Here is a 227,876-nt window from a genome sequence, read left to right as displayed (position 1 = left end):
CCAGGGCGCGAATCTTGAAGCTTCAGGAACAGATGACGATCTGTCTTCCAGATGGCCGCCGAGGTCGAGAAGCGTCGCCCAGCAACCGCCGATTGACCTCAATCGGACTCCGGCGCCGGAACATAAAGTTACGCGGCGAGTTCTCAGCTCACGGACGTGTGAACCCGCTCCGGGAAAAAGAGGAAATTCAATGAAAATGATGATTTTGGCCGCGGCGCTCTTCGGAGCGTCGGCGTTGACCGCGTTTGCGCAGACGACGCCCGCACCGTCGAGCGACGGAAACACGCCCGCCGTGGCGACGCCAGACACGAAGAACCCGACCGCGCCCGTCGCCGGCGCGAACAGCTTCACCGACGCGCAGGCCACGGATCGCATCGAAAAGGCCGGCTATACCGACGTGACGGGCTTGAAGCTCGACGACAAGGGCGTCTGGCAGGCATCCGCGACCAAGGACGGCAAGCCCGTCAAGGTCAGCCTCGACTATCAGGGCAACATCGTCGCCATGTGATCGCCCACAACGATCGTAACCAATCAGGAGATTTCTTGTGAAAACTGTTACCGGACTATTCGACGACTATACGGACGCCAGCTCCGCCGTCAGCGCTCTCGAAGCTGCGGGCGTACCATCCAAGGACATCAGCATCGTCTCCAACAGCGCGGGCGACCGCCATTCCACCAGCCAGTCAGGTGCGGCAACCGGAGCTGAATCCGGCGCCGGCCTTGGCGCGGTCGTCGGCGGTACTGGCGGTCTTCTCACCGGACTTGGCATCATGGCAATCCCCGGCGTCGGCCCCGTCGTCGCTGCGGGCTGGCTTGCGGCGACCGCGGTAGGCGCTGTTGCAGGGGCAGTCGCCGGCGGCGCCGCCGGCGGGCTGATCGGGGCCCTAACGGGATCGGGCGTGTCCGAGGAGGACGCCAATCTCTATGCCGAGGGCGTCCGCCGCGGCGGGTCACTCGTGACCGCCAAGGTGGACGGCGCTCTCGTCCCCGAAGCCGAGGCGCTCCTGAAGCGTTCGAACTGGGTCGATCCCGTCGAACGACGGGTGGCCTACAACGAGCAGGGCTGGACGAAATTCGACGACACGCTCGATCCCTACGCGCCAGATCAGGTCGAACAGGAGCGTGACCGCTACCGCCGCGTCCCGACGGTTTGAACGATCAAGAACGGCCGCCCTTTCTCGGGCGGCCGGCAGAAGCCGCCGCGACCGTGGCAGAACTTCACCGAACCCAAGGAGCCAATCATGGCCAAGGAACTCAAGACGCTAGACGTGCTTTTTCACGACACCCTGAAGGACGTCTACTTCGCAGAACACAAAATCGTCGCCACGCTGCCGAAAATGAATGAGGCAGCCACGAGCAAGCAACTGAAGGACGCCTTCACCAAGCATCTCGCGGAGACGAAGGTTCATGTCCAACGCCTGGAAGAGGTCTTCAAGCTCCTCGGCAAGAAGCCGGAGCAGAAGACCTGCGACGCGATGATGGGCATCGTCAAGGAAGGCGCAGAGATCATGGACGAATATCAGGGCATGCCAGCCCTCGACGCCGGTCTTCTGGCGGCCGCCCAGGCGGTCGAGCACTACGAGATGTCGCGCTACGGCACGCTCAGGACCTGGGCGCTGGAACTGGGTATGAAGGACGCCGCCAAACTCCTGCAGACCACGCTCGACGAAGAGCAGGCGGCGGACATCGCGCTGACCTCGATCGCGACGAAGGTCGTCAACCAGAACGCCGAAAAGGCGGCCTGATCTGCCAAAAGACCCAGCCTGCTCGGCAGGCTGGGTCTTTTGTAATCCCCCAAGCATCGCGGGCGCGCCCAAACGCGAACAATTGCAGCGACGGGCCATCCGACCCAGGCTGTCAGAATAGAAAACATTCGTCCGCCAACAAGGAACGAAACCGTTCTGAGACTGTTAGTGGGCACGCAGACAATCAGGTTTGCCGAAGTATCGGAGACACACCATGGGAAGCACGTCTGACAAGATTTCCGGCACCGCAAACGAGGTGGCCGGCAAGGCACGTCAGGGCCTCGGCAAGGCCGTCGACAACAAGGAAATGCAGGTCAAGGGTGCGGTTCAGGAGGCCAAAGGCAAGGCTGAAGTCGCGAAAGGCAAGGCCAAGGACGTCATCAAGAACGTGGTCGACCGCGCCTAAGATTCCACCGAACTCGTTCGAGCGCCTGCCGCCTTGTGGCGACAGGCGCTTTCGTCACTTATGCCAGCACCCATCCGTGGAAAGACTTCGCGGAGTGCTTCGCCCATTATCTTCATGAGCGTGGCGGTCAACTCGATCCAGCGCAGCATGGGCCAGCCGGACACCATACTGTCGCCTTCGGGAGTGGAGAAACTAAACTTTATCAACGAACTGCTGATCGGCGAGACAGCGATGACCACTGCGGCATGACCGTCTCGTTCTGACGGCGAACAGCCCTCGTCGGCTACGGGATACACGGTTCGGTCAAATGGGCGCCCACGGCATTGCCTTTCATATCGAAAGACCCAATTCGTAAACAGCCGCTTCGCTTGGCCGGACTCGGGGTAACCTATGACAGATATGGATACGATCCCCGCTCCCGCTACCGAAACACCTCCGCCGGCGAACGACGTCGTGGCGAAACAGCTCCCCCGATGGGCGCTTATCGGCCTCTTCCTGTACGCTTCGGTGTTCACCCTGAGCTACGCCAAGGACTTCCTGGTGCCGATCGTGCTGGCATATCTTCTCGCCATGGTGTTCGGTCCGATCCGGCGCTTCTTTGATCGTCGAGGCGTTCCATCGGCATTGACGTCGCTGGTCATAGTGCTTGTCCTTCTGGTAGGATTTCTGTCGCTCCTTGGGGCGCTGGCCGTCCCGGTCAGCGGCTGGATGGAACGGGCGCCGCAGATCCAACACGACATACAAAGCAAGCTCAGCAGCATTTCCCAGACCTTTTCCGGAGTCTTCGATGCCACCAGGCGGCTGAGCGAACTCACCAAGAGCCATTCGGCGGGCGTACAGCAGGTCGAAGTGAACGACACCAGTTATCTCGCAAACGCCGCCCTTTTCGCGCCGGCGGCAATGGCGCAGTTCGTCTTCACGCTTATCCTGCTTCTGTTCCTTCTGGCATCCGGCGACATGTTCTACGAGAAGCTCGTCAACGTGCTCCCGACGTTCGGAGACAAGAAGCGTGCGATGCGGATCGCCCATGACATCGAGCGGAAGCTCTCCCGCTACCTGCTGACCATCACGCTGATAAACGCCGGCTTCGGTGTCGCCGTTGCGGTCCTGCTCTGGGCGGTAGGAATGCCGAGCCCCATCGTCTTCGGCGTTCTCGCCTTCCTGCTGAATTACGTTCCCTATTTGGGCGCCCTTGCGGGCATCGTCGTCTCGATGAGCGTCGCTCTGGTTTCCTTTGACGGTCCCGGCTGGTCGCTTGTCGTGGGCGCTATTTATCTCGGCCTGGCCACCGTCGAGGGCCAGCTCATTACGCCGTACTTCGTCGGCCGGAGCCTGCGCCTGAACACGGTGGTCGTCTTTATCGCGGTATCGTTCTGGGCATGGCTCTGGTCGGCGGTCGGCATGCTGGTGGCCGTCCCTCTTCTCGTCGCCATAAATACGTTCTGCGAACACATCGACGGTCTCAGCGGTCTTGGAAAGTTCCTCTCCGAGCGCTACTCGGAACAGGAAATCGAAGAAGGAGCGGGTCCGTAGGCTTCCGTCATCTCGGAACGAGACGACATAGTGGATGACGCTGCAGAGCAATTGCGCGTCGTTTGCGTCCGGTGGAATAGCCCACCTAGAAAACATGACGGCGGACGCCAAACTAGGTCCGACAGTCAGTCGTCATATCAAGAACACGGAGTTCTGGCTTCAGAAGATCGAGCGAAACCGGGCGCGGGATGCACGCGCGATGAAACACCTTCGCTCGTTTGGCTGGACGGTTCTCAAGTTGTGGGAACACGAGACTGCGGAGAGAATCGCCGAAACGATCTTCTCCGCAGTCGAGACAGCGAGGGCTGCGTCACCAGGAGTTCGCCGCCCGCTGGAGCACATTGAGCGGCCGTCGGGCGAGCTCGAAGTGTCGATGGCGACGAAGCGCTGATTGAGGCCGAGGTTCGAGAATAGCTTTTCCTGATCCCAGAGCGGGTGCACGACGACACCCCATCGGGATTGCTTGCCGTCCAGCGTGAACATTGGGATATCTGGCCGGGCGTCGATATGGGAGACCTTGTTTCCAGATATGAACGTCGTCGTTTGCTCCGCCAGCCGTTGGGCGTTCGCCCGCCAATCTTCGATCTCGAACGCCTCGTATTTGCCGTCGAACCCGCATTCATAGGCGGGATCGAGGAAGGCGCGGAGATATGACAGGCCAAGCCTCCAGTCGAGCAGACCGTGGAAGTTCCTGTTGTTGTAGCGCTGCAGGCATTTGTAGCAGGCCGTCTCGCATCGTTCGCGGTGCTCGGATCGTCTTTCGGCTTCTTCACCCATACGTCCCCTGCGCTCAATGCTCTCAGTGCCTTCAGTGCGCTCATTGCATCCATGCGGCCATTTCCATCTGCCGGTGATCTTGCAGCATGCGCGGCGTCTCGGCCAGAAATAGCGGATCGTTTGGATGCGATGCTGTTGTTATTCCAGCGGTTCCTTCGCGTATTCGCCGTTCAATCTCGCGAAGAGCTCGGCTATGTCCTTCTCACTGACGCTGTCGCCGACGTACCAGCTCAAGGTGTCGTAGAAGCCGAGGAAGGAGGCCTTTGTCTTCGCCAGAAGCGCCATGGCTTCAGCAGTGGATATCGAAAGCGTATCGGCAAAGAAGCCGGTGAGAGCCGCCTCCGCCTCCGGATGGGCGAATACCAGCCCCGTTGGAGAATTGGGCGAAAGCACCGGTCGAACAGGGGCTTCAGGCCGACACGGCAGTGTAGCCGCCAGGCGGATGTCGCGTGAGGATGCCGCAGCTTCGATGACGAAAGCCTCCGCATCCAGCACCCAAGCGGAACGCGCGACGTCGAAATGCTGGAAGTCGCGCTCCACCAACCGAAGCGTGACCGTCTTCGCAGCCCCCGGCTCCAGATGAACTTTGGCGAAGGCCTTGAGTTCGCGGATCGGGCGCTTCAGAGCGGGCTTCAGCGGACGAACGTATAGCTGAACGATTTCTTTGCCCGCAACGCGACCTGTGTTGCGGATGGTAACACTGACGCCACAGTCCACGCCAGATGCGATTTCGTGGCTGTCGATCACGAGATCCTCATAGGCAAAGGTCGTGTAGCTGAGACCGTGCCCGAACGGAAACGTCACCGCGATATTCTTGATGTCGTAGAAGCGGTAGCCGACGAAGTGGCCCTCGCTGTAGACATGGTGTCCATTTTCGCCCGGATAGGTGTGCCAGCCGGGGATGTCCTGCATGCGGCGGGGCATCGTGGCGGAGAGCTTGCCGCAGGGGTTTTGTGCGCCGAAGAGAATACGGGCGATTGCCTCACCGCCGCCCTGCCCGGCATAAAAGCTGGCCAGTATGGCGTCGACATTCTCCAGCCATGGCATTTCGACGGTATCTGGCATGGAGAGCACGACGATAATTTTACGACCAGACCCAGCCAGCGCATGAATGAGGGCATCGTGGCTGGCAACCAAATTAAGCGTATCGCGGTCGTTGCCCTCGCCGTGCCGGCTCTTTTCATTCTCGGCAAACACGACAATCGCATCGGCTTTCGAGGCGGCCTGGACAATCGTTTTGATCGACTGGTTTACATCCGCGCTATCGTCTGACGAGAACGGCAGATGCTGTAGCGTGAGGTTCGAGCTTGCTCGCTCGGCGATTTGAACAAAGGGGGCATCCACACGATAGGGGTTCGTCGTGGCGGAACCTGAACCCTGGATAATGGGCATGATTGCGCCATCACCGACGACAAGGAGCCTGCCCGGGCTGCTTGGATCAAGCGGCAGCGTTCGGCCTTCGTTGCGCAGCAGGACGATCGATTCAGCCGCAATTTGTTGTGACAGGGCGTGGTGCTGGTCGAGATCAACGATCGGGTCGCGCCGCTCGTTCATCTTGCATTTGCGCACGAATGCCAAAATCTTTGCGCAGGCAGCATCGACCACATCGGGCGGTATAGTTCCGGCCTCGAGCGCCGCCCGCAGACGCGCCTTGCGTGGCTTGCTTTCCGGCATGTCCAGATCGGTCCCGGCAACGAGCGCGGCTCCGCGGTCCTTGATCGCATGCCAGTCGGAGACGACAAGCCCGTCATAGCCCCATTCTTCACGGAGAACGGTGGTCAGGAGCCAGTGATTTTCAGACGCTTGGACGCCATTCAGCGGATTATACGCACTCATGACGGTCCACGGAGGGCTCTTTTCGATCGCCCGTTCGAAGCCTGCCAGATAGATTTCGCGCAGAGCCCGCTCCTCAACATCCGAACTGGTCGTTGTCCGTTCGATCTCGGAATTGTTGCAGGCGAAATGCTTCAGCGAGGCCCCGATGCCGTTATCCTGCAGGCCCGAGATGACGGCCGCAGCAATGTCCCCACTGATGACGGGGTCCTCGGAATAATACTCGTAGGCACGGCCGGCCAACGGCGTGCGGCGGATATTGATGCCCGGTCCAAGCAGGAGATGGACGCCGAAGTTCTGGCATTCCGCCGCCAGCGCCGCCCCCATCCGATAGGCCAGATCGACGTCCCACGAACAACCAAGCAGATTGCCGTTTGGGAAGCACGTCGCGGGACGGGTCGTGCCGAACATACCGCCTGGCGCATCGGCCTGCTGGTCGACGAGTTCCAGGAATGCCTGCAGGCTGTCTTCGTCACTGTCACCGGCGTCGATTTGGGTCGTCGAGTAACGAACGCCATAGGCGCCGTCGGTCATGACAACAGATGGAATGCCGAGCCGTTCGATGGATCCTGTCTTCCACAGACCACGTCCGCTCAGCAGATCGACCTTTTCGGCAACCGTCATCTGGCCGACAAGCGAGTGGATTTCGTCGTCGCTGGGCTGAAACATTGATACTCTCTCAATTCTAGGCCGCAGAGATGGTCCTGTCAGCAGATCTTCTGCAGGAGTTCCATCAGCATCATCCGCTCGGCAAGCGTCAGGGTGCTCAGCGTTTCCTGCGAAATCTGAAGGGCGATTGATAGATTGCGCGCTACCGTCGCCTCCCCTTCTGCAGTCAGCGTCAAAACAAGACGCCGCGCATCGGCTGCATCCGGCGCGGTGTGAACCAGCCCGCGCTTGACGAGCCGGTCGACGACGCCCTTGATGGTCGCCATATCCATCGCCGTCTCACGGCCAAGATTGCCCTGGGAACAGGGCTGCAGATCTTTGAGCTTGACCAGCGCTGCCCATTGGGTCGTGGTCAGCTTCTCAGCCATCAGGCCTGTGAAGATGGCGACATGGCGTTGGTTGGCCTGGCGCAGATAAAATCCGATCTGTTCGCCAAGCGCATATTCGGCCTGCGGAGCGTTCGCATCGGCCGCGGATGAAGGTGCTGCCTTTGGCGAATCGGCTTTATCTTTGAACGGAACGTCCATGGGATCTCTCAAATCTATCTGTTCGTCTTCCAGGCAGGCAACCGCGCTCCTAAATTCATTCTCGCCATAAGTTCAGGATGGCTGCCGTCGACAGAATTTCAATCTGCTCGGAAAGCCTTGGCGCCAAATTCTCGACGACGACTCTGTGGGCCTTCATGTCACCGCTTGCCAGCGCGTCTTCTGCCAAAACGACACGGTAGCCGGCATCGACTGCATCGAGAACGCTGGCGTAGACGCAAACATCGGTTTCGACGCCCGAAAAGATCATGGTATCGATGCCTGCTGCCTGCAATCGCTCGGAAAAACCGGGCGACCCGAAGACCGAATAGGTTTCCTTGTCGACGAGCGATCCCTGTTGGGCGATCGCCGCAAGCGGTGCGACCAGATCAAGCATCGCGACGTCAAGTTCATCCAGCGTCACAGCCGACCATCGGCGATAATAGTTCTTCCATCGGCCCTTGGCGCTTTCGGGATCTCGCGGAACCATGAAGCGGGCGAACACGGTACCGGATGGCCTTGCATCGCACAGCGCCATCACGTTCGGAAGAATCTCGGCAATCGCCGGCGTGTACCACGCCGTCTCCTCGGCAAACAGGCGTTGCATATCGATGACGACATGCAACGTTTTTTTCGAAAACGGCACGGTCGCCATGGTCACTCAGCCACCGGGACCGTGTGTTCCGGAGACCAGCTCAAGGTGATGGTGTCACCATCGCTCAGGACCTTGCCGTCGCGGTTCTGTGCAAACAGCTTGAGCGGCAGTCCGTCCTTGGTTTCCAGGAGATAAGAAAGCACCGGGCCAGCATAAATGACGGTGGTGATGCGCGCCGTCAGGCTGTTGGCGTCCGTCGGGCCCGATATGATCGACATCTTTTCCGGGCGCACGGCGAGCGTGACCTTCGAGCGGTCGCTGGGTAATGTCCCGGTGGTTTTCACCACGGTGCCATCGTTCAGGCGCACCGCACCGTTATCAATCGTACCGGTCAGGAAGTTGGAATCGCCGAGAAATTCCGCGGCAAAGCGTGTCAGGGGCCGCTCGTAGACAGTTTCCGGCTCGCCGATCTGGACAATCCGCCCCTTGTCGAGAATGGCGACCTTGTCGGAGAGCGTCAGCGCCTCTTCCTGGTCGTGGGTGACAAAGATCGTCGTAAGACCGCTCTCGCGCTGGATACGCAGCAGTTCGACCTGCATCTCCTGACGGAGACGCCGATCGAGCGCCGACAGCGGTTCGTCCAGAAGCAACACGCTCGGCTTGATGACGATGGCGCGCGCCAGCGCGACGCGCTGCTGCTGGCCACCGGACAGCTGCTTGGGCGTGCGGTCGCCGAAGCCGGGAAGCCGCACCATCTCCAGAGCGCGATCGACTTCCTTGCGAGCGGCCGCGCCCTTGATGCCGCGACGTTCCAGACCAAACGCAACATTCTGGGCGATCGTCATGTGCGGAAACAAAGCGTAGGACTGGAACATCATGCCGATGTTACGACCCCAGACCGGGATATCGGTCACATCGTTGTTGCCGATCGTCACCACGCCCTGATCCGGCTTGATGAAGCCCGCGACTATGCGCAGAAGCGTAGTCTTTCCGGAACCGGACGGTCCAAGAAGGCTGGTGAAGGAGCCTTCCGGAAACTCGGTGGTGATATCTGACAGGACGGGCGTGGTGCCATAGGTCTTGGCGACGGAATTGACTTTAACGTTTGTCACGGGTGTCTCCGGGCTTGGCGAAGCGCGCAAAAATCAGGATGATCGTCATCGAACCGAGCAGAAGCACGGTCGAGATCGCATTGATTTCAGGGGTGAAGCCCTTGCGGATCGAGGAGTAGATCTGCACCGGCAGCGTGGTGTAGCCGGGCGTTGCGAGAAAGTAGGAAATGACGAACTGGTCGAGCGATACGGCGAAGGCGAACAGTGCCGCGCCGAGGATACTCGGATAAAGCAGCGGCAGTGTCACCGAGAAGAAAGCGTGGACCGGCGTGGAGCCAAGGCTCATCGCGGCTTCTTCGAGATCGGCACGAATGGTCCGAAAACCGGTACCGACCACCAGAACCACATAAGGGATGGCGAGGGCCACGTGGCCGATCAGCAGGGCATGCATGCCGCGCCCGATGCCGCTCCAGTAGAAGAAGATCAGCATGGCCGTGCCAGTGATCAGCCATGGGATGGCAATCGGTGGCAGAAGCATAAGCTGCAGCAGGCTCTTGCCGCGGAATGTCCGCCGCGACAGCGCCACCGATGCCATGGTCCCGAGCGCTGTCGCCAGCACCGCGGTGATGGTGGCAATAACGATGCTGTTGAGGCCGGCCGTCAGCAAAACAGTGTTGCTCCACAGCGCCTGGTACCATTGCAGCGAAAAGCTGAATGGCAGCTCATAAAGCGGCGAAGCGTTGAAGCCCATCGCCATCATCACGAGAATGGGCGTATAGAGGAAGATCAGGATCGCGATGAGATAGATACGTCCAAGCGGTTTCATGATCCCCTCCTCAAGCTGTCGTGCCACGGCGCAGAACGCCGGAGAAGGTTGCGAAAATGGCGAGCACGACGGCCAGCAGCGTAAAGGACAATGATGCGCCGAGCGGCCAGTTGAAGGCTTGCGTGAACTGGTCTTCGATCACCGTCCCCATGGTGACGCCGACACGGCCACCCAGGATGCGCGGTTCCATGAACGAACCGATGACCGGGATGAAGATCAGGACGGAGCCGGAGATCAGGCCAGGAGCCGCGAGCGGCACCAAAATCTTGAACAGAATGGTCCACCAGCGTGCGCCGAGACTGGATGCAGCCTCTATGATCGCGTCGTCGATAGCCACCAGGGCGATGTAACAGGTCAGGATCATGTACGGCAGATAGCCGTGAACAAGACCGACCACGATTGCATAGCGTGTGTAGAGAAAGCCGATCGATCCGGCCTCGGGCGCAATCATGTGCAGCAGATTGTCGAGGAAGCCGTTTTCCCGGAGCACCATCGTCCAAGAGAACACGCGCACCAGACCGTTGGTCCAGAAGGGCAGAAGGATCAGGATCAGCAGCATTTCGCGCGTCTTGCCAAAGGTCGATCGAACCAGCGCAACGGCGGCGAGAAAGCCGAGTATGGCGCAAAACAGCGTTGTCCAGAAGCCGATCAGCAATGACGTGATGCCGATGCCGACCAGATAGGGCTGATCGATGAAGGCGCGGTACTGCTTCAGCGTAAAGACGATCGGGGCCTTGCCCATCGGTGTCGCCGACATGAAGCTGAACACGAACATAGTCAGCAGCGGCAGGAAGACAGCAAGCGTCAACCAAGCATAAGTTGGCAGCAGCAAGGCTGTCGTCGAAACCCATGACGGGAGCGCGCGCCGACTGCGCGGACCCGAAGGTCCACGCACTGACGCCAATGTCAGTTGGTCATTCTGCATAGAAGGCTTTCACTTCCTGCCATACGTTGTTGAAGGCTTCGCGGCGATCGTCCGGCAGTGCCGACATGATGCCCATTGTCTTCAGGTATTCAGGCTTGTGCACCTGGCGGCTCAGATCGTCGGTCGGAAGCGCGGACAGAGCGGCCGAGTTCGACGACGCCGGAGCACCGACCTTGGTGGCCCATTCCACATAGAATGCCGGATCGATCATCCAGTTGGCGAACGCAAGCGCGCCTTCCGCGTTCGGAGCCGATGCCGGGATACCGAGACCATCGACCCAACCGATGCCGCCTTCCTTGGGAACAACGAACTGAACCGGAAGCTTCGAGTTGCGCTTGGAGCGCACCGAACCGCCCGACCAGAAGAGCGACAGGTCGAATTCCTTGGCGGCAAACGACTTGTTCCATTGATCTTCCGTGGACCAGAGAAGCTTAACGTTCGGCTTGATCGACTTGAGTGCAGCGGTAACAGCGGCCAGATCCTTTGGATCGTTGATGTCCTGTCCGCTCATTAGGGCGCCGACGGCGACGTTGATGATCGCATCGTCGTCCATGGCAACGCGGCCCTTATAGGCAGGGTCGGCGAGAACGGCGTAGCTATCGGGAACCGGCATGCCTTCACGGATGGCGAGCGAGGTCATGCCCCAGACCCACGGAACTGCGAAGCCCTTGCCGTCCTTGCTGAAGTTCGGGTTGGAGCGCAGGTTCTCATCGACCGTCGCTACGTTCGGAACCTTGCTGAAATCGATCGGCTGCAGCAGATCTTCGGCAACGGCCTGGGCGCAACGTGCGGCGTTGAGAACGACGAGATCGTAGGCGCCTGGATTGGTGCGCAGTTTGGTCAGCATCTCCGATTCCGAGCTATAGTAGTCGTGAACGACTGCAATGCCGGTCTTTTCGGTGAAAGCCTTGACGGACCATGCTTCGTCCGTGCCGTAGCCTTGCCAGTTCAATACCGTGATGGTGCCAGCCGAAAAGGCCTTGCGCGGCAGGCTGGAGAAACTGACGCCAGCGACAAGCGCTGCGGACATCAACTTTATCGTATTGCGTCTGGTGAGTTCAGTCATTGTGGCACCCCTCTTGAACATACACAGTTATAGACGATCGTGACCGCGGTCAGCGACCTCAACGGATCGGCTAAGCCGAAAACAGGCGACGTGCCAAGGGCACATCTAATTGTTTGTATGCAAACTATAATCAGAGGAAATCGAATATTCGAACACGCATTTTCCGGGCAAGTGAAAACCTGCGCCGTACAACTGCGGAACATGGTTTCATAGGCGGACAATAGCGCATAACGCCGATAGAAGGCCAACTTCAATCATTCGATTGTCGCCGACCTCAGTTCAAACCCTCTGATTTTAGTATCAGTCTTTTTCGTTTTTTATTTGTATACAAACTATTAATTAGGAATTGACTTGTGTCAAGCGCTACCTTGCGTGGGGAGCGGCTCGCGTGGGGAAAAATAGACGTCGAGTTGGCGGTCACGGGCGCTTTCGGCAATCATGAGGCGTATACCTTGCTGTGATGCAACAAAGCCGACATTCTCCCCATCCAGACGGACGGCAACGACACTCCGAATGTCCAGGTCAGGCAGCTCGATATAGCCATCTTCGGCGGTTGGCGCGACGGTGCAGGCAATCCGCCCTTCTGCGATGGTGATGCGCGAGAGCGTGGTCCGCAGGTCGGTCCTGAGCGCGGTGCGGCGGTTCAGCGTCAAGGCAAGAATGCCTGCTTCGACGGCCAGATGCAGCGTTCCTGACGGCGACACCATCGGCCCGAGAACGATATCCTGCCCAGTGTTGCGCACGGTCCAGCCCGTCCAGGGATCGAACTCGACGATCTCGCCGGCGGCCATCAGAGGCAGCATCGCTGCCCAGATGTAGAACGGGTCGGTATCGCCCTGGTCCATCGCCTCGCCGGTCACCGCATTGTAGTTTTCAGAGGCGATGCGATCCTCGCGCCAGGACTTCATGAAGAGGTCGTAGCTCTGGCCGGCAAGTTTGCTCGCTTCCGCAACGAAGCCATAGCGGCGCAGGCCGAGCCAGACCATGTAGTTAACATTCGGCCAAATGCGTCCGCGCCAGTAGACATTGTCGGCGAACGCAGGATCGTCGCGCGTTGCATTCGGAAGAACGTAGTCGCCGCCGAACGTGCTTTCATCGCTCAGATGCTCGAGCAGGCGGGCGGCCTGTACCGGCGTGGCCGCGCCGCATAGCAGCGGGTAGAAGCTGGTCGGCGATAGCGACCGCACGAAGCCACCGCGGCGCTGGCGATTGGCGAATATGCCACGGCTTTCGTCCCACAGTGTTTCCGAGATCAGCATGCGGCTGCGCTCGGCAAGGGCGGCGAATTCGCGTGCATCTTCGGGCTTGCCGAGCACCGCGGCCATTTTCGACAGCATCTCGGCGTCGAGAGCCGCTGCACAGTTGAGGCCGAGGTCGAACGTCGACAGGGTGCGGGTGACGGGATCGTAGACCGCCTCGTCATGGGTCGCGGAATTGTCCATGCCGGTTTCGTTGCGCGCGGCAAAGGCAGTCCCCTTGTACAGGCCCTCGCCAACATCCGACGTACCGCAGGAGAGCAGCCCTAAACCATCCGGATCGCGGTTTTCCTGCCACCAGCGGCGATTGCGAACCAGCGCATCATAGCTTGCCTGGATCATCGAGCGTTCGCCGGTGCGCTGGTACAACTGCCAGACCACCAAAGCGCCGAACGGAAGCTGCGTACGATCGACCCATGCGTCGTTGGAGGTCACGATGCAGGCGATATTTCCCTGCGGCGTCGCACCCGCCACCGCAGTGGCCATATTCTCGCGCGCCAAGTCCGCGTCGAAGACGCCGGCCAATAGAGCCGCGAAAATCTGGTCATTGTACCAGACCGCGAACTTCCCGAGGTTCCAGATCCGCGTCACTGCCGTATAGGGACGCGCATTGGTTTCGTCCCAGATCGTGTTCCAGGCGACTACATCGCGGATGGCGTCGAGCGCGCCTTCGAACACGCCTGCCTGGACATCGGCGATTTCGGCGGGCGCACCGGCAGCGAGGCAAGCCTGCGCCTTCGAAATGGCAAGCTCCGCGCTATCGGCAACGCCTGCGGCATAGGCGCCCTTGCGCATCATTTCGAGATTGAAGCGCAAGGCGATGACAGGTGCCTCGTTCTTGCGAGTGGCGGTGTAGAAGTAGCCGTTCTCCTCGAAATCCGCGCACAATGCGTCGATCGTCTCGTGGCCGGTGACATGGACCGGCGCTTCGGAGGTCGCGACCGCCACGAACCGGGTGCCGATCTTCAAGAGAGTGACGTTTCGCCCTGCATCATGGACGGCTAGCTCACTGCCATCGGACGAGATCGCCAGCGTCACCCAGAAGCGCAGCCCCCATTCGGCCGAAACCTTGCCGTCCCAGCTGCCGCGAACGGCGAAGGGATCGGTCTTCGTGGTCGAAAAGGCCACGGTCGTGCCGCTGTGATCGGTCTCCAGCTCGATCAGCGAGCCGTCGATCGTGTGGCGCCCCAGCCGGACCGAGTCGCGGCGCGGTTCGATGGCAGAGGTCGACTTGCTGCGGGTCGAGTACAGAATCGGCGTGATCCGCACGCCGAGGGGCAGGAAAACCATTTCGGCCGGCCGGTTGGACCAGCTGTTCCAGGCGCGCATCAGGGGAATCGTCGAATGTTGTGGCATGGCTATGTGGTTTCCGGTCAGTTTGTCTGCGGGATGAGTTTCGGTGCTGCGGTCAATCCGCTCTTGTCGAGGCTGTCGCCGAGATAGGGTGTGTTGCTGTAATAGCGATTTGCGGCCGTGTTGGCGACGCGCAGTTCCAGCGAATGAACACCGGAGACCAACCGACCCAAGGCAAAACGATAGGGCCGCCAGCCGCGGCGATCGATCTGCCTGCCGTCCAGCCGCGCGGCGACCACGGTATTGACCTCAGGCAATTCTAGGACCCAATCGGCCTCATCGCCTATTTCCAGCGTCAGCCGATAGATGCCGGTACCTGAGAAATCGGCAAAGCCCTGCATCTCCCAACCTGATACCACCGAAATCGGCACGAACTCTAAACCGGTGCCCGGCGCAAAGCTCCAACCGTCGACAAGCGATATCGCGTGTCCAGCATCAAGAAGCGGCTGATCCGAGAGTTGACCTTGGATCGTTGCCTTCTGCAGCACTTGCCGCAGCCGAATGCAGCGTACTTCCTGTGGTGCGAGCGCGACCGCCAGACGACCGAAAGCGGATGCCTCATTCACCTCGCCTGTCGTCGCGGCCCAAACCTCACACTCGAAGCCGTCTCCGAAGGAGATCTCGCTGACGAGCTCCGTTGAGCCATCGTTGAACAGCACGACCCGCCACCAGCCGTCAGGCTCGTATCCGACCCATTGCCATGGCTTGTCCACAGAGCGGCAGACCAAGTCGGGACCGGACGACGGAAGCGACTGCAACAGAGCGATCACATCGCTGTCGCCGGGCATCCCTTCGACATACACTGAAACCTCGACGGCATCCCGTATTGCGCTATCGCAGACGGTGGACAAGTGATCGCCCGACGACCAGATGACACCGCCCGCAGCCTTGAAAGCATCAAGGGTTTGCAACGTCGCCTTAGTCTCCAGCACGGTGACAGATGGCAGGACGACCGCATCGAAAACCAAGCCCGATGCCAGGAGACGGCCACTCTCTATTGTTGCAGTCGCAAGATCAGCCTCGCTCACCAACATGAAGTCGCGTCCCTGCGTCAGAAGCTTTTCGCACCATGCGCCGATGTGGGTGGCATGTGTGTGGCGCGGGCCTTCTGCGAACGCAGTCTGAAGCGGATAGAGGATTGCAACGGGGGTACGGGGTTTGGCCGGCTCGATGAAGGCGGAGATGCGTGCGGTCTCCTGCGCGAACAGATCGTGATAACTCCACCACGGCTCGAAATTGATGCCCGGCCCGAAATCAAAACGCGGATTGGCAAAGGGCGTCGGATCGTCGTCGTGACCATCGCTCTGGTAAACGCCGTGCCAGAGAAACTGCCGGGTGCCGAGGCAATAGAGCCGGATCGCTTGCGCGCGCATTGTCTCCAGCGTCAGTTCCCATTGGCCGGCGGCGCGCACGGGCGTTCGCTCGGCGCTGGCATATGTCTCCACGACACAGCGGCTGCGGCCATTCGAGCGGGCAACGGAATCGCCCAGCTTCGGCGCAAGCTGGGCAATGAAATTGTTGGAATCGACCGCCGTCTCATGCCTGAAAGCGTCGATGCCGAAGAAATCCACGGCGAGCGCAACCCTGGGGTCTATGCTGGTGAAACCGCCGTTCAAAGACCACGCGCTGATATGCGGTAGGATCTCGTGTCCGGTCAGCGCGATGCCCTTGCCCTCGGCCCATCGACGCAGCGTGCCCGAGAAGGCATCGTTCATCAGGGCTGAATAGGCGGCATAGAATTGCGCGCGCAGCCGCAAGGTTTCAGGCCCGACATCGCGCAGCAGCGCCAGCAGCGTCTTGGCGAACGGCTGGCCCGTGCTGTGCAAAACGGCATCCGGCAGCGTCGAAGCAAACAGCAGACTGTTGCCGAGATTGCCCGAAATCTGATCCCACTTGTAAAACCCGGCCGCCGGCTGGTCATAGAACACGAAGCCGACGGGATCAGGCACGAGATCACCAAGCGCTTCGACGAGCGGATCAAGCCCGACGTCGATGAACCGCTCCGCGGCTTCCGGCAGGAGGTAGTTGATCAGCCGGGAGGTTGTGGAGCGCGCGCTGATGAAGACCGTCAACGTCTGGCCGTCTTTAATCTCGCCGTCGAATGCGTAGGTGCAGGAAACACCGTCGCTTCTAACGACCGATGTCTGTGTGATCACATCGACAATCTCGTCCAGACCGCCAACCTCACCGGAGGAATGCAGCAGGGCGGACGCGACCACCCATTCGCACCACTCGACCCGACCGCCTTCATATTGCCACTCGAAAATGTCCGACCCCATCTTCTGCGTGAAAGGCGGTTGGATGCCGCTGATCTGTCCTTCAGCCTGCTCGGACGACGCCCAGAACAGGTGGCGTTCGCGCACGGCGTCACAGCCCGCAACCGTGCGCCCGCCGGCGTGACCGCTGATCCAGTTGTAGTCGTCATAAATGCCGAGCTTCAGGCCAAGCTTACCGGCGATTTCGGCCGCAACGCGATAGGCATTGAGGTAATCAGGCGACAGATAATCATCCCGCGACATCGCAAGACGCGCCTGGATGAGGACGGTGCCGATCCCCTTCAATTTGAAATCGTCGAGCTGTGCGTGGCAGACCTCCTCGGTCGGAATCGAATGCCAGAACCAGTAGGCCGAGGGCCGAAAGGCGGCTGTCGGGTTTTCGAACACGCTGCGATGGTCGATATCCTGTCCGGTTCGGATCTGGGCCAACTCGTCTGCTCCCTCAGTGGCTTGATGCCGTGACGCGCTGCATGGCGTTTGTCGTCTCCGTCCAGGCCGGCTTGTCAGGAGCAAAGCGCGCCCTGAGATAGGCGGCGAGATCCTTGATCTGGCTTTCGTTCAACGTCTCGCGAAACGCCGGCATCGCCATCACCTCTGGGCCTTCGCGGCCGGTGGTTTGCGCAAGGATCGCCGGCGCCTCGACGCCGTTCAGGATCGCCTCGATGAGATTGTCGGGTGTGTCTGCATGCAGGTTGCTGTTGAGGGCAAGCGACGACAGGATAGTGTTTCCGGTATGGCAGGTGGCGCAGGCGCCGTTGAAAAGCCGCTCGCCCTTCGGTGAAATATGCGCAGCAGAGGCCTTGGCGGCTTCGCTCGCCGCAACGGCCGCTTCACTCTGTGCCTTGGTGTCGGCAGGCGCTTCGTTCAGGCTTGCGAGATAGGTTGCCATGGCGCGGATATCGGTATCCGGCAGCGGCTGCATCACTTCGACGACATGCGCCATCGGGCCCGCCGCGCTGCCATGATCGCGCGAGTGACCGGTGCGCAGATAGTCGTAGAAAGCATCGGCGGTCCAGCCGACCGGACCCTTGGCGAAGGCATTCAAGGCCGGCGCTTCCCAGCCATCGGCAAAGCCGCCGGAAAGCCTGGCGCTGCCGCTCTTTTCCGCGCCGAGCACGTTTCGATCGGTGTGGCAGGCCGAACAGTGGCCGAGCGTTTCCACTAGGTAAGCGCCTCTGTTCCACTGTGCATCACGGGCCTGGACGTATTTGAACGGCTCCGCTTTCAGGAAAAGCGCGTTCCAGCCCGCCATCATCGCGCGGATGCTGTAGGGGAATTTCAGTTTCGTCTCCGGCGCCTTTTCGGCAACCGGGGCCTGCGTCATCATGTAGGCATAGAGCGCCTGAAGATCAGCATCATCGGCACCCGCAAATGATGTGTAGGGGTGGGCGGGATAGAGGTGATGGCCGTCACGGCTCACGCCCTCGCGCATGGCCCGCTCGAAGGCCGGATAGGACCACGCGCCAATACCGTTTTCGGTGTCCGGCGTGATATTGGTGGCATAGACCGCCCCAAAAGGCGTGTCGAAGCGTCGGCCGCCAGCAAAGGGCATGCCGTCGGGGCCGACATGGCACACATTGCAGGCACCGGCAGCTGCCGCCAGCCGTCCGCGCTCGATGGTGGCGGCGCTATAGACATTGGTATCCGGCCGCTGAATGGTGCCGATTGCCTGTCGCCATGGCGAGGACATGGTGACGATGCCGGACAGTGCCGCGACAGCACCGACGGCGGACAGACCGATATTCCACCACTTACGCTTATTCGCGGGCGGGGCGGAAGGGGTTTCATCCTTCTTGCCGTTCAGCGCAGCGAGCACCAGCTCCGGCGTCAATGGCAATTCACGGAAGCGAATGCCGGTGGCGTCATAGACCGCGTTGGCAATGGCCGAGGCACTGGGAACGGAGGCGGACTCTCCGACACCGAGCGGCGGTTCGTCCTGCCGCGGCAGCATCAGCACGTCGATGGCGGGGACCTCGGGGAAGGTGATTAGCGGATAGCCGCCCCATTCCTTCGACTGCACGGCGGTCGACGAGAATTCGACCTTCTCCTTCAGCACCCGGCTGGTGGATTGAATGATATTGCCATGGATCTGGTGGCGCACGCCATCGGGATTGATCATCATCCCGGAATCCTGCGCGCAGGTGACCTTGGTCACCGCGATCTCGCCGGTCTTCTTGTTGACGGCGACATCGGCGACCCAAGCGGCCCATGCGGCGGCCTTGCCCGGGAACGGCCCGTGGACGTAAACGGCATAGGCAAACCCGCGCCCATAGAGCAGGTCGCCCTCGCCGCCGAGGGTGCCCCATGCCGTATGCGGCACCCACTTCGCCCGTTCGGCCAGCGCATGCACCAGATCGACGGCGCGCGGATCGTGGAGGTAGCGAAGCCGGTACTCGACCGGATCGACGCCGGCGGCGGCGGCCAGTTCGTCGACGTAGCATTCGTGGGCAAAAGTGTTCGGCATCGCCGAGACGCCGCGGAACCAGGAAGCGCGCGCGATCGGCGGCATGTCATGCACGGTCACGCGAAGATTGCCGTAAGCATAGGGCGGGATCGCGGTGCGGTCGCCCATCTGCACGACGTCGGAAACCGGAGGCACCTTGCCGGTTAGGATCAGGGACAGCGTCGGCGCCAGATTGGAGGGGTAGCGCGTTTCGAAATCATAGGCGGACGGACCGCCTTCCAGATCGAGACCGCCGCGCACGTCCATGATCTGGGCAGCACCTTTCGGCTCCCACGCATGTTCCTGGTCACGCGTTAACTGCACCCGGACCGGCGCCTTGACGGCGCGCGACAGGAGAGCGGCATCGGCCGTCACGTCATCGGCGCAATTGCGACCATAGCAGCCGGCGGCCTCCAGCCGCTCCACCTGGATGAGATCTTCCGGCATGTCGAGAAGGAGTGCCAGATCGCGGCGCATGGGGAATGGGTTCTGCGTGCCCGACCAGACCGTGAGACCTCTCTCGCTATAGTCCGCCACCGCGCAGGACGGACCGATGGAGCCGTGCATCTGGTAGGGCCATACATAAGTGCGGTTCATCGGCTGGGCGCTGCCGGCCAGCGCCATATCGACATTGCCAAGGTCGGCAAGCTTGCGCGGCGTCGCGGGGTTGGCTCGAATCGCCTTTTCAGGTGCGTTCAGATCCGGCCACTCGGGCGGCGCGCGCCAGACGACCTTCAGGCTCTTTGCCGCCTCGATGGCGATCTCCTCGCGGGTCGCGACGATACCAACAAAATCGCCGATGGCGACCACGCCGACCAGCCCCTGAATATGCGCGACCGATCCTTCATCGATCGAAATCAGGCTATTGCCGACATGCTCGCCGTGATCGAAACCGGCATAGGGAGGGCGCACGACCCGACCGTGCAGCATGCCGGGCACGCGTACATCATGCACGTAGGTCCAGCGCCCGGTGGCCTTTTCAGGAATATCGACACGCGGACGCGACGAGCCGACGAGCCGATAGTCCGCCGCCGGCTTTAGCGCGGCTGTCTTGTCGATCGACAGCCTCACATGGTCGCCGGCGATGATGTCGCCGAAGCTGAGCTGCCAGTTCTCGCCGCCATCCGTACGAATGATGCCATTGTCCACGATCAGCCGCTCAAGCGCCACGCCAGCCTTGTTTGCCGCCTTGGCGAGCAGATAATGGCGGGCGGTGGCGGCGGCCTGGCGCAGGGGAATGGCAGTGATCTGAATCGTTTCGCTGGCGATCGTCGCACCCTGATTGGGGGCAGCCGAGGTGGCGCCGAGCACCATATCCACCTGCTCGAACGGCACGCTGAGCTCCTCGGCTACGATCTGCGCCAGCGAGGTACGGATGCCGGTCCCGAGATCGACGTGACCGTTGAATGCGGTCACACGGCTATCCGCACCGACCGCGAAGTAAAGCTCTGCGGCATCGCCCAGCGACGCATCATTGACGATGAGCAGCATGTCTGCAGCGGACATATAGCCGGATTTTGGCATTTCGCGGTGATCGGTCATGGAGAAACCTCCTTCACGGCGTCCAGCGTCACGGGATCCGGCAGGGGTCGGCGCGCACGTTCGGCTTTGGCATAGCCGACGGCCCGCCTGGCTGCAGCGAGTATTTCCATATGCGTCCCACAGCGGCACAGATGATGGCGCAGGGCTTCGCGAATGTCTTCCTCGTTCGGATCAACATTGCGATTGAGCAGGGAAGCGGTGGCAATGATCATCCCATTCAGGCAATATCCGCACTGAGCGGCGGCCTCGTCGATAAAGGCTGCCTGGACCGGATGCAGATGCTCGGGTGTCCCGAGGCCTTCAAGCGTGGTTACGCGGCGCGCGCCAACCGCACCGAGCGGCACCGTGCAGGACCGGACGGCACGACCGTCCACGAGAACGGCGCACGCCCCGCATTCCCCGAGCCCACAACCGTATTTCGGGCCGTTGAGAGAGAGATCGTTTCTTAGGATGTACAGGAGTGGTGTTTCCGGGCTTGCTTCGACGCTCGCTACGGCATCGTTCACATTCAAACTGAAGCAAACTGGCAGTGTCAAAGCAGGCCCTCCGCACCGGAGAACGAAACACAGACCACGCCTTTTTCCATCGGCCGAACCGCTACGCAGCAGACATCGCGCGGACGCCCACAAATCATAACGATGCGACAGTCACCGACTCTTCGCATCTATTGCCCCTTTTATTTTATTAAAAAGCGTATACGCTTTATAGTGACAGATGACAAGTCGGATTTAACGATTGCGATTTCGCTAGCATATTCAATTGACGTAGGAATTTCTGCGCAATTTTGATGAAAATCAAAGCCTCGCTATTGCTATTTAGAGCGTATGCGCTAGACTTTTGCCAAGCCACCAATCGTGGGAACAATGCGTCGAAAGACAGCTAAGAAGGGTCGCTATGTGTAACGGAAAAGAAAAGATCGCGATTATCGGCGCCGGCCTCGGTGGCGCCGTCGCGGGTGCGCTACTCCAGCACGCGGGTTTTGACGTCAACGTCTATGAACAGGCGCCGAGCTTCTCGCGCCTGGGTGCCGGCATCCATATGGGGCCGAACGTCCTGAAGATTTTCGAGCGCATCGGCGTCGACAAGAAGGTCATCGGCATCAGCAGCACGCCGAGCCATTGGTTCAGCCGCGACGGCATTACCGGCGAATACACCGCGCGGGTTCCGCTCGAAGGTTACGGCCAGACCTATTGCACCGTTCACCGCGGAGACCTGCAGGCCATTCAGTGCGATGCGTTGCAGCCGGGCACCTTGCATTTCGGCAAGAAGCTGGCCCGCCTCGACGACAACGGCACCGATGTGCTGATCGAATTCGAAGACGGAACCTCGGTGCGCGCCGACATCGTGATCGGCGCCGACGGCATCAATTCGCGCGTTCGCGAAACGCTGCTCGGTGAAGAGAAGCCGAATTACAGCGGCTGGGTCGGCCATCGCGCCCTGATTTCGTCCGACAAGCTGAAGAAATACGACCTGACGTTCGAAGATTGCGTAAAGTGGTGGGGCCCGGACCGCCACATGATGGTCTACTACACGACAGCCCGCCGCGACGAATATTACTATGTCACCGGCGTTCCGCATCCGGCCTGGGAATTCGATTCGGCTTTCGTCGACAGCAGCCGCGACGAGATGGCGGCGGCGTTCGAGGGCTATCATCCGATCATCCAGGCGCTGATCGAAAGCACCGACGAAGTCACGAAGTGGCCGCTGTTCAACCGCAACCCGCTACCGCTCTGGAGCAAAGGCCGCCTCGTGCTGCTGGGCGATGCCTGCCATCCGATGAAGCCGCATATGGCGCAGGGTGCCGCGATGGCGATCGAAGACGCCGCCATGCTGACCCGCTGCCTGCAAGAAACCGGCATCAACGATTTCCCCACCGCTTTCGGACTGTACGAGACCAACCGCCGTGATCGCGCAACGCGTGTCCAGAGCGTGTCGAATGCCAACACATTCCTGCTCAAGCAGGAGGATCCGGCTTGGGTCTACGGCTACGACATCTACGCCGAACCACTGAAGAGCGAGACCGCGGCATGAGCGGTGGTCCCTTGTACGGGGCGAATGTCTTCGCCAACGGCATCCGCCAGCATTATCTGCGCTACGGCGGCAAAGGTCCTGCCGTCATTCTGATCCCGGGCATCACCAGCCCGGCGATCACCTGGGGTTTCGTCGCCGAGCGGTTGGCCGAGCGTCACGACGTCTATGTGCTCGACGTGCGCGGCCGCGGCCTGTCGTCGACGGGTCCCGACCTGGATTACGGCCTCGATGCGATGGCCGCCGACGTCGTCGGTTTCGCGTCGGCGCTCGGGCTTGCCGCTCCTGCCCTGCTCGGTCACTCGATGGGCGCGCGCATCGCCATCCGCGCGGCCGTTGCGGCGCCGACGGCGTTTTCGAGGCTTGCGCTGATCGATCCGCCGGTCTCCGGCCCCGGACGTCGCGCCTATCCCAGCAAGCTGCCCTGGTATGTCGACAGCATCCGCCTGGCGTTGAAAGGTATCGATGCCGAAGGCATGAAGGCGTTTTGCCCGACATGGACCGACGAGCAGTTGAAGCTGCGCGCCGAATGGCTGCACACCTGCTATGAGCCCGCCATCGTCACCGCCTTCGAGGACTTTCACAAGGACGACATCTTCCCGGATCTGCCGAAGCTGACGCAGCCTGCAATGCTGATGGTGGCCGGCCGTGGCGGCGTTGTCGAGACCGTGGACGAGGAAGAGGCCCGCTTGCTCTATCCCGCTATGGAAATCACCCGCGTGCCCAATGCAGGGCACATGATCCCTTGGGACGATTTCGACGGCTTCTTTGTCGCGCTTGGAGATTTTCTCTCCCGTTGATTGAAGCGGCGGTGGATCGACGATCCACCGCCGCTTGCTTGGCACCCGCTATGTAAAGCAGAGGATTTCATCCGTGCAGAAATATTACCGTATCGGCCAGATCGTTCCGAGCTCCAACACGACGATGGAGACTGAAATTCCCGCCATGTTGACGGCGCGCCAGTCCATCCGCCAGGAGCGCTTCACCTTCCACTCCAGCCGCATGCGCATGAAGAAGGTGGTGAAGGAGGAACTGGCAGCGATGGACGCAGAGTCCGACCGTTGCGCGGTCGAACTCTCTGACGCCCGCGTCGATGTTCTGGGGTATGCCTGCCTCGTCGCCATCATGGCGATGGGCCTCGGCTATCATCGCCAATCGGAGAAGCGCCTGACGGGTCGCACCCAGGAAAACGGCACCGACATTCCCGTCGTGACCAGCGCCGGCGCCCTGATCGAGGGCCTGAAGGTGATGAAGGCGAAGAAGATCGCCGTCGTCGCGCCCTATATGAAGCCGTTGACGGAACTCGTCGTCGATTACATCCGCGAGGAAGGCTTCGAGGTGATGGACTGGCGTGCGCTCGAGATCCCAGACAATCTCGACGTTGCCCGCCACGATCCGGAAAACCTCCCCGCGATCGTGCAGACGCTCGATCTGACCGACGTTGACGTGATTGTCCTCTCCGCCTGCGTGCAGATGCCATCGCTGCCCGTCATCGCCAAGGTCGAAGCTATGACTGGCAAGCCGGTTCTGACCGCCGCGGTTGCAACCACATACTGCATGTTGAAGAAGCTCGGCCTGGAGGCAGTCGTGCCCGGCGCCGGCGCACTTCTGTCCGGCGCTTACTGAAGAGGGCCATTATGCAGAGCGCAGAAAGCAATTATCAGGGCGTCTGGGGCAACCGCATCGGCTTCGGTCAACGCCCTGCCCTGCTCGTCATTGACTTCCTCAAGGGATACACCACCGAGGGCGCGCCTCTGTTTGCGCCGGGCGTGGTTGAAGCGGTCGCGCAGACACCGGCGCTGATCCAGGCCGCCCGCGAGGCCGGCATTCCGGTCATCCATACCCGCATCCTCTATCTCGCGGAAAACTGCGCCGATGGCGGCATGTGGGTGAAGAAATCGCCTGTCATGAAGGGGATGGTCGAAGGCAACGTACTTGCCGAGTTCTGCGACGGCGTCGAGCCTGCCAATGGCGAGCTCGTCATCGTCAAGCAATATGCCAGCGCCTTCTTCGGCACCAGCCTCGCCTCGCACCTGCATGCGCAGGGCATCGACACTGTGATCATGGCCGGCTGCTCGACCAGCGGCTGCATCCGCGCCACCGCCGTCGATGCGGTCCAGCACGGATTTCGTGGCATCGTCGTGCGCGAATGCGTCGGCGACCGGCACCCGGATCCGCACAATGCCAACCTCTTCGATATCGACAGCAAATATGGCGATGTCGTTTCGAGGGAGGAGGCGATCGCCAAAATCGCCAAAGTCAAGTCCGACTGTCCGTAACTGGACGAAACACCCAAGCCTTCAAGCAAGATAAGGGAACGAGCATGGATCAATTCAGCTTCACGGAAATTTGCCTGCATCAGTTGAAGATGTCGGGCGTCCACGAGGGCGAAAAACTCATCGTCCTTACCCAGGGCAACGAGCGCCTCGATTACGCCGACGCCTTCATGGCGGCGGGCATGCGTCTTGGCGCCAAGATGTATCACATGCGTTTGCCGCCGGTGCCGCCGGCAGGTGCATGGGCGGTCGGCCAGACAGGCCTCGCAGCCATGCCGGAAGCGGTAGAGGCCCTGAAGGCCGCCGACATGCTGATCGATTGCATCTTCCTGCTCTTCAGCCCGGAACAGATGGCGATCCAGGCGGCCGGCACGCGCATCCTGACCGCCGTCGAACCGCCGGAGATTCTCGCGCGCATGCTGCCGACAAAGGAACTGCGCGAGCGCGTCGAATTTGCCGGAGACCTGCTGTCCAAGGCCAAGGTGATGCGGATCACCTCTCCGCATGGCACAGATGTCACCTACAAGCTCAACACCTATCCCGCCATTACCGAATATGCGTGCACGGACGAGCCGGGCCGCTGGGATCATTGGCCGTCCGGCTTTGTCTTCACCGGTGGTGACGACGATGGCGTCGACGGTACAATCGTCGTTGCTCCGGGCGATATCCTGCTGCCGCAGAACATCTACGTGCGCGACCCGATCATCTATACGATCGAAAACGGTTGGATCACCGACATTCGCGGCGGTCTCGATGCCGAGCTGGTCAAATCCTACATGGCAGGTTTCAACGACTCGCGTGGCATGGGCATGAGCCATGTCGGCTGGGGCCTTAATCAGAACGCCAAGTGGCATCGAATGGTGCCCGGCGAATTCCCGGGCGGCATGGGCATGGAGGCACGCTCCTTCTACGGCAACGTGATGTTCTCCACTGGCCCCAACAACGAGCTCGGCGGCCCGAACGACACCGCCTGCCATCTGGATATCCCGATGCGCGGTTGCTCGCTGTTCCTCGACGATGAACCGATGGTTCTCGACGGCGACATCGCCGTTAAGGAAATGAAGCACAACTTCAAATAACAACGACCGCCCCGCTTTGCGTAGAAACATGCGAAGCGGGGGACGCTCGACACGCCTTGACCGGCGCAACTTGCTGTGGTGTTTCCTGCAGTCCGCGCTGTATTGACGCTGAGCACACCGCCACCGATGGACCCGCCGACGATGACTGCCAACGACACAGAAATCTTGCCTGAACCGCAGGCGCCTGAGAATGGCTACAATGTCACGGAGCAGGTCGGACATCTACTGCGCAAGGCTTATCAGCGCCATCTCTCGATCTTCCAGACCAATGCCAACGATCCCGACCTGACATCGGTCCAGTTCGTAACGCTATGTGCCCTGCATGATCTCGGGCCGAGTTCGCAAGTAGAGCTGGTGAAGGCGACGTCAGTCGATCAAGCGACCATTCGTGGCATTGTTGAGCGGCTGAAGGCGCGTGGACTGATCGATCTGTCCAAGGATACAGCCGACGGCCGCAAGGTTGTGATTTCTTTGGTGCCAAAGGGTGAGGCTCTGCTCGAGGAAATGTATCCCCGAGCACATCTCATCAGCGAAAAGACGGTGTCGCGCCTCAATCCGGCAGAGCGCATCGCGTTGTTGTATCTCCTGCGCAAAATCGCTGACGATGAGGATGGAGACCAGTAGGTATTCCTTGGATACACGAGCGTTGTCCTGACACTGCGCGATTTCGCCGAGAGTACCAGCCTCATTAGCTAAAAAGGATTGTCTATGATTACCGTTCTGGGTTCCATCAACATGGACCTCGTTGCCAGTGTAGGTCGCCTTCCCCGTCCGGGCGAAACGGTGCCCGGCAAATCGTTTACAACAACGGCGGGTGGCAAGGGTGCAAACCAAGCACTTGCGGCGCGGCGCGCAGAATCCGCAACCCGCCTGGTGGGCGCCGTCGGTGACGACGCATTTGCCTCCAACGCATTGTCCATGCTCAGAGCTGCATCCGTTGATCTGACAGGTGTAAAGGTTGAACCAACGATAACCGGAACTGCGATGATCCTGGTGGACGAAAGTGGTCAGAACATGATCGCCGTCACTTCAGGTGCGAACGCCTCCGTCGACACGGAAATGGCATCGTCCGCGGTGGGTGCCATGGCTTGCGACGATATTCTCATGCTGCAGATGGAGATTTCCGAAGAGACCATTCTCACCGCGCTGCAGGAGGGCAGGCAGAAAGGACTGACTACAATCTTAAACGTTGCCCCCTTTACAGCGCAAAGTGCTCGGTTGGCTGCATTGGCCGATATCGTTGTAGCAAATGAAACGGAGTTCGAACTGCTATACGGAGTGACTGTCGAAAACCATCACAAACGGATCGAGGCGCTAAAGGAACTCCATAGTCAAGCTGGGCGAACCTTCGTTGTCACCCTGGGTGCCGATTGCGTGATCGCCATTCGACATGGCCAGATTTATTCCGCGATGGGTTTGACGATCGAACCGGTTGACACAGTCGGTGCAGGCGACACCTTCTGCGGATACCTCGCCGCCGGACTCGATCAGGGTAACGATTTTTCGGTTGCGTTGCGACGAGCCGCCGTTGCCGGCTCGCTGGCATGTCTGGAACAGGGCGCGCAGGTCGCTATTCCGTTGGCATCTGTAGTTGAGGAAAGAATCTAGAACATGGGCGTAAACGGTCAGCGCCGCGGCCGATATTGGTGACTGTCGCTACATGTGTCTTCATGCAGTTACTAACGCTTCGGCATCACTCGAAAACGAGTTTGCGGTTCGATTTGCGGCTGGCGGCGTACATCCAGAGAAGTTCGATCCTTTCACTCGTTTGAAGCCCGAGGAACCATCGGCACGCATTTCATGCGCTAAGACCCACTGGCAGGTGGCTCTGATTCAGTTTTTATGGGTGGAAAACGACCTCTCAAGCGAAGCGGCGTCAGCTAAGGCGTCAATCGTGGCGTCTCGCCACCTAAGCCTCATGAGGATCGGGGATTTGGTGCCGTTCATACATTGCGGCCAAATAACCGGAAAAGTGCGCAGTCCAAGTCGTTCGTCGAACCAATAGAAGAGGCGTTCGAGTAAAACTCGTTTCTCCCGAATATGATAGGAATTTTCGGTTGCACCAGAGCTGTCAACGCGTCGCTTGTGCAGCTACATAATGTGGGCGAGCGCAATCGCGTCGGCGACATCCTCGCAGCGCTCATCCAACATCGACGTTGCCACCCGAATGTTATTGCTATGACCAACGCAGAATTTGCTTCCTGAGTTGACTGCAATGTTTCGGGCAGCGAGCGTGACCATTGCAAAGGGTTCAGAGACAACTGGCACCCACAAAGATAGCCCTTCCCCATCTTCGATGGTGAGGCCGCGCACTCGCAAGGCGCTAGCGAGCATATCGCGTCGTTTTTTATAGATAGCCCGGGCAGATGCGATATTTTCCCAAGTTCCCGGTTGGCGCAACAACCATGCGCCGGCGGCTTGAAGAATGCGGCTGGTCCAGGCTGCACTAAAACTACGATAAGATTGGATCTGTTCAACGACTGCCGATGTGCTCGACAATACGGCTAAGCGAAGGTCGGGACCGAGCGTTTTAGAGAACGAGATGATGTGGATAACCCGGTCGGGAAACTGGGTGCCAAGCGAATGACGCTCAACCCCGGAAATATCGGAGATGCCATCATCCTCAATTATCAGGGTGTCGCTGTCACGTAGTACTTCGGCCAGTTCGCCTAGGCGTTCCGCCGTCACTGTCCGGCCGGTCACCGAATGCAGCCGCGGCTGGAAGAGGAAAACGACCGGTTTGTAGCGCATCGCATCCTGTAGCGATGAGGGCAGCGGCCCGTACTCGTCACATTTCACAGGTAGGATACGTGCACCCTGATGCTCAAGGATATCGAGGAGGCGCATCGCCGTCGGTTCTTCGATAGCGACAGGCGCACCGGGCGTCACCAGTGCATGAATAGCGGTATACACAGCGTTATAACCGCCGTTGGTTGCCAGCAATGCCTCCGGGTCATAGGGCCATGTCTTGCGAAGTTCGGCCTCCAGTTCCGGCAGAATACGGCTGCGCTCGTAGCTGTTGAGGTTCTCCGCGGAAGCCCCATACACCATCGCCTTCTCTAAAGGCGGCAGCAGCCTTCGGTCAGGAACGGCCATCGTCAGGTCGAGCACATCGGCACCGTAGTGGCCGGAACTTGCCAGGCGCTCTGGCTTTGCGATGAAGCGGTCGCCGCTCACCCAGGTGCCGTTTCGTCCCCTGCCTGTAATGATCTTTTGCCGTCTGAGTTCGCTCCAGGCTTCCGAAATCGTCGCCGGGCTGACACCGAGCGAAAAAGCGAGATCACGGATTGGAGGCAACTTGGCGCCGACCGGAAGCGCCCCTGCCCTGATCAAGGCACTGGTTTCTAATGCGATTCCGCGAATTGTTCGATCGCTTAATTTTTCGGCAAACCAGATCGAATCGTAGGCGTCGCTCATTTTCTCACCAAATTAAATGTTCAATAACGTAATAACATTTGATCATTACGAAGTGAACATTTTAATCTCCCTTCGTAAGCATTTCCTGACATGAGTATCTAGAATGACACTGAGCCTTCGAATTGCACTGCGTGACTGGGATTATATGACCCCGCTGATTCTCGGCGATGTCGCTTCCGACAAGCTCGACATACAGGTGGACCGGATCGGAACGCTTGTCTCCCATCTCGGCAAAAGCCCCGACCATGAGGCTGCCGAGATTTCATTCAGCCGCTACACCCAGCTTCGTCATGACGGCGATGACAGTGTCGTTGGCATTCCCAACTTCATCATGCGCGGCTTCCGCCATCGCTGCATCATGACTACGCGGGACAGCGACATCACGACTCTTGGCCAGCTGGCCGGCAAACGCATCGGCGTCACCGGATGGCGCGACAGCGGCAACACGTGGACGCGTGCGGCCATCCGCCGCGAAGGCGTCGAGGTCAAGGACGCGATGTGGTATGCAGGCCGCCTGACGGAGGCACACCCAATCACCGATCGCCTCGACGGCTTCGGCCAGCCCGGCTTAATCGAAGCCTGCCCCGGCGAACGCCCGATGGTAGACCTTTTGCGCGAAGGCGGACTGGATGCGATCTTTACGCCCTTCATGCCTGATGGCTATTTCGAGCCGGGCTCGCCGTTCCGTCAGGTCCTCACCGATTTCCGTGCAGAAGAGCGCCAGTATTTCGATGATGTGGGATATGTTCCGGGCATGCATCTGATCGGCATCAAGGCCGAGATCGTTGCCGAGAACCCGTGGGTGATTGCCGAAGTGAGCCGGCTCGTCGACGAATCGCAGCGCATGTGGACCGCCAAGCGCCGCAAGTACGCCGAAACCACGCCGTGGATGTTCGACGAGGTACTGAAAACGTCGCGCGAGCTGCCCAAAGGCTGGGATGCCAGCGGATTTACCGCCAACCGCAAGATGATCGACGATTTCGCCAGTGAGCTGCATGCCCAGGGCATCATGAAGCGCCACCTGACGCCGGAAGAGCTTTTCCCATTCGATACGGATGGCAGCCGGATCTGAGCGGCAGTCGCAACCTTAATCTCTCAAGAAACGTAGCTTAGTAAAACAAGGGGAATGAACATGTCGCATAAGAAACTGATCGCTCTCGCCCTCGCCGGCGTAGCACTTGCTAGCGTCGCCAAGGCGCAGGACGCATCCATCAAGCTGGACGTCAACAAGGAGCTGCACGATCGCCTGCCGGACGACATCAAGACGGCCGGCAAGATGACCTCCGTCAACAACGGTTCGTTCCCTCCCTACGAAATCGTCACCGGCACCGTCATGACCGGCGCCAGCGCCGACCTGACCGACGCGCTTGCACAGGTTCTCGGCGTCAAGATCGAGCATGCGACTGTCGGCGGTCTGCCGGCACTGCTGGCCGGCGTCAACTCGGGCCGCTACCAGTTCGCGTTTGGTCCGGTCGGCGACTACAAGGATCGCGAAGCAGCCAATGATTTCGTCGATTGGGTCAAGGAATACGTCGTATTCGCAGCCCTCAAGGGCAATCCCAAGGGCATCACCTCGCTCGACACGTCCTGCGGCCAGCGCATTTCGGTCATGGCCGGCGGTTCTGCCGAGCGCGTGATCAAGGTGCAGTCGGACAAGTGCAAGGCCGATGGCAAGGAGCCGGTCGAAGTGCAGTCCTACACCGACCAGCCGGCATCGATCCTGGCCGTCCGCTCCAAGCGCGCCGACGCCTTCTTCTCCTCGCAGGCGCCGCTGACCTATTTCGTTTCTCAGGCGAACGGCCAGCTGGAACTGACAGGCGTCGGCCAGAAGAACGGCTTTGAAGACATCTTCCAGGGTGCCGTCGTGCCGAAGGGTTCGCCGCTCGGTCCGATCATGATCGATGCCATCAAGGTTCTGATCGACAACGGCGCCTATGCCACGATCATGAAGAAGTGGGGCCTCGAGAACAACATGATCGCGCAGCCCGGCCTCAACCTCGGCGGACAGCTTCCAAAATGAGCACCAACACCACCAACAATGCAGCGCCTTCGGGCGCTGCGGACTTCCGTGATGTGGCGACGGCCCACGCGCCTTTCCGGACCGGCCGCCTTGCCCTTTGGATCGTGATCGCGCTTGTCGTCGTCGATTTCGCCTGGATCATCGCCAGCAACGAAAATTTCGGCTGGCAGGTCGTCGCCCAGTATTTCTTCGATCCAACCGTCATCAAGGGCCTGTATGTCAGTCTCGGCCTGACCGTCGTCGCCATGATCCTCGGTGTCGCGCTCGGCCTGGTGATCGCCATTGCCCGCATGTCGGACGACAAGCTGGCGAGTTCGTTCGCCTCGCTGTTCATCTGGTTCTTCCGCGGCACGCCCCTGCTCGTCCAGCTGATTTTCTGGTACAATATGTCGACGCTGTTTCCGGCGATTTCGCTTTCCATTCCCTTCGGCCCGACGCTGATCAGCTGGGACACCAACACGGTGATTACCCCGATGACGGCGGCGATTGTCGGTCTGGCGCTCAACGAAGCGGCCTATATGGCGGAAATCATCCGCGGCGGTCTTCTCTCGGTCGATCGCGGTCAGGCTGAAACCGCGCAGGCCTTCGGCATGACCAAGGGCCGCGCCCTTTGGCGGATCATCATTCCGCAGGCGATGCGTTCGATCGTGCCGCCGACCGGCAACCAGTTGATCAGTATGATCAAGGCGACCTCGCTGGTCAGCGTCATCGCCATGGCCGACCTGCTCTATTCGGTACAGTCCATCTATAACCGCACCTTCGAGATTATCCCGATGCTGATGGTCGCGGTCATCTGGTACTTGCTCATCACCTCGGTGCTGAACATCGGCCAGAGCTATATCGAAGCCTATTACGGCCGCAGCGACCGCCGTAATGGCGCCACGCCCAAGCCGGCCGCCGTCATAGAGGAGGCAAGCCATTGACCATCGTCGATACCGCCAAGCCCCTCGTCCAGGCTCGTAATGTCCACAAGTCCTTCGACCAGCTCGAAGTGTTGAAGGGCATCGACCTCGACATCATGCCGGGGGAAGTCGTGGCCGTTCTGGGGCCGTCCGGCTCGGGCAAATCCACCTTTCTACGCTGTATCAATCACCTCGAAGATATCCAGAAGGGATACATCGAGGTTGATGGCGAACAGATCGGTTACCGGGTGAAGAACGACCATCTGGAAAAGCTGTCGCTCACCGGCATTGCCAAGCAGCGCCGCAAGATCGGCATGGTGTTCCAGCAGTTCAACCTTTACCCGCACATGACCGTGCTGCAGAACATCATCGAGGCGCCAGTCGGCGTCCATCGTGAAAGCCGAAAGGATGCGATCGAGAACGCCAAGCGCCTTTTGGAACGCGTCGGTCTGTCGGAGAAGGCCAATGCCTATCCGCGGCAGCTCTCCGGCGGCCAGCAGCAGCGCGTGGCGATTGCCCGCGCACTGGCGATCAAGCCGAAGCTGATGCTGTTCGACGAGCCGACCTCGGCACTCGATCCGGAACTGGTCGGCGAAGTGCTGGCGACCATGCGGGATCTGGCAAAACAGGGTCTCACCATGATCGTCGTCACCCACGAGATCAGTTTTGCCCGTGAAGCGGCCGACCGGGTGGTGTTCATGGACGGCGGCGTGGTCGTCGAACAGGGCAAGCCCGAGGATGTGATCGGCAATCCGCAGCATCCGCGCACGCAGGCTTTTCTGTCGCGCTTTCTTTAAAAGTCTCCCCACCTAGCCCCGGCCCCAAAGGCCGGGGCCTTGTGTTTGAATTTTGCTAAGTCTGGAACTCTGATGCCCTCGCAAGACAATCTCTACGCCCGCGTATCCGATTTCGATGCCATGGAAGCCGAGCTGAAGGCGACCCGCCATCACCTGCACGCCAACCCGGAACTTTCCTTCGAGGAAACCGAGACTGCCCGTTACGTCGCCGACAAGCTGGAAGCCTGGGGATACGCTGTCACCCGCAATGTCGGCGGCCATGGCGTCGTGGCGACGCTGAAGAACGGTACCGGCACCAAAAGCATCGGTATCCGTGCCGACATGGATGCATTGCCGATCGAGGAAGAGACTGGTGTCGCCTATGCCAGCACCGTGCCCGGCAAGATGCATGCCTGCGGCCACGACGGCCACACCACGGTTCTTCTCGGTGCAGCCGGATATCTGGCGCGGACAAAACGCTTCAACGGCACAGTGACGTTGATCTTCCAGCCCGCCGAAGAGGCCGGGCAGAACAGCGGCGCGCAACGGATGATCGCCGACGGCCTATTCGAGCGTTTCCCGATCGACGCCATCTTCGGCCTACACAACCACCCCGGCATGCCGGCCGGCGCACTGCTCACCCGATCCGGTCCGATCATGGCGGCCGGCGATACGGTGAAGATCACCATTGTCGGCAAGGGCGGCCATGCGTCGCGACCGCATCTCAGCGTTGATCCGGTTTTGGTCGCCTGCAACCTCGTCGTGACGCTGCAGTCGATCGTCTCGCGCAACGTCGATCCGACCCAGACGGCCGTCGTCACCGTCAGCACGATCCATGCCGGTGAAGCGTCGAACGTCATTCCGAACACAGCAAAGATCTCGTTGAGCGTCCGCTCGTTCGACCCGGCGATCCGCACCTTCCTCGAGGAGCGCATCCGCACGCTGGCGGCAAGCGTTGCCGAGGGCCATGGCGCAAGAGCCGAGATCGACTATGAGCATGGCTATCCGGTCGTTGTGAATTCGGAAAAGGAAACGGCATTCGCTCGCGAAGTGGCCGAGGAACTGATTGGCGCTGAAAATGTCTTCACATGCCCTCTCCTGCCCGGCAGCGAAGACTTCGCCTATTTCCTTGAGCGTAGGCCCGGTAGTTTCCTCCGTCTCGGCAACGGCAAGGACTCGCAGATCCTGCATTCGTCGAAATACGATTTCAACGACGACAGCCTGACGACCGGTGCCGCCATGTGGGGGCGTCTGGCCGAGCGTTATCTCGACGCTTAGAGCTTGTCCGAGAGTACAGTTGAGTTGTCAGGCCAGAGGTCGACAACCATTGAAGCGATGATCTCGTTAATCGACGAACACCGGGGGTTGTTCAGAGTCGTGCCGATTTCCCCGTCAAACTTCCACGTGATGTCGCGAAGCGCCTGGACGTGGACCGCCTGTCGGTCCGCGCCGCAACGATGTAACCCCGAAGATCGAGAGAGGAAACGGGCACGAGCCGGGCTGTGACTACCGTTGTTGCAGTCTCGCAACTCTTCTGAGGGAGAGACCCGCGATAGCGGATGAAATCGACCTGGTGCTAGAGCACCTTGCGCCGGCAAATCCAGCTAGGCCAAGCCTAAGTATCGGTGATCGAATTCGGCACGCGCTTCGGATTTCCGGCTAGCTTCAAAATTTTCAAGTCGACCGCTGCCCCAGGTCGGCTCGAGGCCGGGATGCGCCATCAGCGGGCGTCGCTGGCATCTCTTCGCATCAAAGGAGCCACGGCGCTCGGGCGCTTGGGCGAACGTCAACGCAACCGGTTTTCAGGTTTTGTTGGTGAGCCACACCGTCGGCGCGCCCAGCACGCCCCCCGTGCGCATCGCCGCCCTTAGCTCTTCCAGCTTGCCGAAGGCCTGAGCTGCTTCAATCGTGGCGAACTCATGGGTGACGGTAACGTCGTTGGGATTGTCGGCGGCCTGATAAACCGCCTCCGCCATAACCCCGTTTTCTTTCTGTACGGGCCGAAACGCATCATATACCTTGCGCCAGGTCGCGTAATCCGAAACCTCATGCCTTACGAACAAGGTCGTCATCTCATCCTCCCGCGTTTGCATTTACAAGTTGGGACGCCCGGCTCGGTAACCGTATCACCGAAAGCACGTTCGCGCTTGGGGAATTATCTGCCATGCGAACGGGGTGGCTGTTCACGCTTCGGGGCTATACGCAAAACCCAGCATAGAATGGCGACATTCTCAGCTAAGCCACGCTATCCTTTAGCATATCCTAAAACAGAGACTTTCGATGAATGGGAGTGAAAATGGTCGAACCATTGCTGCCCTAGAGCCGCCGCGGGGCGTGTAGGAAAGATGTCTGCCCGGTGAGCCGCTAGTTGAGCACTGCGCCCTGTCTTCCTCGGTTCGAGAACTGCTGGACGAGCATAATGCCCTGCTCTAGGAGGACCTCTGCTGCCTTGATATCCCCTGGCGCAAGGTCGCCGGACAAGCCTCGGATTGTATTGGCAACGAACAGTGAGTTGGCGACGAAGCGCACATCGCCTTCATCCCCTGCTGCGTCGGCGGTTGCCTCGAGAGCATCGGCAACGGTTTCGATCAGGCTTGATCTCTCGAAAACGGTCATATCAGTAAGAGTTTTCGAAATGTCGTTCATGACTGTCTCCTCGCGCGTGCCGACCATAGGTCGCAGCGCCGGTATGCAATAGACACGCGTGGCGTACCTGGCAGATGGAGACGATTGTTGGGCGACACAAGTTATGGCAGCCGCGCGCTTATTGCATGGATGAATCGAGAGGAACTGAAGTCTTACGATGCTCAAGTTAATTAATTAGTGAGGACGAGCTGCCCGACAAGGGTCACGCGCACTGAGCCGTTGCTCGTCGCCGATAACGGGACGGAGCGGGAAGACTAGTCAAGCGTGGCTAGTGACAGAGTCTATGGACAACAGCTTGAAGGATGCGCACGGTTCCGCAATCGTTGGCGACGAAATCGAGTCGGCCGACGGAGGGGACCCCGCACTACGTTCGAGGATTACCGCACTTCGATGTTTACGGCTTTAGGGCCTTTCCCCCTGTTGTCTGGCTCCGTATCGAACGACACCTTCTGCCCGTCACGAAGCGATTGGATGCCGGAAGCCTGAAGAGCCGAGATGTGTACGAACACATCATTGCCGCCTCCATCGGGACTTATAAAACCAAACCCTTTGTCGGCATTGAAGAATTTCACTGTACCCGTTGGCATAGATTACCTCATGAACTACGAGACGGCTCCAACATGTAGCCGACGCTTGTCGTTCGCAAGCGAAAATACGCCTGCCGGATAAAACGCTCGTCGCAATTGCGGGAATAGCTGGAGGACTGGGACCTGCGGGCGCCGGACATCCATCACCGGCACGTCTCGCACCTCTATGGCCTCTATCCGAGCTGGCAGATCGACATGGACAGGACTCCCCAGCTCGCCACGGCAGCCCGACGCTCCTTGGAAATCCGCGGCGACGACGCTACGGGATGGGGCATCGGTTGGCGCATCAATCTTTGGGCGCGGCTTCGTGACGGCGAGCACGCGCTCGATGTGGTCAAGCTCCTTCTTAGTCCTGTGCGCACCTACACCAATCTGTTCGACGCCCATCCGCCATTCCAGATCAACGGAAACTTCGGTGGCGCGCCGGTATCCTAGAGATGCTCATGCAGTCTCGTCCGCAAGAACTCCACCTTCTTCCGGCCCTTCCGAGGGAATGGCCCATCGGATCATTGCTCGGCCTCCGTGTTCGCGGCGTGCATGACGCTCGATCTCCACTGGAAAGACGGACGGCCGACGAAGCTGAAACTCTCGGCGCCCCGCAATGTCGAAACGGTTGTCCGATTCGCCGATGCCAGACGGAAAATCCAGGTCTCAGCCGGCGCGGCCGTCGAGATAGAATACGGCGGAGCTGTTCCGGTAGACCGAGACCAGGACGGACCAGGGCAAGCTGAAAAGCATCGCGTGTTCCCACTAATCTGGTCGGAATCGGCCGTCGCCCGGTCGAAGCCGCGACCTGGATTTTTCGGATGCACGGAATGCGATAGGCGACCGAAACACCGAATTTGCTGACCCCGGACGGAGTACGGCCGGCTTGAAAGAGATCGAACTGACGGCCCGTGATTGGATGGGGTTAAACCCTCTATCCAAAAACTGGCGTCAGGATGCTGTAATATCGTCCTAAAAGGCATTTGTGATAGCAGCGGAGTCCACTTTATCACGGCGAAGGTCATTCCATCGCCGTCATAAAAGCCGGTACTTGTTGTTCGAAGAATTTCGAAAACGAGGCAATGCGCGGCGGCAGCGCCTGGTATGGGGGGTAATATAGGGTCAGCCACAAGTCCGGCGGCGACCAGTTCCGCAGGACAGGGACCAGCCTTCCCGTGCGCAGATGCTCGGCCACGTGAAATCTCGGGAGCATGGCAATCCCGGCCCCTTCGGCAGCCATATCGGCCAGAACACCTCCATTGTTGGCACTGAACGCGCGGCCCGCCGATATCGTCGCACTGCCGCTGCCGTCCGATAAGGACCAAGTCTCCCGTTTGCTTTCACCACTGTAGGCAAGGCAATCGTCGGGTGTCAGCTCATTGGGATGTTCCATTCCTTCAAATCGGCTTCCGGGGGCAGCTACGAGAATGCGCCGGACGAGACTTATCTTCCGCCAGATAGTGAACTTGTCCGATGGTGCTGCGGAGATGCGGATCGCCAGATCGTAGTCGTCGTCGATGATGTTCACGAGCCCGTCCGCCAAGGAGATTTCGAAGCCAATCTTCGGATAGCGCTCCCTGAAGCCCGACAAGACAGGCGGCAGGATTTGCTGACCGAACCAGGTCGGCGCACTGATCCGAAGCCGACCGTGATCGGCCTTGTGGGTGTTCATCACATCTTTGCGGGCATTTTCGAGCGCCTGCACCGCCGGCTGTATCTGGGCGGCAAAAATCGCGCCGTCGGTCGTGAGCGAGACCTGCCGCGTCGTCCGGACAAAGAGCTGTACGCCGAGATCTTCTTCCAGAGCGGCGATTGCACGTGTGACGGCTGCGGGTGTCATGTCCAGTTCGCGCGCGACCTGGGCAAAGTTTCGCTTTTCGGCAGCCAGCAGAAACGTTCGGAGGGCCTTGTAGTCGTTCATTCGATTATTTCACCTACCGCAATTCATTCACAAGTTTTATTGCAATTCCGAGCACTGTTCAACTGGAGTAGTTTCTAATCGCACCAGACAAACGAAGTCAGCCACCGAAGGGCAAACATCATGATCAAGGATATCAACGGACTGCATCACATCACGTCGATGGCATCTGATGCCCGTCAGAACAACACGTTTTTCACGGACACCCTTGGGCTACGCCGCGTAAAGAAGACCGTGAACTTCGACGATCCGAACGTCTACCACCTCTACTACGGCGACGAGGCTGGTACCCCCGGCACTGTCATGACCTACTTCCCATTCCCCGACGTGATGCGCGGCAGGCCAGGCGTTGGCGAAGTGAGCGAAACGCAGTTCGCAGTCCCGAAAGGCTCCCTCTCCTTCTGGCAGGATCAGCTGATAGCAAAGGGTGCCGGCAATCTTCAGCCCGACACGATCTTCGGTGCCAATCGCCTGAGCTTCAGCGGCCCGGACGGTGAAAATCTTGCCCTGATCGAGACGGACGACGACGCTCGCACGGCGTGGAACGGAGCCGGTATAGCCGACAGCGTCGCCATCCGTGGCTTCTCCGGCGCGCGTTTCCGCCTGCACGACACAGCCGCCACCGCTGAACTGCTCGGGTTCATGGGCTACCAGCACGCCGAGACCGAAGGTAATATCACCCGCTTTACAATCCCAGGCGGCAACGGAGCCGACTCGATCGAGCTCGAGGCGCTTCGCCAGACTCCTTTTGCACGACAGGGAGCAGGCTCGGTCCACCATATCGCCTTCGCTGTTGAGAACCGCGCCAAGCAGCTCGAAGTCCGAAAGGCACTGATGGACACCGGCTACCAGGTCACTCCTGTGATTGACCGCGACTACTTCTGGGCGATCTACTTCCGTACCCCCGGCGGCGTGCTGTTCGAGATCGCCACCAACGAACCCGGTTTCAATCGCGACGAAGACACCGCGCACCTCGGCGAGGCTCTGAAATTGCCGGCCCGCTACGAGCCTTACCGTGCCCAAATCGAGGCCGGGCTTACGCCACTTGCAGCCTAATGCTCCAACCAGGTCGCTTTCCGACAATCCAGCGTCCCAACGTTCAAGACGCGGAGCGATCCCTGCCCCATTGCCTATCTTCAACCCAACCAAAGGAAAACACGAGATGTCTAACAAGCTTCAGGTCCTGACACCCCAGAACAGCCAGATCATCTTCATCGACCAGCAGCCACAGATGGCCTTCGGTGTCCAGTCGATCGACCGCCAGACCCTGAAAAACAACGTTGTGGGCCTTGCCAAAGCAGCAAAAATTTTTAACATCCCGACCACGATCACGACCGTCGAGACGGACTCTTTCTCTGGCAACACCTTCCCTGAACTGCTCGCCGTCGTCTCCGACAACGACATTCTCGAGCGCACCTCGATGAACTCCTGGGATGATCAGAACGTCCGCGATGCACTTGCCAAGAACGCCGCCAACGGCCGCAAGAAGATCGTCGTCGCTGGCCTGTGGACCGAGGTCTGCAACACCACCTTCGCACTGTCCTGCATGAACGACACCGACTACGAAATCTACATGGTCGCAGATGCTTCCGGCGGCACGTCGGTCGATGCACACAAATACGCCATGGACCGCATGGTTCAGGCAGGTGTCGTTCCGGTCACCTGGCAGCAGGTCCTGCTGGAATGGCAGCGCGACTGGGCACGCAAGGAAACCTACGACGCAGTTACCTCTCTGGTGAAGGAGCATTCCGGTGCTTACGGCATGGGCATCGATTACGCCGTCACCCACGTGCACGGCGGCTCCGAGCGGGTCAGCCACGGCAAGCGGATTGGCCCCAACCCCGCAAACTAAGCCCCCATCACTCCGGCAGGTTGCCACCTGCCGGAGTAAATTGCTTCCCTCATGCGAAGGTCTCATCCATGAAAGTCTATGTTCTGTCACTCGGTGCCGGCCTGCTGGTGGGCGTGATCTACAGCCTGCTGAATGTGCGTTCGCCTGCCCCGCCCGTCGTCGCTCTCATCGGTTTACTTGGGATCCTTGTCGGCGAGCAGCTCGTGCCGCTGGCAAAAGGCATGTGGGCTCGCGAGCCTGCTGCCCTTTCCTGGCTCCATCAGGTAAAACCGCACATGTTCGGACACCTTCCGAAAGGCGGAGTGAACATGATGGAGGTGACCTCCTCCAGCGAAGATCCGACCTCAGGGAAAAGCTGATGACCACGCGCCGCACCTTCCTGGGCGCAGCTTCGAGCCTCGCCATTTCAAATCTGTTTTCACCGGCCAATGCCGCCGATCCCATCAAGACCGGAGCCGCTTCCATGCACGCAGACGTCGTTCTTCACAACGGATTGATCACCACGCTTGATCGCGCAAATCCGAACGCCACTGCGATCGCCGTCAAGGACGGTCTATTCATGGACGTGGGTACCGACAGGGAAGTCATGGCGCTCGCCGGACCGGACACGAAAATTGTCGACCTCAAGGGCAAGCGCGTGCTGCCGGGCCTGATCGACAACCATACCCACGTCGTGCGCGGTGGTCTCAACTTCAACATGGAACTCCGCTGGGACGGCGTCCGCTCGCTTGCCGATGCAATGGACATGCTGAAGCGGCAGGTCGCCATCACGCCCGCCCCACAGTGGGTGCGTGTCGTCGGTGGGTTCACCGAACACCAGTTCGCCGAGAAGCGCCTGCCGACCATTGACGAGATCAACACGATCGCGCCCGATACGCCGGTCTTCCTGTTGCATCTGTATGACCGCGCATTGCTGAACGGCGCCGCGCTTCGCGCTGTCGGCTACACGAAGGACACGCCGAACCCACCGGGCGGCGAGATCACCCGCGATGCTAACGGCAATCCGACGGGGCTGCTGCTCGCCAAGCCGAATGCGGGCATTCTTTATTCGACGCTCTCCAAGGGGCCGAAGCTTCCTTTCGAATACCAGGTCAATTCCACCCGCCACTTTATGCGGGAACTCAACCGGCTGGGCATTACCGGGGTTATCGACGCCGGCGGCGGCTTCCAGAACTATCCGGACGACTACGCGGTCATTCAAAAGTTGTCTGACGAAGACCAGCTCACGGTGCGCCTCGCCTATAATCTGTTCACGCAGAAGCCAAAGGAAGAGAAGCAGGATTTCCTCAACTGGACACAGTCGGTCAAATACAAGCAGGGCAACGACTACTTCCGCCACAACGGTGCGGGGGAGATGCTGGTCTTCTCCGCTGCGGACTTCGAAGATTTTCGCCAGCCCCGCCCGGACATGCCGCCGGAAATGGAAGGCGAACTGGAAGAGGTTGTTCGGGTGCTGGCCGAAAACCGCTGGCCCTGGCGTCTTCACGCCACCTATGACGAAACGATCAGCCGTTCGCTCGACGTTTTCGAGAAGGTCAACAAGGATATCCCGCTCGAAGGCCTGAACTGGTTCTTCGACCATGCCGAGACGATTTCCGATCGCTCGATCGACCGCATCGCAGCACTCGGCGGCGGCATCGCCACGCAGCATCGCATGGCCTATCAGGGCGAATATTTCGTCGAGCGATATGGTCAGGGCGTCGCAGAAGCAACGCCGCCGATCAGACGCATGCTCGACAAGGGTGTCAATGTCTCGGCCGGCACGGATGCGACGCGCGTCGCCTCCTATAATCCCTGGGTCTCGCTTTCATGGATGGTGACCGGCAAGACCGTCGGCGGCATGCAGCTATATCCCCGCGCCAATTGCCTCGACCGGGAAACGGCACTGCGCATGTGGACCGAAAAGGTTACCTGGTTCTCCAACGAGGAAGGCAAGAAGGGCCGGATCGAGAAGGGCCAGTTCGCCGATCTCGTCGTGCCGGATAAGGACTTTTTCTCTTGCTCGGAAGACGAGATTTCATTCCTGACGTCGGACCTCACCATGGTTGGCGGCAAGATCGTCTACGGTGCCGGCGACTTCAAGGCGCTCGACGAAACCGATGTGCCCCGTGCCATGCCCGACTGGTCGCCGGTGCGCAACTTCGGCGGCTATGCCGCCTGGGGCGAGCCGGAAGGCGCCGGCAAGCGCTCGCTTCGCCGCACGGCGATATCGGCATGCGGCTGCGCCAGCGATTGCGGCGTGCATGGCCACGACCACGCCCGCGCCTGGACCTCGAAACTGCCGATCGCTGACCTTAAGGGCTTCTTCGGTGCGCTTGGTTGCTCATGCTGGGCGGTGTGAAGCCACGCCGCTTCGTGCCTAGCGAATGGAATGTGCAGCGGACAAGCGCTGCCGTTTCAATCACGTCAATGGTCTTTTATTGCGATAATCGCAATTAACTCGAAAGTATTGATGCAATTGTTGGCGGCAATCTTTCCGGCCAATATCGCTCCATCAGCCGCAATCAAGGCCGATCGGTTCGACCGGCCAACGTTACAGGAGCAGACATGATTGACCATTCTCCATCCACAAATCGCAACAGCGGTGTTCTTGCGGGAACCATTGCCGCGCCTGCGACGCGGGTCGTCGCGCTTCTCGCGCTCTGTGCGGCCTATATCCAGGGACCGCTCACCAAGATCTTGGATTTTAACGGCGCACTGGCCGAGATGGAGCATTTCGGCCTGCATCCGGCCGGGTTCTTCGCGGTGGCAGTCATCACCTTCGAGCTTGCCGCCTCGGCCATGGTCGTGTCGGGCTTCCTGCGTTGGATCGGGGCGCTGGCTTTGGCAATCTTCACGTTGCTCGCAACCTTCATCGCTCTCCGGTTCTGGGAAATGCCTGATGGCATGGACCGTATGATGGCCACCAATGCCTTCTTCGAACATCTCGGCCTCGCCGGCGCCTTCATCATCGTCGCAGCAATGGATCTGACAAAGGAAGCACGCAAATGAGCGCCGCAAAATTCTCCGGGGGTAGCTTCGCTCCCCTTGCACAGCCGGTCTTTGCAGTCCTTTGGGCAGCCACCGTCCTCGGAAATACTGGAAGCTTCATGCGCGACGTCGCCAGTTCCTGGCTGATGACTGATCTGTCCGCCTCGCCGGCGGCGGTCGCGTTGGTTCAGGCTGCCGGAACCCTGCCGATCTTCCTCCTGGCCATACCGGCGGGCGTCCTCACCGACATTCTCGATCGTCGCAAGTTCCTGATCGCGGTTCAGGTGCTGCTCGCCTCCGTCAGTATCACACTGATGGTTCTGGCTCACACCGGAATGCTCTCTGTCAGCGCCCTCATCGGCCTGACCTTCCTCGGCGGCATCGGTGCGGCGCTGATGGGACCGACATGGCAGGCGATCGTGCCTGAATTGGTTCAGCGCCAGGACGTCAAAAGCGCGGTCGCGCTCAACTCTCTGGGCATCAACATTGCCCGGTCGATCGGCCCGGCGGCCGGCGGCCTGCTGCTTGCCGCGTTCGGTGCGGCAGTTACCTACGGCGCCGATGTCGCGAGCTATATCGTGGTCATTGCCGCCTTGATGTGGTGGCCAAGGGCGAAGAACGCCAATGACGCGCTTGCCGAAGGTTTCCTCGGCGCCTTCCGCGCCGGTCTTCGCTACACCCGTGCCAGCCGCCCGCTGCATGTCGTGCTGCTGCGTGCCGCCATCTTCTTCGCTTTTGCAAGTGCGGTATGGGCACTGCTGCCGCTTGTCGCCCGGCAAATGCTCGGCGGCGACGCAAGCTTCTACGGCATCTTGCTCGGCGCAGTCGGTGCCGGAGCGATCGGCGGCGCCCTGGTGATGCCGAAGCTTCGCGAGCGCTTCGACGCCGACAGTCTGCTTTTAGGGTCCGCCATCGTGACTGCATTGGTCATGGGCGCACTGTCGTTTGCTCCGCCGCAATCCCTCGCGGTCGTCATTCTTCTTTTCCTTGGCGGCGCGTGGATCACGGCGCTGACGACCCTCAACGGCACGGCGCAGTCCATCCTTCCAAACTGGGTCCGTGGGCGCGGTCTGGCGGTCTATCTGACCGTATTCAACGGCGCCATGACTGCCGGCAGCATCGGCTGGGGTGCGGTCGGCGAGGCCGTGGGCGTGCCAGTGACGCTTCTGATCGGCGCTGTCGGATTGCTGGTTGCCGGGTTCATCATGCACCGCCTGAAACTGCCGTCCGGAGATACGGACCTAGTGCCGTCCAACCACTGGCCGGAGCCGCTGGTTGCCGAACAGGTTGCCCATGATCGCGGGCCGGTCCTTATCCTCATCGAATACAATGTCGAAAAACATCATCGCACCGTCTTCCTACATGCGCTGGATGAGATGTCCCACGAAAGGCGGCGTGACGGAGCCTACGGGTGGGGCGTCACGGAAGACTCTGCCGATCCGCAGAAGATCGTAGAATGGTTCATGGTGGAGTCCTGGGCGGAACATCTTCGCCAGCACAAGCGGGTGTCGAACGCCGACGCCGATCTTCAAGGCCAGATCCTTGCCTATCACTCAGGACCGGACAAGCCCGTCGTCCGGCATTTCCTGACAATCAACCGGCCCGGCGCCGCATAAAGTAACCGCGAGAGGGCGGCCGCCGCCGCCGTCATCATTGTTGCAAAAATCGCAATTAAATCAAAACTATTGATGCAATTGTCGCGCATTGCCTTTTGGCGGCAATATGTCTCCATCAGACGCAAAGAGCGTCGCCTGAGGGCAAAACGACAGGATCGCAGGACGCTGAAATGACCAACAATTTTCATTCCATCACGCGCCGCGGCGCATTGCTTTCCGGCGCCGCCGCCGCCACGGCGATCGCACTTCCCACATCGTTTGGCTTTGCGGCCAACGCTGCCTCCACCACCACCCCAATCGAAGGAGATAATAGGATGGGCTACATCACCACCAAGGACGGCGTGGAAATCTTTTACAAGGATTGGGGTTCGAAGGATGCCCAGCCGATCGTCTTTCACCACGGCTGGCCGCTCTCATCGGATGACTGGGACGCACAGATGTTGTTCTTTCTCTCCAAGGGCTATCGCGTCGTCGCCCATGACCGCCGTGGTCACGGCCGCTCCGCGCAGGTCTCTGATGGTCACGACATGGACCACTACGCAGCCGATGCCTTTGCCGTCGTCGAAGCGCTGGACCTGAAGAAAGCCGTCCATATCGGCCACTCGACGGGCGGTGGCGAGGTTGCACGTTATGTAGCCAAGCACGGCGAACCGACCGGCCGCGTCGCCAAGGCTGTCCTGGTTTCCGCAGTACCGCCTTTGATGCTGAGGACTGCTGCCAATCCGGAAGGCCTGCCGATCGAAGTCTTCGACGGTTTCCGTTCCGCGCTGGCCGCCAACCGCGCGCAGTTCTTCCGCGACGTCCCCGCTGGCCCGTTCTACGGCTTCAACCGCGAAGGCGCGACCGTGAACGAAGGCGTGATTCAAAATTGGTGGCGGCAGGGCATGATGGGCGGCGCAAAGGCGCACTACGACGGCATCAAGGCCTTTTCGGAAACCGACCAGACCGATGACCTGCAGGCGATCACAGTGCCAACGCTGGTTCTGCATGGCGAGGACGACCAGATCGTGCCGATCGCAGATGCGGCGCACAAGGCCATCAAGCTTCTGAAGAACGGCACGCTGAAGACCTATCCCGGCTTCTCACACGGAATGCTGACCGTCAATGCCGATATCCTGAACGCCGACCTCCTCGCCTTCGTCAAAGGCTAAACCTGTCAATCCGGATGCGGCGTGTTGCCAGCCGCATCCGGACAACGTTGAAGCTACCATCCAATGGATTCCTGGACGTCGGGACCAAGGAGCAGCCGAAGCTGAGATCGACGGCAAATCGCCCTGTGAGAGATGGCATCGCCGCCGTACTGCTCGACCGTGAAGCGTGTTAGTGTCGGTTGCGTGAGCGCCACTCGAACGGAGTGACTCCTACGGCCCTCCTAAAGTCTTCCACGAACGTCTTCTCGTCCAAGAAACCGCACGTTTCGGCCACTCGGGCGATGGCTTCACCGGTCCTGCTCAGTTGTGACTTGGCCCTGCTGATGCGACATGCCGAAATCCATTCGAGGACAGATTGCCCAGTCGTCTCCACAAAGCCGGAACAGAGTTCATCCACCGAAAAACCGGTCGCTTCGGCAATATTATCGATCGAGTTGTCGCCCGATAAGTTCGCAGCTATGTACATCTTGATGCGCTTTTCCTGCGTGGGAGATAGCCGGCCGGTCGTCGAAAGACGCTGGGCAGGCGACCGTCCGTAACGATGCGCGAGATGAGCGTTGAATGCCAGCGCGACATGCGGAAGCAGCGTATCCCTCACCTCGTCCGGCATGTCGAACATCGGCATCAGAGCTGACCCAAGATTGCAGATGACCTGATCGTCAATCCCGCGACAGGTCGCCAGGTCATCGACATAGGGTTCTGCTGCTTCCTCCGCGAGCTCGGCAAGATGCGCGCGCGGGATATGGAAGACGAGCGCTTCGAAATGACCGCGAACCGAAATTGCGGCACCATCCTTCAGACTGATCAGGCAGATCGAGCCCTTGGGATACCTCTTCAAAGGTGCCGGAGGTCGGTCCGGCCAGATGTCGGAATGGTCGACATCGACGAGATAGAGCATGACCAGAAAGGCGTCGTCCGGAGGAAGCAAGACCGGATGGTCTCCATCTTCATAAAAATGGCCAAGATGGACGACAGAGAGCGTCGCCTCGCGAAGAGGTCTGATCACCAGTGCCCTTGCTGCCTGGATACCAAAACATACCGCAATTCTCTCGCTGGCCGTCAACGCTTCACTCACATTTGTCTCGATCGTCTTCGCCGGGGACTGTTTAGTCGTACTGCAGAGATCCCGCGTTTTCTGGGTTTCTATACGTCTTTCGAACCTCTATCTTGTAGAAAAGCATCCTCGTCGAGGAGATTCGGCCGACTACCAGAAGACAGCGCTGAGCGCGAGCTACCGCGGTGGCCATATCCGGCATCCAGCGTCTTTGAGATGAAAGCAGTGCGTCTTGGTCCTTGTTTCCACCAGTCAAAATCGATCTTCCGCTGGACACGCGACGGACGGGTTCGGGTGCCCTTTGAAGCAGTTGTCGATCAACCAGACCCTGATAAGCTCGGACATCGCGATCTTCCGCAAGGGGACGAGCGACATGCAGCTCGATCAGGTCGAGACATCGGCAAGCGATCGAGGTTTTGTCGTCGGCGTATCTTCGCTCGGTGGCCACACGCGGCGCATCTTCCACGAACATCATGCGACGATCCACGACTTCGCTGAGAACTCGATCTATATCCGCGATCTGTCGGAAAGCTACAAAGCAGATTTCAGCAGTCCTTTCGATTTCGTGCTGTTCGAAATTTCGCCTGCGTCTCTGACCAGGATCACCGATGAGGCGGAGCTGTCCGGCGTGACGTCGTTGTCAGCCGAAACCGCATCAAGGGATATTGTGCTTGCCAATCTTGCTCGCGCGCTGATCCCCGCACTCGAAAAACCGGAGGAAGCAAGCGCGCTGTTCGTCGATCAGATGGCGACAGCAATCGGCACCTACGTGGTCCAACGCTACGGCGGCCGGCCGGCTGTGACCGCCACCCGAACACGAATCCTTTCACGCTCGCATGAGGATCTGGCGAAAAGCATCCTTCTCGAAAACCTCGAAGGTGACATCTCGATCCTGGAAGTTGCACAGGCTTGCGATCTGTCTCGGGGTTATTTCATTCGCGCTTTTCGGGAAACAACCGGGATGACACCATATCAGTGGCTTCTCAGCGAACGGATAAATCGCGCCCGAGAATTGCTTCGAGCCTCGAACGCGCCGCTTGCCGAGGTCGCTATCGCCTGCGGCTTTGCGGATCAAAGCCATTTCACCCGCGTTTTCTCAAACATCGTTGGCGTGACACCCGGCAATTGGCGCCGAAACTCCTAATGCGATATTTCTGCTCAAATGCGATGTAGCTACGGCTGTCGGTTGAACGCGCCTGACAGAATTTGCCTAGTCCTCATTAAGGCAAATCGAGTACTTCGCCCGCCACTCACGCTTCCGATCGTCATTGTTTCGCTTCTGATATGTCCTACGCCATGAAGGGATCCGAATGACCTTGCCCAACTGAAAGTTTGTTAGATATCTGCGGCAAGATTTCTGCAGCCGCCCGTCTTTCGAGGAATAGATACCAAGCGTCGGTCACGACACGGGCGCCATCCCGCTCATGATCAATCCCATGAAAAGAAGCGTGGGCAGGCCCTGCACCAGCGTTACTATTCCAAGCCAACGCGGGCGCTTGCCGAACCACCAGTATATCCCGTTGCAGATGCTCGAGACGAGATTTCCGATCCCGAGGACGAGTAACCCCAGAACAGATCCAAGATTGGGAAAGAAGCCGCCGCCTGAAGGGCTCGTGATCAGGAAAGCGCCGAGCAAAATACTGCCGCTCAGCGCGAGGACTGAAAGGACAGCACAAGCAGCAAGTGCGAGACTTCTCATGCGCTCGACGATCCACAGAATGAAGGGTTAATAGGGAGTCGATCATATGGCCCGGCAAGGCACCAGTTATCGTGGGAGTGCGCATTCTCTCTCCGGCATCCGGGACTACGCCAGGCCCACCAGAGACCTATTCGATCTTCAGCTCCACAATCAATTGGGCTAGAAAATCGCCTCTTACTGCGGACGCGTCGGCTTTAGCAAAGGCCATTTCGCCCTCCTGCCATATATCGTATTCCATGTCGATCCGCATCCCGTCGCGGTCGAGTACAGCCCAGGAGAAATCCAGGCCGCCGCCTTTCCGGACTGACCAGCCTGCCGACGCCAACGTCTCGATGGCCACCCGCCAGCTTTCTTCCGATATCCGAATTTGATCAAACATTGCCATTTCCTTCCATCCAGTAGCGAGATGGGTTTCTGAGGAGAGCGCTTAAGTCAGCGCGATGGCGGCACCTTGGGGGGTCTCGTTCCGTGAAGAAGCAAGAGCGGGAATTGGAGAGCGGAAACCCAATGCCGAGTCCCCAGAGCCTATCTGATCCCAGTGGCTTGCGACCACACAATCATCCATTGCCCGTCGCGCTGCTCGTATGTGTCGGTGTGCCAATCGCTGAGTGGAACTCTATGCCCGCCGAAGACGACGTCGAGCTGGGCGCGATATCGGACACGGCAACGCCCTGGTACGGGCGCACGGCAACGTCGGCGGGTTCCCAAACATGGGGTAATCGCGGCGCGATCGTCCCAGGCCACTTTTCTCAGATGATGGCTGGCGGGGGTGGTTGCCCCCGATAAGATGGAAAAACGGGCTCACGATTGGAACCGGGCCCAAACATCAAGTGGAGGCAACCATGGACCAATATATAGGGCTCGACGTTTCGTTGAAAGATACTGCGATCTCGATCAGACAGGACGGGCAGCGGATATGGCGGGGGAAGTGCCCTTCTGACCCAAAACTTCTGGCGCAGATGATCCGCAAGCACGCCCCGCACGCCAGGCGCGTCGTATTCGAGACGGGGCCGTTGTCGACGTGGTTCTATCACGCCCTGACGGCCGAGGGGATGCCGGCGATCTGCATTGAAGCGCGGCACGCACAAAAGGTATTGAACGAGACGCTCAACAAGACCGATGCCAATGATGCGGATGGCTTGGCGCAACTTGCCGAAGCCGGCTTCTACAAGGTGGTCCGGGTAAAGGCGTTCGATAGCATGCTGACGCGCACGCTGGTGGGCGCCCGCAATCAGCTCCTGAGCATTTCGATCCAGATCAGCAACCAGATCCGCGGGTTGATGAAGACGTTCGGTCTTATCGTACCCAAAGGAAGAGGACGGGTGTTTGATGGCAATGTGAGGGAACTCGTAGATGGGAATGACAGCTTGGCAAGGATTATATTGCCGCTGCTTGAGGCGTGGCGCGACATCCGCAAGCGCACGGCCGATCTTGATCGCCAATTGCTTGCGGCTGCACGGGAGAGCCAGGCGACAAAGCTGTTGATGACGATTCCGGGTATAGGCGCCATCACAGCCGTCTCCTATGTCGCGGCGATTGAAGATCCAGAAAACTTCAGAACGTCGCGCTCGGTTGGCGCCTGGTGCGGGCTGACAACGCGGCGCTACCAGTCAGGCGAGGTCGATTATGATGGCCATATCTCGCGAAGAGGCGACAACCATTTGCGCGGACTGCTTTATGAAGCGGCGACGGTGATCCTCACGAGGACCAGTGCCAGGAACGAGAGCAGTCTCAAAAGATGGGGGCTCAAGCTGCGTGAGCGGTTGGGCTTCAAGCGCGCTGCGGTGGCGGTTGCCCGAAAGCTTGCCGTCATCATGCACAGCATGCTCAAAACAGGAGAGATGTTCAACGCATTGGCTGGCGCCACCGCATAAGCGAAGTGTCAGCCTTCCTCCCTCAGCGCGTCAAACCCGATTTGAGGCACTGAGCGTCCCTGCTGCGGACGTGGGTCGGATCATTCCGCTTAACCTGGCTGCAGCTCATCGAGACTGCGCCTCAAACATTAGGAAGGTCCTACCTGCGAAGACCCATTGTGCGGCGTCACTATGTCGACCGCGGAGACAACCCTGCTCCCAGCACTGGACAGCTCAAAAAATATCACCGCTGAGGACCGACTCAACCAATGGATTTACGTCGCTCTGCATCTACCGCAGAACGGCGACGATGCCGAACGCTCAAACACCTTGACGAAGGGAGTGCGATTATACAACCAGGTATTTAATGCCCAAAGGCTACTGCGCCCAGACCTCTGCCAGCCCTCGGCCACGCTTGGAGTAGAAGAGACGGACATGGTTCGGTTGCTGGATAACGAGCTCGGGCGTGTCTTCGAACGAACCTATCCGAGAGCGCTTTGCGCGGCGCAAATCCTATCGACCAGAGCATCGAGTTCCCCCCTCGGCGGACGGCTTTTGGCCAGGCGCTGCTTGACGTGCATGATCGGCTCAGCCAGGATTTCATCCAAGCTTTCTGCGCAGGTGAAGTCACCCGCCACGTGCTTGACCTTCGAATTGTCGAAAATCGCAGTCCAGGCCTTGTCGCCGATCAGCGGACCTACCCAATCCGGATTGTACTTGATCAGTGTGTCCGTCGGCACGTGGACGATCTTGGCCTCTACGCCCAGCAATCTGGCGATCGTCCTTTGAATATCGTCCCAGATGTGCGCGCGATCGGAGGTGATGTGGAAAATCTCGTGAAGCGCCGCCTGTTTGCCGAAAAGCCCGACGAAAGGCACTGCGAAATCGACCGAGCGGGTCAGTGTCCAGGGCGTGTGGCCATCGCCCGCTACGATAGTGGGCTCGCCATCCAGCATGCGTCTCGCCATGACGTCGCTGTCGCCCATCATGATCGGCAGGCCCGTGCGAACGGTGTGGCTAGGGCGGACGATCGTCCAGGCCAGATCCTTGGACTTCTTGAGCAATTCCTCGCAGGCAATCTTGGCCTGGCTGTAGGGCCAGTAGGGATTGATCGCCGGTGTCTTCTCAGTAATGACATAGTGACGCGCCGGCTTCTCATAGACCGACGCCGAAGAGATGAAAATGTACTGACCGCAATTGCCCGCAAACACCTGGATGTCGCGCGCGACCTGATCGGACGTGAAGGCGATGAACTGGCATACGACGTCATAATCGGCCTTGGCGAGATCCGCGTAGGCCGTCGATCCAAGTTCGCCGACGATCGAGGTGACCCCCGCAGGCAGCGGGTCGCTTCTCAAGCCGCGGTTGTAGATGCTGACATGATGACCCTGGGTAACGGCGCGCGCGACGCATGGATACGAGATTTGGCCGGTGCCGCCAATGAAAAGGACTTTCAAAGCCATGTGGAGGACCTCAGTGTCTGACGGGCGGGATCTATGATCACTCTTCATAGCGCGAAAGAACTTGAGCGTCTCCCGCAAATCTCGCGCCCCCATGATCCCACCGCGAGCGTGGAGTTTCCGCTTTAGGCCGCCCAAAAGCAGCCCTGCATCTTGTTGGCCCCAGCGATGGCAGAGATGGCCGAGCGAAGGCTATAGCTCCACGCAAAGTCGAATATGATGAAATCATAGGGGTGAGGCTGCAGATCGCCCCATGGCCAGTTGAAGAGCCTCATGCCCGCTGCTCCGGAACAAACCGACCTGCGAGAGGATTAGGTCTCTAGAAAGGAATTCGCCATGACGACCATTCCAACCGAGCCGGCTCCAAGTCCTAAGCCTGGTCCCATTCCCGATCTGCCGCCCGATGTTCCGCAGCCGCCGATCGAAGAGCCCGATCCGGACTTGCCAGAAGAAGTTCCAAACCCAACCCCGGGCCCAAAAGAGTTTCCGCCAACGATGAGATGAGTTCACGGGCTCCTTCATGCCGCGCTCCTCTTCGCTTCGAATGCGCCGGTACGCAGTTCCATGAACCGCTGCTGCATCCACTTGATTTCGGGGATCGGGATGACGGCGCATGACACGTCCCTCGCCAACGCCCAGAGAAAAGCGGCTCCCGCTAAGTCGCACGCGGGATTCATCACCACAGCCAACGGCCTCAGCTTCCGCATGAGATCGACACTCTCATGCGTGGTCGAGGTCTTGAAAATGGCAGCACCTGCTTGCCCGAGCGCGGGTTCCCGTTTTCTCGCAGTGTCGGGATCGTCTTGCACGACGACGACGTATCCTTCGAGAACGGAGGAGGCAACCATGGGGCCTTCTGTAGTCGACCTGTTCCGAATCCACTGCGCGCATGGCCATCGAGTCTCGCACAGCGGTACTTTGTGCCTAGCACCTCGCCGGTTAGTGCTTAAATATTGAGCAAATGCAATCAAGTGTAGACAGTTCGGGATCTCGCCGCGAACGAAAATAATAAAAATCAATAGTTTATAAGTTGGCACGCCACTTGCTTCGAAATTGCTGAGTTGGTGGCTAGGGTTCCGGCGCTTCAAAACGCGTGCTGGTCCGAGAGCTGCCGCCGGTGGGGAGACATCCCACTGGATGCACGGCGGGACAAAAGCCCGGGAGACCTCGTAAGCCAAGGGATTGGCGGCGCGATGGTCTTTGCCGATCCCTTTTTGAAAAAAAGCAAAAGGGGAATTTCAAATGCAGACTTTTTCGAAGCTTCTTTCCGTCACCGCCCTGTCGGCTTCCTTGATGCTGGGCTTGGGCACCTCCGCCGATGCCGCGCAGAAGACCGAGTTCAAGGTTGCCTGGTCGATTTATGTCGGATGGATGCCTTGGGGCTATGCGGCCGATCACGGCATCGTCAAGAAATGGGCCGATAAATACGGCATCAAGATCGACGTCACGCAGTTCAACGACTACGTCGAATCGATGAACCAGTATACGGCCGGCGCCTTCGACGCTGTGACGCTCACGAATATGGACGGTCTGTCGATCCCGGCCGCCGGCGGCGTCGATACGACAGCCGTCATTGTCGGCGACTTCTCGAACGGCAATGATGCCGTCATTCTCAAGGACAAGAGCGCGCTTGCCGACATCAAGGGCCAGAACGTCAATCTCGTGGAATTTTCCGTCTCGCACTACCTGCTTGCCCGCGCGCTCGAGACCAGCAAGATGACCGAGCGCGACGTGAAGGTGGTCAACACCTCCGATGCCGACATGGTCGCCGCCTACAAGACAGCTGACGTGACCGCGGTCGTCACCTGGAATCCGCTGGTCTCGACCATCCTCGAGGATCCGTCGGCCAAGAAGGTCTTCGATAGTTCGCAGGTGCCGGGCGAGATCATCGACCTGATGGCCGCCAATACGGGCGTTCTGAAGGACAATCCGAATTTCGGCAAAGCGCTCGCCGGCATCTGGTATGAGACCGCAGCACTCCTGACTGCCGACAGCGCCGACGGCAAGGCCGCGCGCGAGGCGATGGGTTCGGCATCGGGTACCGATCTCAAGGGTTTCGAATCCCAGCTTGCAGCCACCAAACTGTTTGCCAAGCCGGCCGATGCCGTCGCTTTTACTTCGTCTGGCAGCCTGCCGAAGACGATGGATCTCGTCCGCAACTTCCTGTTCGAAAAGGGTCTGCTCGGCAACGGCGCGCCGTCCGCGGACGTGATCGGCATCGAAATGCCGGACGGCAAGATTCTCGGCGACAGTGGCAACGTCAAGCTGCGCTTCACCGAGACCTATATGAAGGCAGCCGCCGACGGTTCGCTCTGAGCGACGTTTAAGCAGCGGCGTGGCCTTGCCCGCGCCGCCATCCTTTATCAGCGGAGCTTCCCTATGCGTTGGATCAACACCAGGCCAAGCCGAGGTGCGCAGCTGGCCTTGACGCTGCTGCCCTTCGTGTTGCTGATCGTTGCCTACACTTTTGGCTCGGCGGCGCGGCTGGCGGAAAATGCCAATGACAAACTGCTGCCCGGTCTTACCGGTTTTGCCGATGCGATCGATCGCCTGGCCTTTGTCGCCGATCCGCGCACCGGCGAATACCTGCTCTGGTCCGATACGGGGGCGAGCCTGGTCCGCCTGTTTGCCGGCCTCGGCATCTCGACCGTCACTGCGCTCGTCATTGGCATGCTGATCGGCATGCTGCCTTATCTCCGAGCGCTGCTCTCGCCTTTCGTCGCCGTTATCTCCATGGTGCCGCCGCTGGCGCTGCTGCCGATCCTCTTCATCGCCATGGGGCTTGGGGAAGCCTCCAAGATCGCGCTCATCGTCATCGGCGTTGCGCCGACGATGATCCGCGACCTTGCGCTGAAGGCGCTGGAGCTGCCGCGCGAACAGATCGTTAAGGCTGAAACGCTCGGCGGCTCTTCCTGGCAGATCGGCCTTCGCGTCGTCCTGCCGCAGATCCTGCCACGACTGATCACCTGCCTCAGACTTCAGCTCGGTCCCGCCTGGCTGTTCCTGATTGCAGCCGAGGCGATCTCGTCGGATTCCGGCCTCGGCTACCGCATCTTCCTCGTGCGCCGCTATCTCTCGATGGACATCATCTTTCCCTATGTCGTCTGGATCACGCTGCTCGCCGTGGCCATGAATTATGTCCTCGATCGCATCCGGATCGCTGTCTTCCCCTGGTCGGAGTTGGAGAAGCAGGCATGAGCGAGCTGGTGATCGAAAAGGTCTGGAAGGAGTATGGCGACCAGATCGTGCTTGAAGACGTGTCGCTGACTGTCGCCTCGCGCGCCTTCGTCGCCCTTGTCGGCCCGTCCGGCTGCGGCAAGACGACGTTCCTGCGCATGCTGCTCGGCCAGGAACGACCCACACGCGGCGCCATCCTGCTTGACGGCGAACCGCTGCCGCCAGAGCCCGGGCCGGATCGCGGCGTCGTTTTCCAGCGCTACTCCGTGTTCCCGCATCTGACCGTGCTCGGCAACGTGCTGCTCGGTCGCGAATTCTCCGCCGCGCGCTACAAGGCGAAGCTTTTCGGCGCTACCCGCCGCAGCGCCATCGACGAAGCCCGGCGGCTGATCGGCGAAGTCGGTCTTTCCGGCGCCGAGGACAAATATCCGGCGCAGCTTTCCGGCGGAATGCAGCAGCGCCTGGCGCTGGCGCAGGCCCTCATCATGAAGCCGAAGGTGCTGTTGCTCGATGAGCCCTTCGGCGCGCTTGATCCGGGTATTCGTGCCGAAGTCCACACATTGATGAAGCGGCTCTGGCACGAAACGCAGATGACCGTCGTCATGGTGACGCACGACATGCGCGAGGCCTTCACGCTGGCGACGCGCGTCATCGCCTTCGAGCGCCGCCGTGACCGCCCCGAGGAGAAGGAGCGCTACGGCGCGACCATCACCAAGGACATTTCCATCTGGCCGCCACGCCTTGCCGGCACGCCATCGATCTTCAGCCCCGACCGGGACGGCCCGGTCGCTTCCCTGGGGCATTGCCGGGACGACCTGGCTTCGTCAGGAGAAATCCAACCGTGACACATGTCAGACGTTCGCCGGAAGAAATAGCCGCCAACCGCGCGCGCTACGAGGAACATCAAAGGAAGGGGCTCGAATTCGCGCCCAAGGCCCTACCGGGAGCAAGCCCATTGCCGGCGCCCGAAATCGCGCCCAACAAGATCGTCCACCGCGAAGTGATCCCGGGAGGCTGGAACTGGTCGACCAATATCAAGAAGAACGAAGTGTTGCGCGTCAGCCTCGATCACGGCTTCTCGACGATCTCCCTCGTCGCCTGGAGTGCTGCCGACACCAGTGAGCGGCTGAACCTGCCCGATACGGTGAAGGTGCAGTGGACGACGGCTCTCGGCAAAGGCCGGGTGATCTTCTCCGACATGGGCCGGGTGATGTTTTCGGTGACGGAAGACTCCTCCGGCGCCCATGATGGACTGATGGGCGGCTCCACCTCTGCATCGAACGCAGCAAAATACGGAGAGGAAAAGCGTAATACCCGTAACAACCTGATCCTGCTTGCGACCAAAGCCGGGCTCGACAAGCGCGACATTCCGCCGGCGCTTGCCCTCTTTGCCCCGGTCCGCGTCGACCAGGACGGCGCGTTCCGGTGGAAGCCTGAACTTTTGCGCGGGGGCGACTATGTCGAACTGCGCGCCGAAATGGATATGATCGTCGGCTTTTCCAACTGCCCGCATCCGCTTGATCCGGACCCGGTTTACCGGCCGAATCCGGTGACCGTCACCCGCATCGCAGCGATAGAACCTCCTGCCGACGACCTTTGCCGGACCGCGACCGCCGAAGCCGTACGCGGTTTTGAAAACAACACGCTGGCGGCGATGTGAGGGGAAGCAAGACCATGACCGATTTCATCAAGACAGCGCCGGGCCGCACGCTCGAAAACGCCGCGCAGGATCACTTCATTGCCGCCGAAGCGCCGTTCTCGACGGTGATCCGCAAGGGCCAAACGTTGCGTATCGAGGATCGCTACGGCCAGCAGGCGATCGACACGCTGTTCTACAATGCGCAGGACTTCTCCGAGCGCTATTCCAACCAGGACACGATGCGCGAACAGGGCGCGGCCTATATCTCGACCGGCACGAAGGTCATCTCCAATGAAGGCCGGGTGATGCTGACCATGACCGCCGACAGTTGCGGTCGTCACGATACCTCAGCCGGCGCCTGCTCCTGCGAGAGCAATACGGTGCGCTTCGGCCACGGCACCAAATATCTCCATGCCTGCCGGGACAATTTCGTTCTCGAAGTCTCCAGGCACGGCATGAGCAAGCGCGATGTCGTGCCCAATATCAACTTCTTCATGAACGTACCCATCGAGCCGAGCGGCGCGATGACGATCGTCGACGGAATTTCCGCACCGGGCGACTATGTGGAGCTGAAAGCGGAGATGGATGTGCTGCTCGTCATCTCCAATTGCCCGCAGATCAACAATCCCTGCAACGGTTTCGATCCGACACCGATCCGGGTGCTGGTCTGGGACAGCGAGGCCTGACATGTTCAAGAAGGTTCTGATCGCAAACCGGGGCGAAATCGCTGTCCGGATCATCAAGACATTGCAGCGCATGGGTATCGCATCCGTCGCCGTCTATTCGGATGCGGACCGCTTTTCCAAGGCAGTGCTGATGGCGGAGGAGGCGATAAGGCTCGGCCCGGCGCCGGCGTCTGAAAGCTATCTCGACGTCGACGCCGTCATCGCCGCCTGCAAGGCGACCGGCGCCGAGGCCGTGCATCCGGGCTACGGCTTTCTCTCGGAAAACATCGGCTTTGCCGAGCGGCTGACAAAAGAGGGCATCGCCTTCATCGGCCCGACACCCGGCAACATAGCGGCCTTTGGGCTGAAGCACACCGCCCGCGAACTGGCGCGCGAAAGCGGCGTGCCGTTGCTGCCCGGCAGCGGACTGTTGGAGACGAGCGACGCCGCGCTCACGGCTGCGGCAGATATCGGCTATCCGGTGATGCTCAAATCGACCGCCGGCGGCGGTGGCATCGGCATGCAGCTTTGCGACGACCCGGAAAGCCTGAAGGCAGCCTTCGACAGCGTGCAACGTACCGCGCGCGCAAGCTTCGGCGATGCCCGCGTCTATCTTGAACGCTTTGTCGCCAAGGCCCGCCACGTCGAAGTGCAGATTTTCGGCGACGGCAATGGCCGGGTGATCGCACTTGGCGAACGCGACTGCTCTTTGCAGCGCCGGAACCAGAAGGTGATCGAGGAGACGCCAGCGCCGGGGTTGTCCAACACCGTTCGAGCCCGCCTGCATGCCGCGGCCGTCGCGCTCGGCGTCTCCGCCCACTACCGGTCCGCGGGAACGGTCGAATTCATCTATGATCCGGCCCGCGAGGAATTCTACTTCCTTGAGGTCAACACGCGCCTGCAGGTCGAGCATCCGGTGACCGAAGCGGTTTTCGGCATCGATCTCGTCGAATGGATGGTCCGCCAGGCTGCTGGCGAAGACGTGCTCACCGGCAACGAAACTCTCGCTCCCAAGGGTGCTGCCATCGAGGCGCGCGTCTATGCCGAAATGCCGCATGCCGAATTCAGGCCGAGCGCGGGATTGCTGACCGAGGTCGTCTTTCCGGAAAACGTTCGTGTCGATAGTTGGATCGACACTGGCACGGAGGTAAGTTCCTATTATGATCCCATGCTCGCCAAGCTGATCGTCAAGGCTGAGGATCGGCCCGCCGCAATCGAGGCGCTTGGCAAGGCGCTCGAAAAAAGCGCCATTTCCGGGATCGAGACCAATCTCGATTATCTGAAAGCGATCGCGGCTTCCGAACTGCTGGCGAGCGGCAATGTGGCGACGACAGCCCTCAAGGATTTCGCCTTCGTGCCCGATATCGTTGAGGTGATCGCGCCGGGTGCTCAATCGAGCCTGCAGGAGCTGCCGGGACGGCTGGGTCTCTGGCATGTCGGAGTGCCGCCAAGCGGACCGATGGACGATCGATCCTTCCGCCATGCCAATCGGCTGGTCGGAAACGCCGACGAGACGGCGGCGCTCGAGCTTACCGTCTCCGGCCCGATGCTCAAATTCTTCTCGGATGTCTCGGTCGCACTGGCCGGCGCGCAAATGCCGATGACCCTCGACGGTACGCCGGTCCCGCACGGGACGGGGATCCTCGTCAAGGCGGGCCAGACGCTTGCGATCGGGGCGATCGCCGGGGCCGGCCAGCGCTCTTATCTCGCCGTCGCGGGCGGATTTGCAGCACCGATAGTGCTCGGCTCGCGCACAACCTTCGGCCTGGGCAAGTTCGGCGGCCATGCGACGGGAACGCTTCGTTCCGGACATGTGCTGCGGCTTGCGCGTGTTCCGCAGGCAGTATCGAAGCCGGCTAATGAACCAGTCCGGCTCGCGCGCGACTGGGACGTCGGCGTGCTCTACGGTCCCCATGGGGCTCCCGATTTCTTTCTCGAGGAAGACATCGAAACGCTGTTTGCGACCGAATACGAAGTCCATTTCAACAGTGCCCGCACCGGCGTGCGCCTGATCGGCCCGGCACCAAAATGGGCGCGCGCCGATGGCGGCGAAGCGGGACTTCATCCATCCAACCTGCACGACAATGCCTATGCGGTCGGCGCAATCGACTTCACCGGCGACATGCCGATCATTCTCGGCCCCGACGGCCCGAGCCTCGGCGGCTTCGTCTGCCCGGCGGTGATTGCCCGCGACGAGCAATGGAAGATGGGCCAGTTCAAACCGGGCGACAAGATCCGCTTCCATGCGGTGAAACGCGCCGAGGACCCGGTCGCCGGTCCGGTGGTGAAGCGCATCGGCGACGATGCCGGTGCCGCGATCATCGGGCGCAACGAGTTGGGACCGGTCCCCGTAGTCTATCGCCGCCAGGGCGACGACAATCTGCTGGTCGAATACGGCCCGATGCAGCTCGACATCGCACTACGCCTGCGCGTCCATCTCCTGATGCAGGCGATCAAGGACGCGAAGCTTCCGGGGCTCGTCGATCTCACGCCCGGCATACGGTCGCTGCAGATCCACTATGACGGAACCGGCCTCACCCGCACGCGCCTCCTTGGCCTGCTCACCGAGATCGAGGCATGCCTGCCGCCGGCGCAGGCGGTGAAGGTTCCGAGCCGGGTCGTGCATCTGCCGCTCTCCTGGAACGATCCCGACGCCGAACTTGCGATGCGCAAATACCAGGAGCTCGTCCGCCCCAATGCGCCCTGGTGCCCGTCGAATATCGAGTTCATCCGCCGCATCAACGGCCTGGCCGACGAACAGGCGGTGCGCAACATCGTCTTCGACGCCAGCTATCTCGTTCTCGGACTCGGCGACGTCTATCTCGGCGCGCCGGTCGCAACACCGATGGATCCTCGCCATCGTCTGGTGACGACGAAATACAATCCGGCCCGAACCTGGACGCCGGAAAACGCCGTCGGTATTGGCGGCGCCTACATGTGTATCTACGGCATGGAAGGTCCCGGCGGCTACCAGCTTTTCGGCCGCACGATCCAGGTCTGGAACACCTGGCACCAGACGCCGGTCTTCTCAAAGGAGAAACCCTGGCTGCTCGACTTCTTCGACCAGATCCGCTTCTTCCCCGTGAGCCATGAGGAACTGGTCGAGGCGCGTGCCGCTTTCCCCCATGGCGGCTATCCGATCCAAATCGAGGAGGCCGAATTCTCCTACGCCGCCTATGAAGCGGAGCTTGCCGTCAACGCACAGGCCATCGGCGCCTTCAAGGCTACGCAACAATCGGCCTTCGAGGCCGAACGCCAGCGCTGGAAGGATCTCGGCCTCGACAGTTTCGTCGTCGACGAGGGCACAGGTCCCGGGCTTGGGGGCGATATTCCCGAAGGCTGCTTCGGCATCGAAAGCGCCGTACCCGGCAACGTCTGGAAGATCCTCGTCGAGGAAGGCCAGCCGGTCGCCTCCGGCGAGACGCTCGCCATCATCGAATCCATGAAGATGGAAATCAATGTGACCGCCCATGCCGCCGGCCGCGTCCGCGATCTGCGCGCTGGCCCCGGCCGCAACGTGAAAGCCGGCGATGTCCTCGTCGTGCTGGAGGAAATCTGATGCTCCCTGCTATTCTCGATCTCGCTTCGCTCCAATCCGCCTATGCATCGGGATTGTCACCCCTCGATCTCGTCGAGGAAGTGATCATCCGCCGCAAGGCTTCCGACGATCCGGCGATCTTCATCACGCCGACGGCCGACGATGATTTGCGCGCCTTCGTTAGAGAATTGATGGCCCGCGCGCCCGATCCCAACAGTCTTCCGCTCTGGGGCATCCCCTTCGCGGTCAAGGATAATATCGATGTGGTGGGGCTTCCGACGACCGCCGCCTGCCCGGCGTTCACCTATCATCCCCACATGGACGCAACGGTGGTGGCGCGGCTCAAAGCCGCCGGCGCGCTGGTGATCGGCAAGACCAATCTCGACCAGTTCGCCACCGGCCTCAATGGCACGCGCTCGCCCTACGGCGCTCCGCGCTCAGTCTTCGATAGGGATTATGTGTCGGGCGGCTCGAGCTCCGGCTCGGCGGTTGCCGTCGCTTCGGGGCTGGCGAGCTTCGCGCTCGGCACCGACACGGCCGGTTCCGGCCGCGTGCCGGCCGCCTTCAACAATCTCGTCGGCATCAAGCCGACGCCGGGGCTGGTGCCGAATGTCGGCGTCGTGCCGGCCTGCCGCAGCGTCGACGTCGTTACTATTTTTGCCGCGACGGTCGGCGATGGCGTTGCGATCCGCAAGGTGATGGAGGGCTATGACGCCGCCGATCCGTTCTCGCGCAAGGCGGCTCCCGCCAGCCTGCCCGCATCCGGCCTGAGGATCGGCGTGCTCGACGGGGCCGAGCGGGAATTCTTCGGCAACAGGCACGTCGAAGCTCTCTATGATGCCGCGATCGAAAGGGCGCGCGCGCTCGGCGCCACCATTGTTCCATTCGACTACGCGCCGTTCCGGCAGGCGGCCGAACTGCTCTACAACGGCCCCTGGGTCGCCGAACGGCTTGCGGCGGTGAAGGATTTTCTTGCGACGAATGCCGGTGATTTCGATCCGACGGTGCGTACCATCATCGAGGGTGCGAAAGCCTATGACGCAGTTGCCGCCTTCGAAGGCAGATACAAGCTCGAAGCGCTGCGGCAGAAGACAAGGGAGGAATGGGAGAAGGCGGACATCCTGATGCTGCCGACCTCGCCCACCACCTATACGGTCGAGCAGATGGTGGCGGATCCGATTGTGAAAAACGGCCATTTCGGCCGGTACACCAACTTCGTCAATCTGCTCGATTGCGCGGCAATCGCCGTTCCGGCCGGTTTCGACGCGGACGGTCACCTGCCGGCCGGCGTGACGCTGATCGGCCCAGCCTTTACCGACGATGCGCTCGCCCTCTTCGCCGACGCCATGCACCGGACGTTGAATGCGGGAATGGGCAAGGATCGCGTGGCGGTAATCCCCGAGGCAAGCCGTGTACCGCAGGCCGATGACGGCTCGGTGCCGATCGTCGTCGTCGGAGCACATCTGAGCGGCATGCCGCTCAATCACGAACTTACCTCTTCGGGCGGATACCGGCTGAAAACCTGCCGAACGGCGGGCGACTACCGTCTCTTCGCATTGCCGGGAACCGTTCCGCCCAAACCGGGGCTAGTGCGCGATCCAAGCTTTTCGGGCAAGGGCGTGGAGGTCGAGGTCTGGGCGGTGTCACCCGATGCCTTCGGCCGCTTCGTCCAGAAAATCCCCGCGCCGCTCGGCATTGGCAAGATCTCGCTGGATGACGGCACCGCGGTTTCGGGCTTTCTCTGCGAAGCCCACGCCGTTGCGGATGCACTGGATATCACTGACTTCGGCGGTTGGCGACACTATGTCCGTACCAAGGCCTAAATAACAGCTTCCTGAGAAAGGAGTGGTAGGTTGACGGCATTTTTGCTGAAGACATTACATGTGATCCTCGATGGGGTCGTTGCCCGAACGCTCGTTATCGGGCTGCCTCCTTCGGCCGCCTCCGACAACCGTCAAGGGGTTCGGAAAGTGCTGTCACGATAACTGGTGATCTCGATTGGACGGGTGGTGGTGGGATGGCACAAACATTGCGACCATCGCCCATTTCGCCGAGCCCATGCTTTTCGCGAAGTTGTCGCTGGATCGCGGCATTCGAACCACGTACCACGCTCATCTAGCGACACCATCAGCATCAAGGTCGCGTTGAAGGGATCCGAACCACAGACCCGCGACGTGGTCGCGACTACTCGTCGCCGAGTTCGGCGGCCACAAAATCCATGCTCTCTAGAACGGCTGTGGCGCGCATTCCTTCACATCGGCATCAACATGAGGTGGACACCCCTGCTCGGCGGCATTGCCGCGTCACTCGCTCAACGGCGATGTTGATCATCGACGCATTGCCCCTCAGCTCCTCTTCGCGCATCGCTCTGGCGATCTGATCGGCCCTGCGTCGATGCTGGCGCAAAGCCGTCGCTGCCAACAGCTGCAAGCAAATGGCCTCCTGCAACAGGCGCCACAAATCAAGTATTGTCCAAGGATCGCAGACGAAGAAGGAGAGAGCAAATGTCCGTCGACGCCGTGCCGATGAAAGTGGACGCCGAATATGCCATTGAGTACCTCCAGGAGCATCCGGAGGCTGGGCTCTGCTGCGAGGATCTACGCTGGTGGATCACGCCGAATGCAAACGAGACCGATCAGCAGGTCCTGCTTCTTGATGTGGAGGAGGCCGAGCGGCTCAAAGATGATCCTCGCGTCCGGCCCGTTTCCGGAATCGCTCATGCGGGCCGGTCACTCTGGGTCGTTCGGAGAATGACATAACCCTGATACTTGAGTGCTCGATCGAGGGATTCCACCCGTCGCGATCAGGCAACTCGCTCCACCTCCTCGGCCGCGCTAGTGACTGCGCTATACCGACAATGTAGTCGCGGGCCGCGGCCGGGTCCTGCCGGTTCCAGGCGACCAAGCCCATGCGGGCTTATGGAAGTTCGATCTCGCCGTCCACCACGTGGTTGAGGCCGGTCCCTTCCGCCGTCAGTGTCATGCGGACCTTCAGCTTCTTGCTGCTGGTCTGCCCTTCGCGCACCGCCTCCTCGATCTTGCGCTGCGAAGTGATGCCGACTTCCTTCAGGAACTTGCGGATCGACATGTTGAAAGCGTCTTCGCTCATGACGGAACTCCTGTGTGTCCGGAAGGGATTGTACGGGAAGGCAAGTCGTCAAGAAAGCAGGGAGGTGAAGCGCGATGCCATGCAAACAGACCGATGCGGGAGGAGGCGTCGGGCGACGGCGAGAAACAGTCGTTGCCGCCAAGGCGCGTGGCTAAGCTCCCGCATCCTTTGCAACTCCAAACGATACATTATGCGCCTGCGACCAGCTTTCTCATTTTCCCTCACTTCACTCCATCGGCGCTTTATTAGCGGAATGCGTACCACGGTAAGGCAGGGCGGGTAAAATCCATTTCGCCGACTGCGTCATCACGGCCTCACGACCGTGTGCGCTGCACAAATAAGTGCTCTCACGGCGGCGATCACAGCAAGCAAACGCACAATAAGTGAGCGCTTTGACAATCTGCACAAGGAATAAGCAATCCTGGAATCGTACGATTTCTGCTTTTGTTTCATATTGTTAACAGTTTCTCTTAGAACTGGCACGCTGATTGCACGTTCCGACACGCACCGGTCAACGGCGACCGGCGCAGATAGGCGCGGCATAGGCGCCTACACACGACACCGACGTCGCAAGGTTTTTGATGTCCGGGATGCTCCGATCCCGTGACCGCAATTTCCGGCGGCGTTTTTTTGTGTCCAAAATTCAGCCAGCAGAGGGAACTGCGCATGACAAAGATTTTGACTACTGGGATTTCAACAACCGGCATTACCCGCCGCAGCATACTCAAGACGACTGCAACGGCCGCCCTCATCGGCGCCGTCAAGACTGCCTTTCCGTCCGGTGCCTTCGCAGCCGGGACAGGCCCCGAAGTGAAAGGTGTCAAGCTGGGCTTTATCGCTCTGACGGATTCCGCACCGCTGATCATCGCCAAGGAAAAGGGCCTTTTCGACAAGCATGGCCTTCCGGAAACGGATGTCGCCAAACAGGCATCCTGGGGCGCGACCCGCGACAATCTCGTGTTGGGCGGCGCAGCAAACGGCATCGACGGTGCTCATATCCTCTCGCCGCTGCCCTATCTCATGCAAACCGGCAAGGTAACGCAGAACAATAAGCCGGTGCCGATGGCGATCCTCGCCCGGCTCAATCTCGATAGCCAGGGCATTTCCGTCGCCAAGGAATATGCCGAAACCGGCGTGCAGCTCGATGCCTCCAAGCTGAAGGCCGCGTTCGAGAAAAAGAAGGCGGAAGGCAAGGAGGTCAAGGCCGCCATGACCTTCCCAGGCGGCACCCACGACCTCTGGATCCGTTACTGGCTCGCCGCCGGTGGCATCGATCCGAGCAAGGACGTTTCGACCATCGTCGTGCCGCCACCACAGATGGTTGCCAACATGAAGGTCGGCAACATGGACGTCTTCTGTGTGGGGGAACCGTGGAATGAGCAGCTCGTCAACCAGGGCATCGGCTTCACCGCAGCCACGACCGGCGAGCTCTGGAAGGGTCATCCTGAAAAGGCGCTCGGGCTCCGGGCCGACTGGATCGAAAAAAATCCCAATGCTGCCAAGGCCCTGCTGATGGCTGTCATGGAGGCTCAGCAGTGGTGCGAAAGCATGGACAACAAAGCGGAGATGGCTGATATCCTCGGCAAGCGCCAATGGTTCAACGTCCCGACGAAGGATGTGCTCGGCCGCCTCAAGGGCGACATCAATTATGGGAACGGCCGCGAGGTCAAAGCCACCGACCTCTATATGAAGTTCTGGAAAGACGGCGCCTCCTACCCGTTCAAGAGCCACGATACCTGGTTCATGGCGGAAAACATCCGGTGGGGAAATCTGCCAGCGAGCACCGACATCAAGGCGCTGGTCAACCAGGTGAACCGCGAAGACATCTGGCGCGAGGCCGCCAAGGATCTCGGCGTCGCTGCAGCCGACATTCCCGCATCGTCTTCCCGCGGCAAGGAAACCTTCTTCGACGGCAAGGTCTTCGATCCTGAAAATCCCTCCGCCTACCTCGACAGCCTTTCGATCAAGGCTGCCTCCTGATCCCGCCTCCGGCGCGCGACAGGCGCGCCGGCCTTTCATTCACGTGAGGAGCGCGTTGATGTCCGCCCTGGCAAATAAAGAAAATCCCTCCACGGCCGCCTCCGCCAAGACGGCAGCAAAGGTTCTGCCATTTTCCGGCAAGCATGGTTCGCGGATCGATTTTCGTCGTGCGGGATTGACCGCACTTCGCAATATCGTTCCGCCGGCCGTCGTGCTGGCACTCATCCTGCTCGTCTGGCAGGTGCTCTGTTCATCGACGGATGCGTCTTTGCCCTCGCCGCATCAGGTCTGGCAGGATAGCTATGACCTGATCGCCTATCCGTTCTTCAACTACGGCTCCCAGGATATCGGGCTCGGCTGGCGCGTGCTCGTGTCGCTCCAGCGCGTGGTTTATGGCTTTGGCCTTGCCGCGGTCTGCGGCGTCATCATCGGTGCGATCATTGGCCAGTCGATCTGGGCGATGCGTGGCCTCGATCCGATCTTCCAGGTGCTGCGTACGGTTCCTCCGCTCGCCTGGCTGCCGCTGTCGCTCGCAGCTTTCCAGGATTCCAACCCTTCGGCGATCTTCGTTATCTTCATCACCTCGATCTGGCCGGTGATCATCAACACCGCTGTCGGTGTCCGCAATATCCCGCAGGACTACCGCAACGTCGCCGAGGTGCTGCGGCTCAACCAGTTCGAATTTTTCTGGAAGATCATGCTGCCGTCGGCAGCACCCTACATCTTCACCGGTCTCAGGATCGGCGTCGGCCTCTCCTGGCTCGCCATCGTCGCCGCCGAAATGCTGACTGGCGGCGTCGGCATCGGCTTCTTCATCTGGGACGCGTGGAATTCGTCGCGTCTTCCGGACATCATCGTCGCGCTCGCCTATATCGGCATCGTTGGCTTCGCCCTCGACAAGCTGGTGGCCGCGCTCGGCAAACTCGTCACCCGCGGCGCCGTCGCCAACTGAGGAACGCACTGATGAACGCCTATCTCAAGCTCGACCACATCGACAAACATTTCGATCGAGGCGGCGTACGCGCCGAGGTCCTGAAAGACATCAATCTGACGATTTCCGAGGGCGAATTCGTCTCGATCATCGGGCATTCGGGCTGCGGCAAGTCCACCCTGCTCAACCTCATCGCCGGCCTGACCCCAGTTTCAGCAGGCGCCGTGCTCCTTGAAAACCGCGAGGTCAACGAACCGGGTCCGGAACGCGCCGTCGTCTTCCAGAACCACTCGCTCCTGCCCTGGCTCACGGTCTACGAGAACGTGAGTCTCGCCGTCTCCAAACTCTTCAACAGAACAAAGACCAAGGCCGAGCGGCATGACTGGGTCATGGCGAACCTCGACCTCGTGCAGATGGGGCATGCCAAGGACAAGCGGCCTTCGGAAATTTCGGGGGGTATGAAACAGCGCGTCGGCATTGCTCGCGCACTTTCAATGGAGCCGAAGATCCTGCTGCTCGACGAGCCCTTCGGCGCGCTCGATGCGCTGACCCGCGCGCATCTTCAGGATGCGGTGATGGATATCCACGCCCGGCTTGGCAACACAATGGTGATGATCACCCATGATGTCGATGAAGCCGTGCTTCTGTCCGATCGCATCGTGATGATGACCAACGGCCCGGCGGCCCGCATCGGCGAAGTGCTCGATGTGACCATATCCCGTCCCCGCAATCGTATCGAACTCGCCTCCGACCGGACATATCTCAAATGCCGCGAAGCCGTGCTGAAGTTCCTCTACGAACGCCACCGCTTCGTCGAGGCCGCGGAGTAGATACCGCGAAACGAAGATCCGGAAACTCGTCATCATCTAGGGCAGTCGTCCAAACCTCCCTCCGCCCTGCTCTGCCACGTCGAGTTAGCGCCTTCACTTCGGGCCATCCCCGATGACGTCCCCTTCGTCAGCGTCGATGTGCGCTGACGGAGGAACTGGAAGACCCGAGCTGCTTTGAGGCCGTTCCGGACATGCTGGAGGTCGACAGACCTGGTTCCCCCTCCTGCTGGCCGGACGTTGGCGCCGTTGCCAGCGTCAGCGAGAGCACCGCGCCAACGAGTGGCGTGCTCCCACCTTCGTCCACGACATTGCTCCGGCTCGCTTCATTTACGTCCTTAATGACCGGTCATCTTCAGGACCGCCTCAGGGAGGCGTTCGCCCTGAACTTCGATCTTCGACGCCTCGCGGTCGATCTCTGCAAGATCCTCGGGCGACAGATTGAGTTCCGCGCCGCCGATGTTCTCCTCGAGGCGGTGGAGCTTCGTCGTGCCGGGTATCGGTACGATCCATGGCTTCTGAGCAAGCAGCCAGGCAAGGGCGACCTGGGCCGGCGTCGCCTTCTTCCGGTCGGCGACGCCCTTGATGACCGATACGAGCTCAAGATTGGCCTTGCGCGCCTCCGGAGAAAAGCGCGGCACCATGTTCCGGAAGTCGCCGTCGTCGAACTTGGTGTTCTCGTCGATCTTTCCGGTCAGGAAACCGGCGCCGAGCGGGCTGAACGGCACGAAACCGATACCCAATTCCTCCAGCACCGGGAGCAGCTCCTTCTCCGGCCCGCGCCAGAACAGCGAGTACTCGCTCTGGACGGCGGCTATCGGCTGGACCGAATGGGCGCGACGGATGGTCTGGACGCCGGCCTCGGACAGGCCGAAGTGCTTGACCTTGCCCTCGGCGATCAGCTCCTTGACGGCGCCCGCAACGTCCTCGATCGGCACGTTCAGGTCGACGCGATGCTGGTAAAAAAGATCGATGCGGTCGGTCCTGAGGCGTTTCAGAGCAGCCTCCGCCACCGCCCTGATGTGTTCCGGGCGGCTGTTCGTGCCGCCCGACCGTGCGCCCGTCTCGAGGTCGATATCGAAGCCGAACTTCGTCGCGATCGTTAACTGGTCACGGATCGGCTGCAGGGCTTCGCCCAGCAAGGACTCGTTGGCGAAAGGACCATAGGCCTCCGCAGTATCGAAGTGCGTTATGCCGCGGTCATGCGCGGCGCGGAGCAGCTTGATCATCTCGCTCCTGTCGCCGCCCGCGCCGTAGACGCCGGTCATTCCCATGCATCCGAGGCCCAGAGCCGATACTTCAAGGCCGGAAGTTCCAAGTTTACGCTTTTGCATTGTCGTTTCCTTTGATTGCCGTCGCGGCGTCATTCGTCCGCCGCGAAGTCGGAGCTGATGCTAAGATCCTTCCATGCGTCGATCTCCCGACGCAGGGTGTCGTTCGTCTCCCACGATCCTGATCGCGTCGCTGCCAAGAAGAAGCCGCGCGGGAAGCTGTGATCTGCCGACGAGATCGAGAAGCGGGACGCAGCCCTCGTCGGATCGCCCGGCTGGGTGCCGTGCGTCTTGTCGTTCTCCTTTCGGTGCGGTCCGGCCGTCGCCACGTAGTCAATATCTTCGCCTTCGTTTGCAGCGAGCGACCCGCGAAATCGGTGCGGAACGCACCCGGCTCCACGATCGTCCTTGCGAAGCGGAATCCCGGTGCGGCCAGCCGGCCGGCGATCGAGTAGACGTTGAGGACGGTGCCAGCGCGGCGCGCGCGCATCCCCGGCAGCACTTCCTTGATCATAGCCCGCATTGTTGACGAGGACCTCGATCCCGCCGAACCGTGCCTCCGCCAATCGGGCCACCTCACGCACGTGTTCCTTGTCCGTCACGTCTAGCGCCGTGGCGACGGCGGTGTCGGGATAGGCCGCAGCAAGATCCTTTACCTTCGCCACGCCCCTCGCAATCACGACGGCATTGTATCCCACCTTCAAAACGGCTTCAGCGAGGTTTCTTCCAAGTCCTGTCGAACAGCCGGTATGAGCCACGTCGTCACCGTGACTTCCTTTCTGCGCTGCTTCCCAGAATGTTTCCCAGATCTCCGTTCTGCATGTCCGCCCACCTTAGCCGTTCTCGGCAGCACACATCGCGGGCGCCTCCGTCGCGCATTCAGCCGCGGTGGAATTCGCCGGTGCTCTGTTTGTTGTATCGGCCGACTTCGAGCGGACGATGGTGGCGAGTACGATGACGAGGGCGATAACGAGCATCACGGTGCCCGCGTCGAAGGCCTGTCGAATCCTATGTAGCGCCAACTCCGCTCCAGTCAGTCCGGTTTCCCCGACGGCCGCAATGGCGACAAGCACGCTTAGTCCGACCGAGCTCCCGAGCTGATGGGCGACGTTGACCGCCCCCGACGCCGCTCCGGCATCCTTCTCAGCAACATCGACCACGCCCTTGGCAGTCAGCGGACTGAGTGTAAGCCCCTGGCTGATGCCGATCATGATCATCGGCAGGGCGACCGAAACGAGATATCCTCCCTCTATTGAGACCCGGCTGAGCCATGCCATTCCGGCTATCCCGAAGATCAGACCAACGACAAGAAGGACTTCGAGGCTGAAGCGACGGACGAGGTGGGGAACGGCGATCGCGAACGGAAAGTGAAGGAGGGTCGCCGGCAGGAACGCGAGCCCGGCGACGGCAGGACCGTATCCGGCCACTTCCTGAAGGTAGATTGTGGTGAAGAAGAAAAAACCCACCATCGCCGCGAGGTAGAGAACGCGGCCAGCGTAGGCTCCGGAACGGATGCGGCTGTCGAACAGCCGCATTGGCAGTATCGGCTGCGGTGCGCGGTGTTGGATGAGGATGAACATGCCTATCAGCAGGATCGCTACGGCGATAGTAACTGCCGTAACCGCGTCGTGCCAGCCGGTGTGGGCCGAGCGGATGAAGCCATAGACGAGCGCGCTCATTCCGATCGTCGACGTGACGGCGCCGAGGACGTCGAAGCGGCCTGAATGTCGCGACGTTTCCTGCAGGTAGATCCTTGCCGCCACGATCAGGCCAAGTCCTATCGGAAGGTTGACGAAAAAGCCCACGCGCCATGAGAGCCAGTCGGCAAGAATGCCCCCGAGCACCAGCCCGACAGTGGCCGAGACGCCTGCGGCGGCGCTGTAGTAGGAGACGGCGCGCGTACGTTCATGTCCCTCAGGGAAGTTCGTCTGAAGCAGAGCGAGGGTCGATGGAGCAAGCACGGCGGCGCCGACGCCTTGGATAGCCCGCCAGGACAGCATCCACTCCGCTGTCCTTGAGAGACCGATCGCCAGCGACGCCAGCGTGAAAACCGCCAAGCCAACGGTGAACATCCTGCGGCGGCCGAGGATGTCGCCCGCCCGCGCACCGAGGAGCAAGAAGCCGCCAAAGGTCAGCGTGTAGGCGCTTTGGACCCAGGCAAGGTCGGATTCGGAAAAGCCGAGTTCCTGATGGATCTTCGGCAGTCCGGTAAGAACAACCGAGATGTCCAGCACGATCATGACGTAGCTGATCAGAACGATCGCGAGGACAGCGCCCTTGTTGACACTATTATCTGCTTTTGAATGAATACTCATCAACATGCCCGCACGGTCGCGCGGCCGCCTTTTCTGTCTATCTGTAATCTAATGACGGCGGGGCTCATGCCCCGCCCGATACTGGTCAGGTCCGCGGAGGTGCCTCCACGCCCGAAAAGACGAGGACCTGATCGGGAAGCCGGGCTCCGCGGACCTGTATGGCGGAGACCGCCTTGTCGAGTTCCGCGATCTCCTCCGGCTCGAACGTGACGGAGGTTGCGCCGACGTTCTCCAGCATGTGCGCCATCTGCGTCGTTCCAGGGATCGGTACGATCCATGGCTTGCGCGCCGTCAGCCATGCCAGAGCGATCTGCCCCGGCGCCGCCTGTTTGCGTTCGGCACAGGCCTTCACGAGGTCGACGAGGGCCAGATTGGCAGGCAGGTTCTCCGGAGAGAACCGTGTCTCGACCCCGCGTATGTCGCCCGCGGCGAACCTAGTCTGCTCGTCTATGGCACCGGTCAGGAAGCCGACGCCCAGCGGGCTCCACGCAACAAAGCCGACGCCGAGTTCTTCGCATATCGGGATGACGGCGTCTTCGGGGCCCCGCCAGAGCATGGAATACTCGTTCTGAACCGCGGTCAGCGGCAGCTCGGCATGGGCGCGACGCAGAGTGTTCGGCCCCATCTCCGAAAGACCCCAGTGCAACACCTTGCCCGCGGTCACGAGCTCCCTGACCGCGCCGGCGACGTCTTCGATCGGCACCTGTGGATCGACGCGGTGCTGATAGAGGAGGTCAATGCGGTCGGTCCGCAGACGCTTGAGCATGCCGTCCACGGCGAGCTTGATATGATCAGGGCGGCTGTTGAGACCCGGAAGGCGCTTGCCCGTCTCAAGGTCGATGTTCCATCCGAACTTACTTGCGATAACGACGTCGTCCCGGAAGGGCTGCACGCCTTCGCCAAGGATTCGCTCGACCTCGTGAGGACCATATGCTTCCGCGGCGTCGAAGAAGGTCACCCCACGATCATAAGCGGCCCTGATGATCCCAATCATCTCCGGACGGCTGGGGATCGTGGTCTGATAGGTCCGGCTCATGTTCTGGACGCCCAGCCCGATGCTAGAGACCTCGAGCGACGCGAGCTTGCGCCGTCCGCTCGGGCTTCCGGCGGTGCGGGAGGTGGACATCGTCTGCGCCAGTCCAGGAGATGCACTCGCCTCCAGAATGGGTGCCGCGGCGAGCGATCCCGCAGCGCCGAGGAAGGCGCGCCGGCCGATTGTCATCTTACGCTGGTCTGCCATCTGGGGATCCTTTCGTCGAACGGTTCGTACCGGCTGAGGCCGCGGGCGATTGCTTCGACATCGCCTTCCTTGGCTTGGCGGTGCGACGAAGGGGAATATAGCTCTCGCCCGATCGCCCGATTAGACGCTATAATCCGCATTCCCTTATAAGCAGGACTAATGAATGCCGAACGACAACTTCAACGATCTTGCCGCCTTCGTCACGGTCGCCCGCGAGGAGAGCTTCACCAAAGCCGCCGCAAAGCTCGGCGTCTCGCAATCGGCGCTCAGCCAGACCATCCGTGGCCTCGAGGAACGGCTGGGCCTCCGGCTTCTCACGCGAACGACGAGGCGGGTGTCGCCTACGGCCGCGGGGGAGCGCCTGCTCCAGACGGCGGGACCGCGTTTCGAAGAGATCCAGGCGGAGATCGCGGCGCTTAGCGAGATGCGCGACCGACCGGCCGGCACCGTGCGCATCACTGCGGGCGAGCATGCAGCGGTCGCGGTTCTCGCCCCTGCCCTCGAGAGGTTCCTTCCCGACAATCCCGATGTGAAGGTCGAGATCATTGTCGACTACGGCTTGACCGACATCGTAGCCGAGCGCTTCGACGCAGGCGTCCGGCTGGGGGAGCAAGTGGCGAAGGACATGATCGCAGTGCCGATCAGTCCGGACGTGCGGATGGCGGTGGTCGGCTCGCCGGCCTACTTCCGGCAGCATCTCTGGCCGGAAACGCCGCAGGACCTGACCAACCACAATTGCATCAACATGCGGCTCCCCACCCACGACAACATCTTCGCCTGGGAGTTCGAGAAGGACGGACGGGAACTCCGCGTCCGGGTGGAGGGGCAGCTCGTCTTCAACAATCTGGCGATGAGACGGGAGGCGGCACTGCGAGGTCTTGGCCTTGCATACATGCCGGAGGACCAGGTGCAGGAGTTGCTGGATCGAGGCTCGCTCATCAGGGTGCTGGATGACTGGTGCCCGCCCTTCGCCGGCTACCACCTCTACTACCCGAACCGCCGGCATCCCTCTCCCGCCTTCACGCTCGTCGCGGAAGCGTTGCGATACAGAAGGTAACATCCAGATCAAGCCAATGTGATTGATAAGCGGAGCTAATGGCTTCATGCGGATCAAGGCATCTAATCACTAGATGAAGGCTCACCTACCTTTCCCATGTCAACGCCGTGGGAAGGATGACATGAGATCAATGCTTACAAAGGCAGCTCTCCTGCTGCTGGTTTCGAGCCACCTTGGGACCGCCGGGGCGGCATACGCGCAATCCGACACCAAAGCCGCCCCGATCGTCATCGAGAAACAGGGGAGCTTCTCGGCCGGCGGCAGGACCGTCGCCACTCCCGGAACGTTCAACAACAATGCTCCGTCCGTAGAAGGGCAGAGCATTCACGGGGACCATCTCTACGCCTTCTATCAGATACCGCAGAATCCAAAGCCTTATCCGATCGTGATGCTCCACGGCGCCTTCCAGTCGGGCCGAAGCTGGGAGACCACTCCGGACGGACGCGAAGGATTCCAGACGATTTTCCTGCGCCGCGGCTTTCCGGTCTACATCGTCGACCAGCCGCGCCGCGGGCGTGCAGGTAACAGCACCGTAGGCGCCACGATAGACCCGACGCCCTACGACCAGCTCTTCTTCGACCAGTTTCGCATTGGCATCTGGCCGAACTACTACGACAACGTGCAGTTCGATCGGGACCCGAAGACGCTGGACCAGTTTTTGAGCTCGGTGACGCCGAATACTGGGCCATACGATCCCGGCATCATATCGGATGCCATGTCAGCGCTCTTCGATAGAATTGGTGCGGGAATCCTGTTCACCCATTCGCAGGGCGGCGGCCCCGGCTGGCTCACTGCCATCAAGAATCCCAACGCGAAGGGCGTCGTCGCCTTCGAGCCGGGCAGCGGCTTCATCTTCCCGGAAGGCGAAGCCCCGCAACCCATGCCCAGCGCTGCCGGCACGCTCTCCGCCGAGACGGTACCGCTTTCCGAGTTCGAAAAGCTGACCCGCATCCCGATCGTCATCTACTACGGCGACAACTTTCCGACCGAACCCACGAAGGATCGCGGTCAGGACAACTGGCGCGTCAGGCTGGCAATGGCAAAGCTTTGGGTAGACGCCGTCAACAAGCACGGCGGCGACGCCCGGCTCGTCCATCTGCCGGACATCGGAATTCACGGCAACACGCACTTCCTGTTCTCCGATCTGAACAACGTCGAGATCGCCGACCTCGTGTCGAAATTCCTGGACGAGAAGAAGCTCGACTAGCGTGGCCGCGTTCGACGCCCTCGGGGCGCGTGGCCGACCAACAGCAAAACGAAAGGACTTGAAGATGACCGACGAAGGCTTCAACGCGAACCGGCGCGACTTCCTTGGCGCCTCCGCCCTGCTGCTCTCAAGCGTCGCCGTTGCTGCAAGCGCGGGCGGACCTGCCGCAGCATCCACGTCAGCCGGCGTCAGGGAGCCTGCGGTAATCGGCTACCCCAACGAGAAGGGCGTCACGATTGAACGCGTCACCTATAAGGCCCGGAACATGGGGACTGACATCGTCGCCAACCTGTTCAAGCCCAAAGGATTCGACCCTGCGAACAAGTACTCGACAATCGTCGTCACGCATCCCTTCGGTGGCGTGAAGGAGCAGACCGCCGGCCTCTATGCCCAGCATCTTGCAGAGCAGGGATTCGTGACGCTCGCCTACGATGCCTCGTATCAGGGGGAGAGCGGTGGACTGCCGCGACTGATGGAGGTTCCAGCCCAGCGCCTCGACGACATCAGTTGCGCGATCGACTACCTCCAGACCCAGTCCTTCGTCGATCCCGCCCGTATCGGTTCGCTCGGCATCTGCGCGGGCGGCGGATATGCCATGTGCAACGCCCAGACCGAGTCGCGCGTGAAGGCCGTCGCTACTGTCAGCATGTTCAATCTCGGCGAAGCCCGCCGCGAAGCCATGGGCAACCTGACCTACGAGCAGCGGGTCGAGCGTCTGAGGCAGGCTGCGGAAGCAAGATCGCGCGAGGCGACCGGAGGCGCTCCGACACTAATCCCAGTCGTCCCGGAATCTCCCGCCGAGTTCACGGATAGGACGCCCGACCTGTATCGGCAGGGATATGAGTACTACGTCACCGAGAGAGCGAAGCATCCGAACTCCCCGAACCGATACATGCTCTCGCCTGCCGCTGCAGATGGCCTTCTTTCCCTTCGACCAGGTGGAGACGATCTCTCCGCGCCCGATTCTCATGATCGTTGGCGAAAAGGCCGACACTAAGTTCTGGAGCGACGAGGTTCTCGCTAAGGCGCAGGCGCCGAAGGAGATGTTCGTCGTGCCGGGCGCGACGCACATGGAGATGTACGACAAGCCGCAGTTCGTCACTCCCGCCGTGGAGAAGCTGAACGGCTTCTTCGCCCAGCACCTGGCCTGAGAGGGGACAAGAGATGAGACATCTTCTTGTAAACGCGCTTCTCACCATCGGCGTCATCGTCATGGCGCTGCCCGGCGCCGTCTGCGCCCAATCTGAAAGTGAAGCGAAGGATAGCCCGATGACATCTCGAGCTCAGCAACTGATGGGCGCGACCGCACCAAAACTGGCGGAACTGACCGACAACGTCCTCTATGCGGACGTCTGGGAGCGGCCGGAGCTCTCTAAGCGCGACCGCAGCCTGATTACCGTCGCGGCGCTGGTCGCCATGAACAGGCCCGACCAGCTCCGCTCCCACCTCGGCATCGCCCTCCAGAATGGACTGACGAAGGAAGAGCTCAGCGAGACGATAACGCATCTCGCCTTCTATGGCGGCTGGCCGAACGCGGTCACGGCGGTCGGCGTCGCCAAGGAAGTCTTCGAACAGAATGACGGCGCGGCAGCCACCCGTGAAATCACGGTTCTGCGGGCAGGCTCCCAGCCCGCGACACAGGGACCTGCCAGCAACTTTACCGGTGCGGTGAAAGTCGAGTCCCGGTTTCAAGCCGACGCTCCAGCCCGGATCGGTGGCGGCCTCGTGACGTTCCAAACGGGGGCGCGGACTGCATGGCATACGCATCCTCTGGGACAGACGCTGATCGTCACGGAAGGAGAAGGACTGGTGCAGCAGTGGGAGGGCGAGGTTCTTCCGATCAAGGCGGGCGACGTCGTCTCCATTCCCGCGGGCGTCAAGCACTGGCACGGAGCGGCCGAGGCAGCAGCAATGGCGCACATCGCGATCACCGAGGCGTCCGGAGGCAAATCCACCGACTGGATGGAGCAGGTCTCAGACGAAGACCATTCCCGGTAGCCGACGCGCAGGTAGCGAAGGAGATCCCATGAAGAGGCTAAAAGGTACGCTCGCAGGCGCAGCTATCTCAGGAAGCATCGTCGCGCTCGTCGGCATCCAGGTCCACGCCGAACCGAACCGCACGACAATGCCGGACATCGACAAGCTCGTCCACTACACGACCGTCACTCGCGGCGAGGTCACCGAGCACATCATGACGACGCCGGAAGCGATCGAGGCCGTGAAGAACGGCCAGCCGGTTCCTGTCGGCACCCACTTCGTGCTCGTCGATTATCGTGACAACAAGGTGTTCAGGTATTTCGTGATGGAGAAAGGCGCCGACTGGGGTGCCGACTACGACGAGAACCGCAGGACAGGCGACTGGCAATTCCAGTGGTTCAAGCCAGACGGGAGCATCAACCTCGCGGAGAACACCGCACGCTGCCAGTCGTGCCACTCGTCCCGGTCGGATCGCGAGTTCCTCTATACCTACAACGAGCTTCGGCGCTTCGAGACCGACTGAGGCAACCAGTGTCCTTCTTTCAAGTGCGGATCCTTTTGGACTTCATCGCGATTGCCCTGTTGCTCGCGTGCCTGGCGTACTGGTGGCAGAGCAATCTTGTGCACGAGCTGCTCGGCACGGCCCTGTTCGTCTTGGTTCTCGTGCACAACGTCTTCAACAGGCGTTGGCTCGGGACCCCCAAGGCGAATGACGCGCCGCGGCTCGCGAATACGCTGACAATCGTATGCGTAGCCACCCTAATGACTGTCATGCTCGTGACCAGCCTCTTGATCTCACGCGACATCTACCGTTTTTCATCTCTAAGCGGCGCGTTTGTCATTCGGGAAGTCCACATGTTCGTAGCGTACTGGACGCTGCTTATCGTAGCGCTCCACCTCGGCACACGATGGTCGACCGTGATGAACGTTGCCCGCGTCTCGTTCAATATTCGGAACCCCAGCGTAGTTCGAGTGACATTGCTGCGGATTGCTACCGCCGCAATTGCCGCCTGGGGCATCAGAAGTTCGTGGGAGATGGCCTTCGCGTCAAAGCTAATGCTGATGTACACGCTGGACATGTGGGACTTTGACGCCGCGGCGGCGCAGTTTTTCGTCAACTACGCTTCGATCGTCGGCCTTTACGTGGCAGTCGGGTACTATGGGCTGTCGCTCACGCGGCGTCGAAAGATGGCGCGGGTCGGGCAGCGAGACGTCCGAACGGTGAAAGCGCCGTCTCGGCAACTCGAACTCGACGGCGCCGTTGTAAGTGATTTCTTCCTGCGGCAAAGCCATCCAAATGCCACCAACCTGGACGCCGCAACATCCGAAAGCACAGAAAGCGCGAGCGACGTCGCGTCACGCGTCGAACCGAACAGTCCAAGCGCGCCAATGTAGAAAGCCGACGACTGCGGGGCCGTTTCCAGCGCCTGCATTTCGGCATCGATCTCGTGGTGCAAAAGCAGGACAGCGTTGAGGGAGTGGATCATGTCGGCGACGCTCCGCCCGCCTTCTCCGTGTTCGACGAGGACGATGTCGTAGCCGGCAGCGTCGGCCAGGGTGGCCACAGCGTGCGCTTCCAGCGAACCTCCCGAGATGACGACACGGGAACGTGGACGGTAGACGCTCACAAAGTCATCTGCGATCCAGCAGCTAATAATCCTCTGCTCCATGGAGGGATCCGCTGGCAAGGATGGGTTCGCGCTGGCGATCGAGGTCGTAGGCCCGCACCGCGTGAGCAAGAAGGAGCCTGCGCACCCTCCACGTCCGTCTCACGAACTCGCTGCGAAGACGCGAGCCGAAGCTGTTGCGCTGCCTCCGGCTTCCCCTTGGTGGACGTCGCCGAAGGATACAAGGCGATGGACAAGCGCCGCGCAATCAGGACCCTGCTCAGGGTTTGAACGATCCGCTATCATCAGCGGTGACGGTCGGGGCCTCGGCGATCGGTTGCCGGGGCCTTTTTCTTTATGTGGAAGGGAAAACCGCATGGGTAGGAGCATGGGCGCCGACGGAGAGGACGTCGTTATCAGACCCGCAATCGCTGCGGACACCATCGTCCTTGGTCGGTTCGGATCGCTGCTAATATCTCTCCATCACGAACTCGATCAGGACCGGTTTTTCGCGGCGACGGAGAGGACCGAAGCCTCGTACGCTGGCTGGCTCGAGAGGCAGTTAGAACGCCAGGACGTCGTGGTTCTCGTGGCCGAAGTCGAAGGAACGGTGGCGGCGTATGTGTACGGTGCGGTGGAAGGCCCCAACTACATGGCCCTAAGAGGGCCGGCGGGCGTCATCCACGACCTGTTCGTCGATCAAGAGCACAGAAGACTTGGGATCGGTCGATTGCTGTTGGAGACGATGGTCGGCGAGCTTGAGAAGAGATCGGCTCCAAGAGTGGTCTTATCGACAGCGGCGCGGAACGAGGCGGCCCGACGCCTGTTCGCAGCGGCCGGTTTTCGAGAGACGATGGTCGAGATGGCGCGTGAGCGGTAGCCGTCACCGAGATTTACTTATCGCTGTGGGTTATCGATGCGGCCGCCAGCCGACGCCCGAACTGCATCAGCCCCGGATAATGCGTCGCACAGCACAATCCGTCCGTAGGATCATCTGCGCCAGAGCCGCTCTGTTCCGCGCGGCGGCCGACCAGAATCGTGAAGTGATATGCAAGTCTGTTTGGCTTGACAACGGCTGAAGTTCCTATGGATCTAACGGTAAGCCCGATATCGATGGTATGGTCCGTCGCGAGCGACAATGACCCAGCCAATCGATGGATATGATCTCAGATAACACACCTAGTTTCGGCTTATAGCTGATCTTCGCGAGCTCGAGGGGAAAGAGCAATGTCTCTGTTTGCCTTGCATCATGTATGAGGAAATCCTGCTGCCGTTTGGCAGTTGCTATAGTGGAGGGGCGGTTCATGGAAATCCAGGCAATCAGTTCTTTGTCTGACTTCGAAGAGACGCAAGCGCTCATCGATGCAATGGGCAAATGGGACGCAGAGGAGTCCAGCAAATTCGGAGTGCCGGATGTCGTATTGTTGGAATACATCTACGGACACACCGCAGAAACTCTGATGGAAAAATTCAGGCAGCGCGGCGCGGGATTCTTCTTGGCCCGCGTAGACAAACATGTTGCAGGGTGCGCTGGTTATTCGAAGTCGGATGATGGTGTTGCCGAATTACAGAACGTTCGCCCCGAGGCGAGAGGCAAAGGCGTCGCGAAGGGCCTGATGACCGCTTGCTTGAATGGAATGCGCGATGACGGATATGGAAATGTGCGATTGGAAACTGTCACGTTTATGAGTGATGCCATAGCTCTGTACGATGCCTTTGGCTTCAAGCGGAGCGGGCATTTCCGAGCGGTTCCCCAAAGCTTGCAGCCCATCACGATTTTCATGGAGAGGAAGCTCTAGGCGAACTTGGTCCGGTCAAGGGTTGCCGCATCGGGCGCGCCAAACCTCATCTGACCTACAATCACCGTCCAGTTGGACAGGCTCACTTCTCACCCACAAGACTAGATTGAAAATACGCTGCGGGGACCGTGGTCCACCCACAAGAACAAACCGAGGCCCTAGATTTCGACGGTGAACGCCGAATCGAAGTTCGCCCCTGCCGGATATCCGGGAAAGTTGATTAAGCGGCCAACATATAACCCATTCTGATGGGTTGATTGTTCCCATCAAATACACTAATTGATCCATTAAAAGGGTCAATTATGCGATTATCGCTTCAAGTCCATTTTAATAGCGAGTGGCATCAAGCCGCGACGCTGGAACTCAAGGACGACGCGGCCGGCTATCAAGGCGCGTCCATCGTCGACTACGATCTTGAATACTTCGTTTCGGTAGGGTCAGCGGAGTATGCAGCGGGGAAGACGGTCCACGACCATCGCGCCTTGTCCATCCGCTATCCCGTGGACCTTGAGAACCGATATAGCCATAGCTGGCCTCCGTTCCTTTTGGACTTGATGCCCCAAGGCCACGCAAGGCGAAAACTTGCCGAACATCTCGGGCTCACGGAGGCCTCCCGCACTTCCGACCTTCCCCTGCTTCTCCGATCGGCAACGGGTGGAATTGGCAACATCCGCATCAAGGAAGCCGCCGAAGCTGAAGCGGAGCGGCTGCGTGGTGTGCAACGCCAAGGCGTGACCGAAGCGGAAATCCTGGAGCGATCGGACCGCTTCATGGAAGTTGCCGATCGCTTTGGAATGCTGGCCTCTGGCTCGAGCGGTCTGCAAGGGGAATGGCCGAAAGTTTCCATGACCCTAGCGAATGATGGGCTCTACTACCCAGACAGCTTCGTCGCAGATGATGAGGCCGTGCGCCATGCTATCGTTAAGCTGGTTCGCAGCACCGAGCCCGTGGACCGCCTCATTCTTGAAGGCGAAGCGCTTTATTCGCGGATCGCTTGTGAAATTGGGCTGAATGTCAGCGAACCCTCGACTCATGCAGGAGGCGTGCTGATTATCCCCCGTTTCGACCGAAAAAGAGGAAGTGGTGGCGACATGGTGCGGCTGGGACAGGAAAGTCTTGTTTCAGCTATCGGCATTGCCGATTTCGGCCATGTCGGTACCCATGAGGCTTATATCGACGTTCTGCGCAGATATTCGGCCGATCCCTTCGCTGATATTGTCGAATATCTGAAGCGCGACATCGCCAACCTGGCACTCGGCAATCCCGACAATCACGGACGGAACTCGGCCCTAAGCAAGCACCCCGATGGGACGATCCGACTTTCGCCGCTATTCGATTTCGCGCCTATGCGGCTCGCAAAGGAGGGTATCGTTCGCTCCACACGCTGGGCGTTAATGCGTGACGCGGGCCGCGACCATCTTCCTGACTGGAAGCGAATCTGCGTCGAACTCATGCCCAGACCGGATGAGCAGAGGGGACTCCTGGCTGCGCTTTCCGCATTTGCTGAACGCCTGCGGCACGCACCGCAAGTGGCGAGAGAGATCGGTGCTTCCCCTGAAATTCTGGAGAGGGCCATGAGTCGTTGCGCCGAAATCGCGAACAGCGTTTCGGCAGCGTGTACGTGATGCGGGATGGTGATTGACCCATGGCCCGCTGGAAGAAGCCCTCCAAAGAGCAAATTCTCGACAACAGACGCAACCTGGCGGAGCTGGCGCGCAATGGCGACTTGCGTTTGCCTGGAGCAGTGGCGCAAATCCGCAAGGGCTTCGGTTTGACGCAAGAGGAGTTTGCCAAGACGCTCTCGCTCACCCGGCGCCAAGTTGCAGAACTCGAAGCCGGTACGGCAAATCCCACACTTGAAACCTTGGACAAGATTGGCCGGCTGTTCGGATTTGTGGTGGGATTTGTGCCAAGAGCCATTCCAGACAAGATCGCGGAATGACAATGCCATGCGGCCACCTCACATTCTCGTCGGTATTTTCGGAGCATCTGAAGGGATCTGACAGCAAACTTCAGTTGTCTGCCGGGAAACCCATCTGCTTAACGTTTGAACTCTGCCGCGTGTTTCAGCATGGGCCGAGAGCACCTAGACGGCGGCGTGCGCCCGACATACGCAAAGATCAAGCGCCGCCTCGCAGACGACATCGCATTCTGCTATTCGCGGTGACATGCGATAATACCCTGCACCAGAAGCGAACCGCTTGCGTGACGGTGTCCAAGCCAGTTTCTTCGAGATCTTCAGCCATTCTAGCACCTTCGGCAAACGTGATGACTTACAACACCGAGGGTTGAAAGTGGTTCCTGCCGACGGTTTTTCGCCGCCATTGATTTCGGGTGGTGCGGCACTTTTCCTTCATCAGTTCCGCTAAGAACTCGAAAGTGCCGATCGTATGCGGGTTGTTCACGTTGGCGGGCGTAGACGTCGGCCAGCGGACGGTACGTGCCGTCTTGCAGGCTTCACCGTGGCTAACTCCATGCGGAAAGAGAGCGCGACCATGCGATCCATCCGCATACTTTCCAGGGCGAGCTATTTCATAGGCCACGCTTAATGACCGGCGCGTTTGCTAAGCGCTGCCAGAATGAGTGGTGCGGCCGCCGTCGCAAACCTTCCAAAGGGGAGCCGTCTCGCCAGCCGTGTGAGCGCGAAGCTTCCCGCCATGGCACCTGCCAGCTTCGCCCACGGGTATTCGCCAAGTTGAGCATGTGCGCTGGCGTCCGCCCATTCGGCCCGTGATCTGATCACGATTTCCGTCTGGCGAGTGATGACGGCCAGGCGAGCCCGAAGATGGTTCATCTCATCCCGCACAGTCTCGATATCGGCCCGCACATCCTCGAATGTGCGCCTGTCCCGGCGGAAGTCTTCTGGAACCGATATCTCTTCGTCAGACGGCGCATCGGTCTCAAGGAGTGCGAGATGCTCCTGTAGCTCTTCGTCGGTGTCGAAGCCGGGCGCTCGTGGCCGGATCGCGCTCATGTCAATGTTTCCTTCCTCTGATAGCCGCCCGGGTCGCCGTCGCCCGACTTGGCGTCATTGTTGGCTTTGCAAGCGTAGTCGGCCGACGGCGATTTGCTGCTATCGACAGCCCTTCTGAAGCGGTCGTCATCGCGGCGGATGTAGTGCTAGCCTCTTCCGGCAACCATAAGTTCGCCTTTGGTCATGCGGTCGCACACTCCGTATTGTGCTGCGCATAACGCACAAGATTCCAAAATGATGCATTATCGGCTTACCGATGACTTTTGCGGAACCCGGGCGCTCGGCCGGAGTTGTGTCCCAATGGAGGGAGTACTCATGCAAGTCATGGACACCAAAGTTACCCACGACGGCAACGCGCTGAAAGTCGACTTCATCGGTGAAGGCGGCGAGGTAGTATCTGTTCGCATGGACGACGAGGATCCGAAACTCGATGTCCAGGCTGCGATCGACCATGCCAAGGTGATGATGGTGCAACTTACGGCCTTCGGCGCCCGTGACAGCGGCGGAAGCGTCAATGAGTACGACGCTCTCAGCGTTGGAAACGTCGAGGACGGGGATACGGTCGAGGGCAGCGATTTTGTTGCTAGATCAAATGAACGCGAAGGAGAAGAAGATGGCCAGCCCGAATGAAACATCGCCTGCGGTTGAATCAATGAAACGCGAGCAGGCACGGCAGCGCCGCAAAGGTAGCAAAGGAGAGTTGGACAAGGGACTGGAAGACACTTTCCCGGCGTCCGACCCGGTTTCCATCACGCGAACATCCATCCCAGCAGGCCGTACCGACCATGAAGAGGCGGAACGTGTGAAGGCGCAGCCCAATGAATCGGAAGAGCCACTGGTGGAGGAAGCGTTGGATTCCCGGCGGGCTCAAGCAAGCGACTTTGGCGGCGCGGAAGTGCGTGCACTTCGCTCCGAAGCAGCACGCATTTCGGAGTCTGCGTCTGCGCTTGCATCGGGGTCGGTCCGGGTAGTGAAGGCGCAGGGAAAATCGTTTTTGGCCGATCTGGAGGAACGGGTGCGAGAAAGCCCGCTCACGGCCGTTGGTATTGTGGCAGCAATCGCGTTTGTCTGGGGTGCCACACGGTAGGAAGCGAAGGGCCAGCAAACACGATGGCCCTCGATCAAACCTGGGAACGTAGATGGGGGCAGATCTTGCTAAAGCGTCCGTTGATGCCGTTATCGAGGCGGGCGGCGATATCGTGGTTGTTGGTCCGGATGCCTATGTGATCGCGCGCACGATCAAGGACACAACGGAGACGGCGATGGCGGCACGGCGCGGCGGAGCGGCATAAAGCTACTATATGGGATAAAGTATTGACATAAAAACGTAATTCTAAAAAAGTTAGGAGCCAATTTCTCGAAGCTTAAATTCCAATTGACACGAACTTGACTTCCAATTGTCATAAGCAATTTTAAGTGATGACAGACCGGACCAAGGGGTCTGGAATCTCCCACGCGGGCAGAGTTGGACGCTTGCGGTTCACTGCGAGAGGCGTAGGCTAACCCGGATATCGAACTGAAGTAGCAAAGGCATACACCATGGCCGCATGCTTCCGATACATCGTCGACGACGTCAGTGCCTCGATCGATTTCTACACAAGACATCTCGGCTTCAAGCTCGAGATGCATCCTGCCCCCTCCTTTGCCGAAATCTCGCGTGACGACATGCATCTCTATCTCAGCCAGCCGAACCCGCGCGGTGGTGGCGGCTCGCCTATGCCGTCAGGAGAGCAGCAGGCGCCGGGCGGCTGGAACCGCATCCATCTCACCGTGGAAAACCTGGACAGAATAGTCGGGCGATTGACGTCGGCGGGCTGTCGTTTCCGCAACGAGGCTATCCAGGGCGCCGGCGGCAAGCAGATCCTGCTAGAAGATCCCTCTGGAAATCTGGTGGAATTGTTCGAGCCCAACACGCCCCTGTATCGCGCCCCGGGGTCGAGTTCGAGGATCGCCATCCAGTAATCGGCGGATCAGGTGCCGACGGGAAGATAGCGAGTGGCGGCGCAAGATCGTCCACATCGATGTGGCACACCGAGAGGTTTCCATCGAGGAACGCGGTCGCGATGCGATTCCACTTTTGGTCGTCTTCATCCTTGTACAATAAGCATGCCCAACTCGTAGGCAGAAATTCGCCCTCCAGCCGTGCGCCATGGGTGCAGCGAATATTTCTCAGGCTTTGAAACGGTCGAATGCCGTCAGGCGCTTGACCGGTGGATCGGCCTCGTCCCAGCGATAGATTTCCGAGCGCAGATAGCCGAGTTCCTCACCAACTGCGTCTTCTGCAAGCTCGATCCACCAGGATTTCGGACGGCCGTCACTGCCATCTGACCAGCGATAACCGCGCGCCTTCAGGTGATCTTTCATATCGAAAGGGCTGTGTTCCGCGAAAATGCGCGCGCGCGATCGCTGGCTTGCTTCGTAGAGCTCGGCAAAGGGCGCTTGTCTCGGTTCTGCTTTGCCCTGTGCGAGAACCTCGAGCAGGGCAAAGCAATCATCAACCGCCCGATGGCCGTCATGGAAATAGCCCGCCTGCCCGATCAGATAACCCAGCTTGGTGCCTTCGAAGCCGCGAGACGCCCAATCGATTTCCGAAACCGAACAAGCCCACGGCTTTCCGGCGAAGACTGGAGAGAGGGCCTCGCAGAACGGCCGGTCGAAGCCCGCATTGTGCGCGATGACGAGATCGGCCGGCTCGACGAGTGCACGGAGTTGGGTCGTGTCGATCACCTGCCCCGCCACCATCTCGTCGGTAATTCCTGTGAGCCGTGTGATCTCTGATGGGATCGAACCTGTCGGCTGCTGCAGGCCGCCATAGACGCCCGTGACGTCGCCGATAATTCCCGCCGCGTCGAAAGTGAAAGCGATGGCGCCTATCTCGATGATTTCGTCGTTGCGATGATTAAGGCCGGTGGTTTCGGTGTCGACGATCACACCATTACAAGGAAACTCCGCGCGGGGAAAAACGGCGACCGGACGGGGAACCAGCCGGCGAAGGATACGATAGTTGCCGCTCTCCTCCAGATGCCGCACCATGTCCTCGTCACTAGGAGGTCCGCCATCGCGCCGCTTCATTTCCGAGCGTAGTCGCACGACATTCGCGTCGTGCTCCGCCGGGGACGGTGCAAACATGTCGAGCTGAAATGCCATCGCGCTTCCGGCGTCTCTCAAGGTCAAGTAAGCGCGCCACAATAGGGAACGGATGGTGCGGTGACAACCGGAGACATCGACCCGCACGCTTGGCTCGTAACGTGCCTCTGACCACATCGCGGGCACGCCAAACATTCGGCATAGAATCTGGACGAAGCAAACTCATATCTTACGTGTCGATAACATATCTATGTAAAAATAAGCGATATCGAGCACAACTATGACAACAGGTTAGTATATATTTCGCATTTCCGAGTATTTTTTATTGTAGTTTCGTCGTGTTTTATCACGCATCCCAAAACTTATTTTTGATTCGCCGGAGATAGAATCTCATTTTTTATTTTTGTTTTTTCATTTAGCCCTGATCACGACTTAATTGAAGCGTACCGTTATTTGATCGTCGTTTGGCCATATAGTCCCTCGCGGTGTCTAAGACACTGGACCGCTATCCTCCCGAATTCCGATGGGCAATGCCCGATGCTGCTGGCCGGATGAAGGCTTTGACCGGGGCAGCGGTTCACCGCCTTCGCCTGGAGCCTGTCGCCATGTCAACACGCATTATGAATACCATCGTTCACTTCTCGGCCCCGTTTGCACTGCCCGACATCGATGACGTGCATCCCGCCGGGGATTACAAGATCCTGCAGGATGAGGAGCCGATCGAGGGACTTTCCCGACCGGCTCGTCGGCGTGTCGCAACATTCATCTGTCTGCCGTCGATTGCCGCCGGCAGCCGAGGCCGGCGGGCAGTCAAGATCGATCCTGGTCTTCTCCGGCATCTGCTGGCGACGACAAATTCCTCTGGGGAGCTTTCGTCATGAGCGCACTCGAAAAACGTGAAAAAGCGATGGAGGAGATGTATTTCTTGGATTCCGAAATGGCGTTCAGAGTGCAATCCCGCCGAGACCGACTTCTGGCTCAATGGGTCATGGCCTTGGTCGGCGCGACCGATATCGAAGCCTATGTCTCAGAGATCATCGATGTTCGGATGACGGCAGCGGGGAACGAGGGCGTTGTAGCCAAGATCCTCGCAGACGTTCGATCAGCGGGCAAGGTGCTGGGCGAGAAGGAGCTTCGAGCCCGTATGGAGACACTGATGGCTGATGCAGCAGAAGCCGTCGCCCGCCGCCCTGATCGATCACTGCAGGCGTAAAGTCTATCGGCGGATATCTTCCGCCATCAGCGTATCCTTGCGGCCGGGTCATGAACATTGGATTCACCGGCTTCCATCGCGCGCATATTGGCTGTGGTAAGATTGCTGGGCAGACACGGGAAGACATTCAGCCTTCCTATTGGGACTTCGAAAAACCAATCCGAAAGGTGGCGCCCGAGGGCCGCATCTCACAGTCTCCTTCCGATGAGAGTGCATGTCCTCGCGAATGTCAGGAATTGTGCGACTCAACGGGAAAGCGCTAGCCACCCTGCGCAACCAGCCATCAATCCGGCGGAAGTTCGATTGCTCTTTTTCATGGTCTGCAGCGACCGGACCGCCTTTCGCACTCTGGATGCCGCCGCCAAATGGGCGAGTTGAACCGCGAGATCGATCGCGATTCCCAAGGCCGCAATCAATCCGACTTCGGACCATGACAGGTCCGTCATGTCGAAGGCATGAGGGAGCACAGCCCCAAAGAATATCACCGCTTTTGGATTACTCAGCGTCAGGCCGGAAGTAGGGATACGTGCCAGCCGCCGACGACAGGGTCGCCGCCACGTTCAAAATTTCTCGTCAAGCGGCACCGCATAAAGTTCTAGTCGTCTTCGAATGATTCGATATCCCATCTGCGCGGCTATTTTTTCTTCAAGTGCATTGAGGCGTGGTTCAGAAAACTCAATGATCTTGCCGGTCGCAATGTCGATGAGATGGTCGTGGGGCGTGGCGACCTCGTATCGCGCTTTTCCCGGTCCGAAATGTTGCTCGGCAACGACGCCTGCAGCGACCAGATGGCCCAAAGTTCTGTAGACGGTCGCCAGGGACACGCGCCTCCCTCGCGCCCGCAGGCGTTCATGCAGCGAATCGACATCCGGGTGATCCGGTCCGGTAATCAACGCTTGGAGGATCTCGCTCAAGTTCGCGGTCACTCGCAGTCCGCCCTGCTGGCATCGGTTCTCGAGTTCGGCTAGCGACAGGTCGTCCATCCTCACACCACGAAGTCCATGAGATACTTTGCGCTGGGGTCCGCAATGATCAACGCGAGCAATACTATCACGTCCACCGCCAAGCCCGTGAAACCAAGGCTCCCATTTTCTCCTGACTTGACGTGGATACTCTGGTCAGATGGACTTGGGGAGAGTCTACGGCAATCATCCGAGGACCTCTTTACAGGTGTCGTTTCGGCGTGAACCGCTTCATGGCCTCCAAAGTTTCAGGACTGACGTGATGCTCGATGCCCTCCGCGTCCATCCGGGCCGTCTCGACACTGACGCCGATAGAGCAGAGAAACGATTCCACGATCTGGTGCCTCTCGCGACTGACGCGGGCCAATTCCTTGCCGGTACCTGTCAGGAAGACCCCCCGGTACGGGCGCTGCTGGATATAGCCTTCCGCACTCAGCCGCTTCAGCATTTTGGCGACCGTCGGCTGCGCGACGCCGAGGCGCTGGGCAATATCCACCTGCCGCGCCTCGCCGCCGTCGGCGATAAGGTCGGCGATGAGTTCGACGTAATCTTCCACGAGTTCGCTGCGGCGGTTGTTCCGTGCCTGCCTGAAGCTCTCCATCTGGGTGTCGGGTGCGACAAGCGAACTCTCGATCTCGATCGCCTGACCATGCTTCTCGTTCAATTCAATTCCGCCTGCTCATAATTATTCTCCAGCACTACAATAACATAGCAAAGGCTATATTTCCAATCTTCATTTGCACGCGGACAGGAATATAGCCCTTGCTATAATCATGCTATCATGCTCTATTTCATTTAAATTGCTAATTGGAGTATCGTCTAAAATGTTGAAGTGGGCACAGACGGCCTTGAGCAGAAGGAGTCTCCTCGGCGGGGGGATCGCAACGCTCGGTGCCACGAGCATCTGCTCCGTCAACACGGCGGCTCAGCAGGCCCATTCTGGCGACCATGGTGCCGCGGCGTCCGCCATGAAGAGCGGCGATATTGCTCCGGCCCACCATTCCGCGCACGGCGCGATGATCACTGTCGGGAATGTCGACAACGAGCGCAACGGCTTCCACCCGACGCAGATGCTGACCGACTGGTATACGGGCTCGTTGAGCGAGCTGCCCGACGGGCGCAAGCTGCGCAGCTTCGAAATCACGGTCGAAGAAAAGGAAATCGAGATCGCACCCGGCGTCATGTTTCCCGCCTGGACCTATAACGGCCGCGTCCCCGGTCCCGCCCTACGGGCGACCGAAGGGGAGCGCCTGAGCATCAAGCTCATCAACAACGGTTCGCATCCTCATTCCCTGCACTTCCACGGCATTCATGCGGCCCGGATGGACGGCGTGCCCGGCGCTGGTGTGATCGCCCCCGGCGAGGAGTTCGTCTACGAATTCGACGCCAAGCCCTTCGGCTGTCACCTCTATCACTGCCACGCCCTGCCGCTTGCCCGCCACATCCACAAGGGCATGTACGGGCTCTTCGTGATCGATCCCGATCCAGCGCGCCACCCCGACCATATCGAGGTCGCCAAGTCGCGGCTCCTCGGCTCGCCCGAAAACGCGCGATGGCAGGAAATGGCGATGGTCATGAACGCCTTCGACACGAACTTCGACGGCGAGAACGAATTCTATGCCTGCAACACGGTCGCCCACTGCTACGCGAAGGAACCGATCAAGGTCGCCAAGGGCCGCCCGGTCCGCATCTACCTTGTCAACCTCGTCGAGTTCGATCCGATCAACTCGTTCCACCTGCACGCCAATTTCTTCGACTACTACGACCAGGGAACGACCCTGACGCCAACCCTGAAGACAGTCGATCTCATCACGCAGTGCCAGGCACAGCGCGGCATTATCGAATTCACCTTCGAGGAACATGAGCCTGGGCTTTACATGTTCCACGCGCACCAATCGGAATTTGCCGAACTTGGCTGGATGGGCATGTTCGACGTTGTGGAGACGCTGTCATGATGCACGAGAGAATCGACACTGCTCCAGCCACCGGCTTGTCCCGCTATCTCTGGCTTTTGTTGCCCGCCGCAGTTCTCGCGGTGGCCATCGTCTGGCTGCTCCAGACAAACCCGCTGCAAGGCTTCAACAACGGCGCACCGCCGGTCGAGAATCTGACGATCGAGCGCACCGTCCTCGATCACGACGGAGTACGATTGCTTGTCCGTGCCGGTGGATCGGACCCGATGATGGTCGCGCAGGTTCAGGTGGACGCAGCCTATTGGGAATTCAAACAGGTGCCGCAAGGCTCGATCGCCCGCGGTGACACGGCCTGGATCAGCCTCCCCTTCCCGTGGGTTCTGGGCGAAACCCACCATGTGACCTTCGTCACCAACACGGGCGCGACCTTCGAGCACGAAATCGCCGTCGCCGTGCCGACGCCGGTTGCCAGCTCCGGCAGTCTCTGGTCACAGGCCATTCTCGGGGCGTTCGTCGGCATCCTGCCAGTTGCCATTGGTCTCATGTGCTATCCGGCCCTTCGTGGCGCGGGCCAGGGAACGATGACGTTCCTCCTTGCTCTGACCGTGGGACTGCTTGCGTTCCTGCTGGTCGACACCTTCATCGAGGCGCTGGAATTCGCCAGCACGTCAGCACCCATTTTCCAGGGTAGCGTTCTGGTCGTTCTCACGGCCGCCGCCAGCTTCCTTGTCCTGATTGCGGTGGGCCGCCGACGCGGCACGCCAACGGGGCTGGCGCTTGCCACTTTTATCGCTCTCGGAATCGGGCTCCACAATTTCGGCGAAGGGCTGGCCATCGGCGCGGCGTTCGCCGCGGGTAGCGCCGGACTGGGCACGTTCCTTGTCCTCGGCTTCACCCTGCACAACATCACCGAGGGTATCGGGATTGCCGCGCCGATCCTCAAGGTGAAGCCCAGCCTGCGGTCGTTTGTCGGCCTGGCTCTGCTTGCAGGCGGCCCGGCCGTTATCGGCATCTGGACCGGAAGCTTGGCCTACGCCCCGCAGTGGACCGCGATCGCACTTGCGATTGGTGCCGGCGCCATCGCCCAGGTCATCGTCGAAGTCTACGGCCTGATCGGGCGTTCGAACGGACAAGGCATCAAGGCAATCCTTACCCCGGCCTCGTTCGCTGGCCTCGCGTCTGGTGCTGCCTTCATGTACGCGACCGCAATGCTCGTCAAAATCTGAAGCGCGAACCATTTACGCGCTTCCTCTCATTGATTGCAGCATGGACAGAATCGGTCCTCCATGGCTTCGCTAGCCGCCTGGGCGACAGGCCGATTAGGCGGAAGCAGTGCTCAAGGCCGAAAACGCCATTTCGACAGTTAATGCAGCGTACCAATTGCCCTCGGCCGCCTGCCGGTTTCGCGTGTTTTCGGCTGGAATTAACGCCCGCCGAAGCCAGAGCTGATGGCGATGCCCCGGTAGATCACCTTCTGCAGCACGATGGCCAGGAGGATGCCCGGCAGCATGGAGATGGCCGCGCCGGCCATGATGTAGTTCCACGCGGTGCCCTGCTGTGTCTGGAACAAGGTGAGCCCGAGCGGCAGCGTAGCTTTGTCCATGCCGTTGGTGACGATCAGCGGCCACAGGAAGCTCTTCCACTGCCCTATGAAGGTGAACAGCGCCAGCAGGCCGATGGCCGGCATTGCAAGCGGAACGATGATCGTGACCAGGATGCGTAGGCGCGAAGCCCCGTCGATCATCGCTGCCTCGTCGAGATCCTTGGGAATGCTGAGAAAGAACTGCCGCAGCAAAAATGTGCCGAAGGAGCCGAACGCCACGGGCAGGATCATGCCATGATAGGTGTTGACCCAGCCGAGCTTACTGACCACCAGGAAAAGCGGGATGACCAGCATTACCTGCGGAATCATCAGCGTGCCGAGATAAGCGAGTAGCAGACCCTCCCGGCCGGGAAACTTCAGCCGGGCGAAAGAGTAGGCGGAAAGGCACGAGACCGCAATCACGATCGCCGTGACGCCGCTAGCGACCACGAAGGAGTTGAACAAGAAGGTTCCAAACGGCAGGGAAACCAATGCTTCGACGAAGTTTCCCCATTGATATTCCTGTGGCAGGATGCGGACCGGTACGGCCAGGACTTCCGCGTTGGAGCGCACCGCGTTCGACACCATCCAGAAGAACGGGAAGAGGAAAAGCAGCGCGATCAGTGAAAGCGCGGCGTAGCTGACGAAGGTGCCAATGCGCCGCAGACGTTTGGTCCGCGACACAGAATCCGGGTGCAAGGGGCCTTTGCTAGTCGCCATAGTGCACCCATTTGCGCTGCATGTGGAACTGCAGGATCGTCAAGGCCATGATCATGATGAACATCACCCAGGCCAGTGCCGAGGCGTAGCCCATTTGGAAGTTGGCGAAGCCCTTCTGGTAGATTGCAAAGCCGAGCGTGGCTGTCGCCGAGCCCGGGCCGCCGCGGGTCATCGCATAGATCTCATCGAATACCTGCAGCGAGGTGATGGCCGTCATCACAGTGGCAAAGAAGATCGTCGGCGAGATCAGCGGCAGGCGGATGCGCCAGAAACGCTGCCAGGCGTTGGCGCCGTCAATCGTCGCGGCCTCGAGATAGTGCTTTGGCACAAGGTCGAGCGCGGCGTTGAACATCACGACATTGTAGCCGACATTGGCCCACAGAGTGACAAGCACGATCGCCTGCATGGCCCAGGTCGTGCTGAGCAGGAAATTCGGCAGGCCGAGGCCAAGCGAACGGATGAGGCTGTCGGCCAGCCCATCAGGGGTGAAGATGAGCAACCATACCACCGACGCTGCGATCGTGGGGGTAAAGGTCGGTAGGAAGAAGATCACCCGGAAGAGCGCCTTGCCGTACCTCAGGCTCGATATCCAGACAGCAAGCGTCAGCGAGACGATGATGTTCAGTGTCAGATACTCGATGGCGAAGAATAGTGTGTTCCGCAATACGGTGTAGAAAGCCGGATCGACGGTGAAGAGGCGGACATAATTCTGAAAGCCGACGAAGGACGGTGTCGAGATCAACTGCCAGCTGGTGAAGCTGAGCGCCAGCGACGCCAAGATCGGCAAGGCCATGAAGGCCATGAAGCCGAGGAAGCTTGGCAGCAGGAACAGTATTGCCGTCTGCGTATCCGGCCTCAGAAAGCGCCGCGACTGACTGGACTGTATGGGAATTTCGGCGACGGCGCTTTCCGACATGTTTTCCTCCGTGCGCGGCAATTCCTGCCGCGGCGAGAGCTATTGTTGTGCGAGGCTCTGGATGGTCTCCATCGTCTGCTTGGCGTCGACACCGCCGGCGAAGGCCGGAGGAAAATACTGGTTGAAGAGGTTTTCCACCGCCGCCCAATTGCTGGTGATCGCGTAGGGTATGGAATGCGCCAACGAGTAGTCGAGGGCCTCGCCGCCATTGGTGATGTCTTTGGCCGCCACCTGGTACCAGGACGATTGCGCAGCGGTGCGCGCCGGCAACGCACGCCCTTTCTCAGCAAGGTACGACAGCGCTTCGGGGCTGGTGAGCACCTGAATCGCTTTCCAGGCCGCATCCTTGTTCTGGCTGGTGGTGGAAATGCCGAAACCGGAGCCCGCGGTTACGGCCGCCAGTTCACCGGCGTCGCGTGGCAGGGTGGTGAGACCGACCTTGAACTTGACCTGGTCCTTCATGCCAATGATGGACCAGGGACCATCGACATACATAGCGATGTTGCCTGAATTGAACCGACCCTGGATGACCGTGCCAGCATCGTTGCCTGACGGCACCAGCGGCGCAATCTTATCCTTGGCAGCGAAGCCGATCAGCCTGTCGGCTGCAGCAATGGCAGCCGGATTGACGAGGTCGAGCTGTCCGGCGTCATCGATGTATTTGTCGCCCCAGGCCGAAGCCATGACCGAATAGTTGACCGGGGCGACGCCGAAGCCGTAATTGCCGTCCTTTGTCAGTTTCTTGGCGGCGTCGGTGAACTCCGCAAGCGACCAGCCCGGCTTCGGCAATGGAATGCCGGCGGCCTCGAATGCGTTCTGGTTATAGTAGATAACCCATGGACCAACGTCGTAAGGCAAGCCGTAAAGCTCCTTGTCGACCGACATGCCACCGATGATCGAGGGAGTGAAAGCGCCAATGTCGAGCTTGTCGGCCTTTATCCTCTCGTTGAGGGGCTCGAGCAGCGAATAGAAGTTCGGCATGCGCAACGACTGCATCGAGACGATGTCGGCCAGCTGGCCCGACGCCGCCAAAACCGGCAGCCTGGTCCAGTAGTCGACCCAGCCCGTCGTCTGCAGCGTCACTTTGATATCCGGGTGCTTGGCGCTCACCATGTCGGCCAAGTGCTGCCAGGTTTTTGTGTCGGCTTCGGAGCCGGTCCACATCTGCCAGGTCAGGTTGACCTGATCTGCCGACGCGGCTGTAGCAAAGAGGCTGCCGCCGATTGCGGCAAGCAACAGCGCTTTCTTCAGAACCTTCATGGGTTTCTCCTCCCTCCATGAATGCAATGGATACGCAGTGGGGCAGAACGCTAAGGCTTCAGGATGATCTCGATCACCGGCACGGTGACGTTCGGCCGCCGTACCGGCAGTTCGAGCGTGATCATGCCTTCCGGCACTGTCACGCCGACATTGGAATCCACCTCCTTGATGTGGCTCAGCCAGCGCACTTCACTGGCGTCGTGCAGGAACTGCGCATAGGTGATCCTGTCGGAGATACCCTCGATGTGGATGTGGCGGTATGGCCAATCGCAGACGTGCAGGTAGAGGCGGTTGCCGCGTTGGGTGTAGCGGCAGCCTGACGGCACCGGATAGTCGGACGGCCCGGCTCCATAGATGGAGCGCCCGTTCACGGCCATCCAGTTCTGGTAAACCTCAAGCGCGCCGATGGCGCGCGCATCGAGCGTACCCCGGCCGGTCGGACCGACATTCATCAGGAGGTTGCCTCCCATGGCGACAGAATCGATGAGCAGCTTGATGATTTGTTCCGGACTCTTCCAGGTGTCCTCGTCGCGATGATAGCCCCAGGAACCGCTGAAGGTATGGCAAGCCTCCCAGCGCACGGGCTGACCAGCGATAGTGGGCGCCACCCGCGGCGTATACTGCTCCGGCGTCACCATGTCGGGCAGGTTGTTGCCGTCAAGCGGCAAATCGAGACGGTTATTGACGATGATGCCTGGCTGCAACTCGCGCACCAACTCAACCAGGCGCTCGCTCTCCCAATCGGCGCGTCCCTTGCCGGGCAGGCCGCGATATTCCCGTCGCGGATAGCTGAAATCAAACCACATGATGTCGATGCGGCCGAAGCCGGTCAAAAGCTCGCGCACCTGTTCGCGCATATAGGCGGCATAGTTGGCCATGTTGCGGCCGGCATTCAGCGCTTTCGCATCAGGGTGGTTGCGCAGCGGATGATGGACGTCGATCGGGAAGTCCGGGTGATGCCAGTCGATCAGCGAATAATAGAAGCCGATTTTGAGTCCCTCGGCGCGGAACGCGTCGACCAGTGGGGTTAGCAGATCCTTGCCACAAGGCGTGTTCGTCGCCTTGTAATCCGTCACCTTGCTGTCCCACAGGCAGAAACCCTCATGATGCTTGGTCGTCACCACGACATATTTCATGCCGGCGAGGCGGGCCCGGCGAGCCCATTCCTTGGGCTCGTAGAGATCGGGATCGAAATTATCGAAATAGCGCTGGTATCGCTCGTCGGTTAGTTCCTCGCGGTTTTTCAACCACTCGTGCCGGGCTCCCAGCGAGTAGAGGCCCCAATGGATGAACAGGCCCAGACGGTCGCGACTGAACCATGCATGCTTGTCCCCTTCCCCGGTTGCCGGATTCCCCGACTGATGCATTGCAATCGCCACAGGCCTCTCCTCCTCGTTTCCAGTTCAAGTGCTCCCATCGAACCGGTTCGGCATTTTGATCATCTTCCTTGATCTCCTGGCTGTCAAGCAGGAATCAGGAATCACGAAATCTGAAAAATTCCGTTGAAACGTAGGAAAAGCAGGCACAAGCGTGTTGCACAGGCAAAAAGAATCTGAGACAAGAAAGCTTAGAACCGGTTCGATGATAATGGCCACCATCCGAGATGTAGCGCGCCTTGCGGGAGTTTCGATCTCGACCGTCTCGCTCGCGCTCAACAGCCCGCAGCGGGTCGGCGCCGAGACGCTCGACCGCATTCAGCAGGCGGTAAAGTCGACCGGTTACCGCATCGACCCGGTAGCACAGACCTTGGCACGCGGACGCAGCTCGCTGATCGGCTTTGTCTCAGCCAATCTGGGAAATATGTTCTTTGGCGACATCCGCCGCGAGATAGAACACCAGGCGCTGGACAACGGCTATTTCGTGCTGATCGCCGACTCCTCCGGCAAGGCAGACCTCGAACGGGCGTTGCTGGAGCGGCTGGAAGCGCAGAAGGTGGCCGGCATCGTGCTGGCGACAAACGGGCGCGGCGAGGATTACGCCGCATTCCTGCGCGACTTCAAGACCCCGATCGTAATGTTCGACCAAAGGGTGGAAGGCGCCGAGCGCGATTTCGTCGGCTCCGACAACCCGCTAACCACCACCATCTTGACGGAACACCTGCTGCAGCTCGGTCATAGACGCATCGCCTTCATCTCCGGCCCGGCCGGACTGTACACCGCCGACGAGCGCTTGACGGGTTATATGGACGCGATGGCCGGTGCTGGCGTGGAAGTCGACCTTTCGCTGGTGGTCGAAGGCGGCTACACGCGGGCCGGCGGCTATACGCAAGCGATGCGTCTGCTGGCCCGCCGTGATCGACCGACCGCCATCATCGGCGCCAACAACATGATGGGCCTTGCGGCCCTGCAGGTGATGCAGGAAATGGGCTTCCGCTGCCCAGACGACGTGTCGCTGGCAATGGTCGACGACGTGCCTTGGAGCAGCGTGATTACGCCCCGCATCACGATGGTGGTACAGGACGCCCAAAAGCTCGGCGAACTGACAGCACAGCGCCTGCTGGCAAGAATCCAAAGCCCTGAGGGCGCCGCCGCGCGCCCGCAAGACATCATTCTGACGCCGAGATTCGTCCGCGGAGAATCAACCAAGCGACTCTAAGCGTTTTCAAGGACGTGATTGGGGAAGACACCCACCTGGCAGGTCTCAAGTCGCAAAGCGTCCCGGAATGTTGCCGGGCCACCCCAACCAAGCGCTTGCCCCTCTTCAGGAACCTGGTCTCGCCCACCACGAAAACGCCGTCCGCGTCACCGAGCGCCTCTACCGCATAGGCCTGGACGACATCGCGCAAGGCGTCGGCATCCCAATGGCTGAGCCCAATAGCGACTGCATCCTATAACTGCGCTCCAGCCCAGCCTGCTCGGCAATCAGCCAGCCGGTCTTGCGTTCTGCCCCCCACAGCAAGGCGTCGAGGAAGGCGGCATCCGATGATGAAATTTGCTTACATCATGCCGCCCATACCGCCCATGTCAGGCATGCCGCCGCCGGCGGATTCCTTCTTCGGCAGTTCGGCGATCATGGCTTCGGTCGTGACGAGGAGGCCGGCAACCGAGGCAGCGTTCTGCAGAGCCGTGCGAACAACCTTGACCGGATCGACGATGCCCATGGCGATCATGTCGCCATATTCGCCGGTCTGGGCGTTGTAGCCGAAGTTGTCCTGGTTCTGCTCGAGGATCTTGCCAACCACGATGGAGGCTTCGTCACCAGCATTCTCGGCGATCTGGCGAACCAGCGACTGCAGAGCGCGACGAACGATGTTGATGCCGGCGTCCTGGTCGTCGTTCTCACCCTTGACGGTGATCTTGGACGACGAGCGCAGCAATGCAACGCCGCCGCCGGGGACGATACCTTCCTCAACGGCCGCGCGCGTCGCGTTAAGGGCATCGTCAATGCGGTCCTTCCTTTCCTTGACTTCGACTTCCGTGGAGCCGCCGACGCGAATGACGGCAACGCCGCCAGCGAGCTTAGCAAGACGTTCCTGCAGCTTCTCGCGGTCGTAGTCGGAGGTGGTCTCTTCGATCTGAGCCTTGATCTGGGCAACACGACCTTCGATGTCGGACTTGGCGCCAGCGCCGTCGACGATGGTCGTGTTTTCCTTGGAGATCGAAACCTTCCTGGCACGGCCGAGCATGTCGAGGGTAACCGACTCGAGTTTGATGCCGAGGTCCTCGGAGATAACCGTACCACCGGTCAGGATCGCGATGTCTTCGAGCATGGCCTTGCGGCGATCGCCGAAGCCAGGAGCCTTGACGGCAGCAATCTTTAGGCCGCCGCGCAGCTTGTTGACGACGAGCGTCGCAAGCGCTTCGCCTTCGACATCTTCAGCGATGATGAGGAGCGGATTGCCGCTCTGAACGACAGCTTCGAGAACCGGAAGCATCGCCTGGAGGTTCGACAGCTTCTTCTCGTGAAGCAGCACGTAAGCATCCTCCAGCTCGGCCACCATCTTCTCGGCGTTTGTCACGAAGTAGGGGCTGAGGTAGCCCCGGTCGAACTGCATGCCTTCGACGACTTCGAGCTCTGTCTCAGCGGTCTTGGCTTCTTCGACGGTGATAACGCCTTCGTTGCCGACCTTCTGCATGGCGTCGGCGATATAGGCGCCAATTTCCTTCTCGCCGTTGGCGGAGATCGTGCCGACCTGGGCAATCTCTTCCGACGTGTTGATCTTCTTGGCCTTGGCCTGGAGATCCTTGACGACTTCGCCAACAGCGAGGTCGATACCGCGCTTCAGGTCCATCGGGTTCATGCCGGCAGCAACGGCCTTGCCACCTTCGCGAACGATCGACTGGGCGAGAACCGTTGCAGTCGTGGTGCCGTCACCGGCGATGTCGTGGGTCTTCGAAGCAACTTCGCGGACCATCTGGGCACCCATGTTTTCGAACTTGTCTTCCAGTTCGATTTCCTTGGCGACGGAAACGCCGTCCTTGGTGATGCGCGGAGCGCCGAAGGACCTGTCGAGGATGACGTTGCGGCCCTTCGGGCCGAGCGTTACCTTCACTGCGTCAGCGAGAATGTCGACGCCCTTAAGCATCTTTTCGCGTGCGGTGCGGCCAAACTTGATTTCTTTAGGTGCCATTTTGAGAACTCCTGAATAAGGTTGTCAGCGACATCGGATAATGAGCAAACGGCTGGATCAGCCGATGATGCCCATGATGTCGGCTTCCTTCATGATCAGAAGGTCTTCGCCGTTGATCTTGACTTCAGTGCCGGACCACTTGCCGAACAGAACGCGGTCACCAGCCTTGACGTCGAGAGCGACGACCTTGCCGGACTCGTCACGAGCGCCGGATCCGACGGCCACGATTTCGCCTTCCTGCGGCTTCTCCTTAGCGGTGTCGGGAATGATGATGCCGCCCTTGGTCTTTCCTTCGGACTCAACGCGTCGGACGACGACGCGATCGTGAAGGGGGCGGAAATTGGTGCTTGCCATTTGTCTAATCCCTTTGCTGATCCGCCTGTCGAACGACTGGCGCGGCATTTGCCGATGAAGCGTTCGATAAGGTCGGTTTTCCTGGCGCGCATCACCTGGCTCCTGGCCTTAGATTTCGAGCAATCCCTTGAATGCCCAGAGGCATGACGCCCTCCCTCGGTTCGGAGCTGGGGTATGACGGCCCCAACCGGCAGCGCCCCGAAAATGACCGCTGAAGATAGGACGATGTGCCTAATATGCCTGAGTGGCAATGAATTAATTTAAGGCAACGCCGACGCACTCGCCTACAGGAACCTGCCGCGCGGGGTCGGGATCGCTGGCCGATCCTGCTATCCCGGACCCGGGAAGTGCAAACCCCGATAAATCAACCACTCAGAAACTCGCTGGACCCCTGATCTTCTTACGAAATCACTATGCTTTGGAGTGTCCAGCCTGTTTATGGCGGCTTTTGCGCCACTAACGGTCGTTGCTTCGGCTCCCACAACGGAACCCTACGACACGACCAATGACCACTCCCATCGAGACAATGGCGATTGCCGCGAACACGTTTGTCCACTTGGCAGATGCTATAAGAATTATCCAGCAAGTGAGCGCGAATGGGATGATGGCACTAGAGACGGCCATAGTGATAAGCAATAGCGGCGAAGGCCCACAAACACCGATAAAAGGATGGCCACGCAGTGGGCAAGAGGAGTTCCCATCGTCAAAATAAGCCTCAATCGGCGGCTGTCGTACATTTCTAGAAACCTCCAAAATACGCATGGGAGGCTGCATCCGTTGCGGGTTGCAAATTGGTAAAGCACAACAATGAGGCGCAGGTTCACGGCGGGATGCTGAGGGCTTGATATTCAGCTTGGGAAGCTCGGTCTTTGCCAGATATTGCAATGACTTAGCTGTAAAACAGTGACCTTTCTGTCAGAAATTATCCAATAAGATCAGTGGGGTGTAAAACCCTGGACCGTTTTCACCCATCCCCCAGTTCTGTTAGGGCGGCTTACAGCATGAATGGTCCGCTTTCGGCCTTTTTCGTTGCTAATGTGCGACTTGGGAAGCTACCGACATCAATTCCTCGGAATTCGGTGCCTTGAATGTTTGGAGCCCAGCCTCCAGAACTTCAGTGAAGCTCCAGCGTACGATGCCCTCCCGGTCGATTAGGAACTGACCGACAAGCTGCCCCTGGTCGGCAGTCATCATCTGCTGATCGGCTTCCGTAATCTGATATCCTTCCTTCTTGTTGAGAAATTCGTCCATTGCCATCACGCCCATAGGCTCGGGCAACTCGCCCGGAAGATCGATCCGTATCGCCATGACCGTGTCGATCCCGACCTCGCGTAAGCCGAAGGCTTGGTGTGAAGCCCGTACCGGGTCGGAAGCAGCAAGAAGATCGGGTATCGGATGGTAACGGAAATAGAGCCGCGCGCGTTCGACCGGGGTGTTTACCACCGCCAGGGATTGGACGCCTTTCTCACGCAGCATCGGGTTGAGATGTGCCATGGCGGCGACATGGCGCCGGCAGAACGGACAATGCAGGCCTCGAAACAAACCGATCAACAATGGGCTGCGGCCACGAAAATCATCAAGTGCGATCTTCCCCTCGCGCGAGATCGCATCAAACACAACGTTCGGGGCCCGGTCGCCCGGTTGTAGCGGATGGTCGACATAGCGCGTGGACATGGACAACCTCCTCGCTCAGGGATCAGTCGAGAAAAGGCGCCACGGCAAGTGCTTCGAGGTCGAGGTTGAGCGTTGCAAGGCCTGACCTCTCGTCTTACCGCACAGCCAGGATCCGATCTGAGAATGGCCTCATATTGGCCCGCGGGCAAGCGGTAAACAGCGAATCGTGATCCATGCCATGGGACGACACGGCGGCGAGACCGAATGGACTTCCAGACACGCGTCTTTCCCCTGTTTAACGTCTTGAAACTTGTGCGACCCGCTTCTTCATGACTTTTCCTTTCGTGATCTGATGGACGAAATCATCGAGCGTGTTGCAGCAACTGTGTCTGGACGGATCGAGCAGTCGGAACTTGCGGCAGCACGGCTGAAGCGCCCGGAGAATATGACGGCCCATGAGTATTATCTACGCGGACTGGACCATCACCGCCTGACTGGCGTGTCAGATATTCACATACACGAAGCCATGGCCTGGTTCGAGCGGTCAATGACTGCTGACCCCGGTTTCGGCCGTCCCTTCGCCATGCATGTCTGCTCGTGGAGCAATTTGCCAAGCTTTGACCTCCATAGGGCCGAACAGCAGGTTGCACACGCGCTCGCCCTCGACCCGACCGACCCGGAAGCCCATCGCATCATGGCCGCGATCAAGATGAAATCAGGCGACTTCGTTTCGGCACGTTACCACCACAGCGTGCTCAGGAACTCGCTCCGAACGACGCCTATATTCTCGGCCGCAGCGCGGCGTTCTATGTCTATGCCGGTGAGCCTGAGCGCGCTCTCGAAATGCTTGATCGTGCCGAGACTCTCTGGACCGTTTCGAAGACATGATGCGCGTGGCCCTGACACTGCCTTTCCAGACCAGACGCACGTTGCTCTACCAGATTGCTGCAAGCATGGCCTGCGGCGATCGGGGAAGGGCTGAACTTTTGGTTCGGCAAGCACTTTCCCTCGATCCGAGTCTGTCGGCAGTCTACATCCGGACGCAGGAGACCTATGCGGACGGATCCGTCGCCGAAACTCTGATCGGACGGAATTGCGATGCCGGCTTGCCGTCAATGCCGCGGAAGCCCGCAGCCCGGAAGAAATCGCTCCTGCTTAGACGATGATCGCCCGAGCACTCCATGGCGGTTTCTTCATTCCGACTTGCTTAAAGTGCGATGTTCACAACACGCCCACGGGCGTCGAGAAGGACAGCGGCTGGTCCCTGTTTGCCAGGTCATGTGGGACCTCGGGAAATGGTTGAAGGAACGACAATGAACGCTCGCCTGACGGCGTGACGTCTCCCTTGGCGGCCGTTAGCGGAAACTGCCCAAGTTCGCATGACGTCGAAGAGCAGACGAAGCTCATGACAGGGCGAAAATTCTTACCTCCCGCCCGATGCCCTGAAGTTCCTCCATCCGGGAGACCGATGTGATGCCGCTGTCTCGTAGGATCTCTGAAACTTGGGCATCCCCGACAATCGCCTCCGTCGTCAGGATCACATTGGGATCAGCAAGGCCCTGTACGCGGGAGGCGATGTTGACAGTCTGTCCGAAGTAGTCCTGCCGGTCGTTCAGGTTGACTGCGAGGCATGGTCCCTCATGGATGCCGATCTTCAGGAGAAGATCGTCGTTGCCGTGTTCGGCATTTAACCGAAGCATCGCCTCCCGCATCCGCAGCGCGGCCGCCACCGCGCGGTCCGGGCTCGGGAAGGTCGCCATCACGGCGTCGCCTATGGTCTTGACCACCGCTCCGGCCTCTGTGGCGACGATCTCGTGAAGAACCCTGAAATGCGCTCGCACCAGATCGAAAGCGGCAAGATCTCCAACGCGCTCGTAGAGAGCGGTCGAGCCCCTCAAGTCAGTGAAGAGGAAAGTCAGGCTTGTGATCTTGAGACGCTGGTCGACGTCAAGTGTGTCGGTCCGATAGATGTCCCGGAAGCTCTGGTTTGTCAGTAGACGCTTGGCTGTCAGAAAAGCTCTCCTTCGGCCCAGTAGGTCGTGCAGGTCGTCTCCTGCCACGCAGACGTTCGGTACCACTCTGTGATCGGTGTGGTTCTCGAGGGTGAGCCGCAGTAAGCCAGGACGGAGGGTAAGCGTCTCGTTCAGCGCATGCGCCTGACTGATGACCATTGAGAGGGTTTGACGTTCGTCGGTAGGCTCACCCTTTACGTCGATGAACTGCGCCGAGTGCGTCACCGCATCGAAGATGATGACGAATTGCGCCGGCAGTTGTAGCGAGACGAAAGCCTTCTCGCCTGGAGCCAACTCGATCAACTCCAATACGATGCGTGCGAACCTCGCTTCGAAGTCGTCTGGCAGGTCGACTCCGGAGCTGAAGAAGATTTGGCGATAGTACTCAAGCGGAGGTAACCGATCGGGCTCGTGGGCAGCAATCCTGCGCACTCTCGGACTGACCGTGAACGTTACCTCTACCATCTCGTCGAGGGTTGGTTCGTATCCGGCCGCGCAGAGCGCGCAATGGTACGTTTCTTGGACGACTCCTTTCAAGGTCGCGCCGGTGTCGAGGACACCGCCGCATCCTGGGCAAAGGACATTCCAGGTCATCTCGAACGCGCCAATGCGGGCTGCATGTAGAAGCGCTGCGATCGTTTTTTCCTCATCGAGATGATGCGCATCGGCGAAGGCGAGCGGATTGATGCGGTTGAGTTCGCGATCCGAGCCACGCATGACTACATTCTCGATGCAATCGACCGTCTGCGGGTCAGCCGCCTGTCGCAGGGTAGCAAAAAGCACGTCCACTTCGCTCATTAGACAAGTCTCCGTGCGCATAACCCCACGGCGGATGACGCCAGTAGCGGGATCATAACACGCGAACGTCCTAATAGGAATCTTGACGCCTGGATGCTGCTCGCTTCCCGATCTACTTGGAATGTACTAGCCTCCCGGCGTAAGAGGTCGCGCATCAGTATTGCTAGACCCGGCACGTTCAGCCGGTAAATCTTTGCGCCGTCCAGCGCCTTGCCGTCCTTGTCGCGGATCGAAATAGAGTGAGATGGCACGATTGGCTTCGATTTCGCTGTCCGGATCATGGCCCGGCGTTGGGCTTGAAAAGGATCCGCACGAATACAAACAATTCGACTTCAGGCCGTGCGGGCTGTGATCACACATGAAGGGGTGGTCGGGCTCGCACCTTTACCTATCTCCGCTGGAGATGGAAATTTGAGAGGTATCGACGTGAGCCGCGTCTTCATTACAGGATCGACCGACGGACTGGGGCTGGCTGCGGCCCGCACCTTGATGGACGAAGGCCATGAGGTCGTGTTGCATGCGCGCTCCAACGACAGGGCCTCGGCCGTCACCAGTCTTAGAACCAGAGCCTTGGCAGTGGTCATCGGCGATCTCAGCAGCGATGCCGAGACGCGTTCCATCGCTGAACAAGTCAATGAGGTCGGACGGATGGACGCCGTCATTCACAATGCCGGCATCTACTCCGAGAGAAGCCGTGGGAACACGCCCGAAGGTCATCCGAAGATCCTGGCTGTCAATACGGTGGCACCATACCTGCTCACAGCCTTGATCGACCGACCTGACCGTCTGGTCTACCTTACCAGCGGCATGCACCAGAGTGGTGGTAGCTCCATCGACGACATCGACTGGAAAAGCCGCGCTTGGAATACAAGCCAGGCCTATTCCGAAAGCAAGCTTCACGTGGCCACCATTGCAGCGGCCGTTGCTCGGCACTGGCCGGACGTCCTCAGCAATGCAGTGGATCCCGGCTGGGTGCCGACCAAGATGGGCGGTGCCGGAGCGCCCGATGATCTTCAAATGGGTCATCAAACCCAGACCTGGCTGGCGACGAGCGACCAAGAAGACGCAAAGATCAACGGTGCCTATTGGCATCACCGTCAGCAGCGTCGACCCGCTGCGGAAGTTACAGACCCGGATTATCAGGACAGGCTAATGGATAGGCTGGCACATCTGACGGGCGTCAGGCTGTTTTGAGCGTTCGCGTGGGTGGCCCACAAAGTCCATGCGCTCACCGACGTGAGGCGGCCCGCTTATCCGCGCCAAGCAGCAAGGCTCCAACAATGGTGGCCTCCGAGCGCGAGGTCCCCGGAACAATTGCCAGACATTGAAAGACCCCGATGCCGAAATGCGGCAGGCAATGACATGATATTTCGGCTGGAGGTCTATTCTGTCCACGACCAGCAGAACTATTCCTCCGAGAATGAGGACGATGCAGACGAGCAGAGGGGTTTCGAACAGCACAAACTTTATGAAGTCATGTGCAAGGGCCCCGACAACGGCTGCTGGCAAGAATGCAATCAGAACGGGGCCAATCCTCGCACTCTGCAATTTGGGCAAGGAACATGTCGCGAGCAGCGATCCTTTTACCGAGCAAAGAGATATTGGATGGGACGTTTCGATTCGCCGCGATCGGTTCCGGCGCAATCAGACTCAGCCACACGTTTCCATCGTGGGACGCAGACAATCTCTCCAAGCTGGCAGCGTTCCAGGATGCCAAAGATGAAACGGTTTCGCCTTGACCGCCCCGGTGTCATTCATCAACGAATTGGGGCATCTCTTTCGAGCTTTCGCGCGTACTCGGTGAGCGGATAGCAAAGCACAAAGAAGATTGCAGCGACCAACCCATAAACTTTGAAGGGCTCAAACGTTGCGTTGTTTATCGCGTTCGCCGTCCTCATCAGTTCCTCAAACCCCAGGATGGACGTCAAGGCTGTGCTCTTGATCAGCTGCACGAGAAACCCGACGATGGGTGCTCGAGTTATCCGGAAAGCTTGTGGCAGGATGATAAGCCGAAGTTCTTGCAAGCGGTGAAGACCGAGGCTTGCACCAGCATCCCACTGTCCGCGCGGAAGCGCCTCGACGCCGCTTCGCCATATCTCGGCCAGATAGGCACTGGCATAAAACGTAAGCCCGCACACTGCCGCCGTCCATGGCTCAATTCGGAAGCCCAACATGGGCAACCCGAAGAACATCAAGAAGAGCTGCATGAGAAGTGGCGTTCCCTGGAACACCGCGATGTAACCTGACGCAAGACGCCGTGGCCAAAAGGATTGCGATATCCGAGCAAAGAGGATTGCTATGCCGACGGAGGCCCCGCCGACGAAGGCGGCGATCGATAAAAGAATCGTCCAACGCGTCGCGAAGGCGAGATTGCGTAAAATGTCCCAGAACGTGAACTCGATCATGATATCCCCGCTCCAAGGAACCGGCGACCGCCTGCGATCAGCAAACGCCTGAGGGTTGCCGACATGGCAAGGTAGATCATCGTCACGACGAGATACGTCTCAAATGAACGAAAAGTGCGAGCTTGCAAAAGGTCGGCCTCTTGCGCCAGTTCTCGAACTGAAATCTGTGAGACCACGGCCGATTCCAGCATCATGATGACGATCTGACTTGTCAGGGCCGGAAAGATAATCTTGAGCGCCTGGGGCAAGACGACTTTGAAAAATACGTGCCTGGGCTTCAGCCCGAGCGCCAGTGCCGCTTCGCTTTGCCCTTTAGGGATAGCATCGAGCCCCGCGCCTACAACCTCGGTCGTGTAAGCCGCCATGTTCAGTGTCATGGCGAGTATTGCGGCGGTCACGGGATTGAGACGGACTCCGAGACTTGGGAGGCCAAAGAAGATGAAGAAGAGCTGGACCAGGAACGGCGTATTGCGGATTACTTCAACATAGACGCCAACAGCCCGGCGCAACCAGCCGAACCGACTTCTTCGCGCAGCAGCGCCAAAAACACTCAGTACCGTCCCGAAGACGGTGGTGCAGGCAATCAGCAAAAGCGTCATGCCCGCCCCATATGCAAGCGCGCCCGCACCGCCCCAGAGCCAGTCGAAGCCAAGGCTATAGGTCATCGCCACTCCTTTCACGGCGCGGAGCGCTCATACCGATCAATCCTTGAGATTTTCAGGGTTGAGTGGTGTCTTCAGCCAGGCCTTCGAACTTGCGTCGAGTTTCCCTTCGGCGATCATCTTGGCAACGACGTCATTGACGGCGTTTTTCAGGCTTTCCTCGCTCTTGCGGAGAGCGATATGCGACGGCGACGTCAAGAGTTGGAACTTTTGTTCTGGTTTCAACGCGTCCTGCCGTGCCAAAACCTGTGCCCCGACGTCGTTGCCGACCACCATCAACTGTGTTTGACCAGAGATGAAGGCCTGGATGACGGAATTGTAGTTTTCAAAGCGCTGGATGGTGGCCGATGCCGGCGCTGCAGCGGTCAACGAGGTGTCTTCGAGCGTCCCGCGGTTAACAGCAATCGTTTTGTCGGCGAGGTCATCCTTGCCGCTAATCGCGACAGCTGCCGGCCCTATCACCGCGATGTAGTACGGCGCGTACGCAGCGGCAAAATCGATGACCTCGGCACGCTCCTTGGAATAGCCGACGCTCATTAGAATATCGACGCGCTTGTCATTCAGATAGGCAATCCTGTTTTGTCCTGTGACGCTCACAAGGTTGAGCTTCACACCAAGACTGTCGGCAATGTTCTGAGCAACGTCAATGTCATATCCCTTGAGGCTCATGTCGGCGCTGGCCGAGGAGAATGGAGGGAAATCGGAAAATATACCGACACTGATCTGGCCGGCAGCCTTGATGTCGGCGAGGTCGTCGGCGTGCGCCGATAGGCCGACGAAAGCGAATGCCGCAACGGCGGCGATAGTGCGTCCCAGTTTGCTGATAGTCATTTTATGTTCCCCTTTTCTTGGTTCTGGATTTGGGTGGCTCAGGCGGCGCGCACGCGAGCGGACGGACTGAACATGGCAAGGCAAAGCAGTTCGAATAGGACCTGCGCGGCTATCTGGGCCGTATTGGTGGTCGCGTCGTACTGCGGTGCGACCTCCACCACGTCGCCGCCTACGAGATTTATTCCTCGGAAACCGCGCAACATGGCGAGAACTTCTCTCGGAAGCAGTCCGCCGACCTCAGGTGTCCCGGTTCCGGGCGCAAAGGCGGGATCCAGACTGTCGACGTCAAAACTGATATACGTTGGACCGGAGCCGACGACCTCGAGGGCGCGCGCGATCACGGCCTTGATGCCCATTTCCGCGACTTCCTCGGCATGTATGACCGTCATTCCAGAAGCGAATGAGAATTCCCAGAGATACTCGGCTCCCCCTCGAATGCCGATCTGGATCGTTCTTTTGGGATCAAGGACGCCGGCGAGAACGGCCTCTCGGAATGGAGCGCCGTGGTGGAATTTGGAGCCTTCGTATGGGCCTGCCGTATCGCAATGGGCATCGATGTGAATCATTCCAACGGGAGTACGGCTCGCAAATCCCTTGAGGATGGCACCGGAGATGGAATGATCTCCGCCTACAGACAAGGGTATCGCTCCGGTATCCGCGATCATGCGGTAGCTTTGCTCGATGTCCGCATGGCATCCGGCAAGATCAAAGCGGCTTCGCATCGGAACGTCACCGACGTCAGCAACCCTGAGCTTTCCCATTGGCGCAACCCGGAGGACATGCTCATAGGGGCCAACACGTTCGATCGCCCGAACGGCCCTTGGACCCAACCGTGATCCGGCGCGATTGGTGACACCAAGATCCATCGGCACGCCGATCAAGGCTACATCCAGTGCTGCAAGCACGTCGGGCCTGATGCCGTTTTCGATGAAGGACGCACCAAGGAATGTCGCCGGGTCGGCAAATGGCCACTTGCGGCTGTCGCCATCCTTGAAGACACTTGCGGCCACTTCGCGGAAGTGTGGATCGTGCATTTCGCCGCCGGCCGCATTGCCGAAGCGAAGGCGTAGGTCGTCCAGAAAGTCTTGGTCAATCGTCAAGATAAGCTCCCCAGTTCTGATCCAAGGCGCCATCATTTGCTTGGCGGAAAGCCTTTACAACCTTGATATTTCGCGAGGGGCTATAACGATTCCTGATACTCTTGCAGCCCAGGCGTGAGTATTAATCGGCGTGTTCGTTCAGAAAATCTTATAGGGCAAAGGCGACGGGTTGCCTCTCTCCCCGGATGGCGGGAAGGACTTCTGGCCCGTTGCGCCCGAACTGGAGATCGTACAATGTCGAGTTTTGCTGTCGACGGGCAAGGTCGCGCAGCGTGGTTCAACGCAGACGAAGACGCTGTCAAATGCTTGATCTCGACTCATATTTGCTCCGGGCGTTCCTGACGGTCGCCGAAATCGGAACGGTCAACGGCGCAGCGGCGAAACTGCATAGAACTCAAGCGGCAGTCAGCATGCAAATTCGCAAGCTCGAGGAGCTCGTCGGCGTAACGCTCTTTTCCCGTTCCTCAAAAGGACTTGAGCTCACGGCTCATGGCCAGATCATGGTTGCCTATGCCCGAGAGATTGTGGTGCTTAGCGACGAGGTCGGCCGGCGGCTTACCGGAAAGATACTCCAGGGACGAATCCGTCTCGGGGTCGTCGAGGACTTCGCCGCCAGTCGCCTGATAGACATCCTTCGTGACTTCAGGGCTCAGAACCCCAAGGTGGATATCGATATCATTGTCGAGCCAAATCGGCGTTTGGCAGAGATGTTTGAAGAGGGAAAACTCGATCTCGTTGTTTGCGATATCACCGTCCTCAACCGTAAACCCATCCTGATATGGACCGAATATCTGACTTGGGTTGTCAGATCGGATTTTGTGGTCGACGCAAGCAGGCCGCTCCCGGTGATCATGTTTGATGAGAGCTGCCCCTGGAATGTTCGCACCATAGCAGCGCTGTCGCAGCGGAACATAAAATGGAAGACCGCCTGTGTCGCTTCCACTTTGGTTGCCATGGCAACGGCGGTAAGGGTCGGAATTGGTGTTGGTCCCATGCTTGAAGCCACGATCCCGGAGGGATGCCGCGCACTTGACAGGGCAGCCGATCTGCCTGGCGCAGTGCGGATCGAGATCGGATTTTATGCCCAGTCGGAGGCGTCCGAGGGTGTTCGTTATCTCGTCGAGTTCGTGTCGCGACACACTGCGATGGCGGACCGACCATAACATCCCGTTATAGCCGCAAAAAATAAAACGGCCTGTTCCAATTGGCACGACGGATGCAATTTGGCCTTCCGGCAAGCACCACGTGCCACTTGAAACAAGGAAACTGGCCGATGGCTATCGCGCATTTGCCCGTCGACGAGGCGTCGCCACTTCAAACCGTCCATATCATTGGCCAGATTGCCAGTACTACTATAGGGGCTGGCGTTGGTGCGCAGACGATCGAGATACTCGACCGCATTGATGCCTTGCTCTCAGACGCGGGTACAGACAGGTCAGAATTAGTTCAAGCGAATATCTGGCTCCGCGATCTCAAGGCTTTTGGCGAAATGAACACCGTTTGGGAAAGGTGGGTTGCTCCAGGCGCAACGCCTCGCCGAACTACTTTTGAAGATCGCGATCTGCCACACCTGTGCGACATCCGTGTAGACGTGATTGCTTGGCGGAAAACTCAAGGGTTTGAACCTACGTAGAGGTTGTCAAACTTGAAACGAAACTGGGGATCGATCTCCACTCGAGGAGAGCTGCACCCGCTTGTGTCCAGCGGCCCATGATGCGCCCCTTCCTTCGCCGCTTGTAAACTCGACACTGATACGTTCCGACAGGTAGTCAAAGCGGACTGACGAAGGTATGGCCCTCCCGGCACGCTCGGCCTCCCAGCGCTTCTTCGCTCGAGCGAGTTCCGCATCCGTGATTTCAGCCAAATGCATTCTCCGTCTGCCGGACATTCCATCGTCGTCAATCGCGGGAAGATTTATCATCTCAATCCGCGGTTTTCCTGCGCTGAGGTCTCAGTGTGGCGACCCGTAGTCGCCGACGAAATATACACGAATGCTATGGGGCTGGTAGCCGGCCGCATTCATTCGGCGTCTTTTGCGGCATACCCCATAACCCCACAGCCGCTCAGTCAAGGAAGCGCTTGAGCAACGCCCTACCCTTTGCGTCCCGCGCATTCAACTCAGTAACTCTTATGTTCACTTGCAAGCTCGTTAATCATTACTCTTTCTTTTCCGGCCTTGAGGACGAAAGCACATGCGTGAAGCTGTTGAACACAGCAGGAGGCAGGGCATTTAGACGACGGCTGGCATACTCTTATGCGCGGGTTGGGTACCGCATTTCCGTGTGTTCGTCTGGGGCTGCCTCTGTCTAGGGTCGGGCGTGGATGTTATCCGCCACATAGCTACGACGAGGGTTCCCCACCGGAGCCCTGCCTCCAACTTTGTCCAACAGCAGATGATTTCTAATTTGGATTATGCTTCTCTCTTCAAGCTGAGCATCGGCATTAGCCTCTTGCTGTAGGAGCGACCTCCTGCCCAATCGCCCACAGGAATGCGGCCATTTCTCTGGCAATGGCGGTGACTGCGATGACTTTCGGCTTGCCTGCCGCCACCAGCCTTCGATAGCGCGCGCAAAGTCGCACTTGCCCTTTCCAGGCAATCTCTCGAACAGCCCTTGGCAGGTCCTCCAGGCGCGCCTGGATCGTCGGGCTTACACGGGCCGGGAAGCGATATGTCCAGGCCCCTTCTATGAGGACTCGACGCGCCCGTATGTTGCCCGCCTTGGTGATCCCACCACGCTTGACCCGTTCGCCCGTTGAGCTTTCCGACGGCACAAGACCCAGATACGCCATTAACTGACGAGGATTATCAAAACGCCTGACATCGCCGATCTCGACCACAAAGGTGACCGCGGTCATGAACGCGACGCCACGCATCGCTTGGTAGGCGGCCACAACCGGGGCCATCGACCAGGATGCCGCGGTCTCCACCACCAGCTGGGTCAGCCTGTCCAGACGCACGCCGGCATCCTCGATGGCCTGGCAATATTCTGCCAACAGGATTTGGTGGGCGGGATGATCGAAGGCCTGGCATGTCAGCCATCGGACATGGGCGCGCGTCCATGGCGTGCGGCCGGTATAGAGCCGGCCGTGCCGCAGGAGAAAGGACTGGAGTTGCTGACGTGCCTGCTTCAACGCGTCGTTGGTCGCTTCGCGAGCCCGCACCAGGTCGCGGATCGCCTCATGAGCTTCGTCCGGAACCCAGACCGCGGTCAGCTCGCCCGCCCGGTGCAGGCGCGCCAGGCTCATGGCATCCCGCCGGTTGGTCTTCACCCGGTCGCCAGCACGCTTGGGCACCAGCGATGGCGCCACGACCATGCAGTCATGCCCCAGTTCGACAATCTGCCGGTAGAGACCATACCCCGTGGGACCCGCCTCATAGCAAAAGTGAAGCTTGGCTGCGCGCTTGGAAAGCTTGTTGACCATCGATGCCACCGATGACGGCTCCGACGAGATGTCGCCTAAAAACCGTACCTCGCCGTTGCGTGCTCCGTCGGCAATCGCCACCGAAATCTTCAACTTCGACGTATCCAAGCCGATGAAAATTACGCTATCGTCTTTCATGGTTCGCCCTCGCTAAGCTTGGGGCTCGGCTCCGGCCAATCCGGAGCAACCCCCGAATTCAGCTTACCGCGGGGGCGGGCCACCTTCACCCCGCGAACATACGGTCTAGGCCGTCGACCTCGTATGCTGGCAGAGCATCAAGCGGGATACCCCGAACAAGGGCAGGCCACCCCGTAAAAGTGTCAATCACTGCCCACCGACCAGCGAAGATCGCGCTCTTTCCAGCCTGATATCGCGGGTGCTGATTGGAAGGACGCTCCGAATGGGCCATGACGCCCTTCCTTCCGAGCAGGAACGGTACCCTTCAGCGCAATCGCGGAGCATTCGGCGATCGTTGTCAATCTTTTGGCGGCAAGTCTGGAAGGCGGCTGGAGCGGCAATGAATTCGATGGTCGCGCTCGTGATATGATGAGGAAGCGCTGTGAAGAAAGCACTGCGGAGACATCCCAGCGTCAACCGGACCACGCCGTGACACCATGATGAATTGACCGATATTCCTGGCATGAGCAATGACCTGAGCAATCTTCACTCCTCAAATCATCGCAGCCCCTCGGCTGTCGATGCACTTGTGCTTGGGACGGTCAATGCCCCTTACAAGCGGGCTATCTCTGCCGAGGAGCTGGCGCGGGCGTTTTCCTCGTGCCAACTGCAAAACTGGATCGTTCATGTCGCGACCTTTTTTACTGACGTTCGGCCAACGCTCGTTATCGAGTTCGCCGAGACTCATGGCATCCCCCATGTGGAGCTGGAGAACGTATACGCGACGGTGAAGCGGACGACCGGCGAGCGGAACCCCGATCTGGAGGCCGCGCTTGTCGCATTGGCACACGCTGCTTGATCGAGCGATACGCGGTTGGAATCCCTGAAGAAATCGAACGTCGCTCCGCAGGACTGGACTCTCGGGGGAGGCACAGCTCTCATGCTGCATCATCAACACCGGATGTCGCAGGACATCGATATCTTCATCGATGATGCCCAGTACCTCGCCTTCCTGCCGCCGACGACTTGGACGGCTTCCGTCGCAGACAGCGGTAAGACATAGCCGACACCATCAACCGGCCCGACGTCGAGCATCGGCAGTTCAAGCCCCTCGCCCAGCCAATCTATCAACGTGCTGTTGATTGTCCGACCTCCTTGATCTCAAGCGTTCGGATCGATCCACAGGTCGCCGAAGCTCCAGTTCAGCCCCTGCGACCCCGTAACGAAGTTCTTCACCCGCTTGTTGGCAACGATCTGCGCACCAGCAGCAACGAGGTCGACAGAAGCAACTTCGTCGTGGATGTGATGTTGGAATTTGCTCCAGGTCTCCCATCGCTTCTTCTCATCCGGCTCAATGGCAGCCGCCTCGAGCAACGCGTCTGCCTGCGCATTGGCGTAGTGGCTCGCATTCGAAAATGGCAGGCCGATCTTGAAATTCTTGCTCCAATAGGCGCGCTGGATGCCGAGGGAAGGATCGAAGGTGTTCGAAAGAGACTCCACCACCAAGTCGAAGGCCCTGTCGGTGTAGACAGTCTTCAGGAATGTAGGGAGGTCGTACTTTTTGATCTCGATGCCGATGCCGATCTTTTCCAACTGGCTTTTCAGGACATCGGCATAGCCTTGCGGCAGATAGGAATTGTACGTCAGCCGGAGATCGAAACGCTTTCCGTCCGACTTGCGCGGATAGCCTGCCTCGTCGAGGAGCTTTTCGGCGGCGGCAGGATCGAACGGATGCGCAACCACGCTCGGATCGTACCACTTCGGCAATGCCGTACTGACGGGGCTCGGCGAAACCTGCGCATAGCCGTAAAGCGCGACGTCGACGATCTCCTGCGGATTGATTGCCCTGGCGATGGCAAGCCTTACCTCGCGCTTGGCAAAGAGCGGATTGTCGTAGTTGAAGAACAGCTGCTGCTGCGGACCGGAATAGGCGTAGGTGGTGGTGTCAACGACAAGATGGGGATCCTGCTTCAACCGATCGAGGTCGGCCAGCGGCACGGGATTGTCGCCTATGTCGGCCTCGCCCGTCTCCAAGGCGGCGGACCGCGCAGCCGGATCCGTCACGACGCGCAGGATGATGCGATCGAGATAGGGTTTTCCGGCATCCCAGTAGTCCGGGTTTCGCTCGAAAATCAGATGGCTGCCGGGCACCCATTCCGTCAGCTTGAAGGGCCCGGTGCCGATCGCAGTCTGCAGGGTTTGGCCATCGCCCGGCGCGAGCTTCTCGAAAATGTGCTTCGGAACGATCGGCGATTCCGAACTCGATTGTGCCGCTAGCAGGAAGGGAGCGGGCTTGGACAGTACGATGATGGCTGTAAGCGGATCAGGTGTCTGGACTTCGACGACATTCTGGTAGGTGATGCGACCGCGCGGATGCGCCTCCTTCAGCCGTAGGATCGAAAAGGCAACGTCGGCGGAGGTGAAGTCCGTTCCGTCATGCCATTTGACACCCTTACGGAGCTTGAACGTGTAGCGAAGATTGTCGTCAGAGACGGACCAGTCGGTTGCCAATAGCGGCTGCGGCTTGACGTCGAAGTCAAAGGTCAGGAGCCCCTCGACGATCTTCGGACCGATGGCCTGGCCGGTTCCCGACGACGTGTTGATCGCAAGCAATGCGTTGCCCGGATCCACGCGGTAGATCCAATTCAAGGTGCCGCCAGAAGCTGGCGCGGCGCCCTGCCCGAAGGAGATCGACGGAAGGAAGGTACTCGCCCCGGCAAGCAGAATTAACTGATTGAAACTACGACGGTTGATGGACACGCGAAGGCTCCTCTTGGTTCCGAAATGGTCCGCAACAGAAGCATCCGTCTCGCGTGCCGAAACACGAAGTCAAAGTTTCTTCTCGCATGGGAAAGAATAACTGCGCGCAGAAGATTTTTCGTCCCGCTGACCAGATTACGAGAATGCGCATGCTTCCGCGGCTTCGCGCCGAGCAGGACGATTGCGCCGGCAAAGCAAATAAGGAAACGAAGAAATATCGTATGCCGGGGCAAACTCCGCAAAAGGACTGGTAAAAACCGCAGCGTAGCGCGCGACAGTCGGTGAACCGGTTCGCGCGGTACGGATCAAAAACCAGCAAGGAACCAGTTGGCCGGCCGTGGCAGGGCCCCGAGGCGTTCGCGCAGCCTTGTACCCCCGTCCCTGCCCGAACAGCCCTCGCCGTTGGCCCGTCGGGCTCGAAACCCGAAGCGCCACATCAGTGGACAAGAGAAACGACGTTCCGTTGGGAAGCTTGAAATTCGCTGCTCAGCTGCGCCAGCGCAGGAGCCTTGCTTCGGCCGCGCCAGCCAGCCTGTTGAGTGCAAACCCGACGAGGCCGAGGATGATCACGCCAACCATCACCAATGCCATATCGAAACGCTCGCGCCCGGCAATCACAAGGCCGCCAATACCTGGACCCACCGCAAGGAAGTATTCCGCGCCAACCGTTGCCAACCACGAGTATATCAGGCCGAGATGAATGCCGGTTGCGATCGCCGGCAGGGCCGAAGGCAGGTAAATTCTGGTGATGCGCTGCCACGGCCTGAACCGCAGCGCACGCCCGACCTCGACCAGATCGGCCGGCGCGCTCTTGATGCCGTCATAGGTGTTGAGGGCGATGGGGATGAAGGCAGCGAGCGCAACAAACACGACCTTCGCCTGCTCGCCAAAACCGAACCATACCGAGATCAGCGGAATCCAGGCCAGCAGGGAAATCTGTTTGAGGCCGTTGAAGGTCGGCATGATCAGCCGATCCCCCGTTCGGGTAACGGCGACCAGCGTCGCGAAGCTGACGCCGAAAACGCAGCCGATCAGGAAGCCGGCAAGATTGCGCAACAGGCTCGATCCGAGCTGTCCCGTCAGACCGTTGTCGATGATCTCGCGCTTGGCCGTCAAAATGACATCCTCGATGGATGGCAAAAAGCGGGGATCGACGAGCTCCAAGCGGCTCGAAACTTCCCATGCGAGGAGAAGAAGAAGTGGAAGCGTGAGGCCCCGCCGGAGGCGGACGATATCCGTTGATGTGGCGACCATCATTTAGAGCACCTCTTTCTTCCAGCGCTGAATGAAGACCTCGGCGCCACTCAGTCCTTTATCCATCGCAAAGCCGATGAGACCGATCACGATCATCGCGACGATCACGGTGTCCAGCCAGAACATCTGCCGACCCCAGACGAGCAGGTATCCAAGCCCTTCGGACGATGCCAGCAGCTCGACGCCGACGAGCGATGTCCATGCGTGCGTCAGGCCGTAGCGGATTCCCGTGAAGATCGACGGAACGGCAGCGGGCAGAACGATCAGCCGAAGCGTCTGCCAGCGGCTGAAACGCAGTGCCTTGCCGACTTCGATATACTTGCCGGGAACGTTGCGGATACCCGAGAAGGTATTGAGCGCAATCGGGACAAGCGCCCCCTTGGCGATGATGATGATCTTCAGTGTCTCCTCGATACCCACCAGCAGCATGAGGAGCGGAATCCACCCAAGCGTCGGGATCTGCGCAAAGGCGAGGAAGAGCGGCTTGATATAGTCTTCGGCGCGTTGAGATAGCCCCATGGCGATGCCAAGCGCCAGACCCAATACCGCACCGATCGCAAAACCGAAGATCACGCGCCGCAAGCTGACTGCGGCGTGATAGAGCAGTTCACCGCTCGCAATCATATCGCGGCCGGTCTGCAGCACATAGGCGGGTGCCGGAAGGATCTGCTCTGGCAGCCAGCCCCTTGCGGAGGCAAGCCACCAGACTGAGATCAGCAATACCGGAAGAAGCAAGGCTAAGAGCGAAAGGAGCCATGCCCTGAGATATCTCGGCCAGTTCGTGATGCCGTCATGGCCAGAAAGTTCAAGATAGGTCGCCATCAGCCCGCTACTCCGGTCCTGGTTCACGAAGCGACGGGCTTGCCGTCGGCGCCGTAAGCCTGCCAGAAGTGCTGCAGGCCGAAGCGTTCAATCGCGCTGTTCAGGTAACGCGGCTCGAACCAGCCTTCGAGGTCGACATCGCGGCGGATGAGCGCGAATTCCTTGCTCTTTTCGCCCTGCTCCTTGTATTGCGAGACGAGGAGGTCATCGATCAACGGCGAATTGCGATAGGCAAGCGCATCGCCCTTGAAGTACTCTTCAAGGATCGGAACCGGCGTTCCGGACTTGTGCCACAGTTCAAGAAGGGCTGCGCGATTGGGCTCATCGGACGACCATTGCGCCGCCTTGACGAACGCATCGACGACCCGCTGGGTAATCTCCGGATGCGCTTCGATGAATGCCTCCCGGCCGATGACACCTGCATTGCGACCAAAGCGCGGATCGTCACCCTTCGTCGTGTAGATGACGTCGGCGGAGCCCTTTGCGGCAAGGTTGATCAACTGCGTGTCGCCGAAGGCCGCATCGATGTCTTTGCTGGTCAGCGCAGCAACCGTGCCGGCACTGTCGAGGTTGACGACCTGAACGTCGCGCTCCTTCAGGCCGTGCGCCTCGAGGATCTTGATGGCGGCGAGATGACCGTTCGTGCCGCGTTGGAGGGCAATCTTGCGACCCTTCAGATCCTCGATCGACTTGATGCCAGAGGCTTTCGCCACGGCAAGGTAGAGCGGCTTTCGCGCGCCGCTCGCAAGGAGATACTTCGTCTTCAGACCGTTGGCGCGGCCGATCAACGAAGGAAGATCGCCCTGATAGGCGAAGTCGAGCTGGTCATTGGCAAAGCCTTCATTGACGGCAGGGCCAGCACCCTTGAAGAAGGTCCACTCGATCTTTACGTTCGGATCATTGGCGAATTCCTTTTCCAGAAATTCGCCGGCCCGTGCCGTTGCGGCAGAGGTGCCTTCTGCGTAAGGCCGATTGTCGACGCCGATGGCGGCATAGCCGACATGAATAACCAGCGGCTCCTCCGCCTGGACCGTGACCGGCGCGGCAGCGAGCATCAGGGCGAGGCTGGCGGCGACGCGTGACAGAAATGCGCGTTTCATAGTTTCTCTCCGTTTTGTGAAGCTTATCTGGCCAAAGCGACTGTGCGTTCGGTGCGACCGCCGTCATCGGATGGCTTTGACCTCTTTGCCGGGGACTGCGTGTTCTCCCCCGTCGCATGAAGGCTCTTCAGGACGCGATCGCGCACACTGGCAATCTCGCTGGATGTGCGGCGGCGCGGGCGCGCCAGCCTGACCGGTATGATTTCACGGATGCGGCCTGGGCGCGGCGACATCACGACGACGCGGTCCCCGAGGTAGACCGCCTCTTCAACATCATGCGTGACCATCACCATGGTGATGTTTTCCTTGGCCCAGATCTCCTCCAACTCGTCCTGCAGATGCGCCTTGGTAATGGCGTCGAGCGCGCCGAAGGGCTCGTCGAGCAGAAGGACATTCGGCCGACTGACGAGGCCACGGGCGATACCGGCGCGCTGCGCCATGCCGCCGGACAGCTGGTGCGGGTAGACATTGGCAAAACGGGAAAGCCCGACCAGCTCCAGATGTTCGCGCACCAGTTCCGACTTTTGCGCCTTCGGCAGCCTGCTGTTCAAAAGACCAAGGGAGACATTCTTCTCGACCGTAAGCCAGGGAAAGAGGCGCGGTTCCTGAAAGACGATGCCGCGATCGAGGCTAGGCTCGCTCACTGTCTCGCCCGCATGGCGAATGGTGCCCGATGTCGCGGCATCCAGACCGGCGAAAAGACGCAGCAACGTCGACTTTCCGCAACCGCTGGCGCCGACGATCGTCACGAACTCGCCTTCGGCAATATCGAGGTTGATGTCGTCAAGTGCGACAAGCGGCTCGCCGTCGATTTTGAACTGCCGGGTGATATGCTCGACTGTAAGATGGGGTCGGTTCATTTTTGTGCCCCTACTCTGCCGCGGCCTGAAGGCGCGCCGGATGTCGAGGTGCGATGAGCCCGAGATTCTCGCGCAGCGTCCTGCCCTGGTATTCCGTGCGAACCAGACCACGCCGCCGCAGTTCGGGCAGCACCAGCTCAACAAAGTCTCGCAATCCGACCGGAAGATGTGGCGGCATCACATTGAAGCCATCGGCGGCACCGGTCGTGAACCAGTGCTCCATCTCGTCCGCAATCCGGCTCGCCGTACCGACAATCTGCCAATGCCCTCGCGCGCCGGCGACCCTCAGATAGAGCTGGCGGATCGTCAGGTTTTCGCGTCGGGCAAGGTCGCGAAGCAGCTGTTGGCGGCTCTTGCTCGCGTTCGTCTCAGGCACGTCGGGAATGGGACCATCCAGAGGATATTTCGAAAGATCGACGCCGCCAGCCATGCCATTCAACATCGAGAGGCCGACGACCGGGTGAATGAGATCCTGGATCTCCTGGAATTTCCCTTCGGCTTCCGCCTGTGTTCGGCCGACGACCGGGAAGATCCCCGGCATGATCTTCAGCTCGTCGGGCCGGCGCCCGTATTTGGCCAGGCGGCCCTTGAGGTCCCCATAGAAGCCCCGCGCATCCTCGATCGTCTGATGTGCTGTGAAGACGACTTCAGCGGTGCGCGCGGCAAGCTCCTTGCCCGGTTCCGACGATCCTGCCTGTACGAGCACGGGATGGCCCTGGGGCGCTCGGGCAACGTTCAGGGGTCCCCTGACCTTGAAGAACTTGCCCTTGTGATTGAGAATATGCTGCTTGTCGGGATCGAAGTAGATGCCGCTTTCCTTGTCGCGCAAGAATGCATCTTCTTCCCAGGTGTCCCAAAGACCGCGTACGACATCGGCAAACTCTTCGGCGCGCTCGTATCTCTCCGCATGCGCATAGTGTTCGTCACGGCCGAAGTTATGCGCCTCGTGCTCGCTGGAGGAGGTAACGAGATTCCAGCCCGCGCGTCCGCCGCTGATGTGGTCGAGCGAGGCGAATTTCCGGGCAATATGGTAGGGCTCGTTGAAGGACGTGGACGCTGTGGCGACGAAGCCTATGTTTTTGGTCACCGCGGCGAGTGCCGAGAGTAGCGTAATCGGCTCGAATTGCGCCACGTAGCGCACCGCGGTCCTGCTCAAAGCGTCGATGTCGGTACCGCGAGTGCCGACGCCATCCGCCATGAAGATGAGATCGAATTTTGCCGCCTCGGCGAGTTTCGCAAGCTCGATATAGTGAGCGATGTTGGAACCGGCATCCGCTTGTGCCTCCGGGTGCCGCCAGGCAGCCACATGATGGCCTGTCGGATACAGGAAGGCGCCAAGTTTCAGCTGTCGTTGCGCGGTACTCATATCGGCCTCCGTCGTCAGGAAGACGATAGGCTAACAGCACAATGTATTATCTATAGAAACAGTATTCTATTTAGCTCGACGAAGCAGGATTTTTGCAACCGGCAACGCCGCGTTTCGAATGACGACGTTCTGCTGTCGCGCAAACCACGGCGATCTGGTCCACGGCGAGAATGGCGTTCTGAACCTTCAGAAAAGAATTTCTTTCCGTAAAATCAATCAGATATTTCTGGACTTGAGCAGTCAGCCGGCCAACCGTTGATGCCGAATGCAAGGGCACATCCCCTGCACCGACATCCGGGAGGCAATATGCCGTTCGAAACAGACGTTGATGACCCGCTCTTGGCGAAGGCTGCCGCGCTACGCAAAACGTTTCATCTCGATGCCGTCGAGAGAGATAAGCTGGGCGGTAGGCCTGTCGAGCAGATCAGGCTCGTGAAGGAAAGCTCTCTTCCCTCCGCGCAGATCGCCAGGGAATATGGCGGCCAGGGTGCATCGTGGTTGACGATCTTGCGGATCGTCAGGGAGTTCGCCAAGACGGACGGCTCGCTCGCCCATCTTTTCGGCTATCACCATCTGCCGCTCAACCTCATCCTGTTTCGCGGTTCGGCCGCCCAGAAGGAAAAATGGCTGGCGGGTTCAGCGGCGGGCAATTGGATCTGGAGTAATTCCGGAAACGCCATGTCGAGGACATCATCGGGTGAAAAGACGGCAGCGGGCTGGATCATCAACGGCAGCCGGCCATTCTCCTCGGGCTCGCATATCGCCGACTACATTCAGATCTCCTGGGAGAATGCCGAGGGCGCGCGGCTGACCGCTGCCGTGCCCGCCGACCGGCAAGGCATTGTCATCGAAAACGACTGGGACGGCATCGGCCAGAGGCAGACCGGCAGCGGTACGGTGCGTTTCGTCAATCTTCAGGTTCATGACGACGAGCTGATCAGCTCGCCTGATGTGCCGCTGACGCCCTATTCCTCGCTCACGTCACTCCTCCAGCAGAGCGTCCTGCTCAATGTCTTCATCGGCAGCGCCCAGGGCATATTGGAAGAGGGTCGCGCCTACACGACGACGCGTTCGCGGCCGTGGATCCATTCAGGCGTCGAACGCCATGTCGACGATCCATGGATCAAGCGCCAATATGGCGATCTCTATATTCGCACCTTGGCGGCAACGGAACTTGCGGACAAGGCGGCTCGCAGCCTTGACGTGGCTTACGCCCAGGGTCCCTCGCTGAGCCTCGCCGACCGTGGCGCAGCCGCAATCGATATTGCAACCGCCAACGTCTATGCCGGCGAAGTCGGCCTTACCGTATCGAGCGAGGTTTTCGAGCTGATGGGCGCGCGCTCGGCCACCAATGCCAACGGCTTCGATCGGTTTTGGCGCAATGTCAGGACCCATACGCTCCACAATCCCGCCGAGTACAAGAAACGCACCGTCGGCACCTGGCTGCTGACAGGCGAATTTCCCGTGCCGGCGATCTATCGCTGAAAGGAACAGCAATGGCGAGACGCAAGGATAAGATCAAGCTCGGCGCTTTCCTGCTCTTCACCGGCCACCATGTCGCCGCATGGCGCCACCCGAAGGCATCCGTCGGCACAGAATTTGAACACTATCTGGAACTGGCAAGGCTTGCCGAGGCTGCGAAGTTCGACACGATCTTCTTCGCAGATGGTGTTGCCGCACGCATCAAGGACGTCGAAGCGGCAAGCCGCAAGGCCCATAGCGGTGTCTATCCCTTCGAGCCGGTCACTCTGCTCTCGGCGCTGTCGTCGGTTACCCGCAACATCGGCCTGATCGCCACCGCCTCCACCAGCTACTCCGACCCCTATAATCTTGCTCGGCAATTTGCCTCACTTGACCGGCTAAGCGGCGGCCGGGCCGGCTGGAACCTGGTGACATCCTCGGATCCGGATGCGGCCTACAATTTCGGCCACGAGACGCAAATCCTTCACGCCGATCGCTATGAGCGGGCCGAGGAATTTGCCAATGTCGTGCTCGGCCTCTGGGACAGCTGGGAAGACGACGCCTTCCTGCGCGATCGCCAAAGCGGTCGCTATTTCGATCCAGCCAAGCTGCATCGCCTCAATCACAGCGGCCGGCACTTCAAGGTCCGTGGCCCGCTCAACATTCCCCGCTCGCCGCAGGGACGACCTGTCGTCGTCCAGGCGGGTGCCTCCGAACCCGGCAAGGAGCTTGCAGCCAGAACGGCAGAAGCCATCTTTGCTGCCCAGATCACCTTGGAGGAAGCCACCGGCTTTTACGCCGACGTGAAGGCAAGGCTCGCGAAATACGGTCGATCGCACGAGGATCTAAAAATCCTGCCTGGCATTTTCCCGGTCGTTGGCCGCACGCAATCGGAAGCGCAGGAAAAGTTCGAATCCCTTCAGGAGCTCATCCAGCCCGAGGTTGGGCTCAACCTGATTTCCCAGCTTTCCGGCGTCGATCTTCGCGACTATCCCGTGGACGGGCCGGTGCCGGAAAACCCACCTTCGACAAATGCCGGCAAGAGCCGGCAGGCGCTCGTTCTGGACCTCGCCCGCCGCGAGAACCTTTCGATCCGTCAGCTCTATCTGCGCATCGCCGGCGCGCGTGGTCACTGGCAGGTCGTCGGCACGCCGAACGAGATCGCCGATGCCTTGGAAGAGCGCTTCGAGAACTACGGCGCCGACGGGTTCAACATCATGGCGCCGATCATGCCGGGGGGACTTGCCGATTTCATCGAGCTTGTCGTGCCGGAGCTACGGCGTCGCGGTCTCTTCCGCCACGAATACGAGGGGGCCACACTGCGGGAAAACCTGGGCCTCAATCGGCCCGAGAACCGACTTGTTGCCAACGGCGGCGCAGTCGCCGCCGAATAGGAGAGCAAAATGAGCCGCGACAAACTCTTTCTCATCGCCCCGGGCTTCTCGGACCCGAAGCGACCTGGCCAGACGTTCGTCTGCCCTTACTGCAATGCGATCGAGGGGTTGCTTGCAAGCTTCCCTGAGCTTGCAAGCAGGATCGACGTGGAGAGGGTTCCCTTTCCTCGTCCGCGAACGCGCGTGATCGAGGCTCTGGGCGAGGAGAACCAGTCTTTGCCGGTGCTGGTTCTCTCCGCCAACGCGCCGCCCGATGCTGCCGATTGGAAAGGCAAGCGTTTCGTCACCAAGACCGGTCGCATTCTCGAGCTGCTTGCCGAGCGGCACGGTTTTCCACGACTTCACGACTGACGAAGGAAAGACGATGACCGTAAAGCCCACGAGCTTCGAACCCGCTCTACCACCCGTCCTTTTCGAACAGGACCAGACCAATCCCTACCTCGCCAAGGCAATCGAACTGAGAGAGATCTTTGCTGTCGATGCCGTCGAGCGGGATCAACAGGGCGGGCGCCCGAGCGATGAGATCCGGCGTCTCAAGGAAAGCGGTCTCGTCAATCTGCTTATTCCCAGAGAGTTTGGCGGCGAGGGACAGCCCTATTCGACGGCGCTGCGCATCGTGCGCGAATTCGCCAAGGTCGACGGTTCGCTCGCTCATCTGTTCGGATATCATTTCAGTCCGATCCAGAATGCCGTGACGAGCGGAAGCGATGAACGATCCGCCGCGATCCTGCGACGGTCGGCTGAGGGTCGCTGGTTCTGGGGCAACACCACGAACAGCTTTTCCAAAAGCCTCTTTGGCAGGAAGGTCGAAGGTGGCGTCCTGCTCAATGGCGATCGGCCATTCGCCTCCGGCTCCCATGTCGCCGACTATCTGATGGTCGCCTGGGAAGACGAGAAGACGAACGCGCGAAGCTTCGCCTATATTCCCGCCAACCGGCCCGGCATTACCATTGGCGACGACTGGGACGGTATCGGCCAGCGTCAGACGGGCAGCGGCCGCGTCTTCTACAAAGACGTGACGGTCAGGGACGACGAGATCCTCTCAGAACGCCCGAAGGATCCGAGCGCGCTTCTCATACCCCAGCAACAGCAGAGCGTTCTTCTCAACGTCTTCGTCGGCAGCGCGCAGGGTGCCCTCGTCGCAGCGCGCGACTACACCGTCACGAAGTCGCGCCCATGGATCTATTCCGGTGTCGAACGCCATTCGGACGATCCCTGGATCAAGCGGCAATACGGCGAACTATGGACAAAGGTGCAGGCTGCCACCGCATTGGCGGATAGGGCGGCAGCGGCTATGGATTCCGCCTACGCCAAGGGTGGCGCATTGACAGCGCAAGAGCGCGGCGCAACGGCGATTGCGGTTGCTTCGGCCAACGTGTTGGCGGGCAAGGTGGCGCTCGAAGTCACCAGCGAGATCTTCGAGGTGATGGGTGCCCGGTCGGCTGTACGACCCCTTGGGTTCGACCGTTTCTGGCGCAACGTCCGTATCCACACTCTCCACAATCCTGCTGAATACAAGACCCGCAATGTCGGCGCCTGGTTTTTGACCGGCGACCATCCAGAGCCCGGTATCTTCCAATGAGCGGACGACAGCTTCATCTCAATGTCAATATCCTCCATGCCGGCTTCTCGCCGGCGGCGTGGCGAATGGAAGGTAGCGATCCCCGAGCATCCTTCGACGTCAACCACTACGTCAGGGTCGCCCAGATTGCGGAACGCGGTACCTTCGACGCAGTTTTCCTTGCCGACCAGGCGGCGATCTCCGACCGGGTTGATTTCAGACCGTTGACGTCACTTGAACCGACCATCGTTCTGGCCATGGTCGCGGCCAATACGGAACGGATAGGTCTGATCGCCACCGCCTCGACGACCTATAACGAGCCGTACAACATCGCCCGGCGCTTCGCGACGCTCGACCACGCCAGCAACGGACGGGCGGGCTGGAACATCGTCACCAGTGCGGACGTGGCGCAAAGCCGAAACTTCGGCCTTGAAAAGCCTGTGGCCCACGCAAGCCGTTATGAGCGCGCCAGTGAATTCGCAGCCGTCGTCAAGGCGCTTTGGGACAGTTGGGAAGAAGAGGCCTTCATCGGCGACCCCACGACAGGCCGCTTCGTCGATGCCGGTCGGGTCCATCCGATCGCCCACAGCGGAAAGCACTTCTCGGTTCATGGACCGCACAACATTCCCCGCCCGCCCCAGGGTCACCCGGTTATCGTCCAGGCAGGCGGCTCAGATGATGGGCGGGAGCTTGCCGCCGAGCATGCCGAAGCCGTCTTCTCCGCTTCGCAATCCTTCGAGGAGTCGTTGGATTACACGAAAGATCTTCGCCGGCGCGCTACCCGCTATGGCCGTCCAGACAACAGTATCCTGGTGCTGGCGGGCCTGGCCACGATCATCGGCAGCACCGAGGCAGAGGCCAAACGACGCCAGGACGAGTTACGCGACCTGATCCCTCTTGAATACAGTCTTGCGCGGCTGGCAGGTGTGCTGCAGGTCGATCGCAGCAGGCTCGAACTCGACGCTCCGTTGCCAGGTGACATACCGCTGCCGGCCGACGGCGGTCACACATTTTTCCGCGCAACCGTGGCACTCGCACGGCGAGAGGGATTGACGGTTCGGGGTTTGATCCGTGCGCTCAACGGTGGCACCGGGCACCGCACGATTGTCGGCACGCCGAAGGACATCGCCGACGACATCGAAACCTGGTTTACCGCCGGTGCGGCCGACGGCTTCAATCTGATGCCGGACGTGTTGCCCCATGGTCTTGATGTCTTTGTCGACGAGGTGGTTCCGATCCTGCGTCGACGCGGGCTCTTCAGGCACCAATATAGCGGTCGGACACTGCGCGATCATCTCGGTCTTGCCCGTCCGGACAATCCCTATGCTGCGGCAGCAGAATGACAGACGACAAAAGGACATTGCCATGACGCCAACCCTTGCGACAAAGGCAGACGACGCTGATCGGCTGGCGGCACTTGCCGCCGAGCGCTACCGAAACGCGCAGCAGCTTGGGGGCGACTGGAACGAGACCCTGGAAACCATTCTCTCCCATCGCAGCGTACGCAGCTATCTGCCAAAACCGGTTCCGCACATGGCAGTCGAGCTTGCCGTTGCCGCGGCTCAGTCGGCGCCGAGTTCGTCCAATCTGCAGGCGTGGAGCGTGGTGGCCGTTGAAGATACCGAACGCCGAAGCCGGCTCAACGCTATTGCCGGAAATCAGCGCCAGATTGCGCAGGCACCGCTCCTCCTCGTCTGGCTGGCCGACCTTGCCCGGCCTCGTGAGATCGCCGAAGATGGCGGATCGACCGCCGACGGGCTCGACTATATCGAGAGCTTTCTGCTTGGCGTGATCGATGCCGCACTTGCCGCCCAGAACGCCGTCGTTGCGCTTGAATCGTTGGGCCTTGGAACCTGCTACATCGGTGCCATCCGCAACGATCCGGATGCAGTCGCGCGCGAGCTTGCATTGCCCGAGGGGATCTTCCCGGTCTTCGGCCTGACGGTAGGCTTTCCCGATCCGACGCAGCCCGCCGCAGTGAAGCCACGGCTGCCGCAATCGACCGTCCTGCACCGCGAGCAATACACCAAGGAAAAACGCAGCCAGGATCTTGCCGCCTATAACAAGGTGCTCAGAGGCTTCCAGACCGAACAGGCCATGCCATCAGTCGACTGGACAGATCAGGTCAGCCACCGCATCGGTACGGTCGAAGCGTTGAAGGGCCGGCACGTACTTACCGCGGCAGCGCGCAGACTCGGTTTCCAGCTGAAATAGAACGATGAAGACACCACACCCCGGCTTACTCGGCGGCAATCATGTCCGTTGCCGGGCGAATACGGCGTGCGACGATCTCGTCCATTGTCTGCAAGGCGCGCGCCTCGGCCAGCAGCCACTCGCGAAACAGATCGACGCGCATCAGCCGCGCCGTATGCGCAGTGGTCGCAAAGAAGTAGGACGAACTGACAGGCTGGGGCACGCCGAAGGGGCTGACCAGCCGTCCGGACCGGATCTCGGCTTCCGCAAGCCTGATCTTCCCGAGCCCCAAACCCTGCCCGGCCAGCGCTGCATCGAGTACGAGAGAGGATTGGCTCAGCCGGAAACCGCCTTGCGACGGATGGTAGGAGAGCCCGGCTGCACGCAGCCATCCGCTCCAGTCCGGGCAGGATTGATCATGCTCAGCCCCCTCCTCGTGCAACAGCGGCACACCTTCAATTGCATACGGCCCGTCCCATAGCGAATGGGCATCGGCAAATTCCGGGCTGCAGACTGGCAGGACGGCCTCGGAAAAGAGATGGTCGACGACGAGTCCAGGATAGGGACCGCTTCCGTAGCGAATAACACAATCAGCATCGCCCGCATCGAGATTTGTCAGCTGAGTCGACGCATCGACGAGGACCTGCAGTCCGGGAGCGGCTCGCCGCAGCGCATCGAGGCGCGGGATGAGCCATTTGCTGGCAAAGGACGGTGCCACTGAGACGCGGATCGGCTGTTCGTGATCGCTCGCAGCGAACTGGGCCATCGCGGCGAGCACCGCATCAAAGGCATCCGTCAATCCTGGCATTAATGCCAGCCCGGCCGGCGTCAGTTGCAGCTGACCGCGGACACGGTTGAACAGGGGTTGTCCGAGATAGTCCTCCAACAGGCGAATCTGCTGCCCGACGGCTGCGGACGTGACATGCAGTTCTTCGGCAGCGCGAACGAAATTCAAGTGCCGCGCCGTTGCCACGAAGGTGCGTAGCGACGTCAACGGCGGAAGCCGTGCAAGCGTGGGCTGGATTGCTTTGCGGCGGGAGTTGGCAAGCGTGCTCATGACACCGATTGCACCACAATCGGGCCGCTCGAGGCGAGCACCGGCATTTCCTCCAGCTCTGCCGGCAGAACATTTTCTTGCGTCGTGGACATCAATTGGAGATGCAAAAACTCATTTTCGCAAATTGTCTATCTTTTTAGTAGATTACGGCAACTGCTATCCGCCAATTAAGTCATGCGCGAAGTTTTCCTTTTCCAATCACGGAGAAAAACATTCTTCCGGTTTTCCTTAAGCCGGCCCGATGATGCCTGTGACGGACGTTTCGACCGAGGCGTCACACACTCAGGGGGTATTGATGGACATTCGCAGACGCCAACTCAACAAGCTTCTTGCCTTGACGGGCCTGACCGCGCTCGTGCCGCTCAGGGGTTTCGCAGAGACGTCAGGGGCAACAAAGGGCGGCACGTTGAATTTCATTGTCGAGCCGGAGCCCCCCACGATCCTGGCGCTCGCTCATACTGCTGGCGGCACACAGAAGGTCAGTCCGAAGATCACCGAGGGATTGCTGACCTATGATTTCGGTCTCGCGCCGAGGCCGCAGCTTGCAACCGAGTGGTCCATCAGCGAAGACGGATTGAGCTACACATTCAAGCTGCGCGAAAACGTGAAATGGCACGATGGCAAGCCGTTCACATCCGAGGATGTCGCCTATTCGATCGAGCTCCTGAAACAAGTACATCCACGCGGTCGTGGCACCTTCGCCAACGTAACAAAGGTTGACACGCCCGATCCGCTGACCGCTGTAATCCGGCTTTCCAAACCCGCGCCGTACCTTTTGAGCGCTCTCTATGGCGCGGAGTCGCCGATCGTACCGAAGCACGTCTATGACGGCGTCAAGATTGCCGACGTACCAACCAACCCGAACGGCGGCGCGCCGATCGGCACCGGACCCTTCATCTTCAAGGAATGGGTGCGTGGCTCCCACATTATCCTGGAGCGCAATCCGGACTATTGGGATGCCGGAAAGCCCTATCTCGACAGGATTGTCGTGCGCTTCGTCCCGGACGGCGCGGCACGTGCAGCGGGCTTCGAGACCGGTGAATTCGATATCGGTGGTGACAATCCGATCCCGCTGAGCGATCTCGAGCGCGTCAAGGCGTTGCCGAATATCGGCGTCGATTCGCGCGGCTATGAGACCAAGGGTGATCAGACACAGCTGATCTTCAATCTCGACAACGAATACCTCAAAAATGTCCAGGTCCGCCGAGCGATTGCCCATGCGGTCGACCTCAATGTCGTCCTCAACACCGTGTGGTACGGCTACGGTCACGTCTCGCCGAGCCCGATCAGCACCTTCCTGCCGCGCTACCTCGACGCCTCGATCAAGCCTTACGCCTATGATCTGAAGGCGGCCGAACAGCTGCTTGATGAAGCAGGCTACAAGCGCGGCGCCGATGGTGTCCGCTTCAACCTTCGGCTCACGCACAATTCCTACAATGAGGGCTTCAAGCGGGTCGCCGAGTATCTGAAGCAGAACCTGACCCGCATCGGCATTGCGGCGACGATCGAGTCCTACGATTTTTCGACTTATATCAAGAAGGTCTATACCGACCGCGCTTTCGACGTGACGGCCGAATATCTCGGCAACCAGTTCGATCCGACACTCGGCGTGCAGCGCATCTACTGGTCGAAGAACTTCAAGATCGGCCTGCCATTTTCGAACGCCAGCCACTACGCGAACCCGGAAGTGGACAGGCTGCTCGAAGCGGCCTCCGTCGAGACCAACGACGAGACGCGCAAGCAGCAGTTCTATGCCTTCCAGAAAATCATTGCCGACGAGGTGCCGGTGGTAAACCTGATCGCGCTTGAGAATGTCACCGTTTTCAACAAACGCGTGAAAAATCACACGATCGGGGCCGAGGGCGTGCAGTCCAATTTCGCGGAGGTCTATATCAAGGACGGCGAAGGCTGATCGGGGGCGACGGCGGGCCGGCACGAGGGGCGCATCGGCGATGCGCCCCTTTTTTCAACCGCATTTCAGGCGACGCGCACCGGCGTCAGTTTCGCAAGGATGCGATCGGCGAGCGCGATCGCCTGTGTACGCTGCTCGGTAATCGAACTCGACTCCCATGCGACGCCGCGCAGCGGATGCCCTATGGCGCTGAGGTTGCGATGAACGCGACCCTCCTCATTGATGAGATCCCCCTCAGGCGTCGCATCGATGCCGTAGCCGGTGCTATGCGGCCGGACTTCGCCACTTGCAAGCAGGCTCTTGACGAAAGGATCGGCAATCTGTCGCCAGTCGTGCAACTGATGACCGCGGCAGTCGATGACACCGTCGAAGCGTGCGGTCTCGATACCCGTTCCGGTCCCTAGTCTGGCGACGATCTGGTCTCCCTCCAGGGCAAAGCCGAGCACACGCGCGCGACGGTGGGCCAGCCGGCCTTCGGAGATCACGGTCTCGATGGTCTTGTGGCTCTCCGGCGCCGACCGGTGTGCTGTAACATCCCAATAGGCTCGCAGATGCCTGATGAAACGCAACCGCTCGCGATCACTCGCGCCCTGCCACAACGACAGGATATGGGGCCGGATCGCAAGAGGCAGGCCCTGCCAGTCCGTACCGGCTGCTAAGATCGCACGCCGTTCCGCCTTCACGCGCGATAGCAGATCGCGCGCCGTCACCGGCAACGGCCCATCAGAGAGAAAATCGCGGGCGGCGGCGACGGTTCTGCGACCTTCCACGAATTGACCACGGCGCGATATCACCCGGTAGCGGCCGCGATTGCCTCTTGCTTCCATGCTGGCAACCGCATCGACCATCGACAGGCTGGAACCGATCAGGAGAATCTCCTCGCAGCCGGTCAGGCGGTCAAGCGCATCCGCGTCCCAGGGATTGGCTGCAAAGCGCGCGTGGCTTGCAAGAGCGACCTCAGCTTCGGACAGTCGCGGCTGGAACACGCCAAGCGCCAACACGGCCTCGTCGGCCTCCACGACCGAATCGTCAGCTGTCGTGATGCGGATCCGGTGCGGTGTGGAAATCAGAGCGGATGCCGATGACCTGACATGCCGCAGCGTCGACCCGAACCGCGCAGTTGCAACGACACGGGCAAGCTCGTCGCGAACATAGGTTCCGTAAAGATAGCGCGGCGGGCTACTTGAGCCCACATCGACGGGCGGCACCCAGCCGTTGCCGGCGCCGTTGTCGACAAGCCAACGTGACAGATGGCCGGGGTCCTCGGGGTAGAGCGAAAAGATTTCAGCCGGTCCATTCACGAGGTGGACGGGGTCGGGCGTGCTGTAGGCGACCCCTCGGCCAAGATCGGCACGCTGCTCGATCACAGTGATTGCAAGCGGCACATCAGTCCGCTCCAGAAGCTTCAACGCCGTCACCGCCCCGGCAAAGCCGCCGCCAACAATGGTCACCGAATGATGCGGAATACGATCGATACGCAATGAACCTCCTTTCCCGTCGGCAATGACAGGGCCCGGTAGATCGTGGTGTAAAATCGGCTTGCGAACGCAAGCCGCGCGAAACGTTGCTACGCGATCAAGCGGCTACGACTGCGGCGTTGGCCTTCCAGCAGATCAAGGGCATTTCGGCCGGCAACCAAGTCCGCTTCATGGTCGCTCAGCCCGGCCGTCGCAAATGCCCTTGCAAGCTCTTCCTGCGTCGGACCGTGTCCAAGGATCGGCCAGTCGCTCCCGACCAGAACATGATCGGCACCGACGAGACTGGAGACGAAGCGGATGAAACGCGCTTCCGACGGCATGATGTCGATGTAGAGATGACGCCGCTTTCCGGCAGATGCACCGGCGAAAATCGACGGCAGTTCGCCGAACGGACCAGTCAGCGCCAATGCCGCGACGCCAAGCGCTGTGATGACGACCCGAAGCTCGGGCAACTCCTCGAAAACGCCCGATGTCACAAGCGATATCGCGGCGGCCGCGTTGATGGTGCCACGGCTGAGGCGGGTACCAAGCCGGCCAAGACCGGCCAACTGGCTCGAAAGTGGCTCGGGGTTGATTGGATGCAGGAAGACGGGGACGCCGAGTTCGGCAGCAACCCTCAGGACAGGCCTGGCCTCCGGCGCGTCAATCAGCTTGGTCCCCTTTGCGCTGTCGAGAAACAAACCGGACAGATTAAGATCAAGTATGGCGCGTCGCGCTTCGACAGCGGCCGCCTCCCCACCGAATGCGTCCACCGTCGCCAATGCGAACAGACGGTCGGGATGGCGCAAAACCGTGGCTGCGAGATCGTCGTTCAGCCTGCAGCTGACGTCCCCGAGATCGGCATCGGGTGCGGCGACCATGGACAGCGCCACACCAATCACGCGCCGCGCGATCCCGGCTGCGTCGCTGTCGGCAATCAGTGCATCGATATCTGAGATTTTCGTTCCGATGCGAGCCCACAGGGGATCGAGCGGACGGTCGGGCGCGCGGTAGATCTCCCAGCCCTGCGGCAGCAAATGCGCATGAAAATCGATGATGTTGAGCTTGCCCATGGTTACTCCGCAGCGATGGAGCGTGACTTGCGTGCGGCAATGCCGGCCTTGACGAGCGGTGCGACATCGCGCCCGTAGGTCACCGTGTCTTCGGTCGGATAGAAGCCTCGCATCAGGAAGTTGGAGACGCCGGCGTCATAGTAATCGAGGATCGCTTCGGCGACCTGGTCCGGCGTACCGACGAGTGCCGTCGAGTTGCCGCCCGCACCGCTCACCGCTGCGACCTCAGTCCACAGGCGCTTGTCAAGGACCTTGCCGCGGGCGGCTGCTTCCCGCAGACGCACCGAGCCGATGTTTGATGGCAATTTTTCGCCATTACCGCCGGGCCGGGCGATCGCCTTGACCTTCTGCAGGATGGAACTGGCCTTTTCCCATGCCTTGTCTTCGGTCTCCGCAACAACGATCCGGAAGGCGATGGTGAAGCGGATGTCATCGGCGCGCCCGAAAGGTTCACCGGCCGTGCGCACCTTGCCGATCGTTTCGCGCACGCCATCGAGCGGTTCGCCCCACAGCGCATATATGTCCGCGTGCTTGCCGGCAACCTTGAAGGCAGCCTCAGACGAACCGCCGAAAGAGATCGGAATCCGTGATGGCCGGAACGGCCGGACCTGCGAAACCGCACCCTTGACCCTGTAGAATTCGCCTTCGTGATCGAAAGGCTCTTCACTTTCCCAGACCTTCTTGAGAACTGTCAGATATTCGTCGGTGCGGTCGTAGCGTCTGTCGTGATCAAGGAAATCGCCGTCGCGCTGCTGGTCGGCGTCAGAGCCGCCGGTGATGATGTGGACCCACAGTCGCCCGTCTGAAAACTGATCGAGTGTCGCGAGCTGGCGTGCCGCAAGCGAAGGCGACATGAAACCGGTACGGTGTGCAAGCAATGCGCCGATCCGGTTCGTCTTGGCAAAGAGGTAGGCGGCGATCTGGTTGTTGTCCGGCCAGGTCGAAAAAGCACCGATCAGCAGCCGATCGATACCCGCCTCTTCAGCGGCCGTTGCATGGTTGAGGATATAGTCCTTATCCACGACCGGCCCCTTGGGTGGCACGATATCCGACCCCTCGCGGTTCGATACGTGACCGATGAATTCCGAGCTCATGAGACACTCTTTCTTTAAGCGGCCGATCTCAGAAGACCTTGCCTTCTTCCAGATGCGTCGTGGTTCCGTTGATGTAATAGTCTCCGACCACCCTTGCCTTGTGCAGCAGCGGGTTGTGGTTCAGCACCGTGCGGATGTTGCGCCAGTGCCGATCGAGATTGAGATGGCGGGAGGTCGCCGACCCGCCGCCAAGCTCGAAGACGTTGGTGGCGGCCGCAAGCGCGAGTTGCGAGGCGATGATCTGCGTGCGGGCCGTCGTCAGCGCACTTTCGATCAGGGCCGCTTCGATCGCCTCGTCTTCACCCCCTGCAAAGGCCACCACCGAGCGATCCAGCGCACGAGCACTCTCGCGGATCAACGTGTCGACAGCAAAGGAGCCTGCAGCAATCTCACCCAATATCTTCTGCACGAAGGGATCGGCATTGGCCGTCTCGGCCGCACTGTGGGCAGCCGACCGCGCCTGCCTGCGCACATAGTCGGTCCCTTCTGCGAGTGCGCCGCGCACCGCACCTGCCATTGAGGCGGCCAGGTGGAGCTGACGCAACGTCGAGGTGTGGCGACCGACAAGCGTGTTCAGACCCCGTCTGGAGATTTCGTGCGGTAATACCTCGACGTCTTCGAGCATCACGCCGCCGCTGGCCGTCAGCCGCTGGCCCATGCCGTCCCAGTCATCGAGAATGGTGATGCCTTTGCGATCCACCGGCAGCAGGACGCTGACGAACTCATCGTCGTCGTTCCTGGCGCTGAAAGAGGCAAAATCGGAAAAGGCTGTCCCCGTCGCATACCATTTCCGGCCGTTGAGGCGGTAGGTCTCGCCGGTTCTCGTCAACCGTGTCGTCACTTCGCCGGGGCGCTTGGTGCCCTGCTCGGTATGAGCACCCCCGAAAAGCTTGCCAGAGAGAACGCGGCCGAGCTGCGTTCGGTCGATGGCCGTATTGGGGCTGAGAATAAGGCTCTCGGTGAAATTGAAATGGCTGCGCAGCGCATGGGCAACGTTTGAGTCTGCTGCACCGATCGCCATGATCATGTCGATGTAGTCCGCGACCGATCCGCCCGGACCGCCGAGTGCCACCGGAATGCGTAACGCGCCGAGCCCAGCCTCTTTGAAAAGGTGGAAAGCTTCGAAAGGAAGCTCCCTCTCCAGGTCGCGCCTTGCCGCCTCTTTCGATATTTCGGCCGATAGCGTCGGGATCTTCGCGAGAAGCTCGGAAAGATTGTCCCCCTCCGCAGCCGGGCCGGGCGCGGCAGTGGCAGACAATGCTGAAGGAGCGATATTCGGCATTCAGGAACCTTCTCGGCGCTAAGGAAAAGAATGGAAGGATCCGCCAGCGGGGCGGATCCTCGAGGCATGTTCAGGCAACGGCGCGCGTCAGCGGCACCACATTGTCGATGCCGGAAGCAGTACTGCGCGGCACACGGCCTTCGACCGGATGGCTGGGATCGTTGAAGCCGGGTGTCGAGGGGTGCCCTGTCGTGACCAGTCGGTCGACCAGTGCCTCATCCTCAGCATCGAGCTTGACGTCGAGCGCGCGGATGTAGCTGTCCCAGTGCTCTTCCGTGCGTGGACCGGTGATGGCCGCCGAGATCAGCTTATTGTTGAGCACCCAGGCGAGCGCGAATTCCGTCGGTGATATCCCCTTGCGGGCGGCATGAGCGGCGATCTCGGTTGCAATGGCAATCGATTCAGGGCGCCATTCTGTTTCCAGGATGCGCTTGTCGCCACGACCGGCACGGGTGTCGGCGGCTGGCTCCTTGCCGGGTTCGTACTTGCCCGTCAGGACGCCGCGGGCAAGTGGCGAGTAGGAAACGACGCCGAGGCCGTAGTGATGGGCTGCAGGTAGCTGCTCGGCTTCGGCTGTGCGGTTGACGATGTTGTAGAGCGGCTGGCTTGCTACCGGACGATCGATGCCGAGCTCGTCGGCAAGATGGGCAATCTCGGCGATCCGCCAGCCACGGAAGTTCGAGACGCCGAAATAGCGAAGCTTGCCAGCGCGGATGAGGTCTGCAATGGCGCGTACCGGCTCTTCCAGAGGCGCGTCAAAGACAGCTCTGTGGAAGTAGAGGATGTCGATATAGTCGGTGTTGAGGCGGCGCAGCGAATTCTCGACCGTCTCGATCACCCACTTGCGCGAATGGCCGCCGAGGTTCGGACCCTTCTTGTGGGAGTTGACGAACTTGGTTGCCAGTACCCAGTGATCTCGATGCGCCTTGATGCCTTTGCCGACGACCTCCTCCGACTTGCCGTCGTGATAGACATCGGCAGTATCGATGAAGTTAATCCCCTGCTCGCGTGCCTTGTCGATGATGCGGAAAGCGACATCGTCGGGCGTCGGCCCACCAAACATCATGGTTCCCAAGCTGAGCGGTGATACCTTCAGCGCACTGCGCCCCAGATAGCGATAATCGACCATTTTCTTCTCCTTGTTACTGAGCGTGGTGACAGGCAGCGGCGTGGCCGGTGCCGAACTGGCGTAACGTCGGGTCTTCGGCCCGGCAGATAGCGGTTGCGAGCGGACAGCGCGTATGGAAGCGACAACCGGCAGGCGGATTGTGCGGACTCGGCAGATCGCCAGTGATGGGCGCGGCCTGCTTGCGGCGCGACGGATCGGGAACGGCCGCGAGCAGCGCTTGCGTGTAGGGATGCTTCGCATTGGCCCAGAGCTCGCTTGTCGGGGCACTTTCGACAATGCGCCCCAGATACATCACGAGCACGCGATCGGCGAAATAGCGCACGACCGAAAGATCGTGCGAAATGAAGAGGTAGGAAAGCGACAGCTCGGTCTTCATTTCGACCAGCAGATTGAGGATCTGTGCCTGGATGGAAAGATCGAGTGCTGAAACCGGCTCGTCGCAGATGACCAGCTCCGGTTGCAGGATGAGGGCACGGGCGATCCCGATACGCTGGCGCTGACCGCCTGAGAATTCGTGCGGATAGCGGTCCAGTGCGTCGGCGGGAAGCCCTACATGGGCAACCATCTGAGCCGCAATCGCCTCGCGGCGCTTGCGCTCGCCAACGCCATGAACGGCAAGCGGCGCAGTCAGGATGGCGCGGATCGTCTGCCGTGGATTGAGGGACGCGAACGGATCCTGGAAGATCATCTGGATGCTGCGGCGGACCGATTGCAGCTCGCTCCCCGACATGGCGGTCACGTCCCTGCCCTTGAAGGTCACACGGCCCGAGGATGGGTCGACGAGCCGCACCAGCGATTTGCCGAGCGTGGACTTGCCACAGCCCGACTCCCCGACCAGCGCCACGGTCTCGCCTTCGGCGATCTCCAGCGAGACGCCGTCCACAGCACGCACGGTGCCGGTGGTTCCGGGATAATGGGTCGAAAGCCGATCAACCGACAGGAGCGACATGGGCGACCTCCGCAATTGCTGGAACATAGGGGCACGCAACCTGCCGACCGGCTGAAAGAGCGGTGAGCTGAGGGACACTGAAGCCGCAGGCCGGCCGCGCGACGGGACAGCGCGGGCGGAAGGAGCAGCCCTTCTCGCCGGCCGCCGACACGATCGAGCCCGGGATTTCTAAGAGCGGGCCGTCACGGTAGTGATAGTCGGCCTTCAGGCGCGGCGAGGCCGACAGCAGGCCGTGCGTATAGGGATGGTAGGGCGTCTCGAACACCTGATCGGGCAACCCCTCCTCGATCTTGCGCCCCGCATACATGACGACGACGCGATCTGCCCATTGTGCGACGATACCAAGATCGTGGGTAATAAGGATCACGGCCATCTGCAGCTGGACGCGAAGATTGTCGAGCAGTTGCAGCACTTGCGCCTGTATCGTCACGTCGAGCGCGGTCGTGGCTTCATCGGCGATCAAAAGTTTCGGATTGCAGGCAACGGCAATCGCGATCATGACGCGCTGGCGCATTCCGCCAGAAAGCTGGTGAGGATATTCGTCGATACGACGGGCGGCTTCCGGAATACTGACGAGATCCAATAGCGCGATGGCGCGCTCGCGCGCCTGGCGCCGGGTCAGATTCTCGTGAATGCGCAGCACCTCGATGATCTGATCACCGATCGTCAGCACCGGATTGAGCGATGTCATCGGCTCCTGAAAGATCATCGCGATATCGCGGCCACGAATGCGGCGCAGCTCGCGTTCGGAAAGACCAATAAGGTTGCGACCGCCGAAGAGGATCTGTCCGCCGGCGCGTGCCTGCCGCGGCAGCAACCCCATCAGACCAAGCGCCGTCAGCGATTTGCCCGAGCCGGATTCGCCGACGATCGCCAGCATCTCGCCCGGATTTGCAAAAAAGCTGACGCTCTTGACAGGCTCGGCAGACGGGAAGCGCACAGAGAAGTCGGAAACCTCCAGGAGCTTTGTCATCAGCGTTCCTCCGCAAAACGCGGGTTGAGCGCGTCATTGAGACCGTCGCCGATCAGGTTGAGAGCAAGCACTGTGAAGACGATCGCAAGACCAGGCAGCGCCGTCAGGTACCAGGCGGTGCGGATGACATCGCGTCCCGCACCGATCATCGAGCCCCAGGAGACCCGATTGGGATCGCCGAGCCCCATGAAGGACAGCGCTGATTCCATCAAAATGGCGCTTGCCACCATCACCGAGGAGGTGACGATCAGTGGCGGCAGGGCGTTCGGCAGGATCTCGCGGAAGATGATGCGCGCATGGCCGAAGCCGAGGCTGCGGGCGGCAAGCACGTAGTCCTTCTCGCGAATGGCCCTGAATTCGGCACGGGTCAGCCGCGCCACGGTCGTCCAGCTGACGATCGCGATCGCAACCGTAACGGTTGCTGTCGTCGGCTGGGCAATGGCGACGAGGACGACAAGCAGCACAAAGCTCGGAATGGTCTGGAATATCTCGATGAACTTGACGAGCACATCGTCGACCAGGCCGCCGAAATATCCCGCGATGGCACCGATGGCAATCCCGGCCGTCAGTCCAAGTGCGGTGGCTGCAAGCCCAACGGTCAGGGAGATCCGCGCCCCATGGACAATGCCGGCCAGCACATCACGCCCCATGGAGTCGGTGCCAAGCGGATAGGCTGGATTCTGGCCCGGCCAGAGGAACGGCCTCGCCACCATCTCCAGCGGATCGCCCGGATAGAGGAGTGGTGCCAACAAAGCTGAAAGAGCAACGACAAGGAGGATGCCTGTGCCAAAGAGTGCATTGGGATTGGCTAGGAAGACCTTCACCTCGCGCCGCATGCCGCGCCAGATGGTGCCCGACACCGACGCACGCACGTCGGGCGCATGGATATGTGCCCAGCGCGGCGGCTTCGGCGGGGCCGGCTGGTTGTCCTCGAGCTTTGCCTGCGGCGCAAAGTCGATCGCCCGACCGGCAAGAGTTCCAAGTTTTGGACTGTTCATCGACTTGCTCCAATTCGGGGATCGATCCACGCCTGCAAGAGGTCGACGGCGGCATTGGCGACGATCACGAGGAAGGAAGACAGCAGGAGTATGCCGAGCAGCACGCTGAAATCGCGCGCCATGACGGCTTCGAATGCCAGTCGGCCTAGTCCCGGCCAGCTGTAGACAGTCTCGACCACGACCGCACCGCCCAGCATGCCGCCCAAGTGCATTCCAGCCATCGTCGTAATGGGGATAAGGGCATTGCGCAGGACGTGGCGCGTCGTCAGCACGAAGGGCGAGACACCCTTGGCGCGTGCCGTGCGCACGAAATCCTGCGACTTGACCTCCAGCATCGAGGCGCGCGTCAACCGTGCATAGATCGCGAGGTAGAAGAGTGCCAGCGAGGTGGCCGGCAGCACCATGTAGCGCGCCCTGTCGATCAATTCCGGCAATCCCGTCAGCCGTGAGCCGATCGTGCTGTCGCCGCCGCTCGGCAACCAGCCGAGCTTGACGGAAAACAGAAGGATCAGCATCAGACCGATCCAGAAGCCAGGGATCGAATAAAACAGCAGCGAAACGACGGAGATGATGCGGTCAGGCAAACGCCCGGAGAAGGTTGCCATCAGCGAACCGAGCAGCAGCCCGACGGCAATTGCGATCGCCAGAGCCGCCAGCATCAGCACAAGTGTGCCGGGCAGGCGCTGACCAATCAGATCGGCGACAGGCATGCCGTAGCGCGGGGAGAAGCCCAGGCTGAAGTGCGCGAGGTTGTTCAGGTAGTTGGCCAGCTGAACAAGGATAGGATTGTCCAGTCCGAAGCGCTCCCGCAACGCGGCCATGGTCTCCACCGTCGCCGAACCCGATTCTGCCGCCATGACATCGGCCGCATCGCCCGGTGCCAGCTTCAACAAAAAGAAATTCAAAATGACGATCCCGAGCATAGTGGGAACGGTCTGAATAATCGTCCTGCCGATGGTTCGTCCGATCCGCCTGTACGCCGACATGTGTCCCCGCCTCGCGATCTGAAAAAGATTTCGCCTCGTTTTGTTGCGTAAGTAGTTGACTAATTCTGTGGGTTTTGTCAAATCCATATAGGTAAATAATTCCAACGGTATCGTTCTGTGACCTATTTTTAGGAACAGAATACCCCGAATTGGTACGCTATGGAATTTTATGCCACATCATCGTGATCGACTGGCAAAAATCTCTACGCCGGGAGTGATCTGCGGAATGGTACCGAACCAGGCCCCAAGCGGCCTTTGAGATCATGAGGGTTGAACAAAATGTCACTATTCCCGGCACCCACACGCCGCAGCTTCCTCCTTGCCTCGGTCGCAATTGGCGTCACGGCGGCAGCCAGGCTTCCAGCCTTTGCTGCAGCAACGCGCGGAGGCACAGCAACGCTCCTGCTCTCGGCCGAGCCACCTGTCCTGACAACGATTGCCCACACGGCGTTCAATGCGGTCTACGTATCGCCGAAGACGACGGAAGGCCTTCTCACCTACGATTTCGAGCTGAACCCGCGTCCGTTGCTCGCCAAGCAATGGACCATCAGTCCCGATGGTCTGACCTACACATTCAAGCTGCGCGAGGGCGTGAAATGGCATGACGGGCAGCCTTTCACCTCCGCCGATGTCGCCTTCTCGATCAAGACCCTGAAGGAGGTGCACCCGCGCGGGCGCAACACCTTCCTCAATCTCGTCGACATCGAAACGCCCGACGCGCTGACGGCCATTCTGAAACTGTCAAAACCGGCGCCCTATCTGATCACCGCTCTTGCCGCATCCGAAACGCCGATCGTGCCGCGCCACGTCTATGATGGCACCAAGGTTGCGGAGAACCCAGCCAACCTGGCGCCAATCGGCACCGGCCCCTTCAAGTTCAAGGAATGGGTGCGCGGCAGCCACATCGTTTATGAACGCAACCCCGACTACTGGGATCAGCCGCGCCCCTATCTCGACCAGTTGATCGTCCGCTTCATTCCGGATGCAGCGGCGCGATCGATCGCGATCGAGACCGGCGAAATCGACCTTGCGCCGTCAACGCCCGTGCCGCTCAGCGATCTCGAGCGGCTGAAGGGCGTCGAAGCGCTCGCCTTCGAAACCAACGGCTACCAATATGCGAACGGCGTCAGCCGCATCGAGTTCAATCTCGAGCGTCCTTTCTTTAAGGACGTACGGGTGCGCCGCGCCTTTGCCCATGTCATCGACCGCAACGTCATCCTGAACACCATCAACTATGGCTATGGCGCCGCTATCCCGGGCCCGATCAATCCCCATCTGGCAAAATGGTATGTGCCCGATCTCAAGACCTATCCGATCGATCTGGCCGCGGCCGAAAAACTCCTGGATGAGGCCGGCTACCCGCGCGGCGCCGACGGCATACGCGCCCGCATCAATCTAGACTACGTGCCGAGCGGCGAGACCTATCCACGGGGATCCGAATACATCCGTCAGGCGCTTGCCAAGGTCGGCATCGACGCGACGGTCCGCAGTCAGGATTTTGCAACCTACACCAAGCGCATCTACACGGATCGCGACTTCGACTTCGCCTTCGAAGGCATGAGCAACCTCTTCGATCCGACGGTCGGCGTACAGCGCCTCTACTGGAGCAAGAACTTCAAGCCCGGCGTGCCATTCTCCAACGGAGCGGCCTACAGCAATCCGAAGGTCGATCAGCTGCTTGAAGCAGCTGCCGTCGAAGTCGATCCGGAAAAGCGCGTAGCGCAGTGGCGCGACATCCAGCAGATCCTCGTCGAGGACGTGCCGGCGATCGACATCGTCAGCCAGCCGGAACTGACGATCTATAACAAGCGCATCTCCGATCACACCGTTGGTGGCGAAGGCGTGGCCGGCAGCCTGGCCTATGCCTACGTGGCCGCATCCTGATCATCCAACGACGACAAACGGGAGCATTATGCATGTCCATTCAACATCGTCCCGGTTCGATCGTTGGCCTGCCGGAATTTGCGGGCCCGACCGACTTTGCCGAAAGCCCCTTGTCGCAGGCGCTCAAGCAACCGCTTCTTCTCGGCCTCTTCCTGCCGATCCAGGCCGGCGGTTGGACCCAATCAACGCTGGAAAGATCGACTGACTGGCGTTTCGACTACAACAAGGCTCTGACGCTGAAGGCCGAAGAACTCGGATTCGATCTCGTCTTTGCGCTGTCGCAATGGCTGCCGAAGGGCGGCTATGGTGGCGTCTTCGACGGCCAGGCACTGGACAGCTTTGTATCGACGGCGGCATTGGCGGGCCTCACGAAGAAAATCATGCTGATTTCGACCATGCACGTGCTCTATGGCCCGTGGCATCCCTTGCATCTGGCAAAGTTCGGGGCAACGCTCGATCACATCACCGGCGGGCGCTGGGGCATCAATGTGGTGACCGGTCATCGCGCGGTCGAACATGAAATGTTCGGCTGGCCGCGCATCGAACACGATAAGCGGTATGAGCTCGCAGCCGAATTCCTGGAAGTTGTACAGCGCCTGTGGAGCGACACGGAAAATTTCTCCTTCGAAGGAGAAAGCAGCTGGAAACTCGGCGGCGGCTTCGTGACCCCAAAGCCGAATTTCGGCCGTCCGATCCTCGTCAACGCCACCGGTTCCGATGCAGGAATTGCCTTTGCAGGCCGCTACTCGGATATCGTCTTCATCACCAGTCCGACGGGTGCCGACATCGACAGTGCCCTGCAATCGCTACCGGCGCATACGAAGCGGGTCAAGGACGCCGCAATCGACGTCGGCCGCAAGGTCCGCACGCTTCTCAACCCGATGGTGATCTGCCGGCCCACAGAGAAGGAGGCCTGGGAGTTGGCCGAGGAAATTGTTGCCCATGCCGATCATCGCTCGCCACAGGGCTTCCAGTCGCTGAATTCGGACGCGCAGGCCTGGAAGGGGCGCGATCCCCAGGATCCCTACCGCGCCATCGGCGGCAACATCCGCGTCATCGGCTCGCCCGAACAAGTGGTCGATCAGTTCGTGAAGCTGAAGGAGGCTGGCGTCGACGGCCTGCAGCTCAGCTTCTTCGACTTCCGCGACGATCTCGAATTCTTCGGTTCGCACGTCCTTCCCCTGATGAAACAAGCTGGCCTGCGCCACTGAGGAGAAGCGCCATGACAAGCAATGCCATTTCCGAAATCTGGTATACGCGCTGCCCCGTACCGACGCCTGTCGGCCTTGCCGCACAGCTCGGTTACCTCGAAGAAAATTTCCGCAAGGAGGGGGTGACGCTGAAGTCGATCATCGATTCACCCGATCGCAGCATCCGCCAGAGCCATTTCAACCACACGCTCGACTGGTCGTTCCGCCATGGCGGCAACGTGCCGCCGATCCGGGCGCGTTCGGAGGGGCGCAAGACGCGGCTCGTCGGCATCACCTGGACCGATGAGTTTCAGGCGATCATCACCCTGCCGGAAACCGGTATAAAGACGACGAAGGATCTGAAGGGGCGCCGCTTCGGCATTGCCCGCCGCCCGGAAGGCATCGTCGATTTCATGCGCGCCACCGCATTGAAGGGCCTCGTTTCGGCGCTTTCGCTCGAAGACCTGGCACTTAGCGATGTCGAGATCGTCGATATAGCTCTTGCCGATTCGGTGCTGTCGACGCAGGAGGGCCATTCGCTTTTCGGGCTGAAACGCCGGCAGGCATATGGCGAGGAAGTTGCCGCACTCATCCGCGGCGACGTGGACGCCATCTACGTGAAGGGAACGGCGGGCATCAATGTCGCAAACCTCATCGGTGCTGTCCAGGTCGTCGAATTCGGCTTTCACCCCGATGCGAAGATCCGCATCAATTCCGGTTCGCCGCGCGTGCTGACGGTGGACGAACGCCTGGCCGACGAGCGGCCGGATCTCGTCGCCCGCCTGCTGGAATCGATTTTCAAGGCAAGCACATGGGCTGAAGCCCATCCGGAGGAGACGAGGCGCTTCGTTGCGCGTGAATCCGGCGCCAGCGAAGAGCAGGTGCTCGCCGCCAATGGCCCCGATATCCATAGGCATCTCGGCCTCGGGCTTCAGCCGGAGCTCGTCGACGCCATCGGCCACTACAAGGATTTCCTGCGTGATTTCGGCTTTCTTGAAAACGACTTCAACGTCGCCCTCTGGGTCGATCGCCGCCACATCGACGGCTTTAACCGGCGCGCTGTGGCCTGAGCCAAAAGGACGTTCGATACGATGCTTCAGCAACCGACCGATCCGTTGGACAAGGCCCGGCGGCTCGCCGTGGATTTTGCCGAGCGCGCCGCCCACTATGACTCGACACGAGAGTTTCCCTTCGAAAACTTCACGCGTCTGTTCGAGGCCGGACTGCTTGGCCTTGTGACCGCACGCGAGCACGGCGGCCATGGCGGTGGGCTTGCCGAGGCACAGGCAGTGGTGAGCGAGATCGCGCGCGGCGAACCTTCGACTGCGCTCGTTCTCGCCATGCATTACAACAGCCACTATAGCCTGCGCCGCTTCGGAAAATGGCCTACCCATCTCGCCGAACGGGTGCTGTCGGCAAACAGGCTGGGCCCTGCCCTGATCAACGCCGCCCAGGCCGAGCCTCGCATCGGCTCTCCCGCTCATGGAGCATTGCCCGAAACGATCGCGCATCGTGATGGCGACAGCTGGCGTATTACCGGCCACAAGAGCTACGTCACCGGCATCCCCGTTCTCAAATGGGTATCGCTGCTGGCGCTGACCGATGAGAAGGAGCCGCGGCTTGCTTCCTTCCTCGTACCGACCGACAGCCCGGGCCTCCGGATCGAGAAGACATGGAACGCCGCCGGCATGCACGCAACGGCCAGCGACGATATCATACTCGACGATGTCGTCGTGCCGCTTCAGGACGTCATCGAAGCTCAGCCCGCATCGGAGCCGATCCGTCGCGAAGAGCACGCAACAGCCTTCTTCTTCTCGCTCATCGGCGCGGTCTACCATGGCGTGGCAGTTTCTGCGCGCGACCGCGTGCTCGCTTTTGCCGCCCATCACAGGCCCGCAAGCCTCGGCTCACCGATCGCTACCGTGCCGCGGATCCAGGACGGACTGGGAGAGATCGAGGTTCGGCTTGCCACCAACGCCAGACTTTTGCGTTCGCTTGGCGAAGACGTCGATGCCGGCAGACCTGTTGGAATGGACGGCATGAGCGTTCGCCACGTTGTCATCGACAATGCCGTTGCAATTACCAGCCTTGCCCTCGACCTTGCCGGAAACCCGGGCCTGAACCGTGATTTTCAGCTTGAGCGCCATCACCGCGACGCCATAACGGGGCGCTCTCATGCGCCACAGAACCACATGATCAGAACGATCGCCGCCCGAAACGCGCTCGGCCACATAACGCCGCCGCAATCTTGACACTGCATGGCCGGCTCAACCGTCGTCCTGCCTGGTCCTAGCCCAAAGGCGCTCGGCGATCGCTTCTGCTACCTTGCGGGCCTGCACCCGTAGATCAGGTACGGCGGTGATTTCCCAGAACTGGCCGGCAGTCAGCGCACCCACGGCGTAGATGGAAGCACCATTTTCCGCGGTTTTCGGGATGCGCGACTGAGGATCGACTATGATGCCGAGCCCAAGTGGATCGGCTTCGATCAAACCCTGGTGCTGCATCTCGCGCAATAGCGGCGAATGCGCGATACCTGCTCGTTCCATGCCGGTGCAGTTCACGATCCAATCGGTCTGAATGGACCGGACATCGCGCCGCCCCCTGGCCCGAAAGCAAAGCGTGAGCCGATCTCCATCTTCGACGTTGAGCAGGTAACCCGCGTGGAGCGCGATCTGTCCGCTTCTTGTTATCTCCTCAAATCGCTCGAAGACATCGGGGGCGACCCGGTGTCGATGGATGTTCCACCACGGCAGAGCGTGGCGCAAAAACCGGCTTCGTTCGGACAACGGCAAGCGCTGCCAAAGCGCCTGAGTCTGCGGACGCAGGCCGTCCATGACGCTGCGCCAATCATCGACACGCCTGCTTTCCCGGCGCAGTGTCCTCATGAGTTCGCTCAATCTGGTCGGCAGCGTCGCAATATCGAGTTCCGCCGGGGGCTTCGGCGCACGCACGTGGCTGAGTGGTGCAAGACCGCGCCTGGAGATGACATCGATATGACCCTTGAAGCCGTGAGCATGAAGGGCGAGAAGCTGATCGATCATCGTCAGCCCCGAACCGAGGATGCAGACGCTGTCTTCGGACGCCACGCGCCCGAGCCACGACAACCGCCAGGGATTGTCGACGACATGACTGGCCCCGATCGCTGACAGTCCGGACAAGTCAATCGGCAGTTTGGCGCTTCCAACGCCGAGGCAAAGCACGATGTTGCGACCTGCGATCTCGTTGCCGTTGTCGAACAGAAAGCCGAGGGCCGCGTTGTAGCGCCCAACGCACCCCGTCGCTTTTGCCTTGATGAAATCGACCCGGCAGCGCGGCTTTTTTCGAAGAAGCCCGGCCAGACTGTCGCGGATGTAAAGGCCGTAATCCTGGCGGGAAGCGAAATCGCCAGCACCCAGGGGCCGCTTGTGCTCGGCAAGCCAATCGACGAATGCCTCTGGTCGATCCGCAAACAGGCTCATACGCCCCGCCGGCACGTTGAGGCGGTGCAGATAAAGCTCCGTCCGGTAGGCAGTACCGCGCCCGAACCCCGGATCGTCGCCGACGACCGCGACGGAGGAGGAGGCCGGCAACAGTTCGATGAGATTGCAGACGCTGGCAATTGCGGAAAATCCAGCGCCGACGATCACCACATCATAGACCATCGCACACCGTTCTCCGCCTTGAGCAACTACCAGAACGCCGTGGCTCGTCACGGAGTTCCGTGAGCGAGATCTTGTCTCCCGTTTGATCTCCGATAGCCGCTTCGCCCGAAGACCGTGCGCGAACCAAAATCGCCTCCCTAGGTCAGAAAATAGAATAATCTATCTTCTCTATAAACGTAATAGCAATTAGATTTCATCCCCGAAAGAAGGGATATGGGCAACCGGTCGCATCGAAATACGAGATTGAACACAGGCTGAGAAGCAATCCATCCATGGGTGACCACCAAAATCATACAGGACACCGGACGCACATTCATTGAGTAGCACGACACAATTTTCTGGTGGTGCCGGAGCCGCTTCACCGATGCGGACAAGGCTGAACGCGCAGCACATCGGCTCTTGTCACCTTTGTTTTGGAGTGACCGGTCCCCGGCTGTCGCTCTGTTCCTTCAGTCCATCAGCGCGCAGGCAATTCGCATCATGAGCGGCAACTCCGAATTTCTCTGGTACATTCCCAACGACGTCAAGCCGGGCCATCGCGGCGATTCGGCGATTGAACATCACAACAGCTTGGATACGCTGACCGAACAGGCAAAGGCGCTGGAAGACCATGGCTGGAAGGGAGCACTCATCGGGACCGGCTGGGGCCGACCCGATACCTTCACGGTCGCGACTTCACTCGCAGCCCGGACCACGACCTTCGAGCCGCTGATTGCGGTTCGTCCCGGCTATTGGCGACCAGCAAACTTCGCCTCGGCCGCCGCAACACTCGACCACCTGACCGGCGGGCGCATTCGCGTTAACATCGTCTCCGGTCAGGACAATCTTTCTGCCTATGGCGACAGCGAAGGCGATCAGGCCCACCGCTACGCCCGCACGAAGGAGTTCATGCGGCTTGTGCGCAGGCTTTGGACCGAAGAGACCGTCACTTATGAAGGGCAGCACTTTCGAGTCAGTCAATCGAACGTCGCGCCACGCATAGAGGTACGCGGTAAGCGTCGCCACCCCAAACTCTACTTTGGCGGTGCGTCGGAGGCAGCGGAGCGGGTGTCGGCCACTGAAGCCGACGTTCAGCTTTTCTGGGGGGAGCCGATTGACGGTGTCAGCGAACGGATCGAGCGCCTTAAGGGACTTTGCAGGAGGCTCGACCGCGACCTGCCGCCTCTGGAGTTCGGATTGCGCATCACGACACTCGTGCGTGACACCACGCAGCAGGCCTGGGCCGACGCCGAAGCGAAGGTAGCCGCGATGGCCAAGAACGCAGGTGCAGGGTGGAATGACCACAGACAGTCCGTGGCCGTCGGACAGCAGCGATTGCTCGACCTCCATACGCGCGGTGATGTCCTTGACGACAACCTTTATACTGCCCCGGGCAAATACGGGGGCGGAGGCGCCGGCACCACATGGCTTGTGGGCTCTGCAGCAGACGTCGCGCGTTCACTGCGCAAGTACGAGGATCTGGGCGTGACGCATTTCGTCCTCTCGGATACACCTTACCTGGCCGAAATCCGGCGGCAGGGTGACCAACTGCTTCCGCTGTTGCGCCGCTATGACACTGGCGCGAGGGCCACGTGAAGCTGAATAAGTCTTCGATCATAACCGCGGCCTGGCTTGTGATCATGTTCGGCCTCGTCGCGCCCAATCCTTTTGGCTGAAATATCGCCCACCAGGACGGCGAGCTGGCATTATCGGTGGACTGAAGCGGAAATATCGCCTCTGTTTGATGGCTCTCAACAGGAACGCCTCGACGAGAGGAGGGTCATCCTTCGGCTCCTTCTGCGTTAGATCGGCCATTGCATTGGCTCCTACGCTGTTTTGACGTACAGAATGTTTGCCACATTGCAGGAGGCGACAATGCTTGCTTTCGAAGACATGACTGCGGATATCGAAGAGCCCAACGATGCACGGATGAATTTCCGGACGAAGAAACGCATCAAGAAGGCTATCCAGCGCGCGGCCGCACTCCCAGGCGTTGACGACTCGGCGTTCACGATTAATGCCGCGTATCAGTCCGCTATGTCGACGATCGCGGCCCCTGAATTGACCTTATTGACGCCTGCAGACTACCGGTCGTTCTTCGACGCGCTCGATAATCCTCCGGCCCCGACAGACAAACTGAGGGATGCCTTCAAACGTCATGCAGAGTCTGTCGTTTCCAAGTAATGACAGACAACGAAGTTCGAGCCGCTCGATCCTGCAAAGCACGATCGGGCGGCTTTTTCCTGCGGCGTCGCCCAAGTCGACAATTTCCTTAAAAGGACGGCCAACAAGCTGTCGAAGGCCGACAACATCCGCGTCTACGCAATGACTGATGACGACGGAAAGACCGTAATCGGCTTCTACGCCATCAACACCCATTCAATACACTACAGCTTGTTGGCCCCTTAAGAGGCCCTGTATCATACGGTAAGATACTTCCGTGGGTGGTAGCACTCTGATACTCTCCGCAATCTTACGGCTAGTTGATCGATACGTCGGCCCGTCCTGAACTTTGCAGCACATATGAGCGCCACTATAAAGCGGGACATTCGCTCGCTCTTCCCGTTTGCCTACGGTTCAACAGGGAGCAATCAACGATGAAAACGTGCGTCTACCTCGCAGTGCTCGCCGCCAGTTGTTTTTCAGTCTTTCCCGCCACCGCCCAGGAAGCTACCGGGGCTACCGGTTCACCCAGCGCCACGTCGACTATCGACGGCCAGTCGCTTCCAGCGGCACCGCCAACGTTTGGGGGGACCATCAATTTAGACGCTAAAGACTCCACGCCGTGGTGGCCGCCCAAGGTAGTGCCGCCGAAGGGCGCGCCGAACGTCCTGCTGATCATGACCGACGACGCGGGCTATGGTGTCTCAGGCACCTTCGGCGGCGTCATCCCGACGCCGACGCTCGATCAGGTCGCGGCCGACGGCCTGCGCTATACCCAGTTCCACTCCACCGCGCTGTGCTCGCCCACCCGTGCCGCGCTGATCACAGGGCGCAACCACCATTCGGCGGGCTTCGGGGTAATTGCCGAGCAGTCCACTGGCTTTCCGGGGTATGATGCGATCATTGGTCCGAACAACGGCACGATAGGTTCGATCCTCAAGGACCACGGCTACGCCACCTCTTGGTTAGGCAAGAACCACAATACCCCGACCTACGCGCTCTCCACCTCGGGGCCGTTCGACCAGTGGCCCTCCGGCATGGGCTTCGACTATTTTTACGGTTTCCAAGGCGGCGAGTCCAACCAATGGACGCCTTGGCTGTTCCGTAACCACGATCAGATCTTTCCGTGGAAGGACCAGCCCGGCTACAACCTGATTACCGGCATGGCCGACGACGCCATCGACTATCTGCGCAAAGTCAATGCCGCAACGCCGGAGAAGCCATTCTTCATGTACTATGTTCCCGGCGCAACCCACGCCCCGCACCATCCCACGAAGGAGTGGATCGACAAGTTCAAGGGCAAGTTCGACATGGGCTGGAACGCCATGCGCGACGAGATCTTCGCCAACCAGAAGCGGCTCGGCGTGATCCCGGAAAACGCCCAGCTGACGCCGTGGCCTGATGACCTGCCGAAGTGGGACACTCTCGATGCCGACAGCAAGAAGATGTTCGCCCGTCAAGCGGAAGTATATGCCGCCTATGTCGCTTATGCCGACTACGAGATCGGCCGGGTGATCGACGAGGTCCGTAAGCAAGGCAAACTCGACAACACGCTGATCATTTACATCGAGGGCGACAACGGCACCAGTGCCGAGGGTTCGACCATCGGCACCGCCTTCGACCTGGCGGCGATCCAGGGGATCAACATGCCGGTAGCTGACCAGCTGAAATACTATGACGCCTGGGGCGACCCGACGACGGAACCGCATATGTCGGTCGCTTGGTCCTGGGCCTTCGACACACCATTCAAATGGACCAAGCAGATCGCCTCGCACTTCGGCGGCACCCGGCAGGGCATGGCGATGTCCTGGCCGGGACATATCACCGACAAGGGTGGCATCCGCAGCCAGTTCCACCATGTGATCGACATCGTGCCGACGATCCTCGAAGCCACCGGCATCCAAGCGCCGCAAACGGTGAACGGCATCGCCCAAAAGCCGATCGAAGGCGTCAGCATGGCCTATACCTGGTCTAAGGGGGCCAAGGACGTACCCTCCGCTCGCACGACCCAGTATTTCGAGATGTTCGGCGATCGCGCGATCTACCATGAAGGCTGGATTGCCTCGACCACACCGCCGGCCGGGCCCTGGCTGATGGGACTCGGCCAGCTGCCCGATGTGATCGACGGGTATAATTGGGAGCTTTACGATCTGACCAAGGACTATTCGCAAGCCAACGACCTCGCGGCAAAGGAACCAGCGAAGCTCAAGGAGCTGCAGGATCTCTTCCTGGTGGAAGCCGCGAAGTACCAGGTGTTGCCGCTGGATAACTCCGTCGCCGCGCGCTTACTCGCGCCACGGCCAAGTGCCACCGCGGGGCGAACCGAGTTCGTCTATTCGGGCGAACTCTCGGGCTTGCCAGCCGCCTCAGCGCCCAATCCGCTAACCCGCTCCTATACGATCACTGCCGACCTCGAGGTCCCGCAGGGCGGCGGGGAAGGCGTGATCAACACGCTCGGCGGCCGCTTCGGCGGTTACGGCCTCTATTTGCTCAAGGGCAAGCCAGTCTTCACCTACAATATGCTAGGACTGGAGCGCTTTCGGTGGGCCAGCGAGGTGGCGCTGACACCCGGCAAGCACAGCATCGTCTTCGACTTCACGTACGAGGGACCGGGCTATGGCAAGGGCGGCAAGGGTGTGCTGAGCGTTGACGGCGCGATGGTGGCCGAGCAGTCCATTCCGCACACCATACCGTTCCTGGTGACGATCGACGAGTCGTTCGACGTGGGTGTCGACACCCGCAGCCCGGTCGACGACAGCGACTACCAGGTGCCCTTCCGCTTCACCGGCACGCTCGACAAGCTGACGGTGAAGGTCGGGCCGCCGCAGATCTAGTTGGCCCGGACCGCGGCCTGTCACCTTTAGCCCGCCTTGAAGATCGAGAGGGCATAGCCTCGTCTTTGGTTGCGCAAGGCAACGAATGGAAGAAGAAATCCTTGAGGATCCGGTTTTCGGCCATGACGAAAGCCGGCCTACCCCTGCCCGGAAGCACTGGCAATTCGGACTAACGTCACGACCGCCCGGCAAGGGGGCGATGCCCATTTTCTGAACCCGGCGATCGCTTGACACTTTTTTAGCCCCTCCATATGGTTTTGAACCAAATGGTAAAAAATAGAGGGAACAAGCATGACCAAAGATTTGCTTATGTCGCGCCGCGCGATTATCGCTTCGGGTATTGCCCTTGGCGTGAGCGGCCTGGCGCCGCTGGCGCGTGCTGCCGCACCTTTGAAAGTGGCCGGCATCCATGCATCGCCCGTTGAGAATGCCTGGAATTCCTGTCTTCACAAGGCCTTGCAGGACGCTGCCAAGGAAGGCGTAATCGAATATGTGTTCTCGGAAGGCGTCTCTGGCACCGACTATCCGCGCGCCATGCGCGAATATGCCGAGCAAGGCAACAAACTGATCATCGGCGAGGCCTATGCGGTCGAGAAGGAAGCCCGACAGGTGGCGGCCGATTACCCCGATACCGCCTTCGTGCTGGGATCCAGCGGCAAGGAGGAAGGCAGCAATTTTGGCGTGTTCGGCACCTGGAACTATGACGGTGCCTACCTCGCCGGGATGCTGGCGGGCAAGATGACCAAGTCCAATATCGTGGGCTCCGTCGGTGCCATGCCGATCCCCGAAGTCAACATGCTGATCAATGCCTTCGCGGAGGGCGTCAGGTCCGTCAATCCCGACTGCAAGCACCTCGTCGCTTTCATTGGCACCTTCTTCGACCCCCCGAAGGCGCGCGAAGCGGGCCTCGCCCAAATCGACGCTGGCGCCGATATCCTGTTCGGCGAACGCATCGGCACTGCCGACGCCGCCAAGGAGCGCAAGATCAAGGCCGTCGGTTCACTGATCGACTATACGCCGCGCTACCCCGACACCGTCTTCGCCAACGCGCTCTGGGGCTTCCGGCCGATCCTCAACGCGGCGATCGCCGACGTTGTGGCAGGCAAGCCCGTCGGCCGCAACTACACAGCCTATGGCCTGATGAAGGAAGGTGGCAGCGACATCGTCTTCGTGAAGGGAGTGGCGCCGGCGGAGGCGGAAGCAGCGATGGAGGCCAAGCGCGCCGACATCAAGGCCGGCAAGTTCGAGGTGCCGCAGAACATGGAACAGCCGAAGTAATTCGGCTCGATCATGCCCCGCAGGCCGCCAGCAGACGCCACCGACGTGGCGGAGATGATCCGTTCCGGACAGTTCACTGCAGCGGAAGCGATGCAGTCCTCCCTCGCCGCCGCCGCGCGGCTTTCCGGCCTGGGCGCGATTGCCCATCTCGACGAGGAGATGGGGATGTCCGCGGCCCGTGCAGCCGACGACGAACGTTTCGCTGCGCCCCGGCGCTTTTCCGCTCGACCGTTCGGCGGTGTACCGACGCTGGCGAAGGATCTTGGTGGCCCGTTCGCCGGTCTGCCGGTGACAGCCGGATCGCGCCTTTTCGAGCGGCGGGGCGGGACGGCCGACTCCGAGCTTGCGGCCCGGTTCCGCTCGGCAGGCTTTTGCATGTTCGGCCTGACGACCAGCCCCGAATTTGGCCTATCGCTGGCAAGCGAACCGGCGATCGGCCCAGTCTGTCGAAACCCGAATGACCCGACCCGCACAGCCGGGGGTTCGTCGGGTGGTGCGGCCGCGGCCGTCGCGGCCGGCATCGTCGCGATTGCACACGCCACGGACGCTGGCGGCTCGATCCGGGTTCCGGCCGCCTGTTGCGGCCTTGTCGGGCTGAAACCCAGCCGCGGTTCTATGCCGGCCGGTCCCTCTTTCGGTAATCATCTGGGCGGCATCGCCAGCGAACTCGTCGTCACACGCTCGGTGCGGGATACGGCACGCGCCCTGGAGGCATTCAGCGGCAATGCCCGCGGCCCCTTTCCGGACGTCGCCATGCATGCGCACCGACGCCGTCCACTCAGGATCGGCCTCCTCGCGGACACCGGCCCGCGCTGGCCGACCGGGACCGACCGGCTCGAAGCCGTCGAGGCCGCAGCGATCGGCCTTGAGAAGGAAGGTCACCCGATCGTTCGGCTCGACTGGAGCGATATTGAAACCGCGGTGGAAGCGAGCGCGCGTGCCTTCTCGGATATCGTCGCCGTCAACCTGGCCAGGTTGGTCGCAGACCTTGATCTCGACATCGGCATGGCCGAACCCATGACGCAGGCAGTCGCCGCCTATGGCCGTGCCATGCCCGCGACCACGCTCTGGGCATCGCTGAACGGGGCAGTCCTCGTCAGCCATCATATGTGGATGTTGTTCGAAACGGTCGATTGCATCCTATCGCCAATGCTGTCCTCGGCGCCGCTTGCGATCGGCTCGTTTCCGTCCGATCATGGCGACATGAAGCAGCATTTCGAACGCATGACAGCCTTCGCGCCGCTTGCGTCACTCGCCAATGTCTCGGGGTTTCCTGCCTTGACCCTTCCATTCGGAACAGACGCCGCCGGCCTGCCCCTGCCGATTCAACTCATGGCGCCGATCGGCCACGAACCGCTGTTGCTCTCGCTTGCTACGCGCCTGGAAGCTGAAGAACGCTGGCAGCATCGCTTCGAGATCGCGGGTTTTGCAGCATGACGCCGGTGCTGGAAATTTCCGGCGTCTCCAAGTGCTTCGGCGACAACCTCGCCAATGATGATATTTCGCTTTTGCTCAACGAGGGCGAGATCGTGGCGCTTCTAGGCGAGAACGGTGCCGGCAAGACGACGCTGATGAGTATTCTCTTCGGCCACTACGTCGCGGATGCCGGGCACGTTCTGATCCATGGCCGCGAACTGCCGCCCGGCAAGCCCCGGGAAGCGATCCGCGCCGGCGTCGGCATGGTTCACCAGCATTTCTCGCTGGCGCCGAATCTGACGGTGCTCGAAAACATCATGACCGGCACGCAAAAGCTCTGGGCGTGGCGCTCCGAAACGAGCGCTGCACGCAAGAAGCTGCTCGCAATTTCCGACCGCTTCGGCCTCAAGGTCTCTCCGGACGCGCGACTTGGCGATCTCTCGGTCGGCGAGCAGCAGCGCGTCGAAATCCTGAAAGCGCTCTTCAACGACGCCCGCATCCTGATCCTCGACGAGCCGACTGCGGTCCTGACCAATATCGAGGCGGAACGGCTGTTTTCGACACTCAAGGAAATGGCACGGCATGGTCTGTCGCTGATCTTCATTTCCCACAAGCTCGACGAGGTCATGGCGGCAGCCGACCGCATCGTCGTGCTGCGCGGCGGCAAGATGGTGGCCGAGCGCCGCGCCTCAGAAACCAGCAAGCCGGAACTTGCCGAACTGATGGTCGGCCGCCGTGTCATGCGGCCGGTGCGCGAGCCTTCGACGCCGGGCGCCGTCGTACTGGAAGCCGCTGGCATCACGGTTAGGATCGGCGGCGTCGACAGACTGAAGAATGCAGGCTTCCGTCTCCGGGAAGGTGAGGTGCTCGGCATCATCGGCGTCTCCGGTAATGGCCAGGCAGCTTTGGCCGCGCTGCTGTCCGGCACGCAGTCGCGCACGGCAGGCGATCTCATCCTATTTGGCCAACCCGTCGGCAATCTCGTTGTCGCCGATATCGTGGCGGCGCATATCGGCCGCATTCCCGAGGACAGAAACAGGGAAGGCGCGATAGGCGAAATGGCGATCTGGGAGAATACCGTGCTCGAACGCCTTTCCACCTTTTCCAGCCGTGGACTGGTGGACCGCAAGGCAGGCATCGCCTTCGCCCGCGAGATTATCGACGCATTCGACGTGCGCGGCGGCAATCCGCAGAACCGCACCCGGCTTCTTTCCGGCGGCAACATGCAGAAGCTCATCCTCGGCCGCAATCTTCACCAGCGCCCGCGCATATTAATCGCAGCGCAGCCGGCGCGCGGCCTCGACGAGGGCGCGGTGGCCGCGGTCCACACGCGAATCCTTAAAGCCCGCAGCCAGGGTACGGCCGTGCTTTTGATCTCCGAGGATCTCGATGAGGTGATCGCGCTGGCGGACCGCATCCAGGCCATCGTCGGCGGTCGGCTTTCTCCGCCGGTCGATGCGGAACATGTCGATGCGCGCCGGCTGGGCCTGATGATGGCGGGCGACTGGAGCGATACGACAGGGGAGGCCGAAGATGCGATTTGAGCGTCGCGAGCATCGGCCGTTCTACCTTCTTGTCGGCACGCCGATCATCGCCGTCGCCGCGGCACTGGCGCTTTCTGGCATCCTGATCTCCATTGCCGGCGGGCCGGTCTTCGAAGCCTATCGGCGCATCCTCACCGGTGCATTCGGCTCGCGTCTCTCGGCGACCGAGACCCTGACCCGGGCGACACCGCTTATTCTCACCGGGCTCGCCGCCGCCGTCGCCTTCCGGGCGAGGCTCTGGAACATCGGCGCGGAAGGCCAGTTCTATATCGGCGCGATCGCGGTCGCTGCGTGCGGCTCGAAACTGCTGGCGGGCCTTCCCGGCCCCATCCTCATTCCGGTCCTGCTGGTGATCGGCGCGGTCGCCGGCATGGTGCTGATCCTGATCCCGCTCTGGCTGAGGCTCCGCTTCTCGGTCGATGAAGTGGTGACCAGCCTGCTCATGAACTTCATCGCGCTGCTTTTCGTGTCGATGCTGATTAACGGCGTGCTGAAGGACCCGATGGCTTTCGGCTGGCCGCAGTCGCAATCCGTCGTCGACCACGCCATGCTGCCCAAGCTGGTTGCCCGCTCGCGACTGCATATCGGCATCGCGATCGCGATCGTGCTTGCTGTCATCGTTCATTTCCTGCAGGCCAGGACAGTCTTCGGCATGCAGTCGCGCGCTGCCGGCCTCAATCCACAAGGTGCCGTGTTCGCGGGCGTACCCCTGGCGCTCACGCTGGTCAAAGTGGCCTGCCTTTCCGGCGGGCTTGCCGGCCTTGCCGGCGCGATCGAAGTCATGGGCGTCAAGGGCTACGTCACCACTGATCTGTCCCCCGGCTTCGGCTATTCCGGCATCGTCGTCGCTATGCTCGCCAATCTCAACCCACTCGGCGTCGTGCTCGCGGCGCTCTTCACCGCCACCATGTTCGTCGGCGCGGACGGCATGAGCCGCAGCCTCGGAATCCCGACCTATATCGCCGATGTAACGGTGGCGCTGTCGCTGCTTACCATGCTGGTGGCGCTGTTTTTCACCCAATACAGGATCCGCCGATGAACGCGATCGTCGACATCATCACCTCGGCGGGCCTCTGGGCGGCGATCCTGCGCATCGCGACACCTTTGGTATTCGGCACCCTAGGCGCGCTGCTTTGCGAACGCGCCGGGGTGCTCAACCTCGGCATCGAGGGCATCATGACCTTTGGCGCGATGATCGGATGGCTAACAGTCTATCACGGGGCCGATCTCTGGACCGGTCTTCTGGTGGCGGCCATCGCAGGCATGGTATTCGGCTTGTTGCATTCCGCCCTGACGGTCACGCTCGGCCTTTCACAGCATGTCTCGGGTCTGGGCGTGACACTGTTCGCATCGAGCTTCAGCTACTATCTCTTCCGCCTGATCGTGCCGGTCGCGGGCACGCCGCCGACGATTGTGCCCTTTCAGCCGATCAGCATCCCCGTCCTATCCACTCTTCCCTTCGTTGGCCCCGCCTTCTTCACTCAGACGGCGCCAACCTATCTCGCCATCGTCATGGCGCTGCTGCTTGCCTATGTCGTCTTCCACACACCGCTGGGCCTTGCGATCCGCATGACCGGCGAGAACCCGCATGCGGCAGAAGCGCAGGGCGTCAATCCGATGCGGATACGCTATGGTGCGGTGATCGTCGGCAGTGCGCTGATGGGTATGGGCGGTGCCTTCCTCACGCTCTCAGCCTTCAACAGCTTCTTCCCGACCATGGTACAGGGCCGCGGCTGGATCTGCATCGCGCTTGTCGTCTTTTCATCGTGGAGGCCGGGGCGTGCCCTGTTCGGGGCTTTGCTCTTCGCCTTCTTTGACGCCTTCCAGCTACGCTTGCAGACTGTTGTGCAGGGCATACCGTACCAGATTTTTCTGATGACCCCCTATGTACTGTCGATCGCGGCGCTCGCCGCCATGGCGCGGCGCGCCCGCGTGCCACAGGCGCTGATGCAATCCTATCGCCGTGGCGAACGATAAAGAGGAGATCCCATGTTCGACCTGATCATCCGAAACGCCAACCTTCCCGACGGCCGCACCGGCGTCGACATCGCTGTAGAGGGAACAAAGATTGCCGCCGTCGAACCCCAGATTGGCGCCCTTGCGAGAACTGATATAGATGCGACCGGCCGGCTGGTAACGCCGCCTTTCGTCGATCCTCATTTCCATATGGACGCGACACTGTCGCTCGGCCTGCCGCGAATGAATGTCTCCGGCACGCTCCTGGAGGGCATCTCGCTCTGGGGTGAGCTTCGGCCGCTCTTGACGAAGGAGGCGTTGGTCGAGCGAGCCCTGCGCTATTGCGACCTTGCCGTCAGCCAAGGCCTGCTGTTCATCCGCAGTCATGTCGATACGTCTGATCCGCGCCTGGTGACAGTTGAGGCGATGATCGAGGTCCGTGAGAAGGTGAAGCCCTATATCGATCTGCAGCTCGTCGCCTTCCCGCAGGATGGCTACTACCGCGCCGAAAACGGTGTGGCGTCGCTCAACCGCGCGCTCGACATGGGCATCGATATCGTCGGCGGGATCCCGCATTTCGAACGGACGATGGACGACGGACGTGCCTCGGTGGAAGCGCTCTGCAGGATCGCCGCCGATCGCGGCCTGCCGGTCGACATGCATTGCGACGAGACCGACGACCCCATGTCGCGGCACATTGAGACGCTTTCCGCCCAGACGGTGCGTTTTGGCCTGCAGGGCCGCGTCGCCGGCTCGCACCTCACCTCGATGCATTCAATGGACAACTATTACGTCTCGAAGCTAATTCCGCTGATGGCCGAGGCGAAGATCAACGTCATCCCCAATCCGCTGATCAACATCATGCTGCAGGGCCGGCATGACAGCTATCCGAAGCGGCGCGGCATGACCCGCGTGCGCGAGCTGATGGATGCCGGCCTCAACGTCTCTTTCGGCCACGACTGCGTCATGGACCCCTGGTATTCGATGGGCTCGGGCGACATGCTGGAAGTCGGCCACATGGCGATCCATGTGGCGCAGATGGCCGGGCTCGAAGACAAGAAGAAGATCTTCGATGCCATCACCGTCAATTCGGCTAAGACAATGGGCCTCGAAGGCTACGGTCTTGAGAAGGGGTGCAATGCCGACTTTGTAATCCTGCAGGCTGCTGACCGGCTTGAGGCGCTGCGGCTAAAGCCGACGCGGCTTGGCGTCATCCGCCGCGGCAAAGTCATCGCCCGCTCCATGCCACGCATCGCCGAGCTGTCCCTCGATGGCCGGCCCGAGCTGATCGATAGCGGGCGGGATTACGTGCCCTTAAGCTGAACCGGGTGTGGCCGCGTAACACCGCCACCAAGCGCGCCGGGATTGCCAGCGGCACATGAATCTTTAGCCGAACGCTGGCTTAAGATCGAGAAGGACGTCTGTAGTATCCGCCTAAACCACGTTGTATCTAGTGAAGCGTGATGTGTTTAGGACCATGCGATAGGACTTTCCGCATAACGTCGATTAACCGTGCAGAAGAGCGATGGCAAAACCCGAATGACACCCAACGCGAGAAGATTGGGGAATGCCTACGAGACGCCAAAATCTCGGCAGAGTCACTTTACGACCTGGTGGTAGAGCATCTAAACGCACACCCAGCGAAGTCCCGGTACACGCTTCGTTTGGCATCTTAAACACCGTCGCTGAAATGTGCGTTCCGCAGCGATAGCCGCACCGCATCCCGCATCCCGTTCTGACAGATCACACCGCTTTTTAGTCGGTGATCAACAGGAACCAAGGCAGTCTCACAAGAGGACGACTTGGCGACCCGCCGACCCTGCCCGAGGGCATGGAAGCCGGATAACGCGCTGATATGGCAAATGCCAAGATGGCGGCTATTTGCCTGAAGCGGTCATTGGTAATAGCGGTGTCGATTGGTTACTGTATCTTTCCATTGCCTGTGGTAAGGTTGAAACATGAATTGCTAAATCATCTGGGAGTGGTTTTCGAGTAACTACAAATCCCACCTTTGCGATCCTTAATCAATTCAGACGGCCTTCGAATGTGATCAATCGGGGGGACGATCCATGAGCTGTGGAGAGCGACTAAAGACCGTTGACGATGTCAGCGGGATAAGACGGCGGGATATTCTGCTGAGCGGTTGCTCACTGTTGGCCGCAGGGGTCGTGGCAACAACCGCGCTATCCTTCGGCAGTCCGGCATCTGCGCAAGGCTCCGCGCCGCCAAACATCGTTTACATCGTTGCGGACGATCTGGGCTGGAAAGATGTCGGCTTCCATGGGTCCGACATCAAGACACCCAACCTCGACAAGCTGGCGGAAACCGGCGCCAAGTTCGACCAATTCTATGTTCAGCCGATGTGTACGCCGACCCGCGCAGCATTGCTGACCGGGCGCTATCCAATGCGTTATGGGCTGCAGACTGCCGTGATCCCATCTGGTGGTCTCTATGGTCTTCCTACCGACGAGTGGCTGCTACCACAGGCATTCAAGGAAGCAGGATACAAAACAGCCCTGATCGGAAAATGGCATCTCGGCCACGCAAAGCCGGAATATTGGCCGCCACAGCGCGGCTTCGACTACTTCTATGGGGCATTGGTCGGCGAGATCGATCATTTCAAGCACGAGGCGCATGGGGTCGTGGACTGGTATCGCCTCAACGAGCAAGTCAAGGAGCCGGGATATGACACGACCCTGTTCGGCGATGATGCCGTTCGACTGATCAACGATCAGGACCCGCAAACACCGCTATTCCTGTACCTCGCCTTCACCGCGCCGCATACGCCATATCAGGCACCCCAGGAATACCTCGATAGGAACGCGCATATTGCCGACGAGTCGCGCCGCGCCTATGCCGCGATGATCAGCGCCATGGATGACCAGATCGGCCGCGTTCTCGATGCCCTGGAGAAACGCGACATGCGTGAGAACACTCTCGTCATATTCCATAGCGACAACGGCGGAACACGCTCGGCAAAGTTTGCTGGCGAGTCTGAGGTGAAGGGTGAACTCCCTCCCAACAACGGACCATATCGGGACGGCAAGGGGATGCTCTACGAGGGGGGAACTCGAGCCGTCGGGCTGGCTAACTGGCCCGGCAGGATTCAGCCCGGCGTGGTCGATGGAATGGTTCATGTCGTTGACATGTACCCGAGTCTCGCGGGCATCGCGGGAGTGAAGCTCGGCAAGAACAAACCACTGGATGGAATGAACCTCTGGCCAGCGATCAGTGAGGGGAAACCATCGCCACGCGACGAGGTTGTCTATAACGTCGAGCCGTTCCGGGGCGCGGTGCGCAAGGAAGACTGGAAACTGGTTTGGGCTGCGCTTTTACCGCCTAAGATGGAGCTTTTCGATCTATCGCACGACGCTTCGGAGACCACCGATCTGGCGGACAAGAACCCGGAAAAGGTCAAGGAATTGCAGACCCGGATCGAGGAATTAGCCCGTGAGGCTGTCCCACCTCTTTTTATCGCCGACGTGCTTCGCACGGCGATGAGCACGGCCCCCTCAACCCCGGAATTCTACTTCATAAATCCGGATTAGTCCGACAAAGGTCCGACCCTTGCCGAGTTGCAAGGAATTGTCCCGTGCTGACGCAGAGCAGCGGACATCAAGCATACCGGACAGCGCGACCCCTCATGGATGCCTTAGGATGCCCCGCGTCTTCATGTCTTGGAGGTTCAGGAGATCGACCATGTCGTCCGCCTCATCGGCTTCGAAGCTGTCCAGCACGACACCCTTGAGAACATGCGGCTGTCCAGTGAAGGTAGCGATGACGGACCAGTACGGTTGATCGTCGTACTTCCTGAGGTAGAACCTGATGTGTGGCGGGCGCTTCTCCATGGGGCCATATTGAGGCGACCCCGGAATGTTTGGTATAGGAATTTGAGCGGCCCATCGGATATACGGCACGCCCGGGTGCCCCCGGGAACCCCTTCGATCTGCCTCGTGGGTCGCGTCGGGTCGCGTTCCCTCCTACCGATCGCCCTACACGATGGCCGCTTATCCATGAAATCAGTGCATCACAGTAGGGAGTATGTCCCTTTTGATCATGGGGAGGGCATAGGGGGCACTAAAGGCGCTCCAATCGGGACACGCGGTCAGCCCCGCGCCCTTTAGCGGTCCCGCTGCCTCCGCAACCCTTATGTTGCTTTGGATGGCCTCAGCCTGTCCTTAGGACGTGACAGGAGCGCGACGGAGGGTGATGGAGGATGATGATTGCCCCGGGCGTGCGGGGTGCTGTTCCTGCCATGGCCCGTGGCCTTGAGACATTCACCGGCTGCCTCCGATCCCACCGTTCCCCGCTTCTACCGATCATCCTCCTCAGGCGCACCTTCTGGGTTAATCAAGTGCGCCCAGTGGTTACCTTCCGCGTCTATTCTGGGTTTCTCTTGTTGGGTATCGAGTAGCAGCAGCGGTTCATCCGACTGGAAGAAAGGCAGGTCTCATCAAAGAATGCACCCTTCGCCTCCATGCAATAGCGGAACAGTTGGTATCCATCTTCAGTGAACTGGTTCGCGATTTCAACCTCAGGGCCGCTTAAAGGGTCCATGTTCATTCTCATTACGGTTCAGCCGCTCGACCAACTCGTCGGCCTCCTCTTCGGAGAGCATATCCATGACCACCCCATCGATAACGACCGGCTGTCCGGTTATTTCATCGACTACCGTCCAGTGGACGTTCAGGTTCTGGCGACGGCTATACCGCTCGGTTGCCATGAGGTCTGCCTTTGGGTGCTGTGGCGCGGCCTTTGCCTTCCTCTTCTTCATCCCCTTCTCTTGGGCGTTAAGGATAAATTCAAGGTTGCTAGCGGTATCGTGGGGTAACCGATCGAGAACCGCTCCGTTCGCTTCCGCAGCCTTCCCTTCGCGGTAGTCTACGACACGCCATGTGCTGTCAGAGTTCTCCTCTAAACCGTACCGCTTGTAGGGCATTGGTCACCGTAGGTTATTTTAGATATACCTGAAACGCAGACCCCGAATGTTTTGTTGCAAATTCATCTGACAGCCATCCAATATACGGCACGCGCGGCGCCCCCCGGTATCCCCTTCTGCACCATTACAGGCAGCGGCAGCGCGGCATCATTGCCGCTCGTTGAACGCCATCAGGCTCGGCCTCAGAGCGTGGCAGCAGTGCGATGGAAGTGACAGAGCAATGCTTGCCCCGGGCTGCGCGGGCGGCTCTCCTGCCAAGTCCCATCCACTTGAGGCGGATAGACTGACGGCGGATGTCGCCAGGCAGGCCACGCATTGCGTCGGGTCGTCGGCACCTTGTCCACCCGAAACGCTACTATATTCGCGAGGCCCCAATCAAACTCCATGCGCCATCCCCCGAGCAAAGCTGAGCAAATCCGAGCAGCTCTTCTCGAACGAGATAAGCGGGCCCAATGACCGAACCCAGCTGGACGCGGCTCGACCGTCGGCCCAATCACGCGAACCGGGTCAGACTGCGCGCGCGCGCTTTTGCGGCTTCTTCCTCGCGGTTGTGCGGCGGTTGTGAAGTCTCGAGTGAATCGAGCAGCTCGCGCGCGCATGCCGCGATCGAACCCACCGCGCGGTCGAACGCCGCCTCATTGCGTTTCGACGGTTTCGTCGATCCGCTCAGCTTTCGCACGAACTGCAACGCAGCGTCCTGGATTTCCTGATCCGTCGCGGGCGGATCGAAATTGAACAGCGTTCTTATGTTTCGGCACATGACTTGCTCCGAGTGATCTTCATTTCCTTCGCACCTTGAGGGCGGGGCGGTGGCTTAGCGGGCGCCAAGAGCTTCGAGGTGCTCGTGTATGTTCTGTCGGGCCGACCGCTTCCTGTGCGCCAACTGCATGCTGCCAATGGCGGAAGATGCGTTAAACGCCGAAAATAACGAGTCAGAAGGTATAAGTCATCCCAGCGCCAGTCGATCCAGGCATAGAGTGCATAATACGCCATGGCGTTAGCGGCACCGTGCACGGCGACTTCTGCCGCGCGGCGCCGGAATCAATCCATTCCTCTCACCGCTTAAACGTCGATCCTGTGGACCCAATCCGTTCCGTGACATCCAAGGCCCGGTAACAGCTGTTACCTTTTCCTCCATCGCAACGACGGCGCCCATCCACCACCTCATCCGCGACGGATGTCTTGGTGTTGCTGGCAACGTGAAATGGTGTGTCGAGCGTCAGGGCTTGACTGCAGGCAGGATCGCCGCCGTCAGATACGGCAAAACGCTGCGCGCGCCTCTCCGTCCCCGATAAGCTGTTTAGTCTTCAGTGAGCAGCTTTCGAGACAGAATGGTCGCTATCGACGGCGTCACGCTCGGCTGACAGCGCCCGCAGTGCCGCTTCAGGTTCGCGCTCCATGATCCGAAGCCTTCACGGTGCCGATCGCCATAACGTCTTCCTTTTGATCATCGGCGTGACAAGCAGACGAGAAGCGCATGCCACGTACCCTGTGTGCAGCGCAGCAACGATTGTCCTTGCAATGTTTAGAAAAATATCTATCACTAAACATATTGCTAAACATGAGGGTTGAGGAGTTCATGTAGGCATTCTCTGAAACGGGTGAACTTGCACGGTCGGCAGGAGCCGGCCTTTGGTTCTGGGAGGAACGTATGCAAACGAAATCGAAAGCCCTTCTCGGGCTGGCCTCGGCATTCATCATATCGTCAGCGCTGCCCAATCTCGCAAAAGCTGACCAACTGACGCTCTGCTGGGCAGCCTGGGACCCGGCGAACGCACTTGTCGAACTTTCGAAGGATTTCACCGCCAAGACCGGTACGGAAATGAAGTTCGAGTTCGTGCCCTGGACGAGCTACGCGGATCGCTTCCTCAATGAACTGAACTCCCACGGAAAACTCTGCGACCTGATCATCGGCGACAGCCAGTGGATCGGCGGATCGGCGGAAAACGGCCACTACGTCAAGCTCAACGACTTCTTCGACAAGGAAGGCATCAAGATGGATGACTTCGTGCCGGCCACGGTCGTTGGCTACTCGGAATGGCCGAAGAATACGCCGAACTACTGGGCGCTGCCTGCTATGGGCGACGTGGTCGGCTGGACCTACCGCAAGGACTGGTTCGAAAAGCCGGAACTGAAAAAGGAATTCAAGGAAAAGTATGGCCGGGATCTCGCGGCCCCGAAGACCTACGACGAGCTGAAGCAGATTGCCGAGTTCTTCCAGAAGCGCGAGATCGACGGCAAGACCGTCTACGGCGCTTCGATCTATACCGAGCGCGGCTCCGAAGGCATCACCATGGGCGTGACGAACGTGCTCTACGACTGGGGCTTCCAGTACGACAACCCGGACAAGCCCTATGAAATGGAAGGCTTCGTCAACTCGCCAGATGCGGTCAAGGGCCTGGAATTCTACAAGGCTCTCTATGATTGCTGCACCCCACCCGGCAGTTCGAACGTCTACATGGTCGAATCCGCCGATGCCTTCAAATCCGGCCAGGTCGCGATGCAGATGAACTTCGCCTTCACGTGGCCCGGCCTCTACAAGGACGAGAAGGTCGGCGGCGACAGGATAGGTTTCTTCCCCAATCCTGCTGAAAAGAAGCATTTTGCTCAGCTTGGCGGACAGGGCATCTCAGTCGTCTCCTATTCCGACAAGAAGGATGCTGCTCTCCAGTACATCAAGTGGTTCGCACAGCCTGAAGTCCAAGCCAAATGGTGGCAACTGGGTGGCTATTCCTGCCTGAAATCGGTTGTCAATGCGCCGGACTTTGCCTCCAGCCAACCCTACGCCCAAGCGTTTTTGGACTCGATGGCGATCGTCAAGGACTTCTGGGCCGAGCCGAGCTACGCAACCCTCCTCCAGGATATGCAGAAGCGCGTTCATAACTATGTCGTGGCCGGCAACGGCACCGCTCAGGAAGCGCTTGATGGCCTGGTGAAGGACTGGACGGAAGTCTTCAAGGACGACGGCAAGATCTAGTGTCCACCTGGACGCGCAACATTCTTGCCAGAATGGCGGCCCGGATCGCCAAGACTGCCGGGTCGCCTGATGTCTCACATACGCAAAGACCAGGTGACATCTTGAACATTTCCTCTTCATCCATGGTCGAGAAGGCAGCAGAAGCGACTGCAAGGGCGACGCCAACATCGGTCGCTCACCGCGTCCGCGGCCTGTCCGATCGAACGATCGCCTGGGTGTTCATCGCCCCCACCATCATCCTTCTTCTCGCCATCAACATCTTCCCGCTCATCTGGGCTATCTATCTTTCGTTCACGAACTATCGCGCCAACCGTCCAAACGCGCCGGTCCTGAACGTCGGATTGAGCAATTACGAGCGCGTCCTGACCGATCCCGACATCTGGCAGGCGATGCAGACGACGGCGCACTTCGTGTTCTGGACGATCCTGCTGCAGACGGTGATTGGCTTTACGCTCGCCTATCTCATCGACCGCAAGTTTCGCGGCCATGCGTTCTGGACGACGCTGATCCTGATCCCGATGATGCTGTCGCCGGCCGTCGTCGGCAACTTCTGGCGCTTCCTCTACGAGCCACAGATCGGCCTCTTCGCCTACGCCGTCTCTCTCCTCACCGGCATACCGACAGCCGAGATCCAGATGCTCGGCAGTGTCTCGCTGGCACCCTGGGCGATCATCATCGTCGATACCTGGATGTGGACCCCCTACGTGATGCTGATATGCCTTGCAGGTCTGCGCTCCATTCCGGACTACATTTACGAGGCCGCCGAGGTCGATCGCGCCTCCGCATGGCGCCAGTTCTGGTCGATCACCGTGCCAATGGCCCTCCCCTTCATCATGCTCGCTGTGCTTTTCCGCGGCATCGAGAACTTCAAGATGTTTGACATGGTCACGCTCTTGACCGGCGGTGGCCCGGGCTCGACCACCGAAGTCGCCTCCATCACGCTGAAGCGTACGGCCTTCGAGAGCTGGGCAACAGGTCGGGCCTCTGCCTTCGCCATTGTCCTCTTCGTGGCCGTGTTCGGCCTCGCCAACATCTACGTCAAGGCACTCAACAGGGTGAAGCAACGATGAGCTCCGTCACCTCAGCCCATTCGGTCGTAGAGCCGAGCTTGACCAGCAAACGCATCGCCGGCGCTATCGTGATCCTCTACGCCCTGATCACCCTGATCCCGCTCGTCTGGATTTTCCTGACCAGCATCAAGTCACCGCCGGATTCCATCAGCTATCCTCCCAAGATCGTTTTTACGCCGACACTGGAAGGCTATTGCAACCTTCTGACGACGAGGACGCGCCAGACGCCGGAATACATTGCCTCCCTGCCCGTGCCGACCGGCACCTGCGACGAGGTGACACGCAAGCGAAACATGGTGATCGCCGGCCCCTCGAACTTCCTGCCGCGTTTCGTCAACTCGCTGGTGATCGCCTTCGGCTCGACGTTCCTGGCGGTCTTTCTGGGAACGCTCGCCGCCTACGGCTTCTCCCGCTTCAGGGTGCCGCTTGCCGACGACTTGCTGTTCTTCATCCTGTCGACGCGCATGATGCCGCCCATTGCCGTCGCCATCCCGATCTATCTCATGTACCGCGAGCTTGGCCTTTCCGATACGGCGCTGGGCATGATCCTGCTCTACACGGCGGTCAACGTCTCGCTCGCAGTCTGGCTGCTCAAGGGCTTCATCGACGAGATACCGCGCGAATACGAGGAAGCCGCAATGATCGACGGCTATACCCGGCTGCAGGCTTTCTGGAAGGTTGTCCTGCCGCAGGCAACCACGGGCATTGCCGCCACCGCGATCTTCTGCCTGATTTTCGCCTGGAACGAGTATGCCTTCGCCGCCCTGCTGACATCGGGGGAAGCTCAGACGGCGCCACCCTTCATTCCGACCATCATCGGTGAGGGCGGTCAGGACTGGCCGGCAGTCGCGGCGGGAACGACGATCTTTCTCATCCCGATCCTCGTCTTCACTATTCTCCTGCGCAAGCAGCTCTTGCGTGGCATTACCTTCGGAGCGGTCCGCAAATGACGCATCTGATCGAAACACCGCGCCCTTCCCGCCCTAAGCGCCCCTTCTTCCTGCGCCGTGGTCCGATGGAAAATATCGCAACCACACTGATTGCGATCGGCTTTCTCATGCTCTTCCAGCCGTTCCTGCTGGTTCTCTATACCTATTCGCTGGTAACGCTGCTCGCAGGCACGGCCATGTTCATCATCGTCTCGAAGTTCCCGGAGTGAGCCATGGCGGACATCAGAATCGAAAATCTCCGCAAGCAATTCGGCAGCTTCGTCGCGGTTCAGGATTCGACCTTCCGCATTCATGACGGCGAGTTCCTGGCACTGCTCGGACCGTCTGGCTGCGGCAAGACGACGACGCTTCGTATGATTGCCGGACTTGAACTGCCGACCAGCGGCAAGATCCATCTTGACGGCGAAGACGTCACCTTCAATCGCGCCAGTGCCCGGGACATAGCCTTCGTGTTCCAGCTTTTTGCGCTCTATCCGCATATGAACGTGCGCAAGAACATCGGCTTTCCCCTGCTCTCGCAAGGCATGCCGAAGACGGAAATCCGCCAGCGCGTCGAGGAAACTGCACGGCTGCTGCAGATCGATCATATCCTTGACCGATCCGTCTCCGGACTTGCCGGCGGCGACCGCCAGCGCGTGGCTCTCGGCCGGGCGATCGTGCGCCGTCCGAAGTGCTTCCTGATGGACGAACCCCTCGGCACGCTCGACGCTGAATTCCGCGAAGTCATGGTCCACGAACTGCGCGAACTGCACAACCGCATCCATGCGACGACGGTTTACGTGACGCATGATCAGCACGAGGCCATGGCGATGGCCGACAAGATCGCGGTCATGAACCATGGTGTCATCGAGCAATTCGGCACGCCGCAGGAAATCTACAGCAAGCCAGCCACCATGTATGTCGCGGATTTCATCGGCTCGCCGCCGATGAATTTCATGCGCTTCACCTCAGGCCTTCATACGGGAGCACGGTCGATATCGCTCCATGGCGTCGATGTCAGCATTCCTGAGGTGCACCAGGACTTGGCCGAGGCCGAACTGGCGCTTGGTGTCAGGCCCGAACATATTCGCTTCAGCGATACCTCTCCTTTGCGCGGTGCGGTCTACGGCAGCGAATATCTCGGGACCAATCAGGTTGTGGCAATCGAGACGTCGAGCGGCGTCATCAAGGCTCGCGTTCCGGCAAATCGCAACTTTCGTATCGGCGAGACGGTTGGTCTTGAATTCAACCCGGCCAAGCTCGCGCTGTTCGATTGCAAGTCGGGCCGCGCCGTTGCTTCGGCACTCTATTCGGAGGCACGACATGGCTGACGTCGCTCTCAAAGGCCTCAACAAGCGTTTTGGCGATACACAGGCTCTGGCTGATTTGGACCTCTCGATCCGTGACGGTGAGTTCGTCGTCCTGCTTGGGCCAACGGGCGCCGGCAAGACAACGACGCTGCGCCTGATTGCCGGCCTGGAGCGCCCCGACAGCGGCCGCATCGAGATAGGCGGTCGCAACGTCGCAGGCGAAGCTCCGGCCGACAGGGACGTCGCATTCGTCTTCCAGCAATATTCGCTTTATCCGCATATGACGGTCTACGACAACCTCGCCTTCCCGCTACGAGCGCCAGTGCGCAAGCTCAGCGGCGAAGAAATCGACCAGCGCGTGCGGGAGATTGCGCGCATGGTCAGGATCGACCATAAGCTGGAGAACCGTTCGACACGACTGTCGGGTGGCGAAATGCAGCGCGTCGCGATTGGGCGGGCGCTGGTGCGCCGTCCCGCCATCTATCTGATGGACGAGCCGCTCTCGTCGCTCGATGCAAAGCTACGGGCGGAACTTCGCCTGGAACTCAAGCGGATCCAGAAGGAGCTCGGCTCGACGCTGCTCTATGTAACCCACGACCAGGTCGAAGCCATGACGATGGCGGATCGGATCGGCATTGTTGCGGGAGGAAGGCTGTTGCAGGTCGGAACGCCCCGCGAAATCTACGGCAATCCGGCCAGTCTTCATGTCGCGGCCCGTCTTGGCCAGCCGCACATCAACTTATTACCCACCGATCTTCTTCCTGGCGCCAATCCGCCCCTTGGGACCAAGACGATCGGCGCGCGAACAGAGCATCTCGATATCATCGTCGACCAGAACGCCAATGCCAAGATCGACTGGATCGAACACCTGGGAGACCAGAACCACCTGCACATCCGGGTGCGTGACCACAAGCTCGTCACGCTAGCCGATCCATATCTCGCGATCCGGCCGGGTGATCGAATCAGCCTGACGCTGCGCGATCCGCTCTATTTCGACGCCAGCGGCCAGCGCCTCGGATAAGCAACAGCACGAACAAACACACTGGCATCAAAAGACGGGTCTCATTCCATGAAGCATTTCTTCAATCGCCGGGAAACCATCGTTACTGAAGCCCTCGACGGTCTGCTCCTGACAAGCAGCGCCGGTCGTCTTGCCCGTCTGGATACCTTCCCCGAGATCAAGGTGATCCTGCGCGCGGACTGGGATAAATCGAAGGTTGCAATCATCTCTGGCGGCGGAGCCGGTCATGAGCCCTCGCATGCAGGTTTCGTCGGCAAGGGCATGCTCACGGCGGCCGTATCCGGCGAGATCTTTGCCTCGCCCAGTGTCGATGCCGTGCTGACAGCCATCCGTGCAGTAACCGGCCCCAAGGGTGTTCTGCTGGTCGTCAAGAACTATACGGGTGACCGTCTGAACTTCGGCCTTGCCGCCGAGAAGGCCCGCGCCGAGGGATTCGCTGTCGAGATGGTGATTGTCGCCGACGACATCGCAATTCCTGGCATCAACCAGCCTCGCGGCGTTGCCGGTACGCTGTTCGTGCACAAGATCGCCGGCTATCATGCCGAATCCGGGGCTGACCTTAAGACGGTCGCAGCCCAGGCGGCCGCCGCAGCAGCCGACATCGTTTCGCTCGGCATGTCGCTTTCGACCTGCAGCGTACCTGGTCAGGCGCATGAGGATCGGCTTGGCGCCGACGAAGGAGAGCTCGGTCTCGGCATCCACGGCGAGCCAGGCGTCGAGCGCATTGCTCTGCAGCCGGTTGCCGATCTGGTGGCCACCATGACCAACCGGTTGGCCGCCAAGATTGAAGAGGCAGGAGACTATGGGCTGCTGATCAACAACCTTGGCGCGGTGCCGCCGCTCGAGATGGGCGTCATCGCCAACGCGGTGTTGTCTTCACCTCTCGCCGGCCGTGTTCGGCTGGTCATCGGGCCAGGACCGATGATGACCGCACTCAACATGAACGGCTTCTCACTTTCACTGATCCGGCTGGATGCGGCTCGCGAAGCCGCGCTGAAGGCTGCCGTCGAGCCGCATGCCTGGGTACCTGCCACCGAACGGCACGAGATCGCCATTGTTGCTGCACCGCGAGTATCGGCGCGGGATGCGGCGATGCCGGCCAGCGACGACAGTCGGAACCGTCGCCTTGTGAACGCGCTTTGCGCGCATCTGATTTCTCTCGAAAGCGAGTTGAATCGCCTGGATAACCGCGTCGGCGACGGCGATACCGGTTCCACCGTGGCGACAGGAGCGCGCAGTATTCTTTCCCGCATCGACACGCTGCCGCTGAAGGATCCTGCCGCCACCATGGCCTCGGTCGGCGAGATCCTGAGCACCAGCATGGGCGGCTCGAGCGGCGTGCTACTCTCGATCTTCTTTACGGCCGCATCCAAGGCCATGGCGGAAAAGGCGGATTTCGCTGCCGCCCTGCTTGCCGGGCTCGATCGGATGACGTTCTATGGAGGGGCCAGCGTCGGCGACCGCACGATGGTCGATGCGCTGGCGCCGGCGCTTGCTGCTTTGGCATCCGGTAATGTCGCGGCCGCGGCAAAGGCTGCAGCAGCGGGTGCCGAGTCGACCAAGGCGATGCGAAAAGCAAAGGCCGGCCGCGCCTCCTATGTCGGCGAGAAGGATCTGGAGGGAGTGCCCGATCCAGGAGCGGTGGCTGTGGCAAACGCATTCGAAGTTGCAGCAACGCTGACGTAGCTGGCGCTGCTGCCGGGAGGTAACACGTGCAGGCAGAACCAGTTCTTCTTGCGGGATTGATTGAAGTTTGCTGTGCAACGATTGCGGCAAACAGCGATCATCTCTGCGCACTGGATCGCGCAATCGGTGACGGCGATCATGGAACCAACATGCAGCGCGGCTGTGAAGCAGTTAGCGCCGAAGAAGCGACGGTCTCATGCCTCCCCCTGCCTGACGCGCTGGAAAGGATCGGCCTGACACTGGTGATGAGCATAGGCGGTGCGGCCGGCCCACTCTACGGAACGCTGCTAATGGAGATGGGACGCGAGCTTCGCAAATCGGATCAGGGACAGGATTTTTCCTCGGCGTTAAAGCAGGCCATTGATGCTGTTGCCCGTCGCGGACGTTCGCACGCCGGAGACAAGACCCTGCTCGACGTGCTCTACCCTGTGCAAGATGCGCTTGCGCACCGTTCGCCATTGACCGATATCGTGCGTCGGGCGGAGCTTTCCGCCAGCTTTACCGCCGCCATGAAGGCCATGCGCGGTCGAGCAGCCTACCTTGGAGAGCGTTCGATCGGCCACGTTGACCCGGGCGCCTCGAGCTGCGCTCTCCTGACAATTGCTATCTGTCGCTACCTTGAGGAGCACCGCCCGGCATGAGTGTGAAGACCCCAAACGTCGGGATTGTGATCGTCTCCCACTCGCCGCTGGTCGCGCGAGGCACGGCCGACATGGTGCGGCAGATGGTGGGCGACAGCGTGCCGCTCGCCTGGTCGGGCGGCAATAGTCGCGGAGAGCTCGGCACGGATGCCGGCGGCATCCTGACAGCCATAGAGGAGGCCTGGTCAGAGGCAGGTGTCGCCGTTTTCGTCGACCTTGGCGGGGCCGAAACCAACAGCGAGATGGCCATCGAAATGCTCGGTTTACCGCGCGCAAAGCTGATCTCGATCTGCAATGCTCCGGTGGTGGAAGGCGCCGTCATCGCCGCTGCCGAGGCCTCCGGCGGGGCATCGCTGGCAAAGGTTGTAGCGACAGCAGAGGAACTGTCACCCTGATGAGCGGCGGGTTGCGCATAGAAAACCGGGAGGCCGAACAAGTGCATGCCAGTTGCCAGACAGAGGTCGAAGTGAAGCACGGGGTCGGCTTGCACGCCCGCCCCTCGGTGACGTTCACACGGCTGGCAAAGTCGTTTCCCTGCTCGATCGAAGTCGCGGTCAATGGCAGCGACGTCTGGCTGAATGGAAAGAGCATCATCAAGATCATGGGTGCCAGGATCCGCAAGGGATCCATGCTGAAAATCCGTGCCGACGGAATCCTCGCAGAAGAGGCAGTCCGGGCATTGAAGGGCCTCATCGAGCGCAACTTCGATGAGGAAAAGAAACATGGCCGCACCGCTTAGATTGAAAGCAACGAGCGCCTCTCCGGGCGTCGCATCCGGGCCGGCCTATATCGCGGAGCCGCCGGCCGCCGCTGCCCTGTCACAATCGGCCGTTTCGGGACACGCGGAGCTGGCAGCGGCCATCGAAACCGCTATCGACGAGCTTCAGAACCTTGCCACGGGTACGGACGCAGAAGGCGGCGACATCATCGATTTTCAGCTCGAAGTGCTTCGCGATCCGACGATCGTTGAAATGGCAGGTGCGCGTATCGATGCGGGCGAGAATGTCGTATTCGCGTGGGTCGAGACACTCGACGGATACATCCGTGAACTGGAGAGTGCTGAAGAAGAACAGCTGCGAGCCCGCGCTGTCGATATTCTGGACATCAAAAATCGCGTACTGGCGGCCCTGACGGGAACGCCGGTAAAGGACTTTCCGGCCGGATCTATCTATGTCGGTAAGGACATGGAGCCCAGCCGCTTCCTCGCACATGACTGGTCTGCAGGCGGCGGCATTGCGCTCTACGCCGGCAGCGCCGCAGGTCATGTCGCCCTTCTTGCCAGATCACGGTCGGTCCCGATGGTTATCGGCGCGGGACGTTTCGTCACCGCTGGCGGCCAACATATACGCGTCGATGGAGATGCAGGCGTGATCGTCCTTGAGATGGGCAAGGAGGGCGCAGCGCCCATCCGACCCGAGCTTCCAGCATCAAGCACAGTACCGGCGGCAGACGACGGGATACTGCAAACGGCGGATGGCGCGCAAATTCTGTTGTCTATCAATCTCAACGCCCTCGACGAAATCGACGGGATCGCAGCAACGGCGGCGGCTGGTATCGGACTGATGCGTTCCGAATTCGCAGTCGCGTCACTCGCTGATGCCGCAAACGAGGAGAAGCAACTCGCCATCTACCGCCGCGTCCTTGACTGGGCCGAGGGCAGATCGGTGACGATCCGCATGCTGGATGTTGGCGGCGACAAGCCGCTCCCCGGCCTTGCAGCTTCGCCCGCATTGCGCGGCATCCGCCTTCTTCTTGCCCGGCCAGAGATCACGCGCGTTCAAGTGCGTGCGTTGTTGCGTGCAGCCATCTTCGGTAATCTGCGCGTCATGCTGCCGATGGTGACCTTTCCGTCGGAAGTCGATGATATGCGGCAGATCTTTCGAGAAGAGGCCGCCGAGCTGGCGCGCCGGGGCGTGCCGCACCGCTTCCCTTCGATTGGCATGATGGTGGAAGTGCCGGCCGCCGCGCTCATGCTCGAGCAGTTCGAAGGCGCGGACTTCTTTTCATTCGGCACCAACGACCTCGCGCAGTATCTCATCGCCTCGACCCGCGAAGATGTCGATTTCGCCGCACACCGCGAGAAGGCCGAGCAGGCTGTACTGCGACTGCTCGTTTATGCCGTAAAACTTGCCGGTAGCAAACCGCTCAGCATCTGCGGCGACATGGCCGGCGATCCGCGCCTGACAGCCGAACTGCTGGCCGCCGGCATCCGGCATTTTTCCATGGCGCCCGCTCAACTTCCCGCGATAAGATCGGCAATCGTCGGTTTGAACGCCGGTGGGACAAAGGCAGCCGGAGAATAAGATGGCGCGCGAAGACACCGAAGACGCCATTATCGCCTACAAGTCAATTCTGGCCCAGATCATCGACAACCGACCTTCCGGAACCCGTCAGCGGCTGGCCACGGAACTGGGCAAGCATCGCAGCTTCGTTACGCAGATAACAAGCCCGACCTACGCGACGCCTCTTCCTGCGCGGCATCTCGCGACGATCTTCCGGGTCTGTCATGTCAGCGCCGCCGAACAGGAGCGTTTTCTGGAGGCCTACCAGAATGCACATCCCGGCAAACTGCCGGAGCTTGGCGCCTCGGAAAAACTGCGGCATCTTTCACTCATGGTCCCTGATTTCGGCGACGAGCGACGCAACCGGCTGCTGGAGGAAGCAATCGCCGATCTGGTGCAGAAGATTGCCGCAATTTCCGGACCGCCGGAGTGAATGGCGTTGCGCTTCGTGCGACAAGACTGGGACGATGATCGCCTTGGGAGGGGCTTGATGAAGAAGTTCATCAACACAGCAGACACCATGGTCGCCGAAAGCGTCGAAGGCTTTGTGCGCGCCCATGAGGAGTTCGTTGTGTTCGGCGTCGACCGCAAATTTATCCGCCGTCGCCACATGGTTCCGGGCAAGGTCGCGATCATATCCGGCGGCGGCGCGGGTCATGAGCCAATGCACATCGGCTTCGTCGGCCGCGGCATGCTCGATGCGGCTTGCGTCGGGCACATTTTCACGTCTCCCACGCCGAGCCAGATCATGAGCGCCATCGAGGAAGCGGACACCGGGGCTGGATGCTTGTTGGTGGTGAAAAACTATGACGGCGACGTCATGAATTTCGAAATGGCGGCAGAGATGGCAGCCAGCCGCCACAAAATTGAAACGGTGATCGTCAACGACGACATCGAAACGGCAAGGACAGGCGACGGGCGCGGCCGCCGTGGCGTCGCCGGTACAGTGATCATAGAGAGGCTTCTCGGCGCCGCGGCCGAACGAGGCATGACCCTCGCCGAACTGAAAGGCCTCGGCGACGGCCTCGCTCCACGCATCCGATCGATGGGCGTTGCCCTGACCGGCGTGACGGTCCCGCACACGCAGCGCACAACATTCGCGCTCGGACCGAGCGAAATGGAAGTGGGCGTCGGCATTCATGGGGAGCCGGGCCATTCGAGAGAGCCCTTCTCCAACGCCGACACCATCGTCCGACATCTGAGCGAAACGATCTTCAACGACATCGCCCGAGCCGCCGACAAAGCGTTGCTTTTCGTCAACGGGCTTGGCGGCACGCCACCGGCCGAACTCTATCTCGCCTACAACACTGCTCACCGCTTCATGGTCGACCACGGCTTGCGGATCGAGCGCTCGCTTGTCGGCACTTATGCCACGTCGCTCGACATGCAGGGCCTTTCTGTCACGCTCGCGTTCCTCAGCGACGAGGAGTTTTCCCTATGGGATTCGCCGGTTGCAACCGCCGCGTTGCGCTGGGGGTGCTAGGTTCCGGCTCCAACAAACGTGACAATACGCTCAAACTCCTAATGAGGAGGTTTGATTGGGCCGTGCCATTTACGATTGAAGGGCCATTTCCCGACAGCCAAATCGTCCACGTGCTGCTGGAAGACATTATCGAAGCCGAACGAGCCCCTTCAGTTCAGCTTCTGCCGGCCGTAGAGCAGTAGCATGCCTATGATCACCACTCCGTAAATCAGCTGTCGGCCAGCCTCTTCAATCTGCATTACTGAGAGGATTGACTGCAGCAGCGTGATCAGGATGACGCCCGCGACTGTTCCAAGGTAGGAGCCTTTGCCGCCGAGGACATGGGTTCCGCCGAGGACCACGGCTGCGATCGACGGCAGCAGATAGGCGTCACCCATCGACTGCGATGCCTTGGACGCATAACCGGCGAGCAACACGCCGCCAAGCGCGCTGAGCGACCCCGAAATCACGAAGGCGAGCAAGGCAATGCGCCGGGTGTCGATGCCCGACATATAGGCGGCCCGTTCCCGGTTTCCGATCGCGTAGAGCGAACGGCCGAACGTGGTTCGGGTCAGCAGGAAGACGGCGAGGATGCCGACAACGAACCAAACAAGAACGCCGTTCGGGACAGACGGGATCATATAGCCGGTCGCGAGGAAGCGCATCGCCGGGGAGGCCGAATCCTGCGGTGAGAAGCCGCCGGTGTAGACGACCATTAACCCTTGCACGACGGCATTCGTCGCAAGCGTGATGATCATCGAGGGAATGCGCAGGTACGCGACGGCAAGCCCGTTGACGAAGCCGATCGCTGCGCCGCAGGCAATTCCGAAGGGAATGGCAACGAACGAGCCGCTGGTTCCATAGGCTGTCGCGGCGCATGCCATCATCGCGCCGGCAGTCACCGTCCATGGAACCGAAAGATCGATCTGTCCAAGCAAGATGACCATCATCATGCCCGTCGCGATCACGCCGAGAAACGAGGCGACCTTCAACTGCTGCAACAGGTAATCGGCCGACAGGAAGTTGGAGGAATAGATCGATCCGCCAAGCAGCAGAAGGAGGATGCAGCCGAAGGCGATCGCCACGGCGGGATCTCTCCCGCGCAGCCGGTTGGGAACGATTGATTGCCGCATGCTGGACGCATCCTCGCTCATTGGAACCATTCCAGTCGGTTGCGTACCCGCGCCAGCCCGATCGAGCCGACACCGATCGCCAGCATTAGCACGATGCCTTGGAACAGCGGCTGCCACAGAGGATCGAAATCGAAGACGAAGAGGAGATCGCCGATGGTGCGGAAGGCAAGTGCTCCGAACACGGCTCCGACAGCGCTGCCCTTCCCGCCCGCCAGCGAGACGCCCCCGAGAACGACCGCAGCAATCGAGTAAAGCGTGTAGGCGTTGCCGCTAGCGAAGGCCGCTTCGCCAGTGTAGGAATAGAACGTCAGGTAGAGCCCGCCCATGGCCGACAAGAGCCCGGCAACTGCATAGGCGGCCAGTTTCGCCCGCTTCAGCGGCACGCCGGACATATAGGCCGCATTCTCCGCGGAACCAGCCGCATAGGCCGCACGGCCGTAGACCGATCTGCTGAAGGGGAGCCAGACCAGGAGGATCGTGGCTGCAAGCACCGCCAGGCTGGTGGGAAACATCCCGAAGAGCTTCGAGGTAAACACGTCTGCAAGAGCTTCGTTGACAGAGCCGCCCGGCGTTGGCCGCAGCAGCAACGCCAGCCCGAAGAAAATTGCACTTGTGGCGATGGTCGTAACGATCGGCTGCAGTCTGCCGAAGATGATGATGAGGCCGTTCAATGTGCCGCATGCAAGCCCTGCGACAAGCACGGCCACGATCCCGAAACCGGTCTGCAGCGGTGTGCCGACCACCAGCCACGATGCAAGGCAGTTGCACAGCACCAATACCATGCCTGCCGAAAGGTCGATTCCGGCGGTGATGACGACAAGACATTGCGCCATCGCGACAAAGGCGAGCAAAATCGCCTTGTTGGACGCTGTCTGCACGACATTCGGCGTGAAGCCCGCCGGATGGTTGGAGACATAGATCACGAACATCGCGACGAAGAGGGCGGCGGCGAGCAGCGTCCCCTTGTTGCTCTGATACCAGAAGCGCCATTCGCCGGAAGTGCCTATTGTCACTGCGTTACCCTCCGTTCCACAGGCCGGGCGGCGATGTTCAATGCACTCCCGATCAACTCACGTTCGTTGATGTCGGCGCCTTCAAGCGTGCGAACAACGGTACCGTCGTACATGACGAGGACGCGATCGCAGCAGCCGATCAGCTCGTCGTAGTCCGTGGAATAGAAAATGATCGCGGCGCCGCCGTCGGCGAGCTTTCTCAGCAGTTGATAGATTTCCTGCTTGGTGCCGACGTCGATGCCGCGCGTCGGGTCGTTCAGCAGGACGATCCTTGGTCGATTCATCAGCCATTTCGCAATCACGACCTTCTGCTGGTTTCCACCGGACAGGCTGCTGACCGGCATGTCGATGGTTGCCGCCTTGATGGCGAGGAGCTTGAGGAGTTCGTCAATGCGGGCCGCCTCTGCCCCTCGATCGATGATGCCGTTGCGCGAAACGCTGCCGAGTGCGGCGATCGACAGGTTCTCGCGGACCGTCATTGGCAGCATCAACCCCTCGGTCTTTCGATCCTCCGGAATAAGCGCAATGGAGTTCGCGGCGGATTTCGCCTCTTTGGGACTGCTCAAGCGCACGCTGCGGCCGTCGATCTGCACATCGCCCTTGACGTCGCGAAGCACGCCAAAGAGGGCGAGCAAGAGCTCCCGCTGGCCCTGCCCGTCCAAGCCGCCGACGCCGACGATTTCGCCGGGACGGGCATCGAACGTGATACCAGCCAAACGGCCGCCCCAGGAAAGGTCATGACAGGACAGCACCGAAGCCTTATTGGCTTCGATGCTCGGCTTTGCCGGAAACACGCTTTTGTATTCCCGCCCGATCATCAATTCAACAACCTGATGGTCAGTCTTTGTACCGGCTGGGTAGGATTCTATGCTGCGGCCGTTGCGGAATACCGTGCAATCGTCGGCAAGTTCTGCGATCTCATGCATGCGATGCGAGATGTAGACCAGCGCCAATCCTTCCGAGCGCAGCCTCTTCAGGACACTGAAGACCTTCTCGACGTCAGACCTTGTCAGGGCAGATGTCGCCTCGTCCAGGATCATCAGCCGGGGCTTGCGGGCGAGCGCCTTTGCAATCTCGACCATCTGTCGACGGGAGAGCGGGAGGTCCTTGACCAGCGATGATGGATGAATGTCGAAGGCGCCGGCGCGATTGAGCGCTTCTTCGGCGATCTGCCTCTGGGCGCGCCTGTCGATCATGCCGAAGCGGCGCGGTGGATTGCTGATGACGATATTGTCGGCAACGGAAAGGTCGGGAATCAGCGACAGTTCCTGGAAGACCGATACTATCCCCACTGCATTTGCCGCCGCTGGCGATGAGAAGGCCACGTCCTTGCCGCCGAGGAGCATTCGCCCTTCATCGGGTGCGGTGACCCCGGCCATGATTTTGATCAGGGTCGATTTGCCGGCGCCGTTTTCGCCGAGTACGGCATGAATTGCGCCGGATCGAATGGCAATATCGGCTTCCTTCAGTGCGATGACGCCGCCATAGCGCTTCGATATACCTTCCATCCGCAACAGCGGTTCTGACAAAAGCACGCGCCCAACCTCCCATCGGGTGCATTCAGCGTCTGACTGAGGGCGCCCACGTCCGCAGTCAATCCTACGAGCCTTGGCTACTATTGGTTTTCCTTGGTTTGCCCCATGATTTCCTGGGCCGTGAAATTGATGCCGCAGGTGGGGAAGGAGTTGCCGACGAAGAAATTGTCGGACTGATCAGGGTAGTAGTCCTGGTCTTTCTTGAAGTCGGGGTGCGACACCAATGCCGTCGGTAGCTTGACGGCCTGCGGAATCACCTGCCCCTCGAGCGCGGCGATCGCCGTCTTGATGGCGACGGCGACCTGGGCCGGACCGGTTCCTGCGGACGAGCACATCAGACCGTCTCCAGCGTGAGCGGCGCAGAGCTTGCGGAAGCCATTTTCCGTCTCGCCGCCGAAAGGCACGAAGGGATGTTTTGCGTCTATCATGGCCTGAACGACGCCCGTGTCGCCGCCTTGTGCGGTGATGCCGTCAAACGGGCCGTTTGTCGCGATGGCATCTGCCGTCGCCTTCTGGGCAACGCTATCGTCCCATTTGCCGACGACTTCCGTCACGTCGAACTTCTTGCCCGAGGCAGCCAGCGTTTCCTTGATGCCATTGTGACGGTCGGTATCGACAGATGTGCCGGCAACGCCTCTCACTTCGAGAATTTTGCCACCATTCGGCAGATGCTTGACGAGCCACTCGGCCCAGGTGACGCCAAGGCCCTTCTGGTCGACGTTGACGTTGATCGCATCCTTCGTGTCCAGCGTGTTATCGAACGCGACGAGCACGACACCGGCTTCCTTGGCGCGTTTGATCACAGGACCGAAGGCTGTTGGGTTCTGGGCATTGACGACAATCGCATCATAGCCGGCGTCGATGAAGTTGTTGATCGCCGAAATCTGCGCCGGCACGTCTTCGCCCGTAGAGACGACCTTAAATTCCTTCAGCTTCGCCTTTACTTCCGGTTGCGCCGCATAAGCCTTTGCCGTCTTTACCATCTGGATGCGCCAGGTATTGGCGATATAGCCATTGGCCAGCGCGATGCGATACGGGCCTTCCTTCTTCGGATATTGTAGAAACTGCGTATCGGAGGCCCACGGCGTCATGCAGCCTGGATCTGCTGCTGGCCCGGATACGACTTTCGGTTCGGCATATGCGGCACTGCAAAGCAGCGCAAGCATGGATGCGGAAACTGCCGCAATGCGCGCAGATTTCGATGTCACGTCTCTAGGCATGGATGTTCTCCTCCTCGGGCAGACCAAGCCGCCCCTCCAATTTTCTAATTGGCATGCTTGGTCCGAAAGGGCTCCATCCCATCCTTTGCGGAACAGGACAAAAAATTAACACAGATGATAGCGCTGTCAATTGTGGAATATCTATTGATTATCTGTTTTGCTTGATCTTGTGTTTGGATAATCTTCGATGCGCCGAATAACTCTGGACGACGTTGCCAACCTTGCTGGGGTTAGCCCGATTACTGTTTCGCGGGTACTGCGCAAGCCGGGATCCGTCTCGGAAGCATTGCGGCTGCGCGTCAACAGCGCCATTGAAAACCTGGGCTATGTGCCGAATGTTGCGGCAAGCAGGTTGGCGTCCTCCCGCACGCATACAATTGGCGTGATTGTGCCGACGCTTTATAACGTCATCTTTGCCGAATATCTGTTTGCTCTGCATGACGTTCTGATTGCCGCAGGCTTCCAGGTCATTGTCGTGAACAGCCGATATTCGGAAGTCGAGGAGGAGAATGCAATCAAGGCATTGCTTGGCCAGCGGGTGGAAGCCATCATCATTGCCGGCATTCACCACACCCCACTGTCACGTCAGCTTCTGGTGAAGGCGCATCTTCCGGTTGTCCAGACGTTCGAGTTGTCCGACGATCCCATCAACCTCAACATTGGCATGTCACAGGAGCGCGCCGGCCATGCTGCAACCCGCCATCTCATTGACCGCGGGTTTCAGCGGATTACCTTCCTGACCGGCAATCTCGACCACCGTGCTCAGTCCCGGTTCGAAGGCTATCGTGCGGCGATGCATGAGGTCGGATTGAGAAGCCTGGAAATGATTGCCCATAGACCTCGCCACAGTTCGGTGGCGCTCGGATCCGAGCTCTTTGGTGAGATGCACGACCGGGGCGATCTTCCCGAGGCGATCTTCTGTACTGACGACAACTTGGCGCTCGGCGCTATGCAGGAGTGCAGAAAGCGTCGCATCCGCGTGCCGGATGACATCGCGATCATGGGCTTTCACGACCTCGAATTCTCGGCATGTGCGGCTCCTTCCCTCTCCTCAATCGCTACCCGTCGCTACGAAACCGGCAAGCTTGCGGCCGAAAAGGTTCTCCTGGCCCTCGATGCATCCACAAGGCAGAGCATCGAGCAAATCAACATGGGATTTGCCCTTGTCCCACGCGAAAGCACGTCTGGTGACGCCGGCCACCGCTCACCGCAGTAGCGGGAGAAGAGTCCTCCGATGCGAGGCGGCGCCTTATAGTGAAAGACTTCATTTGAGCTGCCTATTTCCATCTCACGGTGTCGATCTATCACTACGAGCACACGCCACGGCGAGCCGGCGATGGCTGCTATTTGCCACGGAAGGCTTTCTTTATAGCTATTGCTGTCTTGAAATAAGAACGGCAGCACCGCCTGTGGTAACCACTTGCCCATAGTCACCTATCAGCGATCAGCGTAAATGGCTGGGCTCGGCCGCTATCGTCGTTTCTGCACCCCACCCGCAGGACAAACCAGCGCTTGCCGCCAGGATTTTGAATCAGGTATGGGAGGCGGCCTAGAGTCAGCAGCCAGTCCAAAATCCTGAAAGGCGTAGCACTTGGTGCTCTATGAAGCGATGTTAGAACGTACTTTCAAAACGGCATGGTTCGCCTAGGCGGCGAAGAAGGCGCGGATTTCCGATGAGGCACTTTGCAAGGCGATCAGCCAAGTCGCGCTTAGACAGGCCGACGATCTCGATGGTGGCGTGTTCAAGAAGCGCCTAACGACAACATGCATCGTTCAATCGTTCTGGCGAAAGCCGGGGAGTTTTGGGTGTTTGCCTATTTGTTCGCGAAAAGGGACCAGGCCAACATCGATGACGACGAGCTTCTGGCGTTCCTAAAGCTCGCCGAGCTCTATCGTCGCAAGGCGAAGGCCGACCTTGAAGCCGAAATCGGCACCGGTGCCCTGTTGGAGACTCGCAATGCGGTCCATAGTGCCGTCGAAGGCATGTATGCGGCCGGTACCATCGACAAGGAAACCATGAAGACGTTCGATGAGGCATGCCTGTTTGTTCCAAAGGAGCTGACCCCAAGCGAGATAGGGCGCTGCGCGAGAACAATCACGTCAGCCAGCCAGTCTTCGCACGCTATCTGAATACCAGCGAGTCCACGGTCCAAAAGTGGGAAACGGGCGCCAAACGACCGAGTGGTCTCGCGCTGAAACTCCTCTCGATCGTGCAGATCGGCCGAGTCCGGCTTCATTGTTACTGCGCCCCATCTGAGCCTGATCAAACAGAAGACGCAATCGGCTAGACGAGCCCAAAAGATGCGCGGGCCTCCAGACAGGCGCCGTCTCCCGGGACACAGGCGCGACAAACATCAGGCCGAAGCTCGTAAACCAAGCATGATGTGCTCGAACCAACGCAGCCGTCCAAGGCCGAGCAGCGCGCGCCGTAGCACCGCATTCCCCCCTGGTCCTCCGAGACGAAGCGCGACGGTAAGGCGTCGAGATCAGCTTCTGTCTCAGTGGAAAATCTTGGCCAAGTGGGCGAAAACGAACAGCAAGCGCCGCAGGCCTGGCAGTCAAGGTCGGTCGGAGTGGGCAAAGGCATGTCTCACTTTCCAAAGTATGAGTGTCGGCTCTTGCTACACAACTTTGTCTAATTTGGCGCGATCGCTGAAGGTAAGGTGGATGAGCGTGGTGATGTAGCATTGGAGCATCGACGCCACCTCGTATAAAACCTCCCGCATCAACAAGGTCCTCCGAGCTCGCACGTCCGCCACCAAATGCAATAGTTCCACGCGTGCAATCGTTGCGGTTGATCGAAACGCATTGGCGCTGTAGGTTCGCCTCGCAATTCAAACGGCCAAGACAATGAAAAGGAACTTTCATGCCGGAAGGTACAGTTAAATTCTTCAACAATGACAAGGGATTCGGGTTCATTACGCCAGACAATGGCGGACCGGATGTCTTCGTTCATCTCTCTGCTTTGCAGCGTGGCGCCTCGCTCCGCGAAGGTGACAAGGTCAGCTACGAAGTGGGCCAGGATCGCAAGACCGGGAAGTCGAAGGCCGAAAACGTCTCCGTCATCTGATCGAATGACCGAATGGTTTTAGCCCAGTCTGTGTATTCGGGCGGGCTAACTCTCTATGTCAGAGGGACCTACGGAAGATTCCGGCTCCTCACCTTCGGTATGTCAATATGGAGATCGGGGACTTATCCCGAGCCCGACACTATGCCGAGCCGGATCCCTAAAGCCCGCGATTTCCGATACAGCCTACGTTGACCGACTGAGCGCCTGTCTTGGTTTAGGCGGCTGGTCGAATATTTTGGTTAACTCGGAAGAGATTGGCAGGATCGTATTTCTTCTTGATCGCAGCTAGCCTCGGATAGTTGTCGCCATAACTCGCCTTAACGCGCGCTTCGCCCTCGTCGTCCATCATGAAATTGACATAGGCGCCGCCGGGATTGAATTTGTGGACCGCCTCCCAGTAGGCCCGGCCCCAGCGCGTCAGGGCCCCTGCCTGCTGCGGATTGGAATCGATCCCCGCGATCACCATTGACCAGGTAGCGTCCCTCGCCCCCCAAGCCGTCTCGTCCCTACTGACACGGCGAACGGCACCATCGATTGGGTAAAGATGCATCAGCGATAGTTCACTCGGCGCCTTTGCCGACTCCGAGATGTAGGTATCGATTGCCGCGTCCGGCAGGTCCTTCACGAAATCGCCCTTCCAATACCATTGTAGGCCCTTCGGGAAAAACGGGTCGAATAACCCCTGTATAGCCGGGAACGGCATCACCCCCATCCAATTGAAGAAGGGCGCCGGAAGCTTGTCAAGGAGCGGCGCCAGCGCGCGTCTGCCATCCTCTTCGGTCCCGTTAAAGCTGGAGATTATGGCGCAGGCCCGCTTGCCCCACGCCTCGCGCGGGAACGGGTCCATCGACGGCACCGTCTTCAGCCCGACAAAAACACCGAGCTCTTCGGGCGACTTCGGCAGGAAGTCGCGATACGCACTCATGATTTCCTTGCCATGGAGCGCGGCGTCCCAGAAAATCGGCCCGGCAAATACCATCTTCACCGGATGGGCCTGGAACAGAAAACTCGTCACCACCCCGAAATTGCCGCCGCCGCCTCGAAGGGCCCAGAACAGATCCGGGTTCTCCTCCTTACTCGCTGTCACGAAGCTGCCATCGGCCAACACCACGTCGGCTTCAAGCAGGTTGTCGATGGTGAGGCCATACTTTCGCGTCAGATAGCCCGAACCGCCGCCAAGCGTCAGCCCCGCGACCCCGGTTGTGGAAACGATGCCGAAGGGGACAGCGAGCCCAAAGGCATGGGTGGCGTGGTCAACATCACCTGACGTACAGCCGGGGCCAACACGCACAGTCCGGGTTGACGGGTCAACGCGCACACCCTTCATTGTCGATAGATCGATGACCAACCCATCATCGCAGCTGCCAAGGCCGGGGCCGTTGTGGCCGCCACCGCGGATGGCGACGAGCAGCCCGTTGTCGCGGCCAAAATTCACCGCAGAAATCACATCAGCAACATCAGCGCAGCGAGCAATCATCAATGGGTGCTTATCGATCATGCCATTGTAAAGCTTGCGAGCCTCTTCATATTCAGGATCGCCACGTTGAATGAGACTGCCGCGGATTGTTCCAGCGAATTTTGTCACATCCTCATCGCGCATGATCTTTCCTCCCAGGATTATCAATGGCTTAGCAGATGGTCATCATCGAAGGGCGGGATCAAACTTACCACGAACTAAGCCAATCGAAAAGTGGCGACGCGTTTCGATCGGTTGAAGGCAGGCCGAACCTATCTATGCTGCGGATGGCGCGGGTCGTCGTGCGGTTTCAACAAGAAGCGGCGGGCAATGTCGAGATAGCCGTCATAGACCAGGCCGCCATTGGTATCGATGAGCGCGTTCCTGTGCCGCCGGTAGAGCAGTGGTATCCGATACCACGGAACTTCGGGCCGCTTGTGATGCAGCACGTGCAGATTGTTGTAAAGAAACAGCAGCCCAAACAATGGCGTGTTTTCGACGATCGCTGTGCGCTCGTCGTGATGGTTGGCATAGCGATGTTCGGCATACGAACGCAGCCTGCTGAGCGCCGCACCACCATAGACAAAACCGAAGAGATAGAGCCAGAGCGGCACTTCGCAAATCCCGATCACCCAGACTAGAACGGCGGCAACGCCGATCGCGTGCCGCGCCCAGAGCGCAGCCCGCTGCCGGTCGTCGTTCAGGACGAGCGCGGCTTCCTGCACCAGGAAGCTGACGATCATGACAAGCGGGCCGAGCGTCAGTCGTCCGAGCAAGGTGGTGTTCCAGGCCGCCAGGCGGCGGCCGACGCCCCCCATCTTCTCCCAGGCCGCTTGCGTGAAATAGGACGATTCCGGGTCCTCGATCGGATCGGTCAGGTGCTCGTCACGATGATGGGTCAGGTGCCCCTCACGATAGATCGTATAGGGCAGCCAGAGGGACAATGGCGGCCAGCCGATCGCATCGTTGATACGCTGATTGCGGGTTGGGTGTCCGTGAATCACCTCATGCTGCAACGACCCGTGCCAGGCGATCAGCCAGCTGCCAGTGGCGATGACGACGACGGCAGGCAGCGATTGCCAGAACCAGGTGGCGGCGAAGAAACCGCCATAAATGACGATCGCCAAGGCAACGGTCTGCCACTCGATGCGGGCGATGGCAAAAAGGGTGGATTGCGAAGGGAGGGTGTCGGGCAATAGGTGGCTGGACATGGTGTTAATTCCGAGGAGGCGAAAAGCGATAAATTTCAAGCACCAATATAAAATCCGTGCGCTCAATGCTGCACCGCATGGCTTTGCAGCGGAGGCGCGAAAAAGGGAAAACTGGTTGCGTAAAACGGCTGTATCGGAAAATATTTATTCTATGTAATTTATAGATTATTCGCTTTAATTCCCTTTATCAAATTGACGAGCGCCCATTCCGCCTTGTGGCGAGCGCTCAATACCGGAGGGACATTCGATGACATTCAACCCCACTCGTCGACAGGTGCTGGTCAGCGGCGCTTCGATCGCAACCATCGTCGCTCTCGGCGGCGTCCATCCCGCCTTTGCCAATGCCGATCGCACCAAGATCGTCGTGCGCGTCGAGAAGGACCTTTCCAATCTTGATCCGGCCAATCGTTCTGGCCCCATCGACCTTAACGTCCTCTGGTCGGTGCAGCAGGGCCTGATTTCCTTTAAGCCGGGCTCGACGGAATGGGAGCTCGACGCGGCCGAAGAGCTGGAGCAGGTGAGCGACACGGAAATCCGCTTCAAGCTCCGCAGCGGCCTTGCGTTTACCGGGGGCTACGGCGATCTGACCGCAGAAGACGTGAAGTTTTCCTTCGAGCGATTCATTAAGCCGGACGCCGAAGGCAAGCCCGTTACCTACGCCAAGGATTGGACTGCCCTTGATCGCGTCGAGGTGACCGGCCCGCTCGAAGGCCGCATCATCCTGAAGAACCCGGCGCCGGCGCTCTATACGATCGCGCTCGCCGATGGATCGGGTCGCATCATCTCAAGGAAGGCTTTCGAAGCCCTCGGCAAGGACATCTCCACGAAGCTGATCGGCAGCGGACCCTATGTCTTGAAAGAATGGGTCCCGCGCGAGCATTTCGTTCTCGAAATCAATCCTGACTACAAGGGCCCGATCAAGCCGCACTTCCAACAGATCGTCGGCAAACCAATCGGCGAACAGAAGACTGCGGAAATCGCCTTCCAGTCCGGCGAGATCGACTTTACCGCGATCGACCCGGAAAGCGGCAAGACACTCGCCGGCCTGCCGGATGCAAGCGTGACGGAAATTCCAGCCATCGACTATGTCTGGTTCGGTCCGAACGTCGAGAAGGCTCCCTTCGACGATATCCGCGTTCGCCAGGCAATCCGCTATGCCGTCGATATCGACGCAATCCTGCAGGGCGCTTATTCAGGGATCTATCCGCGCGCCAATTCATTGCTTGCTCCGAGCCTCCTCGGCTACTGGAAGGACGCGCCGGTCTATGGTCGTGACGTGGAAAAGGCGCGGGCCCTACTCGCTGAGGCTGGCCATTCCAGCGGCTTCAAGACGAAGCTGACCATCGAGGCGAATGCGCGATACGAGGCGATCGCCCAGATCATCCAGGCCAACCTTGCCGAAGTCGGCATCGAGGTCGAGATCGAGGCGCTGGAATCCGCCGCCTATTGGGCACTTGGCAAAAACGACGCCAGCAAAGATCTCGAACTGTCGCTGATCAAGTACAATGGCAAGTTCGACCCCGGCTTCCAGACGCAGTGGTTTACCTCTGCGCAGGTTGGCCAGTGGAACTGGCAGCGCTGGAAGAATGCCGATTTCGACGCCCTGCACGAAAAGGGTGGCGTGACCGTTGATCCGGCCGAGCGCGAGAAGATTTACATAAAGGCACAGAAGCTGCTCGACGAATCCGCTGCCTTCATCTGGATTACTCACAATCTCAATGCGTTTGCCTCGCGCAAATGGCTGAAGCCCGGTGTCCTGCCGAACGGCAACAACTGGCTCTACACAGCCTTCACGGAAGCGACGGCCTGATCCGGTGACGGCTTTCGCAATGACAAACAGGGATGCGCTGCGATGAAAGGCGCATCTCTCCAGATCCATCTCGCTTTCAAACTGGCGACGGCGCTTCTCGCCGTTGCCGGCTCTGTCGTGCTTCTTATGGGGTTGACGCGCCTCATCCCCGGAGATCCCGCGACCGTCATCCTTGGCTCGCGCGCCACACCGGAAGCCGTCGCCGCACTCAATGCCCGCATCGGCCTCGACAAGCCGCTGATCGAGCAGGTGTTTGCCTTCGTCGGCAGGCTCTTTTCCGGCGATCTCGGCGAGGATGTCTTCAACGGTCGGCCGGTGCTTACCCTCGTTGCGGCCGCACTGCCGAACACGGCGGCTCTTGCGATATCCGCCATCCTCTGCGCCATCGCCTTCGGTGTGCCGCTTGCCCTGCTCTCTGCCCGCTTACCGGGCGGCAAGGCGGACCGGCTGATCGCTTTCTTGAGCGTCGGCTTCATCTCGACGCCGAGTTTCGTCGTCTCGGTTTTCCTGCTGATGGTATTTTCCGTGACCCTGCGCTGGTTTCCGGTGCTCGGCGCTGGCGAAAGCGGCGATCTCGGCGACCAGCTGTGGCATCTGGTGCTTCCGACCGCAGCGCTCGCGGCCGGCTGGATCGGCTATATCGCCCGGCTCCTGCGCTCTTCGTTGCTCGAGGTGCTCGGCGAAAACTACATCCGCACACTGCGCGCCTATGGTGTCAGCGAGACGAAGATCCTGGTGAAATATGCGCTGAAGCCGGCGATCCTGCCGACCGTCGCGGTCCTCGGCATGGGCTTTGGCGAGCTTCTGGGCGGCGCTGTCTTTGCCGAGGTGATCTTCAATCGTCCCGGTCTTGGTTCACTGATCTATGACGCCATCCGCACGCGCAATTATCCGGTCGTCCAGGGTAGCGTCTTCGTTATCGTGCTGCTCTATGTACTGATCAATCTCATCGCCGATCTTTCCCAGAGCCTGATCGATCCGCGCGAGCGCGCTCGCCTTGCCTCCGGGCGGGGGCAATAAAATGGCCGGGCTTCTCGATCTCTCTCGCCGCCCCGGCGGCACTTTCGCTCTCTTGGCGGTGACGCTTCTCTGTCTGGTCGCGATCGCCGCGCCGTTGATTGCACCGTATGGACCGAACGCCATCGCGCCGGGCAACCGGCTTATGGATCCGTCGCTGCAACATCTGCTCGGAACCGACCATCTCGGCCGCGATATCCTGAGCCGCCTGATCTATGGCGCACGGGTGGCACTCGGCATTTCGCTCTCGGTCATCGCCATCTCGCTGACGACCGGCGTCGCTCTTGGTGTGGGCGCGGCGCTCGCGCCACGGACTATCGACCTCTTCGTCGTCGGCATCTTCGATATCGTCACCTCTTTTCCGAGTATCATCCTGGCGCTGGCGCTGGTCGCGGTTTTTGGCCCAGGCCTCGGCAATGTCGTGCTGCTTGTCAGCATCGTCTTCATTCCTCATTTCGGCCGCGTCGCCCGCGCCCAGACGATCGCCATCCGCAATAGCCCCTTCATCGAAGCCGAAAGGGTCCTCGGGGCCGAGACCTGGCGGGTGATCCTGCACCATGTCACGCCCAACATCATCGGCCCCATCTTCGTGCTGGCCTGCATGGATATTCCCGTCGTCGTCACCATCGAGGCGGGCCTGAGCTTCCTCGGCCTTGGCGTGCGCCCGCCGCTTGCAAGCTGGGGCAACCTCCTCAACGACGGCTATACCTATCTTGACCAGTCGATCTGGCTCGCCACCTTTTCCGGCCTGGCGCTGATCCTCGCCACGCTCGGCTTCGCGCTTCTGGGCGAAGCCCTGCGCGACACGCTCGACCCGAAGCTGAGGAAAACGCTGTGACCGAAGCCCTCGTCACCATCGAAAACCTGAACGTGTCCTACCGCAATGCCGGGCGCAGCGCCCATATCCTCGACGGTGTGGATATTACCATTGGCCGCGGGCAATCAGTCGGCCTCGTCGGAGAGAGCGGCAGCGGTAAGTCCACAGTGGCCTTCGCCATGCTCGGCCTGCTAGCCGACAATGCGGAGGTTTCGGCAAGCCGCTCGGCTTTCGACGGGCACGAGACGAACCTCGCCATCAAGGAAACGACGGCGTTGCGCGGCACCGATATCGCGATGATCTTCCAGGACCCGATGACGGCGCTCAATCCGATGTTCACCATCGGCGCCCAGCTCGTCGATATTCAGCGGCGGCGGTTTCCAAAAGAAAGCCGACGCAAGCTTTGGGCGCGAGCCGAAGCGGTGCTTGCCGATGTGGGCGTACAGGATGCAGCTACGCGCATGCGCCGCTATCCGCACGAGTTTTCCGGCGGCATGCGTCAGCGCGTGGTCATTGCCATGGCGCTTCTGGTCGAGCCGAAGCTGCTGATTGCCGATGAGCCGACCACGGCGCTCGATGCGACGATCGAGGCGCAGGTGGTCGAGGTACTGCATCGGCTCAGGCAACGGACGGCCGCTTCGATGCTGGTCGTCAGCCACAGCATGGGACTGATTGCCGAACTCTGCGACAGCGTCATCGTAATGTATGCGGGAACGGTGGTGGAAAGCGGCCCCGTGCGTGACGTGCTGTATCGTCCGCGCCACCCTTATACCCGCGCGCTGCTTGCCTGTGAGATCGACCCTTACGCGGCTTTCGACCCCTCACAGGATCTGGCGACGATCCCCGGCAATGTCCCCGATCCCGCCCACCGTCCCAAAGGCTGCATCTTCTCCGGCCGCTGCCCGTCCCGCCACGACCGCTGCAGCGAAAAGCCGCCGCGCCGGCAGGCAGGCGACGGACATGCCTTTTCCTGCTGGCCGGAGACTGCCTGATGAGCACGCCCGTTCTATCGCTGAAGGATGCAGTCGTCCGTTACGACCGGCTGACGGCTGTCGACGGCGTCTCGCTGGAACTGCGACGCGGCGAAACCCTGGGTCTCGTCGGCGAAAGCGGTTGCGGGAAATCCTCCATCGCCCGGACGATCGTTGGGCTCCAGCCGCTTGCGGCCGGTACACTGACCATCGAGGGTGAAACGCTGCAGGGTGTGCCAACCCAGCGCCGCGGCGATCTACAGCGTCGGATCCAACTGCTGTTTCAGGACCCGACCGCTTCGCTTTCGCCGCGCATGACGGTGCACGCGCTTCTGGCCGAGCCGCTGAAAATCCGCAAAATGCATACACCTGAGAGCTGGACGCGGATCACAGCGCTCGCGCAAAGCATCGGCCTCGGCGAACAGCTTCTTTCGCGGTATCCGCATCAGCTGAGCGGCGGCCAGGCGCGGCGCGTGGCGCTCGTGCGGGCGCTTGCGGCCGAACCCTCCATCATCGTTGCGGACGAACCGACCGCTGGCCTCGATATCTCCATCCAGGGTGAGCTCCTCAATCTCCTGAGGGCGCTTCGAGATCGCCTGGGACTGAGCTATCTGCTCATCTCCCACAATCTCAATGTCGTCGGCCGCGTAACCGATCGCGTTGCGGTGATGTATCTCGGCCAGATCGTCGAAAGCGGGCCAACGGCGACATTGTTTCGCGATCCGGCACATCCTTATACGCGCGCGCTTCTCTCGGCCAACCTGACGCTCGATCCCGATCGACGCCGCGAGCGCATCGTGCTTTCCGGTGAGCTGCCGAGCCCCAGCTACCCGCCTTCCGGATGCCGCTTCCACAAGCGCTGTCCGCTTGCCCAGCCGAGATGCGCCGGCGAAACGCCTGTCCTTCAGGCCGGGGCGGACGGACGCAGCGTCGCATGCCACTTCCCGCTCGCAGCCGAACCTGTTGTCCTTCCTCAGGCGATAGCGGGATAGCCATGACGCACGGCACCCCGATCAAGCTGCGTCAGCACTTCGTAGTCGGCATCGCCGAGCAGACTGATGCCGCGCAGCGAAAGCGTGCCACAGATCTCCGCAAGCGCGGGATCGGCGATGGTCTCCGCCAAAGCGCGGCGCAGGATCCCCAGGTCCTTTGCGGACGTCGCGGCCGCGGTGATGAAGGGCAGGCCCGGCCCCTTCGCTGTTTGCGCGAGGATACGCACGCCCGCGACACGGTCGGGATCGAAGCGCAAGGTGTTGCCGAAGGTTACGCAGTCGATCGCCGCGACATCCGCCTCCCCGCTCGAGACAGCATCGATGCTTGCCCGATGACCGCCGGTCTCCAGCACCGAGGAGAAGAACCGGCCATCGATGGCATGAGGCGCCACGAAAGCGCGAAAGAGGTTGTAGCCGGAATTGCTGCCGGGCTCATTGATCGCAGCGCGTGTGCCCCTCATGTCCGCAATCGACTGTGCGGGCGACTTTGCTTTGACGATTATGAAGCTGCATTTGAGCGGCCCATCGCAGCCCGGCAGTCCATAGACGGGCGACCCCACCAACTGCACCTTGCCCCGAAGATGCTGGACATAGGGGTATCCGCAGGTCTGGCCGAACAGCAGGTCAGGGCGAAGCCACGCCTCGTCGTAGCGGACTTCGTCGTCGAGCGCCTCCGGCGCGTCGAGCCCGTAGGCGCGGATGCGCTTGCCCAACGCCTCCCAGAACAGCCGCGTCGCCTCCATGATTGGTGGCGGGCTGACGTACATGGCGAGGCTGGCAATGGGCATCGGACGAGCTCCGGAAAAGTGACTGGAAACCTATGCAATGCATAGATTTAAATCGCAATGAGATTTCTTCGTTGAAAGGATGCCTGCCGTGAACCTCCCCTCAAAAGAAGCCTGCTTCGCGCCCTCGGCTGCGACCGCGATCACCTGCGACGTGCCTATAATCGGCGGGGGCCGGCAGGATGATGCAAAGGCCAGGGTCGTCGTGCCCAAGCGCGACATCATGCCAATAGTCGAGCACCGGTCCCACAAAGACCTCAACAACCGAGCGGAGAATGCTCACCTGTCGCTTCGAAAACGAGAGCGGACGATGCAGGTGCTTCCGATCAGCCGGAGGTCTGCAGCGTTTCATCTTGATCGGCGCTCCGAACTTCCCCGTGAGGTGAGATGCGCTGGGTGACGCAAGGATGGCCGTCATGGGATCTGCAGCGACATGGCGTGTAAACAGTGCAAGAACTCGGATGAGTTCGAAATGGAAAAGGTGAAGACGAGGCTTGGCCAGGTTCCAATCAAGATCGAGCCTTCGCTGTGCAGCCTCTACGCCGTTGCTGAACTGACTACAGCACGGCATGTTGCAAGGACCTCCTCCCACCGACGCGAACCCGCTTTTTCGATCTCGAGCGCGTATCGTTCATCCCCCAGAGCCTCGCGGATCGCTGACCGGATTTTTCCGAGATCTGCATCGTCGGTAGGCTCAAACCGGACACCCAGGCGAGCGAGACGCGCTTCGACTGCTCCAACGAGCGCCGCAGCTCCGACCCAGTCCTCCTTGGCTGCAAGCACCCCGCTTACCGCTGCAGTCGCGAGGTTTTTCACCATTGGATAATCATATCGCTCGCCAATTGCCAAAGCTTCGCCCGCGAATTGTGCAGCTTCCTTCCAATCGCCTCTATGCAATCTAAAGTGCGCCAGGTTTTGCAACAGATGGCCCGGCCAGTAAGTGTCGCCAAGTTTTTCAAGGAGCGTGAGGGCTTCACGATAGTAGGCTTCAGCACCAGTCTCGTCGCCCTCCATACGTGTACCCTCCCCAATCGCAATGAGGGAAAGTGCCGTTCCGTAGTCGTCACCGACCGCTCTCGAGAGCGCGAGGGACTCTTCGATGAGCATTCCTCCAGCCTCGGGGTCGTCGCCTGCCGTGGCCTTTGCGATACCGGCAATTATCCCTGCGCGTGCTGTTCCGGCTACATCCCCCAATTCGGAATAAATGCGATAACTGTCGGCGCCATATCGGAGGGAGGCCGCCGGGTCGCCGGCCATATATCGGATCAACGCGGCGGAGTTGAGGATCTGCGCCGAAGCATCCCCTTCCGCGACGGTACGTGCATGGGCCAGAGCCCTTTCCGACCACGTGAGTGCTTCCGCAAACTGGCCTCTTGAGATCCAGAACCATGTAAGTGCCTGAATGAGCTCGGCAGAGGCTTGCGCACTGGATTGCTTCATTCCCCAGTCTAGGGCCACTCGGATGTTGCCAAACTCCTGCATCAGATGCTCGACGAAGTCGCGCTGATTAAATCTCATGACATTTGGCGCGGCGGATCGAGCAAGCGAGGTAAAATGGTCGGCGTGACGGCCACGCATTTCATCGTACTCGCCCGACCCTTTTAGTTTTTCGAGCGCGAATTCACGTACCGTATCCATCATGTTAAGCCGCGGACGACCCAACGCCGTCGTCTTAAACAGCAAGCTTTTGTCCAGAAGCGCTTCAACCTGGTCAACAACATCGTTGTCGCCACCAAAGAGGGATTCTATGGCTTGGAGATCAAAACCGCCGTTGAAGACAGCCGATGCATAGAAAACACGACGCTGACCTTCTGTCAGGAGGTGATCACTCCATCCGATTACCAGACGAAGGCTGCGGTGCCTGGGGTCTACATCCCGCGCCTTGTGTTGTAGATCCTGCGATCTCGTTTTAAGGCGATTCTCCAACTCCGCCAGGCTGAGGAGACCAACATGAGAGGCCGCCAGTTCAAGCGCGAGAGGCAGTCCGTCGAGCCTCCGACATATCCTTGAGATTAGGTCCGCCGTGTCATCCTCCAGTTCAAAATCAGGACGGTCGCGGTGGATGAAATTTCCGAAGAGTTGCACAGACGGATTCTGGCGGATCTCATCGATATTTGTCACTTCGCCGGGGGTGGCGAGAGGAGGAACAAAAAACTCAGTTTCAGAGCGAAGCTTAAGAGGCTCGCGACTGGTAACAATGACTGTGACGGCTGGGCACCTTGTGAGGATGGTGTTGATGACCGGCGCGCCCTCAATAAGATGCTCGAAGGTATCGAGGATAAGGAGCACTTCAGAGTCGCCGAGGGCGTTGCACACGGCATCTATTGCCGAGATCCCAGGTACCTCATGTATCCCAACGGCCTTGCAGATTTCCGAACCGATCAGTTCTGGAACGTCGATCGCGTTCAGCTGCACGAAAAACACTCCCCGTGAGAAGGAGGTCAGCGCGGATCTACCCGCGTGGATCGCCAAGCTCGTCTTTCCTACGCCACCAGCTCCGGTCAACGTGACAAACCGACTTTCCTTTTTCTCGATAATTCTACGAAGCCCGGCCAATTGTGGCTCCCGACCGAAAAGGAGTGTCACATCCAATGGAAGATTTGTTCGATTGACGCCGATCGATGAGATCGGAGCAAAATCTTTTCGCAGGCCCGGTATCACAAGATCAAAAAGGGCTTCGGGATATCGAAGGTCCTTCAGGCGATGAAATCCGAGATCGCGTATTTCGACGTCAGTCCCGCCCATCCGTGGCGCTATTTCGTCGCGAACCACATTTGAAATGACGATCTGACCACCGTGCGCCACAGACGCGATTCGCGCCGCACGGTGCACCTCAATTCCGGTCACCGCTGTATCACGCCTCCTCACTGATCCGGCGTGCAGCCCCATCCGGACCAATGGCTTGCAACCTTGAATCCACTCCTCTTGTGTTAAGGCAAATTGGGCGTCGATCGCTGCCTGAACTGCTGGAGTAGACGCCGGAAACAGCGCGAAGACCGAATCTCCTACAACGTTGATCTCTTCACCACCGTAGGACTGGATGGCGTTTCGCAACAGCTCATTATGTCGAAGGAGCATGTGGTCATAGACGTCGGGGTAACTATCCACGAGGTTGGTTGAGCCTTCGATATCCGTAAACAGCATGCAGACGCTGTCGCTTGACGACTGGGTCGCTTCTTCTAGCCGGAATGCCATCTTAAACCCTCCTGCGATCGATCTACTTGGTCTGATGGGAACAAAAATCTCCTTCGTAGGCATCTGACAAAAGCGACTTGAGTGCGATGTCTTGTTAGGCGTCTTGAGCGAAATGGGCCGGCTCCTTCACCAACGAGAAGCTCCCTCCACGAGCCAAAGCCATGGGCGCCTGCCAACTGCTCCTCAGCCTCCCAGAAGTCACTGCGGCCGGGTCTAAGTTGGCAACGCTGGGCCTCGGAAACAGCTCTCTTGAACACATCGAACCTCATCAGCTCCGCCTCTAGCTTGCCGGAAGCCTCAATGAGGTTCCAAACCGCCGAGAGTGGCGGCGCCGTCAATCCTTCATGTGGCCAGTCGATCGCGCCGCCGACCAACTTTCTTGCTCGACCCGATAACCATAGCCATTCGATGAACTCCGTTTCTATTTGCTGCCGGCTTGTATCGCCTGGCAGATCGACACTATGCCGACCTCTCCCATCGCCTAGGAGCCCAAACAGATGAGATGCACTGGATTGTGGCCGGGGATCGGCTGATTTGCAGATTCTCGCGACATGCCTTGCGGCCTGGACTGCATCGGCGCGCTTTACATCTACCTCCCGAAGAAAGTTCAGTATTTCGTGGGAGAGGTGGGCCCCTGCCTCCTTGAATATGCGTGACCAACTGCGTCGCGTAAAATGCAGCGATTGAGCTGCTGCGATGATTTTCTCAGCTTCGGACGTGGCAATGAGGCCCTTCCTATTTGCCCGCCGCAGCGCAATTCGCACATTGATCAATGGTTCTGTGAGTGGGGGGAATGGCCGTTCCTCACAGAACAGGACCGCCACTTCGTCTTCGTTTGAAATTCGACGGTTCCGGAAAAGCCGAAATATGACGCCAACGCCATGCGCTCCCGCCGGCGAGCAATCGGCCGCTCGCAAAGCGCCCATGCTCGAGGCACCCACGACGACGGCTCCGTCTGCTACTACATCGATAACCTCTCGTGGCGAAATGGCAAGGACGCTGCCGAATGCCCCGTCGAGGATCAGAAATATCTGATGCTTCAAAATGCGGTGGGCGTAAAGGTCGCCACGCTGCGCTGGAGGCCGTACGGTTGCGTCCGGCAAAATTGCTAGAATGTCCGAGGCGGGTGCGCTCGGGCCGAGGAAAACAACGGGGGGCATCGCACACGTTTTCACAACACATGCCTTGCGCTTCGCCATCCAACCCGCCGGCTATCTATTGCAAAGAGTGACAGTCCAGGTACCCTCACTCTCACAACGGGCACACCGAATGACTTTCGGGCTAGATCAATAATTATGGCCTGTTGGAGTCCGACGGCGTTCAGCCGTTCCAAGACGAATTCGATCTCTGCCTTCAGGTCTGGCAAATCCATCTCGGGAATCGTTGAGAAATCGTGTTGTGTCGACATTTGGTTGGAGCCCCCTCGCTGCCCACCAGGAAAGGACGACATCTGGTTGTAGGAATCGCGGGCTCCATGAATGACGCCAAGCCGTGACTGGAAGGATTCGAGAATCGCATGTGTTGCAGCTGCGGCTGCCCGCAGATCAGCACCCCAGCCCTCAGCAACCAGCGGCATCGGCCCGGAAACCCCCGGAAAGGCGCGATCTATCAACGTGCTCGAGATTACCGGGATCTGAAGATCGGTCGTCAGATCTTCCAAGATAAGTTCAAGGCCCGCGTTCCTGGCCCGGTCTGCGAGCGCTCCGGGACCTGGCGGAAGCGAAGTCATGTCAATCCTGCGTCCAACGGGGCCTCTGTCCCCTGCCTGTCCAAAGCGATGGAAGAAATGATGCTGGCTAACAGCATCGCGCTCAACGACCTCCAGGATTCCGCTTCGCAAGGCTTGGCTGTGGGTGAACCCTGCTGCAAGCCCATTGGTATCAACCTGATCCAGAATTTGTTCCGTTGCAGGAGATCTCGCCAGGTCGGCTAGTATCCAGATCGGACGGCTGCTGACCAGTTCCCACCCTTCGACCCACTCAAACTTGCGATCTTGTCGATAGCTGGACGCCCGCGGAAGATCGAACCACAACGGATCGGCCACGTTAGCACCGCAGGACGTGAGCTCAGAATAGGTGAATTGGTGCAGCTTGCCGTCAAGCTCCTGTGCAGAGATCCTCTCTATGGCTTCCATGACCGCGCCGACACGAGCGGCTTCCTTGTCCATCCCTTTGCCCAGATGGGTTGTCAGGTCTTTTGCCATCGGCGTCACCGACGTAAAAACAGGAACTTGCAAGACATCGAGCGCTGTGAGGTCCGCGACGCGAGTTATAGGAACTTGTTCCAATATCGATATGCGGAACAGCCTCTCTCTTGCCTCCTGCTGGGCGTCGTCCCCGCAATGATCGCAGTCGTACAGTGGCCACTGTTCTAGGCGGCTGAGGGGCGCCACGACCCAGCCTCAGAATCCACAAACAACTGAGTGGTCCTTGTTGAGGTAAATGTGGGATCCAGTTCTTTTGCTGATATTTGTAAGAACTGCGATTTCATCGTCGGTAAGGTTTGCAATAGCGTCGTGTACCGCTTGTGGAAGAAAAGCTTCCTCCACATCCGGAATGACATTGGATTTTTTCAGCTGGTCAAAGTTTGCCTGGAAGTCTGGCATGTTGCCCTCCTCGGGTGCCGACCTAAACTGTTCTGTCCCTGCTAGAATTGCCAACGAGCGCCAATCACTAGGCGCCGAGCATTAATAATACTAAGTTGCAAGATCGCATTTTGTCCAGTTTATTTTGCCCGTATCTCGCCCATTATAGACGCAACGAAATTATTGTCTCTTGAATCTTGAGAACAGAGGGAAGTACGTCTAGTTTCCTTCGTGTCGATGCGACGGCTCGCTGATCGGAGTTGCTATGGATAAGCTTGAAAGCAGAGCTAATAGTGACCTAGTGAGGGGTAGAATTGAACTCTGCCTTCCAGGGCTTGATGCAGCATTCACAGACCTTTGGCGAATGAAACCCGAACGGGAAATGACCACGGCGTTTCTGGTCTTGCTCCATCAAATCATGCGAGCATCCGTCCCTTTAATGCAGCGCGCGGCAGAAAGATGCGACGAGCTGGAGGGATCGGACAAGTTGGCTGCTCCACTCGCCCGATACTATCGGCATCATATTTCCGAGGAAGTGGATCATGACGTATGGGGACTTGAAGACTTGGCGAGCGCAGGATGTCATCCAGAGTTAGTCCTCTCCGTCATTCCCCCTGCTGGTGTCGCTCGGCTTGTCGGTAGCCAGTATTATTGGATTCAGCACCATCACCCCTTGATGCTTCTTGGATACATCGCGGTTCTTGAGGCCTTCCCTCCTGCGGAACGCAAGATCGATGAGATTCGAGATCGATCGGGGCTGCCGGAATCGGCTTTCCGAACCCTAAGAATTCACGGGGAGCTAGATCCAGCCCACAGTGCAGAAATTGACGACACCTTCAATAGGCTGCCGCTCGATCGGAAACATCTGGAAATGGTTAGCTTAAGTGTAATTCACAGCTGTGAATCGCTCGCAGCGAGCGTGAGGGCTTTGAGACCTTTACACTGACATCGTAACCCATGATCCAATGGCACCTACTCGAGACCCCTCACCGCCGGGCTGAAGACCAAGAGGCTGAGGATCTCGAACAGCACCTGTGCACCGGCCTGTGCGGTGTTGGTGGTGCTGTCATATTGCGGGGCCACCTCCACGACATCGCCACCGACGAAATTGAGACCTTTCAGGCCCCGCAGCAGCTCCAGCGCTTCACGGCTGGTCAGGCCGCCGATCTCGGGCGTTCCAGTGCCTGGCGCAAAGGCCGGGTCGAGACTGTCGACATCGAACGACAGATAGGTGGGGCCATCGCCGACGATTTGCCGGGCTTTCTCAATAATCGCGGGGATGCCCATGCCGTTGATTTCCTCCGCATGGATCACCGTCATCCCGGATTCATAGGAGAACTCCCAGAGATATTCAGCAGGTCCCCTGATGCCGATCTGGATGGTGCGGGTCGGATCGAGAACGCCATCCAGAACCGCGTTGCGCATGGGACCGCCGTGATGGAATTTCGTCTGGTCGAACGGGCCACCCGTGTCGCAATGGGCGTCGATATGGATGAGGCCGACGGGCTCCTTGGCGCCGACCACCTTGAGGATCGGATGGGTTATGGAATGGTCGCCACCGACGGAGAGCGGAATGACACCTGCTTCGACGATCTTGCGGATTGCTGCCTCGATATTCTCATGGCATTGCTCCAGCCGATAGCGACTGGCGAATGGGATGTCACCGATATCGGCTACACGCAGATCGTAGGCAGGAGCGCAGTCGAGCACATGATTATATGGTCCGATGCGCTCAATGCTGCGCACGGCCCTCGGTCCAAATCGCGAGCCCGGCCGATTGGTGACGCCGAGATCCATGGGGACGCCGACAGCCGCGACCTGTAGGTCGCCGAAGTCGGGGGCGGCGAAATCGACGTCCCTATAAGGCAAACCTGCGAAGGTCGAAATGCCGGAATAGGGGGCAGCGCGCGTGCCTCCCTTGAAGATCTTTTCGGCGACACGGCGGAAGCGGGGATCGAAGAACTCGGCGCTATCGGCAAATTTCTTGCGCAGATCCTCAAGGTGCTTCTTCAATTCAACCATCGTCCTGTCCTTCCTATAAAATTGCACGGCAATATGACTGATGGGCGCAAGCCGGGGCGACAAGTATTTTGCGGACGGCCTCGATCGTCAGCTCTTACGGCCGCGGCGAAAGATGCTCGTGGATCGCCAGCCACTCGCCCGTTGCTTGCTTCTCGAAAACGATCGTTTCGCGCTCGGTGCTCGTCGACGGCTCGCCGTTGAAGGCAAGGTCCGTCTCGACGGAGTGGGTGAATATGGCAACGGAGCCAGCGATCCGAACATCCCTGTCGCTTGAACGGCAGGCCCGGACACGAAATCCGTCGCGTGTCTCCCACAATGTCCATTCGGACTCATACTCTGCGCGCGTGCGAAGGCAACGGTCGAGATTATGAAATATGAAGGTGGCCTGGGGCGTAAAAGCCGAGAAGTAGCGGTCGCGGTCGTGGCTGCCGAAAGCCTCGACAAGACGATCTGCGGCCGCAAGCACAGCGTGTTCCTGGTGTTCCATCCGTGACGTTCCCTGCTACTGAATTTTGGGGCTGCTGATCAAAACAGCAAGCGGCCTGTTCTGCCGCACGACGCGTTCCTTGAGTGTCTCAAGTGTCATCGCTTCATCTTTGACGAACTCAAGGAACATCATGTTGAGGTTGTTGAAGGCCATCTGACCCACCGCAACCGCGTCGATCCCCGGCATGACAGCGCCGCGAAGCTGCAGTTTCTGCACCAGCATAGAGACCTGATCGCACAGGCGCCCGTCGAGTTCGGTATATCGGCGGCTGAACGGGCTCTCGGGCTGCTGGATGGAGATCGCCATGGCCGTGCGCCACATCTCCTTGCTGAGATAGACCAGCGAATGATCGAAATACTGGTCGATCAGGACTTGAAGCGCTTCCAGCGTTGTGGCGGGTGGATTTTCAACGATGCTCTTGCCGGAGGCCAAGACTTCCTCGACCTCCATGGAAACGGTGGCGACCAGGATGTCTCCCTTGTTTTCATAGTAGTTGTAGAAGGTGCCGACCGACACCTCTGCACGCTCGGCTATGTCTTCGATGCGGGCGCTGTCATATCCGACCTCCCGAAAAAGGCTCGTCGCCGCTTCCAGAATGCGGCGATTGCGATCGGCTTTCTGCTTTGCGCGCAGTCCCGTCATGGTCGACTCTCTCAAATAATGAATGTCCTCAAAAATCATATTGACTTAAAAAATGAACTCATTCAATCTTTTTCGTGAAGGCGCCGGAATGAGCGCCACCGACAGAGGGCAACATCATGATCGATATTACTGAAAGCGCTTTTGCGCGTCGTTTTCTGGCCTCCGCCGCCACCCTGGCGCTCGCCGTATCAACGGCTGCGATCACCCCGGCACCAGTCCTGGCGCAGGAGGAATTGAATGCGCTCGTCTGGTGCGACCACACGGATCCCGCTCTGATCGAGCCTTTCGAGAAGGCCAACAACGTCAAGGTCAATCTGAAGGAATACGAGGGCACCGGTGCCGGTCTCTCCATCATCGACCAGTCACGTCCGGGAGATTGGGATGTGCTTGTTATCGATGGCGTCGACGTGCAGCGCGCTGTCGACAAGGACATCCTTGCGGAGATGCCGGCCGATGCGCTTCCGAATGCGGATATCTTCCCGGAAGTCCGGATGGAGGCTAACAATACCCGCGACGGCAAGACCTACGCGGTCACCGAGAAATTCGGCTACAACACGGTTTCCTACGACAAGACGAAGGTCGATCCGGCCGACATGAAGGACATGTCCAAGCTCTGGTCGGAGAAATACAAAGGGCGCATTGCGGTCTACGACTATTATCTGCCGATGATCGGGCTGACCGGCATCGATCTTGGCAAGACGACGGCAAGCCTGACGGATGCCGACCTGCCGGCAATCAAGGACAAGCTGTTTGCACTCAAGGCCAACGCCAAGCAGGTCAGCGACGTCGTCTCGTCGCAAACGGCGCTTGCCACAGGCGAGGTCGACGTTGTCTTTGGTGGCGGCGAATGGCTGACGGCCGGACTGGTGAAAGACAAGCCCAATCTCGATTGGGTCATTCCCGAGCAGGGCGCGGTACGCTGGGCGCAGTCGATCGGCGTCATGAAGGACTCCACGAAAAAGGATCTCGCCCTAAAGTTCGTGCAATACATCGTCAGCCCCGAAGGGCAGGCGCGGCTTGCGACCTCCTCTTGCTACTGGGCGATGCCGGCGAACGCAAAAGCCGGCGAACATCTGAGTGCCGAACAGAAGTCCGCTTTGCGCTGGAACGAGCAGGCCGACTATCTGAAGCGCACGCAGCTTTATCCGATCCCAAGCGCGGAACTGGACGCAAAGATGCAGGACGTCTGGACCGAGATGCTGCAGAACTGACGGCTTCGTCCTTTCGCGAATGCGATCACCTTGCCCCTCTCCCCGTTAACGGGAGAGGAAGTCGGAGTCTTGCCCATGGCTGCTATTTCCCTTGAAGATACAGAGCGCCGCAAGGCCTGGGGTTTCGTGGCTCCGGCACTTGCCTGGACGGTCGTCTTCTTCGTGGCACCGTTTCTGTTCATGGCGGCCATGAGCCTCTGGGCGCAGCAGGGAGGCTCGATCGTCCGCGTCTGGAACTTTGGCAATTACATCGCCTTCTTCGAGAAGGACGCGCTTTTGCGGGGACTGACGAACTCCCTGGAAATCACCGCCATCGTGACGGTTCTCTCGATCCTGCTTGCCTATCCTCTGGCCTGGATCATCGCCGAGCGGGTGCCGCAGAAATTCCAGCGAACGGCGCTGATCCTTGCGGTCCTGCCGTTCTGGACATCCTACGTTGTGCGCTCTTATTCCTGGCTGCTCGTGCTGTCGCGCAATGGCGTCATCAATCAGACACTGATGAACATGGGCGTCATCAGTGAGCCGCTGGAACTTGCCAGCAACCGCACGGCGACGGTGATCGGTTTCGTCCATTTCTTCGTGATGCTTCTCACCCTGACGATCTATGCCAATCTTGTGCAGCTTTCGCCGAATTATCGCCGCGCGGCAGCCGATCTCGGGGCAAATGCATTTCAGACGTTCTGGCACGTCATCTTGCCGCTGACCATGCCGGGTATCATGACCGGGGCTTTCCTGACCTTCGTGCTCTGCATCGGCGATTACGTCACGCCGCAGATTCTTGGCGGCAACAATGAGCTTGTGCTGCCGCAAATCATCATGCTGCAGCTCGGTCGTCGTGCCGATTTCCCGATGGCCGCCGCGCTTTCGATCATTCTGATGCTCGCCGTTACCGCGGCATATGTCGCCTGTGCGCGCTGGTTAAAGATCGAGAGGACGTAATGACACGCAACACGATCACCAGCATCGTCTCAAGCGCCTACTCGGCTCTGATCTTCGGCTTCATTTTCCTGCCGGTGATCGTGCTTGTGCTGTTTTCTTTCCAGGATGGGCGCCTGCCGGTGCCGCCGTTCAACGGATTTTCCCTGCAGTGGTATGAAGCAGTCTTCGCCGATCGCAAGCTGATGTCTGCGTTGCTGCACTCCTTCCTGGTGGCGACGATATCGTCTTTCGTCGCTTGCCTTCTCGGATTTCTGGCCGCCTATGCGCTCGCGCGCTTCAAGCTGCCGGGCTCTGCCTGGCAACGCGGATTGCTCATCGCGCCGATGACAGTCAGCTACCTCATCATTGCGCTTGGGCTTTTGACCGTCCTCAACGTGTTGGGCATCGGCCTTTCGCTCTGGACCGTCGGCATCGGTCACGTGGTGATCAATCTGCCGCTTTGCTTTGCGATCATCTATTCGTCGATGGGGGATCATCACATCAACATCGAGCGCGCCGCGCGCGATCTCGGCGCGAGTGATATCAAGGTCATGGCCTTGGTGACGGCACCGATGCTGCTGCCGTCGCTGCTCGCCTCCTTCTTCCTGTCGATGACCTTCAGCTGGGATGAGTTCATCATCGCCTTCCTGCTGTCGCGCTTCGACGTGACGCTACCCGTCGAAATCTGGAGCCTGCTTCGTTCGGGCCTCAACCCCAAGACCAATGCCATCGGCTCACTGGTGTTCCTCGTTTCCGTCACCGTGCTGATCGTGCTGGAACTGTTCCTGTTCGGAAGGACAAAGAAATCATGACCGCTGCGGTTTCAATCGAGAACGCGACGAAAACCTTCGGCAGCTTCACGGCCCTCGATGACGTTTCCCTCGACATCGCTGCGGGCGAATTCATCGTCCTGCTCGGGCCGTCCGGCTGCGGCAAGACTACGCTTCTGTCCATCCTCGGAGGCTTCCTGTCGCCGACGAAGGGGCGGATCGCGATCGGCGGCAGGGACATGACCAACGTCCCCCCGGCAAGACGTCCGACGACGACGATGTTTCAGGACTACGCGCTCTTCCCGCATATGAAGCTCAAGGACAATGTCGGCTTTGGCCTCAGAATGCGCGGCGTCGGCAAGGCCGAGCGCGAGGAGCGCGCCAAGGGCTTCCTCGACCTTGTCGGCCTCAAGGCGTCTGCGGATAAGAAGCCACATGAGCTTTCGGGTGGTCAGCGCCAGCGTGTTGCTCTGGCCCGGGCACTGGCCGTCGACCCCGACGTATTGCTGCTTGATGAGCCGCTCGGCGCCCTCGACCTCAAGCTTCGCCGGCAGATGCAGGACGAGTTGAAATCGATCCAGAAGCGCGTCGGAACGACTTTCGTCCACGTCACCCATGACCAGGAAGAGGCCATGGCGATCGCCGACAGGATCGTGGTGATGAACCAGGGCAAAATCGAGGGTTTTGGACCACCGTCCGACATCTATATGCGCCCCCGCTCGCTCTTTTCGGCCGGTTTCATGGGAGAGGCGAACTTTGTTCCTGCGAGGGTCAAGAGTGTCGACGTTGCTGGCGCCAAACTCGAGACGCCAATCGGCAGCATCGTCATCGCGCGAAGCAATTTCACGGGCGGGGCACCGGTCGAAGGCCGGACCGTAACGTTGTGCATACGACCGGAGCATTTTCGTCGTGCAACCGAAGCGGCCGAACTGGGGACGGCTCTTGGCGACGCCGTCGTAACAGGCATCGCCTTCTTTGGAACGCACTACCGCTGCCATCTGAAAGCAGCAGACGCGCCGGATCTCTCGTTGGTCGCACACATGCCGCAATCGGCGGAGCTTGCCGAAGGCACGCGCGTTGCGCTCGCCGTCAATCCTTCCGATATCGTGGCCTTGCCGGACCACGCCAGAAATTGATCCAATGGAACGCATCAGCCCGGACAAGTGGTATCAGACCCGGCGCCTGGACGATGGAGTTACGTCGATCTCGGAGCCGTTTATTCAGGAGTTCTACCGCTGCAATATCTGGCATGTGCGAGGCCGTGACCGAGACATGCTCGTCGATAGCGGCATGGGGGTCGTCTCGCTGCGCGAATGGGTGCCGCTGGTGACGGAGCGCGAGGTGATTGCCGTCGCCAGTCACACGCATTTCGACCATATCGGTTGCCACCACGAATTCGAGTGCCGCGCGGTTCATAGCGCAGAAGCCGACCTGATTGCGAACCCCACCAGGGCAAATACGCTTGCCGATCCTTATGTCACCGACGAGATTTTCGATGCGCTGCCGCCGGAGCCCTATTGCTCGAAATGCTACGGCGTGAAGAAGGCCGCGGCGACGCGCATTTTGGAGGATGGCGACGTGATCGATCTCGGTGATCGAACGTTCGACGTCATCCACACCCCCGGCCACTCTCCCGGCGGGATCGCCCTGTGGGAAGCAAAGACCGAGACGCTTTTTTCCGGCGATATCCTCTATGACGGGCCGTTGATCGAGGACACCTATCATTCCAACGCGACAGATTATGTCGCCTCGATGGAGCGCCTTTTGACGATTCCGGCCCGCGTCGTGCACGGCGGGCATTTTGCGAGCTTCAGCGGCGATCGATACCGCGCGCTGATCACCGATTGGCTGAAAAACAAACAAAATAAGATGTGACGGGAGGACAGGACATGCTCGACAAGCGTAAATTCTATATCAACGGCGAATGGGTTGTTCCTCTTGCGGCAAATGATCTCGAGGTTCTCAATCCCGCCACCGAAAAGCCCGTTGCGGTCATCTCGATGGGCACTGTCGTCGATGTCGATCGTGCCGTGGCCGCCGCCAAGGCCGCATTTGCAACCTACGGCCGCTCGAGCGTCGAAGAGCGCCTCGCGCTTCTGGAAAAGCTTCTCGACATCTACAAGCGTCGCTACGAGGAGATGGCCCAGACGATCACGCTCGAGCTCGGGGCGCCGATCACCATGAGCCGCGAACAGCAGGCGGATGTGGGTGTTGGCCATCTTCAAGGCTTTATCGATGCCTTGAAGCGCCTTTCCATGCGCGAGGAATTGCAAAATGGCGACATTCTTTTACGCGAGCCGATTGGCGTCTGTGGCCTTATCACGCCCTGGAACTGGCCGATCAACCAGATTGCTCTGAAAGTGGTGCCTGCCCTTGCTACCGGCTCGACATGCGTGCTGAAACCGAGCGAGTTCACGCCACTCAACGCGATGCTCTATGCGGAGATGATCCACGAGGCAGGTTTTCCCGCCGGCGCGTTCAACCTCGTCAACGGCGACGGTCTCAACGCGGGTGCGGCGCTATCGAAACACGCCGACGTTGACATGGTGTCGTTTACCGGTTCGACGCGCGCTGGCATCGCCGTTAGCAAGGATGCGGCCGATACGGTCAAGCGCGTGACGCTGGAGCTCGGGGGCAAGTCTCCTAACATCATCTTCGACGACGCCGACCTTGAAGATCGCGTCACCGGCAGCGTCCTTGAATGCTTCAACAATTCTGGGCAATCCTGCGATGCGCCGACCCGTCTGCTGGTGCAGAAGCCGGTCTATGCGAGGACGCTCGAAATCGCCGAGCGCGTCGGTCGTGAGGCAAGCGTTGGCCAGCCGACGCAGGAAGGAACCCATATCGGCCCCTTGGTCAGCGATATACAGTTCGCGCGAGTGCAGGCGCTGATCGAAGCGGGTATCGCCGAAGGAGCTCGACTCCTGACGGGCGGTGCCGGCAAGCCTGACGGTTTCGAGGTGGGGTATTTCGTCAAGCCGACGATCTTCGTCGATGTCGACAACTCGATGCGAATTGCCCGCGAGGAGGTGTTCGGGCCGGTGCTGGCCATCATGCCGTTCGAGACGGAAGACGAAGCGATCGCGATCGCCAATGATACCAGCTACGGTCTCGCGGCCTACGTTCAGACCAGCGACCTCGCGCGCGCCGAGCGCGTCGCGGCAAGGCTGCGGGCCGGAATGGTCCATATTAATGGTGCGCCCTATCGATACGGGAGTCCCTTCGGCGGCTATAAACAATCGGGCAATGGGCGCGAAGGCGGGATATTTGGACTTGAGGATTTCTTAGAGGTGAAGACACTCCACCGTCCCGACGCAGCCTGAGTGGGATTGCGAGAAGACCGGCTTTGCGTGAGGCAGCAGGATCAGCCGACATGGGTGTAATGGCATCCTTTAAATTCTGAGTAGGCTGGAGGTTTGCCGGTACAGCTTTTCGATGAGCGCGTAGCGGGATTATGCGGGCAAGCGGACGCTCATCCGCGAAAGGCTAAGGCAGCGGAGATTCGCGGTCTGTTGAAGCAACTTCCCGAAAAGGATTCCTGCGTATCACAGAATGATCAATTGGGCTCGAGAGCGGTAAAGGACCTGAAAGCGCGAGGTGGAATTCATGCAATTGTCGGCGTCATCGACCAGGAGGAACTGTTTCCAGAGCATGATGCTCTCTTGATCCTGAGGGAGAGCCGCCAGCGAAGACGAACTATTGGGTGGACTAGCCAAGCTAGTCCGAATCCAGCGAGCGCTAGGGAACCATTCGCGCGCACGAAGGTTCTACCTATGCAACGCAGCCCAATCAACGTTGCGCGGTGACTGGCATCGCCCTAAAACGCCAGTCAAAGGGCTCGGTGCTCCGCTTGCGCCGGGCTCTTTCTTTTATCAAACCTTTCTCTCGACCTGTTCGCGTCGTTTGGGTTCCAGCAGGTTCGCCCCGTCGTCGCTACAGCCATCGTCCGACGCGAGCCTTGTAGGCGAGATAGACGTCGCCGAACTTCCGCTCAAGATAGGCCTCCTCGCGGGCGACCACGCCGTAGCGGATGAGGTGATAAAACGGCACCAATAGGACGATGAGCCAGAGGCTGTCGAAGGCGACGGCGAGGCCTATGAGGCCGAGGAACATACCGATATAGATCGGGTTGCGCGTGAAGCGGTAGGGCCCCTCTTCGACGATCGTCGTTGTCGGCTGGGTGGTCTGGATTTGCGTCCCCGCGCGGCGGAATGTCGCTGCCGCCCAGATCAGCAGCGCCAGGCCGGCGAGGAACACGATGCCGCCGAGCCAGCCGGTGGGCACCGCCGCAGGCAGAAACGGCAACGGATAGAGCCAGTCGAGTGCGAGCCCGGCGATCGCCGCGAGCGCCCAGGCGATCGGGGGCCGTACCGCCGCGCCTGACCTGTCGCGCATATTCCCGGTCTCGTTCATGCCGCCACCCGTCCCATCCGCTCCCCGGCCCCCCGGTCCGCGACGACTGTTCCACCGAAGTTCATCTCGCGTTGGACTACCGCAAACGGGGGCAGCTTAAGCGCGCAGGAACAGATGCGACGCTATCGCGACTAAAACAAACATCACCATTAGGACCGCCAAGTTGATCGCTATACCTTGGTAGTCGTAGGTACGAACGGAGCGAACGATTTTCTCCCACTGATATCGGACTGTGTAAGTCGACGGCACGTTGGCCTCCTTCGTGTCGGCCGCAATGCCTTTGCTTGGCGAGGCTCGACGTTTGGTCGCAAGACCTTGCACACACAGCGCTCCCTGTCGGCGTGAAAGTCAACGCAATAAAACGACTGCGCCTCTCCTGTGACTTATTCTGAGCGCAAGGTCTTTATTACCGGCAGCATATGAACCGGGCGCTGCCGCCAGAGGGCATTACCTTCGCCCCAATCAAAGGAGGACCTGATGTCTTCCGTGTACAATCAGCGCCGGGACAATGGGCTCTCGACATTGCAACGCGTTCTCAAGCGCGCAAACTATGCGACCGCCGATATGGAAACCGCCGAAGGCGATACGTCTCATGACGAGGCCATTGTCATCCGTAGGATTCAAGCCGGCACCATTCCGTCCAAGAACTATCCTGCTTCGAAACGACGTAGGCGGAACGCCGATCCGAATGCTCTCGCCACGTGGGAGAACGAAGGAGGGGCGGTCCGTCCGTCGAACAAGAAGCGCAGTTGATCTAGAGCTTCACCGCCCTCACTCGACTCGCCTGGATTTCGAGCCCGGCGACCAATCCGCGTGCGATCCGTCGCCACCGGACTATAAGGCAGAGGCCGAGCGCATCGTTAAGTGGCGGCGACTTGCTTCGTAAGCCGTACTTGACGCAAAGCCAACTTGAGCTAAATTCAACTAATCGTGTCTCCAGCGACTGACCACGGATGTACTGGCAGTTGTTGTTGAGGCGGATTGAGAAAGGTCGGCGCGGAGGGAGGTGCCGACCTTTTTCTTTTGCCTTTGGTCACCCCGATTGATTGCGGGCGTGGAAAAGCGCGCTCAACTTTGAATTATTCTTTGATCATCGCAGCCACGGCGCGACGCGGCCAGGCATTGGATCAAATGGAAAGCGTGGCTGAAAGGATCACGCGGATTTCGTGCGCGCGAACGGAGCGGCTGAGTGTCGGCCTGAAGAGGCTGAGAACGAGGAGGCTTGGCCATGAATGCGCAACGTCAGAAGAGCTGAATAAATGCTGAAGGGAGTATTGCTGCCGCTGATCTCTTCGTACGCCGTCAAAAGGAGCAGTCGTTGCGGACTTCGCTGCCTCTGCCGCGATCCTCCCCATTAAATCATCAATGTCTCGTATGATTGATGATGTTCGGTGGAGCGCGCATTTGTTCCTGAGTGGTCGGGGCCAGCGTCAGGTCGACCTTATGCGGGGGCAAGACCTGGGCATTGCGAAAAGCGTTCGGCTGGGTGGGCCTGCTCGAAGTGCCAGGTCTTTTGGCTGTGGGTCTGATTGGAAATTCCATCACTATTCTCCTCGGCTTTTGGCAGCGCCATGTCTATGGAGCTAACCTCAGCAGCCACGATTGGTTCCCTCCGGTGCAAGACATCTTTGATCGGGCATCTGGTGGCACCAGAAAAGCCTCGCTGGAGCGTGAGCAAGGTCCCAATCTCGGACGACAGTACGACCGAGATCATCAGGCAAAGCTCAAAGAGAAAATGAATTCGAACGTGTCGGTCGGTCGGATACTGCTGGAGGATTCCGACCCAGCGCAGGCAATGGCAGTGGAGTGGCCATGGTCGGAGGTGAGAGATCGGCTGTTGCCGCATCAGGGGCTTCACACCTACGGTTGTGAAGCCTTGCGCATCGCCGAAGACTGTTATGAGCGGCTGTTGAACAAAATGGTTCGAAAAGGTGCAGTACGCGTGTTGAGGCTGAGGCCCCGCGCAAGCATTTGGGTCTCCGCGGCCTTAGAAGACCTCCGTGGGGATGCATTCAGCGTTGATCCGGAACAACGACCCGCGGACGCTGTTTCCATCTCGTTGCAATGATGCGACGTCTAAGGAGGATAACATGTCCTTTAAACTACTGGCAGCTTCGCTGCTTGCCGTCGGCCTAGCGGGCTCGGCCCTCGCTCAATCCAACCCGGCTCCCGCCGGATCAACGATGGACAAGAATCATACAACTAACGGCGCCGCAAGCGGCACCATGAAAATGAAGAAAGTCGACAACACAGTAACCAACAGCACCGCGCGCACGATCAATAAGCAAAACTGCAAGAGCGTGAACGGCAAGGGATCGCTGCAGACCCAAGGCGGCAACAGCGGCACGGAGAACACAGAAGACACCTGTGCTGACAACAATAACTAAGCCGTTGCATAATATGGGGGCGCTGAATAGCGGCTTCATGCGTCACCAGCGGAAACCCCAGAGGTCGGGTTTTCCGCTGGTTTTTCCAACCGATGGCTGTGTTTTCGACCGTGCGATATCGTACGGAACTATAATGCCTCTATCCGCAGAGTGCCCATAGGCGTATTGTCTGAGGGTCGGCCCATATTTTCCGGGCAGAGTCGATTGGGAGATCATATGTGCTCTTGCCTTTGCGTAGGAGCCGAAGATGAACTTTCTAGCCCACATCGCCCTCACGGACGAACATCTCGATATCGTGACGACCAGCATCGAGGGATGGTGCGCGAACCGCAAGGTCGACCTAGGTGCTCCATCAGCGCGTGCAGCTTGCGCTCTCGCCCTTGAACTGCTTTCAACACGACCCTCCATGACATCCGAAGAGTTGCTTGAAATGCTTTCGAACCGACTTTCTGGCGCGGGCAGCAAGGCGTGGAACTCCTAGCCATTCGGAAGGTTCAGGAGTGGATCGCCGGGTGAGGCTTCTTGCTATACGCTGGCTAGCCGCGCGATCGTCCAGCTCCTGAACCTCCCCTCGATTTTCCTGCTGCTAGGGACTTTGGTCCGACTAGCGATGCCTGCAGATTGGCGTAATCTGTGCTTGTTCTGACCTCTGGGGAGCAGGACAAGAAGGGAAGCTTTCGCCCCATGCGACGCCCACGTTGCAATAGACCCTGCCGAGGCTTCCCTTTCAATCACCCCCCGGGACGGCGGTTTCATTCGTTCCGGCTACTGAAGGTCGTTTCCCGCTCGACATCGAAGACGACCCACGACGCAGCGCCCTGGCCTTTGGCTTGCTTCAATGCTGCTCGATTAGGAAGAACAGGAGATCCGACTCCGGACCTTCTCTCGCAACACTTACGCCGAAGATCAATTCTATCGCAGTAATTATCTATCAATTCTATGGACAAAGAAACGCCGACCTGAAGCGTCTGCCAAAAAGGAAAAGTCTTTCCTCGAAGCACACCTGTGAATGCTGCATCGTGGCGCCGAATAAATCGGAGGGCAGCGTATGAACGCGCAATTACACCATCTCACCTTGGATCGTCCCGCCGCGACGCGGCTCGAAAATGAGCAGCAGGCCATCGCTGTCGCGCGCAAGCTTGCTGAACGATTTGGTGCAACTGCGTCAAGGCGAGATCACGAGAGGCTGCTGCCCTTCGCGGAGCTCGACGCGCTGTCGCAATCCGGGCTGCTCGCCATCACGGTGCCGGAAGAATACGGTGGACTGGATGTGTCGAACGCGGTTCTCGCGGAGATTACCGCAATTCTCTCCGAGGCCGACAGCTCGATCGGCCAGATTCCGCAGAACCACTTCTATATTCTCGAAGCGCTTCGCACCGACGGGACGGAGGAACAGAAGCGCCATTTCTTCGCCCGTGCGCTTGCAGGCGACCGGTTCGGCAACGCACTTTCCGAGCGAGGCACGAAAACCGTCGGCCACTATGAAACTCGTATCACCCGCGACGGCTTCGGTTACCGCATCAATGGCCGAAAATACTATTCGACAGGGGTGCTGTTTGCCGATTGGATTGCGATCTTCGCGCTGAATGAAGCCGACCGACTGGTCATGGCCATCGTTCCAAAGGAAACGGAAGGGGTGGAGGTCATCGACGATTGGGACGGCTTCGGTCAGCGCACGACCGGCAGCGGCACAACGATTTTGAACGATGTCCACGTCGGTGCCGATTCTATTGTATCCCATCACAAGGGTTTTGAGCGCCCTTCGACGATCGGTTCGGTTGGCCAGATCATCCACGCAGGCATAGATCTCGGCATTGCCCGCGCGGCGTTTTCCGAGATGCTGGAATTCGTGCGCACCAAATCACGCCCCTGGATGGACAGCGGCGTGGAGCGCGCATCCGACGATCCGCTAACGATTGCGAGGATTGGCCAGATTGCCGTCCGGCTGGAAGCAGCCAGTGCGACCCTCAAGCATGCCGGCCGAAAGGTCGACCGGGCGCAAATCGCAACGACTGAGGAGGAGGTCGTCGAGGCGACGCTTTCCGTTGCTGCCGCCAAAGCGCTCACGACCGAGATTGCGATCGAGGCTACCAATACGCTCTTCGAGCTCGCGGGCACCTCCTCGGTAAAGCTCGGCTTGAACCTCGATCGCCATTGGCGCAATGCCCGAACCCATACGCTGCACGACCCGGTACGCTGGAAATACCATGTCGTCGGCAACTATCATCTGAACGGCGTCATTCCACCGAAGAACGGCGCACTCTGATCACGTCCTCCCAAAATAGAGAACCCCATTCCCGATTTCGGGAATGGGGTTCTTGCTCATTCAGATCGACCGGATTTCAGCTGTAGAGGCTGACCTCTGGTATCTTGTCGTTCAGCACGAATTCGCCGACCTCCTTTGCCTTGTAGAAGACGGGATCGTGGAGCGTGTGAGTGCGTACGTTCCGCCAGAAGCGATCGAAGCGGTACCTTTCGGCTGTCGAGCGCGCACCGGTCAGTTCGAAGATGCGCGACGTGATGTCCAGCGAGACAGCCGTGGCGTGTATCTTGGCCGTATAGGCCTCCGCCGCCGCTTCGCCGCGTTCGCGAGCCGTCACGTGATGGCCCTTGGCAAGACCAGCTTGCACGGTTGCGGCAGCACTGTCGGCAAGCGCCACGGATGCCTTCAACGAGGCGGTGAACTCGCCGACGCGCTCGAGGATATATGGATCCTCGGCTGCGCGCTGGACGCCCGATGTTACCCACGGCCGCGTTGTCGTGCGCACGTAATCGACCGCAGCTGCAAGCGCACCCTCAGCCGTGCCGAGGTAGAAATTCACGAAAACCAGCTGAATAAGAGGCGTGTTAAAGGTTGAAAGCACCGGCGGTGCGGCGTCCGGCGCAGCAGGCGCACCAACAAAGTCTTCTTCGTAGACAGTGAAGTTGCGGAACTCGACGCTGCCGCTGTCCGACAGGCGCTGGCCGAAATTGTCCCAGTCGTCATTCGCGAAATAGCCCGGACGGTTCGTCGGAACGGCAAAGCCGACGACCTTGTCGTCAAGGCTCGCATTGGCATTGATGTAATCGGAGACATGCGCAGCGGTCGAAAAGGACTTGCGCCCGTTAAGTACATAGCCGTTGCCTCGCCGTGTCAGCACGAGGCCGGGATCACGCGGATTGACCGCAGCGCCCCAGTAGAGGTTCTTTGCAACTGTTTCGCTCCCGAGAGCTCGGGCGCGCGCTTCCTCCAGCGCCCAGTAGATATACTGGCTGTTGACGTAGTGATAGCCGAGGAGCTGACCTATGGAGCTCTCGCCCCGGGCGAGAATGCGCACAAGCCTCAGGCCATCGACCCAGTCAAGGCCACCCCCACCGATCTCAGTCGGGTGCAATGCATTCAGCAGACCGGCATTTTTCAGCTTGACGATCTCGGCAAGCGGCGGACGACCTTCGCGCTCAAGGTCTGCGGCGCGTCCGGAAAGCTCCGCCGAGATTTCCACCGCACGGGCAAAGAGGTCCTCTCGGGTTGTATTGCGGTTGGTTGCGAAGACGACGTTGGATTGGCTCATGGTTCGGGCCTCCGATTCATTGAAATGGGATCGGCGGAGGCCGCAAGGCCCCCGCCGAAGGATCGAGGCAGGCGGATCAGAAAAGCTTGTCCGGGATCCAGCTTGCGGTCGCCGCGTCGCTCGTGCTGAAGGCCGGGATCTTCTGCGCCAGTTCCTCGATCGTCTTGACGCCTGCCGCCCGCAGGCTTTCCTGGGTGAGGAGCGTCGGCTTGACGACGATCTGTGGGGGTACGTTTTGACCGGCCACCTGGAGCGCGGCCGCACGCACGGACACTGCGCCGACAACGGCCGGGTTCGTTGCAACCGTCGCCACCCACGGGCTGCCTTCCTCGGTGATTTCTTGAATGTCGGCGGTCGAAACGTCGGCCGAATAGATCTTCAGCTTCCCGGCGATGCCGAGATCGTTTGCGGCAAGCTTCACGCCGCGGGCGAACTCGTCATAGGGCGCAAAGACGACGGTGGCGTCCGGATTGGCGCTCAGGGCCGCCTTCGCCTGGTCGGCCGTCGAGGTTGCCGTCGTGTCGTTGACAACACCGAAGCGCGTCTTCTCCACGACGCCCGAGTTCTGTGATTTGAACTTGTCCCAGACCTCATTGCGCCGATCGAGAGGCGCAAAGCCTGCAACATAGACATAGGCGGCATTGAAGCTTACGCCGTTGTCCTTCACCGCCTGATCGAGCGCAAGCTGGGCGAGCTCGTGATCGCTCTGTTCTACCTGGGGAATTTTCGGATTGTTGAGGTTCACGTCGAACGCAACAACCTTGATGCCCTTGTCCAGCGCCTGCTGCGCCACATCGGTAAGCGATTCCGGCAGCCCGTGATCGATCACGAGGGCGGATACGCCAAGATTGATTGCCTGCAGCACCTGCTCGCGCTGCTCGGCCGCATCCTGACGGCCGGGGAAGACCCGCAGGTCGATGTCGAGCGCTTTGGCCTGCGCTTCGGCGCCGGCCTGGTAGGCCTGGAAGAAGTCGCCGGCGGAGATATAGCTGATCAGCGCTATCTTGACACCACCCTTGTCGAACGGAGCGGGCGCGCCGGCAAGTCCGTCGGCGAAGGAGGCCTGGGCAAAAAGCAATGGGATGGCGGCGCTCAAAGCAAGCCGTGCAAGAGATTTCATTGTCGCGTTCCTCTGGTCATAGCAAGCGTCGTCTGACGGACGGCAGATCCCCGCGACGCATGAAATTATTAGATATAAACTCTATAATTTTAGTAGAGTAAATGATCCGATTTTGCGGCCCTTGAGAGATTCTTTGTTCCGTTTGAAAGGTCTCGGCGGCAATGGCTTGCCTGGAAGTCGAGCGGCCATGCAAGCCAATATGTCGCCCGGAAAGCAGACCCCGGACGCCGCCAGATGCCGCTTCTTCATGTTGAAAATCTCACCCGCAGCTTCGGCTCGACCCGCGCGCTTGCCGACGCGCATCTGTCAATCGAACGGGGAGAAGTCGTTGCCCTGATGGGCGCGAACGGTGCCGGCAAATCGACGCTGGTAAAGATCCTTTCGGGCGTGCTTGCGGCTGATGGCGGCACTATAAGCCTCGATGATCGCCCCTTCGCACCAAGGACGCCCTCCGAAGCGGCAAAGGCCGGCATCGCGACAGTACATCAATCGACCGATATCGTCGGTGCGGCCGGCCTGACGGTGGCCGACGCCCTGCTCCTCCATCGCTTTGCCGAGCGCAGCACGCCTTTCTTCGTCTCGCGCAGGAGCGTCCGTCGCGAGGCGAAGGCCATGCTCGACGCCATTGGTTTTTCGCTCTCGCTCGATCGGGATTTCGGCGATCTATCCGCCGCCGACCGCCAGCTGGTCGCGATCGCCCGCGCGCTGGCGAACAGAGCTGATCTCTTGATCCTCGACGAGCCGACGGCAAGCCTTTCAGGCGACGAAAGCCGTCGGCTCTTTAATATCCTACTGCGCCTGCGCGCCGAGGGGCTTGCTATCCTTTACATATCGCACCGAACGGCCGACCTCGAGGCCATCGCCGATCGCGCCGTCGTCATGCGCGGCGGGCGCGTCGTCGGCAGCTTCAAACGGCCAATCGATTTCCGGAGCGCCATCGAAACGATGATCGGCCGCAGGCTGGATGCAGCACGACCGGACGCACGACTGGCGACGGGGCCGGCAGTCTTCGAGATGCGCAACGCACAACTGGTGCCCGCGAGCGACCCTTTCGATCTGGTACTGCGTGAAGGCGAAGTCGTCGCCGTTACCGGGGTGCTCGGCGCCGGAAAGAGCCGGCTGCTTTCCGCGATCTTCGGCGTCGCACGCCTCGCCGGTGGCGAAATGCTTCTCGACGGTCGACCTCACACACCGAAATCTCCTGCCGCCGCGATTGCCGCCGGCGTCGCCATGGCGGCAGAAGATCGCCACCGCTCCTCACTGATGCCGCCCGCTTGGCCGGGCAATTCGCTGGCCGCGACCATAAGCCTGCCGCATCTTGCGAAATGGTATCGCAACGGGTTCCTTTTCGGCGACCGCGAAAGGCGCAAGGCGACAGACGCGATCGCCCGCCTCGGGATCAAGACGGCCGGGCCTCTTGCCTCCATCTGGACGCTCTCCGGCGGCAACCAGCAGAAGGCGGTGATTGCGCGGTGGCAAGCGGAACCGAGCCGGCTGCTGCTCCTCGACGAACCTTTCCAGGGCGTCGATGTCGGTGCACGCCGCGATATCATCGACGCGATCCGCGCCCGCACCGACCGCGCCACATTGATCGCCACGTCCGATCCGGAGGAGGCCCACGAGGTCGCCGACCGCATCCTCACCATCGATCGCCACACGCTGCGACCGGTTGCGGCCGATGCGGTCTCTTCAGCCATTCAGGGAACATATGCATGACCACGATCGACGACGGGGCTCTCGCGCAACAGACTGCAACACAGGAGACCGCGAGCAATGGCCGCCAGAAAGGAACCGCAAACGCTATCCTCCGTTCAGGGGCCGTCTTCATACTGCTCGGCCTGATGCTCGTTGGCTTTGCCATTGCTGAGCCGGCCTTCATCACTCTCGGCAATCTGATGAGCATCCTGCAGGCCGTGTCCGTCGTCGCCATTCTTGGCGCGGGCGTTACCGTGACGCTCGCCGTCGGCGGTTTCGATCTCTCGATCGGCGCCGTCGCCGCCTCCAGCGTCATGGCCGCAAGCTATGCGATGATCGTCTGGCATCTTAACGCCTTCGCGACAGTGCCGCTGGTTCTGGCCTTCGGTGCTGCGATCGGGCTCATCAATGCTTTCCTGATCGTACGTCTGCGCGTGCCTGATCTGCTGGCGACGCTCGCCGTTATGTTCCTGCTTTCGGGCCTCCAACTCATTCCAACGGCTGGGCGTTCCATTTCCGCGGGCTTCGTGCTGCCGGATGGCGCCAAGGCAACGGGCGCCTATGATGCGGCCTTCCTCCTGATCGGCCGCTATAGCCTCTTCGGCACGCTCCCGGTCTCCGTCGTGTTGATGGTCATCGTTGCCATCGTCCTTTTCGTCCTGACCGAGCGCACGCGTATCGGCCGGCTGCTGTTTGCAACGGGTGGCAACGAGGTCGCCACGCGGCTTGCCGGAGCATCCACGACGCGTTTGAAGACCCTTGCCTACGTCATATCCGGAGCGCTTGCCTCCCTCGGTGGCATCGTGATTGCAGCCCGGGTTGGCCGTGGCGACGTCTCGTCGGGCGGCTCTTTGCTGATGGATTCAGTTGCGGCCGCGCTGATCGGCTTTGCCGTCCTCAATCTCCGCCGCCCGAACGTGCTCGGCACCGTCGTCGGCGCCGTCTTCATCGGCGTACTCCTCAACGGCCTCACCATGCTGAATGCCCCCTACTACACGCAGGACTTCGTAAAGGGTGCCGTTCTGGTCGGGGCGCTCGCCCTCACCTACGGTCTCGGCCGCAACGTCGATCGCTGACACTCGACACCGGGCTTGCGAAATTTTCCTGGCAGGAGCCGCTTTTGGAATAACGTTCCTACTTCTAGATAGAAATCTATATATTTTGTGGACTACACGAAACGAGAGGGTTATTTCATGGGTGAGGGACGTGAACCGGGCTTCGGGCGCCGGGAGATCTTGAAGCTCGCGGCGGTCGCCGGGGCGACATTTGCAGGGACAGGCATCTTCGCCGCCGGACAGGCAAGTGCCGCAGACGACGGTCTTTCGCTGAAGGGCAAGCGCGTCGCGATCAGCGCCACGGGCACCGACCACTATTTCGACCTTCAGGTCTACAACGCCCAGATCGAAGAGGTGAAGCGGCTGGGCGGCGAGCCGATCGCGGTCGATGCCGGCCGCAATGACGGCAAGCTGATCGCCCAGCTCCAGACGCTCGTCGCGCAGAAGCCGGACGCCCTCGTGCAGATCCTCGGCACGCTCAGCGTCATCGATCCCTGGCTGAAGAAGGCTCGCGATGCAGGCATTCCGGTCCTGACCGTCGACGTCGGCTCTACCAACTCGATCAACAATACGACCTCCGACAACTGGGGCATCGGCAAGGACCTCGCCCTGCAGCTTGTCTCCGACATCGAAGGCGAAGGCAATATCGTCGTCTTCAACGGTTTTTATGGCGTGACGCCCTGCGCGATCCGCTATGACCAGCTCGTCAACGTCATCAAGTATTTCCCGAAGGTGAAAATCCTTCAGCCGGAGCTGCGCGACGTCATCCCCAACACGGTCCAGGACGCGTTCACGCAGATCACCGCGATCCTCAACAAGTATCCGGACAAGGGCTCGATCAAGGCCGTCTGGTCGGCCTGGGATATCCCGCAGCTCGGCGCCACCCAGGCGATTACCGCAGCCGGCCGCAACGAGATCCGCACCTATGGCGTCGACGGCAGCCCTGAAGTTCTCCAGCTCGTTGCCGATCCGAACTCGCCTGCGGGCGCGGATGCCGCCCAGCAGCCGGCCGAGATCGGCCGCGTTGCGGTTCGCAACGTCGCCAGGCTGCTCGCCGGCCAGAGCCTGCCGCGCGAAACCTACGTACCGGCACTCCTCGCAAACAAGGACAACGTTGGCGAGATCATCAAGAAGCTCGGTATCGGCTGACACCGGCCCTGGCGATGCGGCAGCGGCCGCATCGCTCCCATTTCTCTTGTGAGCAGCCTGCAACATGACCACCTCCGCCTTCGCCCAAACACCCGAGAGTGACGAGTACATCATTCGCTTCGACCATGTCGTGAAGCACTTCGGAGGCGCGCAGGCGCTTGCCGGTGCCGCGCTTGCCGTGCACCGCGGCACCGTGCACGGGCTTGTCGGACAGAACGGGGCCGGCAAGTCGACGCTCATCAAGATTCTTGCCGGCCTGCACACGCCGGACGAGGGACGGATCGAGATCGAAAGCAAGCCGTACGATCGGCTGACGCCGCATCTGTGCGAGGAACTCGGCATTCATTTCATCCATCAGGACCGGCTGCTTGTACCCACCTTCACGGTCGGAGAAGCCCTGTTTCTCGGGCGGGAGGCTCGCTTTGCCGGCACGCCGTTTCTCAATCGCCGCGCCATGCAGCGGCGCGCGGAAGAAATTCTCGCCAATTATTTCGGCGTGGAGCTGCCGAAGGATGCCTTGGTCGGCGAGCTTTCCACCGCCGAGCGCCAGATCGTCCAGATCACCCGCGCGCTTCTCCACCAGCCCAGAATTCTGGTCTTCGATGAGCCGACTGCGGCACTTGTCCGTCGCGAGGCCGAAATTCTCTTCCGCCTGATCCGCCGCCTTCGCAGCGAGGGCGTGACCATCATCTACATCTCTCATTATCTGAACGAGATCGAGGAACTGTGCGACCACGTGACGGTGTTGCGCAACGGCATCGATGTCGCCTCCGTGCCGATCAGCGAGACGTCTGCAAAGGCGATCGCCAGCCTGATGATCGAGCGCGACATCACCGAGATGTTCCCGAAACGCCAGGTAGAGTTCGGCGAGGAAGTTCTTAAAGTCCAGGCCCTTTCGGCACCGAACCGCTTCAACAACATCAGCTTTTCGCTGCGCCGCGGAGAGGTCCTCGGCATTTCCGGGCTGCTGGGTTCCGGGGCCAAGGACCTTGCGCGGACGCTCTTCGGGCTCGAGCAGGCAGCATCTGGTGTGATCGAGATCGAGGGCAAGGCAACGCAACCGCGCAATCCCGTGCAGGCCGTCGACCGGCAGCTTGCGCTGGTGCCTGAAGATCGGCGCGGCCATGGCGTCGGCCTTGATCTCAGCCTTAGCGAAAACATCACGCTATCGAGCCTTGCCCGATACACGCGCTTCGGATTCCTCAAACGAAGCCGTGAGGGCGCCGATACCGACGACCTCATCAAACGCCTGCAGATCAAGACCGCCGGCCGCGACTCCCTGGTTCGCACGCTGTCCGGCGGCAACCAGCAGAAAGTGGCGATAGCCAAGTGGCTGAGCCGCCAATCGGAGATCTACCTTCTCGACGAGCCGACCGTTGGCGTCGACATCGGTTCCAAGGTCGAGATCTACTCTCTGATCGGCGAGCTGGCTGCGCGTGGCGCCGGCGTCATCGTGCTCTCCTCGGATCTGCCCGAGCTTGTGGGCATTACCGACCGAATTCTCGTGTTTTTCCGCGGCCAGGTGATCCGCGAGCTCGTCTCCTCGACGACCACGACGGATGAAGTGCTGGCAGCCTCGACCGGCGCTTCGGAAGGATTGCGCCATGTCGGCTGACGTCCAGTTTGCCTCCCTTCCCGCTGCTTCGACCGGCCATTTGCCGCAGGCGAAGGGCAGGCTCGCAGCATCGGCCCTCCGCTTCGGTTCGCTGCTTGCCTTCGCGTCGATCCTCGTCGTGTTCTCGCTCACGGCCCCCTATTTCCTGACGATCGGCAATATCGGCAATGTCCTTGGCCAATCGGCCATCGCAGGCGTCCTGGCGATCGGCCTGACGATCGTGCTCATCGCCGGCGGATCGAACGTCGTCACCGGCGGCATCGACCTGTCGCTTGCCGCAAATATGGGGCTGAGCGCTGCGACCTATGCGACGCTGATCCAGCTCGGATACGGCGATCTTGCCGCAGCAGGCGGCGCGCTTTTCACGGGACTTGCAATCGGCGCGGTCAATGCGGCAGCCGTGGTCTTTGCCGGCATCGTGCCTCTCCTCGCAACGCTTGCCGTCATGAACGTTGTCGCCGGCCTTGAGCTGGTCCTGACCCAGAACACCGTCGTCCCAGCCTCGACCGATTTCCTGACGGCGATCTCGGCGTCCGACGGCTTCGGCATTCCAATCCTTGCCTATATCCTGATCGGCTTCACCGCGCTTGCAACGGCGATCGTCCAATACACCCCGCTGGGGTTGAGGCTTTATGCCGCCGGCGAGTTTCCGGATGCAGCCCGTGCAGCAGGCCTGCCGCTCAAGCGGTTGCTTGCGGGAGCCTTCGTCGCCAGCGGTCTGTGCGGTGGCTTCGCCGGCATTCTCTCCGTCTCCTATCTCAGTGGCAGCACCACCGGTTCGGGCGAGATGTTACTGCCGGTCGTCGTCACTGCACTGCTTGGCTCGGTTTTCTCGCGCCGCCTCGTGCCGACGATCACCGGAACACTGGTTTCCGCACTCTTCGTCGGCTTCCTCATCAACGGCTTCCAGCTTTTGAACCTGCCGAGCACGCTCGTCAGCGGCGTCCAGGGTCTCCTGATCCTGATCGTTGTCTCGGCCACGACGCTGCTGCGCAAACGGGAGATCTGACCATGTCCGCCTCGACATTTGCCGGGCGATACGCCGCAGGCTTGGCTAGATACGGCCTCATACTGGCCCTCGTCGTCGTCTTCTCGATCTTCTCAGCCGCCGCACCGACCTTCCTCACTTTGGGCAACCTGCAGAGCATTCTGGTCAACAATTTCACCTTGCTCGCGATCGTCTCGATCGCCATGACCCTGGCGGTTTCGGCCGGCGGCATCGATCTTTCAGTCGGCACCGCGGTGGACTTCGCAAGCTTCGCCTTCGTTTCCCTCGTGCTTACCGGCGAGCCGATCGCCATTGCGCTTCTGGGCGGTCTTACGGCAGGTGCCGTCGTCGGCGCCTTCAACGCCATTCTGATCTCGGCGATCGGCGTGTCGCCGTTTCTGGCAACGCTCGGTACCTTGTTCATCGGGCGCAGCATCCAGCAGCTTCTGACGAACGGCGGCAATCCCGTCTACCTGCCGCCCGCCGGCGTGCCGGAGGCTTTCCGTTTTCTAGGGCACGGAGTTATCGCGGGCGTGCCGGTGCCACTCTTGATCGCCGCTCTCATCATTGCCGGTGCCTCGGTGCTCCTTTCCCGGACGCGGTTTGGCCGTGTCGTGCTTTCGATCGGCATCCAGCCAAGCGTCGTACGCTATTCCGGGGTCGGCCTTAGCCCTCATGTTGCCGCGACCTTCATCCTCGCCGGGATCATCGCGGCGGTCGCGGGCATCATCCTGACGGCAACGGTCACGGTCTATATCCCCTCTTCTGGCAATGCCTTTCTGCTGAATGCGATTGGCGCCACCTTCATCGGCACGACATTCTCGCCGCTCGGGCGCCCGAATGTCGCCGGCACCGTCCTCGGCGTCCTGCTCCTCAGCATCGTTGCCAACGGACTGCTTCTGACAGGCCTCAATTTTTACTGGCAGCAGGTCGGCACCGGCACCCTCATATTCGCGGTGTTGGCCTTCAGCTTCATCAACAGGAAAGCGGCCGACGCCTGAGCGAGGCCAATCGAAACCATGCAGGAACAATGACATGAGCCGAGAAATCAGGCTGAACGCCTTTGACATGAACTGCGTCGGACACCAGTCTCCCGGGCTCTGGCGCCACCCACGCGACAAGTCATGGACCTACAAGGATCTCGACTACTGGGTGCATCTGGCAAAGACGCTGGAGCGCGGCAAGTTCGACGGGCTCTTCATAGCCGATGTACTCGGCGTCTACGACGTGCTGAACGGCAATGTCGATGCGGCACTGCGCCATTCTGCCCAGGTGCCGGTCAACGATCCACTGCAGCTTATCCCGACAATGTCTTATGAGACCGAACATCTCGGCTTTGGCCTCACGGCATCGCTCTCCTTCGAGCACCCCTATACGTTCGCCCGGCGCATCTCAACGCTCGACCATCTTACCAAAGGCCGGGTCGGCTGGAACATCGTCACGTCCTATCTCAACAGCGGTGCGCTCAACGTCGGCCAGCCCGCCCAGACGAACCACGACGACCGCTACGAGCTGGCCGAAGAATATCTTGAGGTCTGCTACAAGCTGTGGGAGGGGAGCTGGGAAGACGGTGCCGTGGTGCGTGACCGGGAAAAGGGCATCTTCACCCATCCGGAGAAGGTCCACCCTATCCGTCACGCCGGCAAGCATTTCACCGTTCCCGGCATTCACCTCAGCGAGCCGTCGCCGCAGCGCACACCCGTCCTCTACCAGGCCGGCGCCTCCAGCCGCGGCAAGGATTTCGCCGGCGCCCATGCCGAATGCATTTTCGTCGCAGCCCCGTCGAAGGCCGTACTCAAACGCTATGTCGCCAATGTGCGGCAAGCGGCCGAACGTGTCGGCCGCAATCCGCGGGAGATCCTTGCCTTCAATCTGCAGACCGTCGTGGTCGGCGAAACGGATGCAGAGGCACAGCGCAAGTTCAATGAATACCGCAAATATGCTTCATTCGAGGGGGCGTTGACGCTGATCTCCGGCTGGACGGGCATCGACTTCGGCCAGTTTGGCCCCGATGAGGTGCTGCGCCACCGCTATACAAATGCCGTGCAATCGGCCGTCGAAACCTTCACGACCATCGATCCCGGCAGGGAATGGACGGTTCGGGAGATGGCGGACTGGGTGGGCGTCGGCGGCTTCGGCCCTGTCTTTGTCGGCTCGCCCTCTACGGTCGCCGATCTGATGCAGGAATGGGTCGACGATACCGATGTCGACGGCTTCAATCTCGCCTATGCAATAACGCCTGAAAGCTTTGAGGACGCGGTCGACCTTCTCGTGCCGGAACTGCAGAGGCGCGGCGTCTACAAGACCGCATATCGCCAGGGCACCCTGCGCGAAAAGCTTGGTGGGAAAGGCCCGCGCCTCGCGGTCCCGCATCCGGGCGCTGCCTACCGCAATCTTGGATCTGAGCCGACGCGGCTTGCGGTTTAGAGGTTGAGTCCCGCACACTTCGGGAAAGGCTCGGAGGTGATGATCTTCGGTCCCGACACCCGTCATCCCGAACGAGTTTTTGCAAGCGAAGCGATCTAAAGGCTCTTACGAGGTCGGCTTTGATTTGATTTTGGTGCCCCATGCCGGAGTACGGCAAGCGAGCAAAATCATGATCTTGCTGAATTGTCAGGCAGATCGATAGCTCGTCTGATCCTTATGCTTTTTGCCCGCTTTGTCTCACGCTTCCGGCGAGATCTCATAAACTGCGGCGTTGTCCTGAACCTCTCGCAGGCCCTTATATGACGCGTGGCGAAGCTTGCCGTCATGGATCCAGGCGCGGTACTCGATCTCAGGAACCTTGAAGTCTCCATTTCGTTTTCCTCTTCGGAGGAAACGTCATGTCTACAAGCGGTATCAGAACATTCAAAAGCCGGCTGACCGAGCTGGGAAGCGTCTGGCCTAAGCACGCGATGGCCAGAGGGTTGAACAAAGAACAGCAAGACGTAGTTGCCGCTTATCGGCTGGGGAAGCTCGACGAAAAAGCTTTCCAGTTTCACCTTTCAAAAGATCCGGCGTTGGCCAAGTGGGTGCATCAGGTATTGGAAGCTGCGAGTCATGACCCCCTGAACGCCTCGAAGTGAATGGGAAGCCTGCAGCTGTTATGATTGATACGGTGTCCCGCAGGGTAGCCTGAGAGGTAGCTTTCTAGCTCGTCCTCAAGCTCGTCGCAAATTCTCTCGTAGTCCTCTAAGGTGTTTTTGTCGTTGCCTTGGACCCAGAGCTTACCTCTGCATCTGACCGCCTCCCCGTACTCTTCGATCATATCGATCCACCACCGCGCCTTGTTCGCGTATATACGGAGGTTTGGGCGGCGCACCAAAAGCGACGCTAAGCTGTATCGGAAGCTATCAAAGTCGCCGTGCTGCATCTTCTAAAGCGCTTTCTAAAGTACAGGATAGCGCAATATCGTATGTTTGGTAGAAATCTCTGAGGGCCGAAATCCATGACGGATGGCGTGCAAAGGTTTATAGTGGAGATGGCGCTTCCCTCAGAGCGCCGGGTGCTTCTAGCACGGCGGTCCACAAGCCCCGGCGGCAGCGGGCCGCTTTTGCCGCGTACTAAGAAAGACATGGATTTCGAAGTGCAAGCCGCCCTCGCCTGGCACGACGACGACGTGAATGCGACCATTGCTCCACTGCTCGAGGACATCCGTCATCTGCGCCAGCAACTCGCTTTGGCCGAGGCGCGATGAGCCGCGGCATGACGCGCAGGAGGCCAAAGTATGACCGCCATTTACCGCCCCTCCGCAGGAACATTTACGACCGGTGTGCGTTGATTCCCTTCACCCGCAGTTTTGGCGCGGGCAAGGGAGGTTATCATGAAAGTCAGCAACTGCATGACCACAGACGTTCAGATCGCCAATCCGGAGCAGACATTGCAGGATGTCGCCCTGATGATGGGCCGTCTCGATTCCGGCGTTCTCCCGGTGAGTGAGAACGACAGGCTGGTCGGCATGATCACCGATCGCGACATCGCAATTCGTGGCGTGGCAGAGGGCAAGGGCCCCGAGGCAAAGGTTCGCGATGTGATGAGTATCAAGGTTAGATACTGCTTCGATGATGAAGATGTTGAAGACGTGCTTCACAACATGGGCGATCTTCAGATACGGCGCTTGCCAGTACTGAACCGAGATAAGCGCCTCGTCGGCATCATCTCACTTGGAGACCTCGCTACGAAGGGCGAGGCCACCGGAACGGGTAAGGCACTGAGCGG

The 227,876-nt window shown here is 60.0% G+C and carries 213 protein-coding genes, 7 pseudogenes and 1 riboswitch (1 of these 221 cut by a window edge); of the genes and pseudogenes, 133 read left to right on the top strand and 87 right to left on the bottom strand.

What is annotated here, in order from left to right; translation table 11 throughout:
- Positions 1-190 precede the first annotated feature (190 nt).
- The 6 genes and pseudogenes from ACSQ9D_RS29800 (at position 191) to ACSQ9D_RS29775 (ending at position 3,684) form a co-directional block, all read left to right on the top strand.
- Positions 191-508, top strand: coding sequence for a PepSY domain-containing protein (locus tag ACSQ9D_RS29800; protein ID WP_436285429.1), 318 nt, complete (start codon positions 191-193; stop codon positions 506-508).
- Between the two features lie 37 nt (positions 509-545).
- Positions 546-1,154, top strand: coding sequence for a general stress protein (locus ACSQ9D_RS29795; protein ID WP_436285428.1), 609 nt, complete (start codon positions 546-548; stop codon positions 1,152-1,154).
- 87 nt (positions 1,155-1,241) lie between these two features.
- Entirely contained in the window at positions 1,242-1,745 is a 504-nt protein-coding gene (locus ACSQ9D_RS29790) for a ferritin-like domain-containing protein (protein ID WP_436285427.1), read from the top strand.
- 214 nt (positions 1,746-1,959) lie between these two features.
- The gene (locus tag ACSQ9D_RS29785; RefSeq protein ID WP_436285426.1) at positions 1,960-2,151 is read left to right on the top strand and encodes a CsbD family protein; all 192 of its coding nucleotides are present in this window, start codon (positions 1,960-1,962) and stop codon (positions 2,149-2,151) included.
- A gap of 56 nt (positions 2,152-2,207) precedes the next feature.
- Positions 2,208-2,400 (top strand): annotated as a pseudogene (locus tag ACSQ9D_RS29780) (putative zinc-binding metallopeptidase); the annotation flags it as partial.
- A 141-nt stretch (positions 2,401-2,541) separates the two neighbouring features.
- Complete coding sequence (locus tag ACSQ9D_RS29775) at positions 2,542-3,684, top strand: AI-2E family transporter (RefSeq protein ID WP_436285425.1); 1,143 nt, start codon at positions 2,542-2,544, stop codon at positions 3,682-3,684.
- Positions 3,685-3,843: 159 nt separating this feature from the next.
- Here the strand turns inward: ACSQ9D_RS29775 and ACSQ9D_RS29770 are convergent, their stop codons facing one another.
- From ACSQ9D_RS29770 to ACSQ9D_RS29715, 12 genes are all read right to left on the bottom strand, one after another.
- Positions 3,844-4,461 carry a hypothetical protein gene (locus tag ACSQ9D_RS29770; RefSeq protein ID WP_436285424.1) on the bottom strand — a complete coding sequence of 206 codons (618 nt, stop codon included), beginning with the start codon at positions 4,459-4,461 and terminating at the stop codon, positions 3,844-3,846.
- A 138-nt stretch (positions 4,462-4,599) separates the two neighbouring features.
- The gene (locus tag ACSQ9D_RS29765; RefSeq protein ID WP_436285423.1) at positions 4,600-6,963 is read right to left on the bottom strand and encodes a beta-glucosidase family protein; all 2,364 of its coding nucleotides are present in this window, start codon (positions 6,961-6,963) and stop codon (positions 4,600-4,602) included.
- Positions 6,964-7,001: 38 nt separating this feature from the next.
- Entirely contained in the window at positions 7,002-7,490 is a 489-nt protein-coding gene (locus ACSQ9D_RS29760; protein WP_007800749.1) for a MarR family winged helix-turn-helix transcriptional regulator, read from the bottom strand.
- 55 nt (positions 7,491-7,545) lie between these two features.
- A complete protein-coding gene (locus tag ACSQ9D_RS29755; protein ID WP_436285947.1) occupies positions 7,546-8,142 on the bottom strand; it encodes a cysteine hydrolase family protein in 597 nt (198 codons plus the stop codon).
- A 2-nt stretch (positions 8,143-8,144) separates the two neighbouring features.
- On the bottom strand, positions 8,145-9,194 hold the full coding sequence (locus ACSQ9D_RS29750) for an ABC transporter ATP-binding protein (RefSeq protein WP_436285422.1): 1,050 nt from the start codon (positions 9,192-9,194) through the stop codon (positions 8,145-8,147).
- The gene (locus ACSQ9D_RS29745) at positions 9,181-9,960 is read right to left on the bottom strand and encodes an ABC transporter permease (protein ID WP_436285421.1); all 780 of its coding nucleotides are present in this window, start codon (positions 9,958-9,960) and stop codon (positions 9,181-9,183) included. Before ACSQ9D_RS29745 ends, ACSQ9D_RS29750 begins: the two co-directional genes overlap by 14 nt.
- Positions 9,961-9,970: 10 nt before the next feature.
- Complete coding sequence (locus ACSQ9D_RS29740) at positions 9,971-10,885, bottom strand: ABC transporter permease (RefSeq protein ID WP_037125535.1); 915 nt, start codon at positions 10,883-10,885, stop codon at positions 9,971-9,973.
- Positions 10,875-11,951 (bottom strand): ABC transporter substrate-binding protein, encoded by a 1,077-nt coding sequence (locus ACSQ9D_RS29735; RefSeq protein WP_436285420.1) that lies wholly within the window; start codon positions 11,949-11,951, stop codon positions 10,875-10,877. Before ACSQ9D_RS29735 ends, ACSQ9D_RS29740 begins: the two co-directional genes overlap by 11 nt.
- 356 nt (positions 11,952-12,307) lie before the next feature.
- On the bottom strand, positions 12,308-14,563 hold the full coding sequence (locus ACSQ9D_RS29730; RefSeq protein ID WP_436285419.1) for an MGH1-like glycoside hydrolase domain-containing protein: 2,256 nt from the start codon (positions 14,561-14,563) through the stop codon (positions 12,308-12,310).
- A gap of 17 nt (positions 14,564-14,580) precedes the next feature.
- Complete coding sequence (locus ACSQ9D_RS29725) at positions 14,581-17,265, bottom strand: carbohydrate-binding protein (protein ID WP_436285418.1); 2,685 nt, start codon at positions 17,263-17,265, stop codon at positions 14,581-14,583.
- A 13-nt stretch (positions 17,266-17,278) separates the two neighbouring features.
- A complete protein-coding gene (locus ACSQ9D_RS29720) occupies positions 17,279-20,821 on the bottom strand; it encodes a molybdopterin cofactor-binding domain-containing protein (protein WP_436285417.1) in 3,543 nt (1,180 codons plus the stop codon).
- Positions 20,818-21,357 carry a (2Fe-2S)-binding protein gene (locus tag ACSQ9D_RS29715; protein WP_436285416.1) on the bottom strand — a complete coding sequence of 180 codons (540 nt, stop codon included), beginning with the start codon at positions 21,355-21,357 and terminating at the stop codon, positions 20,818-20,820. Before ACSQ9D_RS29715 ends, ACSQ9D_RS29720 begins: the two co-directional genes overlap by 4 nt.
- 358 nt (positions 21,358-21,715) lie before the next feature.
- Here ACSQ9D_RS29715 and ACSQ9D_RS29710 point away from each other — a divergent pair, with 358 nt between their 5' ends.
- From ACSQ9D_RS29710 to ACSQ9D_RS29680, 7 genes are all read left to right on the top strand, one after another.
- Positions 21,716-22,852: an FAD-dependent monooxygenase gene (locus ACSQ9D_RS29710; RefSeq protein ID WP_436285415.1), complete on the top strand. Its 1,137-nt coding sequence runs from the start codon at positions 21,716-21,718 to the stop codon at positions 22,850-22,852.
- Entirely contained in the window at positions 22,849-23,649 is an 801-nt protein-coding gene (locus ACSQ9D_RS29705; RefSeq protein WP_436285414.1) for an alpha/beta fold hydrolase, read from the top strand. Before ACSQ9D_RS29710 ends, ACSQ9D_RS29705 begins: the two co-directional genes overlap by 4 nt.
- A 73-nt stretch (positions 23,650-23,722) precedes the next feature.
- Entirely contained in the window at positions 23,723-24,475 is a 753-nt protein-coding gene (locus ACSQ9D_RS29700; protein ID WP_436285413.1) for a maleate cis-trans isomerase family protein, read from the top strand.
- A gap of 11 nt (positions 24,476-24,486) precedes the next feature.
- Entirely contained in the window at positions 24,487-25,128 is a 642-nt protein-coding gene (locus tag ACSQ9D_RS29695) for an N-carbamoylsarcosine amidohydrolase (protein WP_436285412.1), read from the top strand.
- Between the two features lie 44 nt (positions 25,129-25,172).
- Complete coding sequence (locus ACSQ9D_RS29690; protein ID WP_436285411.1) at positions 25,173-26,204, top strand: leucyl aminopeptidase; 1,032 nt, start codon at positions 25,173-25,175, stop codon at positions 26,202-26,204.
- A 141-nt stretch (positions 26,205-26,345) separates the two neighbouring features.
- Positions 26,346-26,828, top strand: coding sequence for a MarR family winged helix-turn-helix transcriptional regulator (locus ACSQ9D_RS29685; protein ID WP_436285410.1), 483 nt, complete (start codon positions 26,346-26,348; stop codon positions 26,826-26,828).
- A gap of 84 nt (positions 26,829-26,912) precedes the next feature.
- Positions 26,913-27,812, top strand: coding sequence for a ribokinase (locus ACSQ9D_RS29680; protein ID WP_436285409.1), 900 nt, complete (start codon positions 26,913-26,915; stop codon positions 27,810-27,812).
- Positions 27,813-28,295: 483 nt separating this feature from the next.
- Here ACSQ9D_RS29680 and ACSQ9D_RS29675 read toward each other — a convergent pair whose 3' ends face one another.
- The gene (locus ACSQ9D_RS29675; protein ID WP_436285408.1) at positions 28,296-29,621 is read right to left on the bottom strand and encodes a PLP-dependent aminotransferase family protein; all 1,326 of its coding nucleotides are present in this window, start codon (positions 29,619-29,621) and stop codon (positions 28,296-28,298) included.
- A 103-nt stretch (positions 29,622-29,724) separates the two neighbouring features.
- On the opposite strand from ACSQ9D_RS29675, the gene ACSQ9D_RS29670 reads away from it, so the two are divergent.
- The 5 genes from ACSQ9D_RS29670 (at position 29,725) to ACSQ9D_RS29650 (ending at position 34,597) form a co-directional block, all read left to right on the top strand.
- A complete protein-coding gene (locus ACSQ9D_RS29670; protein ID WP_436285407.1) occupies positions 29,725-30,693 on the top strand; it encodes a nitrate ABC transporter substrate-binding protein in 969 nt (322 codons plus the stop codon).
- Positions 30,694-30,753: 60 nt separating this feature from the next.
- The gene (locus tag ACSQ9D_RS29665) at positions 30,754-31,641 is read left to right on the top strand and encodes an ABC transporter substrate-binding protein (protein ID WP_436285406.1); all 888 of its coding nucleotides are present in this window, start codon (positions 30,754-30,756) and stop codon (positions 31,639-31,641) included.
- Positions 31,638-32,564: an amino acid ABC transporter permease gene (locus tag ACSQ9D_RS29660; RefSeq protein ID WP_436285405.1), complete on the top strand. Its 927-nt coding sequence runs from the start codon at positions 31,638-31,640 to the stop codon at positions 32,562-32,564. The genes ACSQ9D_RS29665 and ACSQ9D_RS29660 overlap by 4 nt, the downstream gene beginning before the upstream one ends.
- A complete protein-coding gene (locus tag ACSQ9D_RS29655) occupies positions 32,561-33,340 on the top strand; it encodes an amino acid ABC transporter ATP-binding protein (RefSeq protein ID WP_436285404.1) in 780 nt (259 codons plus the stop codon). The genes ACSQ9D_RS29660 and ACSQ9D_RS29655 overlap by 4 nt, the downstream gene beginning before the upstream one ends.
- A 72-nt stretch (positions 33,341-33,412) precedes the next feature.
- Positions 33,413-34,597, top strand: a complete 1,185-nt coding sequence (locus tag ACSQ9D_RS29650; RefSeq protein WP_436285403.1) for a M20 aminoacylase family protein — start codon at positions 33,413-33,415, stop codon at positions 34,595-34,597.
- A 524-nt stretch (positions 34,598-35,121) separates the two neighbouring features.
- On the opposite strand, the gene ACSQ9D_RS29645 is transcribed toward ACSQ9D_RS29650, so the two are convergent.
- The 3 genes from ACSQ9D_RS29645 to ACSQ9D_RS29635 form a co-directional block, all read right to left on the bottom strand.
- Positions 35,122-35,391, bottom strand: a complete 270-nt coding sequence (locus ACSQ9D_RS29645; protein ID WP_436285402.1) for an antibiotic biosynthesis monooxygenase — start codon at positions 35,389-35,391, stop codon at positions 35,122-35,124.
- 292 nt (positions 35,392-35,683) lie between these two features.
- On the bottom strand, positions 35,684-35,965 hold the full coding sequence (locus ACSQ9D_RS29640; RefSeq protein ID WP_436285401.1) for a hypothetical protein: 282 nt from the start codon (positions 35,963-35,965) through the stop codon (positions 35,684-35,686).
- A gap of 377 nt (positions 35,966-36,342) precedes the next feature.
- Positions 36,343-36,552 carry a cold-shock protein gene (locus ACSQ9D_RS29635; protein ID WP_072381072.1) on the bottom strand — a complete coding sequence of 70 codons (210 nt, stop codon included), beginning with the start codon at positions 36,550-36,552 and terminating at the stop codon, positions 36,343-36,345.
- A gap of 108 nt (positions 36,553-36,660) precedes the next feature.
- On the opposite strand from ACSQ9D_RS29635, the gene ACSQ9D_RS29630 reads away from it, so the two are divergent.
- Together ACSQ9D_RS29630 and ACSQ9D_RS29625 are read left to right on the top strand one after the other, a co-directional pair.
- Positions 36,661-36,987 (top strand): glycosyl hydrolase family 95 catalytic domain-containing protein, encoded by a 327-nt coding sequence (locus ACSQ9D_RS29630; RefSeq protein WP_436285946.1) that lies wholly within the window; start codon positions 36,661-36,663, stop codon positions 36,985-36,987.
- A 2-nt stretch (positions 36,988-36,989) separates the two neighbouring features.
- Complete coding sequence (locus ACSQ9D_RS29625) at positions 36,990-37,283, top strand: glycoside hydrolase family 95-like protein (protein ID WP_436285400.1); 294 nt, start codon at positions 36,990-36,992, stop codon at positions 37,281-37,283.
- 275 nt (positions 37,284-37,558) lie between these two features.
- Here the strand turns inward: ACSQ9D_RS29625 and ACSQ9D_RS29620 are convergent, their stop codons facing one another.
- Entirely contained in the window at positions 37,559-38,458 is a 900-nt protein-coding gene (locus tag ACSQ9D_RS29620) for a LysR family transcriptional regulator (protein WP_436285399.1), read from the bottom strand.
- A 120-nt stretch (positions 38,459-38,578) separates the two neighbouring features.
- Between ACSQ9D_RS29620 and ACSQ9D_RS29615 the strand changes: the two genes are divergently transcribed.
- The 7 genes from ACSQ9D_RS29615 (at position 38,579) to ACSQ9D_RS29585 (ending at position 46,044) form a co-directional block, all read left to right on the top strand.
- The gene (locus tag ACSQ9D_RS29615) at positions 38,579-39,511 is read left to right on the top strand and encodes a VOC family protein (RefSeq protein WP_436285398.1); all 933 of its coding nucleotides are present in this window, start codon (positions 38,579-38,581) and stop codon (positions 39,509-39,511) included.
- Between the two features lie 106 nt (positions 39,512-39,617).
- Positions 39,618-40,307, top strand: coding sequence for a hydrolase (locus tag ACSQ9D_RS29610; protein ID WP_436285397.1), 690 nt, complete (start codon positions 39,618-39,620; stop codon positions 40,305-40,307).
- A 68-nt stretch (positions 40,308-40,375) separates the two neighbouring features.
- Entirely contained in the window at positions 40,376-40,666 is a 291-nt protein-coding gene (locus ACSQ9D_RS29605) for a XapX domain-containing protein (protein WP_436285396.1), read from the top strand.
- Complete coding sequence (locus ACSQ9D_RS29600; RefSeq protein WP_436285395.1) at positions 40,666-42,648, top strand: amidohydrolase; 1,983 nt, start codon at positions 40,666-40,668, stop codon at positions 42,646-42,648. Before ACSQ9D_RS29605 ends, ACSQ9D_RS29600 begins: the two co-directional genes overlap by 1 nt.
- Before the next feature lie 206 nt (positions 42,649-42,854).
- A complete protein-coding gene (locus ACSQ9D_RS29595) occupies positions 42,855-43,298 on the top strand; it encodes a DoxX family protein (RefSeq protein WP_436285394.1) in 444 nt (147 codons plus the stop codon).
- On the top strand, positions 43,295-44,893 hold the full coding sequence (locus ACSQ9D_RS29590) for an MFS transporter (RefSeq protein WP_436285393.1): 1,599 nt from the start codon (positions 43,295-43,297) through the stop codon (positions 44,891-44,893). The genes ACSQ9D_RS29595 and ACSQ9D_RS29590 overlap by 4 nt, the downstream gene beginning before the upstream one ends.
- A gap of 314 nt (positions 44,894-45,207) precedes the next feature.
- Positions 45,208-46,044 carry an alpha/beta fold hydrolase gene (locus tag ACSQ9D_RS29585; protein WP_436285945.1) on the top strand — a complete coding sequence of 279 codons (837 nt, stop codon included), beginning with the start codon at positions 45,208-45,210 and terminating at the stop codon, positions 46,042-46,044.
- 169 nt (positions 46,045-46,213) lie between these two features.
- Here ACSQ9D_RS29585 and ACSQ9D_RS29580 read toward each other — a convergent pair whose 3' ends face one another.
- Positions 46,214-47,107, bottom strand: coding sequence for a helix-turn-helix transcriptional regulator (locus ACSQ9D_RS29580; protein WP_436285944.1), 894 nt, complete (start codon positions 47,105-47,107; stop codon positions 46,214-46,216).
- 301 nt (positions 47,108-47,408) lie between these two features.
- Here ACSQ9D_RS29580 and ACSQ9D_RS29575 point away from each other — a divergent pair, with 301 nt between their 5' ends.
- Positions 47,409-48,242 carry a helix-turn-helix domain-containing protein gene (locus tag ACSQ9D_RS29575; RefSeq protein ID WP_436285943.1) on the top strand — a complete coding sequence of 278 codons (834 nt, stop codon included), beginning with the start codon at positions 47,409-47,411 and terminating at the stop codon, positions 48,240-48,242.
- A gap of 255 nt (positions 48,243-48,497) precedes the next feature.
- Here the strand turns inward: ACSQ9D_RS29575 and ACSQ9D_RS29570 are convergent, their stop codons facing one another.
- Both ACSQ9D_RS29570 and ACSQ9D_RS29565 read right to left on the bottom strand, forming a co-directional pair.
- Positions 48,498-48,797 carry a hypothetical protein gene (locus ACSQ9D_RS29570; RefSeq protein WP_436285392.1) on the bottom strand — a complete coding sequence of 100 codons (300 nt, stop codon included), beginning with the start codon at positions 48,795-48,797 and terminating at the stop codon, positions 48,498-48,500.
- A gap of 127 nt (positions 48,798-48,924) precedes the next feature.
- On the bottom strand, positions 48,925-49,182 hold the full coding sequence (locus ACSQ9D_RS29565; protein ID WP_436285391.1) for a hypothetical protein: 258 nt from the start codon (positions 49,180-49,182) through the stop codon (positions 48,925-48,927).
- Between the two features lie 457 nt (positions 49,183-49,639).
- Between ACSQ9D_RS29565 and ACSQ9D_RS29560 the strand changes: the two genes are divergently transcribed.
- Positions 49,640-50,671: an IS110 family transposase gene (locus ACSQ9D_RS29560; protein WP_436283258.1), complete on the top strand. Its 1,032-nt coding sequence runs from the start codon at positions 49,640-49,642 to the stop codon at positions 50,669-50,671.
- A gap of 360 nt (positions 50,672-51,031) precedes the next feature.
- On the opposite strand, the pseudogene ACSQ9D_RS29555 reads toward ACSQ9D_RS29560, so the two are convergent.
- From ACSQ9D_RS29555 to ACSQ9D_RS29540, 4 genes and pseudogenes are all read right to left on the bottom strand, one after another.
- Positions 51,032-51,139 (bottom strand): annotated as a pseudogene (locus ACSQ9D_RS29555) (P-type DNA transfer ATPase VirB11); the annotation flags it as partial.
- Complete coding sequence (locus ACSQ9D_RS29550; protein ID WP_436285390.1) at positions 51,133-52,113, bottom strand: SDR family oxidoreductase; 981 nt, start codon at positions 52,111-52,113, stop codon at positions 51,133-51,135. The pseudogene ACSQ9D_RS29555 and the gene ACSQ9D_RS29550, both read right to left, overlap by 7 nt.
- Before the next feature lie 122 nt (positions 52,114-52,235).
- Complete coding sequence (locus ACSQ9D_RS29545; RefSeq protein WP_436285389.1) at positions 52,236-52,385, bottom strand: hypothetical protein; 150 nt, start codon at positions 52,383-52,385, stop codon at positions 52,236-52,238.
- A gap of 243 nt (positions 52,386-52,628) precedes the next feature.
- A complete protein-coding gene (locus ACSQ9D_RS29540) occupies positions 52,629-52,958 on the bottom strand; it encodes a hypothetical protein (protein ID WP_436285388.1) in 330 nt (109 codons plus the stop codon).
- A 209-nt stretch (positions 52,959-53,167) separates the two neighbouring features.
- Positions 53,168-53,276, top strand: a riboswitch (guanidine-I (ykkC/yxkD leader).
- 76 nt (positions 53,277-53,352) lie between these two features.
- Here ACSQ9D_RS29540 and ACSQ9D_RS29535 point away from each other — a divergent pair.
- From ACSQ9D_RS29535 to ACSQ9D_RS29500, 8 genes are all read left to right on the top strand, one after another.
- On the top strand, positions 53,353-54,426 hold the full coding sequence (locus ACSQ9D_RS29535; RefSeq protein ID WP_436285387.1) for a putative urea ABC transporter substrate-binding protein: 1,074 nt from the start codon (positions 53,353-53,355) through the stop codon (positions 54,424-54,426).
- A 63-nt stretch (positions 54,427-54,489) separates the two neighbouring features.
- Positions 54,490-55,308 (top strand): ABC transporter permease, encoded by an 819-nt coding sequence (locus ACSQ9D_RS29530; protein ID WP_436285386.1) that lies wholly within the window; start codon positions 54,490-54,492, stop codon positions 55,306-55,308.
- Complete coding sequence (locus tag ACSQ9D_RS29525; RefSeq protein ID WP_436285385.1) at positions 55,305-56,132, top strand: ABC transporter ATP-binding protein; 828 nt, start codon at positions 55,305-55,307, stop codon at positions 56,130-56,132. The genes ACSQ9D_RS29530 and ACSQ9D_RS29525 overlap by 4 nt, the downstream gene beginning before the upstream one ends.
- Complete coding sequence (locus tag ACSQ9D_RS29520) at positions 56,129-56,947, top strand: urea amidolyase associated protein UAAP1 (protein ID WP_436285384.1); 819 nt, start codon at positions 56,129-56,131, stop codon at positions 56,945-56,947. The genes ACSQ9D_RS29525 and ACSQ9D_RS29520 overlap by 4 nt, the downstream gene beginning before the upstream one ends.
- A 14-nt stretch (positions 56,948-56,961) precedes the next feature.
- The gene (locus ACSQ9D_RS29515) at positions 56,962-57,612 is read left to right on the top strand and encodes an urea amidolyase associated protein UAAP2 (protein WP_436285383.1); all 651 of its coding nucleotides are present in this window, start codon (positions 56,962-56,964) and stop codon (positions 57,610-57,612) included.
- A gap of 1 nt (position 57,613) precedes the next feature.
- Entirely contained in the window at positions 57,614-61,150 is a 3,537-nt protein-coding gene (gene uca / locus ACSQ9D_RS29510) for an urea carboxylase (RefSeq protein ID WP_436285382.1), read from the top strand.
- Entirely contained in the window at positions 61,150-62,952 is a 1,803-nt protein-coding gene (atzF, locus tag ACSQ9D_RS29505; protein WP_436285381.1) for an allophanate hydrolase, read from the top strand. Before uca ends, atzF begins: the two co-directional genes overlap by 1 nt.
- Before the next feature lie 681 nt (positions 62,953-63,633).
- Positions 63,634-63,888 carry a hypothetical protein gene (locus tag ACSQ9D_RS29500; RefSeq protein ID WP_436285380.1) on the top strand — a complete coding sequence of 85 codons (255 nt, stop codon included), beginning with the start codon at positions 63,634-63,636 and terminating at the stop codon, positions 63,886-63,888.
- Between the two features lie 157 nt (positions 63,889-64,045).
- On the opposite strand, the gene ACSQ9D_RS29495 is transcribed toward ACSQ9D_RS29500, so the two are convergent.
- Positions 64,046-64,237, bottom strand: a complete 192-nt coding sequence (locus tag ACSQ9D_RS29495; RefSeq protein ID WP_436285379.1) for a DUF6494 family protein — start codon at positions 64,235-64,237, stop codon at positions 64,046-64,048.
- A gap of 666 nt (positions 64,238-64,903) precedes the next feature.
- Here ACSQ9D_RS29495 and ACSQ9D_RS29490 point away from each other — a divergent pair.
- Genes ACSQ9D_RS29490 through ACSQ9D_RS29480 form a run of 3 tightly spaced genes read left to right on the top strand, consistent with a single transcriptional unit; the run spans position 64,904 to position 67,978 of the window.
- Complete coding sequence (locus ACSQ9D_RS29490) at positions 64,904-66,217, top strand: CmpA/NrtA family ABC transporter substrate-binding protein (protein WP_436285378.1); 1,314 nt, start codon at positions 64,904-64,906, stop codon at positions 66,215-66,217.
- Positions 66,218-66,275: 58 nt separating this feature from the next.
- The gene (gene ntrB, locus ACSQ9D_RS29485; protein WP_436285377.1) at positions 66,276-67,169 is read left to right on the top strand and encodes a nitrate ABC transporter permease; all 894 of its coding nucleotides are present in this window, start codon (positions 66,276-66,278) and stop codon (positions 67,167-67,169) included.
- An 11-nt stretch (positions 67,170-67,180) separates the two neighbouring features.
- A complete protein-coding gene (locus ACSQ9D_RS29480) occupies positions 67,181-67,978 on the top strand; it encodes an ABC transporter ATP-binding protein (protein WP_436285376.1) in 798 nt (265 codons plus the stop codon).
- 335 nt (positions 67,979-68,313) lie between these two features.
- Here the strand turns inward: ACSQ9D_RS29480 and ACSQ9D_RS29475 are convergent, their stop codons facing one another.
- From ACSQ9D_RS29475 to ACSQ9D_RS29460, 4 genes are all read right to left on the bottom strand, one after another.
- Complete coding sequence (locus ACSQ9D_RS29475) at positions 68,314-69,309, bottom strand: aldo/keto reductase (RefSeq protein ID WP_436285375.1); 996 nt, start codon at positions 69,307-69,309, stop codon at positions 68,314-68,316.
- Positions 69,310-69,338: 29 nt separating this feature from the next.
- Positions 69,339-70,004 (bottom strand): SDR family NAD(P)-dependent oxidoreductase, encoded by a 666-nt coding sequence (locus ACSQ9D_RS29470; RefSeq protein WP_436285374.1) that lies wholly within the window; start codon positions 70,002-70,004, stop codon positions 69,339-69,341.
- Positions 70,005-70,079: 75 nt separating this feature from the next.
- Positions 70,080-71,561 (bottom strand): MFS transporter, encoded by a 1,482-nt coding sequence (locus tag ACSQ9D_RS29465; protein WP_436285373.1) that lies wholly within the window; start codon positions 71,559-71,561, stop codon positions 70,080-70,082.
- Positions 71,562-71,646: 85 nt separating this feature from the next.
- Positions 71,647-72,801, bottom strand: coding sequence for an aldo/keto reductase (locus ACSQ9D_RS29460; RefSeq protein WP_436285372.1), 1,155 nt, complete (start codon positions 72,799-72,801; stop codon positions 71,647-71,649).
- A 163-nt stretch (positions 72,802-72,964) separates the two neighbouring features.
- Between ACSQ9D_RS29460 and ACSQ9D_RS29455 the strand changes: the two genes are divergently transcribed.
- From ACSQ9D_RS29455 to ACSQ9D_RS29400, 12 genes and pseudogenes are all read left to right on the top strand, one after another.
- Entirely contained in the window at positions 72,965-73,858 is an 894-nt protein-coding gene (locus ACSQ9D_RS29455; RefSeq protein WP_436285371.1) for a LysR family transcriptional regulator, read from the top strand.
- Between the two features lie 130 nt (positions 73,859-73,988).
- Positions 73,989-75,065, top strand: a complete 1,077-nt coding sequence (locus tag ACSQ9D_RS29450) for an alpha/beta hydrolase (RefSeq protein WP_436285942.1) — start codon at positions 73,989-73,991, stop codon at positions 75,063-75,065.
- Between the two features lie 64 nt (positions 75,066-75,129).
- Positions 75,130-76,062: an alpha/beta hydrolase gene (locus tag ACSQ9D_RS29445; protein WP_436285370.1), complete on the top strand. Its 933-nt coding sequence runs from the start codon at positions 75,130-75,132 to the stop codon at positions 76,060-76,062.
- On the top strand, positions 76,034-76,216 hold the full coding sequence (locus ACSQ9D_RS29440) for a hypothetical protein (RefSeq protein ID WP_436285369.1): 183 nt from the start codon (positions 76,034-76,036) through the stop codon (positions 76,214-76,216). Before ACSQ9D_RS29445 ends, ACSQ9D_RS29440 begins: the two co-directional genes overlap by 29 nt.
- 13 nt (positions 76,217-76,229) lie before the next feature.
- Positions 76,230-76,634, top strand: a pseudogene (locus tag ACSQ9D_RS29435) (carboxymuconolactone decarboxylase family protein); the annotation flags it as partial.
- A gap of 33 nt (positions 76,635-76,667) precedes the next feature.
- On the top strand, positions 76,668-77,063 hold the full coding sequence (locus ACSQ9D_RS29430) for a (R)-mandelonitrile lyase (protein WP_436285941.1): 396 nt from the start codon (positions 76,668-76,670) through the stop codon (positions 77,061-77,063).
- Positions 77,064-77,091: 28 nt separating this feature from the next.
- Positions 77,092-77,565: a cytochrome P460 family protein gene (locus ACSQ9D_RS29425; protein ID WP_436285368.1), complete on the top strand. Its 474-nt coding sequence runs from the start codon at positions 77,092-77,094 to the stop codon at positions 77,563-77,565.
- Between the two features lie 35 nt (positions 77,566-77,600).
- Entirely contained in the window at positions 77,601-78,437 is an 837-nt protein-coding gene (locus ACSQ9D_RS29420; protein ID WP_436285367.1) for a DUF4405 domain-containing protein, read from the top strand.
- A 588-nt stretch (positions 78,438-79,025) separates the two neighbouring features.
- On the top strand, positions 79,026-79,529 hold the full coding sequence (locus ACSQ9D_RS29415) for an N-acetyltransferase family protein (RefSeq protein WP_436285366.1): 504 nt from the start codon (positions 79,026-79,028) through the stop codon (positions 79,527-79,529).
- A gap of 424 nt (positions 79,530-79,953) precedes the next feature.
- The gene (locus ACSQ9D_RS29410) at positions 79,954-80,448 is read left to right on the top strand and encodes a GNAT family N-acetyltransferase (protein ID WP_436285365.1); all 495 of its coding nucleotides are present in this window, start codon (positions 79,954-79,956) and stop codon (positions 80,446-80,448) included.
- A gap of 302 nt (positions 80,449-80,750) precedes the next feature.
- On the top strand, positions 80,751-82,073 hold the full coding sequence (locus ACSQ9D_RS29405; protein WP_436285940.1) for a type II toxin-antitoxin system HipA family toxin: 1,323 nt from the start codon (positions 80,751-80,753) through the stop codon (positions 82,071-82,073).
- 20 nt (positions 82,074-82,093) lie between these two features.
- Entirely contained in the window at positions 82,094-82,390 is a 297-nt protein-coding gene (locus ACSQ9D_RS29400; RefSeq protein ID WP_436285364.1) for a helix-turn-helix transcriptional regulator, read from the top strand.
- A gap of 603 nt (positions 82,391-82,993) precedes the next feature.
- Here the strand turns inward: ACSQ9D_RS29400 and ACSQ9D_RS29395 are convergent.
- Positions 82,994-83,422, bottom strand: coding sequence for a hypothetical protein (locus ACSQ9D_RS29395; protein WP_436285363.1), 429 nt, complete (start codon positions 83,420-83,422; stop codon positions 82,994-82,996).
- Positions 83,423-83,737: 315 nt separating this feature from the next.
- Between ACSQ9D_RS29395 and ACSQ9D_RS29390 the strand changes: the two genes are divergently transcribed.
- From ACSQ9D_RS29390 to ACSQ9D_RS29375, 4 genes are all read left to right on the top strand, one after another.
- On the top strand, positions 83,738-84,052 hold the full coding sequence (locus ACSQ9D_RS29390) for a hypothetical protein (protein ID WP_436285362.1): 315 nt from the start codon (positions 83,738-83,740) through the stop codon (positions 84,050-84,052).
- A complete protein-coding gene (locus tag ACSQ9D_RS29385; RefSeq protein ID WP_436285939.1) occupies positions 84,036-84,509 on the top strand; it encodes a hypothetical protein in 474 nt (157 codons plus the stop codon). The genes ACSQ9D_RS29390 and ACSQ9D_RS29385 overlap by 17 nt, the downstream gene beginning before the upstream one ends.
- Positions 84,510-84,561: 52 nt before the next feature.
- A complete protein-coding gene (locus tag ACSQ9D_RS29380) occupies positions 84,562-84,714 on the top strand; it encodes a hypothetical protein (RefSeq protein ID WP_436285361.1) in 153 nt (50 codons plus the stop codon).
- Between the two features lie 247 nt (positions 84,715-84,961).
- Positions 84,962-85,384 (top strand): VOC family protein, encoded by a 423-nt coding sequence (locus tag ACSQ9D_RS29375; RefSeq protein ID WP_436285360.1) that lies wholly within the window; start codon positions 84,962-84,964, stop codon positions 85,382-85,384.
- A gap of 207 nt (positions 85,385-85,591) precedes the next feature.
- Here the strand turns inward: ACSQ9D_RS29375 and ACSQ9D_RS29370 are convergent, their stop codons facing one another.
- Positions 85,592-86,569 (bottom strand): 3'-5' exonuclease, encoded by a 978-nt coding sequence (locus tag ACSQ9D_RS29370; RefSeq protein ID WP_436285359.1) that lies wholly within the window; start codon positions 86,567-86,569, stop codon positions 85,592-85,594.
- A 545-nt stretch (positions 86,570-87,114) separates the two neighbouring features.
- Between ACSQ9D_RS29370 and ACSQ9D_RS29365 the strand changes: the two genes are divergently transcribed.
- Positions 87,115-87,390 carry a hypothetical protein gene (locus ACSQ9D_RS29365; RefSeq protein WP_047518639.1) on the top strand — a complete coding sequence of 92 codons (276 nt, stop codon included), beginning with the start codon at positions 87,115-87,117 and terminating at the stop codon, positions 87,388-87,390.
- On the top strand, positions 87,387-87,722 hold the full coding sequence (locus ACSQ9D_RS29360) for an ATPase inhibitor subunit zeta (RefSeq protein ID WP_436285358.1): 336 nt from the start codon (positions 87,387-87,389) through the stop codon (positions 87,720-87,722). The genes ACSQ9D_RS29365 and ACSQ9D_RS29360 overlap by 4 nt, the downstream gene beginning before the upstream one ends.
- Positions 87,723-88,282: 560 nt before the next feature.
- Here the strand turns inward: ACSQ9D_RS29360 and ACSQ9D_RS29355 are convergent.
- Both ACSQ9D_RS29355 and mntR read right to left on the bottom strand, forming a co-directional pair.
- A complete protein-coding gene (locus tag ACSQ9D_RS29355) occupies positions 88,283-88,705 on the bottom strand; it encodes a Fur family transcriptional regulator (RefSeq protein ID WP_436285357.1) in 423 nt (140 codons plus the stop codon).
- Between the two features lie 181 nt (positions 88,706-88,886).
- Positions 88,887-89,348, bottom strand: a complete 462-nt coding sequence (gene mntR / locus ACSQ9D_RS29350) for a manganese-binding transcriptional regulator MntR (protein WP_037120274.1) — start codon at positions 89,346-89,348, stop codon at positions 88,887-88,889.
- Between the two features lie 160 nt (positions 89,349-89,508).
- Between mntR and ACSQ9D_RS29345 the strand changes: the two genes are divergently transcribed.
- Both ACSQ9D_RS29345 and ACSQ9D_RS29340 read left to right on the top strand, forming a co-directional pair.
- Positions 89,509-90,639: a multicopper oxidase domain-containing protein gene (locus ACSQ9D_RS29345; protein WP_436285356.1), complete on the top strand. Its 1,131-nt coding sequence runs from the start codon at positions 89,509-89,511 to the stop codon at positions 90,637-90,639.
- The gene (locus tag ACSQ9D_RS29340; protein ID WP_436285355.1) at positions 90,636-91,823 is read left to right on the top strand and encodes a ZIP family metal transporter; all 1,188 of its coding nucleotides are present in this window, start codon (positions 90,636-90,638) and stop codon (positions 91,821-91,823) included. The genes ACSQ9D_RS29345 and ACSQ9D_RS29340 overlap by 4 nt, the downstream gene beginning before the upstream one ends.
- Positions 91,824-92,020: 197 nt before the next feature.
- On the opposite strand, the gene ACSQ9D_RS29335 is transcribed toward ACSQ9D_RS29340, so the two are convergent.
- From ACSQ9D_RS29335 to ACSQ9D_RS29320, 4 genes are read right to left on the bottom strand one after another with little or no spacing between them, the layout of a single operon-like run.
- A complete protein-coding gene (locus tag ACSQ9D_RS29335; protein WP_436285354.1) occupies positions 92,021-92,899 on the bottom strand; it encodes a carbohydrate ABC transporter permease in 879 nt (292 codons plus the stop codon).
- Positions 92,889-93,815, bottom strand: a complete 927-nt coding sequence (locus tag ACSQ9D_RS29330) for a carbohydrate ABC transporter permease (RefSeq protein WP_436285353.1) — start codon at positions 93,813-93,815, stop codon at positions 92,889-92,891. Before ACSQ9D_RS29330 ends, ACSQ9D_RS29335 begins: the two co-directional genes overlap by 11 nt.
- Before the next feature lie 39 nt (positions 93,816-93,854).
- Positions 93,855-95,075 (bottom strand): ABC transporter substrate-binding protein, encoded by a 1,221-nt coding sequence (locus tag ACSQ9D_RS29325; protein ID WP_436285352.1) that lies wholly within the window; start codon positions 95,073-95,075, stop codon positions 93,855-93,857.
- Positions 95,076-95,125: 50 nt separating this feature from the next.
- Positions 95,126-96,442, bottom strand: coding sequence for an alpha-L-fucosidase (locus ACSQ9D_RS29320; RefSeq protein WP_436285938.1), 1,317 nt, complete (start codon positions 96,440-96,442; stop codon positions 95,126-95,128).
- A gap of 220 nt (positions 96,443-96,662) precedes the next feature.
- Here ACSQ9D_RS29320 and ACSQ9D_RS29315 point away from each other — a divergent pair, with 220 nt between their 5' ends.
- A complete protein-coding gene (locus ACSQ9D_RS29315; protein ID WP_436285351.1) occupies positions 96,663-97,670 on the top strand; it encodes a LacI family DNA-binding transcriptional regulator in 1,008 nt (335 codons plus the stop codon).
- Here ACSQ9D_RS29315 and ACSQ9D_RS29310 read toward each other — a convergent pair.
- From ACSQ9D_RS29310 to ACSQ9D_RS29295, 4 genes are all read right to left on the bottom strand, one after another.
- Entirely contained in the window at positions 97,621-97,860 is a 240-nt protein-coding gene (locus tag ACSQ9D_RS29310; protein ID WP_436285350.1) for a hypothetical protein, read from the bottom strand. The two genes, ACSQ9D_RS29315 and ACSQ9D_RS29310, sit on opposite strands and share 50 nt — an antisense overlap.
- A gap of 150 nt (positions 97,861-98,010) precedes the next feature.
- Positions 98,011-99,645, bottom strand: coding sequence for a chaperonin GroEL (gene groL, locus ACSQ9D_RS29305; protein WP_037120293.1), 1,635 nt, complete (start codon positions 99,643-99,645; stop codon positions 98,011-98,013).
- A 57-nt stretch (positions 99,646-99,702) separates the two neighbouring features.
- Entirely contained in the window at positions 99,703-99,999 is a 297-nt protein-coding gene (groES, locus tag ACSQ9D_RS29300; protein WP_037120589.1) for a co-chaperone GroES, read from the bottom strand.
- Positions 100,000-101,031: 1,032 nt separating this feature from the next.
- On the bottom strand, positions 101,032-101,673 hold the full coding sequence (locus ACSQ9D_RS29295) for a peroxiredoxin-like family protein (protein ID WP_436285349.1): 642 nt from the start codon (positions 101,671-101,673) through the stop codon (positions 101,032-101,034).
- A 292-nt stretch (positions 101,674-101,965) separates the two neighbouring features.
- Here ACSQ9D_RS29295 and ACSQ9D_RS29290 point away from each other — a divergent pair, with 292 nt between their 5' ends.
- A complete protein-coding gene (locus tag ACSQ9D_RS29290) occupies positions 101,966-102,595 on the top strand; it encodes a tetratricopeptide repeat protein (RefSeq protein WP_436285348.1) in 630 nt (209 codons plus the stop codon).
- Between the two features lie 421 nt (positions 102,596-103,016).
- Here the strand turns inward: ACSQ9D_RS29290 and ACSQ9D_RS29285 are convergent, their stop codons facing one another.
- Positions 103,017-104,423, bottom strand: a complete 1,407-nt coding sequence (locus tag ACSQ9D_RS29285; protein WP_436285347.1) for an adenylate/guanylate cyclase domain-containing protein — start codon at positions 104,421-104,423, stop codon at positions 103,017-103,019.
- 426 nt (positions 104,424-104,849) lie between these two features.
- On the opposite strand from ACSQ9D_RS29285, the gene ACSQ9D_RS29280 reads away from it, so the two are divergent.
- Entirely contained in the window at positions 104,850-105,617 is a 768-nt protein-coding gene (locus ACSQ9D_RS29280; RefSeq protein ID WP_436285937.1) for an SDR family NAD(P)-dependent oxidoreductase, read from the top strand.
- Positions 105,618-105,660: 43 nt separating this feature from the next.
- On the opposite strand, the pseudogene ACSQ9D_RS29275 reads toward ACSQ9D_RS29280, so the two are convergent.
- From ACSQ9D_RS29275 to speB (ACSQ9D_RS29255), 5 genes and pseudogenes are all read right to left on the bottom strand, one after another.
- Positions 105,661-105,947, bottom strand: a pseudogene (locus ACSQ9D_RS29275) (undecaprenyl-diphosphate phosphatase); the annotation flags it as partial.
- A 233-nt stretch (positions 105,948-106,180) separates the two neighbouring features.
- A complete protein-coding gene (locus ACSQ9D_RS29270) occupies positions 106,181-106,828 on the bottom strand; it encodes an amino acid ABC transporter permease (RefSeq protein ID WP_436285346.1) in 648 nt (215 codons plus the stop codon).
- The gene (locus tag ACSQ9D_RS29265; RefSeq protein ID WP_436285345.1) at positions 106,825-107,493 is read right to left on the bottom strand and encodes an amino acid ABC transporter permease; all 669 of its coding nucleotides are present in this window, start codon (positions 107,491-107,493) and stop codon (positions 106,825-106,827) included. The genes ACSQ9D_RS29270 and ACSQ9D_RS29265 overlap by 4 nt, the downstream gene beginning before the upstream one ends.
- Positions 107,494-107,529: 36 nt before the next feature.
- Complete coding sequence (locus tag ACSQ9D_RS29260; RefSeq protein WP_436285344.1) at positions 107,530-108,321, bottom strand: transporter substrate-binding domain-containing protein; 792 nt, start codon at positions 108,319-108,321, stop codon at positions 107,530-107,532.
- 38 nt (positions 108,322-108,359) lie between these two features.
- Complete coding sequence (gene speB, locus ACSQ9D_RS29255; protein WP_436285343.1) at positions 108,360-109,421, bottom strand: agmatinase; 1,062 nt, start codon at positions 109,419-109,421, stop codon at positions 108,360-108,362.
- Between the two features lie 302 nt (positions 109,422-109,723).
- Between speB (ACSQ9D_RS29255) and ACSQ9D_RS29250 the strand changes: the two genes are divergently transcribed.
- Both ACSQ9D_RS29250 and ACSQ9D_RS29245 read left to right on the top strand, forming a co-directional pair.
- The gene (locus tag ACSQ9D_RS29250; protein ID WP_436285342.1) at positions 109,724-110,584 is read left to right on the top strand and encodes a LysR substrate-binding domain-containing protein; all 861 of its coding nucleotides are present in this window, start codon (positions 109,724-109,726) and stop codon (positions 110,582-110,584) included.
- A gap of 110 nt (positions 110,585-110,694) precedes the next feature.
- Positions 110,695-111,054 (top strand): Rid family hydrolase, encoded by a 360-nt coding sequence (locus tag ACSQ9D_RS29245; RefSeq protein ID WP_436285341.1) that lies wholly within the window; start codon positions 110,695-110,697, stop codon positions 111,052-111,054.
- 809 nt (positions 111,055-111,863) lie between these two features.
- On the opposite strand, the gene ACSQ9D_RS29240 is transcribed toward ACSQ9D_RS29245, so the two are convergent.
- Positions 111,864-112,982 carry an IS110 family transposase gene (locus ACSQ9D_RS29240; protein ID WP_436280915.1) on the bottom strand — a complete coding sequence of 373 codons (1,119 nt, stop codon included), beginning with the start codon at positions 112,980-112,982 and terminating at the stop codon, positions 111,864-111,866.
- A 502-nt stretch (positions 112,983-113,484) separates the two neighbouring features.
- Between ACSQ9D_RS29240 and ACSQ9D_RS29235 the strand changes: the two genes are divergently transcribed.
- Entirely contained in the window at positions 113,485-113,820 is a 336-nt protein-coding gene (locus tag ACSQ9D_RS29235; RefSeq protein WP_436285340.1) for a hypothetical protein, read from the top strand.
- Positions 113,821-113,835: 15 nt separating this feature from the next.
- Positions 113,836-114,024 (top strand): nucleotidyl transferase AbiEii/AbiGii toxin family protein, encoded by a 189-nt coding sequence (locus ACSQ9D_RS29230; protein WP_436285339.1) that lies wholly within the window; start codon positions 113,836-113,838, stop codon positions 114,022-114,024.
- 98 nt (positions 114,025-114,122) lie between these two features.
- Here ACSQ9D_RS29230 and ACSQ9D_RS29225 read toward each other — a convergent pair whose 3' ends face one another.
- From ACSQ9D_RS29225 to ACSQ9D_RS29200, 6 genes are all read right to left on the bottom strand, one after another.
- Positions 114,123-115,721 carry an ABC transporter substrate-binding protein gene (locus ACSQ9D_RS29225; protein WP_436285338.1) on the bottom strand — a complete coding sequence of 533 codons (1,599 nt, stop codon included), beginning with the start codon at positions 115,719-115,721 and terminating at the stop codon, positions 114,123-114,125.
- A 486-nt stretch (positions 115,722-116,207) separates the two neighbouring features.
- The gene (locus tag ACSQ9D_RS29220) at positions 116,208-116,978 is read right to left on the bottom strand and encodes an ABC transporter permease (protein ID WP_436285337.1); all 771 of its coding nucleotides are present in this window, start codon (positions 116,976-116,978) and stop codon (positions 116,208-116,210) included.
- A complete protein-coding gene (locus ACSQ9D_RS29215) occupies positions 116,979-117,797 on the bottom strand; it encodes an ABC transporter permease (protein ID WP_436285336.1) in 819 nt (272 codons plus the stop codon).
- A 23-nt stretch (positions 117,798-117,820) separates the two neighbouring features.
- Positions 117,821-118,897: an ABC transporter substrate-binding protein gene (locus tag ACSQ9D_RS29210; RefSeq protein WP_436285335.1), complete on the bottom strand. Its 1,077-nt coding sequence runs from the start codon at positions 118,895-118,897 to the stop codon at positions 117,821-117,823.
- 23 nt (positions 118,898-118,920) lie between these two features.
- Positions 118,921-119,757, bottom strand: coding sequence for an ABC transporter ATP-binding protein (locus tag ACSQ9D_RS29205; protein WP_436285334.1), 837 nt, complete (start codon positions 119,755-119,757; stop codon positions 118,921-118,923).
- Positions 119,758-119,767: 10 nt separating this feature from the next.
- Complete coding sequence (locus ACSQ9D_RS29200) at positions 119,768-121,123, bottom strand: LLM class flavin-dependent oxidoreductase (RefSeq protein WP_436285333.1); 1,356 nt, start codon at positions 121,121-121,123, stop codon at positions 119,768-119,770.
- A gap of 306 nt (positions 121,124-121,429) precedes the next feature.
- Here ACSQ9D_RS29200 and ACSQ9D_RS29195 point away from each other — a divergent pair, with 306 nt between their 5' ends.
- The 6 genes from ACSQ9D_RS29195 to ACSQ9D_RS29170 are packed head-to-tail and all read left to right on the top strand — an operon-like array spanning position 121,430 to position 127,753.
- Positions 121,430-122,608 (top strand): acyl-CoA dehydrogenase family protein, encoded by a 1,179-nt coding sequence (locus ACSQ9D_RS29195; RefSeq protein WP_436285332.1) that lies wholly within the window; start codon positions 121,430-121,432, stop codon positions 122,606-122,608.
- 11 nt (positions 122,609-122,619) lie between these two features.
- Positions 122,620-123,978: an LLM class flavin-dependent oxidoreductase gene (locus ACSQ9D_RS29190; RefSeq protein ID WP_436285331.1), complete on the top strand. Its 1,359-nt coding sequence runs from the start codon at positions 122,620-122,622 to the stop codon at positions 123,976-123,978.
- A gap of 9 nt (positions 123,979-123,987) precedes the next feature.
- Positions 123,988-124,329, top strand: coding sequence for a DUF3088 domain-containing protein (locus tag ACSQ9D_RS29185; RefSeq protein WP_436285330.1), 342 nt, complete (start codon positions 123,988-123,990; stop codon positions 124,327-124,329).
- Positions 124,330-124,342: 13 nt separating this feature from the next.
- Complete coding sequence (locus ACSQ9D_RS29180) at positions 124,343-125,560, top strand: acyl-CoA dehydrogenase family protein (RefSeq protein ID WP_436285329.1); 1,218 nt, start codon at positions 124,343-124,345, stop codon at positions 125,558-125,560.
- Positions 125,557-126,882, top strand: a complete 1,326-nt coding sequence (locus ACSQ9D_RS29175; protein WP_436285328.1) for an LLM class flavin-dependent oxidoreductase — start codon at positions 125,557-125,559, stop codon at positions 126,880-126,882. Before ACSQ9D_RS29180 ends, ACSQ9D_RS29175 begins: the two co-directional genes overlap by 4 nt.
- Positions 126,883-126,904: 22 nt before the next feature.
- Positions 126,905-127,753 (top strand): NADPH-dependent oxidoreductase, encoded by an 849-nt coding sequence (locus ACSQ9D_RS29170; protein WP_436285327.1) that lies wholly within the window; start codon positions 126,905-126,907, stop codon positions 127,751-127,753.
- Between the two features lie 25 nt (positions 127,754-127,778).
- Here ACSQ9D_RS29170 and ACSQ9D_RS29165 read toward each other — a convergent pair whose 3' ends face one another.
- Positions 127,779-128,789, bottom strand: coding sequence for a LysR substrate-binding domain-containing protein (locus ACSQ9D_RS29165; protein WP_436285326.1), 1,011 nt, complete (start codon positions 128,787-128,789; stop codon positions 127,779-127,781).
- A 295-nt stretch (positions 128,790-129,084) separates the two neighbouring features.
- Between ACSQ9D_RS29165 and ACSQ9D_RS29160 the strand changes: the two genes are divergently transcribed.
- Positions 129,085-130,701: an ABC transporter substrate-binding protein gene (locus tag ACSQ9D_RS29160; RefSeq protein WP_436285325.1), complete on the top strand. Its 1,617-nt coding sequence runs from the start codon at positions 129,085-129,087 to the stop codon at positions 130,699-130,701.
- 65 nt (positions 130,702-130,766) lie between these two features.
- Here the strand turns inward: ACSQ9D_RS29160 and ACSQ9D_RS29155 are convergent, their stop codons facing one another.
- From ACSQ9D_RS29155 to ACSQ9D_RS29115, 9 genes are all read right to left on the bottom strand, one after another.
- Positions 130,767-132,182 carry an FAD/NAD(P)-binding protein gene (locus tag ACSQ9D_RS29155; protein WP_436285324.1) on the bottom strand — a complete coding sequence of 472 codons (1,416 nt, stop codon included), beginning with the start codon at positions 132,180-132,182 and terminating at the stop codon, positions 130,767-130,769.
- 86 nt (positions 132,183-132,268) lie between these two features.
- Positions 132,269-133,231, bottom strand: a complete 963-nt coding sequence (locus tag ACSQ9D_RS29150; protein WP_436285323.1) for an amidohydrolase family protein — start codon at positions 133,229-133,231, stop codon at positions 132,269-132,271.
- A gap of 2 nt (positions 133,232-133,233) precedes the next feature.
- Positions 133,234-134,325 (bottom strand): LLM class flavin-dependent oxidoreductase, encoded by a 1,092-nt coding sequence (locus ACSQ9D_RS29145; protein WP_436285322.1) that lies wholly within the window; start codon positions 134,323-134,325, stop codon positions 133,234-133,236.
- Between the two features lie 28 nt (positions 134,326-134,353).
- Entirely contained in the window at positions 134,354-135,607 is a 1,254-nt protein-coding gene (locus tag ACSQ9D_RS29140) for an acyl-CoA dehydrogenase family protein (protein WP_436285321.1), read from the bottom strand.
- Between the two features lie 70 nt (positions 135,608-135,677).
- Positions 135,678-136,736 carry an aldo/keto reductase gene (locus ACSQ9D_RS29135; RefSeq protein WP_436285320.1) on the bottom strand — a complete coding sequence of 353 codons (1,059 nt, stop codon included), beginning with the start codon at positions 136,734-136,736 and terminating at the stop codon, positions 135,678-135,680.
- Between the two features lie 13 nt (positions 136,737-136,749).
- The gene (locus tag ACSQ9D_RS29130; RefSeq protein WP_436285319.1) at positions 136,750-137,685 is read right to left on the bottom strand and encodes an ABC transporter ATP-binding protein; all 936 of its coding nucleotides are present in this window, start codon (positions 137,683-137,685) and stop codon (positions 136,750-136,752) included.
- A complete protein-coding gene (locus tag ACSQ9D_RS29125; RefSeq protein WP_436285318.1) occupies positions 137,666-138,658 on the bottom strand; it encodes an ABC transporter ATP-binding protein in 993 nt (330 codons plus the stop codon). Before ACSQ9D_RS29125 ends, ACSQ9D_RS29130 begins: the two co-directional genes overlap by 20 nt.
- Positions 138,658-139,656, bottom strand: coding sequence for an ABC transporter permease (locus ACSQ9D_RS29120; RefSeq protein ID WP_436285317.1), 999 nt, complete (start codon positions 139,654-139,656; stop codon positions 138,658-138,660). Before ACSQ9D_RS29120 ends, ACSQ9D_RS29125 begins: the two co-directional genes overlap by 1 nt.
- Entirely contained in the window at positions 139,653-140,642 is a 990-nt protein-coding gene (locus ACSQ9D_RS29115) for an ABC transporter permease (RefSeq protein ID WP_436285316.1), read from the bottom strand. Before ACSQ9D_RS29115 ends, ACSQ9D_RS29120 begins: the two co-directional genes overlap by 4 nt.
- A 279-nt stretch (positions 140,643-140,921) precedes the next feature.
- Between ACSQ9D_RS29115 and ACSQ9D_RS29110 the strand changes: the two genes are divergently transcribed.
- Genes ACSQ9D_RS29110 through ACSQ9D_RS29095 form a run of 4 tightly spaced genes read left to right on the top strand, consistent with a single transcriptional unit; the run spans position 140,922 to position 145,968 of the window.
- Positions 140,922-142,526 (top strand): ABC transporter substrate-binding protein, encoded by a 1,605-nt coding sequence (locus tag ACSQ9D_RS29110; protein ID WP_436285315.1) that lies wholly within the window; start codon positions 140,922-140,924, stop codon positions 142,524-142,526.
- Between the two features lie 32 nt (positions 142,527-142,558).
- Positions 142,559-143,737: an LLM class flavin-dependent oxidoreductase gene (locus tag ACSQ9D_RS29105; RefSeq protein WP_436285314.1), complete on the top strand. Its 1,179-nt coding sequence runs from the start codon at positions 142,559-142,561 to the stop codon at positions 143,735-143,737.
- 11 nt (positions 143,738-143,748) lie between these two features.
- The gene (locus tag ACSQ9D_RS29100; protein ID WP_436285313.1) at positions 143,749-144,786 is read left to right on the top strand and encodes an ABC transporter substrate-binding protein; all 1,038 of its coding nucleotides are present in this window, start codon (positions 143,749-143,751) and stop codon (positions 144,784-144,786) included.
- 21 nt (positions 144,787-144,807) lie between these two features.
- Positions 144,808-145,968 (top strand): acyl-CoA dehydrogenase family protein, encoded by a 1,161-nt coding sequence (locus ACSQ9D_RS29095; RefSeq protein WP_436285312.1) that lies wholly within the window; start codon positions 144,808-144,810, stop codon positions 145,966-145,968.
- A gap of 15 nt (positions 145,969-145,983) precedes the next feature.
- On the opposite strand, the gene ACSQ9D_RS29090 is transcribed toward ACSQ9D_RS29095, so the two are convergent.
- Positions 145,984-147,357 (bottom strand): FAD/NAD(P)-binding protein, encoded by a 1,374-nt coding sequence (locus ACSQ9D_RS29090; protein WP_436285311.1) that lies wholly within the window; start codon positions 147,355-147,357, stop codon positions 145,984-145,986.
- A 480-nt stretch (positions 147,358-147,837) separates the two neighbouring features.
- On the opposite strand from ACSQ9D_RS29090, the gene ACSQ9D_RS29085 reads away from it, so the two are divergent.
- The 10 genes from ACSQ9D_RS29085 (at position 147,838) to ACSQ9D_RS29040 (ending at position 162,075) form a co-directional block, all read left to right on the top strand.
- Positions 147,838-148,932 (top strand): LLM class flavin-dependent oxidoreductase, encoded by a 1,095-nt coding sequence (locus tag ACSQ9D_RS29085; protein ID WP_436285310.1) that lies wholly within the window; start codon positions 147,838-147,840, stop codon positions 148,930-148,932.
- Between the two features lie 279 nt (positions 148,933-149,211).
- The gene (locus tag ACSQ9D_RS29080; protein WP_436285309.1) at positions 149,212-149,520 is read left to right on the top strand and encodes a DUF1778 domain-containing protein; all 309 of its coding nucleotides are present in this window, start codon (positions 149,212-149,214) and stop codon (positions 149,518-149,520) included.
- Between the two features lie 413 nt (positions 149,521-149,933).
- Positions 149,934-152,333, top strand: coding sequence for an arylsulfatase (locus ACSQ9D_RS29075; protein WP_436285308.1), 2,400 nt, complete (start codon positions 149,934-149,936; stop codon positions 152,331-152,333).
- A gap of 291 nt (positions 152,334-152,624) precedes the next feature.
- Entirely contained in the window at positions 152,625-153,611 is a 987-nt protein-coding gene (locus tag ACSQ9D_RS29070; RefSeq protein ID WP_436285307.1) for a BMP family protein, read from the top strand.
- Between the two features lie 12 nt (positions 153,612-153,623).
- Positions 153,624-155,048 carry an amidase gene (locus ACSQ9D_RS29065; RefSeq protein ID WP_436285306.1) on the top strand — a complete coding sequence of 475 codons (1,425 nt, stop codon included), beginning with the start codon at positions 153,624-153,626 and terminating at the stop codon, positions 155,046-155,048.
- Positions 155,045-156,571 (top strand): ABC transporter ATP-binding protein, encoded by a 1,527-nt coding sequence (locus ACSQ9D_RS29060; protein WP_436285305.1) that lies wholly within the window; start codon positions 155,045-155,047, stop codon positions 156,569-156,571. Before ACSQ9D_RS29065 ends, ACSQ9D_RS29060 begins: the two co-directional genes overlap by 4 nt.
- Positions 156,561-157,610, top strand: coding sequence for an ABC transporter permease (locus ACSQ9D_RS29055; RefSeq protein WP_436285304.1), 1,050 nt, complete (start codon positions 156,561-156,563; stop codon positions 157,608-157,610). Before ACSQ9D_RS29060 ends, ACSQ9D_RS29055 begins: the two co-directional genes overlap by 11 nt.
- Positions 157,607-158,548 (top strand): ABC transporter permease, encoded by a 942-nt coding sequence (locus ACSQ9D_RS29050; protein WP_436285303.1) that lies wholly within the window; start codon positions 157,607-157,609, stop codon positions 158,546-158,548. Before ACSQ9D_RS29055 ends, ACSQ9D_RS29050 begins: the two co-directional genes overlap by 4 nt.
- Positions 158,549-158,560: 12 nt before the next feature.
- Positions 158,561-159,850: an amidohydrolase family protein gene (locus ACSQ9D_RS29045; RefSeq protein WP_436285302.1), complete on the top strand. Its 1,290-nt coding sequence runs from the start codon at positions 158,561-158,563 to the stop codon at positions 159,848-159,850.
- A 746-nt stretch (positions 159,851-160,596) separates the two neighbouring features.
- The gene (locus tag ACSQ9D_RS29040; protein ID WP_436285301.1) at positions 160,597-162,075 is read left to right on the top strand and encodes an arylsulfatase B; all 1,479 of its coding nucleotides are present in this window, start codon (positions 160,597-160,599) and stop codon (positions 162,073-162,075) included.
- Positions 162,076-162,168: 93 nt separating this feature from the next.
- On the opposite strand, the gene ACSQ9D_RS29035 is transcribed toward ACSQ9D_RS29040, so the two are convergent.
- The 3 genes from ACSQ9D_RS29035 to ACSQ9D_RS29025 form a co-directional block, all read right to left on the bottom strand.
- Complete coding sequence (locus tag ACSQ9D_RS29035) at positions 162,169-162,375, bottom strand: hypothetical protein (RefSeq protein ID WP_436285300.1); 207 nt, start codon at positions 162,373-162,375, stop codon at positions 162,169-162,171.
- 686 nt (positions 162,376-163,061) lie between these two features.
- A complete protein-coding gene (locus tag ACSQ9D_RS29030) occupies positions 163,062-163,466 on the bottom strand; it encodes a hypothetical protein (protein ID WP_436285299.1) in 405 nt (134 codons plus the stop codon).
- A gap of 493 nt (positions 163,467-163,959) precedes the next feature.
- Entirely contained in the window at positions 163,960-164,226 is a 267-nt protein-coding gene (locus ACSQ9D_RS29025; RefSeq protein ID WP_436285298.1) for a DUF2277 domain-containing protein, read from the bottom strand.
- 891 nt (positions 164,227-165,117) lie between these two features.
- Between ACSQ9D_RS29025 and ACSQ9D_RS29020 the strand changes: the two genes are divergently transcribed.
- The 13 genes from ACSQ9D_RS29020 to ACSQ9D_RS28960 all read left to right on the top strand — a co-directional run bounded on the left by ACSQ9D_RS29020 (position 165,118) and on the right by ACSQ9D_RS28960 (position 176,865).
- Complete coding sequence (locus ACSQ9D_RS29020) at positions 165,118-166,443, top strand: ABC transporter substrate-binding protein (protein ID WP_037120432.1); 1,326 nt, start codon at positions 165,118-165,120, stop codon at positions 166,441-166,443.
- A gap of 101 nt (positions 166,444-166,544) precedes the next feature.
- Positions 166,545-167,513: a carbohydrate ABC transporter permease gene (locus ACSQ9D_RS29015; protein ID WP_436285297.1), complete on the top strand. Its 969-nt coding sequence runs from the start codon at positions 166,545-166,547 to the stop codon at positions 167,511-167,513.
- Complete coding sequence (locus ACSQ9D_RS29010) at positions 167,510-168,463, top strand: carbohydrate ABC transporter permease (protein WP_436285296.1); 954 nt, start codon at positions 167,510-167,512, stop codon at positions 168,461-168,463. The genes ACSQ9D_RS29015 and ACSQ9D_RS29010 overlap by 4 nt, the downstream gene beginning before the upstream one ends.
- Positions 168,460-168,672 (top strand): hypothetical protein, encoded by a 213-nt coding sequence (locus ACSQ9D_RS29005; protein ID WP_016555186.1) that lies wholly within the window; start codon positions 168,460-168,462, stop codon positions 168,670-168,672. Before ACSQ9D_RS29010 ends, ACSQ9D_RS29005 begins: the two co-directional genes overlap by 4 nt.
- Positions 168,673-168,675: 3 nt before the next feature.
- Positions 168,676-169,773 (top strand): ABC transporter ATP-binding protein, encoded by a 1,098-nt coding sequence (locus ACSQ9D_RS29000; RefSeq protein ID WP_436285295.1) that lies wholly within the window; start codon positions 168,676-168,678, stop codon positions 169,771-169,773.
- On the top strand, positions 169,766-170,773 hold the full coding sequence (locus tag ACSQ9D_RS28995) for an ABC transporter ATP-binding protein (protein WP_436285294.1): 1,008 nt from the start codon (positions 169,766-169,768) through the stop codon (positions 170,771-170,773). The genes ACSQ9D_RS29000 and ACSQ9D_RS28995 overlap by 8 nt, the downstream gene beginning before the upstream one ends.
- 48 nt (positions 170,774-170,821) lie before the next feature.
- A complete protein-coding gene (locus ACSQ9D_RS28990) occupies positions 170,822-172,459 on the top strand; it encodes a dihydroxyacetone kinase subunit DhaK (RefSeq protein WP_436285293.1) in 1,638 nt (545 codons plus the stop codon).
- A gap of 26 nt (positions 172,460-172,485) precedes the next feature.
- The gene (gene dhaL / locus ACSQ9D_RS28985; RefSeq protein ID WP_436285292.1) at positions 172,486-173,100 is read left to right on the top strand and encodes a dihydroxyacetone kinase subunit DhaL; all 615 of its coding nucleotides are present in this window, start codon (positions 172,486-172,488) and stop codon (positions 173,098-173,100) included.
- Entirely contained in the window at positions 173,097-173,495 is a 399-nt protein-coding gene (dhaM, locus tag ACSQ9D_RS28980) for a dihydroxyacetone kinase phosphoryl donor subunit DhaM (protein WP_037120446.1), read from the top strand. The genes dhaL and dhaM overlap by 4 nt, the downstream gene beginning before the upstream one ends.
- On the top strand, positions 173,495-173,839 hold the full coding sequence (locus tag ACSQ9D_RS28975; protein WP_436285291.1) for an HPr family phosphocarrier protein: 345 nt from the start codon (positions 173,495-173,497) through the stop codon (positions 173,837-173,839). Before dhaM ends, ACSQ9D_RS28975 begins: the two co-directional genes overlap by 1 nt.
- Positions 173,823-175,403 carry a putative PEP-binding protein gene (locus ACSQ9D_RS28970; protein WP_436285290.1) on the top strand — a complete coding sequence of 527 codons (1,581 nt, stop codon included), beginning with the start codon at positions 173,823-173,825 and terminating at the stop codon, positions 175,401-175,403. Before ACSQ9D_RS28975 ends, ACSQ9D_RS28970 begins: the two co-directional genes overlap by 17 nt.
- Before the next feature lies 1 nt (position 175,404).
- Entirely contained in the window at positions 175,405-175,815 is a 411-nt protein-coding gene (locus ACSQ9D_RS28965) for a hypothetical protein (RefSeq protein WP_436285289.1), read from the top strand.
- A 57-nt stretch (positions 175,816-175,872) separates the two neighbouring features.
- A complete protein-coding gene (locus ACSQ9D_RS28960) occupies positions 175,873-176,865 on the top strand; it encodes a dihydroxyacetone kinase subunit DhaK (RefSeq protein ID WP_436285288.1) in 993 nt (330 codons plus the stop codon).
- A gap of 149 nt (positions 176,866-177,014) precedes the next feature.
- Here the strand turns inward: ACSQ9D_RS28960 and ACSQ9D_RS28955 are convergent, their stop codons facing one another.
- From ACSQ9D_RS28955 to ACSQ9D_RS28940, 4 genes are all read right to left on the bottom strand, one after another.
- Positions 177,015-177,998, bottom strand: coding sequence for an ABC transporter permease (locus ACSQ9D_RS28955; protein ID WP_436285287.1), 984 nt, complete (start codon positions 177,996-177,998; stop codon positions 177,015-177,017).
- Entirely contained in the window at positions 177,995-178,990 is a 996-nt protein-coding gene (locus ACSQ9D_RS28950) for an ABC transporter permease (protein WP_436285286.1), read from the bottom strand. The genes ACSQ9D_RS28955 and ACSQ9D_RS28950 overlap by 4 nt, the downstream gene beginning before the upstream one ends.
- Complete coding sequence (locus ACSQ9D_RS28945) at positions 178,987-180,525, bottom strand: sugar ABC transporter ATP-binding protein (protein ID WP_436285285.1); 1,539 nt, start codon at positions 180,523-180,525, stop codon at positions 178,987-178,989. Before ACSQ9D_RS28945 ends, ACSQ9D_RS28950 begins: the two co-directional genes overlap by 4 nt.
- Before the next feature lie 80 nt (positions 180,526-180,605).
- On the bottom strand, positions 180,606-181,745 hold the full coding sequence (locus tag ACSQ9D_RS28940) for a sugar ABC transporter substrate-binding protein (protein ID WP_436285284.1): 1,140 nt from the start codon (positions 181,743-181,745) through the stop codon (positions 180,606-180,608).
- Positions 181,746-181,932: 187 nt separating this feature from the next.
- Here ACSQ9D_RS28940 and ACSQ9D_RS28935 point away from each other — a divergent pair, with 187 nt between their 5' ends.
- The 3 genes and pseudogenes from ACSQ9D_RS28935 to ACSQ9D_RS28925 all read left to right on the top strand — a co-directional run bounded on the left by ACSQ9D_RS28935 (position 181,933) and on the right by ACSQ9D_RS28925 (position 184,033).
- Entirely contained in the window at positions 181,933-182,961 is a 1,029-nt protein-coding gene (locus ACSQ9D_RS28935) for a LacI family DNA-binding transcriptional regulator (RefSeq protein WP_436285283.1), read from the top strand.
- Positions 182,962-183,411: 450 nt separating this feature from the next.
- Positions 183,412-183,704, top strand: a pseudogene (locus tag ACSQ9D_RS28930) (type II toxin-antitoxin system RelE/ParE family toxin); the annotation flags it as partial.
- A 24-nt stretch (positions 183,705-183,728) separates the two neighbouring features.
- Positions 183,729-184,033: pseudogene (locus ACSQ9D_RS28925) on the top strand (helix-turn-helix domain-containing protein).
- On the opposite strand, the gene ACSQ9D_RS28920 reads toward ACSQ9D_RS28925, so the two are convergent.
- A complete protein-coding gene (locus tag ACSQ9D_RS28920; RefSeq protein ID WP_436285282.1) occupies positions 184,030-184,332 on the bottom strand; it encodes a YkgJ family cysteine cluster protein in 303 nt (100 codons plus the stop codon). The pseudogene ACSQ9D_RS28925 and the gene ACSQ9D_RS28920 sit on opposite strands and share 4 nt — an antisense overlap.
- A 279-nt stretch (positions 184,333-184,611) precedes the next feature.
- On the opposite strand from ACSQ9D_RS28920, the gene ACSQ9D_RS28915 reads away from it, so the two are divergent.
- Entirely contained in the window at positions 184,612-184,815 is a 204-nt protein-coding gene (locus ACSQ9D_RS28915; protein ID WP_024315024.1) for a cold-shock protein, read from the top strand.
- 214 nt (positions 184,816-185,029) lie between these two features.
- Here ACSQ9D_RS28915 and ACSQ9D_RS28910 read toward each other — a convergent pair whose 3' ends face one another.
- Together ACSQ9D_RS28910 and ACSQ9D_RS28905 are read right to left on the bottom strand one after the other, a co-directional pair.
- Positions 185,030-186,415, bottom strand: a complete 1,386-nt coding sequence (locus ACSQ9D_RS28910; protein ID WP_436285281.1) for an FAD-binding oxidoreductase — start codon at positions 186,413-186,415, stop codon at positions 185,030-185,032.
- 128 nt (positions 186,416-186,543) lie between these two features.
- Positions 186,544-187,482, bottom strand: a complete 939-nt coding sequence (locus ACSQ9D_RS28905) for a fatty acid desaturase (RefSeq protein ID WP_436285280.1) — start codon at positions 187,480-187,482, stop codon at positions 186,544-186,546.
- Positions 187,483-187,729: 247 nt separating this feature from the next.
- Here ACSQ9D_RS28905 and ACSQ9D_RS28900 point away from each other — a divergent pair, with 247 nt between their 5' ends.
- From ACSQ9D_RS28900 to ACSQ9D_RS28880, 5 genes are read left to right on the top strand one after another with little or no spacing between them, the layout of a single operon-like run.
- Entirely contained in the window at positions 187,730-189,292 is a 1,563-nt protein-coding gene (locus ACSQ9D_RS28900) for an ABC transporter substrate-binding protein (RefSeq protein WP_436285279.1), read from the top strand.
- A 42-nt stretch (positions 189,293-189,334) separates the two neighbouring features.
- Complete coding sequence (locus tag ACSQ9D_RS28895) at positions 189,335-190,312, top strand: ABC transporter permease (RefSeq protein WP_436285278.1); 978 nt, start codon at positions 189,335-189,337, stop codon at positions 190,310-190,312.
- 1 nt (position 190,313) lies between these two features.
- Positions 190,314-191,147 (top strand): ABC transporter permease, encoded by an 834-nt coding sequence (locus ACSQ9D_RS28890; RefSeq protein ID WP_436285277.1) that lies wholly within the window; start codon positions 190,314-190,316, stop codon positions 191,145-191,147.
- Positions 191,144-192,118, top strand: a complete 975-nt coding sequence (locus tag ACSQ9D_RS28885; protein WP_436285276.1) for an ABC transporter ATP-binding protein — start codon at positions 191,144-191,146, stop codon at positions 192,116-192,118. The genes ACSQ9D_RS28890 and ACSQ9D_RS28885 overlap by 4 nt, the downstream gene beginning before the upstream one ends.
- A complete protein-coding gene (locus ACSQ9D_RS28880; protein WP_436285275.1) occupies positions 192,118-193,089 on the top strand; it encodes an oligopeptide/dipeptide ABC transporter ATP-binding protein in 972 nt (323 codons plus the stop codon). Before ACSQ9D_RS28885 ends, ACSQ9D_RS28880 begins: the two co-directional genes overlap by 1 nt.
- Here the strand turns inward: ACSQ9D_RS28880 and ACSQ9D_RS28875 are convergent.
- Both ACSQ9D_RS28875 and ACSQ9D_RS28870 read right to left on the bottom strand, forming a co-directional pair.
- Positions 193,071-193,877, bottom strand: coding sequence for a phosphate/phosphite/phosphonate ABC transporter substrate-binding protein (locus tag ACSQ9D_RS28875; RefSeq protein ID WP_436285274.1), 807 nt, complete (start codon positions 193,875-193,877; stop codon positions 193,071-193,073). The genes ACSQ9D_RS28880 and ACSQ9D_RS28875 overlap by 19 nt on opposite strands.
- A 100-nt stretch (positions 193,878-193,977) precedes the next feature.
- The gene (locus ACSQ9D_RS28870; RefSeq protein ID WP_436285977.1) at positions 193,978-194,157 is read right to left on the bottom strand and encodes a hypothetical protein; all 180 of its coding nucleotides are present in this window, start codon (positions 194,155-194,157) and stop codon (positions 193,978-193,980) included.
- Here ACSQ9D_RS28870 and ACSQ9D_RS28865 point away from each other — a divergent pair.
- Positions 194,086-194,233 (top strand): annotated as a pseudogene (locus ACSQ9D_RS28865) (IS6 family transposase); the annotation flags it as partial. The gene ACSQ9D_RS28870 and the pseudogene ACSQ9D_RS28865 sit on opposite strands and share 72 nt — an antisense overlap.
- Before the next feature lie 178 nt (positions 194,234-194,411).
- On the opposite strand, the gene ACSQ9D_RS28860 reads toward ACSQ9D_RS28865, so the two are convergent.
- The 4 genes from ACSQ9D_RS28860 to ACSQ9D_RS28845 are packed head-to-tail and all read right to left on the bottom strand — an operon-like array spanning position 194,412 to position 199,674.
- Complete coding sequence (locus ACSQ9D_RS28860) at positions 194,412-197,069, bottom strand: ATP-binding protein (protein ID WP_436285273.1); 2,658 nt, start codon at positions 197,067-197,069, stop codon at positions 194,412-194,414.
- Positions 197,054-198,229: a TfuA-like protein gene (locus ACSQ9D_RS28855; protein ID WP_436285936.1), complete on the bottom strand. Its 1,176-nt coding sequence runs from the start codon at positions 198,227-198,229 to the stop codon at positions 197,054-197,056. The genes ACSQ9D_RS28860 and ACSQ9D_RS28855 overlap by 16 nt, the downstream gene beginning before the upstream one ends.
- Before the next feature lie 11 nt (positions 198,230-198,240).
- On the bottom strand, positions 198,241-199,461 hold the full coding sequence (locus ACSQ9D_RS28850; RefSeq protein ID WP_436285272.1) for a YcaO-like family protein: 1,221 nt from the start codon (positions 199,459-199,461) through the stop codon (positions 198,241-198,243).
- Positions 199,462-199,470: 9 nt separating this feature from the next.
- Positions 199,471-199,674 carry a hypothetical protein gene (locus ACSQ9D_RS28845; RefSeq protein ID WP_436285271.1) on the bottom strand — a complete coding sequence of 68 codons (204 nt, stop codon included), beginning with the start codon at positions 199,672-199,674 and terminating at the stop codon, positions 199,471-199,473.
- 244 nt (positions 199,675-199,918) lie between these two features.
- On the opposite strand from ACSQ9D_RS28845, the gene ACSQ9D_RS28840 reads away from it, so the two are divergent.
- Positions 199,919-200,599 carry an iron-containing redox enzyme family protein gene (locus ACSQ9D_RS28840; protein ID WP_436285270.1) on the top strand — a complete coding sequence of 227 codons (681 nt, stop codon included), beginning with the start codon at positions 199,919-199,921 and terminating at the stop codon, positions 200,597-200,599.
- Positions 200,600-200,625: 26 nt separating this feature from the next.
- Here the strand turns inward: ACSQ9D_RS28840 and speB (ACSQ9D_RS28835) are convergent, their stop codons facing one another.
- The 3 genes from speB (ACSQ9D_RS28835) to ACSQ9D_RS28825 form a co-directional block, all read right to left on the bottom strand.
- Positions 200,626-201,675, bottom strand: coding sequence for an agmatinase (gene speB / locus ACSQ9D_RS28835; protein ID WP_436285269.1), 1,050 nt, complete (start codon positions 201,673-201,675; stop codon positions 200,626-200,628).
- A 94-nt stretch (positions 201,676-201,769) separates the two neighbouring features.
- Positions 201,770-202,162: a YybH family protein gene (locus tag ACSQ9D_RS28830; protein ID WP_436285268.1), complete on the bottom strand. Its 393-nt coding sequence runs from the start codon at positions 202,160-202,162 to the stop codon at positions 201,770-201,772.
- A gap of 15 nt (positions 202,163-202,177) precedes the next feature.
- Positions 202,178-202,804 (bottom strand): TetR/AcrR family transcriptional regulator, encoded by a 627-nt coding sequence (locus tag ACSQ9D_RS28825; protein WP_436285267.1) that lies wholly within the window; start codon positions 202,802-202,804, stop codon positions 202,178-202,180.
- A gap of 116 nt (positions 202,805-202,920) precedes the next feature.
- Here ACSQ9D_RS28825 and ACSQ9D_RS28820 point away from each other — a divergent pair, with 116 nt between their 5' ends.
- The 6 genes from ACSQ9D_RS28820 (at position 202,921) to ACSQ9D_RS28795 (ending at position 209,026) form a co-directional block, all read left to right on the top strand.
- Positions 202,921-204,015: a polyamine ABC transporter substrate-binding protein gene (locus tag ACSQ9D_RS28820; protein WP_436285266.1), complete on the top strand. Its 1,095-nt coding sequence runs from the start codon at positions 202,921-202,923 to the stop codon at positions 204,013-204,015.
- 75 nt (positions 204,016-204,090) lie between these two features.
- Positions 204,091-204,954, top strand: a complete 864-nt coding sequence (locus ACSQ9D_RS28815) for an ABC transporter permease (RefSeq protein ID WP_436285265.1) — start codon at positions 204,091-204,093, stop codon at positions 204,952-204,954.
- Complete coding sequence (locus ACSQ9D_RS28810; protein ID WP_436285264.1) at positions 204,954-205,745, top strand: ABC transporter permease; 792 nt, start codon at positions 204,954-204,956, stop codon at positions 205,743-205,745. The genes ACSQ9D_RS28815 and ACSQ9D_RS28810 overlap by 1 nt, the downstream gene beginning before the upstream one ends.
- A complete protein-coding gene (locus tag ACSQ9D_RS28805; protein ID WP_436285263.1) occupies positions 205,742-206,839 on the top strand; it encodes an ABC transporter ATP-binding protein in 1,098 nt (365 codons plus the stop codon). The genes ACSQ9D_RS28810 and ACSQ9D_RS28805 overlap by 4 nt, the downstream gene beginning before the upstream one ends.
- A 4-nt stretch (positions 206,840-206,843) precedes the next feature.
- A complete protein-coding gene (locus tag ACSQ9D_RS28800) occupies positions 206,844-207,578 on the top strand; it encodes an MBL fold metallo-hydrolase (RefSeq protein ID WP_436285262.1) in 735 nt (244 codons plus the stop codon).
- A 14-nt stretch (positions 207,579-207,592) separates the two neighbouring features.
- On the top strand, positions 207,593-209,026 hold the full coding sequence (locus tag ACSQ9D_RS28795) for an aldehyde dehydrogenase family protein (protein ID WP_436285261.1): 1,434 nt from the start codon (positions 207,593-207,595) through the stop codon (positions 209,024-209,026).
- Positions 209,027-209,636: 610 nt separating this feature from the next.
- Here the strand turns inward: ACSQ9D_RS28795 and ACSQ9D_RS28790 are convergent.
- On the bottom strand, positions 209,637-210,116 hold the full coding sequence (locus ACSQ9D_RS28790; protein WP_436285260.1) for a methyltransferase family protein: 480 nt from the start codon (positions 210,114-210,116) through the stop codon (positions 209,637-209,639).
- A 477-nt stretch (positions 210,117-210,593) separates the two neighbouring features.
- Between ACSQ9D_RS28790 and ACSQ9D_RS28785 the strand changes: the two genes are divergently transcribed.
- The 5 genes from ACSQ9D_RS28785 to ACSQ9D_RS28765 all read left to right on the top strand — a co-directional run bounded on the left by ACSQ9D_RS28785 (position 210,594) and on the right by ACSQ9D_RS28765 (position 214,769).
- The gene (locus tag ACSQ9D_RS28785; RefSeq protein WP_051970683.1) at positions 210,594-210,869 is read left to right on the top strand and encodes a hypothetical protein; all 276 of its coding nucleotides are present in this window, start codon (positions 210,594-210,596) and stop codon (positions 210,867-210,869) included.
- 712 nt (positions 210,870-211,581) lie between these two features.
- Positions 211,582-212,184 (top strand): hypothetical protein, encoded by a 603-nt coding sequence (locus tag ACSQ9D_RS28780; RefSeq protein WP_436285259.1) that lies wholly within the window; start codon positions 211,582-211,584, stop codon positions 212,182-212,184.
- Positions 212,185-212,206: 22 nt separating this feature from the next.
- Positions 212,207-212,503, top strand: coding sequence for a hypothetical protein (locus tag ACSQ9D_RS28775; protein WP_436285258.1), 297 nt, complete (start codon positions 212,207-212,209; stop codon positions 212,501-212,503).
- A gap of 247 nt (positions 212,504-212,750) precedes the next feature.
- Positions 212,751-212,984 carry a hypothetical protein gene (locus ACSQ9D_RS28770; RefSeq protein ID WP_436285257.1) on the top strand — a complete coding sequence of 78 codons (234 nt, stop codon included), beginning with the start codon at positions 212,751-212,753 and terminating at the stop codon, positions 212,982-212,984.
- 567 nt (positions 212,985-213,551) lie between these two features.
- Positions 213,552-214,769: an SfnB family sulfur acquisition oxidoreductase gene (locus ACSQ9D_RS28765; RefSeq protein ID WP_436285256.1), complete on the top strand. Its 1,218-nt coding sequence runs from the start codon at positions 213,552-213,554 to the stop codon at positions 214,767-214,769.
- Positions 214,770-214,845: 76 nt separating this feature from the next.
- Here ACSQ9D_RS28765 and ACSQ9D_RS28760 read toward each other — a convergent pair whose 3' ends face one another.
- Together ACSQ9D_RS28760 and ACSQ9D_RS28755 are read right to left on the bottom strand one after the other, a co-directional pair.
- A complete protein-coding gene (locus ACSQ9D_RS28760; protein WP_436285255.1) occupies positions 214,846-216,054 on the bottom strand; it encodes an acyl-CoA dehydrogenase family protein in 1,209 nt (402 codons plus the stop codon).
- A gap of 76 nt (positions 216,055-216,130) precedes the next feature.
- Positions 216,131-217,174 carry a substrate-binding domain-containing protein gene (locus ACSQ9D_RS28755; protein ID WP_436285254.1) on the bottom strand — a complete coding sequence of 348 codons (1,044 nt, stop codon included), beginning with the start codon at positions 217,172-217,174 and terminating at the stop codon, positions 216,131-216,133.
- 234 nt (positions 217,175-217,408) lie between these two features.
- Here ACSQ9D_RS28755 and ACSQ9D_RS28750 point away from each other — a divergent pair, with 234 nt between their 5' ends.
- The 10 genes from ACSQ9D_RS28750 to ACSQ9D_RS28705 all read left to right on the top strand — a co-directional run.
- Positions 217,409-218,890 carry a sugar ABC transporter ATP-binding protein gene (locus ACSQ9D_RS28750; protein ID WP_436285253.1) on the top strand — a complete coding sequence of 494 codons (1,482 nt, stop codon included), beginning with the start codon at positions 217,409-217,411 and terminating at the stop codon, positions 218,888-218,890.
- The gene (locus ACSQ9D_RS28745; protein WP_436285252.1) at positions 218,887-219,945 is read left to right on the top strand and encodes an ABC transporter permease; all 1,059 of its coding nucleotides are present in this window, start codon (positions 218,887-218,889) and stop codon (positions 219,943-219,945) included. The genes ACSQ9D_RS28750 and ACSQ9D_RS28745 overlap by 4 nt, the downstream gene beginning before the upstream one ends.
- A 117-nt stretch (positions 219,946-220,062) precedes the next feature.
- The gene (locus ACSQ9D_RS28740; RefSeq protein WP_436285251.1) at positions 220,063-221,073 is read left to right on the top strand and encodes a sugar ABC transporter substrate-binding protein; all 1,011 of its coding nucleotides are present in this window, start codon (positions 220,063-220,065) and stop codon (positions 221,071-221,073) included.
- A 64-nt stretch (positions 221,074-221,137) separates the two neighbouring features.
- Positions 221,138-222,688 (top strand): sugar ABC transporter ATP-binding protein, encoded by a 1,551-nt coding sequence (locus ACSQ9D_RS28735; RefSeq protein ID WP_436285250.1) that lies wholly within the window; start codon positions 221,138-221,140, stop codon positions 222,686-222,688.
- On the top strand, positions 222,678-223,697 hold the full coding sequence (locus tag ACSQ9D_RS28730; RefSeq protein WP_436285249.1) for an ABC transporter permease: 1,020 nt from the start codon (positions 222,678-222,680) through the stop codon (positions 223,695-223,697). Before ACSQ9D_RS28735 ends, ACSQ9D_RS28730 begins: the two co-directional genes overlap by 11 nt.
- Positions 223,698-223,699: 2 nt before the next feature.
- Positions 223,700-224,677 carry an ABC transporter permease gene (locus ACSQ9D_RS28725; RefSeq protein WP_436285248.1) on the top strand — a complete coding sequence of 326 codons (978 nt, stop codon included), beginning with the start codon at positions 223,700-223,702 and terminating at the stop codon, positions 224,675-224,677.
- 34 nt (positions 224,678-224,711) lie between these two features.
- Positions 224,712-226,103 (top strand): LLM class flavin-dependent oxidoreductase, encoded by a 1,392-nt coding sequence (locus tag ACSQ9D_RS28720; RefSeq protein ID WP_436285247.1) that lies wholly within the window; start codon positions 224,712-224,714, stop codon positions 226,101-226,103.
- Positions 226,104-226,501: 398 nt separating this feature from the next.
- Positions 226,502-226,744, top strand: a complete 243-nt coding sequence (locus ACSQ9D_RS28715; RefSeq protein ID WP_436285246.1) for a hypothetical protein — start codon at positions 226,502-226,504, stop codon at positions 226,742-226,744.
- A gap of 488 nt (positions 226,745-227,232) precedes the next feature.
- Complete coding sequence (locus ACSQ9D_RS28710; RefSeq protein WP_436285976.1) at positions 227,233-227,355, top strand: hypothetical protein; 123 nt, start codon at positions 227,233-227,235, stop codon at positions 227,353-227,355.
- A gap of 126 nt (positions 227,356-227,481) precedes the next feature.
- Positions 227,482-227,876, top strand: the 5' portion of a protein-coding gene (locus ACSQ9D_RS28705) for a CBS domain-containing protein (RefSeq protein ID WP_436285245.1). Its footprint extends 43 nt past the window's final position; 395 of the gene's 438 nt are visible here — the first part of the coding sequence; it begins with the start codon at positions 227,482-227,484; its stop codon lies off the right edge, out of view.

This window comes from Rhizobium sp. LjRoot258, from assembly GCF_964254185.1.
Lineage (GTDB): Bacteria > Pseudomonadota > Alphaproteobacteria > Rhizobiales > Rhizobiaceae > Rhizobium.
Note: the sequence above shows the minus strand (reverse complement) of the source record. Positions and strands in the feature narration are given on the sequence as shown.

Coding starts and splice junctions, on each gene's coding strand:
- ACSQ9D_RS28790 (WP_436285260.1), bottom strand. CDS start 210,116: ATGAACGAGACCGGGAATATGCGCGACAGGTCAGGCGCGGCGGTACGG.
- ACSQ9D_RS29325 (WP_436285352.1), bottom strand. CDS start 95,075: ATGAAGGTTCTGAAGAAAGCGCTGTTGCTTGCCGCAATCGGCGGCAGC.
- ACSQ9D_RS29395 (WP_436285363.1), bottom strand. CDS start 83,422: ATGAGCGCGATCCGGCCACGAGCGCCCGGCTTCGACACCGACGAAGAG.
- ACSQ9D_RS29390 (WP_436285362.1), top strand. CDS start 83,738: ATGCAAGTCATGGACACCAAAGTTACCCACGACGGCAACGCGCTGAAA.
- ACSQ9D_RS28785 (WP_051970683.1), top strand. CDS start 210,594: ATGTCTTCCGTGTACAATCAGCGCCGGGACAATGGGCTCTCGACATTG.
- ACSQ9D_RS28730 (WP_436285249.1), top strand. CDS start 222,678: ATGTCGGCTGACGTCCAGTTTGCCTCCCTTCCCGCTGCTTCGACCGGC.
- ACSQ9D_RS29565 (WP_436285391.1), bottom strand. CDS start 49,182: ATGGCAATGTTTGATCAAATTCGGATATCGGAAGAAAGCTGGCGGGTG.
- ACSQ9D_RS28720 (WP_436285247.1), top strand. CDS start 224,712: ATGAGCCGAGAAATCAGGCTGAACGCCTTTGACATGAACTGCGTCGGA.
- ACSQ9D_RS29445 (WP_436285370.1), top strand. CDS start 75,130: ATGACCGACGAAGGCTTCAACGCGAACCGGCGCGACTTCCTTGGCGCC.
- ACSQ9D_RS29800 (WP_436285429.1), top strand. CDS start 191: ATGAAAATGATGATTTTGGCCGCGGCGCTCTTCGGAGCGTCGGCGTTG.
- ACSQ9D_RS29010 (WP_436285296.1), top strand. CDS start 167,510: ATGAGCTCCGTCACCTCAGCCCATTCGGTCGTAGAGCCGAGCTTGACC.
- ACSQ9D_RS29480 (WP_436285376.1), top strand. CDS start 67,181: ATGAACGCCTATCTCAAGCTCGACCACATCGACAAACATTTCGATCGA.
- ACSQ9D_RS29770 (WP_436285424.1), bottom strand. CDS start 4,461: ATGGGTGAAGAAGCCGAAAGACGATCCGAGCACCGCGAACGATGCGAG.
- ACSQ9D_RS29525 (WP_436285385.1), top strand. CDS start 55,305: ATGAGCGAGCTGGTGATCGAAAAGGTCTGGAAGGAGTATGGCGACCAG.
- ACSQ9D_RS28715 (WP_436285246.1), top strand. CDS start 226,502: ATGTCTACAAGCGGTATCAGAACATTCAAAAGCCGGCTGACCGAGCTG.
- ACSQ9D_RS29040 (WP_436285301.1), top strand. CDS start 160,597: ATGAGCTGTGGAGAGCGACTAAAGACCGTTGACGATGTCAGCGGGATA.
- ACSQ9D_RS29540 (WP_436285388.1), bottom strand. CDS start 52,958: ATGGTTGCCTCCTCCGTTCTCGAAGGATACGTCGTCGTCGTGCAAGAC.
- ACSQ9D_RS29645 (WP_436285402.1), bottom strand. CDS start 35,391: ATGACGACCTTGTTCGTAAGGCATGAGGTTTCGGATTACGCGACCTGG.
- ACSQ9D_RS29045 (WP_436285302.1), top strand. CDS start 158,561: ATGTTCGACCTGATCATCCGAAACGCCAACCTTCCCGACGGCCGCACC.
- ACSQ9D_RS29285 (WP_436285347.1), bottom strand. CDS start 104,423: ATGAGCGAAGTGGACGTGCTTTTTGCTACCCTGCGACAGGCGGCTGAC.
- ACSQ9D_RS29035 (WP_436285300.1), bottom strand. CDS start 162,375: ATGGAGAAGCGCCCGCCACACATCAGGTTCTACCTCAGGAAGTACGAC.
- ACSQ9D_RS29145 (WP_436285322.1), bottom strand. CDS start 134,325: ATGAGCTCGGAATTCATCGGTCACGTATCGAACCGCGAGGGGTCGGAT.
- ACSQ9D_RS29675 (WP_436285408.1), bottom strand. CDS start 29,621: ATGAGCGACGCCTACGATTCGATCTGGTTTGCCGAAAAATTAAGCGAT.
- ACSQ9D_RS29370 (WP_436285359.1), bottom strand. CDS start 86,569: ATGGCATTTCAGCTCGACATGTTTGCACCGTCCCCGGCGGAGCACGAC.
- ACSQ9D_RS28735 (WP_436285250.1), top strand. CDS start 221,138: ATGACCACCTCCGCCTTCGCCCAAACACCCGAGAGTGACGAGTACATC.
- ACSQ9D_RS28915 (WP_024315024.1), top strand. CDS start 184,612: ATGCCGGAAGGTACAGTTAAATTCTTCAACAATGACAAGGGATTCGGG.
- ACSQ9D_RS29640 (WP_436285401.1), bottom strand. CDS start 35,965: ATGAACGACATTTCGAAAACTCTTACTGATATGACCGTTTTCGAGAGA.
- ACSQ9D_RS29320 (WP_436285938.1), bottom strand. CDS start 96,442: ATGCATCAGTCGGGGAATCCGGCAACCGGGGAAGGGGACAAGCATGCA.
- ACSQ9D_RS29250 (WP_436285342.1), top strand. CDS start 109,724: ATGCTTGATCTCGACTCATATTTGCTCCGGGCGTTCCTGACGGTCGCC.
- ACSQ9D_RS29195 (WP_436285332.1), top strand. CDS start 121,430: ATGCCGTTCGAAACAGACGTTGATGACCCGCTCTTGGCGAAGGCTGCC.
- ACSQ9D_RS29475 (WP_436285375.1), bottom strand. CDS start 69,309: ATGCAAAAGCGTAAACTTGGAACTTCCGGCCTTGAAGTATCGGCTCTG.
- ACSQ9D_RS29260 (WP_436285344.1), bottom strand. CDS start 108,321: ATGACTATCAGCAAACTGGGACGCACTATCGCCGCCGTTGCGGCATTC.
- ACSQ9D_RS29705 (WP_436285414.1), top strand. CDS start 22,849: ATGAGCGGTGGTCCCTTGTACGGGGCGAATGTCTTCGCCAACGGCATC.
- ACSQ9D_RS29685 (WP_436285410.1), top strand. CDS start 26,346: ATGACTGCCAACGACACAGAAATCTTGCCTGAACCGCAGGCGCCTGAG.
- ACSQ9D_RS29425 (WP_436285368.1), top strand. CDS start 77,092: ATGAAGAGGCTAAAAGGTACGCTCGCAGGCGCAGCTATCTCAGGAAGC.
- ACSQ9D_RS29490 (WP_436285378.1), top strand. CDS start 64,904: ATGACAAAGATTTTGACTACTGGGATTTCAACAACCGGCATTACCCGC.
- ACSQ9D_RS29405 (WP_436285940.1), top strand. CDS start 80,751: ATGCGATTATCGCTTCAAGTCCATTTTAATAGCGAGTGGCATCAAGCC.
- ACSQ9D_RS29065 (WP_436285306.1), top strand. CDS start 153,624: ATGCCCCGCAGGCCGCCAGCAGACGCCACCGACGTGGCGGAGATGATC.
- ACSQ9D_RS29415 (WP_436285366.1), top strand. CDS start 79,026: ATGGGTAGGAGCATGGGCGCCGACGGAGAGGACGTCGTTATCAGACCC.
- speB (WP_436285269.1), bottom strand. CDS start 201,675: ATGGTTGAATTGAAGAAGCACCTTGAGGATCTGCGCAAGAAATTTGCC.
- ACSQ9D_RS29610 (WP_436285397.1), top strand. CDS start 39,618: ATGTCTAACAAGCTTCAGGTCCTGACACCCCAGAACAGCCAGATCATC.
- ACSQ9D_RS29135 (WP_436285320.1), bottom strand. CDS start 136,736: ATGGTCGATTATCGCTATCTGGGGCGCAGTGCGCTGAAGGTATCACCG.
- ACSQ9D_RS29140 (WP_436285321.1), bottom strand. CDS start 135,607: ATGCCGAATATCGCTCCTTCAGCATTGTCTGCCACTGCCGCGCCCGGC.
- ACSQ9D_RS28860 (WP_436285273.1), bottom strand. CDS start 197,069: ATGGCATTCCGGCTAGAAGAAGCGACCCAGTCGTCAAGCGACAGCGTC.
- ACSQ9D_RS29095 (WP_436285312.1), top strand. CDS start 144,808: ATGCTTCAGCAACCGACCGATCCGTTGGACAAGGCCCGGCGGCTCGCC.
- ACSQ9D_RS29570 (WP_436285392.1), bottom strand. CDS start 48,797: ATGAGAAGTCTCGCACTTGCTGCTTGTGCTGTCCTTTCAGTCCTCGCG.
- ACSQ9D_RS29050 (WP_436285303.1), top strand. CDS start 157,607: ATGAACGCGATCGTCGACATCATCACCTCGGCGGGCCTCTGGGCGGCG.
- ACSQ9D_RS29460 (WP_436285372.1), bottom strand. CDS start 72,801: ATGGCAGACCAGCGTAAGATGACAATCGGCCGGCGCGCCTTCCTCGGC.
- atzF (WP_436285381.1), top strand. CDS start 61,150: ATGCTCCCTGCTATTCTCGATCTCGCTTCGCTCCAATCCGCCTATGCA.
- ACSQ9D_RS28710 (WP_436285976.1), top strand. CDS start 227,233: ATGGATTTCGAAGTGCAAGCCGCCCTCGCCTGGCACGACGACGACGTG.
- ACSQ9D_RS28765 (WP_436285256.1), top strand. CDS start 213,552: ATGAACGCGCAATTACACCATCTCACCTTGGATCGTCCCGCCGCGACG.
- ACSQ9D_RS29465 (WP_436285373.1), bottom strand. CDS start 71,561: ATGAGTATTCATTCAAAAGCAGATAATAGTGTCAACAAGGGCGCTGTC.
- ACSQ9D_RS29315 (WP_436285351.1), top strand. CDS start 96,663: ATGGCCACCATCCGAGATGTAGCGCGCCTTGCGGGAGTTTCGATCTCG.
- ACSQ9D_RS29170 (WP_436285327.1), top strand. CDS start 126,905: ATGACGCCAACCCTTGCGACAAAGGCAGACGACGCTGATCGGCTGGCG.
- ACSQ9D_RS28800 (WP_436285262.1), top strand. CDS start 206,844: ATGGAACGCATCAGCCCGGACAAGTGGTATCAGACCCGGCGCCTGGAC.
- ACSQ9D_RS28960 (WP_436285288.1), top strand. CDS start 175,873: ATGAAGAAGTTCATCAACACAGCAGACACCATGGTCGCCGAAAGCGTC.
- ACSQ9D_RS28965 (WP_436285289.1), top strand. CDS start 175,405: ATGGCGCGCGAAGACACCGAAGACGCCATTATCGCCTACAAGTCAATT.
- ACSQ9D_RS29345 (WP_436285356.1), top strand. CDS start 89,509: ATGTTGAAGTGGGCACAGACGGCCTTGAGCAGAAGGAGTCTCCTCGGC.
- ACSQ9D_RS29090 (WP_436285311.1), bottom strand. CDS start 147,357: ATGGTCTATGATGTGGTGATCGTCGGCGCTGGATTTTCCGCAATTGCC.
- ACSQ9D_RS28920 (WP_436285282.1), bottom strand. CDS start 184,332: ATGCCTTTGCCCACTCCGACCGACCTTGACTGCCAGGCCTGCGGCGCT.
- ACSQ9D_RS29210 (WP_436285335.1), bottom strand. CDS start 118,897: ATGAAACGCGCATTTCTGTCACGCGTCGCCGCCAGCCTCGCCCTGATG.
- ACSQ9D_RS29755 (WP_436285947.1), bottom strand. CDS start 8,142: ATGGCGACCGTGCCGTTTTCGAAAAAAACGTTGCATGTCGTCATCGAT.
- ACSQ9D_RS28760 (WP_436285255.1), bottom strand. CDS start 216,054: ATGAGCCAATCCAACGTCGTCTTCGCAACCAACCGCAATACAACCCGA.
- ACSQ9D_RS29720 (WP_436285417.1), bottom strand. CDS start 20,821: ATGACCGATCACCGCGAAATGCCAAAATCCGGCTATATGTCCGCTGCA.
- ACSQ9D_RS29560 (WP_436283258.1), top strand. CDS start 49,640: ATGGACCAATATATAGGGCTCGACGTTTCGTTGAAAGATACTGCGATC.
- ACSQ9D_RS29595 (WP_436285394.1), top strand. CDS start 42,855: ATGATTGACCATTCTCCATCCACAAATCGCAACAGCGGTGTTCTTGCG.
- ACSQ9D_RS29735 (WP_436285420.1), bottom strand. CDS start 11,951: ATGACTGAACTCACCAGACGCAATACGATAAAGTTGATGTCCGCAGCG.
- ACSQ9D_RS28840 (WP_436285270.1), top strand. CDS start 199,919: ATGGATAAGCTTGAAAGCAGAGCTAATAGTGACCTAGTGAGGGGTAGA.
- ACSQ9D_RS28890 (WP_436285277.1), top strand. CDS start 190,314: ATGGCCGGGCTTCTCGATCTCTCTCGCCGCCCCGGCGGCACTTTCGCT.
- ACSQ9D_RS28815 (WP_436285265.1), top strand. CDS start 204,091: ATGGCTGCTATTTCCCTTGAAGATACAGAGCGCCGCAAGGCCTGGGGT.
- ACSQ9D_RS29765 (WP_436285423.1), bottom strand. CDS start 6,963: ATGTTTCAGCCCAGCGACGACGAAATCCACTCGCTTGTCGGCCAGATG.
- ACSQ9D_RS28990 (WP_436285293.1), top strand. CDS start 170,822: ATGAAGCATTTCTTCAATCGCCGGGAAACCATCGTTACTGAAGCCCTC.
- ACSQ9D_RS28970 (WP_436285290.1), top strand. CDS start 173,823: ATGGCCGCACCGCTTAGATTGAAAGCAACGAGCGCCTCTCCGGGCGTC.
- groES (WP_037120589.1), bottom strand. CDS start 99,999: ATGGCAAGCACCAATTTCCGCCCCCTTCACGATCGCGTCGTCGTCCGA.
- ACSQ9D_RS29265 (WP_436285345.1), bottom strand. CDS start 107,493: ATGACCTATAGCCTTGGCTTCGACTGGCTCTGGGGCGGTGCGGGCGCG.
- ACSQ9D_RS28875 (WP_436285274.1), bottom strand. CDS start 193,877: ATGCCCATTGCCAGCCTCGCCATGTACGTCAGCCCGCCACCAATCATG.
- ACSQ9D_RS29635 (WP_072381072.1), bottom strand. CDS start 36,552: ATGCCAACGGGTACAGTGAAATTCTTCAATGCCGACAAAGGGTTTGGT.
- ACSQ9D_RS29605 (WP_436285396.1), top strand. CDS start 40,376: ATGAAAGTCTATGTTCTGTCACTCGGTGCCGGCCTGCTGGTGGGCGTG.
- ACSQ9D_RS29590 (WP_436285393.1), top strand. CDS start 43,295: ATGAGCGCCGCAAAATTCTCCGGGGGTAGCTTCGCTCCCCTTGCACAG.
- ACSQ9D_RS28740 (WP_436285251.1), top strand. CDS start 220,063: ATGGGTGAGGGACGTGAACCGGGCTTCGGGCGCCGGGAGATCTTGAAG.
- ACSQ9D_RS29410 (WP_436285365.1), top strand. CDS start 79,954: ATGGAAATCCAGGCAATCAGTTCTTTGTCTGACTTCGAAGAGACGCAA.
- ACSQ9D_RS29680 (WP_436285409.1), top strand. CDS start 26,913: ATGATTACCGTTCTGGGTTCCATCAACATGGACCTCGTTGCCAGTGTA.
- ACSQ9D_RS28775 (WP_436285258.1), top strand. CDS start 212,207: ATGTCCTTTAAACTACTGGCAGCTTCGCTGCTTGCCGTCGGCCTAGCG.
- ACSQ9D_RS28855 (WP_436285936.1), bottom strand. CDS start 198,229: ATGCCCCCCGTTGTTTTCCTCGGCCCGAGCGCACCCGCCTCGGACATT.
- ACSQ9D_RS29730 (WP_436285419.1), bottom strand. CDS start 14,563: ATGCCACAACATTCGACGATTCCCCTGATGCGCGCCTGGAACAGCTGG.
- ACSQ9D_RS29665 (WP_436285406.1), top strand. CDS start 30,754: ATGTCGCATAAGAAACTGATCGCTCTCGCCCTCGCCGGCGTAGCACTT.
- ACSQ9D_RS29455 (WP_436285371.1), top strand. CDS start 72,965: ATGCCGAACGACAACTTCAACGATCTTGCCGCCTTCGTCACGGTCGCC.
- ACSQ9D_RS29055 (WP_436285304.1), top strand. CDS start 156,561: ATGCGATTTGAGCGTCGCGAGCATCGGCCGTTCTACCTTCTTGTCGGC.
- ACSQ9D_RS28895 (WP_436285278.1), top strand. CDS start 189,335: ATGAAAGGCGCATCTCTCCAGATCCATCTCGCTTTCAAACTGGCGACG.
- ACSQ9D_RS29235 (WP_436285340.1), top strand. CDS start 113,485: ATGAGCAATGACCTGAGCAATCTTCACTCCTCAAATCATCGCAGCCCC.
- ACSQ9D_RS29165 (WP_436285326.1), bottom strand. CDS start 128,789: ATGAGCACGCTTGCCAACTCCCGCCGCAAAGCAATCCAGCCCACGCTT.
- ACSQ9D_RS28940 (WP_436285284.1), bottom strand. CDS start 181,745: ATGCCTAGAGACGTGACATCGAAATCTGCGCGCATTGCGGCAGTTTCC.
- ACSQ9D_RS29365 (WP_047518639.1), top strand. CDS start 87,115: ATGTCAACACGCATTATGAATACCATCGTTCACTTCTCGGCCCCGTTT.
- ACSQ9D_RS29695 (WP_436285412.1), top strand. CDS start 24,487: ATGCAGAGCGCAGAAAGCAATTATCAGGGCGTCTGGGGCAACCGCATC.
- ACSQ9D_RS29340 (WP_436285355.1), top strand. CDS start 90,636: ATGATGCACGAGAGAATCGACACTGCTCCAGCCACCGGCTTGTCCCGC.
- ACSQ9D_RS29375 (WP_436285360.1), top strand. CDS start 84,962: ATGGCCGCATGCTTCCGATACATCGTCGACGACGTCAGTGCCTCGATC.
- ACSQ9D_RS29105 (WP_436285314.1), top strand. CDS start 142,559: ATGTCCATTCAACATCGTCCCGGTTCGATCGTTGGCCTGCCGGAATTT.
- ACSQ9D_RS29125 (WP_436285318.1), bottom strand. CDS start 138,658: ATGACAAAGCTCCTGGAGGTTTCCGACTTCTCTGTGCGCTTCCCGTCT.
- ACSQ9D_RS29110 (WP_436285315.1), top strand. CDS start 140,922: ATGTCACTATTCCCGGCACCCACACGCCGCAGCTTCCTCCTTGCCTCG.
- ACSQ9D_RS28755 (WP_436285254.1), bottom strand. CDS start 217,174: ATGAAATCTCTTGCACGGCTTGCTTTGAGCGCCGCCATCCCATTGCTT.
- ACSQ9D_RS29130 (WP_436285319.1), bottom strand. CDS start 137,685: ATGTCGCTCCTGTCGGTTGATCGGCTTTCGACCCATTATCCCGGAACC.
- ACSQ9D_RS29150 (WP_436285323.1), bottom strand. CDS start 133,231: ATGGGCAAGCTCAACATCATCGATTTTCATGCGCATTTGCTGCCGCAG.
- ACSQ9D_RS29355 (WP_436285357.1), bottom strand. CDS start 88,705: ATGGACGACCTGTCGCTAGCCGAACTCGAGAACCGATGCCAGCAGGGC.
- ACSQ9D_RS29545 (WP_436285389.1), bottom strand. CDS start 52,385: ATGAGGCTCTTCAACTGGCCATGGGGCGATCTGCAGCCTCACCCCTAT.
- ACSQ9D_RS28995 (WP_436285294.1), top strand. CDS start 169,766: ATGGCTGACGTCGCTCTCAAAGGCCTCAACAAGCGTTTTGGCGATACA.
- ACSQ9D_RS29175 (WP_436285328.1), top strand. CDS start 125,557: ATGAGCGGACGACAGCTTCATCTCAATGTCAATATCCTCCATGCCGGC.
- ACSQ9D_RS29200 (WP_436285333.1), bottom strand. CDS start 121,123: ATGAGTACCGCGCAACGACAGCTGAAACTTGGCGCCTTCCTGTATCCG.
- ACSQ9D_RS29760 (WP_007800749.1), bottom strand. CDS start 7,490: ATGGACGTTCCGTTCAAAGATAAAGCCGATTCGCCAAAGGCAGCACCT.
- ACSQ9D_RS29710 (WP_436285415.1), top strand. CDS start 21,716: ATGTGTAACGGAAAAGAAAAGATCGCGATTATCGGCGCCGGCCTCGGT.
- ACSQ9D_RS29020 (WP_037120432.1), top strand. CDS start 165,118: ATGCAAACGAAATCGAAAGCCCTTCTCGGGCTGGCCTCGGCATTCATC.
- ACSQ9D_RS28905 (WP_436285280.1), bottom strand. CDS start 187,482: ATGTCCAGCCACCTATTGCCCGACACCCTCCCTTCGCAATCCACCCTT.
- ACSQ9D_RS28795 (WP_436285261.1), top strand. CDS start 207,593: ATGCTCGACAAGCGTAAATTCTATATCAACGGCGAATGGGTTGTTCCT.
- ACSQ9D_RS28955 (WP_436285287.1), bottom strand. CDS start 177,998: ATGAGCGAGGATGCGTCCAGCATGCGGCAATCAATCGTTCCCAACCGG.
- ACSQ9D_RS28830 (WP_436285268.1), bottom strand. CDS start 202,162: ATGGAACACCAGGAACACGCTGTGCTTGCGGCCGCAGATCGTCTTGTC.
- ACSQ9D_RS29205 (WP_436285334.1), bottom strand. CDS start 119,757: ATGAACCGACCCCATCTTACAGTCGAGCATATCACCCGGCAGTTCAAA.
- ACSQ9D_RS28770 (WP_436285257.1), top strand. CDS start 212,751: ATGAACTTTCTAGCCCACATCGCCCTCACGGACGAACATCTCGATATC.
- ACSQ9D_RS29650 (WP_436285403.1), top strand. CDS start 33,413: ATGCCCTCGCAAGACAATCTCTACGCCCGCGTATCCGATTTCGATGCC.
- ACSQ9D_RS29120 (WP_436285317.1), bottom strand. CDS start 139,656: ATGAACAGTCCAAAACTTGGAACTCTTGCCGGTCGGGCGATCGACTTT.
- ACSQ9D_RS29100 (WP_436285313.1), top strand. CDS start 143,749: ATGACAAGCAATGCCATTTCCGAAATCTGGTATACGCGCTGCCCCGTA.
- ACSQ9D_RS29620 (WP_436285399.1), bottom strand. CDS start 38,458: ATGAACGACTACAAGGCCCTCCGAACGTTTCTGCTGGCTGCCGAAAAG.
- ACSQ9D_RS29600 (WP_436285395.1), top strand. CDS start 40,666: ATGACCACGCGCCGCACCTTCCTGGGCGCAGCTTCGAGCCTCGCCATT.
- ACSQ9D_RS28725 (WP_436285248.1), top strand. CDS start 223,700: ATGTCCGCCTCGACATTTGCCGGGCGATACGCCGCAGGCTTGGCTAGA.
- ACSQ9D_RS29030 (WP_436285299.1), bottom strand. CDS start 163,466: ATGCCCTACAAGCGGTACGGTTTAGAGGAGAACTCTGACAGCACATGG.
- ACSQ9D_RS29785 (WP_436285426.1), top strand. CDS start 1,960: ATGGGAAGCACGTCTGACAAGATTTCCGGCACCGCAAACGAGGTGGCC.
- ACSQ9D_RS29440 (WP_436285369.1), top strand. CDS start 76,034: ATGATCGTTGGCGAAAAGGCCGACACTAAGTTCTGGAGCGACGAGGTT.
- ACSQ9D_RS29670 (WP_436285407.1), top strand. CDS start 29,725: ATGACACTGAGCCTTCGAATTGCACTGCGTGACTGGGATTATATGACC.
- ACSQ9D_RS29535 (WP_436285387.1), top strand. CDS start 53,353: ATGCAGACTTTTTCGAAGCTTCTTTCCGTCACCGCCCTGTCGGCTTCC.
- ACSQ9D_RS29025 (WP_436285298.1), bottom strand. CDS start 164,226: ATGTGCCGAAACATAAGAACGCTGTTCAATTTCGATCCGCCCGCGACG.
- ACSQ9D_RS28820 (WP_436285266.1), top strand. CDS start 202,921: ATGATCGATATTACTGAAAGCGCTTTTGCGCGTCGTTTTCTGGCCTCC.
- ACSQ9D_RS28975 (WP_436285291.1), top strand. CDS start 173,495: ATGAGCGGCGGGTTGCGCATAGAAAACCGGGAGGCCGAACAAGTGCAT.
- ACSQ9D_RS29085 (WP_436285310.1), top strand. CDS start 147,838: ATGAGCGGCAACTCCGAATTTCTCTGGTACATTCCCAACGACGTCAAG.
- ACSQ9D_RS28825 (WP_436285267.1), bottom strand. CDS start 202,804: ATGACGGGACTGCGCGCAAAGCAGAAAGCCGATCGCAATCGCCGCATT.
- ACSQ9D_RS29115 (WP_436285316.1), bottom strand. CDS start 140,642: ATGTCGGCGTACAGGCGGATCGGACGAACCATCGGCAGGACGATTATT.
- ACSQ9D_RS28900 (WP_436285279.1), top strand. CDS start 187,730: ATGACATTCAACCCCACTCGTCGACAGGTGCTGGTCAGCGGCGCTTCG.
- ACSQ9D_RS29070 (WP_436285307.1), top strand. CDS start 152,625: ATGACCAAAGATTTGCTTATGTCGCGCCGCGCGATTATCGCTTCGGGT.
- ACSQ9D_RS29005 (WP_016555186.1), top strand. CDS start 168,460: ATGACGCATCTGATCGAAACACCGCGCCCTTCCCGCCCTAAGCGCCCC.
- ACSQ9D_RS28745 (WP_436285252.1), top strand. CDS start 218,887: ATGACCACGATCGACGACGGGGCTCTCGCGCAACAGACTGCAACACAG.
- ACSQ9D_RS29740 (WP_037125535.1), bottom strand. CDS start 10,885: ATGCAGAATGACCAACTGACATTGGCGTCAGTGCGTGGACCTTCGGGT.
- ACSQ9D_RS28750 (WP_436285253.1), top strand. CDS start 217,409: ATGCCGCTTCTTCATGTTGAAAATCTCACCCGCAGCTTCGGCTCGACC.
- ACSQ9D_RS29215 (WP_436285336.1), bottom strand. CDS start 117,797: ATGGCGACCTATCTTGAACTTTCTGGCCATGACGGCATCACGAACTGG.
- ACSQ9D_RS29220 (WP_436285337.1), bottom strand. CDS start 116,978: ATGATGGTCGCCACATCAACGGATATCGTCCGCCTCCGGCGGGGCCTC.
- ACSQ9D_RS29290 (WP_436285348.1), top strand. CDS start 101,966: ATGGACGAAATCATCGAGCGTGTTGCAGCAACTGTGTCTGGACGGATC.
- ACSQ9D_RS28805 (WP_436285263.1), top strand. CDS start 205,742: ATGACCGCTGCGGTTTCAATCGAGAACGCGACGAAAACCTTCGGCAGC.
- dhaM (WP_037120446.1), top strand. CDS start 173,097: ATGAGTGTGAAGACCCCAAACGTCGGGATTGTGATCGTCTCCCACTCG.
- ACSQ9D_RS29585 (WP_436285945.1), top strand. CDS start 45,208: ATGGGCTACATCACCACCAAGGACGGCGTGGAAATCTTTTACAAGGAT.
- ACSQ9D_RS29060 (WP_436285305.1), top strand. CDS start 155,045: ATGACGCCGGTGCTGGAAATTTCCGGCGTCTCCAAGTGCTTCGGCGAC.
- groL (WP_037120293.1), bottom strand. CDS start 99,645: ATGGCACCTAAAGAAATCAAGTTTGGCCGCACCGCACGCGAAAAGATG.
- ACSQ9D_RS29360 (WP_436285358.1), top strand. CDS start 87,387: ATGAGCGCACTCGAAAAACGTGAAAAAGCGATGGAGGAGATGTATTTC.
- ACSQ9D_RS29690 (WP_436285411.1), top strand. CDS start 25,173: ATGGATCAATTCAGCTTCACGGAAATTTGCCTGCATCAGTTGAAGATG.
- ACSQ9D_RS29790 (WP_436285427.1), top strand. CDS start 1,242: ATGGCCAAGGAACTCAAGACGCTAGACGTGCTTTTTCACGACACCCTG.
- ACSQ9D_RS29190 (WP_436285331.1), top strand. CDS start 122,620: ATGGCGAGACGCAAGGATAAGATCAAGCTCGGCGCTTTCCTGCTCTTC.
- ACSQ9D_RS28935 (WP_436285283.1), top strand. CDS start 181,933: ATGCGCCGAATAACTCTGGACGACGTTGCCAACCTTGCTGGGGTTAGC.
- ACSQ9D_RS29330 (WP_436285353.1), bottom strand. CDS start 93,815: ATGTCGGAAAGCGCCGTCGCCGAAATTCCCATACAGTCCAGTCAGTCG.
- ACSQ9D_RS29530 (WP_436285386.1), top strand. CDS start 54,490: ATGCGTTGGATCAACACCAGGCCAAGCCGAGGTGCGCAGCTGGCCTTG.
- ACSQ9D_RS29380 (WP_436285361.1), top strand. CDS start 84,562: ATGGGGGCAGATCTTGCTAAAGCGTCCGTTGATGCCGTTATCGAGGCG.
- ACSQ9D_RS29295 (WP_436285349.1), bottom strand. CDS start 101,673: ATGTCCACGCGCTATGTCGACCATCCGCTACAACCGGGCGACCGGGCC.
- ACSQ9D_RS29385 (WP_436285939.1), top strand. CDS start 84,036: ATGGCCAGCCCGAATGAAACATCGCCTGCGGTTGAATCAATGAAACGC.
- ACSQ9D_RS29075 (WP_436285308.1), top strand. CDS start 149,934: ATGAAAACGTGCGTCTACCTCGCAGTGCTCGCCGCCAGTTGTTTTTCA.
- ACSQ9D_RS29500 (WP_436285380.1), top strand. CDS start 63,634: ATGTCCGTCGACGCCGTGCCGATGAAAGTGGACGCCGAATATGCCATT.
- ACSQ9D_RS29745 (WP_436285421.1), bottom strand. CDS start 9,960: ATGAAACCGCTTGGACGTATCTATCTCATCGCGATCCTGATCTTCCTC.
- ACSQ9D_RS28810 (WP_436285264.1), top strand. CDS start 204,954: ATGACACGCAACACGATCACCAGCATCGTCTCAAGCGCCTACTCGGCT.
- ntrB (WP_436285377.1), top strand. CDS start 66,276: ATGTCCGCCCTGGCAAATAAAGAAAATCCCTCCACGGCCGCCTCCGCC.
- ACSQ9D_RS29775 (WP_436285425.1), top strand. CDS start 2,542: ATGACAGATATGGATACGATCCCCGCTCCCGCTACCGAAACACCTCCG.
- uca (WP_436285382.1), top strand. CDS start 57,614: ATGTTCAAGAAGGTTCTGATCGCAAACCGGGGCGAAATCGCTGTCCGG.
- ACSQ9D_RS29185 (WP_436285330.1), top strand. CDS start 123,988: ATGAGCCGCGACAAACTCTTTCTCATCGCCCCGGGCTTCTCGGACCCG.
- ACSQ9D_RS29660 (WP_436285405.1), top strand. CDS start 31,638: ATGAGCACCAACACCACCAACAATGCAGCGCCTTCGGGCGCTGCGGAC.
- ACSQ9D_RS29495 (WP_436285379.1), bottom strand. CDS start 64,237: ATGAGCGAAGACGCTTTCAACATGTCGATCCGCAAGTTCCTGAAGGAA.
- ACSQ9D_RS29515 (WP_436285383.1), top strand. CDS start 56,962: ATGACCGATTTCATCAAGACAGCGCCGGGCCGCACGCTCGAAAACGCC.
- ACSQ9D_RS29000 (WP_436285295.1), top strand. CDS start 168,676: ATGGCGGACATCAGAATCGAAAATCTCCGCAAGCAATTCGGCAGCTTC.
- ACSQ9D_RS29550 (WP_436285390.1), bottom strand. CDS start 52,113: ATGGCTTTGAAAGTCCTTTTCATTGGCGGCACCGGCCAAATCTCGTAT.
- ACSQ9D_RS29400 (WP_436285364.1), top strand. CDS start 82,094: ATGGCCCGCTGGAAGAAGCCCTCCAAAGAGCAAATTCTCGACAACAGA.
- ACSQ9D_RS29180 (WP_436285329.1), top strand. CDS start 124,343: ATGACCGTAAAGCCCACGAGCTTCGAACCCGCTCTACCACCCGTCCTT.
- ACSQ9D_RS29080 (WP_436285309.1), top strand. CDS start 149,212: ATGCTTGCTTTCGAAGACATGACTGCGGATATCGAAGAGCCCAACGAT.
- ACSQ9D_RS29240 (WP_436280915.1), bottom strand. CDS start 112,982: ATGAAAGACGATAGCGTAATTTTCATCGGCTTGGATACGTCGAAGTTG.
- ACSQ9D_RS29335 (WP_436285354.1), bottom strand. CDS start 92,899: ATGGCGACTAGCAAAGGCCCCTTGCACCCGGATTCTGTGTCGCGGACC.
- ACSQ9D_RS28910 (WP_436285281.1), bottom strand. CDS start 186,415: ATGCGCGATGAGGATGTGACAAAATTCGCTGGAACAATCCGCGGCAGT.
- ACSQ9D_RS29160 (WP_436285325.1), top strand. CDS start 129,085: ATGGACATTCGCAGACGCCAACTCAACAAGCTTCTTGCCTTGACGGGC.
- ACSQ9D_RS29615 (WP_436285398.1), top strand. CDS start 38,579: ATGATCAAGGATATCAACGGACTGCATCACATCACGTCGATGGCATCT.
- ACSQ9D_RS29450 (WP_436285942.1), top strand. CDS start 73,989: ATGCTTACAAAGGCAGCTCTCCTGCTGCTGGTTTCGAGCCACCTTGGG.
- ACSQ9D_RS29245 (WP_436285341.1), top strand. CDS start 110,695: ATGGCTATCGCGCATTTGCCCGTCGACGAGGCGTCGCCACTTCAAACC.
- ACSQ9D_RS28880 (WP_436285275.1), top strand. CDS start 192,118: ATGAGCACGCCCGTTCTATCGCTGAAGGATGCAGTCGTCCGTTACGAC.
- ACSQ9D_RS29270 (WP_436285346.1), bottom strand. CDS start 106,828: ATGATCGAGTTCACGTTCTGGGACATTTTACGCAATCTCGCCTTCGCG.
- ACSQ9D_RS29625 (WP_436285400.1), top strand. CDS start 36,990: ATGCTCATGCAGTCTCGTCCGCAAGAACTCCACCTTCTTCCGGCCCTT.
- ACSQ9D_RS28845 (WP_436285271.1), bottom strand. CDS start 199,674: ATGCCAGACTTCCAGGCAAACTTTGACCAGCTGAAAAAATCCAATGTC.